This window comes from Janibacter endophyticus (genome assembly GCF_016888335.1).
Taxonomy (GTDB): Bacteria; Actinomycetota; Actinomycetes; order Actinomycetales; family Dermatophilaceae; genus Marihabitans; species Marihabitans endophyticum.
The window spans coordinates 1,121,861-1,345,714 of the sequence record NZ_JAFEJG010000004.1 but is presented as its reverse complement, the minus strand read 5'-3'; the positions used below and the strand labels follow the sequence as shown (position 1 = coordinate 1,345,714).

Here is a 223,854-nt window from a genome sequence, read left to right as displayed (position 1 = left end):
TCGGTCTTGATGACGACGTCACCCTCGACGAGGACCCCGAGGATCGGGGTGTGACCGGGCATGATGCCGATCTCGCCGTCGATGCTGCGCGCCCGCACCATCGAGGCCTCGCCGGACCACACCTTCCGGTCGGCGGCAACAAGCTCAACGTTCAGAGCGCTCACGTGGGGTCCTTCTCCGTGTCGGTGGGGCCCGGGTCGCCGGGCCAAGGGGGGCTCAGGTGCCCATCGTACCGGCGGCAGGACCCGACCTGCGCCCGGCCTCAGGCCATGACGCTCGCCCACATCTCCTGCCCCTGGGCCACGCTCCAGATGCGGTAGGCCGACCAGGCGATCCACAGCGAGAAGAGGGTGAGCACGGGTCGGGGGCGCACGAGGTCGAGCATCCGCTCCGGTGGTCGTCGCCGGACGAGCGCCCACGCGACGTAGATCGCGGCGAAGGCGGCCATCGCCATGAGGACGAGACCGAAGGGGTTGAGCCAGAAGGCCCCCGCGAGGTCACCGTGCGCCGCGTGGACCCAGGCCCGGGTCATGCCGCAGCCGGGGCAGGGCAGGTCGAAGAGGAGCCGGACGATGCACGTCGGCTGCCCGCCGTCGACGCTGCGGACCGGCCACATCGCGGCGATCGCCAGGCCGACGGCACCGAGCACACCGAGCCCGATCGCCGTGCTCCGGGCGCCGAGGCTGTACCCCATCGCTCCCCCGGTGCGCCCCTCACGGGGGCGCAGCTCCGGGGGGAGCGGCTTTGGCGTGCTCGGCAGGGTCACGGCAGCGGACGCCCTTCGTTGTCGACCATCTTGCGCATGGCGATGAGGATGATATCGATGATCTGCCAGATGCCGCAGCCACCGAGGGTGATGAGCTTGAGGATGCCCAGGCCGATCTGGCCGAGGTAGAAGCGGTCGACACCGAGGCTGCCGAGGAAGATCGACAGGAGCAGCGTCGTCAACCACTCGCGGTGGCTGAAGAGGCCCGGGACCTGCCTGGCCTGGAACCACTGGCCCTGCACCGCCGTCTTGAGCGGGGTGTCGCCCTTGAGCTGGCCGGCGAGAGCCATCGTCGCCAGGTCCTGGTAGCTCAGCGGGCCGTACTCGTGGCCCATCTGGGAGAGGTAGTACTGGCTGGTCGTCGGGTCGCCGGCCGGAGCCGAGGGGGCCTGGTACTGCGGCGCCGCGCCGTAGCCGACGGGCTGGTCGTAGGACGACCGGGGTGCCTGCTCGTACGACGAGGACGAGCCGTAGGGGCTCGGCTGGGACGACGGGCCGGACGGCTGCGAGGAGTCGCCGGTGGGCGAGGATCCGGAGGGTGGCGTGCTCATGCGGGCCAGCCTAACCGCGGGCACTGACGGCGACGGCCCGCCCCCTTCTCAGGGGACGGGCCGTCGACGAGGTGACCGGAGGGTCAGAGGTTCTTCTGGATCTCTGCCCACTGGCGCTCGACGTCGTCGAGGCCACCGCACATGAAGAAGGCCTGCTCACCGACGTGGTCGTACTCGCCGTCGGCAATCTTCGTGAACGCCTCGATGGTGTCGGCCAGCGGCACGGTCGACCCCTCGATGCCGGTGAACTGCTTGGCGACGTAGGTGTTCTGGCCCAGGAAGCGCTGGATGCGGCGCGCCCGGTTGACGAGGATCTTGTCCTCCTCGGACAGCTCGTCGATGCCGAGGATCGCGATGATGTCCTGCAGCTCCTTGTTGCGCTGCAGGATGGACTTCACGCGGACCGCGGTGTTGTAGTGGTCCTCCGCGATGTACCGGCGGTCGAGGATCCGCGAGGTCGACGCGAGCGGGTCCACGGCCGGGTAGATGCCCAGCGAGGCGATCTCGCGCGAGAGCTCGGTCGTCGCGTCGAGGTGGGCGAAGGTGGTCGCCGGCGCCGGGTCGGTGTAGTCGTCGGCGGGGACGTAGATCGCCTGCATCGAGGTGATCGAGTGACCACGCGTCGAGGTGATGCGCTCCTGGAGCACACCCATCTCGTCGGCCAGGGTCGGCTGGTAGCCCACCGCGGACGGCATGCGGCCGAGGAGGGTGGAGACCTCCGAGCCCGCCTGCGTGAAGCGGAAGATGTTGTCGATGAAGAGGAGCACGTCCTGCTTCTGGACGTCTCGGAAGTACTCCGCCATCGTGAGCGCGGAGAGCGCGACGCGCAGACGCGTACCCGGCGGCTCGTCCATCTGGCCGAAGACGAGAGCGGTCTGCCCGAGGACGCCCGCCTCCTCCATCTCGACCATCAGATCGTTGCCCTCACGGGTGCGCTCGCCGACACCGGCGAAGACGGAGACACCACCGTGGTCGCGCGCGACTCGGGCGATCATCTCCTGGATGAGGACGGTCTTGCCGACACCGGCACCACCGAAGAGGCCGATCTTGCCACCCTGGACGTACGGGGTGAGCAGGTCGATGACCTTGATGCCGGTCTCGAACATCGTCGTCTTCGACTCGAGCTGGTCGAAGGCCGGCGCGGTGCGGTGGATGCCCCAGCGCTCCTTGACGTCGAGCGTCTCGCCCTCCGCGAGGTTCATGCAGACACCGGTGGTGTTGAAGACCTTGCCGAGGGTGACGTCACCGACGGGGACGGTGATCGGGCCGCCGGTGTCCTGCACCTGGGTGCCGCGCACGAGGCCGTCGGTCGGCTGCAGGGAGATGGCGCGGACCATGTTGTCGCCGATGTGCTGGGCGACCTCGAGGTTGATGTGCTTGGTCTCGCCGGCGAGCTCGACCTCGGTGGTGAGCAGGTTGTACTGCTCGGGCATGCTGTCGGCCGCGAACTCGACGTCGACGACGGGGCCGATGATGCGGGAGATCCGGCCGACGCCGCCGGCCTGGGTGGTGTCCTCGGTGGACTCGATGGTGGCAGTCATTACCTGTCCTCTACTTACTTGGCCTCGGCGAGGGCGCTGGCGCCGCCGACGATCTCGGAAATCTCTTGCGTGATCTCCGCCTGGCGGGCCTGGTTGGCCAGACGGGTGTACTTCTTGATGAGCTCCTCGGCGTTGTCCGTCGCCGACTTCATCGCCCGCTGGCGGGCGGCGAGCTCGGAGGCGGCCGACTGCAGCAGGATGTTGAAGATGCGCGCGTTGACGTACTTCGGGAGCAACGTGTCGAGCAGCTCATCGGCGCTCGGCTCGAACTCGTAGAGCGGGAACAAGTCGTCCGGCTCCACGTCGTCCGCCACCCCCTCGACGACCTCGAGCGGCAGCAGCCGGATGACCTCGGGCTCCTGGGTGACCATGGAGACGAACCGGGTGAAGACGATGTGGACCTCGTCCACTCCCCCTTCGTCCGTGTCCTTGACGAAGTCCGCGACGAGGCGCTCACCGATCTCGCGGGCGTCCTCGAAGGTGGGCTTCTCGGTGAAGCCGGTCCACTCCGCCGCGTACTCGCGCTTGCGGAAGGTGTAGAAGTTCAACGAGCGACGGCCGACGAGGTACGGGACGACCTCCTTGCCCTCCTCCTGGAGCTTGGCGACGACGCGCTCGCTCTCCTTGAGGACGTTGGCGTTGTAGCCGCCGGCCAGACCGCGGTCGGCCGCAATGATGAGGACCGCAGCGCGCTTGACCTCGTCCTTCTCGGTCGTCAGCGCGTGGTCCTCGTCGGAGAAGGTCGCGACGGCCGAGGCCGCCCGGGTCAGTGCCCGTGCGTACGGGGTGGACTCCCGCACGGCCTGCTGCGCCTTGACGACGCGGGAGGCCGCCATGAGCTCCATGGCGCGGGTGATCTTCTTGGTCGCACTGACGGACCGGATGCGCTGCCGGTACTCCCGGATCTGCGCTCCCATACGTTGCCGCCTCTCTGGGGTTCTTCGCGAAGGGGTGGTGGCTGGGTGCCGCACGAGGCGGCCGCTGGTCTGCCGGCCAGGTCGGGCGGGGTGTGCCCCCGCCCGACCGGTGGCGGGTCAGCGCTTCTGCTTGACGATCTTCTCCTGCTCGGCGTCCTGCGCCTCGCCGTCGACGGTCTCGTCGCCGACCGGGATGTCTTCCTTGCCGGAGGCCTGGAAGCCGTCCTTGAAGGAGTCGATCTCGGACTGGAGCGCCTGCTCGGTGGAGTCCTCGAACTTGCCGGTCTCCCGGATCGCGTCGAGGAGGTCCTTCTTGCCGCGACGCAGGTGGTCGAGGAACTCCTGCTCGAAGCGGGTGATGTCCTCGACAGCGATCGAGTCGAGCTGACCGGTGGTGCCGGCCCAGATCGAGACGACCTGCTCCTCGACGGCCAGCGGCGAGGCCTGCTTCTGCTTGAGCAGCTCGACGAGGCGTGCGCCTCGGGCCAGCTGCTGCTTGCTCGCGGGGTCGAGGTCCGAGGCGAACATCGCGAAGGCCTCGAGGGCGCGGTACTGCGCGAGGTCGAGCTTGAGTCGACCGGAGACCGACTTCATCGCCTTGATCTGCGCGGCACCACCGACACGGGAGACGGAGACACCCACGTCGATCGCCGGGCGGACGTTGGAGTTGAAGAGGTCGGCCTGGAGGTAGATCTGGCCGTCGGTGATGGAGATGACGTTGGTCGGGATGTACGCCGAGACGTCACCGGCCTTGGTCTCGATGATCGGCAGACCGGTCATCGAACCCGCACCGAGGTCGTCGCTCAGCTTGGCGCACCGCTCGAGGAGCCGCGAGTGGAGGTAGAAGACGTCACCCGGGTAGGCCTCGCGACCCGGCGGGCGGCGGAGCAGCAGCGACATCGCGCGGTAGGCCTCGGCCTGCTTGGACAGGTCGTCGAAGACGATGAGGACGTGCTTGCCCTGGTACATCCAGTGCTGGCCGATGGCCGAGCCGGTGAAGGGGGCGAGGTACTTGAAGCCCGCGGCGTCGGAGGCGGGGGCCGCGACGATGGTCGTGTACTCCATCGCGCCGGCCTCCTCGAGCGTGCCCTTGACGGCAGCGATCGTGGAGCCCTTCTGGCCGATGGCGACGTAGATGCAGCGGACCTGCTTCTCCGGGTCGCCGGTCTCCCAGAACTCCTTCTGGTTGATGATCGTGTCGACCGCAACCGTGGTCTTGCCGGTCTGGCGGTCACCGATGATCAGCTGGCGCTGGCCACGGCCGATCGGGGTCATCGCGTCGACGGCCTTGAGGCCGGTCTGCAGCGGCTCGTGGACCGACTTGCGCTGGACGACGGTGGGCGCCTGGAGCTCGAGCGCGCGGCGCTCCTCCGAGGCGATGTCGCCGAGACCGTCGATCGGCTGTCCGAGCGGGTTGACGACGCGACCGAGGAAGGCGTCACCGACGGGGACCGAGAGGACCTCGCCCGTGCGCTTGACCTCCTGGCCCTCCTCGATGCCGCTGAACTCACCGAGGACGACGACACCGATCTCGTGGACGTCGAGGTTGAGGGCGATCCCGAGGGTGCCGTCCTCGAACTCGAGCAGCTCGTTGGTCATGGCCGAGGGCAGACCCTCGACGTGGGCGATGCCGTCACCGGCGTCGGTGACGCGGCCGACCTCTTCGCGGGAGGCCGCGCCGGGGTTGTAGGACTGGACGTAACCGTCCAGGGCGTCCCGGATCTCCTCCGGACGGATCGAGAGCTCCGTCATGTTGTCTCTTCTCCTCGGTGCCGGGGGTGATCCGGCTTGTCGTGTCAGTGCGGTGGTCTGTGGTGCAGGTGGGGCGAAGGGGGTCAGCCGCCGGCGAGGTGGCGTCGCGCCTCGTCGAGTCGGCGCAGGACCGTGCCGTCGACGACCTCGTCGCCGACCTGGACCCGGATACCGCCGATGACGTCCTCGTCCTGGACCTGCTGGATGAGGATCGGCTTGCTGTAGATGCGCTGGAGCGCGGCGGAGAGCCGGTTCGTCTGCTCGTCGGTGAGGGGCGCGGCCGTCGTGACGACGGCGGTGAGCTGCGCCCGACGGGCGGCGGCGTAGCCGAGGTAGGCCTCGATCGTGCGGTCGAAGCGACGACCGCGCGGTGCGAGGACGGCCTGGCGGGCGAGCCGGACGGTCTCGGCCGAGGCCTTGCCGTCGAGCAGGCGGCTCACGAGCGCGGCCTTGCCCTGCGCGTCGCCCTGACGGTTGGTCAGCGCGTCCCGCAGATCCGGGGTGCCGGCGACGACCCGCTCGAAGCGGAAGAGCTCGTCCTCGACGGCGTCGATGCGGCCCTCGTCCTCGGCCCCCACGAGGGAGGCCTCGACGGCGAATCGCTCGACGGTGTCGCCGAGGTCGCGCTCCTCGGCCCAGCGCTGGCTCGCGAGCGCCGCGACGACGCCCGCCGCGGGCTCGGAGACCTTGCCGCCGAGGAGACGCTGCGCCAGGCCGGCCTTGTCCTGACCCTCACGCGAGGGGTCGGACAGGGCGCGGCGCAGCGTGGCGTTGCCGTCGATGAGGCCGCTGACCGCGAAGAGCTCGTCGGCGAGGGTCGCCTTGTCGCTCGCCTGGGCCAGGGCGGCGTCGAACGCCTCCCGGCCGGCGACGACCGCTCCGCGCGAGCTGCCACGCATCAGGACTCCTGACCGTCGACGTCGAGCGTCCCCTGCACCGGCGACGCCGCGGGCGCGGCGGTCGGGGCGGCAGCGCCGACCTTCTCCGGCTGGACCTGGCCCGACTCGAGCTCGGCGAGGAAGCGGTCGATGATCGACTGGCGGGACGAGGAGTCCGAGAGCTCGTGACCGACGATGCGGCCCGCGAGGTCGGTGGACATCCGGCCGACCTCACCGCGCAGGGAGACGGCGGCCTGCTGGCGCTCCGCCTCGATCTGCTTGTGGGCCGACTCGGTGATCCGCGACGCCTCGTCCTGCGCCTGCTGGCGCATCTCGGCGACGATCGCGGCACCTTCGGCGCGCGCGTCCTCACGGATCTTGGCCGCCTCGGCGCGGGCGTCGGCGAGCTGGGCCTCGTACTGGGCCTTGGCTGCCTCGGCCTCCGCCTGGGCGTTCTCAGCCTGGGCGATGCCGCCCTCGATGGCGGCGTGGCGCTCCTCGTAGGTCTTCTCGATGTTCGGGGCGACCTTCTTCGCGACCACGAAGTAGAGGATCGCGAACATGATCAGCCCGAAGATGAGCTCCTCGAGGTGCGGGATGAGGGGCATGGTGCCGCCCTCGCCCCCCGCGGTCGCGAGGCTCACGACCGAGGCTGCGGTTGCCGTGAAGTGCACGGGGTACTCCTAAAGGACGTCGGACCGGTTCTGACGGGGTGTCTGACCGAGGGTCAGAGGACGAACGCGAGAACCAGACCGAAGATCGCGAGGGCCTCGGCGAGCGCGAAGCCGAGGATGGCGATCGGCTGCAGGAGGTTGCGGGCCTCGGGCTGACGGGCGACACCGTTGATGTACGCGGCGAAGATCAGGCCGACGGCGATGGCCGGACCGATGGCGGACAGGCCGTAACCGACGAGCGAGAGGGAGCCGTTGATGTCCATGTGTTTCTTTCCTCTTCCGTTTCTGTGGTCCCCCGGCCGCGATGTCGCGACCGGGAAGTTCGTGGGGTGTATTCGGTTGTGAGGTGGTGCAGCGAGCGGGCCGGCGCTCAGTGGTCGTCGGCGAGGGCGCCGGCGATGTAGCTCGCGGCGAGGAGGGTGAAGACGAAGGCCTGGAGGAACTGCACCAGGGCCTCGAAGAGCATCATGATCGCGGCCATGACGAAGGTCGGGAGCGACATCGCCTTCATCAGGACGCCGTCCGCCTCGAGGAGGAAGTAGGCACCAGCGGTGACGAAGAGGTAGATGAGCAGGTGACCGGCGAACATGTTGCCGAAGAGTCGCAGGGCCAGCGTGAGCGGCCGGGTGATGAAGTAGGTGACGAGCTCGAGCACGAGGATCACGGGCGCGATCCAGCCGGGCAGGCCCGGGGGCACCATGTGCTTGAAGTAGCCGACGAAGCCCATCTTCTGGAAGCCGATCCAGTGGTAGACGACGTAGACGACGAGCGTCAGCGCGATCGGGAAGCCGATCTTGCCCGTGACCGGGTTCATCGCGAGCGGGAAGATCCCCATGAGGTTGTAGAAGAGGATCATCGTGAAGAGCGTCACGAGGAGCGGCACGAAGCGGCGGAACTCCTTGGTGCCGATCATGTCGCGGGCCACGGCGTTGCGCGGGAGGTTGTAGAAGTTCTCCAGCATCCACTGGCCCTTGCCAGGGACGACCGCGGCCTTGCGGCTCAGCGTGACCATGACGATCGAGAGGACCGCGGTGACGATCGCCGCCCAGGCCATCTGGTTGGTGAAGGTCAGACCGCCGATCTCGAAGAGCGGCTGCCAGAAGATCTCGGGGGTCGGGGGCACGTAGCCCTCACCCTCGCCTCCGGCCATGGGCACGAGCGCGCTGACGGACGCGGTCAGGATCACGGATTCTCCTCGTTGTGTGGCTCGGCACCAGCGCGCGATGCATCGCGGCCATCAGGGGTGGGTGCCTGGGACGTACCGTACCGGAGCCAGATGGTGTAGAGCGACAGACCCATCCCGAGCACGACGCCGAAGGCGACGAGGAATGTGGTATCGAACGCGCGGTCGAGCAACCATCCGATGCCGCCGAAGAGCAGCGGTCCGGTGATGAGGTAGGCCAGGACGGTCGCGCCGAGCGCGTCTGCCTGGGCGGTGGGGCTGGGCCCCTCGGTGTCGGTGGACCAGCGGTGGGCGTCGCCGGCCGGGGTCGCCCGCTTGGTGACGATCCGGGGGTCGGGGCGCTCGGTGCGCTTGCGCAGCGCGCTCATCGCGCGCTGCCCTCGGGGTAGATCTCGTGCCGGGCCCGCGAGTAGCCGATGACCTGGCCGACCTGGAGGACGACCGTCTGGGCCACCGCAGCGGCCGCAAATGCGGCCCCGTGGAGCCAGCTGCGGTCGCGGACGACGAGCAGGACGGCGACGAGGACGATGAGCTGGCCGATGTAGACGACGAGCGAGCCGGCCATGCTGGCGCCTGGATCGCCGGCGATGATCAGCCGCATCGCGACGAGCCCGAGGAGCACGACGGCGAAGGCGGTGAGGGCGCCCGCGAGGGCCGAGTAGCCGGCCTTCTCCCCCTTCGTCGCCCACCCGGTCGTCGCGATGACGAGAGACCCGACGCACCCGGCGACGACGACACCACGGAGCATCCCCGACAGGGGTCCGCGGGCGGTGCGGGAGGCGGTCATGACGTCCTTCGTCAGACGGGCAGGGGCGGCGTCGCGGCGGCCGTGACGGCCACGCTGCGAGCGCTTGTGAAAGTTATCACAAGCGCCTCTCCCCCCGCCAACCCACCCCACGAGCCAAGGCTCCTACCCCGTCCCTTTCGCACGAGCCAAGGCTCGTACCGCGGGACGCGGGTACGAGCCTTGGCTCGTGCGAAAGACGGGGGCGACGGGGACAGGGCGAAGGGGGGATGAAGCGGCGCTCAGGCGTCGAGCCGGTTGCCCGCGTGGTCAAAACGCTTCGGGCGGTGGCCCGGCGCGGAGAAGCGCGGGAGCCAGAGGGTGACGACCACGGCGACCACGAGCAAGATCGCCATCCCCACGGCCGCGACCTCGCCGGGCAGGACGACGAAGCTCACCGAGCCGGCCGCGACGACGAGCGCCCACCACCACAGGATGAGCACCGCACGCCGGTGCCCGTGGCCGATCTGGAGCATCCGGTGGTGCAGGTGCTGCGCGTCGGGGTGGAAGGGGCTCTGCCCCCGCGCCGTGCGCCGCACCACCGCCCAGACGACGTCGAGCAGCGGCAGCAGCATGATCGCGATCGGCACGAGCAGCGGCAGGATCGTCGCGGCCACGGCGTTGTCGCTGACGTCGGTCGGGTTGACCGCGCCCGTCGTGCTGATCGTCGTCGCCGCGAGGAGCAGGCCGAGCAGGAGCGCACCGCTGTCGCCCATGAAGAGCCGCGCGGGGAAGAAGTTGTGCGGCAGGAAGCCGAGGCAGCAACCGAGCATCGCCGCGGAGATGAAGGTCGCGGAGCTGAAGACGTTCGGCGGGTTGTACTCGTAGCTGATCGTGTAGCTGTAGACGAAGAACGACCCGGCCGCGATGGCCACCGTCCCGGCCGCGAGCCCGTCGAGCCCGTCGATGAAGTTCACCGCGTTGATCGAGAGCACGACGACGAAGATGGTCATCAGCACGAGCAGCGGCTCGGGCAGCACGGTGAGCACCCCGATCGGCAGCGAGAAGAACTGCACCCCGGCGAAGGCCATGACCGCCGCCGCCACGAGCTGCCCGGCCATCTTCGTCGCCGGGTCGAGCTCCTTGACGTCGTCGATCGCCCCGACGAGGCACACGACCGCTCCCCCCGCGAGCACGCCGAGCAGCTCGGCGGTCTCGAAGACCTGCGACAGGAAGGGCAGCCGCCACGCGAGCAGGGTCGCCGCCGCGTACCCGACGAAGATCGCCACTCCCCCGAGGCGCGGGATCGGCACTGCGTGCACGTCCCGCTCGCGGACGGGGGTGTACGCCCCGGTCCGCACCGCGACCGCCCGCATGGCGGGGACGGCGAGGTACGTCGTCACCAGCGCCACGAGGACGACGAGCAGGTACTCACGCACCGGGCGTCCTCCTCGTGGGCCGGCTCAGACGATGGGGTGGCGGGGTCGTCGACCCCTCGGACGGAGGGGGGTCAGCGCGGGTAGGCGGGGAAGGCGGTGACGAGCTCGTCGACGCCGGCCCGGACCTCCTTGGTGACCGCGTGCTCGGGGTCGGTGTCGCCCTCGGTGATCGCCTTGTGGATGAGCTCGGCGATCTTCTCCATCTCGGGGACGCCCATGCCCTGCGTCGTGACGCACGGCGTGCCGACGCGCACGCCGGAGGCGATGCCGGGCTTCTGCGGGTCGTTGGGGATGGCGTTCTTGTTGAGCACGATCCCGGCGGCGTCGGCGCGGGCCTCGGCGTCCTTGCCGGTGACGCCGACGCCCTGGAGGTCGAGCAGCGAGAGGTGGGTGTCGGTGCCGCCGGTCGTGGGGCGGATACCGCGCTCGGCGAGACCCTGGGCGAGCGCCCGGGAGTTCTCGATGACGCGACGGGTGTAGTCGGCGTACTCGGGGGTCGCGCACTCCTTGAAGTTCACGGCCTTGGCCGCGATGGTGTGCATCTGCGGGCCGCCCTGCATCATCGGGAAGATCGCCTTGTCGAGCGCGGCGGCGAACTCCTCCTTGCACACGAGCGCGCCGGAGCGGGGCCCGCGGAGCACCTTGTGGGTCGTGAAGGTCACGACGTCGGCGTGCGGGACGGGGCTGGGGATCGCCTTGCCGGCGACGAGGCCGATGAAGTGCGCCGCGTCGACCCAGAAGATCGCGCCGACCTCGTCGGCGATGCCGCGGATCCGCTCGAAGTCGATGAGCCGCGGGATCGCGGAGCCGCCGGCGCAGATGACCTTGGGGCGGTGCTCCTTGGCGAGCCGCTCCATCTCGTCGTAGTCGACGTCCTCGGTCTCGGGGTGCACGCCGTAGTGGACGGCGTCGAACCACTTGCCGGAGAAGGAGACCTTGGTGCCGTGGGTGAGGTGGCCGCCGTGGGGCAGCGACATCGCGAGGATCTTCTCGCCGGGCTTGAGGAAGGCGCCGTAGACGGCCTGGTTGGCGCTCGCGCCGGAGTGGGCCTGGACGTTGGCGTGGTCGGCGTCGAAGAGAGCCTTGCACCGCTCGATCGCGAGCTCCTCGGCCTTGTCGACCTCGGCGCAGCCGCCGTAGTAGCGCCGGCCCGGGTAGCCCTCGGCGTACTTGTTCGACAGCGTCGAGCCGAGCGCGGTGAGCACCTCGGGGCTGGAGAGGTTCTCGCTCGCGATGAGCTGCAGGCCGGAGCGGATCCGCCCGAGCTCGGAGAGGAGCACGTCGGCGATCTCGCTGTCGAAGGCGCGCAGGGCACCGAAGTCGGAGCCGTAGAAGGTGTCGTCGGTCATCAGGGCTGTCCTCAGCTCTCGTCGGGGGTGGCGGTGGGTTCGGGCGAAGGGGTGGGCTCGGGCGCGCCCTGGGCGGGCGCCTCGGGTTCGGGCGAAGGGGTGGTGCCGGCGACCGCCTGGGCGGCGGCGTAGATCTCGTGGACCCGGTCGGCGGGGAAGGCGCCCGCGCGGACGACCTCCGGGTGCTCGCCGGTGCAGTCGACGATCGTCGAGGGCTGGTTGTCCTCGCGAGGACCGCCGTCGACGTAGACGGCGACGGCGGGGCCGAGCTGGGTCGCGGCGTCGAGCACGGTGCGGGCGGGCGGCTGCCCGGTGCGGTTGGCGCTCGTGACGGCCATCGGCCCGACCTCGGAGAGCACGGCGAGGGCGATCTCGTCGTCGGGCATGCGCAGCGCGACGGTCCCCCGGGTCTCGCCGAGGTCCCAGACGAGGGAGTTCTGCGCGTGGAGGATGACGGTCAGCGGTCCGGGCCAGGCCTCGGCGACGAGGTCCCGCACCCAGGTCGGGACGGAGCGGGCGAGGCCGTCGAGGGTGCGGACGTCGGGGACGAGGACGGGCGGGGGCATCTCGCGGCCGCGGCCCTTGGCGTCGAGGACGGCCATGACGGCCTCCGGGGAGAAGGCGTCGCACCCGATGCCGTAGACCGTGTCGGTGGGGATGACGACGACCTCGCCGGCCCGGGCCGCGTCCACGGCGGCGGTGACGGCGTCGGTCCGGGTGCTCTCGGAGGTGGCGTCGACGACGGGACTCATGGGGATCACCCTATGGTGCGCGCGCAAAACTGCCCCCTCCCCCTGCGCCCCACGGGGAGTGACCTGCCCATATGTTCGTTCCGTGACCGCTTGTCACACCTACGAGAGGAGATCTCTATGCGTGGCTCTGGAATGATCTGGACCATCGTCGGCGTGCTGCTCGTCATCGCGCTGCTCATCTGGATCCTGTCTCGCGTCTGACGCAGGTTCCCTGAGATCGTCGGCCCCGCCGGGCCTGCCTGGCGGGGCCGACGCATGTCCTCAGGCGCGGTGGGCGAGGACGGCGCGGGGGCGGCCGGCGAGGTCGGTCTCGTCGCGCACCTCGGTCCACTCCCCCGCGGCACGAAGGGAGGTCGGCAGGCTCTCGCCCTGGCTGTCGGCGTGCTCCATGACGAGCAGCCCGCCGGGTCGGAGCAGCCGGGCCGCCGTCCGGGCGACGGCGAGCGGGATCGCGAGCCCGTCGGCGCTGCCGCCGTAGAGCGCGATCTCGGGGTCGTGCTCGGCGACCTCCGGGTCGACCGGGACCATCTCGGTCGGGATGTACGGCGGGTTGCTCACGACGACGTCGACCGTGCCCACGAGCTCCGCCAGCTCGCGGATCGCCGCCGGGTCTGCGGTGGCGTCGGCGGTGATCAGCTCGACGTCCAGGCCGGTCTGCTCGACGTTGTGCCGGGCCCAGGCCGACGCCTCGGGGCTCAGCTCGACGGCGAGCACGCGGACGTCCGGGGCCTCCTGGGCGATGGCGAGCGCGAGCGCCCCCGACCCGGTGCACAGGTCGACGACGACCGAAGTCTCCTCCCTGAGGTGCGAGGAGCCCTGCGACGGGCCTCGAAGGGCCCCGAGCGCGAGGTCGACGAGCAGCTCGGTCTCCGGCCGCGGCACGAAGACCCCGGGACCGACGGCCAGCTCGAGGTGGCGGAAGGGAGCGCGGCCGGTGAGGTGCTGCAGCGGCACCCGGCGCGCCCGCTCACCGACGAGGTCGTCGAGCCGTTGGGCCGCGTCGGCGTGCAGGACGGCGCCGAGCAGCGCGTGCCGCTCGGCCTCGGAGCGGTCCACCCCCATCGCGTGCGCCGCGAGGAGCAGCGCGTCGGTGCGAGGGGTCGGCACGCCGGCACCGGCCAGCGTGCGCGTCGCCGCGGCGAGCACGTCGCGCAGGCTCACCGCCGTCAGGCCTCGCCGAGCGCGGCGAGGCGGGCCGCCTCGTCCGCCTCGACGGCCGAGTCGATGACCGGCCCGAGGTCGCCGTCGAGCACCGCGTCGAGGTTGTGGGACTTGTAGCCGGTGCGGTGGTCGGCGATCCGGTTCTCCGGGAAGTTGTACGTCCGGATCCGCTCGGAGCGGTCGACGGTGCGGACCTGCCCGGCGCGGGCCTCGGCGTCGGCGGCTGCCTTCTCGGCCAGCGCCAGCTGGTGCAGCCGGGCCCGGAGCACGCGCATCGCGGACTCCTTGTTCTGCAGCTGGGACTTCTCGTTCTGGCACGAGACGACCGTGCCGGTGGGCAGGTGGGTGATGCGGACCGCGGAGTCGGTCGTGTTGACGCTCTGCCCGCCCGGGCCGGAGGAGCGGTAGACGTCGATCTTGAGGTCGTTCGGGGTGATCTCGACCTCGACGGCCTCGCCGACGTCGGGCATGACCCAGACCCCCGCGGCGGAGGTGTGGATGCGGCCCTGGCTCTCCGTCACCGGGACCCGCTGGACCCGGTGGACCCCCCCTTCGTACTTGAGGCGGGCCCAGGGCGCCTCCCCGGGGGCCGGGGACCCCTTGGCGCTGATCGCGACCTGGACGTCCTTGTAGCCGCCGAGGTCGGACTCGGTGGCGTCGAGGATCTCCGTGCGCCAGCCGCGCTGCTCGGCGTGACGCAGGTACATCCGCAGGAGGTCGCCGGCAAAGAGGGCACTCTCCTCGCCCCCTTCGCCCGCCTTGACCTCGAGGATCACGTCACGGTCGTCGTCCGGGTCGCGCGGGATGAGCAGCCGGCGCAGCCGGTCCTCGGCGACCGCGAGGCGCTCCTCCAGGGCCGGGATCTCCTCGGCGAAGGCAGGGTCCTCCCCCGCGAGCTCACGGGCGGCTCCGAGTTCCTCCCCGGCACCGACCCACTCGGCGTGCGCGGCGACGACCGGCTGGAGCTGGCCGTAGCGGGTGTGCACGACCCGCAGCCGGTCCGGGTCGCCGACGACCGCGGGGTCGGCGAGCTGGGCCTCGAGGGCGGCGTGCTCGTCGACGAGGTTCTGGGCTGACTCCAGCACGGCGGGTCCTTACTTCTCGGCGGAGACACGAACGCGCCGACCAGCCACGAGGGCTGATCGGCGCGTCGGGTGAGTTACTTGGCGCCCTGGCCGTAGCGCTTCTGGAAGCGGGCGACGCGGCCGCCGGAGTCCATGAGCTTCTGCTTGCCCGTGTAGAAGGGGTGGCAGGCGCTGCAGACCTCGGCGCGGATGCGGCCGTCCTGCGCGGTGCTGCGCGTCGTGAACGTGTTGCCGCAGGTGCAGGTGACCGTGGTCTCTGCGTAGCTCGGGTGGATGTTCTTCACGTGCGTCTCCTTGGATGTCATCCGGGTCGGCCGACCCACCGCATCTAGTGGTCGTGCGGTGCAGATCGTGCGGCTGCGGGTCGCCCCGCGCTCGCCAGCCGTGAACCGGTCCAGCGGGTCATTCTGCCAGAGAACCTGACCCTGTCCCTAACCGTCGCGGGCTCCTCGGCATTCCGCGCGGGGTGCGGCATCATGCGGGCATGGCCCGACGACCCCTTCGCCGTGAGCGCCGCTCCCCCTTCGCCGAGCACGACGGCCCGGTCGAGGGCTCGGTGGTCCGCCCGGCGGTCCCGGCCGACATCGGCACGGTCGTCGAGCTGCGGGCGCTGATGTTCGAGGCGATGGGCACCTCGAGCGAGCAGCTGCACGACCCGACCTGGCGCTCCGACGCCGCACGCTGGCTCCAGCTGCGCCTCGACGACCCGCGTGTGTGCGTCGCGGTGGGCGTCGTCGGCGAGGCGGTCGTGTCGTGCGCGATGGGTCAGGTGCTGCCGCTCATGCCCTCGCCGGAGCGGCCCGGTGACGTGGGTGGTCTGCTGACCAACGTCGTGACCTTCCCCGGTCACCGCCGGATCGGCTTCTCCGAGGCGTGCGTCGAGGCGGTCCTCGGCTGGTTCCGCGAGTCGACGGACGTCGAGGTCGTGACGCTCAACGCGACGGCCGAGGGGGCGCCGACCTATGAGCGGCTCGGCTTCACGCCCTCAGAGTTCCCCGAGATGCGGGTGCGGCTCACGCGCGACTGAGGACGACGAAGGGGCCTCCGCCGGTCTCGAGGCTCCGGCCGCGGGCGGCCTCCGCACCTCGACCAACGTGGGGTGCTGGTCGAGGTGCGAGGAGCTCTGCGACGAGCCTCGAGACCCCTGGGCGAAGGAGGGTCAGGCCTGCTCGTCGTCGTCGATCTTGATCGAGGACGTCTGGGCGACCTGGGTGAGGAACTCGTAGTTCGTCTTGGTCTTCTTGAGGCGGTCGATGAGGAGCTCGACACCCTGCTGGGGGTCGAGGGCCGCGAGGACGCGGCGCAGCTTCCACATGATCTTCAGCTCCTCCGGGGCGAGGAGGATCTCCTCGCGGCGGGTGCCGGAGCTGTTGATGTCGACGGCCGGGAAGATCCGGCGGTTCGCGAGTCCACGGTCGAGCTTGAGCTCCATGTTGCCGGTGCCCTTGAACTCCTCGAAGATCACCTCGTCCATCCGCGAGCCGGTCTCGACGAGCGCGGTGGCGAGGATGGTCAGCGAGCCGCCGTGCTCGATGTTGCGCGCGGCGCCGAAGAACTTCTTCGGCGGGTAGAGCGCGGCCGAGTCGACACCACCGGAGAGGATGCGCCCGCTCGCCGGGGCGGCGAGGTTGTAGGCGCGACCGAGCTTGGTGATCGAGTCGAGCAGCACGACGACGTCGTGCCCCATCTCGACGAGGCGCTTGGCGCGCTCGATGGCGAGCTCGGCGACCGTCGTGTGGTCGTCGGCCGGCCGGTCGAAGGTCGAGGCGATGACCTCGCCCTTGACGGCGCGCTGCATGTCCGTGACCTCCTCGGGGCGCTCGTCGACGAGGACGACCATGAGGTGGCACTCGGGGTTGTTCGTCGTGATCGCGTTGGCCACGGCCTGCATGACCATCGTCTTGCCGGCCTTGGCCGGGGCGACGATGAGGCCGCGCTGGCCCTTGCCGATCGGGGCGACGAGGTCGATCATCCGCGTCGTGAGGATGCCCGGCTCGGTCTCGAGGCGCAGGCGGTCCTGCGGGTAGAGCGGCGTCAGCTTGCCGAACTCGGGGCGGCGCCTGGCCTCCTCCGGGGTCATGCCGTTGACGGTGTCGAGGCTGACGAGCGGGTTGTACTTCTGGCGGTTGTTCTTGCCGCCGACGGTCTGCATGCCCTCGCCGTCCTGGCTGGTGCGGACCTTGCCGGTGACGGCGTCGCCCTTGCGCAGGCCGTTGCGCTTGACCATGCCGAGCGGCACGTAGACGTCGTTGCTGCCCGGGAGGTAGCCGCTCGTGCGGACGAAGGCGTAGTTGTCGAGGACGTCGAGGATGCCCGCGGCCGGCACGAGGACGTCGTCCTCGTTGACCTGGATCTCCTCGTCCTGCATGCCGGCGCCCCCGCTGCGACGCTTGTCGCGGTTGCGGTTGCGGCCCCGGTTGCGACGGCGACGGCCACCGGGCTCGTCGTCGTCGTACGGGCCGTTGTTGCCGCCCTGGTTGCCCTGCTGGCCACCCTGGTTGCGGTTGCCCTGCGGGTTGCCGCCCTGACGGTCGGTGCCGCCCTGCTGGCGGTCGCCGCCCTGCTGGCGGTTGCCCTGCTGGCCACCCTGACGGTCGGTGCCGCCCTGGCGGTCGTCGCGCTGCTGGCGGTCGTCACGCTGCCGGTCGTCGCCACCCTGGCGACGCTGCCGGTCGCCGCGAGCCTGCTCGGCCGCGGGGGCCTCGTCACGAGCGGGCGTCTCGGCGGGAGCCGACTGCTGCGCCGGCTGCTCCGCCGGCGCCGACTCGGGCGCGCTCTGCGCGGTCGAGGAGGCGCGACGGGAGGTACGCGGCGCACGCTCGGGAGCAGTGGCGGGGCTCTCGCCCGCGCCGGACTGCTTGGCCTTGATGGCGGCGACGAGGTCGCTCTTGCGCATCTTGGCGGTGCCGGTGATCCCCATGCTGCTCGCGAGCTGCTGGAGCTGCGCGATCCGCATGGCGCTCAGGGCACCCGATCGTCGCGGCGCCTGCTCGGTCGCGGACTCGGCGTTGGTGGTCTCGGTCACGAAGGATCCTTTCCCCTCGTTCGCGCCTGCGCCGGGTCACCGGGCAGGCGGGCCAGGCCCCGTCAACTGCGGGGACTCACTGATGGATACGGCTCATCGCCTGATGCTCAAGCAACGGCTCGTGGTGAGAAGCTCCGCCCAGCTCAGCGCGCGGATGGCGGCCGGGGCTCGTGGAGCACCCTCAATGTACCACCGTGTCGACGGCACATCCGGCAGACGGCACGCCGGGGGCGATGACGTCCCACCCCGCGCTCTCCTGCGCGACGGCGCGGGCGCCGTCGAGCGCCCCGGTCGTCGTGAGCACGAGGACCGAGGGGCCGGCACCGCTGATGGTCGCGGCGTGACCACGCGCGCGGAGCCGGTCGACGAGTGCCATCGCGGCGGGGTAGCTCGGCCGGCGCTGCTCCTGGTGGAGCACGTCGACCGTGCCCGCGAGCAGCGCGCCCGGGTCGTGGGTCAGCGCGTGGACGAGGAGCGCCCCGCGGGCCGTGCTCTGCGCCGCGACGGCCAGCGGCACGGAGTCGGGCAGCACGCTGCGGGCCAGGGCCGTGCTCAGCCGGGCGCTCGGCACGCACACGAGGACGGCGAGGTCGGCGTGCAGCGGGAGACGCGTGGTCATCAGCTCGGGCGTCATGACCGAGACGGTCGCGCCGCCGTAGACGCTCGCGGACGCGTTGTCGGGGTGACCCTCCATCGCGCTGGCGACCTCGTTGACGACCTCGAGGATCGCGTCCCGAACGGCGTCGTCACCGTCGGCGAAGGCGGTGACCTGGGGGCATCCGAGGGCGGCACCGGCGAGTGCACCGGTGACGATCGCGGTCGCGGACGAGCCGAGACCTCGGCTGTGCGGCACCGAGTTGCGGCAGTCCAGGAGCAGCCCGGCGGGCCGCTCGAGGCCGATGCGGGCGAAGACCTGGGTCAGCGCCTGGACGACGAGGTGGGTCTCGTCGAGGGGGACGGCTCCCGCCCCTTCGCCGTGGACCTCGACGACCACCCCGGGCTCCTCGACGACGGTGACCACGCACTCGTCCCACACGCCGAGGGCGATGCCGACGGAGTCGAAGCCGGGACCGAGGTTGGCGCTGCTCGCCGGCACGCGGACGGCCACCTGGGCGCCGACGCGCGGCTGCTCCCAGGTGAGCGGCACCCCTTCGCCCACCGGGCTCACCCGTCGAGGCCGAGCGCGGCGGCGACGTCGTAGGCCTCCGCGGCGACCTTGACCGGCTCGACCTCGCTGCCGTCGGCCAGCCGCAGGGCCCACTGGGGGTCCTTGAGGCCGTGGCCGGTGACGGTGCAGACGATCGTCGCGCCCTGCGGGACCTGGCCGGCGGCGTGCTGCTTGAGCAGGCCGGCGATGCTCGCGGCGCTCGCGGGCTCGACGAAGATCCCCTCGGTCGAGGAGAGCAGCCGGTGCGCCTCGAGGATCTCGTCGTCGGTCACGGAGTCGATGAGACCGCCGCTGTCGTCGCGGGCCTCCTCGGCCTGACGCCACGACGCGGGGTTGCCGATGCGGATCGCGGTCGCGATGGTCTCGGGGTCGTCGACGGGGTGGCCCTTGACGAGCGGCGCGGCGCCGGCGGCCTGGAAGCCCCACATGACCGGGGTCCGGGTCGAGACGGCGGCCAGCTCGCCGGAGACGCCGGCGAAGGGGGCTGCATACTCGCGGTAGCCCCTCCAGTAGGCGGTGATGTTGCCGGCGTTGCCGACCGGGAGGACGTGGATGTCCGGGGCGTCACCGAGGGCGTCGACGATCTCGAAGGAGGCGGTCTTCTGCCCCTCGATGCGCGCCGGGTTGACCGAGTTCACGAGCTCGACCGGGTAGGACTCCGCGAGCTTGCGGGCGACGTCGAGGCAGTTGTCGAAGTTGCCGTCGACCTGGAGCAGGGTCGCGCCATGGGCGATCGCCTGGCTCAGCTTGCCCATCGCGATCTTGCCCTCGGGCACGAGGACCGCGCAGGTCATGCCGGCCTTGGTGGCGTATGCCGCGGCCGAGGCCGAGGTGTTGCCGGTGGAGGCGCAGATGACGGCCTTGGCGCCGTTCTTGGCCGCGACGGAGATCGCCGTCGTCATGCCCCGGTCCTTGAAGGAGCCGGTCGGGTTGAGGCCCTCGTACTTCACGAGGACGCGGGCGCCGACCCGCTCGGAGAGCTGCTCGGCCTCGATGAGGGGGGTCCCGCCCTCGTGCAGGGTGACGACCGGGGCGCCGTCGAGCATCGGCAGGCGGTCGGCGTACTCGCGGATGACGCCGCGCCACTGGTGAGCCATGTCAGCTTCCTTCCACACGCATGACGGAGGTGACCTCGTTGACGGTCTCGAGGTCGGCGAGCGCGTCGACGGTCGCCGAGAGGGCCGCGTCGGCGGCGGTGTGCGTGACGACGATGAGGTAGGCGCGCGCCTGCTCGTCCTCGTCCGGGACGACCTGCTGGCGCACCGTCTCGATCGAGACCTCGTGCTCGGCGAAGATCCGCGCCACCTGGGCGAGCACGCCCGGACGGTCGGCCACGTCGAGGCTGATGTGGTAACGCGTCTGGGCCGAGCCCATCGGCAGGACCGGCAGGTCGGCGTAGGCGATCTCGCCCGGGCCGCGACCACCGGCGACGCGGTGGCGGGCGACGGCGACGACGTCGCCGAGCACGGCGCTGGCCGTCGGGTCTCCCCCGGCGCCCTGGCCGTAGAACATCAGCTCGCCCGCGGCCGCGGCGTCGACGAAGACGGCGTTGAAGGCCTCGCGCACCGACGCGAGCGGGTGGGTCCTCGGGATCATCGCCGGGTGGACCCGGACGGAGACGCCCGGCTCCCCCCCTTCGCCCTCGACCCGCTCGCAGATCGCGAGGAGCTTGACGACGCAGCCCATCTCGCGGGCCGCCTGGATGTCGCCCGCGGTGACGTCGGTGATGCCATCGCGGTAGACGTCGGCGCTCGAGACGCGGGTGTGGAAGGCGAGGGAGGCGAGGATCGCGGCCTTGGCGGCGGCGTCGAAGCCCTCGACGTCGGCGGTCGGGTCGGCCTCGGCGTAGCCGAGCGCCTGGGCCCGCTCGACGGTCTCGGCGAAGCCCGCGCCGGTGGTGTCCATCGCATCGAGGACGAAGTTCGTCGTGCCGTTGACGATGCCGAGCACCTTGGTGATCTCGTCGCCCGCGAGGGACTCGTGGATCGGGCGCAGGATCGGGATGGCACCCGCGACGGCGGCCTCGTAGTAGAGGTCGACACCGGCCGCGTCGGCGGCCGCGTAGAGCGCCGGGCCGTCCTCGGCGAGCAGCGCCTTGTTGGCCGAGACGACGCTCGCGCCGTGCTCCATGGCGCGCAGGATGAGGCCGCGGGCCGGGTCGATGCCACCGATGACCTCGACGACGATGTCGGCCCGGGTCACGAGCTCCTCGGCGTCGGTGGTGAAAAGGGTCGGGTCGATGCCGAGATCGCTGCGGTCACGGCCGGCGCGACGCACGGCGATGCCGACGAGCTCGAGCGGGCGGCCGACCCGGGCGGCGAGCTCGTCGCCGTGCCGGGTGATCTTCTGGGCCACGGCACCGCCGACGGTCCCGCACCCGAGCAGTGCGACCCGCAGCGGGGTCTGGTCGGTCTCCATGGTCTGCGCTCCTCCGGTCACTCGTCCACGTCCAGGGCGAGGATGTCCTCGATTGTCTCCCGCCGGACGATGACGCGAGCACGCCCGTCCCGGACGGCGATCACCGGCGGGCGCGGCGTGTGGTTGTACTGGCTGGACAGGCTGCGGCAGTAGGCGCCCGTGCCGGGCACGGCGATGAGGTCGCCGGGGCCGACGTCGGCGGGCAGGAACTCGTCCATGACGACGATGTCGCCGCTCTCGCAGTGCTTGCCGACGACGCGGGTCACCGCCGGGGCGGCCTCCGAGGCCCGGCTCGCGAGGGTGCACGAGTAGTCGGCGCCGTAGAGGGCCGTGCGCACGTTGTCGCTCATGCCGCCGTCGACGCTCACGTAGGCGCGGACGGCGTCGTGGGTCACCTGGACCTGCTTGACGGTGCCGACCTCGTAGAGGGTCAGGGTGCTCGGGCCGACGATGGCGCGGCCGGGCTCGATGGAGATGCGGGGGCGAGGGGCCTCACCGGTGCCGCCGTCCAGCGCCCTGAGCTCCCGGTCGCACACCGCGGCCATGTCCGCGCCGAGGTGCGCGGGGGTCATCGGGTCGTGCTCGGAGGTGTACGCGATGCCGTAGCCGCCACCGAGGTCCATCTCGGGCATGTGCACGCCGTGCCGCTCGGCGACCTCGACGTGCAGGCCGACGAGGCGGCGGGCGGCGATCTCGAAGCCGGAGACGTCGAAAATCTGGCTGCCGATGTGGCTGTGCAGCCCGCGCAGGTCGAGGGCGTCGCCCTGCGCGAGGATCGCCTCGACGGCCTCCATCGCGGCGCCGCCCGCGAGCGAGAAGCCGAACTTCTGGTCCTCGTGCGCCGTCGCGATGAACTCGTGGGTGTGCGCCTCGACCCCGACGGTGACGCGCACCATGACGGGCGCGACGACGCCGAGCTCACGGGCGACGGTGGCGACCCGCTCGATCTCCTCGAGCGAGTCGACGACGATCCGGCCGACGCCGTGCTCGAGCGCCTGGCGGATCTCGGCGACGCTCTTGTTGTTGCCGTGCAGGCCGATCCGCTCCCCCGGGAAGCCGACGCGCTGCGCCACGGCGAGCTCGCCGCCGGAGCACACGTCGAGGCAGAGCCCCTCCTCCATGACCCAGCGGGCCACTGCGGTGCACAGGAACGCCTTGCCGGCGTAGTAGACATCGGCACCGCCACACACGGCGACGAAGGGGCGGGTGAAGTCCTCGACGAACGCCCTTGCGCGAGAACGGAAGTCGTCCTCGTCGAGGACGTACGCCGCCGTGCCGAACTCCTCGGCGATCTGGGTCACCGGCACCCCCGCCACGGCGAGGACACCGTCGTCACCCCGGGTCACCCCCTTCGACCAGAGCTGCGGCAGCAGCTCCATGACGTCGTTGGGGTAGGGCAGCCAGTGCGGGGCCGCGCCGTAGCCGTCGGCGTGGAGGGCGCCCGCCTCGTGGGCGCGCATGTTGAGGGCCATCAGCTCACATCCTGTCGGGGGCCGAGACGCCGAGGAGGGTCAGGCCGTTGGCGAGCACCTGGCGGGTGGCGTCGTTGAGCCACAGGCGCGTGCGGTGGGTGTCGGTGACCTCTTCGTCGCGAAGGGGGCGGACGCGGCAGGTGTCGTACCACTTGTGGTACTTCGTCGCGACGTCCTCGAGGTAGCGCGAGATCCGGTGCGGCTCAAGGAGCTCGGCGGCCTGGGCGACGACGCGGGGCAGGTCGCCGAGGGTAGCGAGCAGCGCGGCCTCCGTGGGGTCGGTGAGCAGGCTCGGGTCGAATCCGTCCTCGCGGTGCACGCCGTCCTCGGCCGCGAGCCGGGAGACGTTGGCGGTGCGGGCGTGGGCGTACTGGACGTAGAAGACCGGGTTGTCGTTGGTCTGCTTGCGCAGCTCCTCGCCGTCGAGGCTCAGCGGGCTGTCGGCCGGGTAGCGCTCGAGGTTGTAGCGCACGGCGTCGGTGCCGATCCAGGAGACGAGGTCGCGCAGCTCGATGATGTTGCCGGCACGCTTGGAGAGCTTGGCGCCGCCGAGGTTGACGAGCTGGCCGATCTTGATCTCGATGTTGTGCTCGGGGTCGTCGCCGGCGCAGGCCGCGATCGCCTTGAGCCGGTTGATGTAGCCGTGGTGGTCGGCGCCGAGGAGGTAGATCTTCTCGTCGAAGCCGCGGTCCTTCTTGGACAGGTAGTAGGCGGCGTCGGCGGCGAAGTAGGTGGGCACGCCGTCAGCGCGGACCATGACGCGGTCCTTGTCGTCGCCGAAGTCGGTCGTGCGCAGCCAGACCGCGCCCCCGTCGTCGAAGACGTGGCCCTGCTCGCGCAGCCGCGCGACGGCGCTCTCGACCGCTCCCCCGTCGTGCAGGGTCGTCTCGGAGAACCACACGTCGAAGTGGACGCCGAAGTCCTCGAGGGTGTCCTTGATGTCCTGCAGCTGCGCGGCATAGGCGAGCTCGCGGACGACCGGGATCGCCTGCTCGTCAGGCAGGTCGGCGGCGTCCGGGCGCTGCGCGCGGACCGTCGCAGCGAGGTCGTCGATGTAGGCGCCCGGGTAGCCGCCCTCGGGGGTCGGCTCGCCGCGCAGGGAGGCGAGGACGGACGCGGCGAACTTGTCCATCTGCGCGCCCGCGTCGTTGATGTAGTACTCGCTCGTGACGTCGGCGCCGGTGGCGTCGAGCAGGCGGCGCATCGCGTCGCCGAGAGCGGCCCAGCGGGTGTGCCCGATGTGGAGCGGTCCCGTCGGGTTGGCCGAGATGAACTCGAGGTTGACCGTGCGGCCCGCCTGGCTCTGGCCGTGGCCGTAGGTCTGCCCCGCCTCGACGATGGCGCGGGCCAGCTCGCCGGCGCTCGCGGCGTCGAGGGTGATGTTGAGGAAGCCCGGTCCGGCGACCTCCACGTCGGCGACGCCGTCTGCGGCCCCGAGGTGGCGCGCGATGACCTCGGCGACGTCCCGGGGCGGCCGGCCGGCCCCCTTCGCCAGCTGCATGGCGAGGTTCGTCGACCAGTCGCCGTGCCCCTTCTGCCGGGGTCGCTCGACGCGGACGACGTCGGGGACGTCGACGGCGAGGTCTCCGGCGTCGACGGCAGCGGTCAGGGCATGACGGATCGCGGTGGCGAGCTCTTCAGGGGTCACCCGGCGAAGTCTAGGAGCCGCGGGCGGGTGCGCGGTCCGGGTGTCCGGGCTGCGGGGCCGGGGACGACGAAGGGGCACGGCCAGATGTCGTCGGCCGTGCCCCGTCGATCGGTGCCCCCGGCAGGAATCGAACCTGCGGCCCCTGGTACCGGAAACCAGTGCTCTATCCCCTGAGCTACGGAGGCGTGCGCCCGCTGAGGGCGCCGGTGCAGGTTAGCACCGAGCGCGCCCGCCCCAGGAATCGCACGAGCCAAGGCTCGTGCGATTCACAGGGCACGAGCCTTGGCTCGTGCGAGAGGGGGGCGGTGGGGCGAAGGGGTCAGAGGTCGCGGCTGTAGCGGCCCGTGGCGCCCTCGGCCTGGTTGCCGGCGGTCGAGCGGTCGTTGCGGACGAGCCAGATGATCGCCGCCACGAGCCCGCCCCAGATGGCGAGCATCATGACGAGCATCATGACGATGGCGGTGGCGGTCATCGCAGGCTCCCTTCGTCGGTGCGGTCGGCATGGTCGAGCTGGTCAGAGCCCGGGTCCTCGAGGTCGACCCCGCGCTGCCACGGCAGCAGCGAGAGCAGCATCGCGAGGAACGGGATCGCGATGACGATGCCCCAGCCGAAGACGCCGAGCAGCTCCGCCGGGTAGCCCTCGTAGGGCTCGGCGAGGTTCTTGCGCAGCTCGAGGACGAGCATGACGAGCAGCACCGCGGGGACGACGAGCGCGACGAGCCAGCGCCACCAGCCGAGCAGCTTGATCGAGCTGTGGGCGTTGACGTGCTCGGCGAGGCCCGGCAGCCGCTTCCACACCCAGGCCAGCGCGAGCATCGACAGGGCGGCGACGAAGAGGATGCCGAAGCTGTTGATGAAGTTGTCCATCGTGTCGAGCACGAAGACCCCACCGGTGGTGCCGAGGAGCACGCAGCTGACGACCGCCATCGGCAGGCCGAGGATCATCGTGCCGGCCACGCGCCCGACGCCCGTCTTGTCCCTGATCGCGCTGATGCCGACCTCGACGACGGAGATGAGCGAGGTGAGTCCGGCCACGACGAGGGACCCGAAGAACAGGAGCCCGAGCAGGACGCCGGCGGGCGCCTCGTTGAGGATCGCCGGGAAGGCGACGAAGGCCAGGCCGATACCGTCGGCCACGACCTCGCCGACCGGCTGGCCGGTGTTCGTCGCGAGGAAGCCGAGGACGGCGAAGACACCGATGCCGGCGAACAGCTCGAAGCCCGAGTTGGAGAACGCGACGACCGAGCCGGAGCCGGTGAGGTCGGTCTTGCGGCCGACATAGCTCGCGTACGTGATCATGATGCCGAAGCCCACGGACAGGCTGAAGAAGATCTGGCCGAACGCGCTGACCCACACGCTGGGATCACCGAGCGCGCCCCACTCGGGGGTGAAGAGGGCGTTGAGACCGGTCGTGGCGCCCGGCAGCGTCAGCGCGACGACGACGAGAGCGCCGAAGGCGATGACGAGGACCGGGATGAAGATGACCGCGGTGCGACCGATGCCGCCCTGGACGCCCATCGCGAGCACGCCGAGCGTGATCGTCCAGACGATGATCATCGGGACGAGCACGCCGGGGACGACGTCGAAGGTCGGGCCGGGCGTCTTGGCGGCCTGGAGGAAGCTGCCGAAGAGGAACTTCTCCGGGTCGTCACCCCAGGCCTTGTCGATCGAGAAGCCGGTGTACCGGATCGCCCAGGCGATGATCGCCGGGTAGTAGATGCCGATGACGACGGTGATGAGCACCTGCCACCACCCGAACCACTCGCCGTAGCGCGACACCCGGCGGAAGGCCAGCGGCGCGGAGCCGCGGTAGCGGTGCCCCATCGCGTAGTCGAGGAAGAGCAGCGGGATGCCGGCGAAGAGCAGCGCGACGAGGTACGGGATGACGAAGGCGCCGCCACCCCCTTCGTACGCGACGTAGGGGAAGCGCCAGATGTTGCCCAGGCCGACCGCCGACCCGATGGCGGCGAAGATGAAGGCCTTGCGGGTGCTGAAGCCCTTCTTCTCCGAGGCTCCTGTCAGCTCGTCGCTGCTCACGTCAGATCCCTTCGTCCGGCATCGAGGCAGCACATGCTCCCACGCCGGGTGACCTGGTGGGCGCTTGGTGCCCTACCTGTCGCCGCTACCGCACGCCGCCCCCCTTCTCCACAACTACCCGGGCAAACTTCACAACTACCCGGGCAAAGTTGAGATCGCGCAGCCCAGGGAGCACCAGCCAGCCCTGTGGATAACCCTCGGCGCCCTCGCCCCGACCCCGCCACCCTGAGGACATGAAGCCTCAGCTCCGGATCGACCTCACAACCATCGGCAGCCTGCCGTTCTTCAGCCGTCGTCAGGCACGCGAATGGGGGGTCTCCGACATCGACCTCAGGATCCTCCTACGCCGCGGGCTCATCATCCGCCTCGACCGAGGGTGGTACACGGATCGAGTGGCCTCCACTGCCGAAGAGCTGCACGTCCTACGGACGCTTGCTGCGTTGAAGCTGCACGGTCCGGAGGTGGCGGCGGCCCGCGCCTCGGCCGCACTCCTGCACGGGCTCCCGCTCGCTCGAGCCGACCTCAGCACCGTCGACCTCGTCCGATCCGACGGGACTCACGGTCGCAAGCGGCAGGGGGTGCGAGAGACAGTGGCGGACCTACCGGTCATGACCGTGGAGGTCCCTGGGCTCGAGCGCTCCGCCCGCGTCGTGGACATCCCGCACGCGGTGGTGGGCACTGCCTTGACGAACAGCCGTGCGGCCGCCCTCGTCGCCGGCGATTTCGCCCTGCATACGGGCCGATGCACCCGAGAGGACATCTTCAGCGCGATCGATACCTTCCACGGCGCCCACGGCATCGCGGCGGCCAGGATCACCTTCCTCGACCTCGACCACCGGCACGAGTCGCCGGGCGAGACGCTGACGGCGATCGTGCTCCGCAGCCTGAGGTGGGAGTTCGAGACGCAGAAGTGGATCAAGGTCAGGGGCAAGCGGTTCCGGGTCGACTTCTGCCTCGTCGACCATCCCGTCGCGATCGAGTTCGACGGAGAGATCAAGTACGACGGCGACGACGAGGAGGCGGTCCGTGCCGCCCAGGAGCAACGAGAGGCTGACATCCGCTCACTCGGCTGGTCGTTCGTCCGCATCAAGTGGTCCGACCTGGACGACCCGTCCGAGATCAGCCGGCGGATCGAGGAAGCCATCGCGGAGGTTGCCGCCTGACCACAACTGCCCGGGCAAAGTTCACAACTGCCCGGGCAAAGTTCACAACTGCCCGGGCAAAGTTGGCCCTCGCCCACAACTGCCCGGGCAAAGTTCACAACTACCCGGGCAAAGTTGGAGGGGGGTCAGCGCTGGGTGGAGTCGCTGACCTCGCCGACGAGCTCCTCGATGACGTCCTCGAGGAAGACGACACCGACGATCGCGCCGTCCTCGTCGATGGCGCGGGCGACGTGGGCGCCGGTCTGCTGCATCGTCGCGAGCACGTCCTCGACCTCGTCGTCGCGGCGGACGGTGGCGAGGCGGCGGATGCGCTTGCTCGGCACGGGCTCCTTCCGCTCCTCCCCCTCGGCGTAGAGCACGTCCTTGAGGTGCAGGTAGCCGGTGAGCTCGCCCGCGGCGTCGACGGTCGGGTACCGCGAGAAGCCGTGCTTGGCGACGAGCCGCTCGATGTGGTCGGGGGTGGCGTCGACGGGCACGGTGACGAGCTCGGCCACGGGGATGCCGACGTCGGCGGCGTCCTTGTCGGAGAACTCCAGCGCGGCACCGACGAGGCCGTACTTCTCGGTCTCGACGAGCCCCTCGCGGTGAGACTCCTCGACGATGTGCGAGACCTCCTCGACGGTGAAGGCGCTCGCGAGCTCGTCGCGGGGCTCGATGCCCATGGCCCGCACGACGGCCTTGCTCACCCAGTCCATGACGGCGATGACCGGCTTGGTGAGGCGCATGACCATGACGAGCGGCGGGACGAGCCAGCGGGCGGACTTCTCGGGGCTGGCGATCGAGATGTTCTTGGGCACCATCTCGCCGATGACGACGTGCAGGTAGACGACGATGAGGATCGCGAGCACGAGCGAGGTGGCGTCGGTGAGCGTGTCAGGCACGCCGATCCGCTCCATCACAGGGTGCAGCGCGTGGTGGAGCGCCGCCTCGGAGATCGCACCGAGGAGCACGGAGCAGACGGTGATGCCGAGCTGGCACGTGGCGAGCAGGACGCCGGTGTGCTGCAGCGCGTCGACGGCGAGCGCGGCCCGCTTGTCCCCGGCCTCGGCGAGCGGCTCGAGCTGGCTGCGCCGCGCGGCCATCGCGGCGAACTCCGCGCCGACGAAGAAGGCGTTGAGCAGGAGGAGCAGGACGGTGATGAGGATCGTCGAGAGGCTCACCGGTCCTCACCTCCCTCAGCCCGAAGGGGGTGGGCCGTCGCCTCGGCCGTGGGCGAAGGGGCGAACCTGAGCCGGTCCACCCGTCGGCCTTCCATGTCGATGACGGTGACGTGCCAGCCGTCGATGTCGGTGGCGTCGCCGACCGCGGGGACCCGGCCGAGCTCGTGCATGATCCAGCCGCCGACGGTCTCGTAGGCGGGTCCGTCGGGGATCTCGACATCGAGCCGCTCGCGGATCTCGTCGGGGCGCCAGAGGCCGGGGACGGTCCAGGAGCCGTCGGGCAGCTGGCGGCCGGTGGTCTGGCTGCGGTCGTGCTCGTCGCTCACCTCGCCGACGATCTCCTCGACGAGGTCCTCGAGGGTGACGACTCCGGCGGTGCCGCCGTACTCGTCGACGACGACGCCGAACTGCAGCCCGGCGTCGCGCAGCTGGAGCAGGAGCGGGTCGAGCCGCAGGGTCTCGGGGACCATGACGGGCGCGACCATGAGCGCGGAGACGGGCACCTGGGCGCGCTTCTCGTGCGGGACGGCGATGGCCTTCTTGACGTGCACGACGCCGTCGATGTCGTCCCAGTCGTCGCCGGTGACGGGGAAACGGCTGTGCCCCGTGGCGCGGGCGAGGTCGATGAGCTCCTCGGCGCTCGCGGTCCGGTCGATCGAGGTGGCCCGGTTGCGGGGGGTCATGACGTCGGTGGCGGTCTGCTCGCCGAAGCCGAGCGAGCGCGTGACGAGCCGGGCCGTGCCGGAGTCGATCGTGCCGGCCTCGACGGAGGTGCGCACGAGCGAGGCGAGCTCGGCGGGGCTGCGGGCGGCGGAGAGCTCCTCCTGCGGCTCGATGCCCATCCGGCGCAGGATCCAGTTGGCCGAGCCGTTGGACACGGCGATGAGCGGGCGCATGAGGACGGTGATGATCCGCATCGGGGTGGCGACGAGCTTGGCCGTGGCGAGCGGCACCGACACGGCGAGGGTCTTGGGCACCATCTCGCCGACGATCATCGAGAAGACGGTGGCGATGACCATGGCGAGGACGCTCGCGGTCCGGGTGGCGGCCTGCTCACCCATGCCGACGTCGACGAGGACCGGGCTGAGCAGCGCGCCGATGGCCGGGTTCGCGAGGAAGCCGAGGAAGAGGGTCGTGATCGTGATGCCGAGCTGGCACGCGGAGAGCAGCGTGGAGAGCCGGCGCAGGGAGTGCAGGACGGGCTCGGCCTTGGTGTCGCCGGAGTCGACGGCGCGCTGCACCGCGGGGCGGTCCAGGGCGACGAGGGAGAACTCGGCGGCGACGACGAGGGCGGTACCGAGCGTGAGGAGGACACCGATGAGGAGCATGAGCCAGGGCGACATGGTGGGCCGAGTCTAGGGCGAAGGGGTGAGCGCCTCCCCCTTCGGGCGGAGGGGGGGGACGCGCGCTCAGCCCGGGGGTGGATGTGCTGGCTTGCCACCGGGTGGTTCGATGGCGGGACCGACACAGCCGGGTCGGCGGGGCCGACCGGCGAGAGAGGCAGGGACATGACCGTGCAGGGCAGACCGCTCGAGGTCCGCAACCTCACGAAGAGGTTCGGCGGCTTCGTGGCCGTCGACGACGTCAGCTTCGAGGTCCGACCGGGCCGGGTGACCGGCTTCCTCGGGCCCAACGGTGCGGGCAAGACGACGACCCTGAGGATGCTCCTCGGGCTCGTCTCGCCGACCGCCGGGACCGCGACGATCGGCGGGACGCCCTACCGGGACCTGCCGAGCCCCCTTCGGACGGTGGGCGCGGCGCTCGAGGCGACGTCCTTCCACCCCGGCCGCTCCGGGCGTGACCACCTGCGGGTGCTCGCGGCGACCTCCGGCATCCCGGACAGCCGCGTCGACGAGCTGCTCGAGCTCACCGGCATCCCGGCCGCGGCGCGCAAGCGGGCCGGCGGCTACTCGATGGGCATGCGCCAGCGGCTCGGCCTCGCGGGCGCGCTCCTCGGCGACCCTGAGGTGCTCATCCTCGACGAGCCGAACAACGGCCTCGACCCCGAGGGCATCCGGTGGATGCGCAACTTCCTGGGGCACCTCGCGGGCGAGGGCCGGACGATCCTCGTGAGCAGCCACATGCTCTCCGAGGTCCAGCAGACCGCCGACGACGTCGTGATCATCGCCAACGGCCGGCTCGTCCGGCAGGGCACGATCGCCGAGCTCGAGGGCACGCCGACGAGCTTCGTGCGGACCTCCGACCCGGACGCCCTCGCCGGCGCCCTGCGCCTGGCCGACGTCACCTCCGAGGTCGCCGAGGGCGGCGGCCTGCTCGCCGAGACCGACGACCTGCGCCTCGTCGGTGACGTCGCGCTGCGCGCCGGCCTGCCGGTCTGGGAGCTCACCGCCCGCCGCGGCGACCTCGAGTCGCTCTTCTTCGCGCTCACCGACGGTACGAGCCGCAACTACGGCACCGACCCGAGCGAGGCACCCGCCGTGCGAGATGCCCAGCAGGGGCAGGAAGGAGCCAACGAATGATCCAGGCCATCCGCTCAGAGATCCTCAAGCTCCGCACCACCCGCATGTGGTGGGGCATGGCGATCGCCATCTTCGTCGCGGGGGCGCTCTTCGCCGGGCTCTTCGCCTTCATCTACACCGGCGAGACGATCGACCCGTCCACCGGTGAGCCGATGATCGACGGCAGCGCCACCCAGATCGTCAACTCCGTCTACACCGCCGGCCTGAGCGTCGGGTACCTGCTGCTGCTGACGATCGGGGTCATGCAGGTCGGGTCGGAGTACCGGCACAAGACGATCACCGGCACCTTCCTGGCGGTGCCGCGCCGCGGCCGGGCGCTCCTGGCCAAGGTCGTCGCGCTCATCGGCATCGGCGCGTTCTACGGCATCGTCAGCCTGCTCGGGTCGGTGAGCGTCGGGGCGACGATCCTCAGCATGCGCGGGGTCGACCCCTTCCCCTCGACCGAGATCCTCCGCTCCCTCGCGCTCAGCCTGCTGGCGCTCGGGCTGTGGGCGCTCATCGGCCTCGGCGTCGGGATCCTCATCCCCAACATGGTGGCGGCGCTGCTCGTCGGCATCGGTTTCGCCTGGATCGTGGAGCCGATCGTCAGCGTGGCCCTGTCCTTCAACGACTTCGCCCGGGACAACGTCGTGAAGTTCCTGCCCAGCCAGGCGACGAACGCGATGGTCGACCCGGTGACGATGAGCGGGCCGGGCATGGTCGAGCCGTTGTCGTGGTGGGCGGGTGCGCTCGTACTCACTGCCTACGCCGTCGTGCTCGCCGGGCTCGGCGTCCTCCGCGCCGCGAAGCAGGACGTCGCCTGACCCCAGGTGGTGGTCGAGGTGCGAAGGCCGCCGGTCGGCCCCCGCACGATGGTCGAGGTGCGAAGGCCGCCCGCGGCCTGAGCCTCGAGACCTGTGGACAGCACAGCGCACCAGTCTCCCCACACCTGGTGACATAGACCGATGCCCCACGTCTACATGCTCAGGTGCGCGGACGGGACCTACTACGTCGGCAGCACACGCAATCTCCAGCACCGCCTCGAGCAGCACGCCTCTGGCCTCGGCGCTCGGTACACGAGCACCAGGACGCCGGTCGAGCTCGTGTGGTCGCAGGCGACAGAGCACATCGGGGAGGCCTATGCCTTGGAGAAGCAGATCCAGGCCTGGTCCAGGGCTAAACGGGAGGCGTTGATCCGTGGCGACTGGGAGGCGGTGACTGCGGCGGCCAGGCGAAGGGGCGGCCGACCCCGTCCGTGACCTCCCTCGGGTCTCGAGGCTCCTCGCAGGGCTCGTCGCACCTCGACCAGCAAGCGTGCCCTTGGTGGTCGAGGTGCGAAGCCGCCCGCGGCCTGAGCCTCGAGACCACCTCGGGGACCTCACTCAGGGTCTCGAGGCTCCTCGCAGAGCTCGTCGCACCTCGACCAGCACGGCACTCGACGGTTGTCGCTCCTCGACCAGCACGGCACTCGACGGTCGTCGCATCTTGCCCGACGGCGTCCCCGCACCTTCATCACCGACAAGGTGCGGGGACGTTCGTCGTGCAGACGGACCGCCCGTCGTCCGGCCGCGGAGGGACCCTCCGTCCGTGGCGTTGGACACGTTAGGCTGCCCTCGTGCGGCCCCTGCGTGCGCGGCCGTGACGACTCGCGACCCTGAGAAGAGGCGTTCTCCAAGTGCCCGACCAGTCCGGACCCACCAACCTCAGCGACTTCGGCCCCAACGAGTGGCTCGTCGACGAGCTGTATGCGCAGTACCAGCAGGACAAGACGCTGGTCGACAAGGCGTGGTGGTCCTTCTTCGAGGACTACACCCCGGGTGAGGCGAAGGGGGGTGCTCCCTCCGCAGCGAACGGGGCCTCTGCCAACGGCGCGGCCGAGCAGAACGACGAGAAGACCAAGCCGAAGAACGAGACCAAGCAGGCCGACAAGAAGCCCGAGCCGGCCAAGAAGCCCGAGCCGGCCAAGAAGGCCGAGCCGGCGAAGAAGGCGGAGCCGGCCAAGAAGGCCGAGCCGGCCAAGAAGGCGGAGGCCGCGGCGACCGCCCCGACCCCGCGCGACCCTGCCAAGCCCAAGATCGAGAAGCCCGACCCGGTCGAGGACGAGCACATCCCCCTTCGTGGTGCGGCCGCCCGCGTCGTCGCCAACATGGAGTCCTCCCTCGAGGTCCCGACGGCCACCTCCGTGCGCGCCGTCCCGGCGAAGCTGCTCATCGACAACCGCATCGTCATCAACAACCACCTCAAGCGGGCCCGCGGCGGCAAGGTGTCCTTCACCCACATCATCGGCTTCGCCATGGTCAAGGCCCTGGCCCACATGCCGTCGATGAACGTCGGCTACACGACGGACGAGAAGGGCAAGCCGGTCCTCGTCAACCCGACGCACGTCAACCTCGGCATCGCCATCGACCTGCCGAAGCCGGACGGCTCCCGCTCCCTCGTCGTGCCCTCGGTCAAGGGCGCCGAGCAGATGAGCTTCAGCCAGTTCTGGGCCGCCTACGAGGTCATCGTCAAGAAGGCGCGCGACAACAAGCTCGCCGTCGAGGACTTCCAGGGCACGACGATCAGCCTGACCAACCCGGGCGGCATCGGCACGGTCCACTCGATCCCCCGCCTCATGAAGGGGCAGGGCGCGATCATCGGCGTCGGTGCCCTCGACTACCCCGCCGAGTGGCAGGGGGCGAGCAACGAGACCCTCGCGCGCAACGCCGTGAGCAAGGTGCTCACGCTCACCTCGACGTACGACCACCGGATCATCCAGGGCGCCGGCTCCGGCGAGTTCCTCGCGGTGATCCACCAGCTGCTGCTCGGCGAGCACGGCTTCTACGACGAGATCTTCGCCAGCCTGCGCATCCCGTACGAGCCGGTGCGCTGGGTCCAGGACATCTCGGCGACCCACGACGAGGACATCAACAAGGTCGCCCGGGTCCAGGAGCTCATCCACGCCTACCGCGTGCGCGGCCACCTCATGGCCGACATCGACCCGCTGGAGTACCAGCAGCGTCGTCACGCCGACCTCGACATCACGAGCCACGGCCTGACCCTGTGGGACCTCGAGCGCTTCTTCGCCACCGGCGGCTTCGGCGGCGAGCCCTTCCTCAAGCTGCGCCACATCCTCGGGATCCTGCGCGACTCGTACTGCCGCAGCATCGGCATCGAGTACATGCACATCCAGGACCCGGACCAGCGCAAGTGGATCCAGGACCGCATCGAGGTCGGCTACAGCAAGACGACGAGCGAGGAGCAGCTGCGGATCCTGCGCCGGCTCAACGCCGCGGAGGCCTTCGAGACCTTCCTCCAGACGAAGTTCGTCGGGCAGAAGCGCTTCAGCCTCGAGGGTGGCGAGTCGGTCATCGCGATGCTTGACCGGATACTGTCCAAGGCCGCCGAGGAGCAGCTTGACGAGGTCTGCATCGGCATGCCGCACCGCGGCCGGCTCAACGTGCTGGCCAACATCGCCGGCAAGAGCTACGGACAGATCTTCCGTGAGTTCGAGGGGCAGCTCGACCCGCGCTCGGTCCAGGGCTCCGGCGACGTGAAGTACCACCTCGGCACCGAGGGCGAGTTCCACGGCGAGGACGGCAGCACGACCAAGGTCTACCTCGCCGCCAACCCGAGCCACCTCGAGGCGGTCAACCCGGTGCTCGAGGGCATCGTGCGCGCCAAGCAGGACCGGCTCAACCGGGGTGGCGAGGACTTCCCCGTCCTGCCGATCCTCATCCACGGCGACGCGGCCTTCGCCGGCCAGGGCGTCGTGGCCGAGACGCTGCAGCAGAGCCAGCTGCGCGGCTACCGCACCGGCGGCACGATCCACGTCATCATCAACAACCAGGTCGGCTTCACCACCGCCCCGTCGAGCAGCCGCTCCTCGGTCTACTCGACCGATGTCGCGCGGATGATCCAGGCGCCGATCTTCCACGTCAACGGCGACGACCCGGAGGCGTGCGTCCGCGTCGCCGAGATCGCCTTCGCCTACCGGCAGGCGTTCCACAAGGACGTCGTCATCGACATGGTCTGCTACCGCCGCCGCGGTCACAACGAGGGCGACGACCCGTCGATGACCCAGCCGCTGATGTACAACCTCATCGAGGCCAAGCGCTCGGTGCGCAAGCTCTACACCGAGTCGCTCATCGGCCGCGGTGACATCTCCGAGGACGAGGCTGCGGCCGCGCTCAAGGACTACCAGGCCCAGCTCGAGCGCGTCTTCGTCGAGACCAAGGAGGCGCTCAAGAGCCCCGTGGAGCATCACCCGAACCCGGAGTCGAGCTCGGAGGTCGACGACAACGCCGGCCTCGAGCGGCCGACCGCGCAGTCGACCGACGCCCCGCGCCGCCGCCCCGACGAGACGGCGATCAGCGAGGCGGACCTCCACCACATCGGCGACGTCTTCGACGACGCCCCCGCCGGCTTCACGGTGCACCCGAAGCTCAAGCAGGCCATGGAGAAGCGCGCCAAGAGCGTCCACGAGGGTGGCATCGACTGGGCCACCGGCGAGCTGCTCGCCTTCGGCTCGCTCCTCATGGAGGGCACCCCGGTCCGGCTCGCCGGCCAGGACAGCCGGCGTGGGACCTTCGTCCAGCGCCACGCGGTCCTCATCGACAAGGAGACCGCGGAGGAGTGGACGCCGCTGAACTACCTCGGCGGCGGCCAGGCCCGGTTCTGGGTCTACGACTCGCTGCTCTCGGAGTTCGCCGCGATGGGCTTCGAGTACGGCTACTCCGTGGAGCGGCCCGACGCGCTCGTCGCGTGGGAGGCCCAGTTCGGTGACTTCTGGAACGGCGCGGCGACGATCGTCGACGAGTTCATCTCCTCCTCGGAGCAGAAGTGGGGCCAGAACTCCTCGGTCGTCCTGCTCCTCCCCCACGGCTACGAGGGCCAGGGCCCGGACCACTCCTCGGCCCGGATCGAGCGCTTCCTCACGCTGTGCGCGCAGAACAACATGACGGTCGCCTACCCCTCGACGCCGGCGAGCTACTTCCACCTGCTGCGTCGTCAGGCCTACGCGCGCCCGCGCCGACCGCTCATCGTCTTCACCCCGAAGTCGATGCTGCGCCTCAAGGCCGCCGCGAGCGCGCCGGAGGACTTCACCTCGGGCACCTTCCGTCCGGTCCTGCCGGACCGTGACGGGCCGAAGGGGGGTCACGTCGACCGGGTGATCGTCGCCAGCGGCAAGGTGGTCTACGACCTCGAGGCCGAGCGCGCCAAGCGCAAGGACGACAAGACGGCGATCCTGCGCCTCGAGCGCTTCTACCCGCTCGCGGGTGCCGAGCTCGCCGAGGCCCTGGCCGACTACCCGGACGCCGAGGTGGTCATCGTCCAGGAGGAGCCGGAGAACATGGGCGGCTGGCCCTTCCTCGCGCTCAACCTGCCGAGGTCCCTCGCGCAGCACGGTGAGACACGTCAGCTGCGGGTCGTCGCCCGGCCGGCGAGCGCCTCGCCCGCGGCCGGCACGTCGAAGAAGCACGCGGCGGAGCAGGCGGCGCTCATGCAGGCCGCCTTCGACCGCTGACGGTCGGCCGTGTACTTCACCGACCGGGGCATCGAGGAGCTCGAGTCACGCCGGGGTGACGAGTCCGTCACCCTGGCGTGGGTCAGCGAGCAGCTGCGGACCTTCGTCGACCTCAACCCTGAGTTCGAGACGCCGGTCGAGCGGCTCGCGTCGTGGTTGGCGCGGCTCGACGACGACGAGCTCGACGACGAGTAGGTTTGTCGCATCATGCTTCCCACGACTGACGCCGCAGGCCACGAGTTCACCCCCAGCGCAGCCCACTCCACCGCTCCCGGCGAGGACGGTGAGCGCCGCGTGAGCATCGTCTTCATCGGCGACTCCCTCGTCGCGGGGGTCGGCGACCCGAAGGCCCAGGGCTGGGTCGGTCGGGTCATGGGGCGCACGGTCGTCGAGGGTGCCCAGCTCGCGTTCTACAACCTCGGCGTGGCCGGGCAGACCTCCGGTGACGTCGCGCAGCGGTGGACCGTCGAGGCGCCGCTGCGGTGGGAGGGCGCGACCGACCGTCGTCTCGTCGTCTCCTTCGGGCGCAACGACGTCGAGGGCGGCGTGTCGCTGGCCCGTCACCGGCTCAACCTCGCCAACATCCTCGACGAGTGCTCGAGCCGGGGCATCTCCCCCTTCGTCGTCGGGCCGGCGCCGGCCGCCGACCCGGACCTCGACGACCAGCTGGCCCAGATCACCGAGGCGCAGCGCGACGTCTGCGAGCGCCGCGGCGTCCCCTTCGTCGACGTCTACGCCCCGCTGGCGGGTCACGAGCAGTGGGACTCCGACATGGCCTCGAGCCTGGACCGGGTCCACCCGGGCCAGGCCGGTTACGGGCTCATCGCGTGGCTCGTGCTGCACCACGGCTGGAGCGACTGGATCTCCTGATCCGCCCTGCCCCCCTTCGCCCGCTCCCCCCCTTCGCCCCCTCCCCCCTTCGCCCCCTCCCCTCGATTCGAGGTAATTTCGGCCGCCCATCCGGTCGCGAATACCTCGAATCGCGAAGGGGGTGCCGGCGAGGGCACTGGTTCGAGGTATAGCCGTCCGCCCGTCCGGCCGCTGATACCTCGACCGGCGAAGGGGGTCAGCCGCGCCACCCTCCCGCGCGGAGCCCGCGGGCGACCTGGTCGAGGAAGGTGTCCTCCTCGAGCCGGAGGCCGAGGACGTTGATCCGGAGCACCCGCTCGGCGCCGAGGACGACCTCGTTGGCGCGGAGCGCGTCGTCGACGGCGGCCAGCCCCCACAGGTGCCCCGCCCCGTCGATCTCCACGACGAGGTCGTACTCCTCGAAGGCCACGTCGAGATAGGCCCGCCCGCCCGGCAGCTCGCGGACGGCCTGCCGGCTCGGCTCTGGCAGCCCCCGCCGACGGCATGCCCCGGCGAAGTCGAGCTCGCCCAGGGACTCCACCCCGCACGCGATGTCACGCACGAGCTGGCGGACGACGGCACGCCGCGTCCGACCCCGGACGACACGCTGGGCCTCGAGGAGCTGCTCACCGGTCGCGAGCCGCTGCTGGACGGTCATCGCGAGGATCGTCCCGGCGCTCCGGTCGCTCACCGCCCAGTGCGCAGCGCGGATCGCCGCCACCGCGGGTCGGGTCCGGGGCAGCCCCGCGCCAGCAACCTCGCCGTCGACCCGCCGGATCACCTTGTGCACCCTGACTCCGGAGGTCTGCGCGTAGTCGTGGCGGTGGAGCAGCGAGACATGGACCTGCTCGTCGCTCCAACCCTTGAGCCCCGCGGCCTGGAGCGCGGAGACCCCGTCGATGAGGGCGACCCCCTCGCCGATCTCCCAGATCGCGCGCCAACGGGCTGCGACAGGGGTCAGCGGCGCGTCCCGGACCCCGACGGTCTGCCGGCCGTGGAGCACCCAGCGGGCCGCCCCGATCTGCCGGGCGGTCTGCTGCCGGCTCACCCCCATGCCGCGGAGCAGGCGTCGACTCAGCACGTGGTCGTAGGCCTCCGCCGCGGCCATGACTCGTCGATGGCGCTCGAGCGGGGTCTCCGTGGCCGGCATGGGTCGAGAGTCGTGGGGAGCGGCGCGCTCCGCCGTCGGGCGAGCGGGCCTGTGGACGAAGGGGTGACCCGGCGCGGGGGTGTGGACGCCGGCGCCGGCCGAGGCGAAGGGGGTCAGAGGCGGCGGAGATACTCGCGCAGGGCGTCCCACTGGTCCCGGGGCTCGAAGCCGGTCGCCGCGAGCTTGTCGAGCGGCAGCAGGCTGTGCGTCGGGCGGGGGCTGATCGTCTTGCCCGCGGCGTACTCGGCGGTGCTCACCCCCGTGACGTCACCCGCGTCACGCCCCCGCGCCACGAAGACCTCCCGCGCGATGTCCGCCCACGTGGCCTGCTCCCCCGCGTTCGTGCAGTTGTAGACGCCGAAGGGCGCCTCGCTCCGCACGAGGTGCACGGTCGCCGCGGCGAGGTCCTCGGCGAAGGTCAGCCGCCCGTGCTGGTCGTCGACGACGCTGGGGCTCACCCCGGTGTCGGCGAGCCGGGCCATCGTCGTGACGAAGTTGCCGCCGTCGCCGATGACCCACGAGGTCCGCAGCACGTAGTGCCGGGGCACGACCGTGACGGCGAGGTCGCCGGCGGCCTTGGACTGCCCGTAGACCCCGAGCGGCGCGAGCGCCTCCCCCTCCGGGTGCGCGTCGGCCTCCCCGTCGAAGACGTAGTCGCTCGAGTAGTGCACGAGGGTGAAGCGGTGCTCGACCGCTGCCCGGGCCAGCGCGGCGACCGCGGTGGCGTTGACCGCCCAGGCCAGCTGCCTCCCTTCGCCCGTCTCTGCGGCGTCCACCGCCGTCATGGCGCCCGCGTTGATGACGACGTCGTGCTGCGACCAGTCGTAGGCCGCGATCGCGGCCGCGTCGGTGAGGTCGAGGTCGGCCGAGCCGAGGGCGACGGCCTCGGGTAGGAGGGCCTGGAGCGCCCGCCCGACCTGGCCGCCGGCACCGAGGATCACCGGCGGCCGCGGGGCGAAGGGGGTGACCTCCGCCAGCCTCGGGTTGGCCTGGTCCTTGGCCGAGATCTCGGACTCGGCGAGCGGGATGGGCCACTCGATGGCCGCAGTGGGGTCGTCGAGCGCGAGCGCGGGATAGGTGATGCCGGGGCGCCAGTGGGCGTTGACGAGGTAGCTGTAGGCGGTGCCGTCCTCGAGGGCCTGATAGCTGTTGCCGACCCCGCGGGGGACGTAGACGGCGACCGACTCGTCGATCTCGACGGTGACCGTCGCGCCAAAGCTCTCCCCGGCGCGCAGGTCGACCCAGGCCCCGAAGACGCGGCCGGTCGCGACGGAGACGTACTTGTCCCACGGCTCGGCGTGGATCCCGCGCGTGGCGCCGCGGGAGGCGTTGTAGGAGATGTTGTGCTGCACCGGGCCGAAGTCCGGCAGGCCGAGGGCGGTCATCTTCTCGCGCTGCCAGCCCTCCTTGAACCAGCCGCGGGAGTCGCCGTGCACGGGCAGCCGGACGACGAGCAGGCCGGGGATCGCGGTGCGCTCGACGGTGAGCTCGGTCATCACTGCCCCTGCGCCGCGTACTTGGCCTCGACGGCGTCCTTGTGGGGGCGCCACCAGTCCTCGTGCTCGCGATACCAGGCGATGGTCCGCTCGAGCCCGGACTCGAAGTCACCGTAGGTGGGCCGCCAGCCGAGCTCGGTGCGCAGCTTCGTCGAGTCGATGGCGTAGCGCAGGTCGTGCCCGGCGCGGTCGGTGACGTGGTCGAAGGCGTCGGCGGGCCGGCCCATCTGCGTGAGGATGAGCTGGACGACCTCGAGGTTGTTCTTCTCCCCGTCGGCGCCGACGAGGTAGGTCTGGCCGATCTCCCCCTTCGTGAGGATCGTCCAGACGGCCGAGGAGTGGTCGTCGGCGTGGATCCAGTCGCGCACGTTCTCCCCTGACCCGTAGAGGCGGGGGCGGATGCCGTCGATGACGTTGGTGATCTGGCGGGGGATGAATTTTTCGATGTGCTGCCAGGGGCCGTAGTTGTTGGAGCAGTTGCTCAGGGTGGCCTGGACGCCGAAGGAGCGGACCCACGCGCGGACGAGGTGGTCGCTGCCGGCCTTCGTCGCGGAGTAGGGGCTCGAGGGGTTGTAGGCCGTCGCCTCGGTGAAGCGCTCCGAGTCGTCGAGCTCGAGGTCGCCGTAGACCTCGTCGGTGGAGATGTGGTGCAGCCGGGTGCCGTGCCGGCGCACCGCCTCGAGGATGGTGAAGGTGCCGACGAGATTCGTCTGGACGAAGGGGGTGGGGTCGGCCAGGGAGTTGTCGTTGTGCGACTCGGCGGCGTAGTGCACGACGGCGTCGTGCTCGCCGACGAGCCGGTCGACGAGGGGGGCGTCGCAGATGTCGCCGACGACGAGCTCGACGCGCTCCGGCGGCAGGGCCGCGAGCGACTCGCGGCTGGCGGCGTAGGTCAGCTTGTCGAGGACGGTCACCCGCGTGTCGGTCGTCGCGACGAGGTGGTGAACGAAGTTGCTGCCGATGAACCCGGCACCCCCGGTGACCAGAATTCGATCCATACCCGCAGCCTAGGTGCGCCGACCTACGCTGGGGCCATGCGCGGCATCATCCTCGCCGGCGGGACCGGCTCGCGGCTGCACCCGATCACGCTCGGCGTGAGCAAGCAGCTCGTCCCGGTCTACGACAAGCCGATGATCTACTACCCGCTGAGCACGCTCATGCTCGCGGGGATCGACGAGATCCTCGTCATCACGACCCCGCACGAGGCCGACCTCTTCCGCCGGCTGCTCGGCGACGGGAGCAGGTTCGGGATCTCGCTGACCTATGCGGTGCAGCCGAGCCCGGACGGGCTGGCGCAGGCCTTCGTCATCGGGGAGGACTTCCTCGCGGGCGGGCCGGCGGCGCTGGTGCTCGGCGACAACATCTTCTACGGGCCGGGGCTGGGGACCCGGCTGCGGGACCTGCGGGACATCGACGGCGCCTCGGTCTTCGGCTACCGGGTCGCGGACCCGTCGGCGTACGGCGTCGTGGAGATCGACGGCGAAGGGAGGGCCGTCTCGTTGGAGGAGAAGCCGGCCGAGCCCCGGAGCAGCTACGCGGTCCCCGGCCTGTACTTCTACGACTCCGACGTCGTGCGCCGGGCGAAGGCCCTGACGCCCTCAGCGCGCGGGGAGCTGGAGATCACCGACCTCAACCGCACCTACCTCGACGAGGGCCGGCTGCAGGTCACGGTCCTCCCCCGCGGGACGGCGTGGCTCGACACCGGGACGTTCGACGACCTCAACGACGCGAGCAACTACGTCCGCACGCTCGAGGGCCGGCAGGGGCTGAAGGTCGGCTGCCCCGAGGAGGTGGCCTGGCGGATGGGATTCATCGACGACGACGGCCTGCGTGAGCGCGCCGAGCCGCTGCGCAAGAGCGGCTACGGCGCCTACCTGCTCGGCCTCCTCGACTAGAAGCGGGCCTCGAGCGCGACGATCGTCTCGACGGCCGCGTCGATCTCGACGGCCATCGCGTCGAACGCGCTCTGGTCCATCCGATAGGGGTCGGCGACGTCGTCCTGCCCCGCCTCGGCCTTGGCCAGACCACGCTCGCGGGCGAGCTCCTGCGGGATCCGCTGCCACCGCTCCTCCGGGGTCGTCAGTCCGGCGAGCCGCTCCTCCCAGGATCGGCGCTCGTCGGCGGAGGTGATGAGTCGCGCCATCTCCTTGACCGTGTAGCAGCGCTTGAGCAGCCGGGGCGCGTAGGAGAGCACGGTCTTGCGGTGCTCGACGGTCAGCGGCAGGACGAGGTCGACGTCCTGGAGCAGCTGCTCGGTGATCTGACGGGCGGCGAAGGTGTCATGCGCCACACCTCTGGCCTCGAGGAGCGTCGCGCTCCCAGGGTCGACGCCCTGGTCGACGAGGGCCCCGGTCCCGACGCTGCTGACGTCGAAGGCGCCCGGGCGGACCGCGTCGAGTCGGTGGGCCAGGAGCAGCTGGGCGTAGGGCGAGCGGCAGATGTTGCCGGTGCACACGGTCATGATCTGCACGGTCATGCGGCCATCCTGCCGCACGGCGTCGGTCGGCGGCCCCGTCTCCCGTGTGAGAGGATCCTCAGGTTTGGCTCAGCTCTGGGGAAGGCTCGCGGTGGAACTGCAGGACTATATCCGCATCGTCCGCAAGCGGTGGATGACCATCGTCCTGACGACCCTCGTCGTCATCGGGCTGGCGGGGCTCCTCACAGCCACCGCGACGAAGCAGTACGCGTCGACGACGCAGTTCTTCGTCTCGGTCTCCGGTGCGGACGACAGCGCCCAGCTGCAGCAGAGCAACACCTTCATCCAGCAGCGGGTCAAATCCTATGCCCAGCTGCTCAAGACTCCCCGCGCGCTCGACCCGGTGGCCGAGGCTCTCGGTGACGGCACCGACGTGGACGACCTCGCAGACCAGATCACCGCGGTCACCCCGCCGGACACCGTCATGCTCGAGGTCAGCGTCACCGACCCCTCCCCGGAGCACGCGCAGAGCGTCGCGACCGCCATCGGCGAGAGCTTCCCCGGTGTCGTCGACGAGATCGAGCGGCCCTCCGACGCGAGCAAGCGCAGCCCGGTCAAGGTCTCGCTCGTCCAGCCCGCCGAGACGTCGAGCACCCCGGTCTCGCCCAACCCGGTGCGCAACCTCGCGCTCGGCGTGGTCCTCGGCCTCCTGCTCGGCCTCGGCCTCGCGGTGCTGCGTCAGCTCATGGACACGACGGTGCGCACCGCCGACGACGTCGAGGAGATCACCGAGGAGCCGATCATCGGCGCTGTGCACTTCGACCCGCGGGCCGGCAAGGAGCCGCTCATCGTCGAGACGGACCCGAGCTCGCCGCGCTCCGAGGCCTTCCGCGCGCTGCGGACCAACCTCATGTTCGTCAACGCCGCCTCGCACCCACGCACCATCGCCCTGACCTCGTCGATCCCCGGCGAGGGCAAGAGCACGACGATCGCGAACCTCGCACTGACCTTGGCCCAGTCCGGCTCGCGGATCTGCCTCGTCGAGGGCGACCTGCGCCGTCCGCGCCTGCTCGAGTACCTCGGTCTGGAGGGTGTCGCGGGCCTGACTGACGTCCTCATCGACCGGGCCACGCTGGACGAGGTGCTGCAGCCCTTCGGCGAGCACGGGCTCGACATCCTCGGCTGCGGGTCGATCCCGCCGAATCCGAGCGAGCTGCTCGCCTCGACGGCGATGAGCACCGTCCTGAGCGACCTCTCCTCCCGCTACGACTACGTCCTCATCGACACCCCGCCCGTGCTCCCCGTGACCGACGCCGTCGTCCTCAGCACGAAGGTCGACGGGATCATGGTGCTCGTCGGGACGACGATCGTGCGCAAGGAGCAACTCGAGTCGACCCTGGAGGCGCTCGAGGCGGTGGACAACACCGTCCTCGGCCTCGTCCTCAACCGGGTGAGCACCAAGAGCGGCGAGGGCACGGGCTACTACGGCTACTACAGCGACGAGCAGACGCTGAAGACCCGCGGGGACCGGCGCAAGCAGGCGAAGCGGTCGGGCGGCCGCACGGCGGCGGTCTGATCGTGGCCTACCAGCGCACGAGGCGGAGCACCCGGTGGCTGTGGTGCCTCGTCGACCTGCTCATCATCGTCGGCGCCTTCTACACCGCGGCATTGATGCGCTACGACTTCAGGCTGGACCTCTCGTTCAGCGCAGCAGTGAGCACGTGCATGGCCATCGCCCTCGTCGCGCACATGGTCATCGGCACCCTCTGGGGCGCCTATGCCGCCGGGCACGAGCGGGGCTCCTACGAGGAGATCATCGACATCGGCATGACCGTGGTGCTCTGGGCGGTGCCGCTCGGTGTCATCTCCATGCTCGTCCCCTACGACCTCGGGCCCCGCAGCCTGGCCTTCACGGCCGGCGCGCTGGCGATGCTCGGCATGTTTGGCGCCCGCTTCGTCCTGCGCGCCGCGAGGATGCGGCCGGGGTCTTCACGCGAGCCGGAGAGTCGCCCGACGATCGTCTTCGGCGCGGGCGAAGGGGGGCGGCAGCTGGTCCGGGCTCTCGTCCGGGACCCTTCCGCCGGGTTGACCCCGGTGGCGTTCATCGACGACGACCCCCGGAAGCGCCGGATGCGCATCAGTGGCGTCAAGGTGCTCGGTGCGCGAGCGGACCTGGCGCGCGTTGCCGAGGACTCTGACGCGAAGGTCCTCGCCGTCGCGGTGCCGAGCGCGGACTCTGAGCTGCTTCAGGACCTGCGCCGACGCTCGGACGAGGCCGACCTCGAGATGCTCGTGCTGCCCTCGGCCGGCGAGATGCTCGGCGGGGCGAAGGGCACCGACCTGCGAGGCCTCGACGTGCGCGACCTCCTCGGACGTCGCCCCATCGAGCTGGACCACGGCGCGATCGCCGACTCGATCCAGGGCCGGACGATCCTCGTCACCGGCGCGGGCGGATCGATCGGCTCCGAGCTCTGCCGGCAGATCGCCCGGTTCGGCCCGGCGAAGCTCTACCTCCTCGACCGTGACGAGTCGGCGCTGCACGCCGCCCAGATCTCGGTGACAGGTCGAGGCCTGCTCGATGACGACACCATCGTGCTCGCGGACATCCGTGACGCCGAGCGGATGCGCGAGGTGATGGAGCAGACCAAGCCCGATGTCGTCTTCCACGCCGCCGCGCTGAAGCACCTGCCTCTGCTCGAGCAGTACCCGATGGAGGCGTGGAAGACTAACGTCGTGGGCACGCTCAACGTGCTCCGCGCGGCGCAGGCCGTCGGGGTGCAGACCTTCGTCAACGTCTCGACGGACAAGGCCGCGAACCCCTCGTGCGTCCTCGGCTACTCCAAGCGGATCACCGAGCGCCTGACCGCGTCCTTCGCCGACCATGACGAGCACACCTACGTCAGCGTCCGGTTCGGCAACGTGCTCGGCTCCCGCGGCTCGGTCATCACCGCGTTCACCGCCCAGATCGAGCAAGGTGGACCGGTCACGGTCACCCACCCGGATGTCGAGCGCTACTTCATGCTCATCCCCGAGGCCTGCCAGCTCGTCCTCCAGTCGGCTGCGATCGGCCGTGACGGGGAGGTCATGGTCCTCGAGATGGGCAACCCGGTGAAGATCGATGAGGTCGCCAAGACATTGATCAGCATGTCGGGCCGCAAGGACGTCGAGATCGCCTACACCGGCCTCCGGCCGGGCGAGAAGATGTCGGAGGAGCTCTTCACCCCTGGGGAATCGATCAAGGGCACCGGCCATGAGCTCGTCTCGAGCGTCGATGTGCCTCGCCTCGAGCCTCGAACCGTCGACGAGACCGTGCACTCCTCCCCCGAGGCCTCGGTCGAGTGGATGTGCAGCGCCGCGACATCTGAGGCGGACTTTGTGAGGTCGGACAGTGTGGCTGCAACGACTGCCAGGGAGGCCTAACAGTGCGTCGCGCTTTGCTGGGCGGGTTGGTCTCACTAGCGACGACCTTCGTCACGGCACCTGCCATCCGCGAAGTGCTGATCCGTCAGGGGACCATGGACATCCCCAACCATCGCTCCTCGCACACGACGCCCATTCCACGGGGGGGTGGGCTGGCCTGCCTCACAGGGGTCGCGATGGGGACGCTGGTGACCGGTCGACAGGGCAAGATTCGGGGGCGGACCATGGCTGGGGTCGCCGCGCTGACCGCTGCGGGGTTTCTGGACGACCAGTCCGTTGATGGAGTAAATCCATACATCCGTCTCGCAGTGCAGGCGGTCGCAGGAGCCGTCTTCGGACCGAGCCTCGCGGTGGCACCCATCAGCAGCCTTGGGACCGCGGGCACAGTGAACGTTGTGAACTTCATGGACGGAATCGATGGGATCACCGGAGGTATCGCAGCCGTCTGGGGCGTCTCGACATTGTGCGCGGGCCGAAGGGAGCGGGACGCTGTGCTGCAGACATTCGGTTCTGTCACCGCTGGCGCGGGGCTCGGCTTCCTCCCCTGGAACTTGTCCCGCGACCGCTTCTTCCTGGGCGACGTGGGCAGTTACCTGTTCGGCAGTCTTATGGCGGCCAGCATCTCCCATGTCGCGACGCGGCCGCAGCTAGCTCTGAGGGTCGCGGCGCCCTTGCTCCCCTACATGGTGGATGCAACTCAAGCCCTGGTAAGGCGGGCAATGTCAGGGGACTCCCTGACAGAAGCCCATCGTGGCCACGCTTACCAACGGCTCGTGGACGAACACGGGCTGACTCACTCGTCCGTGGCCCTGGCTCACTCGGTTACGGCGGCCGTCATCGCAATCAGCGTCGCCAACCTTCCTGGACGGATCAGCGTGGGGGTGGCCGCTGCTACCTCGGCCGCGTACGTGACGGCTCCGCTCTGGTTCGATGCCGAGGCCTTCCGTCCGATTGAGAGAGGGGGCACCCCATGAAAGTTGCAGTATTCGGGGCTAGCGGATTCGTAGGTGGCGCCGTGGCCAATGCTCTCAGGGAGGCTGGTCACGAGGTCGCTCGCCAACGGACACCACGGCTTCGCGTGCCATCCGCGCTGGCAGCCAGGGCCTTTCCAGCAACAAACCATGAGTGTGTGGATGTGATTGCCAGTGCCCTTGAGGGCTGCAACAGTGTCATCAATGCAGCTGGAGACCCCGACGCGTCAAGTCAAGACCTAAACGCCCTTCTCGGCGCCAACGCCGCGATCCCCGGTCTTGTCGCGGCGGCAGCACAACAGGTTGGCGTTCGCCGCGTAATCCACGTTTCCTCGGCAGCCGTCCAAGGGAGGCGGCCAGTATTGGATGAGTCACCAGAGGTCCAGCCATTCTCGCCGTATTCGTGGTCGAAGGCTGTCGGTGAGCGGACCTTCCAAAGCTGGGCTCCAGAGGAGGGTGTGATCTACCGACCCGGGAGCGTTCATGCTCCAGATCGAAGGGTCACTAGATCACTATCGCGGCTGGCGAGGTCCCCCCTTTCGACCGTCGCAGGGGACGGGTCCAATCGCACGCCGCAGGCGCTCATAGGAAATGTAGGGTCCGCCATAGCCTTTCTGGCCACTACTGAGTCGAAGCCCCCACCGATAGTGATTCATCCATGGGAGGGAATGACTACCCAGAGCCTCCTGGAAGCCCTTGGTCACCAGACGCCTCGCCACCTCCCTGCTTGGGCCGCGCGGGCTCTCCTCACAGCCGGCCGCTTGGCTAGCCGACTCAATGGGCGGGTTGAAGCCGATGTCCGCCGAGTAGAGATCTGCTGGATGGGTCAGGGACAGGCAGACAGTTGGCTCACTGTAGCGGGGTGGCTACCACCCATGGGAGCAGGGGCGTGGGAATCGCTGGCGGAGCAGACGTCATGAGAGGCGACTCCCTCCGCCACGACACCGGTCGTCACACCGCTCGTCCTGTACTCGTCTACGGAACGACCGTGGGCAGCAGCACGCTCAACTTCTTGACGGGTCAGCTTCGCTACTTCAACAGCAACGGTTGGGAAGTCCACGCCGTGTGCTCTCCCGACCACGAATTCGATCGCGCCCTTTCTCGCGAAGGAGTCCTCGGGCATTCGATCCCTATGGAACGGGAAATCTCCCCCGCCAAGGACCTGATTGCTCTCATGCGCTGGATTCGGGTGTTGCGGACCCTGCGTCCCGCGATCGTTAACGTTGGCACCCCCAAGGCGAGTTTACTCGGCCTACTAGCAGCGCGAATCGCCCGGGTGCCCTTTCGAGTCTACACCGTACGCGGACTACGCTATCAGACCGAAACTGGCGCAAAGCGCCGACTACTACTGGCCGTAGAGAGGTTGACTATAGCCAATTCACATTTGGCCGTCGCAGTAAGTCCGAGTGTTCGCGCAGAGATGGAAAGTGATGGACTGAATCGACGGCCTATCGCAGTGATCGGCGACGGGAGCAGTAATGGCGTCGATCAGGTGCCTGCGAACTTCAGTTCACCTGTGTCCCGGGAATCTCTGGGGATCTCCGAATCAGCCTTCGTGGTTGGTTTTGTGGGAAGACTTCACCCCTCGAAGGGCGCAAGCGAACTCGCGGAGGCTATCGACCGCATTTCGGGAGACATTGACGGAATCACGTTGATGGTGGTGGGCGAATCCGAGAGCAGGGAGATGTCGCTGCGTTTGAAGCAACTTTCCGCAACCGTAGTTGAAACCGGGTGGGTCGAGAACACCCGCGACTATTACTCTCTCCTAGACGTTCTTTGTCTTCCCACTTTTAGAGAGGGATTTCCTAACGTGATTCTTGAGGCATCGGCTCATGGCGTACCAACCATTACCACAACCGCAACAGGGGCGGTAGATTCCGTTCTTCATGGCGAAACAGGGTTGCTAGTCCCGGCGGGTGACGCCGGAGCACTGTCTGATGCTCTCCTTCAGCTCGGCCACGATTTTCAGCGCCGAAAGGAGATGGGCCGTAAAGCCCGAGAGTGGGTCATAGAGAATTTCCCAAGGGAGCGCATCTGGGAGGGCTTGGCGAGTATTTACAGGCGATCTCCCTCGCCCGACGTCTCGATCACCAAGGCATACGGATCAAGTCCGCTGGCCGCCCCGCCCGGCCGCTACTCCCCTGACACCGATCTGAACGACTCACCAAACGAAGAGGGACAGGCTACAGCGTGAAGCTACTCATCACCGGCGGCGCGGGATTCATCGGGTCCAACCTGGCTGAACTCGCCATGAGCCGCGACCACTCCGTCACCGTCGTGGACAACCTGGTCACGGGCCATCGCGAGAACCTGGAGGGTCTGGACGTCGACTTCCACGAGATGAGCGTCACCGAGACCGATCGGCTCGAGGCCGTCATGGCGGGTCACCACTCGGTCGTGCACCTCGCGGCCCTGGGAAGTGTGCCCCGCAGCATCAACGCTCCTTTTCCCACCCACGAGACGAATGCGACGGGGACCTTGAGCGTTCTCGAGGCCGCTCGTGCAGCAGGGGTGTCGCACGTGATGGTCTCGGGCAGCTCCTCTGTCTATGGGTCGAACCCCGCTCTGCCAAAGGGAGAGCGGGAATGGGTTCGACCCATGAGCCCCTACGCCGTGACGAAGCTGGCAAGCGAGCAGTACGTTCTGGCGTACCAGAACTCATACGGCATGGATACCCTGGCCTTTCGCTTCTTCAACGTGTTCGGACCCCGCCAGCGGGCAGGCCACGCGTATGCCGCGGTCATCCCGATCTTCTTGGATGCGCTGCTCCGAGGGATGGCTCTTCCGGTCAACGGGGATGGGACCAACTCCCGTGACTTCACCTACGTGGGGACCGTCTGCCGGGTGCTGCTCGACGCCGCGGAGCGGCGAGTGACGCACCCCGAGCCGGTCAACCTGGCCTTCGGCACCAACACCAACCTCAACCAGCTCGTGACGCTCATGTCGGAGGTCACCGGGATCGCGGCGGAGGTGGAGTACCGAGACCCACGTCCAGGTGACGTGCGGCACTCTCAGGCTGACAACTCCAGCCTGACCGCGCTGTTCCCTGGGGTGGCCCCGACGACTCTCCAGACCGGCCTCGAGGAGACCCTGACCTGGTTCCGCTCCTTGGAGACCTACGATGCAACCGCGAACAGCAAGGAGAACCAGCCGTGACCGACACACCGAGTGGAGCCAGCTTCCTCATCACAGGCGGGACCGGGTCCTTCGGCAGCACCATGGTGCGCCACCTGCTGAGCTCGGGAGCCTCCACTGTCAACATTCTGAGCCGTGACGAGGCCAAGCAGGACGAGATGCGACAGTCTCTCGGAGACGGCCGCGCCCGCTTCTTCATCGGCGACGTCAGAGACCGTCACAGCGTCGATGCGGCGATGCACGGTGTCGACTACGTCTTCCACGCTGCGGCCCTCAAGCAGGTGCCCAGCTGCGAGTTCTTCCCGGACCAGGCTGTGAAGACCAACGTTGTCGGCAGCCAGCACGTCATCGAGTCCGCGCACGCACACGGCGTGCGCTCCGTGGTTTGCCTGAGCACCGACAAGGCGGTCTACCCGGTGAATGCCATGGGCATGACCAAGGCGCTCATGGAGAAGACCGCGCAGGCCTTCGCGCGAAACCACCCCGACTCGCAGACCACCGTCTCGGTGACCCGCTACGGCAACGTGATGTACTCCCGTGGCTCGGTGATCCCGCTCTTCGTCCGATTGATTCAGCAAGGCAAGCCGCTGACGATCACCGAGCCCAACATGACTCGGTTCCTGATGTCCCTCGACGAGAGCGTCGACCTTGTCAACTACGCGTTCAGCCACGCGCAGCCGGGAGACCTCTTCATTAAGAAGGCACCGGCCTGCACGGTGGAGACGCTGGCGATCGCGCTGGCCGAGCTCATGGGAGTCGAGCCTGACCTGCGCAAGATCGGTATGCGTCATGGCGAGAAGATGTGGGAGACGCTCCTGTCCCAGGAGGAGATGGTCAAGGCCACAGACCAGGGGGACTACTTCCGCGTCCCCCTGGACGCGAGGGCTCTCGACTACAGCAAGTACGTCGAGGATGGAGAGGACGAGGCCGCGACGGCCACCGAGTACGACTCGAACAATGCCGAGCGCCTCGACGTGGAGCAGACCAAGGCCCTGGTGGGTGCTCTGCCGGAGATGCAGGCGCCTCTGGAGGCACGTCGATGAAGGTCGCCCTCACGGGAGCCCACGGCTTCCTCGGCTGGCACACCCGTCTGCGACTTCATGCGCTCACCGAGCATGAAGTTGTGGCGGTCAGTCGCGAGGAATGGTCCCACCTTCCGTCGCTCCTCACTGACGTAGACGCCGTCATCCACATCGCCGGAGTGAACCGGGCCGAGTCCCCCGATGAAGTAGAGGGCAGAAACGTCCAGCTTGCCGACGACCTGGCGCGCGCGATCGACGGGGCGAATCGGCCCCTTCGCGTCGTGTATGCGAACTCCATCCAGGCTGGCAACGAGACGGCGTACGGTCGGGGCAAGGCGCGAGCGGCCGAGCTGCTCCGCTTGGCAGTCGAAGGCGTCGAAGGTCACCTCGTCGACGTGCTCCTGCCGAACATCTTCGGCGAGCACGGCCGGCCGCAGTACAACTCCTTCGTCGCCACCTTCGCCCACGCGACCATCCACGGTGAAACGCCGACTATCAACGACGCCCAGGTGGGCCTCCTGCATGCGCAAGATGCCGCCCAGGCGCTCCTCGAGGGCTTGACGACCACCGAGATCATGGTCTCTACCGAGCCGGAGAACCACGGGGTGCAGGAAGTATGGGACCTGTTGCAGGAGTTTCACGGTAGTTACGTGCCCGTTGGTGAGATCCCTGACCTATCCACAAAGTTCCGCATCGACCTCTTCAATACGTACCGCGCTGCGCTGTTCCCAAACTACTGCCCCATCAGCCTTGTCCCACACCGCGACCCACGTGGTTCCTTCGTGGAGACAGTTCGCTGCCGCGGTGGAGAAGGCCAGACGTCCTTCTCCACGACCGTCCCCGGGGTCACGCGCGGCGAGCACTACCACCTCCACAAGATCGAGCGCTTCGCGGTCATCCGGGGCCAGGCGAACATGGAGCTGCGCAAGATGTTCACCGACGAGGTCCTCACCTTCGAGGTGACCGGCGACGAGCCGGTAGCTGTCGACATGCCGGTGGGCTGGGTGCACAACATCATCAACACCGGTGACGACACTCTCTTTACCCAGTTCTGGAGCCACGAGCTCTTCCGCCCGGACTCCCCGGACACCTTCCCGGAGCCCGTCCGCCGACGCCCCGCGCAGGAGGTCTGAACAGTGAAGGTCATGACGGTCGTAGGCACCCGCCCAGAGCTCATCCGGTTGTCGCGTGTGCTAGCACGTTTGGACAGCACCGAGGGCATCAAGCACGTGCTCGTACATACCGGTCAGAACTACGACTACGAGTTGAACCAGGTCTTCTTCGACGACCTAGGCATCCGCAAGCCCGATCACATGCTTGGGGTAGATACGTCGAGCCTCGGCAACGTACTCGGCGGGACTCTGATCGCCGTCGAGGAGGTCCTCGACAGCGAGCGACCAGATGCGTTGCTCGTACTGGGTGACACCAACTCCTGCATCGCCGCTGTCATGGCTCGCCGAAAAAAGGTGCCAGTTTATCATATGGAGGCGGGCAACAGGTGCTTCGATCTGAATGTTCCTGAGGAGACTAACCGCCGGCTGGTGGACCACGTCAGTGACTTCAACCTCGTCTACACCGAGCATGCGCGCCGCAACCTGCTCGCTGAAGGGCTGCACCCCCGCAGAATCCTCAAGACCGGCTCGCCGATGCGCGAGGTCCTCGATGCCTATCGCCTGCAGATCGAGGCCTCGACGGTACTCCATGACAAGGGGCTGACCGACGGCGAGTACTTCCTCGTCAGCGCACATCGGGAAGAGAATGTCGATTCTCCCGAGCGCCTACGTATGCTGCTCAGCTGCCTCACCGCGGTACACGAGACTTATGACAAGCCTGTCTTCGTCTCTACGCACCCCCGTACCCGGAAGCACCTTGAGGCGCTGCCCGGTTGGCAGGAACCCGAGGGGATCATTTTCAGCGAACCGCTCGGCTTCCACGACTACAACAAACTGCAGCTGGCCGCAGCGTGCTGCCTCTCCGACTCCGGCACGATTGCCGAGGAGAGTTCCATCCTAGGTTTCCCGGCCATCACGCTGCGGGACTCGATCGAACGTCCTGAGGCGCTCGACTCGGGGGGCATCATGATGACGGGGCTGCATGCTCCCGATGTCGTCGCTGCGGTTGGGCTGACCATGGCAAGTGGGTACCAGCGTGACGGTGTCAGCCACCTGACCCCTGACGACTACCTGATCGACAACACCAGCGAGCGGACGGTCAAGTTCATCCTGTCGACCGCCCGCCGGCACCACCACTGGGCAGGCATCCGGACCAGCAGCCCCGACAGATCATGAGTTCCCGTCCGAGTCAGATCGTCTACCTCGGGCCTTTCCGGCTGCCCGACCTGAACGCTGCTGCTCAACGGGTGCTGGCCAACGCGAAAGGCCTCCGACAACTGGGCCACGACGTTGTGCTGGCCGAGACAGGGACGGTCGACGGGCGTGGTGGCCCGATCGAGCGGCTGCCCGCGGTCGAGGGATTCACTTGTTACCGCCTTCCCATGAACCAGCGGCCTGTATTGGACAGTCCGCAACTCTCCATCCGCCAGATCGCTGACCTCTGCGACGCCCTTGACAGCCCCCGGGCCGTCATCGCCTACAACTACCCTGCCGTCGCGCTGACCCGGCTCTCGGCCTACTGCCGTCGCCGGGGCATCGCGTGCGGGGCGGACGTCACCGAGTGGTATGGGACATCGCACCTCGCCTCACGGGCCGCCCAGGCCATGAAGTGGACGGATACAACGCTGCGCATGAAGGTGGTGCACAGACGGCTGGACGCTCTCGTCGTCATCTCCCGCTTCCTCGAGAACACTTACCATGGCAGGAAGGTTCCCTGTGTCGTCAGGATCCCCCCTCTGGTCGATGCCGATACCCCCAAGTGGCACCGCTCGCCCGAGGAACCCCTGACATCGGAACTCCGACTGGTGTACGCCGGGTCACCGAGCGCCGAGAAGGAGCGCCTTGACGCCACGGTCGCAGCCGTCGTCACCGCGTCGCAGTCCGTTCCTATCCACCTCGACGTTGTCGGTGTCACCTCAGGGCAGTTCCAGCAAATCTACCCGAGCGTCCCCCTTCCCAGCCGCGAACTGGTGACCTTCCACGGCAGAGTGAGCCATGAGGAGGCCCTGGGATGGGTCGCCCAGGCTGACTTCTCGGTGATCGCCCGAGATCGTTCGCGGGTGACGGACGCGGGGTTCCCCACGAAGTTCGTCGAGAGCATCACCTTAGGGACACCCGCGGTGGTGACTCCTCATCCCGATCTCACCGAGATCCTGGCCGACGGGCAGATGGGGACCGTCGTACCACTTGACGGCCTCGACCGCACTCTCGTCGACCTCCACACTGATCGTTGGCGGGAAGTCGACCGAAAGTTCTTCGACCACAGGCGCTACCAGGCGGAGTTCTCGGCCTTGTCCGCTGGGCTGGGGCTGCCCGTATGAGCAACCGACCCAAGGTGATGCTTCACGTCATCATGCCGAACCAGATCAGCGGGCCGAACTCCGCCGTGGCACGCATCCTGGAGTCGACACTCGCCGACAGCTACGACTTCAGCGTCGTGACGCAGACGTTTCATGCCGGGGGGAAGGTCAACCTAGCCCTCATCCGCGACCTCCGCGCGCAGATCCGGGCGGCCCAGCCCGACCTGATCCACCTCTCCGGGCTCCAGTCCTCGGGCTTCCACGCCGTCGTGGCCGCTCGTCTTGCGTGTCGAGCCCCGGTCTTGGTGACGGTCCGTGGCTTCTCGACCGATGCCCTCGGCCTGCACCCCGTCGTGCGAGGCATATTCGGGGGGATCGTCGAGCCGATTACCCTGATGCTGAGCTCCGGCTTCCTTACCGTGACCCATTCGGCCGGTCGGCGCCGTCTGGTGCGCCAGTTCCGGCGCAAGTATCTCGGCGCGCTGCACAACGCCGCACCCGCGTGGCCGGAGTCGCGTCTGACTGGCGTCGCGCGGCAACGAGAGCGGCAACGACTCGGGCTGCCCAGCACCTTCCTCGCCACGGTGACCGGCCGCCTGGTGACCGACAAAGGGATAGCAACAGTCCTGGAGGTCGCAACTCAACTCCCGGAGGGGTGCACGGTCTGCCTGGTGGGCGACGGGCCCTGGCTGGAAACGGTGCTCTCCGAGTACAAGCACCTCATCGAGGCCGGGCGACTGGTGGCACTCGGGCAACGCGATGACGTTAAGCAGATTCTCCAGGTCTCGGACGCCTTCCTCTTCGCGACCCTGCACGAGAACTTGTCGAATGCGCTGCTCGAGGCCATGTCTGTGGGCTTGCCGACGGTGGTGACCGATGTCGGAGGAAACCCCGAGGTCGTAGTCGACGGTGAGACTGGGTTCCTCGTCGAACCGGGGAGCGCGCCGTCCATGGTGGATCGACTGACGAAGCTCAAGGAGAACCCCCGGCTTGCTGAACGCCTCGGCGAGAACGGTCGCGCTCGGGTCGGAAGCGCCTTCTCACAGGACCACCTCTACGGAGAGTTGTCTAGAATCTACGACGATATGATGCGCGGATCCCGGCGATCCAGGCCCCGCAGATGAGAGCTGTCAAGCTAGGTCTTGAGCGGTCGCGAGGGACTATCGGGTTAGCCGGCGCTACCTACGGCGCTGCTGTCCTCGCCCTCCTCACCAGCGTGGTGCTCACGCGGGAAATGGCGCCCTCGGACTTCGGTGCGTATCGCTACGTCGTCGCTGTTCTTGGACTCGTGGCGGTGGTCGCCAACGTCGGCATCCCATACTCGGCCGCCCGGTCACTTAGCCAGCTCCAGCCGGCAGCCCAACCGAAGCTCGTCACCGCGAGCCTGCAGCTGGTGCTGGCAGCCCTGCTGGTTGCTGCCGTGCTGCTGGCGCTCATTTCGCTCCTCACCACGGACATCCTGGAGGTCTCCCCCCTCCTGCTCCTCGCGAGCGCACTGGTGTGGACGATCGCGTTGCAACGGCACTTCATGTACATGCTGCGAGGCGCAGGGCGGACACGAGAGATTGCTGTCCAGACCGTCCTGCCGCCAGCCTTCATCTTTGCCGCCACTGGCCTCCTCGCGGTTGCCCACGATGCAGTCTCATTGACTGCGGTGCTGATCATCATGAGCACGGCCTATCTGTCGACGCACGTGTGGACCTCAACCCGCCTCTCCGTCTGGGGGTACCAGGGGCTAGCAGTCCAACGGGCGCGGCTCATGGAGACTCAGAAGAGCACCGGCCTCCCGATTTACAAGGGCGCGCTGATCTCGGTCGGGGTGGCTGAGCTTATCGTCGTGCTCGGCGGTGCTCACGTCGGCGAAGTCTCCTTTGGGACCTTCGCCCTGGCCCTGAGCATGGCGGCACCCGTAGCTACCCTACCGACAGTCATCGGGATGGTTCAGTTCCGCAAGTTCGGCTCTCAGAGCCAACTGCCACGCCGCCTCGTCGTGAGCATGTTTAGCCGAAGTGCCCTGCTGGGTCTCGCAGGTACGGGCGCGGGCTGGCTGCTCTTCCCATTCATCTTCCCCCGCGACTTCGACACCGCCCGGACGATGTTCCCGGTCCTGGCAGTTGGGTTCCTCCTGCACGGCACTGGTGACTATCTTAACCAGTACTTACAGGCGCAGGGGGATGGCCTCAGCATCAAGCGTGCGGCCTACGCCGTAGGCCTCGTCAACATGATCGTGGGAGTGGCGACTATCCCCTGGCTCGGAGCCTGGGGGTTGGTCCTCACTAAGTTCCTGGGCAGCGCGTCGTACGCTGCCTCCATGGTCGTCCAGACCCAGAGGTGGAACCATGCCGCCCGATAGCCGTTCTTCAGAGGCCAAGGAGATCGGGCCAAACTACCCCGTCCTCGCCAGTGCCGCCTTTCTGGTCGTATCGGTCCTGCTCTACTGGGTTCGCTTTCCCACCGATCGCGATTTCTTCGTGGTCTGCTACGTCCTCACATGCGTCCTCGCGCTCCTTCTCGGCAACACTTTCGGCGCGCAGATCAAGCAAGCCCCACACACCTTCGAGAAGGTGAACCAGAAGTGGCTATGGGGTGCTTGTATCGTGCTTGGGGTCATCAGCACGGTCAACATCTCTGTGTACTACACCTCACTCAGCGAGATTCAGCGGTTCATCTTCGAACCCGGCGCAGCCTACGAGCGCGTGAAACTGATGGCGATTCGAGGCGAGGCCAACGCAGGCATCCTCGGCGGCGCGTTTGGGCCTCTGATCAGCATGCTGAACTTCACCAAGTACGTCGTCTTCGCTTGGACGGCCCTGTACTGGCGTTCTCTTTCGGCCACGCTACGGTCGGTGTCCTTAGCGACAATGGTCTATTACGCCGTGCAAGCCACTCTGATCGGAGCAATGGTTAACGTCGGCACGGTCCTACTTGCCACCCTCACCGTGTTGCTCGTCAAGGGCCGATCAGGTAACCGCAGACGGGGAACTCGGTGGGCGGGCGCGGTCGTTGCCCTGTTTGGACTCGTCACACTCAGTTACTTCCTGGGCTCTCGGGACGGAACCGCCACGGGCTTCCGAGACCGAGTGGTGGGGGGCGCGGATGGCCTCATGTTCTACCTCACTCACGGCTATGTGGGCCTCAGCCACGCACTCGACCAGCCCTTCGTATGGACCGGCGGGCAGACAACATTCTATGGATTCACACGCCTATTCTCAGGTGGACTCCCACCTGAGAGCTACCCCGCTCGGACCGAGATGGCCACCGGCTGGAGCGCCAGTCAGGTTTGGCAGACGGCTGCGCCCTGGCTGGCTTCAGACATCACATTCTGGGGTGTCCCTTTGCTGCTCCTGTTCATCGGCGGCTTGGCCACCCGTCTATGGCGAGAAAGCCGCGCAACCCTGAACCCATTCGCTGTCCTGCTACTCGGCCAACTTGCAGTTGGCTTGTTCTTCTTCCCTGCCAACAACCACCTCCTTCAGACCTTCCCCAACGCATCTGGCGTGCTGATCATCACCCTCCTGTACGTGATGGCGCGCAGGAGAACTCACCGCGGTCAGGTTCGCAGCGACAAGCTGGGGACGAGCAAGGCCCGTTCCAGCCTCGTCAGGAGCTAGTTTCCCGGCGGCCGATAACGCGCGTCGGCTGCAGGCCTAGCCTGCGCTCATGCTCCTCGATCTGCCCAGCGGTGAAGCGTGCACGGATAACGCGTGCAGGATTTCCCCCGACGATGCTGTACCGCGGAACGTCTTTGGTGACGACTGCTGAAGCTGCAATGATCGAGCCGCGGCCTACTGTCACCCCACCGAGGATGGTCGCGTTCCCGCCGACCCACACGTCGTCTTCGATGACGACGCCCGGGTCATCCTCGGGACGCTTCTCGTCGTCCCCGATTGAGTCGATGAAGCGGCCAACGATGTCGTATCGATGGTTCCCGCCCCGAATCGTCACTCCAGGACCGAACATCACATGATTGCCGATTCGAATCGTCGATCGAGTTGCCAGCAGGGTCGGAGCAGACCCCAGGTTGACGTAGCTTCCAACAAAGATCGACGCATACGAGTAGGTACCGTCAGGGTCAAAGTTGAAATGATCTCCGCGACCGCCAAACCGCCTCACGGTCGCGAGTCCCTTCACCGCTCTACGAGCACGTCGAGGACTCGAGGCGAACTTGTAGACGGGACCCGCGGCAGCCCCTAGGGCTGATGCCGGCTTCTTGGCATCGAACTTCATGGCAAGGCTCCCTCTTCCTCAGGCGGTACCACGACGGACGCGATACTAGAGACGACCGTCCGTCGCGTCGCTGGGGAGCAGACCCTTGAGGTCGTAGATGGCGTGCGCCCCGGGGTCACCGTAGGCGCACAGTTGGTCCGCACCCAGGTCACGGAAGATGTTGTGGGCGACCGCGAGCACGATGCCCTGGTACGCCCCCTTCGCCGGCTCTGCCACGAGGTCGATCCCGTACTCGTGCTTTGCCTCGTCGGCGTCCGCCCACGGGTCGTGGACGTCGATCTCGAGGCCGAAGTCCTGCAAGTGCTCGACGATGTCGATGACCCGGGTGTTGCGCAGGTCCGGGGTGTTCTCCTTGAAGGTGAGCCCCAGTACCAGGACCTTCGCGTCCCGCACGTCGACCTTGTTGCGGATCATGGAGGAGATCAGCTGGTCCGCGACGTACTGTCCCATCGAGTCGTTCAGACGGCGACCGGCGAGGATGACCTCGGGGTTGTAACCGATCGACTGCGCCTTGTGCGTCAAGTAGTAGGGGTCGACGCCGATGCAGTGGCCGCCGACCAGGCCCGGGCGGAAGGGCAGGAAGTTCCACTTCGTGCCAGCAGCCTCGAGGACGTCGAGGGTGTCGATGCCCAGGCGGTTGAAGATTAGGGCCAGCTCGTTGATGAGGGCGATGTTGACGTCACGCTGGGTGTTCTCAATGACCTTGGCCGCCTCGGCGACCTTGATCGAGCTGGCGAGGTGGGTGCCGGCGGTGACGACGCTCTTGTAGAGGTCGTCGACGAAGCGACCGGCCTCGGGGGTGGAGCCCGAGGTCACCTTGGTGATGGTCTCGAAGCGGTGCTCCTTGTCGCCCGGGTTGATGCGCTCGGGGCTGTAGCCGACGTAGAAGTCCTCGTTGAAGGTCAGCCCGCTGAGCTCCTCGAGCAGCGGGACGCAGTCCTCCTCGGTCGCACCGGGGTAGACGGTCGACTCATAGATGACAACGTCACCGGGGCGCAGCGCGGCGGCGACGGTGCGCGTCGCGGACAGAAGCGGGGTCAGGTCGGGCTGGCGGTGCTCGTCGATCGGAGTCGGTGTCGTGACGACGAAGACGTTGACCGCCTCGAGCGAGGCCGGGTCCGTGCTGACGGTCAGATGCGTGGCCGCCTTGAGCTCGTCTGACTCCACCTCGAGGGTCCGATCGATGCCTTGGCTGAGCTCGTCGACCCGCCGCTGGTTGATGTCGAAGCCAGTTACCGGGAAGTGCTTGGCGAAGGAGACCGCCAGGGGCAGTCCCACGTAGCCGAGGCCGATGACGCCAAGGTGGACCTGGGACGGAAGCGCAGAAGCCACGTGCTTGATCTCCTAGGAGGGTGTGCGGCCCTCGCTTGCCGGGACCCCCCGAAGCATAACGAGAGTGAGACGGACGGACCGCACCGCGGGCTTTCATGTCCGACACCTGGGACCTGGTTTGGACATACATAACAACTAGTTATGCTTCAGCGGTCCACCGACGAGAGGTTCCACCGTGCCCGCAGCCCCCCCGGCCGCCCTGACGCACCTCGACGTCCTCGAGAGCGAGTCGATCCACATCATCCGCGAGGTCGCCGCAGAGCTCGAGCGCCCCGTCCTGATGTTCAGCGGCGGCAAGGACTCCATTGTCATGCTCCGGCTGGCAGAGCGGGCCTTCGCGCCGGCACGGATCCCCTTCGGACTCCTCCAGGTCGACACCGGCTTCGACTTCCCCGAGGTGCTCGCGACCCGCGACCGCTGGGTCGAGCGGCTCGGCATCGAGCTGCACGTCGCCTCCGTCGAGCAGGCGATCGCCGACGGCATCGTCGTCGACGACGGCAAGACCTCGCGCAACCGGCTGCAGATCGGCACCCTGCTTCACGCCATCGAGGAGCGGGGCTACACCGCGGCCTTCGGCGGCGGCCGCCGCGACGAGGAGAAGGCCCGCGCCAAAGAGCGCATCTACTCCCACCGCGACGACTTCGGCCAGTGGGACCCGAAGAACCAGCGCCCCGAGCTGTGGTCGCTCTACAACGGGCGCATCCACGAGGGCGAGCACATGCGCGTCTTCCCGCTGAGCAACTGGACCGAGCTCGACATCTGGCAGTACATCGCCCGCGAGGAGCTCGACATCCCCGAGATCTACTACTCCCACCGCCGCCGGGTCTTCGAGCGTGACGGGATGCTTCTGTCCGAGAGCGAGCACAACCCCCTTCGTCCCGGTGAGGAGGTGACCGAGCGGCAGGTGCGCTTCCGCACCGTCGGCGACCTCACCCTCACCGGGTGCGTGGACTCCGACGCCAGCACGGTCAAGCAGATCATTGACGAGATCTCTGTTGCGCGACTCACCGAGCGAGGCGCCACCCGTGGCGACGACCGCTTCAGCGAGGCCGCCATGGAGGACCGCAAGAAGGAGGGGTACTTCTGATGGGTACCGATCTCGGGCTACTGCGCGTGGCCACCGCAGGTTCCGTCGACGACGGTAAGTCGACGCTCATCGGGCGGCTGCTGCTCGACTCCAAGGCGATCTTCGAGGACCAGCTCGAGGCCGTCGAGGCGACGAGCAAGGCCAAGGGCCACGACCACACCGACCTCGCGCTGCTCACCGACGGCCTGCGCAGCGAGCGAGAGCAGGGCATCACCATCGACGTCGCCTACCGCTACTTCGCGACGCCCAAGCGCAAGTTCATCCTCGCCGACACCCCCGGCCACGCGCAGTACACGCGCAACATGGTCACCGGCGCCTCGACCGCCGACCTCGGGCTCGTCCTCGTCGACGCCCGCCACGGCCTGACCGAGCAGTCCCGCCGGCACACCGTGCTCCTCTCGCTTCTCCAGGTGCCGCACGTCGCGCTCGTCGTCAACAAGATGGACCTCGTCGGCTACGACCAGGGCGTCTTCGAGACGATCGAGAAGGACTTCCGCGACTTCACCGACCGGCTCGGCGTGCCGGAGATCTCCGCCTTCCCCATCAGCGCCCTGATCGGCGACAACGTCGTCGAGCCCAGCGAGGAGACCCCGTGGTTCGAGGGCGGCAGCCTGCTCGCCCACCTCGAGACCGTCGCCAGCGTCCGTGGGCGCGAAGGGGGATCCGCCGGCGCGCGCTTCCCCGTCCAGTACGTCATCCGCCCGCAGACCGGCGAGCACCGCGACTACCGCGGCTACGCCGGCCGGGTCGAGGGTGGCACCTTCGAGGTCGGGCAGGAGGTCGTCGTCCTGCCCAGCGGCATGCGCAGCACGATCGCCGGCATCGACACCCTCGGGCAGGAGCACGAGCGCGCGACGACCTCGCAGTCCGTCGTGCTGCGCCTGGCCGGCGACATCGACGTCTCCCGCGGCGACCTCGTCGCCGACGTCGAGCACCCGCCCGCGGTCACCCGCGAGCTCACTGCGACCGTGTGCTGGATGGCCACGGGTGCGTTGCACTCCCGGCAGAAGCTGCTGCTCAAGCACACCACCCGCACCGTGCGCGCGATCGTCGACGGGGTCAACGCCAAGGTCGACATCAATACGCTCGATCGTGACGGTAGCGCGGAGGAGCTCGGGCTCAACGAGATCGGCACGGTCTCGCTGCGCCTGTCACAGCCCGTCGTCGTCGACCCCTACCGCGAGCAGCGGGTCACCGGATCCTTCATCCTCATCGACCCGGCCACCGGCGGCACCGTCGGCGCCGGGATGATCGAGGGGACCCACGGGCTCGAGTACTCGATCTGACGCTGGTCTCGAGGCTCAGGCCCTGGAGGGCCTTCGCACCTCGACCACCAAGAGGCTTGAGGGGCCTCGAGGCTCGTCGCAGAGCTCCTCGCACCTCGACCAGCACGACTGGGGTCCTCAGCCGGCGTGAGCGGCGACCGCCGCCGCGACCGCCTCGGCCACACCCTCCTGGAAGACCGGGGGGATGATGAGGTCGGGCTTCGGCTCCTCGACGAGATCGGCGATCGCGCGAGCCGCCGCGAGCTTCATCTCCTCGGTGATCTGCACGCCACCCGCGTCGAGCGCCCCGCGGAAGATGCCGGGGAAGGCGAGGACGTTGTTGATCTGGTTCGGGAAGTCGCTGCGCCCCGTCGCCACGACCGACGCGTACTTGTGCGCGACGTCCGGGTGCACCTCGGGGTTGGGGTTCGCCAGGGCGAAGATGATCGGCCCCTCCGCCATCGAGGCGACCTGCTCCTCGGGGACCGTGCCGCCCGAGACACCGACATAGACGTCGGCACCGACGAGCGCATCGCCGAGCGAGCCGCTCAGGCCACGCGGGTTCGTCGTCGCGGCAAGCCGCTCCTTGTGCGCCACGAGGTCGGCCCGGCCCGGCTCGATGATGCCGCGCGAGTCCGCCACGATGACGTCCTGCACGCCCGCGAGCATGAAGAGCTCGGTCACCGCGACACCGGCCGCACCGGCGCCGCCGACGACGACCTTGAGGTCGCTCAGCTCACGACCCACGACGCGGCACGCGTTGATGAGGCCCGCGAGCGCGACGATCGCCGTGCCGTGCTGGTCGTCGTGGAAGACCGGGATGTCGAGCCGCTCCCGGAGCTTGCGCTCGATGTCGAAGCACCGCGGCGCCGAGATGTCCTCGAGGTTGATCCCGCCGAAGCTCGGGGCCAGCCGCGCGATCGCGTCGACGAGCTCGTCGACCGAGCCCGACTCCAGCGTGATCGGCACCGCGTCGACCCCCGCGAAGTGCTTGAAGAGGACCGCCTTGCCCTCCATGACCGGCATCGCGCCGAGCGGGCCGATGTCACCGAGGCCCAGCACCGCCGTGCCGTCCGAGACGACCGCGACCGTATTGTTGCGCGCCGTGTAGCGCCGCGACAGGCTCGGGTCCTCCGCGATCGCCAGGCACACGTCCGCCACGCCCGGCGTGTAGAGCAGGGAGAGGTCGTGGGCGTCACGAAGGGGTTTGGTCGCCCGTACCTCGACCTTGCCGCCCTCGTGAGCCACGAACTGCGGCGCGGTGAGGTCGTACGACGAAGGGGTACCGGGCTGAGTCACGGCGTCGATCTTTGCACAAGATCGGCGAGATCCGGTGGCCGGTCCACCGGCCGCGGCGTAGCCTGCTCCCGGAGCAGCGCAGGGCCGCTCCGGGCGGCGGCCACGTCACGCGATCCTCCCCAGGGGGCAGCATGACAGTCCGCACCGCTCTGGGCGCCACCGTCGCCGGCATCGTCGCCGCCGTCGTCGGGGTCACCGGCCCCACGGCAGCCCAGGCAGGCACCCCTTCGGCCGCGCCCGAGGTCCGCCTCACCGGCACCCTGCTGACCACCGTCGTCGAGCCCCGACCGGACAAGCGTCCCCGCGTGGCGACCCACGGCCCGGCCCACGCCGCCCTGCGCGTCAAGGGTCGCCTCGTGCCCGTCGAGACCGACGCCGTCGCCCACATCGCCCCCGGCAGCACCGTCACCCTCGACGTCGCCGTCCCCGACGCCGTCGACACCGACGCCGCCGACTCCCCCGCCGAGCTCGCCGCCGCGACGACCGCCGAGGCCACCTCCCCCGGCACCGCCCCCCTCGAGGTCACCGACGTCGTCGCCACGACCGAGCCCCCCGAGGTCGACCCCACCGCACGGGCCCTCACCATCGTCAACGTCACCCCCAAGGGAGCCACCGCCTCCCCCGCGAGCGAGGAGGCCATCACCGCCCAGGTCACCGCCGCCGACCGCTTCTGGCGCGACAACTCCCGCGAGACCATCGGCCTGCGGGTCGCGACCATCGCCCCCCGCTACCGCTCCGCGCACACCTGCGACGACCCCTTCGCCCTGTGGGACGAGGCCGTCCAGCGCACCGGCTGGACCGAGACCGCCAACAGCACCCTCCTCCTCGTGCTCCCCGACCTCCTCCCCGAGAGCCTCGGTTGCGCCTACGGGCAGGCGACCATCGGGGTCGGGCTCGGCAGCGCGGGGTACGCCTACGTCCAGGGCACCTCCCCCGACGTCCTCGCCCACGAGATCGGGCACAACATGTCGCTCGGCCACAGCAACCTGCTGACCTGCCGCACCAAGGCCCAGGACGCCCCGATCAGCCGCGGGTGGTGGCCCACCGGCTGCACCGAGTGGGAGTACGGCGACGGGCAGGACATCATGAGCGCCGACCTCTTCGACGACTCGACCACCCCCATGACCAACCTGCCGAGCCCGATGCTCTCCAGCCCCCAGGCCCTCTCCCTCGGCCTGCTCGAGCGCGGCGCCGCGACGTCCGTGCCGGTCGGGCGCACCACCCGGGTCACCCTGCGGCCCCTCGCCGGACGCACCGGGATGCGCGCCGTCTCCGTCCTCAACGACCGCACCCGCGTGCGCTACTGGGTCGAGTACCGCACCCGGGCCGGACGGGACCGGTACAACACCCAGGAGCAGTCCACCGGCGTGCGCGTCCTGCGCCGCGGCCCCGACGGCAACACCGTCCTGCTCGACCCCACCCCCTCCGGGACCTTCGACCACACCCAGGCCCTCACCCCCGGACGGTCGGTGCGCACCTACGACGGGCACCTCGTCGTACGCACCGTCTCGACGACGAGCACCGAGGCCGTCGTCGACATCACGAGCGTGCGCGGCGACGCCTTCGTCACCCTCACCAACCCCTCGATCACGGGCACCCGCGGCGTCGGGCAGCTCCTCACCGCCCGCCCCGGCACGTGGAACCCCACGCCGACCTCTTACAGCTACCGGTGGTACCGCGGCAGCACCGCGATCTCCGGGGCCACCCGCGCCACCTACACCCCCACGAGGTCCGACGCCGGGCGGTATCTCCACGTCCGGGTCACCGCCTCGCGCAGCGGCTTCACCACCAAGCACGCCAAGAGCGCGAGCACCGGCATCCCCATGTACCTCGCGACGCGACCCACGCTCACCGGCACCCGACGCGTGGGCCACACCCTCGCGATCACCCACGGCGCCTGGACGCCCACGGCCACGAGCTATCGCTACACCTGGTACCGCAACGGCACGGTGATCACCGGCGCGACCGGCAAGCGCTACCGGCTCACCTCCCGCGACGCCGGCAAGCGGGTCCACGCCCGCGTCCAGGCACGGCGCACCGGGTACGTCTCCGGCGCCCGGACCACCGCGGCCGGCCTCATCGCCCGGTGACGCCGACGACGCCGGGGGGACCCCCCTTCGCCCTCGTCCGCGTAAGCGGCCGCTCGATGGAGCCGACGCTGCACGCCGGCGACCTGCTGCTCGTCACCCGGCTCGGACGGGCCGTGCGCGCCGGCGACGTCGTCGTCTGCGACCTGCCCGCGGACGGCCACGGGCGCCCCCGCCCCCGCGCCGTGAAGCGCGTCACCGGACGCGACCCGGACGACCCTGCCCGGTGGTGGATCGACAGCGACAACCCCGGCGCGGGCGTGACCTCCTTCGACCCGACCGTCGGGTCGCTGGCCGACGACGCGGTCCGCGGCCGGGTCCTCTTGCGCATCAGTCGCAGGAAGGGCAGATGGGGCCCGAGGCGGGTGCACTGACCGGACCCCGACCCGTTAGGTTGGCCAATGGACCCAGTCCCCCATCAGGAAGGCGAGACATGCGCATCCGTGACCTCTTCACCATCGAGACCGTCAGCGCCCACTGCGACCTGCCGTGCGGCGTCTACGACCCCGCCCAGGCCCGCATCGAGGCCGAGTCGGTCAAGGCCATCATCAAGAAGGTCGCCGACAACGACGACCCCGACTTCCGCGCCCGTGCGGTGCTCATCAAGGAGCAGCGCTCCGAGCTCGTGAAGCACCACCTCTGGGTGCTGTGGACCGACTACTTCAAGCCGCCGCACTTCGAGAAGTACCCGAACCTGCACACCCTCTTCAACGAGGCCACCAAGCTCGCCGGCGCCAGCGGCACCAAGGGCGAGTTCGACGAGGCCAAGGCCGACGAGCTCCTCGCGAAGATCGACGAGATCGACAAGATCTTCAAGGAGACCAAGCAGGCCTGACGCCGCGTGCCCCGGGCGAAGGGGGTGGGCCGGGATCTCCCGGACCCACCCCCTTCGGCGTCCCCCCTTCGCCGTCCCCCCTTCGCCGCGCCCCCCCCTCCTCCCCCCCCCTTCGCCGCGGTCGAGGTAAACCCGACCGGCTGAGCGGTCGCTGATACCTCGAGTCGGATCAGCCCCCTCCGCGGTCGAGGTAGATCCGACCCGCTGAGCGGTCGCTGATACCTCGACCCGGCCCGGCCTGCGTGACTCAGTGGCTCAGGACCTCCTCGAGCGCCGCCACGACCGCCGGGTCGTACTCATAGCCCAGACCGAGGTGCAGCCGCTCGAGCGCGAGCTCGGTGACCCGGCGGCCCTGCGCGCCCTCGGTGAGGTCGTCGAAGGCGTTGACCACCTTGACGATCCGCGCCTCGACCGGCAGGTCCTCACCCCGCTCGTGGCGCCGCCGGTAGGGCGTGTGCACCGACGCGATGACCTCGGCGAGGTCCGGGGCGCCCATCGCCGCCCGCGCCACCCGCCGCGACGCCGCGGCCATGACCTCGACCGTCTGCGGCGACGCGTCGATCGTCCGGCCGTGCTCGAGCGGGACGAGCAGACCGACCTGGCCGACGTCGTGCAGCAGCGCCACCCGCTCGACCGAGCGCAGCTGCGAGGACCGCAGCCCGAGGCAGCGTGCCACTGCCACCGACAGGTCCGCGACCCGGCGGGCATGACCCGGCCGGCCCTGGCCCGCGACGACCGGCAGCGCCGAGATCGCGAGCAGCGTCTCTCGCTGCGCGCGCTGCGCCGCGAGGTAGCGCCTGACGGAGAAGAGCACGAGCGCGATCGGCAGCAGGTAGAGCGGGAGCGCGAGCATCCCGAGGGCGGGATAGCTCAGCGCGACGATCGGCGCCGACGCAACGATCGCGCCGCTCGCCGCGGAGTCGAGGACCGGGCCCCGCCCGGCGACCACGCCCTCCTCCCCGAGCATCGCCCCGGCACCCACGACGTGCGCCGCCCGCTCGACGACCCAGCCGAGCATCGCCGCGAGGACGAGCAGCGCGGCCGCCACCGGCCGGGAGAGCCCGTCCCGCCAGATCCACTCGAGGAGATGCTCGTGCTCCCCCGTCCCGATCCCCCGGCAGGCGAGCGCTGTCGCCGCCGCCCCGAGGAAGCGCGCGCACACGCCGACGACGGAGACCCGACCGCCGCGCCACCGCGCGAGGAGCGCGCCGACGACCAGGCTCCCGGCGAAGGCCAGGCCGACGACCCCGATGACCTCCCCCGCCGACGCGAAGCCGTCCGGGGCGGAGGTCGGGGTCATGACCAGCGCGGTCGCCGCACCGGTCGAGATCGGGGCCGTGCTCCGCGAGACCCGCAGCGCCAGCACGACCTCGCCGACGACGATGCTCACGAGGCAGACGAGGACGAACCACCCCTGCCCGCGGTCGAGGGTCGCCGACGAGAGGAGCGCCCAGAGCAGGACGAGCGCGGCGACGCCGATGACGACGGCGGGGCGCAGCGCGAGCCGTGGGGCGGCCATCAGTCGAGCTCCGCCTGACGAGCCACCCAGTGGGTCATCGCCGGGTCGGCCTGGTCGTTCGGCACCCAGCCCTCGACCGGCTCCCGCCGCGCGAGGGCGGAGGGGTCCGCGACGGCCTCGAGCAGGTCCGGGTAACGGGCGTGGACCCCGCGCAGGGCGGTGACGCAGCGCGGGTCGAGGGCCGAGCCGGCAAGCTCCTCGCACCGCCGGACGGCCTCCTCGGTGCCCAACGCGACCCCGTGCCGCGGCTGGACGAGGGTGACCCACGCGTCGGCGAGCGTGACGATCCGCGCCCCGAGCGGGATCTGCGTGCCGGCGGTCCCCGCCGGGTAGCCGCTGCCGTCCCACAGCTCGTGGTGGGCGCGGACCGCGGGCAACGAGGCACGCAGGGGGCTCACCTCGCCGAGGAGGTCGGCGCCCACCCGCGGGTGCCTGGTCAGGGCGTCGTGGTCGCGGTGGACCTCCGTCCCGTCGATCACCTCGTCGAGCCGGGAGCCGTCGAGGGCGAGCATGCCGATGTCGTGCAGCCGCGCCGCGGCAGCCACCGCCTCGACCTCGCGGACCGGCAGGTGGAGGTGCTCCGCGACGGCGGTGGCGACCCGGGCGCTCAGCTCGCTGTCGGCCCGGGCGCCCGGCGAGCGGATGTCGAGCGCCTCGACGAGGCCGCGCAGCATGACCTCCGAGAGCTCGTGCTCGCGGGCGTGCTGGAGCAGCCCCCACTGGGCGACGAGCAGGCTCGGCAGGAGCAGCACGACCGCGACGAGCCCGAGGCCGACCGTGTCCCACAGGAGCACGAGCAGGTAGGCGCCCAGGCCGTAGCCGAGGTAGGCCGGCGTGATCTGCGGGGCCAGCCCCCGCAGGGTGGTCGTGACCGGGGTGCCCTCCGTGAGGAGCAGGACCGTCGAGAGCAGACCGGCGTTGAGCACGCCCGCCACGACGGTGAGGATCGTGAGGTCGAGCGCGAGGTCCCCGGGGCTGCTGCCGAAGACCGGGCGCCCACCGGTGAGCAGCTCCGCGAGCAGCGAGCCGACGAGGACGGCGAGCACCGGGGCCGCGGCGTTGAAGACCGCACGCGAGGGGAGGTGGCGGTAGCGCCACAGGCTCGGCACCGCGTGCGCGAGCATCGCACCCGCGGGGGAGACGAGCGGGACCGCCGCGAGGAAGACGACGGAGTGCAGCAGGATCGACACATGCCGGATCGAGGTGGCCGGAGCCAGCTGGGCCATGAGCGAGAGGGCCAGCAGCGCGCCGAGCGACGTCAGCGGTGTGGGCAGCCCCCACCGCCCCAGGGCAAGGACGAAGGCGCCGAGCGCCCCCGCCCCGAGGAGGACGAGGAAGCCCGACGCCGTGCGTGACGACTGCGCGGTCGCGGACCGGGGGTCCGCGCCGGGAGAGGTCAGAGCCAGTCGAAGCCGCGGACGACGGACACCTTCGCCGAGGCGTCCCCGGAGTCAGCAGCCTGGGCCGCGGCGGCGGCGCCACCGATGAGAGCCGCGGTGGCGACCATGACAGCAATGAGCTTGCGCTTCACCTGCACACCTCACCTTTCAGATCTCCCGGCGATGCCGGGGGCCATCGAGGCTGCACCGCTCGTCGGCGAACCCTGACCGGTGCCTATCGTGCCACACGGGGCGCCCGCAGGGTATGGGAAGATGGGTCGCTGCACGGGCTCAGGCCCGACCGACGACCACGAGGAGGACCGCATGAGCAAGCGTGGGCGCAAGCGCCGTTCCCGCAAGGGCAAGGCCGCCAACCACGGCCGCAGGCCCAACGCCTGACGACCGCTCCCGCTACGGGAGACGACGAAGGGGTACCCGCCAGCGGGTACCCCTTCGTCATGTCCTATCCGGGGTAGCCCTGGGGGTTCGCGGACTGCCAGCGCCAGGTGTCGGCGCACATGTCCTCGACGGTCCGGCTCGTGCGCCAGCCCAGCTCGTCAGCCGCGCGGGTCGTGTCGGCGTAGACGACCGGCAGGTCGCCCGGACGGCGGTCGACGATGGCGTAGGGGATCTCGCGACCGCTCGCCGCCTCGAAGGCCTTGACCATCTCGAGGACCGAGGTGCCCCGGCCGGTGCCGAGGTTCCAGGCGCGGGCGCCGACCTCGGGGTGCGCCGCGAGGTGCTCGAGCGCGGCGACGTGGCCCTCGGCGAGGTCGACGACGTGGATGTAGTCGCGCTCCCCCGTGCCGTCCGCGGTCTCGTAGTCGCCGCCGAAGACGCTCAGCCGCTCACGGCGACCGACCGCCACCTGGGCGACGAAGGGCATGAGGTTGTTGGGGATGCCCTGCGGGTCCTCACCGATCCGGCCGGACGCGTGCGCCCCCACGGGGTTGAAGTAGCGCAGCAGCGCGACCTGGAAGCCCTCGGTCGCCGCCGCGACGTCGGTGAGGATCTGCTCCTGCATGACCTTCGACCAGCCGTAGGGGTTGGTCGCCGACGTCGGGAGGTCCTCGGTCATCGGGACCGGGGCGCCCTCGCCGTAGACGGTCGCCGAGCTGCTGAAGACGAGACGCTTCACGCCGGCCCGCTCCATCGCCCGCACGAGGCTCAAGGTCGAGCCGATGTTGTTGTCGTAGTAGGCCAGCGGCTGCTCGACCGACTCACCGACCGCCTTGAGCCCGGCGAAGTGGATCACCGCGTCGACCGGCTCGTCGGCGAAGAGCCGGTCGAGCTCGTCCGTGTCCCGCACGTCGAAGGCGTGGAAGGGGATGTGCGCGCCCGAGAGCTCCTCGAGCCGGCCGATGACCGACGGCTTGGCGTTGCTGAGGTTGTCGACGACGACGACGTCGTGACCGGCCGCCACGAGCGCCAGCGCCGTGTGCGATCCGATGTAGCCGGCGCCGCCGGTGACGAGGACCCTCATGCGTGGCGGCTCCTCAGTCGTCGTACTGGATGCGGGTGTACTCCTCGACGACGGTGCCGTCCCCCGTGGAGTAGCTCGTGAAGGACTGCAGGATCGTGGTCCGCAGCGTGGCCGGGGCCTCCTCGCAGGCGCACGAGCGCTTGACGAGGGCCTTCATCATCATCTCCATGTCGTGCTCGGCGAGGCACGGCTGGCAGCCCTCGAGGTGCGCGGCGATCTTGACCATGTCGGTCTCCGTCATCTCGCCGTCGAGGTACTCCATGATCCGGTACATCGTCTCGGAGCAGTCGGCGTGGTCGTGGGCGTGATCGTTCACGACGTGCCTCCCTCGGAGTCGGCGCTGGCCGGAGCGTCCTTGACGAGGCCGCGCTCACGGGCGTACTCGGCGAGGGTCTCGCGCAGCAGGCGGCGGCCGCGGTGCAGGCGGGACATCACGGTGCCGATGGGGGTACCCATCATCTCGGCGATCTCCTTGTAGGCGAAGCCCTCGACGTCGGCGAGGTAGACCGCCATGCGGAAGTCCTCGGGCAGGCCCTGCAGGGCCCGCTTGACCTCGGAGTCGGGCATGCGGTCGAGCGCCTCGACCTCGGCGCTGCGCAGGCCCTTGGAGGTGTGCTGCTCGGCGCGGTGCAGCTGGTAGTCCTCGACCTCGGGGTTGTCCGCCTGCTTCGGCTCCCGCTGCTTCTTGCGGTACGTGTTGATGTAGGTGTTCGTGAGGATGCGGTACATCCAGGCGCGGAGGTTGGTGCCCGGCTTGTACTGGTGGAAGGCGGCGAAGGCCTTCGCGTACGTCTCCTGGACGAGGTCCTCGGCGTCGGTGGGGTTGCGCGTCGTGCGCAGGGCCGCGGAGTAGAGCTGGTCGAGGAGCGGCATCGCCTCACGCTCGAAGCGGGCGCGGCGCTCCTCGGGCGACTCGGTGGAGACGTCGGCGCTGGCATCGGCCTGCGCCTGCTCCTCCTCGGTCAGGGGTGGGGTCATCGGCTTCGTCATCGCGCTCCAGCCTAGCGGGGCGGAGGCGCGGTCAACGGCGTGCAGCACGAGCACTCGGTGACCTCCTGGCAGGTGATGTCGCGGCGGCGGGGCCGACGCGACGGGGTCGTGGCGGGACGACTCGTCCAACGCCCCCTCTCCCCCGGCCATTCCCCCTCCGGCCGGCACTCCCCCTTCGCCCCCTCGCTCCCCTTCGCCCCGCCCCTCGCCTACTCATGCCCAACGGCTGCAATCTCCGTCGAATAGAGGCCACCAGGCATAGGTAGGCGATCATCCACAGGTGGGCCGAGCGACCGTCGGCGCTCCACACCCGGGAAGCTCGCAGCGCCAGGTGCCCAGAGACCAGGCGTGATGATGGCATGGGAAGACGACCTTAGCCGCTGCCGCCAAGGCTGCCTCACGACGCGTTCGCACTGTCGGCAGCCAGGAGCGAAGGGGTGAGCGGCCGGCTCCGCCGCCTCAGCACCCCCAGCCGTGGCATCCGTGTGGACCCAGGCGTCGAGCTCAGCGAACGCTCGATGCTCGTCGCACTGACGGCAGTCCTTCCCCGCGACTGCGCCTTCTCGCACGCGACCGCTGCCCACGTGCACGGACTGCCCTTGCCGCTGGGGGTCAACCCCATCTCGCCGGTCCACGTCTGCCGAGCGAGCGCTGCCCCGCCGATCACGCGCCGTGGTGTGCAGGGACATGCCGGCCTCGAACGTCGCCCGACGCAGGTCACCGACGGCCTGCGTCTGACCACGCCCACCAGCACCTGGTGCGACGTCGCGCGGGGACTGTCACGGGCCCGCGCGGTGGCCGCCGGCGACGCGCTGCTCCGGGACCACCAGGTCACCCGCGAGGACATCGAGGCCCAGATCGACCTGCTCAAGGGCGTCCACGGCGTCCCCGGGCTCCGGCTGCTCGTCCCCCTGCTCCGGCCAGGATCGATGTCGCCGAAGGAGTCCGAGGCCCGGCTGCTCTTCCACGACCACGGCCTGCCCGAGCCAGAGCTCAACGTCGACATCTTCGACGACTGGGGGACGTGGCTGGCGAAGCCGGACTTCACGTGGCGCTGGGGCGGCGTCAAGGTCGTGGGCGAGTACGACGGCGACCAGCACCGGACCGACCGGACCGCCTGGCAGTACGAGCGCGATCGCCGTGCCCGCCTGGAGCGCAACGGCTGGACCTACATCGAGATGACCGAGATCCACCTGTCCCGGCCGGCACGGACGACGGAGCTCATCTCACGGCTGCGGTCCGTGCTGCTCTGACACTCGATCCGCGGCCCCACCCTCGCCCGCACCTTCGCCCTCAGCCCGCTCGCCCCCTTCGCCCTGCTCATGCCCAGTGGCCCCTATCCGTTGCAGATAGGGGCCCCTGGGCATGGGTAGGCGAAGGGGTGGCGGAGGGCAGGGGTGGCGGAGGGCAGGGGTGGCGGAGGGCAGGGGTGGCGAAGGGCGCCTCTTCCTCCCGGAGATCAGGCGTAGATGTGCCGGGTGGCGCGGGCGCGCTTCTTGAGGCCCTTGATGCCCTGGGTCGCGAGGATCTTGAAGGTCTGGGCCGAGCTCGTCGCGTTGGGCCGGGACAGGCGCCAGATCTCCGACCACGCCGAGAGGACCTGCTTGGGCAGCGGGCCCTCGACGTACGCGAGGCCGTACTTCTCGAAGAGCGCGCGCACCTTCGGCTGGACCTCCGCGAGCTTGATGCTCGGCATGTCCGGGAAGAGGTGGTGCTCGATCTGGTGGCTGAGGTAGCCCGTCATGATGTGCGTCAGCTTGCCGCCGGTGATGTTCGCCGAGCCGAGCATCTGACGCAGGTACCACTCGCCGCGGGTCTCCCCCTCGATCGAGGCCTTCTGGAAGGTCTCGACGCCCGCCGGGAAGTGACCGCACATGATGACCGAGTGCGTCCAGTAGTTGCGCACGACGTTGGCCGTGGCGTTCGCCGCGAGCGAGGGCAGGAAGTTCGGGCCCGACAGCAGCGGCCACAGCACGTAGTCGCGCAGTCCCTGCTTCTTGATCTTGTTCGTGACCTTCTTCATCTCGGCACGGAAGGCGGGGTCGGTCTTGCGCTTCTTCCAGTTCTTGCCGAGCTCGAGGTCGTACGCCGCGATGCCGTACTCGAAGAACGTCGCGTTGACGAAGTTCAGCGCCGGCTGCAGGAGGTAGGCGGGGTACCACTTCTGCGCGTCGTCGACCCGCATGATCCCGTAGCCGAGGTCGTTGTCCTTGCCGATGACGTTCGTGTACGTGTGGTGCAGCTCGTTGTGGCTGTGCTTCCAGTGCTCCGCCGGCGAGACCGTGTCCCACTCCCACACGCTCGAGTGGATCTTCGGGTCACGCATCCAGTCCCACTGGCCGTGGATGATGTTGTGCCCGATCTCCATGTTGTCGAGGATCTTCGAGACCGACAGGCCCGCGGTGCCGAGCACCCACGCGATCGGGTTGCCCGAGAAGAGCAGCACGCCGCGCGAGCCCATCTCCAGCGTGCTCTTGAAGCGGATCATCCGCCGGATGTACGCCGCCTCGCGCTCGCCGCACGAGTCCATCGTCTCCTGGCGGATCGCGTCGAGCTCGCGGCCGAGCTCCTCGATCTGCTCCGGGGTGAGGTGGTCGATCGGGCTCGGCGTCGCGTTGACGACGGTGTGGATCTCGTCCGCGCGACCGCCGGTGATCCGGGCGTCGGCGTCGTGGTGGAGAGTCGTGGGGCGCTCGAGGGTCGCAGTCATGAGTTGTCCTTCTGCTCGATGGTGCAGGCACCGGCGGCGGCCGTGATGCACGGCTGGATCATCACCGGGGGCTCGTCGGTCGTGGTCTCGGTGACGGTGCCGTTGCGCAGGTCGCGGACGGCGCCGTCGGTCATGGGGAGCACGCAGGTCATGCAGATGCCCATCCGGCACCCGCTGCGCATGAGGACGCCGCTGTCCTCGGCCGCGTCGAGGATCGTCGTCGACCCGTCGACGTCGAAGGTCTTGGAGGCGTCCGGGCGGGCCCGGTCGAGGATCGTGACCGATCCCCCTTCGCCCGCGGCCACGAGAGCCGGACGGAACCGCTCGACATGCATCGACTCGGTGAGCCCGAGCCCCGCGTAGTGCTCCTCGAAGACGTCGAGCATCGGGGTCGGCCCGCACGCCCAGGTCTGCCGCTCACGCCAGTCGGGGACGACCTCGTCGAGCATCGCCGGGCTGAGCATCCCCTCGGCGTCGGTGTGCCGCACGAGGACCCGCACTCCGGGGCGCTCCTGCGCGAGCTCGGCCGCGAAGATCACGTCGGCCTCGGTCGGCGCGCTGTGCAGCAGGACGACGTCGCTGCCGGAGAGGTCGTGACTGCGGAGCATCCCCATGATCGGGGTGATGCCGGAGCCGCCCGAGAGGAAGAGGATCTTGGCCGGGGGCGTCGCCGGGAGGGTGAAGTCACCCGTCGCCTGGTCGAGCATGACGATCGTGCCGGGGCGGGCGTGGTGCACGAGGTGGCGGCTGACGAGCCCGTCCTCCATCGCCTTGACGGTGATCGTGATGAGCCCGTCGGTGCGGCTCGCCGGCGATGTCAGCGAGTAGGACCGCCAGCGGCGCACCCCGTCGATGTCGATGCCGATGCGGATGTACTGGCCGGGGACGTGACCCGCCCAGCCTCGGCCGGGACGCAGCGTGATCGTCGCCGCGTCGGCGGTCTCGGGGGAGATGGCGACGATCCGGGCCCGCAGGTCGGCACCCGCGCGGAGCGGCGCCACCATGTCGAGGTAGTCCGCCGGGACGAAGGGGGTGGCCAGCCCCTCGGCGAGCCGGGTGGCCCCGGCGCGCAGCCGGGCCAGGGGAGTGCCCGGAGGGTTCGCGAAGGTGGTCATAGATCCATCATCTCGGGTGAAGATCCCCCCGCCGCTGTCAACCAGGCGTAGCGTTGACCCTGCAATATTGTTCACCGAGGACAAACCCTCCAACGTTGCCCGGGCAGTTGTGAACTTTGCCCGGGCACAGCTGGCGGGACAGGCGAAGGGGTGCGCATGACGGGGAGCACACGGGAGCCCGACCTCGGGCCGGGCCGGGCGGCGGCCCAGGCGGCCGAGCTGGCGCTCGACGGCGAGACGGCCGCGGCGCTGCGCACCTACCTGCCCGAGGTCTCCGAGACCGTCGTCGCCGCGATCATCAACGAGGTGCCGGCGTACAGCCAGCCCTTCCAGGGGCGGATGGGGCGGGTCATCGAGCAGGCCGTGCACACCTCTCTCGACTCCTTCCTCGACGCGGCGGCCCGCGACGCTCCGCCGCAGGACGGCGAGGAGACGGCGATCGGTGTCGGGGTCCAGGCCGCGCGCGACCTCGGCCGGGTGGAGGCCCGCGCGGGCCGCCCCGTCGACGCGCTGCTCTCCGCCTACCGCGTCGGCGCCCGGGTGTCGTGGCGCGAGATCTCCCGGCTCGCCGTGGCGCGCGGGGTCGACTCGGGCACGCTCGGCCGCTTCGCCGAGGTCGTCTTCACGTACATCGACGAGCTGTCCGCGGCGAGCGTCGCCGGGCACAACGCCGAGACCCAGAGCAGCGAGCGGGCCCGGATGGTCCATCTCGACCGGCTCGTCCGCGCCCTGCTCGCCGGGGCGAGCGAGCCCGAGCTCGTCGACGCCGCCGAGACCGCGCGCTGGACCCCACCTCGGACCCTCACCGCCGTCCTCGTCCGGGACGACCGGCTGCTCAACACCGCCGCGATGCTCGACCCGCGCACGCTCACCCTCGTCGAGGACCTGCCGGCCGGTGCGATCACTCCGCCGGACGGGATCGCGCTGCTGCTCGTGCCCGACGTCGGCGGAGCGGCACGGGCCACCCTGCTCGAGGTGCTCGCCGGGCGCGAGGCGGTCGTCGGCCCGGCCCGCCCGTGGCAGCGGGCGCGACGCTCGTATGCCCGCGCGCTGCGCGGGTGGGCGCTGCCCCGCACCGAGGACGTGCTCGACACCGACCGGCACCTGCCCCAGATCGTGCTGGCCGCCGACCGGTCGGCCATGGCCGACCTGCGGGAGGCGACGCTCGCCCCCTTCGCGGAGCTGCCGGAGGCGACCGCCGAGCGGCTCTCCGAGACCCTGCGCGCGTGGCTGCTGCTCCAGGGGCGGCGCGAGCTCGTCGCCGAGGCGCTGCACGTCCATCCGCAGACCGTGCGCTACCGGATGGGGCAGATCCGCGAGCTCTTCGGGGAGCGGCTGCAGGACCCGGATGAGGTACTCGCCATCCTCATCGCACTGTCAGGGCCTCGCTGAAGCTCTCGACGGCGGGGGCGACGTCACGGGCCGGAGCGGTGAGCCGGTGCGTCCCGGCAACGTCAGCGACGGCGACGCCAGATGCCTTGTCGCCCAACGCTGCTCGCACGTCGTCACCCGTCCCGAAGGGGTCCCCGACCCCCTGGACGACGGCCACCGGCAGGCCGGCCTCGACGGGGACGAGCAGCTCGTGGACCCGGCTCTTCGACGCGTCCTTGCCCGGCGGCACGAGCGGGAAGGACAGCGCCAGCACAGCATCGGCGCCGACCTCGCCGCACGTCCGGCAGGCGACCCGGGCGCCCGCGCTGCGGCCCCCGACGACGAGGGGGCGCGGCAGCGCCCAGCGACCCTTGGTCAGTGACGCCAGGATCGGCACCCAGGCCGCGTCGAGGCGTGGGGGCGGCGAGGCGACCTTCTTGCCCGCCACCCGCCACGGCATCTCGACGAGGGCGACGGTCCACCCCTTCGCCGTCATGGTGTCGGTGATCGCGACGAGGTCCGGGGCGTCGATCCCGCCGCCGGCGCCGTGCGTCAGCACGAGCGACCCGGCCGACCCCCGCGGCGACAGGTGCACCCAGGCCGGACCCTCCGGGGTCTCGATCTCCTTGCGCCGCAGGCTCAACCGCCGATCACCTCACCCGTCTCCGGGTCGACGACGCCGACCAGATCCTCGACCGGGACCGGCTCGACGAGGCCCGGACCGTTGCTCGCCGACCCGTTGACCGCGGTCGAGACCGGGTACGCCGCGAACCGGCCCGGCCGCGCGAACTCGAGCATCTCCTGCACGTGCCCCGGGTCAGTGAGGTCCGGGTCGAGCCAGTCCGTCCACCGATCCTCGTCGAGGATCAGCGGCTGGCGGTCGTGGATCCGGTCCATGCCGGGGTCCGCCGCCGTCGTCACGATGGCGAAGGTCGTCAGCCAGGCCGCGGGGTCGTCACCGTCGGCGACAGCCGGGTCCCGCCAGAACTCGTACAGCCCGGCGAAGGCGAGCGGCGCCTCGTCGCCCCGGTGGATGAAGAAGGGCTGCTTGCGCGGCTTGCCCTTGCTGTCCTGGGCGACCGGCGAGCGCTGCCACTCGTACCAGCCGTCGGCCGGTACGAGGCACCGTCGGGTCGCCGCAGCCTTGGCGAAGGCCGGCTTGTCGAGGACCGTCTCCGCGCGGGCGTTGATCATCCGGATGCCGACACCGGGGTCCTTCGCCCAGCTCGGGACGAGGCCCCAGGTGAGCAGGCGCAGCTGCCGGGCCGGGTCGGCGGGGGCTGTGCCAGCGGCACCTTCGTCCGCAGAGGCGACGTCCTCCCCCTTCGGCCGGCGGGTGAGCACGACCGGTGCCTGCTTCGTCGGCGCCATGTTCCAGTCCGGGCTGCCGGCCGGCGGGTCCTGCGGCTTCTTGAGGATCGAGCGCGACGGCTCGCCCGTCCGGTCGAGGTCGACGTCGAGCTCCTCGATGATCTCCTGCATGTCGGCCGAGGCCGCGTAGCGCCCGCACATGCCCGCCACCCTACGACCGCGAGCGGTGGCGGCGGCCGGCGCGAGGGGGCGGGCCTATCTGACGCGCCGGCCGTGCGCCAGCTGCATAGGGATGTGGACTCCCCGGCCACGGGCCCGCGCGGACGAACTACGGTAGGACGGGCGTGGAGGGTGACCCCTCCGCCCGACAGTCCACGACTGAGGAGAGAGAAGATCATGATCGTCCGACGTCTCGCCCGCCCCCTGCTCTCGGCCATCTTCATCAGCGGTGGCATCGCCGCGATCCGCCACCCCGAGGGTCACAAGCCGCTCGCCGACCGCGCCAAGCCCTACCTCGAGAAGGTCGGTGTCCCGACCGATGACATGGAGACCGTCATCCGCGCCAACGGCGCCGCGATGGTCGCCGGCGGCGCCATGCTCGCGACCGGCAAGCTCCCCCGCCTCTCCAGCCTCGGTCTGCTCGCCTCCCTCGTCCCGACGACGCTGACGCACGACTTCTGGAACCTCAGCGACCCGGGCGAGAAGCAGGCCCAGCAGGTCCAGTTCTTCAAGAACCTCAGCCTCATGGGCGGCCTGCTCCTCGCCTCGGTCGACACCGCCGGCAAGCCGGGCCTGTCCTATCGCGCCGGCATGGCCGCGGACTCGGTCGGCCGCACCGCCCACACCGCCAAGCTCGAGGCCAAGCTGGCCGCAGCCAACGCGAAGAACGCCCTCCCCATCTGAAGGACCCATGCCTCACCCTGACTGGTCGGCACCGGCGAGCCCCGGTCCCCTCGACGCGTCCGTCACGCTCCCCGGCAGCAAGTCGCTGACCAACCGCTACCTCGTCCTCGCGGCGCTGGCCAGCGGCCACTCCCGACTGCGCTCCCCCCTTCGCTCCCGGGACACCGAGCTCATGGCGCAGGCCCTGCGCTCGCTCGGCACAGGCGTCGAGGACGCCACCGCGGCGAAGGGGGCGGCCTCCCCCGACTGGATCGTCACCCCCGCGACCCTGCGGGGCGGCGGCCAGGTCGACTGCGGGCTCGCCGGGACCGTCATGCGCTTCGTGCCCCCGGTCGCGGCCCTCTGCCGCGGCCCGGTCGCCTTCGACGGCGACGAGCAGGCCCGAGTGCGGCCGATGGCCGCGATCCTCGACGCCCTCCGGGCCCTGGGGGTCCGGGTCGAGGACGAGGGCCGGGGCAGCCTCCCCTTCGTCATCGAGGGCGAAGGGGGTGTGCGCGGCGGCCGCGTCGTCATGGACGCCTCAGCCAGCTCGCAGTACGTCTCGGCGCTGCTCCTCGCGGGGGCACGCTTCGAGGAGGGCGTGACCGTCGTTCACGACGGCAAGCCCGTCCCCTCGCTGCCCCACATCGACATGACCGTCGAGGCGCTGCGGGACGCCGGCGCGGTCGTCGACGACTCCGAGCCGCACACCTGGCGGGTCGAGCCGGGCGAGCTGCTGCCGCTGGACGTCACCGTCGAGCCCGACCTCTCCAACGCCGGGCCCTTCCTCGCCGCCGCGCTCGTCTGCGGGGGCTCGGTCCACGTCCCGGCGTGGCCCGGCCACACGACGCAGGCCGGCGACCGGATGCGGGAGATCCTCGAGCTCATGGGTGGCACCGTGACGCTCGACCCCACCGGGCTGACCGTCACCGGCGACGGGCGGGTCTCCCCCATCGACATCGACCTCCATGACGAGGCGGAGCTCACCCCCGTCGTCGCCGCCCTCGCCGCGCTCGCCGACGGGCCCTCGTGGATCCGAGGGGTCGCCCACATCCGCGGGCACGAGACCGACCGGATCACCGCGCTGCGCACCGAGCTCGACGGCTTCGGAGTCGAGGTCGACGAGCTCGACGACGGCCTGGCGATCCGACCCCGGGCCGGCTCCCCCCTTCGCCCCCACGCGATGCGGACCTACGCCGACCACCGGATGGTCATGGCCGGCGCCGTCCTCGCGCTGCGCGCGCCCGGCACCCTCGTCACCGACGCGGGCACCGTCGCCAAGACGCTGCCGACCTTCACCACGCTGTGGTCGGACATGCTCGGGCAGCACTGATGGCCCGGCGCGGCAAGGACTTCGACGAGAGCGACGTCCGCGTCCGCCCCAACCGGCGGGGCTCCCGGCCGCGCACCAAGGACCGCCCCGCGCATGCCGACGCCGTCATCGGCATGGTGACCGGGGTCGACCGCGGCCGCCGCACCACCCTCGTTCCCGCCGACGACGCCGGACCCGAGCGGGTCGTCGTCGCGATGCGCGCCCGCGAGCTCGGCCGCTCCTCGATCGTCGTCGGCGACCGCGTCGCGATGGTCGGCGACACCTCCGGCACGCCCGACACGCTCGCCCGGATCGTGCGGATCGAGGACCGCGACACCGTGCTGCGGCGCACCGCCGACGACACCGACCCCGTCGAGCGCGTCATCGTCGCCAACGCCGACCAGCTCGTCGTCGTCGCCGCGCTCGCCAACCCCGAGCCGCGACCGCGTCTCATCGACCGCTGCCTCGTCGCCGCCTACGACGCCGGCATGGACCCGCTGCTCGTGCTCACGAAGTCCGACCTCGCGAGCGCGGAGGACTTCCTCGCGCAGTACGCCCCGCTCGACGTGCCGCACGTCGTCACCGCCGTGCTCGAGCCGGGCAGCGACGGGCTGGCCCAGCTGCGTGAGCGGCTCGCGGGGCGGGTGTCGGTGCTCGTCGGGCACTCCGGCGTCGGCAAGTCCACGCTCGTCAACGCACTCGTCCCCGGCACCGACCGCGCCACCGGCCACGTCAACGACGTCACCGGCCGCGGGCGGCACACCTCGACCTCCGCCGTCGGGCTGCGGCTACCCCCCGCCCCCGACTCCCCCTTCGCACGAGCCAAGGCTCCTACCGACGAACGGCCCGGCTGGATCATCGACACACCGGGCATCCGGTCCTTCGGGCTGGCGCACGTCGAGCCCGACCAGATCATCGAGCACTTCCCCGAGCTGGCCGAGGGTGCCGAGGAGGGCTGCCCGCGCGGGTGCACCCACGACGAGCCGGAGTGCGCCCTCGACGCATGGGTGGCCGACGGGCGTGCCGGGATCGGTGGCGAGCAGCGGCTCGACTCCTTCCGCCGGCTGCTGCGGGCCCGCACCCCCGAGACCGGGGACTGACCGGCCGACGCGGTCCGCGTCGGATACGTTGACCGCCATGGATCCCAGCGACTACGCCGACGACCTGCGGCTGGCCCACGTCCTCGCCGACCAGGTCGAGCGGATCACGATGGACCGCTTCCGCTCGAGCGACCTCGTCGTCGAGTCCAAGCCCGACCTCACCCCGGTGACCGAGGCCGACCGCGACTGCGAGTCCGCGATCCGCTCCCAGCTCGCCCGCGCGCGCAGCCGTGACGCCGTCATCGGTGAGGAGTTCGAGCCGACGGGGCACAGCCAGCGCCAGTGGATCATCGACCCGATCGACGGCACGAAGAACTACGTCCGCGGCGTCCCCGTCTGGGCCACCCTCATCGGGCTCGTCGAGGACGGCGAGTGCGTCATGGGTCTCGTCGCCGCGCCGGCACTTGGCCGCCGGTGGTGGGCGGCGAAGGGGGGCGGCGCCTGGACCGGGCGCTCGCTGTCCAAGGCCGAGCAGATCAACGTCTCGAAGGTCGGCCGGGTCGAGGACTCGTCCTTCTCCTACTCCTCGATCGACGGGTGGCGGCAGGAGGGGCGCGGCATGTCCTTCCTCCGGCTCACCTCGGAGGTGTGGCGGACGAGGGCATACGGCGACTTCTGGTCCTACATGCTCGTCGCCGAGGGTGCGGTCGACGCCGCGGCCGAGCCCGAGCTCGCCGTCTACGACATGGCGGCGCTCGTCGCGATCGTCACCGAGGCCGGGGGGCGTTTCACCTCGCTCGAGGGCGAGACCGGCCCGTGGGGCGGCAACGCGCTCGCGTCGAACGGACTGCTCCACGACGCCTATCTCGAGCGCCTCGCGCGAGATGCCGGCTGAGCCCACGACGGGGGCCCGAGCCGCCACACCGACACGGCTGGGGTGACCTCTGTGCACAGATCGCTGTCCTGGGGTCGGAGGCACCTATATCCGGTGCCCGTGACTGCCTGACAGCGACTTGGGCACAGGCTCATCGCCGACGACGCCGCTGCCGAGCTCGATCCGCCGGCTCGCGGAGGTGCTCACCCGTGCGCAGGATCGCCAGGAGCTCCGACCGGGTCGTCGGCCAGGCCTCCTCGACATCCTCGTGCGTCAGCCGGGTCGTCAGGTAGCCGAGGAGCCGCGCGCCCTTGTCCCGCCGGCGGTCGCGTGTGTATGCCTGCTTGTCGGTGTGGTGCTTGCGGCTGTCGCACTCGATGATCCAGCTCCGGCCCACCCTCAGGTCGACGCGGCCCACCCCGTCGATGACGACCTGCGGCTCGACCTCAACCCCCTTGAGGGCAAAGAGCAGCCGTACCCGGCTCTCGGTCCCCGACTCTGCACGACCATCGACCCGGGCGAGCACCCGCGCCACGCGGCGCGGCGCCCCCCGTCGGAGCGCGGCGACATCCGCCTCATGCACCTTCTCCAGGTGCACGGCCGAGTCGGCCAGGATCGCGACCTCGACCGGGGACAGGCACCGCAGGGCGTGCCGGAGCAGCAGCCCTGGTGATGCGACGGGGTCTTCCTCGACCCACCGGTCTTCCCAGCCATGGGCCAGCAAGCCACCGGACAGCCGCGGTGTCCGAGGTCGGTAGGCGTGGATGCGTGAGCTCCTGGGGGTCCACAGACCGTGATGACGCGCAGCCGTCGCGCACGTGGGTCGGCATCCTGCCCGAAGGGGCAGGACCACTGCGTCGGACTCGTCGGGCGTGACCAGCCACCGACCTGCTCGCACGATCCGCCCGGCCGACACCAAGCTCTCGATGTCACGACGGCTGTGCTCCTCGCGGAGCTGGCTGTGGGAGTAGATGACCATGCCGACGACCCTGTCGGTGTCGGCCCGCCCGGGCCGGGGTGGGTAAGACGCTGTGGACAGCGCGCCGCCAGCCGCAAGTCATGTGCACATGCCGCTGTCTGGAGGTCATCGGCACCTATATCCGGTGGCGATGACCTCAGGACAGCGGACTCTGCTCGCCGGCTGGAAACGAGGGCTCAGGCGGGGACGACGGTGACCGGCCCGAGCCCGAGCGCCTCGACCTCGTCGCGGTAGCTGGCAGCGTCCCCGACAACGACGATCGTCCACTCCCGACCGACGTGCTCGCGCCAGGCGGCGTCGAGATCGGCCGGGGTGAGCCGGCGCATCGCGGCGACGGTGTCGGAGGTGAAGGTCAGCGGGAGACCGTCGGCGGCGAGGTGCGTCAGCTCGTCGGCGAGGGCGTCGGCGGTGTCGTAGCGCCCCGGCGCGGTGAGCGTCACGAAGTCGACCCCGGCCCGCGTCTCGTCCTCGCTCACGCCGTCGCCGACACCCCGGAGGATCTCGTCGAGGAGGCGCAGGGAGTCGACGGTCGCGTCAGCGCGCACGGAGCCGGTGACGAGGAAGGTCCCGCCGACCTGGCGCGGGCGGAAGCCGCTGCGGATGCCGTAGGTGTAGCCCTTCTCCTCGCGGAGCACCGCGTCGATGCGGGCGTTGGGTGCGCCGCCGACGAGGTAGCCGAGGACGGGGAAGGCGGGCCACTCCGCCGCGCGCCGGTCGGGGCCGGAGGTCGCGACGACGAGCTCGGACTGGACCGAGCCCGGTCGGTCGACGAGGACGACCCGGGCGGCGTCGGCGGCGCGGGGTGCGGACTCGCGGGTCCACTCGCGCGCCAGGCCGTCGGTGACCCAGCTGCCGAGGGTGCGGTCGAGGAGCGCGTCGAGGTCGACGTCCGTGAGGTCGCCGGCGACGACGACGGTCCCGCCGTGCGGGTGGACGTGCTCGCGGTGGAAGCGGACGACGTCCTCACGGGTGATCGTGGCGACGGTCTGCGCCGACCCGGCGCCGGGTCGGCTGGCCCGGGTCTGCGGGTCGTAGTACGTCGCGGCGTACTCGCGCAGCGCACGGTGCGGGGCGGACGCGCGCTCCTGCTCGATGTCCTGGAGCCGCGTCCGGACGGCCCGGGCCACCTCGGCGTCGGCGAAGGCGGGCGTGCTGACGATCTCGGTCATCAGCTCGAGCGCCTCACCGAGCCAGCGCTGCGGCACGTCGAGGTCGACGCCGAAGGCGCCCTCGCTCATGCCGGCGCCGATCGCGATGCCGCGCCGCTCGAGCATCTCGGAGAGCTCGCGCTGGTCGTGCTGCTCGGTGCCCTCGTCGAGGAGCCGCGCCATGATCCAGGCGACGCCCTCCTTGTCGAGCGGCTCGGCACGCAGCGGCAGCGGCAGGGTGAGCCGCACGGAGATGACGTACTGGCCGGGGACGTCGAGGACGAGGGCGCGCAGGCCGTTGGGCAGGGTGCGCTCGGTGGGGGTCGGGAAGGTCCAGGCCTCGGCGGGCAGGACCTCGGGGCGAAGGGGTTGTGCCTGGGTGGTCATGCGGCGGCCTCCGTGCGCGCGGGGGCGCGGTAGGCGACGACGGCGCGGGACTCGGGGCGCAGCCAGCGCTCGGCGGCGGCCCGCACCTCTCGGCGGTGATCGAGGCGACGTCGTCGAGGAAGGTGTTGATGTAGCCGGGGTCGTCGTGGAGCAGGGTGTAGTGGCTGATGACGTCGGCGCGCTCGTCCTTGGCGGCGAGCGCGGAGAGCCAGGCTCGCTCGGTCTGGGCGAGCACGGCGGCCATCTCGGCCTCGCTCGGCCCGTCGGCGGCGAGCGTGCGCAGGGCGGCGCAGACCGTCTCCTCGACGGCATCCATCGAGGCGCCGTCGGCGATGTCGGCGACGATGAGCCCGAGGCTCACGCCGTCGACGAAGCCCATCGCGGTGGCCTCGACGTGGTTGGCGCTGCCCTCGGTCCGGACGAGCTGCTGCTCGAGCGGGGAGAAGCTCAGCCCGGCGAGACAGTCGAGCGCGATGGAGCAGGCGAGGAACTCGCGGCGACCCTGCGCCGACTCACCGGGGAGTCGGAATGCCATGTGCAGCCGGTCGTTCGGCACCTCGGCCTCGGTGATGTCCACCCGCTCGGGAGCGTCGAGCGGCGCGAGCTGCTCGAGGTTGGCGCGGCGCGGGGCCGCGTGGCTCTCGATCCAGCCGAGGTACTGCTCGGCGAGCGCGAAGCCGCGCTCGGGGGCGACGTCGCCGCACAGCGTGAGGACCGTGTTGTCGGGCGCGTAGTGCTCGCGGAAGAAGGCGTGGACGTCCTCGAGCGAGGCAGCGTCGAGATCCTCCATCGACCCGATCGTCGGGTGATGGTACGGGTGCCCGTCGGGGAAGACCGTCGCGTAGACGGTGGCGAGCGCCTGGCCGTACGGCTGGTTGTCGTAGCGCTGGCGCTTCTCCTCCTTGACGACGTCGCGCTGGTTGTCGAGGTTCTCCTGGGTCACCGCGTCGAGGAGCGCGGCGTGCCGGTCGGACTCGAGCCACAGGGCGAGCTCGAGCGCGCCGGTCGGGACGGTCTCGAAGTAGTTCGTCCGGTCGAACCAGGTGGTCGCGTTGAGCCGCCCGCCGACGCCCATGAGCGCCTGGAAGTGCTCGCCCTCGGCGACCTGCGCGCTCCCCTGGAACATCAGGTGCTCGAAGAGGTGCGCGAAGCCGGTCTTGCCGGGCGCCTCGTGGCGGCTGCCGACGCCGACCCAGAGGTTGACGGTGACGGTCGGGCTGGTGTGGTCAGGCTGGACGACGACGCGCAGGCCGTTCGCCAGGGTCCTCGTCTCGATGGGGAAGTCCAACGGCATTGGGCCACCCTATGTCGCCGCCCCGGCGGAGCCGCCCGACCCCACGATCAGGCGGCCGGCTCCCCTTCGCCCCGGACCACCCCTTCGTCCGACGGACCGGTCGGCAGGGCCGGGTACGCGATCTCGTGCCCGAGGTCGTCGATCGCGTTGCGCGCGAAGATCTGCTGCACCGTCGTGACCCGCTCGCCGCGGCTGTCGCCGATGAAGGTGATCATCCACTTGAGCAGCGTCGACACCCGCGCCTTGAAGCCCACCATCGCCATGAGGTGCACGACGAGCCACGCGAGCCAGGCGATGAACCCGGAGAAGTTGACCTTGCCGATCGACGCGACGGCCGAGTACTTGGAGATCGTCGCCATCGACCCCTTGTCGCGATAGACGAAGGGGGGTGCTGCCGGCTTGCCGTCGAGCCGGCGCTCGATCTGGTCGGCCGCGTAGCGGCCACCCTGGATCGCCAGCTGGGCGACGCCCGGGTAGCCCCTGAGGTTGATCATGTCGCCGACGACGAAGATCTCCGGGTGGCCGGGGAGGGTGAGGTCGTCCTCGACGTGGACGCGACCGGCCCGGTCGACCTCCGCGCCGGTCTGCTCGGCGACCATCCGGCCGAGCGGCGACCCGCTGACGCCCGCGGCCCACACCTTCGTCGTCGCGTCGATGCGGCGGGTGGACCCGTCGGCGTCCTCGATGTCGATGCCCGTCTCGTCGAGGCCCACGACCTTGGCCCCGAGCTGGACCTCGATCCCGCGCTTCTCCAGGCTCGCCTTGGACTTGCCGGAGAGCCGGTCGCCGAAGGTCGCGAGGACCTTCGGCGCAGCGTCGACGAGGACGACCCGCGCGTCAGAGGGGTTGATCGTCCGGAACTCGTTCTTGAGCGTGCGCTGCGACAGCTCGGCGATCTGGCCGGCCATCTCCACGCCCGTCGGGCCCGCGCCGACGACGACGAAGGTCAGCAGCCGCTCCCGCTCCGCCGGGTCCTCGGCAAGCTCGGCCAGCTCGAACGCCCCGAAGATCCGCCCGCGCAGCTCCAGCGCGTCGTCGATGTTCTTCATCCCCGGCGCGTGCCGCGCGTACTGGTCGTTGCCGAAGTACGACTGCCCGGCGCCGGCCGCGAGGATCAGCGAGTCGTACTCCGTGCTTGTCGTGCGGCCGACCGCACGGTGGTGGACGACGCGCTGGTCCACGTCGATGTGCTCGACCTCGCCGAAGAGGACCTGCACGTTGTCCTGGTCGGCGAGGATGTCGCGCGTCGTCGGCGCGATGTCGCCCTCGGAGAGGATCCCGGTGGCCACCTGGTAGAGCAGCGGCTGGAAGAGGTGGTGCGTCGTCCGCGAGATGAGGGTGACGTCGACGTCCGCCCGGCGCAGGGCCTTCGCCGCGAAGAGCCCCCCGAAGCCGGAGCCGATGACGACGACGCGATGACGGGCGGGGGCGGCAGCTGATGAGGTCACCCTCACCATTGTGCCCGAAGACGGCGAAGGGGTACGGCGTCGCGTCGTCGCGGGCTGCGTCTCAGGGCGTCCGGGCGGGGCGCCGCCGGACCGCCGTCGCCGGGGTTCGGAACGGCGGTGTCGAGATCCACAGGAGGCACACAAGCAGCACACATGGGCTCCATGAGGAGCGCAGTCAATGTGGCTGCATCGAGTCCTGAAGCAGGGCCGCGAGCTGGCCGCCCAAGAGGAGGGCACCGTCACCTGGTAGGCGTTCCGGCTCGACGACACGACCTACGGCATCTTCGACACCTTCGAGAGCGAGGAGGGTCGCCAGGCGCACGTGAACGGCCAGATCCCGGCGGCACTCCAGGAGGTTGGCCCCGATCTTTTGGCCGCCGACCCCGACATCAAGCCGATCGACATCCTCGCGGTCAAGTATAAGCGAGTGCGAAGGGCACGTTCTGGAACGTGCCCTTCGACTGACTTCGCACACCTGTCCTTCGACAACGACTGTCAGGAGGAACGGGAATGCGAGTACAAGCCTGAGACCTCGCGGCCCGCGAGGAGAAGCTCGAAGCGCTTCAGAAGAAGCTCAGCGACTCCGTCGGCGCGCTGGTGACCGGGGAGGCTGGAAGCGTGCGCTGGGGTTCGCCGCGAAGTTCCGCGGTCGCAGCTTTGGGAACACGATGCTGATGCGGTTCATGCATCGACTCGACTCGAGTCGAGGCTGAGGCGAGCGCGCGAATCGCTTCCATTCTCCATGCACTGTCAGGGGTTTTGTCAGGGCTCGGAGCCGGTAAGGCATGACGTAGGGCCCCTGACTCAGCGATTCCGCTAGTCAGGGGCCCTACTTGGTAGCGGGGGCAGGATTTGAACCTGCGACCTCCGGGTTATGAGCCCGGCGAGCTACCGAACTGCTCCACCCCGCGTCGTTGCTCTGCCAACTTTACGTGAACGACCGGTGGCGACCAAATCGGGCTTCGGCTCGCTGGCGCTCGCACCTCAGCCGGCGGGACGAAGGGGTCATCCGCCTTCGCCGTCGGCCGGCTCCTCGCCGTCCGCTGCCGGCTCCTCGAGGGTCACCGACCCACCACCCGGCTGGTTGCGAGCAGCCTCGGTGAGCGCCTCGCGGAGCTCCTTCTGCGCCTGGCCGTAGGCCTCGAGGTCGCCCTCCTTGAGCGCCTCCTGGCCTTTGTCGTACGCGGCCTCCATGTCCGAGATCGCCTCGCGCAGCGCCCGCTCCTGGCCGGTGAGCGGCCCGGTCGGCTCCTGCGTCGGCGGACGTGTGCCACCGGTGCCCGACCCGACGCCGGCGTCCCCGCCGAAGAGCTCGTCGAGCGCCCCCTCGAGCGTGCGCGCCCACGCGTACCGGCCGCCGAAGGAGACGATGACGACCCGCATCGAGGGGTAGGAGTTGTCCGTCGTGCCCGCGAGATAGACCGGCTCGACGTGGAGGAAGCCGTCGCCGACGGGCAGCGTCATCTGGTTGCCGAGCAGCACGCGGCTCGAGCCGCGGTTGTTGTTGTTGAGGTAGTCGGTGAGGGTCTGGTCGGTGTCGGCACCCTTGACCGAGCTGCTCGCGATGTCGTTCTGCACCTGCCCGGGGCCGGGGACCGTCGTCGACCGCGGGACCGCGAGCATCCGCAGCTGGCCGTAGCCCTCGGCGGGCTCGCCGGCCTTCTCCCCCGCGTCGGCGTCGACGGCGAGGTAGCCCGCCATGACCTCGCGGTCGCCGTTGGGGATGTACGTCGAGGTGAGCGACCACGTCGGCGCGGTCTGCCCCGGCATCGCCATCGTGAGGTAGTACGGCGGCTGCGCGACCTTCTTGTCGGCGAGGACGGTCGGGTCGTTCGGCACCCGCCAGCGGTCCTGCCCGGCGCGGAAGTCACGGGCCGAGGTCACGTGGTAGTCGGCGAGGACCGCGCGCTGCATCCGGAAGAGGTCCTCCGGGTAGCGCAGGTGCTTCATCAGCTCGCCGCTGATCTCCGAGCGCGGGGTGATGAGATCGGGGAAGGCCTGGTCCCACGCCGCGACGACCGGATCCTCCTCGTCCCACTTGTAGAGAGTCACCGTGCCGTCGTACGCGTCGACCGTCGCCTTGACCGAGTTGCGCATGTAGTTGACCCGGTCGGCGTTGATCGCGGCACGGCGCTGCGTCTCGATCGAGGAGACGGTGCCCTCCTGGACGCCGGAGACGCTGAACCGGCTGCTGTACGGGTAGGTCCGCGAGGTCGTGTACCCGTCGACGACCCAGAGGATCCGTCCGTCGACGACGGTCGGGTACGGGTCGTGGTCGAGGGTCAGCCATGGGGCGACGCGGGCGACCCGCTCCCGCGGGGTCCGGTGCTCGAGCAACCGGGACTGCGGCCCGACGGCGTCGGAGAGGACGAACTTCACGTCCCGGTGGGTGATCGCGTAGGCGAGCTGGCGAAGGGGTGAGCCGATCGAGACGCCACCCTCACCCTCGTAGGTGTACCGGCTCTCGGTGCCGCCGGTCGGCTGGTCCACCTCACGGGGCGCCGCCCCGTCGGCCGCGCCGACGATGGAGAAGTGACGCATCCGCTCGCCGAAGTAGATGCGCGGCTCGTGCTCGGCGACCTGCTGCAGGTCGAACCACGCCGGCGTCCCTCCCGACGAGACCTCCGACCCCTTGGCCGCCACGAGACCGTAGCCGTGGGTGTAGACGGTGTGGTCGTTGACCCAGTCCCGCCGGTCGGCGGGCACCCGGGAGAGGTCGAGCTCGCGGGCACCGACGACCGTGTCGGTCGAGCGCCCGTCGATGTCGTAGCGGTCGACGTCGAGGTCGTCCGGGAAGGAGTAGTACGGCTGCTGCGCCTGGAGCTGCTTGAAGGTCGGGCCGGTGACGTTGGGGTCGAGCAGCCGGATGCCGGGGATCGTCCGGGCGTCCTCGCGCAGCTGGCCGGCGGAGATCTCGGAGACCGCGTCGTAGGGCTGCGGCTCGACCGCGGCGACGCCGTAGGCCTCGCGGGTGAAGTCGATGTTCTCCTGCAGGTAGGGCTGCTCGAGCGAGGACCGCGACGGCGTGACCTTGTAGGTCTCGACGAGCGCCGGGTAGATGTTGCCGACGATGAACGAGAGCCCGAGCAGGGTGGCGACCCCGATGACCGGCAGCCGCCAGCTGCGGGTGCGCACGGACGCGAGGAAGAGGCCGGCGCAGATCACGGCGGCGACGGCGAGGATGTACTTCACCGGGATGATCGCGTGCGCCGCGGTGTAGCCGATGCCCGTGAGGACCTCGGTCTCGTTGGTCGTCAGCGCGTGCGCGTCGAGGATGTAGGAGACGCCGCGCAGCAGCACGAGGACCGCCCCGATGATGCCGAGGTGGAGGAACGCGGCGCGGGTCGACGGCGCCCGTCCCGGGGGCTGCAGCCCGCCGTAGACGTAGTGCGCGAAGGCGGCGGCGATGAGGCACGCCACGGCGACGACGGTGAGGTAGCCGACGACGAAGGAGTACCAGGGCAGGTCGAAGAGGTAGTAGCCGACGTCGTTGCCGAAGTGCGGGTCCGTCGTGCCTGTCGCCTGGCCGTTGCGCCACAGGAGGAAGGGCTCCCACTGCGCGGCCGCGGCGAGCCCGCCCATGATCCCGAAGAGCGTCGGCAGCCCGATGGCCAGGTGCTTGCGGGCCGGGTCGATCACCTGGCGGTACTGGGCCAGGGCCCGCTCCCCCGGGCTGCTCGGCCACAGGGCCGGGCGGGTGCGGAAGGGGATGACCATGCTCGCGGCGAGCGGCACCGCGAGGAGCAGCGCACCGGCGACGAAGAGGAAGAGCTCGGTGCGGATCCGCACCCACCACTGCGAGCCGTAGCCGAGAGCGTCGAACCACAGCGCCTCGGTCCAGATGCTCGTCGCGACGAGGACCGCGATGATGATCCCGGCGAGGACGCCGAGGATGCGCAGGCCGCGGGTGCGGGTGCGGGACGCGTCGGGCTCTGGACGCGTTGCGTCCGTACGCCCCTCGTCCGGTGGCAGGTCTGAGCTCATCGACTACCTCGTCCTCGTCGCGGCCCCGGCGGCCGCGGCGGGGCCCAACCTACCTACCGAGCCTGGACGCGCGTGCGGCACCATGTCCTTCGTGCCGAACTCGACGCCCGACCAGCCCGCATCCCAGCCCGTGACAGAGCCCCTGGCCCGGTGCGCGCTGGAGACCGAGAAGCATGTCGCCGACCGCGGCTGGGACCAGGCGCCCCGCGTCTTCGCCCTCGTCGAGACCGCCGAGCTGCTCGCCGCCGAGCCCGGCCTGCGCGAGACGATGTCGGTGACCGATCTCGTGCCCGGCGCGATCACCGCGATCGAGCAGGAGGGCTACGCCCGGACGAGCAGCATCGAGAGCCTCCTCGGCCGCCTCGCCTGGCCCGACACCGTGCACGGCGCGGCGGTCGCCCTCGAGCGCGTCGTCGTCCCGCCGGGCGCCGAGCGCGACCTGCCCGAGGACCCCACCGAGGCCGCCGAGCAGCTCGCCCAGCACCCCGACCGCCAGGACGTGCGGCTCCTCGTCGCCGTGCACCGCGACGGCCGCGCCATCTGCCTGCTCCGTCAGCGCGCCCACGACAGCGACGACCGCGTCGCGATGGGTGAGGACATCGCCCCCGGCCTCGTCCACGCGCTCCGCTCGACCCTCGAGGCCTGAGCGACCACAACCGCCCGGGCAAGGTTCACGACCCCCCGGGCACGGTGGGCAGGGGTCAGCGGGTCCCGCAGGACGGCAGGCCGGCCACGTCCCCCGTCGCCGCCGCCTCGACCGCGGCGACCGCCGACTCGAAGTCGGCCACCTCGAGCACCGTCAGCCCCTCCGGGACGTGCCCGACGACCTCGGCGCAGTTGTCCGCCGGGGCGAGGAAGTACTCGGCCTGGGCCTCCCGGGCCCCGACCATCTTCTGCCGGATGCCTCCGATCGGGCCGATGGCGCCGCCGTCGTTGATCGTCCCGGTGCCGGCGAGCGACTTCCCGCCGGTCAGCTCGCCGGGGGTGAGCACGTCGTGGATCGCGAGGGCAAACATCGCGCCGGCGCTCGGGCCCCCGACGTTGCCTGCGTCGATGCGCACCTCGACCGGGTAGTCGTAGATCGGCTCGATGCCGATGCCGATGCCCGCGCGGCCGTTGCCGATGTCCTCGGCACGAAGGCGGACCTGGCGCTCCACCCCGCCCCGGTCGACCGTCAGCTCGACGGTGTCACCGACGCCCCGGTCCGAGATCGCCGCGACGAGGTCGCTGACCCGCTCCTGGCGCTTCCCGTCGACCGCGAGGATCTTGTCCTTGAGCTCGAGCTTGCCATCCGCCGGGTAGTCCTCGACGATCGAGGCGACGACGTTGTCCTGCCCCACCTCGTGGCCGGTGGAGCGCAGGGCGACGGCGATCGCGCTCTTCTGCGAGCCCTGCATCTCCGCGGCGTTGATCTCGCGGATCTCCTGCTGCGAGTTCCCGGTGCCGAAGACCCGCTCCTCCGGCACGACGATCGCGTCGTCGTCGAGGTGCCCGCCGATCCACTCCCAGACGTTGATGTGCTCGTCCGGGCTGCCGTTGACCGACACCGTCGTGAAGTAGAGGTTCCCGTCCGTCGGGTAGCTCTTGGCCCCGGTGACGGTCACCACCTGAGCCGCGGACTCCCCTTCGCCCCGGCTGCCGAGGGTGTCGCTCACCGGACCCGGCGCCTCGATCGCGTACGGCACCTTGATCACCGACATGAGCAGGGCGATCACGAGCAGGACGCCCGAGACACGGATGATCTGCCACGCGAGTGAGTCGGCGCGGCGAGGGTCCATGATGATGCTCCGGATCGTGGGGGGGACGGCGCGGGAACCTCTGAGGGGTCCCCGTGGTTGGCTCTACGAGACGTCCCATCCTAAGGAGCGCACGTGACAGACCCCGTCGACCCCACCAGCGGCAACGGCGACGAGCTGCCCGAGGAGATCGCCGCGATCTTCCGCGACCTCACCGGCGGCGCCCCGCTGCCCCCCGAGATCGGCCGGCAGCTGTCGGCCATGGGCCTCGGCGACGCCGACCCGGCCCAGGTCCGCGCGATGGCCGACCAGATGCGCGCGATGTTCAACCCCACGGCCACGGCGAAGGGGGTGGACCTCACCGCCGCGACGGCGGCGGCGACCCGCGTCGCCGAGGAGGCCGGTGACCCCGAGATCGGCGGGCGCGAGGCCGGCCTCGCCGAGCAGGCCGTCCGGATCGCCGGGATGTGGCTCGACGAGGTGACCGATCTCGAGGCTCCCGCGCTCACCGGCGTCGCCATGTCGCGCACGGCCTGGGTCGAGGCGACGATGCCGCTGTGGGCCCGGCTCGTCGAGCCCGTCTCCGACGGGATCTCCGGCGCGATCCGCGACTCGATGACCGCCCAGCTCAGCGGCCCAGACGCTCCCAATCTCACCGCGCTCGGGGTGCCAGAGGGCACCAACCCGCTCGCGCTCGCGGGCCAGCTCGCCCCGATGATCGACCGCATGGGCAGCGCCATCGTCACCGCTCAGACCGGCCAGGCCGTCGGCGCGCTCGCGTCCGACACGGTCACCGGCACCGAGGTCGGCATCCCGCTGCTCACCGACCGGGTTGCCCTCCTGCCCGCGAACATCGCCGAGCTCGCCGAGGGGCTCGACGTCGACATCGACGAGGTGTGGCTGCACCTCGCCGTCCGGGAGACCGCGCGGATGCGGCTCTTCGTCGACGTGCCCTGGGTCGGCCCGCAGATCCTCGCCGCCGTCGAGGAGTACGCCCGCGGGATCGCCATCGACACCTCCGCCGTCGACCGGGCCGTCGCCGACCTCGACCCGAGCGACGTCGGGGCGATGCAGGAGGCCCTCTCGGGCGGCCTCTTCCAGCCCCAGCCCTCCCCCGCGCAGAAGGCGGCCCTCACCCGGCTCGAGACCTGGCTCGCGCTCATCGAGGGCTGGGTCGACGTCGTCACCGCCAAGGCTGCCGGCCGGCACCTCCCGAGCACGGACGCGCTCGCCGAGACGATCCGGCGGCGCCGGGCGACGGGCGGACCGGCCGAGCGGACCTTCGCCGGGCTCGTCGGGCTCGAGCTGCGGCCTCGTCGGCTGCGTGACGCGGCAAACCTCTTCGCCGCCCTGGAGTCGGCCGGCGGCCCGGCCGCGCGGGACGCGGCCTGGGCGCACCCGGACGTCGCGCCGACCTCGGCGGACCTCGACGACGTCATCGGCTACGTCGAGCGCAGCACGGGGGCGAAGGGGTCCGAGGCGGGGTCGGAGGGGACCGAGGGTGCGTCCTCGGGCATCGACTTCGACGCCGAGCTCGCGGCGCTGCTCGAGGACGAGGCCGGCACGGGTGAGTGACCCGGTCGGGCGGCTCAGCGCCGACCTCGGCCGGGTGCTGCGCGCGTGGGAGCCCGGATCCTCGGAGCAGGCGGGGCTGCGTGACGAGTACCTCGCGCACCTCGGCGAGCACCCGGACGCCGTGCTCAAGGTGGGACCGCCGGAGCACTTCACCGTGGGCTGCCTCGTGCTCGACCACACCCGCACGCAGGTGCTGCTGACCTTGCACGCCAAGGCGGGCCGCTGGTTCCAGCTCGGCGGGCACCTCGAGCCCGGCGACCCCGACGTGGTGGCCGCGGCGCTGCGGGAGGCGGTCGAGGAGTCGGGGATCCCCGTCGAGGCGCTGACGCTGCACCCCGACCCCGTGCACCTCGACCGGCACGAGCTCGTCGGCTCCTTCGGCCGGTGCACCTGGCATCTCGACGTCCGGTACGTCGCCGTCGCCGCTGCCGGAGCCGCCCACGAGATCTCCGAGGAGTCGCTCGACCTCGCCTGGTGGCCGGTCGACGCCCTGCCGGCCGACTCTGCGGACGAGATCGGGCCGCTCGTCGCGGCGGCGCTCAGCCGACTGGGCTGACACCTCCTCCGGTCTCGTCGCCGTCGCCGTCGACGGCCTCGTCGTCCCCGACCCCACCCGAGCCGTCACGCCCCGACCAGCCCTCGAGGTAACCGCTCGCGCGCTCGACGCGGGGGTAACGGTCGAGCAGCGCGTGGAAGTCCGGCCCGTGGCCGGGGACGAGCAGGTGGACGAGCTCGTGGAGCAGGACGTAGTCGATGACGTAGTCGGGCATGCCACGCAACCGGTGACTCAGCCGGATCGTCCGCCCGCTCGTCGTGCAGGACCCCCAACGACTGCTCTGGTTCGTCACCCAGCGCACGTTCGACGGGACCGCCCGGCCCTCGAGGTAGCGGTCGGAGAGCCGCGCGGCCCGCTCGAGGAGGTCGCTGTCGCTCGGCCGTCGGCGCTGCTCGCGCGCCAGCACCTTCTCCCCGAGCTCCTTGACGTAGCGCTCCTCGAGACGGGCGCTCAGGCCGGCGGGCATGAGGAGCACGAGCCGGTCACCCTCGCGATGTGCCGACACCGTCTTGCGGCGGCGCCGGCTGCGCCGGATCTCGACGTCGGAGAAACCTTCCATGCCGACAACCTAGGCGGCCGGAGCGACAACGACGGCTCCCCCCTTCGCCCCTGTGGACAACCCAGGACGCCACCGGACCGCCTGGTGACAGTGTGGCCGGACCACCGATGCGACGACGAGGACCGACGATGGATCTGCGCCCCCGACTGACCCGCCCGATCCATCCGCTCGCCCGCCCGGACGGCTCGATCCAGCTCGGGCTCGACCCGCGGACGGCCCTCGTCGCGACCGGGGTCAGCGCGCACGAGTGCCGCTGGCTCGCCACGCTCGACGGGTCACGGGTGCGGGCAGCGGTCATCGCCGACGCGGCCGGGCACGGCATCGCGCGCGACCGGGCGGGCGAGATCATCGACGCCTTCGTCGCGCAGGGGCTGGTCACCGAGGCCGAGCGAGCGCCCGCCATCGCCCGGAGGGTCGCCGTCATCGGTGCGGGCACGGTGCCCGCGCACCTCACCGAGGTCCTCCGCGAGGCCGGGCTCGCCGACGTGCAGCGGCGCGTCCACGACATCGCCGACGAGGAGACCGAGGGGCGCGTCGACCTCGCGATCATCACGAGCACCGTGCCCGTCCCTGCCGGGGCGGGCGAGGCCTGGCGGCTGGCCGGCGTCCCCCACCTGCCCGTGTGGTGCGGGCCCGACCACGCGAGCGTCGGGCCGCTCGTCGTGCCGGGTGAGGGTCCGTGCCTCCAGTGCCTCGAGCTGACCCGGCTCGCGCTCGACCCAGGGTGGTCGTGGATCCGCGCCCAGATCAGCGGACCGCGCGTCGGCCCGCTCGTGCCGGTCGAGACCGCTGCGACGACACGGAGCATCCTCGTGGGGATCGCGGCCAGCCTGGCGCTCGAGGCGCTGACCGACGGGCCGGCGCCCACCGGGTGGTCGATCGACGCCTTCGCACCCGGACCGACCTTCGAGCGCCGCCACTGGTCCCGGCAACCGACCTGCCCACGGTGCGGACCCGGGGTCGCCGCAGGTGCGGGAGTCCCTCTCTCGGGCGACGATCAGGTCGACCCGCCACAATGGGCCGTGTGAGCCAGATCCCCCGGGGCACCGCCCGCCGTACCGCCCGTCTCGCGAGCCTGCCGCTCGGCGCCGCCGGGCGCACGGCCGCCGGGCTGGGCCGCCGCGTCCGCGGAGAGTCGGCGGCCAGCGTCAACGAGGACATGCAGCGTCGGGCCGCCGAGCAGCTCTTCTCCGTGCTCGGCTCGCTCAAGGGCGGGGCGATGAAGGTCGGCCAGACCCTCAGCGTGCTCGAGGCAGCCATGCCCGACGACCTCGTCGAGCCGTACCGCGAGATGCTCGTCAAGCTCCAGGACGCCGCCCCGCCGATGCCGCTCTCCGACGTCGAGGAGATCCTCGCCCGTGAGCTCGGGCCGCGCTGGCGCAGCACGAAGATCACCGACCTCACCCCCCGTCCGGTGGCTGCCGCCTCGATCGGCCAGGTCCACCGCGGCACCTGGCACGACGGCCGCACGGTGGCGGTGAAGATCCAGTACCCCGGCGCCGACGTCGCGCTGCGCTCCGACCTCCAGCAGATCGCCCGGCTCGCCCGGCTCGTGGGGTCCTTCGCCCCCGGCCTCGACGTCAAGGCGGTCACCGATGAGCTGCTCGAGCGGGCCGACGAGGAGCTCGACTACGCGCTCGAGGCAAGCCATCAGCGGGCCTTCGCCGACGCGTACGTCGGCGACCCTGACGTGGCGGTGCCGGCGGTCGTCGCGCACAGCGGGCACGTGCTCGTCACGGAGTGGCTCGACGGCGTGCCGATGAGCCAGATCATCCGCGAGGCCGACCAGGACGTGCGCGACGCCGTCGGCGAGCTCTACCTCGGCTTCACGCTCGGCTCGCCCGCCCGCGCGGGGATGCTCCATGCCGACCCGCACCCCGGCAACTTCCGGCTCACGCCCGACGGGCGGCTCGGGGTCGTCGACTTCGGTGCGGTCGCGCGGCTCCCAGAGGGGCTGCCGCCGGTCATCGGTCCGCTCGTGCGCGACGCACTCGCCGGTGATGCAGGGGCTGTGATCGACGGCCTCCGGGCCGAGGGCTTCGTCCGGCCGGGCGTGCGCGTCGACGCCGACGAGATGCTGGCCTACCTGCGGCCCTTCATCGAGCCGCTGGTCCACGAGCGTCATCACTTCAGCCGGGAGTGGCTCCAGGGTGTCTCGGCCGCGCTGCGCGACATCCGGACCCCGGAGTTCGCCACGAGCACCCGACTCAACCTGCCCCCGGAGTACCTGCTCATCCACCGCGTCTTCCTCGGCAGCACCGCGGTGCTCTGCCAGATCAGTGCCGAGGTGCCGGCGCGGGCCCAGATGGAGCGGCACCTCCCTGGCTTCGCCGACCCCACCTGACCCCCCCCTTCGCACGAGCCAAGGCTCCTGCCGCCCCCCCTTCGCACGAGCCAAGGCTCCTGCCGCTCCCCCTTCGCACGAGCCTTGGCTCCTGCGAGACGCAGATCGACCCCGCCTCGACGGGTGTCGTGACGGGGTCGACCGTGGTGCAGGTCATCGCACGCGCAGGTGGACCGGGACCTGCTGTCGCATCTCGGCCCGCTCTCGGCGCGAGAGCTGACGCGGGGCTTGCCCGTGCGTGCGGCGGTACCGCATGACGCGCTGGAATGGCTTCATGGTGTCGTTCCTCCTTCCGGGCTGCTCACGCGGAGACGGGGTGCTTGCGGGGCCGGCCACGCGGCCGCTTGCGCGGGATGACTCGGCCGGCGTCGAAGAGCTCGCCGCCCCACACGCCCCACGGCTCGCGCCGCTCGAGCGCGCCGGCGAGGCAGCTCTCACGGATGGGGCACATGGTGCACAGGGCCTTGGCGAACTCGACACCGTCGGGGGTGTCGGCGAACCAGATCTCCGGCTCCTCGGTGAGGCACGGCGCGGTGTGCGCGACCGCGATGAGCCGGCTCTGCTGATGCGGTGGATAGCTGGTCTGGAGGGCAGTCATGGGAGTGGTTCCTGGGTCAGTGGTCGGGTCGGGACATACGAAAGGCCGCGGTATCCGATGGATGCCGCGGCCTGAGGTGCAGGTCTGGAGGTGGTCCCTCAGCGAAGGGGGACGGTCCAGTGACCTGGAGGTCGCGGGTCATCGACGGTGGCGGTGCCGTACAGATCGGCATTGCCGGCGGCGGCTGCACAGCGCACCCGGGCGGACGGGGCGGTGCAGGGCACGAGGGCAGCGCCGAGCTGCTCGGCGATGAAGGCAATCTGCTTCTCCATGTGCACTGCCCTCCTCTCGTGACCGTGCGACTCGGGGCGCCTCATGCGCTCCCGACTGACTCATGCAGGTTAGGGCACACCCTCTCCGGCCCGCCAGCTCATTTTTCCGAACGGCCCCGGAGGGCGTCCCAGGACGTCCACGTCAGGGGCGGGCGGGGATCTTCAGTCTTGTGCCGCAGGCGGACTCGGCGCGTCGCCCGCGACGATCGCGAGCACGTCGTCGCCGTACTGCTCCAGCTTGCGCGCCCCGATCCCGGCGATGGCCAGCAGCCCTCGCGCGTCCGTCGGCTCGGCCTCGGCGATCGCCTCGAGCGTCGCATCGGTGAAGACGACGAACGCCGGCACCGACTGGGCCTTGGAGAGCTCACGCCGCCACGTCACGAGTCGCTCGTACAGCCCCTCGTCGTAGGTCGGCGGGCACTCCGGGCACCGCCCCGACGCCCGCTGGGTCGCGGTGGTGAGCTCGGTGCCGCAGCCCTTGCAGTGGCGCACCCGAGCCGTCCGCTTCTCGCGCCGGCCTCCCCCTGCAGACCCGCCCCCGGCAGACTTGGGCGTCGACCGCGCTCCCTCACCGAGGATCGCCGCGAGCGGGTCGAGGAAACGGCTCACGCGTCGGCTCGGCCGCGCCCCCGGCGTCCGTGCCCGCGCCCACGACAGGTGCAGCTCGTCGCGCGCCCGCGTCAGCCCGACGTAGAGCAGACGACGCTCCTCGTTGATCTCGTCCATCCCCTCGGCCATGACGATCGGCATGAGCCCGTCCGAGCACCCGACGAGATGGACGACGGGCCACTCCAACCCCTTCGCCGCGTGGAGGGACGCGAGGGTGACCCCGTCGACGGCCGGCGCGTGCTGCGCGGCAGCCCGCTCGTCGAGCTCCCGGACAAGGTCGGCCACCCGAGCCCCGGGGGTCGTCGCGGCGGTGGTCTCGGCGAGGTCGACGAGCGCCTTGAGCGACTCCCACCGGGCCCGGACGGCACCCGAGGCCGCCGGTGGCTCGGACTGCCAGCCCATGCCGCTCAGCACGTCCGCGACGAGCGTGCCGAGCGGGTGCTCGCCGTCGTCGGTGCGCGCCGCGCCCCGCAGCAGCACGATCGCGTCCCGCACCTCGCGCCGCGAGAAGAACCGCTCGCCACCGCGCACGAGGTAGGGCACGCCGACGTCCGAGAGCGCCGACTCCAGCGCCTCGGACTGGCCGTTGGTCCGGAAGAGCACCGCGATGTCGGAGGCCGGCGTCCCGGCAGAGACCCGGCGCCGGATCTCACCCGCCACCCACGCCGCCTCGGCGGGGTCGTCGGCGAGCGCGGTGAGGGTCGGCCTCGCCCCCGCCGGCCGCTGGGCGCTCAGCTGGACACCCGCGCTGCGCCGGCTCACCGGGACCGTCGTGAGCAGGGTGTTGGCCGTCTCGACGACCTGGGGCGTCGAGCGGTAGTTACGCACGAGCCGCACCGTCTGCGCCCCCGGGTGCTGCGCGGCGAAGTCGAGCAGGTGCCGCGGGCTCGCCCCGGTGAAGGAGTAGATCGTCTGCATCGGGTCACCGACGACGCACACCTCGTGGCGACCGCCGAGCCACAGCTCGAGCAGCCGCTGCTGCAACGCGTTGACGTCCTGGTACTCGTCGACGACGAAGTGCCGGTACTGCTGCCGGACCGTCGCGGCGATGTCCTCGCGCTCCTCGAGGATGCCGACGGTGAGTAGTAGGACGTCCTCGAAGTCGATGACCCCGCGCTCCCCCTTGACCTCCTCGTAGACCCCGAGCATCCGCGCCATCCCGCTCTCGTCCATGCCGGGAGGCTCGCGGCGCGCGCGCCGGGCGGCCGCCGCGTAGGACTCGGGGGTGAGCAGGCTGACCTTGGCCCACTCGATCTCGGCGGCGATGTCACGCAGCTCGGTCCGGTCGAGCTGGAGCCGCAGCCGGGACGCGGCCTCGCCGACGACCGACGCCTTGTGCGGCAGGATCTCGGGCGCCGCTCCCCCGATGGCCTGCGGCCAGAAGTAGTGCAGCTGGCGCAGCGCCGCCGCGTGGAAGGTCCGCGCCTGCACACCGGCCACCCCGAGCTCGCGCAGCCGCACCCGCATCTCGCCGGCGGCCCGAGCCGTGAAGGTCACCGCGAGGACCCGCTGCGGCTGATAGACGCCCGAGTGCACGCCGTACGCGATGCGGTGCGTGATCGCCCGCGTCTTGCCGGTCCCCGCGCCGGCGAGCACGCACATCGGCCCGGTCGGGTGAGCGGCGACCTCGCGCTGCTCGGGGTCGAGGCCGCTGAGGACGTCGTCGGCGGAGGGAGTCACGTCGGCATCGTGTCAGGTGGGGGTGACAGCCCCGGGCACCGCTCCCAGGTCGGAGGGCCGGGTCAGCGGTCCGCCGTACCAGCGCTCGATGAGCCGGGCCGAGATCGAGACCGACATCGGTCGGCGGAGCTCACCGCGCTCGAGCGCCTCGGCCAGCTCCTCCCGCGTGAACCATCGCGCGTCGGCGATCTCGGTGCCGTCGAGGGTCAGCTCGGTCGAGGTCGCCCGGGCCGTGAAGCCGAGCATCAGCGAGGCGGGGAAGGGCCACGGCTGGTCACCCTGGTAGCGCACGTCGACGACGTCGATCCCCACCTCCTCGAGAACCTCACGGGTCACCGCGGCAGCGAGGGTCTCCCCCGGCTCGACGAAACCCGCGAGGACCGACATCCGGCCCACCGGCCATCCCGTCCCCCGGGCGAGGAGCAGCCGGTCGGCGTCGTCGGTGACCGCCATGATCACGGCCGGGTCGGTCCGCGGGTGGTGCGGGCTCTCGTCGGCCGGGCACACCCGCACCCAGCCACCCTGCGCGATGACGGTCGGCTCACCGCAGCGTGAGCACCGCGGGTGGCTCCCGTGCCAGTTGTCGAGGGCGACCGCGGTCGCCGCGAAGGACGCCTCGGCCGGCCCGAGGAGGTCCGCGACCTCACGAAGGGGGGTCAGCCCTTCGCCGTCACCGCGGGCTGCCAGGACGACCCGGCCGTCGTGCCGGCCGAGGAGGAGCGTCTCCCTCCCTTCGTCCTCGGGCTGGGGCGACCGGAGGCGAAGGGTGACCCTCTCGCCGTCGCGCTCGGCCGCCACCGAGTGCCGGCCGACCTCGAGGACCCGGGTGCCCGGCTCCGCGAGCAGCCGGCGGAGGACGTCGTGCCGGGTGCGCAGCTCCGCCGCCCGGTCGAGCGGAGGGCCCGCGAAGACGAGCTCGTCGAAGGCATCGGGCATGACGCTCACTGTAGATCCGCCGTGGCGCTCCGCCCCGCGGCGTGGCCCGCGCCGTACCGTGGAGGCCGTGAACTCCCCTGCCGACCGTGGACCGCTCGCCCTCGCCGCGCTGGCCAGCGCCGCCGTCTCCGGGCTCGACCCGGTGAGCGTCGAGGAGGTACGCACCGGGCCCACCTCGCGCTACGACGTCGCCTTCGTCCAGGACGCCGAGCACCGGCGCTGGGTCATCCGCTCGCCGCGCACGGCGGCGGCCTCGGCCCAGCTCGAGCAGGCGGCCACGCTGACCCACCTCGTCGCGCGTCGGCTGCGCCAGTCCGTCCCGGTCGTCAAGGGCTGGGTCGCCCTGCCCGAAGGGGGTCGCGCCGCGGTGTACCCCTACCTCACCGGCCGTCCGGTCGAGCTCGACCTCCTCACCCCGGGCCCGGGTCTGACAGCCAGCCTCGGACGTGCTCTCGCGACGGTGCACAACCTCGACCCGGCGATCTTCGACGAGGCGGGGTCGGTGTCGTACGACGCCGAGACGTACCGGACACGGCGGCTCGCTGACCTCGACCGTGCGGCGGCGACGGGGCGTGTCCCGACCGGGCTGCTGCAGCGGTGGGAGAACCAGCTCGAGGACGTCGGCAGGTGGCGCTTCTCGTCGGTGCCGACGCTCGGCGGGGTCGAGGGGGACCAGGTGCTCGTCGGCGAGGACGAGCCGGGCGAGCTCGTCGTCAAGGGTTTCCTCGGGTGGGAGGACGCCCGGGTCGCCGACGCCGCGGACGACCTCGCCGAGATCGTCGCGGCCCTCGACGAGGAGTCACTGGACACCTTCCTCGAGGCGTACGCGCACACCCGCTCGGAGCGGCCCGACGCGCACCTCGTCGACCGGGCCCGGCTCGCGCACGAGATGTCGCTCGTCCGCTCGATGATGGCCGCCGTCGCCGCCGGCGACCTCGACGCCGCCGAGGACCAGGCCTCCGCCCTGCGCCGCCTCGACGAGGAGACGAGCGCCCAGGAACTCGCAGGAGCCTTGGCTCGTGCGACCGGGGAGACCGACGAGGACGCAGGAGCCTTGGCTCGTGCGACCGGGGAGACCGACGAGGACGCAGGAGCCTTGGCTCGTGCGACCGGGGAGACCGACGAGGACCCGTCGGACGTCGAGCCCGAGGGGCGCCGCTGACGGGTCAGGGCCGCAGGAGGTCCTCGACGGCAGACTCGTCCACGAGCTCCGGACGGACCGTCTCGCCGGTCGACCCGTAGTAGAACGCCGCCCGGACCTGCTCGGCCGGCAGCCCGGTCCAGCGGGCGTAGGCGATCCGGTAGACGCTCAGCTGGAGCGCGGCGGCGGCAGCCGCGTCGCCGGTGGGGGCGCGCCCGGTCTTCCAGTCGACGATCGTCACCCCCCCGTCACCGTCGGCGAAGACCGCGTCGACCCGGCCGCGGACCGCACGGCCCGCGATGACCACCTCGAGGCTCAGCTCGATCTCGATCGGGGTGCGGGCCGCCCACTCGCTCGCGAGGAATCGCTGCTGCAGCTCTGGCAGGTCGGGGTCGTCGACCGCCGCGTCGACCCGACCGGGCAGGTCGAGCACGTCGACCATCGCGGCCGCTCCGTAGTGCTGCTCGACCCACGCGTGGAAGGTCGTGCCGCGGCGCAGCGCGCGTGAGGGCGGCTCCGGCATCGGCCGTCGCAGCCGCGAGGCGAAGTCGTCCTCGTCACGCGCCAGCGACACCAGCGCCGAGGTCGAGAGGTGCGGAGGCAGCAAGACGCTGGGCGCGGCGGGGCGTCGGGCCGCCTCGCGCTCGGCAAGGAGCAGCTCGATCTCGCCGTCGAGCGGGTGCGTGCCGTCGAGGGCCGGGCCGTCCGGGCGCCGCTCCACGGCCGACCGCGACCGCTCGAGCGCGGGACGCGTCTCGGACTCGACCGGCATCGGCCACAGCACAGCCCGGGTCTGCTCGAGGAGGGGGTTGGGGTTGGCGTCGGTCTCGGGGAGGGCCGCCTCGGCGATGCGATGGACCCCGGGCAGCGCGGCGACCTCCTCGAAGAAGCGCGAGGGCATGCGCGGCGTCTTGCCCGTCGCCGACCACACCGACGAGGCGACGAGCAGGTGCTGGCGCGCCCGGGTGAAGGCGACGTACGCGAGGCGGCGCTCCTCGGTGAGCGCCTGCCGCCCCGCCGCCTGCTTGAACTCGGTGATCGACTCGCCGATCTCCTTGCTCGTCGGGGCATGCTCGAAGAGCTCCGGCAGACCGTCGCGGTCCCCCCGCAGCGGGTAGGGCAGGCCGCCCTCGGTCTTGTGCAGCCACCCCGTGTCGGTGGGCTCGCTCATGACCCACTGCTCCGCCTTCTTGTCCCACCGGGCCCGGCTGCTGTGGCTGGGGAAGGTCGCCTCGACGAGGCCGGGGACGGCGACGACGTCCCACTCCAGCCCCTTCGCCGCGTGGCAGGTGAGGACCTGCACGGCGTCGGGCGTCGGGTCGACGACGGGCCGGTCGAGCCCGCGCTCCTCCGCGATCGCCGCCTCGACCCAGTCGATGAACCCGCCGAGGGTCGCCCGGTCGGCTCCCGCGGCGAACTGCGCCGCGACGTCGGCGAACGCGTCGAGGTGGGCCCGGGCCGCGCCGGGGCTCCATCCGGGACGGGCGAGCACCTCGATGTCGACGCCGAGGGCTCGCTCGGCCTCGACGACGAGGTCGGGCAGCGGCTGGCCGGCCACGGTCCGCAGCCGCGCGACGACGGCTCCGAGCCAGCGCAGCCGACTGAGGGCCCGCTCGCTGACCCGGGTCCCGCCCGGCCCCTCCCACGAGGCATCGGGCAAATCGTCGAGGGCGTCGACGATCGTGCGCTCGTCACGGGAGTCGGGTGCGAGGTCGACGCCGGCGGTGCGGCTCCGCGGCGGCCCGCCCTCGCGTGCCCACGCCGCGAGGCCGGCGATGTCGGCGGCGCCGAGGCGGCAGGCCGGCCCGGTGAGCAGGCGCATGAGCCGGTCGCCACGAGCGGGGTCCTGCACCACCGTGAGCAGGGCGATGACGTCGGCGACCTCTGGCGTCACGAGCAGACCGCCGAGGCCGACGACCTCGTAGGGCACCCCGCGCTCGGCGAGCGCACCGACGATCGCGGTGAACTGGGATCGCTTGCGGCACAGGACCGCCGCGGAGCGTCGTCCGTCGCCCCGGCGCTCCTTGACCCAGTCCGCCACCAGTGCCGCCTCGGCCTGCGCGTCCTCGACCCGCGCCGCCCACACCTGGCCGCGACCAGCGCCCGGGCGGGCCCCGAGCGCGCGGACCGGGACAGCGCTGCCCTCGCGCAGCGGCTCGGCGACGGTGTTGGCCGCCTCGAGGATGGCCTCGTCGTTGCGCCAGCTCCGGGAGAGATGCAGGACGGGAGCACCGCCGAAGCGCTCCGGGAAGGTCGCGAGCGTCGTCGCGCTCGCCCCCCGCCACGCATAGATCGACTGGTGCGGGTCGCCGACGGCGGTGACCGGGCTGGGCGCCTGCCCCTCCGGCGCGAAGAGGCTCGTCATGAGGACGAGCTGGGCCTCGGAGGTGTCCTGGAACTCGTCGAGCAGGACCACGCGGTAGCGCGACCGCTCCTCGGTACCGATCTGCGGGATCTCGCTGGCCAGGCGTGCGGCGAGGGCCATCTGGTCGCTGAAGTCGAGCACCCCGCGCTCGTGCTTGAGGTCGAGGTAGCGCCGGACGATCGGCAGGACGAGGGCCCGGTCGCGCAGGGCGTCGCGTACGTCGGCGACGGCCTTGAGCGGCTTGGAGGCCAGCTCGACGGCCTCCCACCGCCGGACGAGGTCGAGCAGGTGGTCGGCCACCTCCTCGGGGGTCCGCAGGTGCTCGGCGAGCTCGCCGGCGAGACCGACGACCATCTTGGTCACCGTCGCCTCGACCCAGTCGATCTGCTGCATCGGGCCGTCGTAGGAGAGGACGGCCTCGTGGGCGAGCTGCCATGCAGCTGCCTCGGTGAGCAGCCGGGCGTCGCGCTCTCGACCCAGCAGCGGACCGTGCTCGCGGACGAGCTGCCCGGCATAGGAGTGGTAGGTCGTGATGGTGGGGGCACCGGGCAGGGTGAGCGCCCCGGCCTCGTCCCGCTCCGGCGGTGCCCACAGACCCGACGAGGCCAGGGCAGCGAGGCGGGCACCGACCCGGTCGGCGAGCTCGCCGGCGGCCTTGCGGGTGAAGGTCAGCCCGAGGACCTGCTCGGGCTCGACGAGGCCGTTGGCCACGAGCCAGACGACCCGGGCCGTCATCGTCTCGGTCTTGCCCGAGCCGGCCCCGGCGACGACGAGCTGGGCCCGCAGCGGCGCCTCGATGATCCGGGCCTGCTCCTCGGTGGGCGGGTGCTCCTGGCCGAGCGCACGGCTGACCTCGACGGCGCTCCAGCGCGGCCGCTCCCCGGCCACAGCCCCGGACGCCACCACCGCCGTCGTCGCCGGTCCCGTCGGGGGCCGGCTGCTCGTAGGGGGTGCGTCGCGGTCATCCTCGGCCTCGAGGTCGAAGAGCGAACCCTGCTCGGTCACTGGAGCGTCCCTCCCTCGTGGTGCGTGGGGCAGGAGGTGCGCACCGGGCACCGGGCGCACATCTGCTCCTCGGGCCGGGCGAGCACCTGGCTGGCCGACATGCCGTCGGCGGTCTCGGCGATGGCCTGGTGGGCCCACCGCGGGTCCTCGGCCTGACCCAGCGGCGTCTGCGCCTGGACCTGGCTGCGCGAGGACGCGGCGCGTCCGAGGTGCACGAGCGCGGCGCCCGCGGAGTCGCTCCCCTGCTCGAAGCCGCCCTCCTCGACCGCGACCTGGTAGACGCCGAGCTGACGGTGGGTCTCGATCTCGGTGCCAGAGGGCTTCGTCGAGCCGGTCTTGAAGTCGACGACGCGCAGCGCCCCGTCGCTGTCGCGCCGCTCGAGCCGGTCGACCCGTCCCGTGATGCGCGCCCTCCCCACCGTCGTCGCGAAGGGAGCCTCGACGGCTGCCACGGACCAGCCCTCCTGCCGGGCACGGGTGTAGTAGTCGGCCAGCCACCGACCCATGACGTGGGCGCGTCGCAGGTGCTGGTCGGAGACCCAGCCGGGCGGCTCGCCGAGCTGCGGCCAGCGACGCTCTACCTCGGCGGCGACGGTCGCGTGGTCGGCGTCCGGGTGCTCCTCGGCGATGGCGTGGAGCAGCGTGCCGATGCTCGCAGAGACGTGCGTGATCCCCCGCCCGCCCGAGCTCGTGAGCAGCCACCGCAACGCGCACGCCTCGAAGTCCTCGACCTGCGAGGGCGCGATGCGCACGACGTCGTCGGGGTCGTGCAACGGACGGCTGTCGCTAAGGTCGCGCAGGGCCCACCACTGGTCAGGGTCGGCGCCGCGGACACCTAGCTCGCGCAGGTGGGCGAGCCGCACCGCGGCAGCCGGCGCGGTCCCGGGGTCGTCGAGCTCCTGCCGCAGCCGCGCCACGACACCGACGAGGTCGAGCGGCAGCGGCGCCTCGACCGCGGGCCGCTCGGCGGTGGCTGCCCCCAGCGGGTCGACGATGTCGAGGAAGGCCGAGGGCTGGTCGTCCTCGGAGCGCGCCGCGGTGACGACGACGTCCTCGCTCGCCCGGGTCAGCGCGACGTGGAGCATCCGGGTCTCGTCGTAGCGCACCTGGGCGCGGGCGGCGGCGAGGGCTCCGCCCTCCGCGGCGAAGGGGTCGGAGCCGTCACCTCGGTCGGTGAGGACGTCGACGAGCTCGGTGGAGCCGAGCAGCGAGCCGCGCAGGCGCAGGTCGGGCCAGACCCCCTCCTGCACGCCGGCGACGACGACGCGACGCCACTGCCGTCCGGCCGCGGCGGCCGGGGTGACGATCGCGACCGCTCCGCTCGCGGGGCTGCGCTCGGCGAGCGAGTCGGCGGCCACCTGCTGCTCGGCGACCGAGGCGAGGAAGGACTCCGGGCCGCTGCCTGGGCGCGCCTCCTCGTGCGCTCCCGCCGCCGCGAAGAGCGCGACGACCGCGTCGAGGGCCTCGTCGGCCCGGGCACCGGACGGTCCGCCGGCGAGGGCTCGCTCACGCCAGTCGTCGGCGACACCCGCGCTCTCCCAGAGGGCCCAGAGCACGGACTCGGCGGTGACGCCGGAACGCCACCGCTCACCGTCGACGGGCGCGGCGGCCCGCCCGGCGGCGACGACCCGGGCGAGCCGCACCAGCGGCGCGAGGTCGCCGGCGTCGGTCCCTGCGTCGAGCACCGCCTCGTCCATCTCCGCCGGGTGGACGACCCCCGCGGCGAGGAGCTCGTCGCTCGACCGACCGCCCCCGGCGGTCAGCTCGAGCGCCCGCAGCCGACGCCTCAGCCGGCGCACCGCGACGGTGTCGGCGCCGACGAGCGGGCAGGTGAGCAGCGCGAGGACGTCCTCGACGTCGGGGCCGGCTCTGTGCCCGCGCTGGAGATCGACGACGATCCGCAGCAGCCGCAGCAGCGGGGCCGCCGCCGGCTGGTCTCGAAGGGGGATGTCGGCGGTCGCCGAGACGACGGGGACGCCCCGCGCGGCGAGGACCCGTCGCAGGGTCGACTGACGGGCCGCTCCGCGGACGACGACCGCGAGCTCGTCCCACGGCACCCCGTCGACGAGGTGGGCGCGGCGCAGCCGGTGGGCGATGTACGAGGCCTCCTGCGCCTGCGAGCGCAGGACCACCGCCGCGCACGAGCCGAGGTGCCCGCTCGCGGCCCCGCGCTGGGCACCGCCGCCGACCGCACCGATCCGGGCGACGACCCGCTCGCAGGCCTGCGCGACCGCGGCCGGCACCCGGTAGCCGGTCCGGAGCACGACCTGCTCCACCTCGCGTCCCGTCCACGCGCCGAGCGCCAGCCGAGGCTCCGCGCCGCGGAAGGTCTGCACGGCCGCGTCCGGGTCGCCGACGAGGACGAGCGGCACCCCCGCGTCCGTGAGCACCCGCAGCAGGCGCGCCGCGGGGACGGTCAGCTCCTGCGCGTCGTCGACGACGACGCAGCCGATCTCGCCGAGCGCGCGAGCCCGAGCCTCGGTGTCGTGCTCGAGCAGGTCGGCGGCCGCCGAGAGGACCCACGCCGGGTCGTACGCGCCCGGGGTCGCGAGCGCCCCGACCTCCTCGTACTCCTCGAAGACCTCCGCGGCCGCGACCCACTCGGGGCGGCCGTGCTCGACGCCGAGCTCGCGCAGGTCCGCGCCGGTGAGCCCGTGCTCGACCGCCCGCATGAGCAGGTCGCGCAGCTCGTCGCGGAAGGCGCGCGTCGGCACCGCCTCGACGAGCCGCTCTGGCCACGCCGGGCCCGACCCGGACTCGGCGTGCCCGGCGAGCAGGTCCGCGAGGACGAGGTCCTGCTGCGCGCCCGAGATGAGTCGCGGCTCAGGCAGCCCGTCGACGGCCGCCTGCGAGCGCAGCACGGCGAAGCCCAGGCTCTGGATCGTCCGAGCCAGCGGGACCGCAGCCGCTCCGGTCAGCCCGGCGGTCACGGCATCGCGCAGGTCCGCCGCGGCCAGCCGGCTCGCGCCCACGAGGACGACCTCGTCCGCCCGGCACTCCCCCGTCCGCACCCGGTCGAGCGCTGCGGCCACGGCCACCGCGCTCTTGCCCGTCCCCGGCCCGCCGAGCACGACGAGGACCTCGGCGCGTGCCTCGACGGCACGCAGCTGGTCCGGGTCGAGCCGACCCCTGTCGACCCCCGTCCGGCCACCCGGCCCGAGGCCGACCGCGCGGTCGAGGACGACGCGGGTCGCCCCCTTCGCGCTCGCACCGGTGCCGTGACTGACTGCCATGACCCCATCCCATCACCGCCCACCGACAGCCCGGTGCAGCGACCGGCGGCCCGCGCCGGCCGCCTAGCCCTGCGTAGACTGAGCCAACTCAGGCCGACCCAGGAGGACTCCCCATGACCGGCTCGCCCCAGGGGGTGCAGCGACTGCCCCGCGCCCAGCGCCGCGCGCAGCTCCTCGAGGCGGCACAGACCGTCTTCGTCCGCAAGGGCTACCACTCCGCGGCGATGGAGGACATCGCCGAGGAGGCGGGCGTCTCCAAGCCGGTGCTGTACCAGCACTTCCCGGGCAAGCTCGAGCTCTACCTCGCGCTCCTCGAGAGCCAGTGCGACCGGCTCGAGACCCTCGTCCTCGACGCGCTGGAGAACTCCAGCGACCACAAGGACCGGGTCTACCGGACCATCGCGGCCTTCTTCGAGTTCGTCGGCGGCGAGGGCGAGGCCTTCCGTCTCGTCTTCGAGTCCGACCTCACGAGCGACCCGCAGGTCCGCCACCGGCTCGACGGTCTCGAGGCCCAGGTCGGCGACGCGATCAGCCAGCGGGTCGCCGAGGACACCGGCCTGCCCAAGGAGTTCGCCGACCTGCTCGGCATCACCCTCGTCGGCATGTCGCAGATCTCGGCTCGCGCCTGGCTGGCCCGGGGCTCGCAGATCCCCCGGGAGGACGCCGCCCGCGCTGCCGGTCACCTCGCCTGGCGTGGCATCGGGTCCTTCCCGACCGTGGCCACCAAGCGGGCCGTGGGCGAGGGCCAGGCCGAGACCGACGCCGGCGCATGATGTGATCGTGCCGTCACCGCACATCGACAGGAAGGCCTGACCGTGGAGGTCAAGATCGGAGTCCAGAACGTCGCCCGAGAGATCGTCATCGACGCATCGGGCAGCGACAGCGAGATCGAGGCCGCCGTCGAGGCTGCTCTCAAGGGCGAGTCCCTCGACCTGCGCGACGAGAAGGGCCGGCGCGTCATCGTCCCCGCCGGAGCCCTCGGCTACATCGACCTCGGCGAGCCCTCGCGGGGTCGGGTCGGTTTCGGCGCCTGAGATTTTTTCAGATTGCCCTGGACAGCATCCCGGGGAATGCGCTAGCGGTCCCTTAGCCTTTCAGGCAATGGCCGGGTAACCGGTCGCCACATCCCCCCGGCCCCGGTCGGGAACTGAAAGGAACTCCTCGTGATCTCCACCATCATCGGCGCCATCATCGGCGGGCTGATCATCGGTGCCCTGGCTCGCCTCGTCCTGCCGGGCAAGCAGTCGATCTCGATCCTCGTGACGATCATCCTCGGCATCCTGGGCTCGCTCGTCGGGTCCTGGCTCGTCTATCAGCTCGGCTACGACAACGAGAACGGTGGCTTCGAGATCATCCCGTTCCTCGCGGGCATCGCCGTCGCCGCGGCGCTCATCGTCGGCTACGGCATGGCGACCGGCCGCAAGCAGGTCTGACCCACCGCAGCATCAGCGAAGGCCCCCGGCATCGTGCCGGGGGCCTTCGTCTGTGCGAAGGGGGATCCGCCTCAGGCGGCGAGGCCGAGCCGGGCCATCCGCTGCTGGTGGGCGTCGGTGAGGCGCTGCATGATCGCGCTCATCTCACCGACGTCGGCGCCCGGGCGCGAGTGGCTCGTACCGAGGATGAGGTCGACGAGGGCGTCCCGCTCGGTCGCGACGACCTGGCCCTGGGTGAGCGCCTCCCCCATGAGCCGGCGGCCCCACAGCGCGAGCGGTCCGGCGAGGTGCCGGTTGGCCCGGATCTCGCCGCGGACGGCGTCGACGATGACGTCGGTGCGTCCCTTGTCGGCAGCCGCCTGCGCGATGATCTCCTGCGACTCCGGGTCGACGAACCGCGAGATCTCGCGGTAGAAGTCGTAGGCGATCCCGTCCCCGATGTAGGCCTTGACAAGCCCCTCGAGCAGGCCGTGCGGCGCCGTGCGCCGGTGGTAGGAGTCGAAGGCCTCGACGAAGGGGGACATCGCCTCGACCGGGTCGGCGCCGAGCTCGCGGATGTGCCCGACGAGCAGCTCGTAGCTCTGGAACTCCCCGACCGCCATGCCCGCCACAGCGGTCTTGAGCCGCAGGTCACGCGCCAGCTCGCTGTCCGCCGCGAGGCGGGTGAAGCCCGAGATCATGCCGTACGCGATCGCGCCGAGGAGGTCGATCACCCCTTCGCGCTCCCGCTCGCCCAGCTGCTGCCCGACCCCTGACGACGACTGCTCGCTCATGGGTCGCCAGCGTAGACGCCCCTGGCGGGTAGCATGGAGGGGACCACGGTGCCCGGTCGGCACACATCTTCAGCCCGGTCCGCGACGGACCCGACAGGCAGCCCACCACGAGGCCGCCCCGCAGACCTCCGATCGGCCCGCCCCTGACGGCGACCCATGACGCGTCGCCACTGATCGAGAGATGTCCGCACACGCATGACTGACACGACCGAGCCCACGACCACGCCCGAGCCCGTCGAGCCCGCCGCCGACGCGGCCGAGGTCGCGCCCGAGGCGACCGCCCCCGAGGCCCCGCAGCCGACCTTCGCCGACTTCGACGTCCACCCCGACATCGTCGCCAGCCTCGCCGACGCCGGCATCATCCACCCCTTCCCGATCCAGGCGATGACGCTGCCGGTCGCCCTCGGCGGCCACGACATCATCGGCCAGGCCAAGACGGGCACCGGCAAGACGCTCGGCTTCGGCGTCCCGATCCTCAACCGGGTCGACGTCGACACCGACGACCCCCGCCCGCAGGCCCTCGCTGTCGCCCCGACCCGCGAGCTCGCCGTCCAGGTCGCCGCCGACCTCGAGCGGGCCGGCAAGCGCCGCGGCGTCAAGGTCCTCACGGTCTACGGCGGCCGGGCCTACGAGCCCCAGATCGAGGCGCTGCGCAAGGGCGTCCACGTCGTCGTCGGCACCCCGGGCCGCCTCATCGACCTCGCCCAGCAGGGCCACCTCAACCTGAGCAACGCGCGCACGGTCGTCCTCGACGAGGCCGACGAGATGCTCGACCTCGGCTTCCTCCCGGACGTCGAGAAGATCATGGCGATGACCCCCGCGGGCCGTCACACGATGCTCTTCTCCGCGACGATGCCGGGCGCGATCGTCGCCCTGGCCCGCCGCTACATGAACCAGCCGACCCACATCCGTGCGATGACGGAGGACGGCGAGGACCGCCAGACCGTCAAGGCGATCGAGCAGTTCGTCTACCGGGCGCACGCGATGGACAAGGTCGAGCTGCTCTCGCGCGTGCTGCAGGCCAAGGACCGCGGCCTGACGATCATCTTCAGCCGCACCAAGCGCACCGCCGCCAAGGTCGCTGACGACCTCACCGAGCGGGGCTTCGCGGCCGCGTCGATCCACGGCGACCTCGGCCAGGGCGCTCGCGAGCAGGCGCTGCGCGCCTTCCGCAACGGCAAGGTCGACATCCTCGTCGCGACCGACGTCGCCGCCCGCGGCATCGACGTCAACAACGTCACGCACGTCGTCAACTACCAGTGCCCCGACGACGAGAAGACCTACGTCCACCGCATCGGCCGCACCGGCCGCGCAGGCAACACCGGCATAGCGGTCACCCTCGTCGACTGGGACGACATGACGAAGTGGGCGGTCATCAACCGCCAGCTCGACCTCGGCATCCCCGAGCCGGTCGAGACCTACTCCGCCTCCCCGCACCTCTTCAGCGACCTCGACATCCCCGAGGGCGCCAAGGGTCGCCTCCCCCGCTCGCAGCGCACCCGCGAGGGCCTCGACGCGGAGGTTATCGAGGACCTCGGCGAGACCGGCAAGTCCGGTGGGCGTCGCCCGCAGGGCGACGGCGGTCGTGGCCGCTCCGGTGGTCGTGACGGCGGCCGGGGCGACGGGGGACCTCGTCGCGAGGGTGGGTCGGCCCGCGGCTCCGAGGGCGGCTCCCGCGAGGGTGGCGACCGCCCGCGCCGGCGGCGCAACCGGCGCCGGACGACCGGTGGCCAGACCGGCCAGGCGACCTCGACCGAGGGCTGAGCTCACCCCCTTCGACCTTTATCGGGTTATCCGAGAATGTGACTCGAACCCGGGAACGGTTCCCGGGTTCGAGTCTCATTATCGGGTTATCCGATAAAGGGGAGGCGGCCCCTCACGCGGGGGTGATCGTCGCGGTGTCGATCACCACGCGATAGCGGACGTCCCCGTCGACGACCCGGTCGTACGCCTCGTCGACGGCCTTCGGGTCGCTCGCGTCGATCGTCTCGATCGTCGCACCGATGCCGTGCTCGGCGCAGAAGTCGAGCATCTCCTGGGTCTCGGGGATGCCGCCGATGTTGGACCCGCCGATGACCTTGTTGCCGATGATCAGCGAGCCGGGGGCGACGGCGAGGTCGCCGGGCGGGAGGCCGACGTTGATGAGCGCCCCGTGGGGGCGGAGCAGCCGCACGTACTGCTTCATGTCGAGGTCGGCGCTCACCGTGTTGATGATGAGGTCGAAGCTGCTGCGGGCCGCCTTGAGCGCCCCCTCCTCGCTCGTCGCGAGGTGCCGCGTGGCGCCGAGGGCCTTGGCGTCCTCGGCCTTGGCGTCGGAGCGGCTGATCGTCGTCACCTCGGCGCCCATCGCCGCGGCCAGCTTGACCGCCATGTGGCCGAGCCCGCCGACGCCGACGACGCCGACCGTGCGACCGGGGCCGGCGCCCCAGCGCTTGAGCGGGGAGTACGTCGTGATGCCGGCGCAGAGGAGGGGCGCGGCGACGTCGAGGTCGATGCCCTCGGGGATGCGCAGGACCATCCGCTCGCTGACGACGATCTGCTGCGCGTAGCCACCCTGGGTGACCTCGCCGAAGTAGTCCGGCGAGTTGTACGTGCCGACCGAGGGCTTCTCGCAGAACTGCTCGAAGCCGTCCTTGCACTGCGCGCACTCGCCGCACGAGTCGACGAGGCAGCCGACGCCGACGCGGTCGCCGACCTTGTGCCGGGTGACCGCGCTGCCGACCGCCGCGACGGTGCCGGCGATCTCGTGCCCGGGCGTCATCGGGTAGTGCGCCGGGCCCCACTCGTCACGGACGGTGTGGATGTCGGAGTGGCAGATGCCCGCGTAGGCGATGTCGATGAGGACGTCGTCGTCGCGCAGGGCGCGCCGGGGCAGGCGGACCGCCTCGAAGGGGGCGCCGGCCGCCGGGGTCGCCAGGGCCGCGGTCGCGAAGGGGTGGGTGCCATCGTTCTGGGTCATGCCGCCATCGTGGCACGGCCGGTGGGGACCGCCGAGGTGGGCGGGCCCCCCCTTCGTCTCAGAGCTGCGGGAGGAGGGACTCCGCGACCTCGCGGTAGGCCTGGGCGCCCTTGCTGGAGCGGGCCGTGTCGAGGATCGAGCGGCCGATGGCGGGGGCCTCGGCGAAGCGGACGGTCCGCGGGATCGGCGGGCTGAGCACCGGCAGGCCGTAGCGGTCGCCGAGGTCGGCGAGGACCTCGCGGGCGTGGTTGGAGCGGCCGTCGTACATCGTCGGGAGGATGCCGATGACCTTGAGCTTCTTGTTGAGCAGGCGGCGGACGTCGCGGACGGTGTCGAGGAGCTGGCCGACGCCACGGTGGCTGAGCATCTCGGCCTGCATCGGGATGATGAGGCCGGTCGCGGCGGTGAGCGCGGCGAGGGTGAGCACGCCGAGGCTCGGGCTGCAGTCGAGGAGGACGACGTCGTAGTCCTCGCGGACCTCGTCGATGCACGACTGGAGGATGAACTCGCGGCCCGGGCGGGTCAGCAGCTGGGCCTCGGCCCCGGCGAGGTCGATGGAGGCGGGGAGGATGTCGATGTTCTCGGACGCCTCGACGATCGCGTCGGCGATCTCGGCCTGGCCGAGGACGACCTCGTACGTCGACAGCTCGACGACGTCGGGGTCGATGCCGAGGCTGAAGGTCAGGCTGGCCTGCGGGTCGAGGTCGACGAGCAGGACGCGCTTGCCGTGCTCGGCGAAGGCGGCAGCGAGCGAGGCCACGGAGGTCGTCTTGGCGACGCCACCCTTCTGGTTGGCGACGGCGATGATCGCGGCCTTCTTCTTGCGTGGCACGGTCGGGGCCTCCGGGTGTCAGGGGTGGGTGCGGTCGCGCAGGTCCATTGTCCCAGGTGCGCGGCGGCTCGCTTACCGCAGGACTGTGATCTTGCTCGTGGCGGCGGCCTCGATACGGGCGAGCGACTCGGGGGCCGTGGTGTTCTCGCCGAGCAGGTTGAGCTTGCCGGTGCCGTGGTAGTCGCTGCTTCCCGTGGGGATGAGGTCGAGCTCGGTGGCCAGGCTCGCGGCGAGCGCGCGGGCGTCGTCGTCGTGGTCGCGGTGGTCGACCTCGATGCCGAGCAGGCCCGCGTCGGCGAGATCGCGCACCGCGTCGGCGGTCAGGGGGCCACGTTTCGTGGCGAAGGGGTGGGCGACGACCGGCACTCCGCCGGCCTCCCGGACGAGCCGGATCGCCTGCCCGGTCTCGAGGCTGAAGTGCTTGACGTAGTAGCGACTCCCGTTGTGCAGCCAGCGCTCGAAGGCCTCGTTGCGGTGGCCGACGACACCGCGGGCGACGAGCGCGTCGGCGATGTGGGGGCGTCCGGGGGTCGTGCCGACCTCGGCGATCTCGGCGACCGACTCCCAGGTGATGTCGACGCCGTCCTCGATCATGAGCTCGACCATCGTCCGCAGCCGCGGCAGGCGGTCGTCGACGACGCGGGCGAGGAGACTCTGGAGCTCCTCGTGCTCGGGGTCGTGGAGGTAGGCGAGGAGGTGGACGCTGCGTCCGTCGTGCAGGGTGGAGAGCTCGGCACCGCGGACCAGGGCGATGCCGAGCTCCTGGGCCGCCTGGGCCGCCTCGGCCCAGCCGTCGGCGGTGTCGTGGTCGGTGATCGCGACCGTGGTCAGACCGGCCCGCGCCGCCGCCGCGACGAGCTCGGCCGGGGTGTCCGTGCCGTCGCTCACGAGGCTGTGCGTGTGCAGGTCGATCATGGGCGCAACCCTAGGGCTCAGCTGAAGACGACGGTGCGGTCGCCGTGGAGCAGCACCCGCGACTCGGCGTGCCAGCCCACCGCGCGCGCGAGCACCCGGGCCTCGACGTCGCGCCCGGCCGTGACGAGCGCGTCCGGGGCGCTGCGGTGGTCGACCCGCGTCACGTCCTGCTCGATGATCGGCCCCTCGTCGAGCTCGGGCGTCACGAAGTGCGCCGTCGCCCCGATGAGCTTGACCCCCCGCGCGTGCGCCTGGTGGTACGGCTTGGCCCCCTTGAAGCTCGGCAGGAAGGAGTGGTGGATGTTGATGACCTGCCCGGCCATCCGGGTCGCGAGCTGGTCGCTGAGGATCTGCATGTAGCGGGCGAGCACGACGAGGTCGATGTCGTGCTCGTCGACGAGCTCGAGCAGCCGTGCCTCGGCGTGGGGCTTCGTCGTCTCGGTCACCGGCAGGTGGTGGAAGGGGATGCCGTAGGTCGACGCGAGCGCCTCGAAGTCCCGGTGGTTGCTCACGATCGCCGGGATCTCGATGTTCAGCGCGCCGGTGCTCTGACGGAACAGGAGGTCGTTGAGGCAGTGCCCGAAGCGGCTCACCATGATGAGCGTGCGCAGCGGCTGCCGGGCGTCGCGCATCTGCCAGGTCATCCCGTGCTGCGCCGCGACCGGCTCGAAACCGGACCGTAGCGCGTCCAGCCCGGCTCCCCCTTCGTCGGCAAAGGCGACCCGCATGAAGAAGTCACCGGTCATTGTGTCGCCGTACTGCTGGCTCTCGGTGATGTTGCCCCCGCGCCCCGCGACGAAGGTCGACACGGCCGCGACGAGTCCCGGCCGGTCCGCGCAGGCGAGCGAGAGGACGACGTCGAGCGGCTGGCTGGTCACGATCCGGGGTCTCCTTGGTCGGGTGCGACCCCATTGTCGCCCGCCGTGGGGAGCATCGACGCGTGCGTCTCAACCTTTCGGGCACCACCCCGGTGAGAGGAGGTGGGTGGAGTCGGGCTTCCGCCCCTGGTGCCAGACCCGGCGACCACGACCGCTGAGAGACGCCTCACGAACCCGACCGGCCGACGCGGCGCGGGTGCGAGGATGGCGAGCGACTGGGCCCCTTCGGCCTGCCCCGCCCACCACACGAGAGGTCGCGCATGTCCACCAAGACGGTCCCCGGCAACTACTTCGAGGACTTCTCCGTCGGTCAGCAGATCCGGCACGCGACCCCGCGCACCGTGACCGAGGGCGACATCGCGCTCTACACCGGGCTCTACGGCTCACGCTTCGCGGCGACGAGCGCGGCGACCTTCGCGCAGTCGATCGGCTTCGAGCGGATGCCGGTCGACAGCCTGCTCGCCTTCCACCTCGTCTTCGGCAAGACCGTCCCGGACATCTCGCTCAACGCCGTCGCCAACCTCGGCTACGCGGGCGGCCGCTTCGGCGTCCCGCTCTACCCCGGTGACACGGTGACGACGACCTCCGAGGTCATCGGGCTCAAGGAGAACTCCAACGGTCGCACCGGCGTCGTCTACGTCCGCTCGGTCGGGACCAACCAGGACGGCGAGACGGTCCTCGACTACGTCCGATGGGTCATGGTCAACAAGAAGGACGCCGATGCGCCGGCCCCCGAGACGGTCATCCCCGACCTCCCCGGCGCCGTCGCGGCCGAGGACCTGCAGGTCCCCTTCGAGCTCACCGGTGCGTACGACACGGAGCTCGCCGGCTCCCCCTACCTCTGGGACGACTACGAGGTCGGGGAGCGCATCGACCACGTCGACGGCATGACCATCGAGGAGTCGGACCACATGCTGGCCACGCGCCTCTACCAGAACACCGCGAAGGTCCACTTCAACCAGCACGCGCAGTCGCAGGCCAAGATCGGACGCCGCCTCATCTACGGCGGCCACGTCATCAGCCTGGCCCGCGCGCTGTCCTTCAACGGGCTGGCCAACGGGCAGATGATCGCCGCGATCAACGCGGGCGCGCACGCCAACCCGACCTTCGCCGGCGACACCGTCTACGCCTGGTCCGAGGTGATCGAGCGGATCGAGCTCCCCGGCCGCAGCGACGTCGGCGCGCTGCGCCTGCGCACGGTCGCGACCAAGGACCTGCCGTGCGGGGACTTCCCGTACAAGGGTGAGGACGGCAGGTACCTCCCGCAGGTCGTCCTCGACCTCGACTACACGGTCCTGCTCCCCCGCCGCTGAGCGGTCGGGCCGGACGGCCCGGGTGCGAGACTGGCTGATGTGACCGGGACGAAGGGGGAGCTCCGGGCTCTCGTCGGACGTCACCACCCTGCCGGGTGGGCGGTCGTCGCCGCCCTCGGGCTGGTCTCGATCGGCCCGGAGGCCGCGTGGACCTCACCTGGCCCGGCCGGCTACCTGTGGCAGGCGATCGTCATCGCGGGGGCGCTCGGCCTCGGAGCCGGCCGTGTCGCCGGCACCTGGCGGTCGCGGCCCTCGTCGCACCCGGATCTGCTCATCACGGTCGTCGTCGCATCTGGCGTGCTCCTCCTGGGCTGGGCAGCGGTGAGCGTGCTGTGGGCGGGAGCGCCGGCGCCCTTCGCGCTCGTGACGCTCACGCTGGCCGGCTCGACGGCGGCCCTGGGGCTGCTGCCCGCCCTGGCGACCGACGGCGAGACCGCGTGGTTCCGGCTCATCCATGACGGTGCCGTGGCGGTGGTCGCCGCCAGCGGTTTCCACGCCCTGGCACTCACCGACGGGATCGGCCGGGTCACCCTGCCGATCGGGGCCGCGTCGACCGCCCACGTGCCGCTGCTCCTCGCCCTCGCGGTGCTCGTCAGCGCGATGGTCCGAGGCGGGGTGCCTCTGGCTCAGGTGCTGCGGGGCCTGCTCGTCCTCGTGGCCCTGGCGTTGCTCGCCGGCGGTGCGTCACGGTACGGCGTGGTCGCCGCCTCCGTGCTGTGCCTGGCCGTCGCCGTACGGGTCGGGCGGACGCAGCCGCAGCGCCGCTGGCTCGCCGTGGGCGCGGGGCTCGCAGTCGCGGGGGTGCTCGTCGCCACCGCCCTGCACCTGCGCCCCGGCCTGACCCTGGCCGACGGTGCCCGCTCGGCCACCCACCGCGCCGCCCTCGGGCACCTTGTCTCCCCGCCGCCGCAGCTGCTCGTCGGCGAGGGCTTCGGCGGGCTCTGGCCGTGGCTTGCCCTCGAGACGAGCCCACCCGGCGGGCAGGTGCCCGTGACCCGCGAGACGTCGGAGGGGGTCCTGCTCTGGCACCCGCACTCGCTGTACCTCGGGGTGGTCGGCGAGCTGGGTCTCGTCGGCGCCGCACTGCTGGGCGCACTCATCCTCGCCGTCCTGGCCGCGTGCGCCGTGGTCTGGCGCCGCGACGACGCCCTCTCCCCCGCGGCCCTGGCGCTGGTCCTCACCGTCCCGGGGATGGCCTTCGACCTGCTGCTCCTGCGCGACTACCCCGGGTCCTTGCTCTGGTGGCTCGTCGCGGCAGCGGTCCTCCAGCACGCCGGCACGCCTGCCCCGATGGCCCACTTCCTCGGACAGGCCGCCGCGCGGACCCCCTTCGCCCGGTGCGTCCTCGCACAACCCGACTCCACGCCGCCGTCCTCGACCCCACCCGATTCCGCCCGCTCGCCCGGTCAACCCGCCCAGGACCGGCCAGACCAGCCCGGGCCGGGAAATGACCCGGCCACGTCATGGTTTCCCGGCCCGGGCACCATTCCCCGGCCGTGAGGCCGCCGCCAGCGCGATCGCGATGAGCTCCGCGACCCGGCGTGGGTCGTCCAGGTCCGACCACACCAGCCGCGCCACCCCGTAGCCGAGGCCGCGCAGGGCGTCCTCGCGCCGCTTCTCCGCCGCGAGCGCTGCCCGTCCCTCGATGCCTTCGTACTTCACCAGCCCGTCGAACTCGACGACGACCTTGCCCAGCACGACGAAGTCCACGCGCCCCACGAACCGGCCCGCCTGGTCCATCACCTCGACCTGCGTCTCATAGGGCAGGCCCATGTCGTGCAGGAGGAGCCGGGTGCGGGTCTCGCCCACCGACTCGCACGCCGGGTCCGCCAGGCGGAGCAGCTGCTCCCCGCACCGCCGGCGAAGGGGCGTGCTCGCCACCGTCGCGAGCGAGGCAGCGACGTCCTCGAGGCTGCACCGGTCTGCGCGAAGCGCTGCGTCGAGCGGTACCAGGCCGGCCACGACCCCACGTTCGAGCGCGACCTGGACGACGGCGGTGGCGACCGGGAGCGCGGGCATGCCCTGGGCTCGGGCGGTGGGCGTCCCCTGACGCGGATGGAGTCGCAGGCCCCCGCGCCGGCGGACCCGGGGTGTCTCGATCATGAGGTCGACCCGATCGAGCTCCACCGACCACAACGGCAGCTGGTGCAGAGCCAGCGCGCTCTGGTGCGAGGCCACCGATCGTGGCCGTCCGAGCATGACCGCCTTGGCCCGCAGTGCCAGGCGGCCCTCCGGCGTCGCGACCGACCAGCGGCTCCCCGCCACGAAGGCGTCGCGGCGCACCCGCACGAGCTCACCCCTTCGTACCGCGGCCGCGAGGTCGGCCTCCGAGATCTCGCAGCTCCGCGTCTGCGCTGCCGTGCACACCCCACCCTGGGCGACGAGGAGGGCTTCCAGTCGTGTGTTCATCGCCCCGATCGTGGCGGAGTCCCGCGTCCCGCTGCTCGCGTCATCCACAGGCCCGGTGTCGTCAGGCTGGGCCAGGAAGTCCGGGGGTGGCCGGGACGCGTCCCGGCCATGCGGAGGCTTCCCGGCCACGACGGGGGTACCCGGCCGCCCGGGCGACGGGGGTGGCCACCCCTTCGTCCACCGCCCGGACGAAGGGGTGTCCGCGTCCGCCGTGACACCATGGCCGGGTGAGCGAAGAGCAGACCAAGCCCGAGAACCGTGCCCGTCCGACGACCGATGAGTTCCGCGCCTTCGTCGCGGAGGACTGGGCGCCCCGGTCGACCGAGACGCCCGGGCTGACCGAGGCGGCCCGGCGGGCGGCGGAGCGTCGCGAGGCGCTGTCGGCGGCCTTCGAGGGCGACCGCCTCGTCATCCCGGCCGGCGGGCTCAAGGTCCGCAGCAACGACAGCGACTACGTCTTCCGCCCGCACACCGCCTTCGCCTACCTCACCGGGCTCGGCGCCGACCGTGAGCCGGACGCCGTGCTCGTCATGGAGCCGCGCGAAGGGGGTGGCCACGAGTCGGTGCTCTACTTCCGTCCGTTGGCCGGCCGGGACACCGAGGAGTTCTTCGGCGACAGCCGCTACGGCGAGTTCTGGGTCGGGGCCCGCCCGACGATCGAGGACGTCGAGTCCGAGCTCGGGCTGACCGGCGCGCACGTCGACGGCTTCAACGACGCGGTCGGCAAGGACGCCGGCGAGGTCGCCGTGCGGATGATCCGCGACGCCGAGGCGGCGCTCACCGCCCGCGTCGACGAGATCCGGGCCAACAACGGCGCCGCCATCGAGTCCCTCGCCGAGCGCGACGACGTGCTCGCCCACCACGTCTCGCACATGCGGATCGTCAAGGACGACTGGGAGATCGAGCAGATGCAGCAGGCGGTCGACGCGACGCGCGTCGGCTTCGACGCGGTCATCGCCGAGCTGCCGACGGTCGTCGAGCGTGGCCGCGGCGAGCGCTGGGTCGAGGGTGTCTTCGGGCTGCACGCACGCCACCAGGGCAACGGCGTCGGCTACGACTCGATCTGCGCGGCCGGCGACCACGCCAACACGCTGCACTGGATCAAGAACACCGGCGACATCGCGCCCGACGAGCTGCTCCTCCTCGACGCCGGGGTCGAGGTCGACAGCCTCTTCACCGCCGACGTGACGCGGACGCTGCCGATCAGCGGCACCTTCACCGATGCGCAGCGCGAGATCTATGACGCGGTCTACGAGGCGCAGCAGGCCGGCTTCGCGGCGATCCGGCCGGGCGCGAAGTTCTCCGACATCCACGCCGCCTCGATCCGGGTCATCGCGGAGAAGCTGCACGGGTGGGGCCTGCTCCCCGAGGGCGTCTCGGTCGAGGACACCCTCGACGCCGAGCACGGCCAGTACCACCGTCGTTGGATGGTCCACGGCACGAGCCACCACCTCGGCCTGGACGTCCACGACTGCGCGCTCGCGACCCGCGCGGAGTACATGGACGCCGAGCTCCGGCCCGGGATGGTGCTGACCGTCGAGCCGGGGCTGTACTTCAAGGCCGACGACCTCAAGGCGCCGGAACGCTTCCGCGGCATCGGCGTGCGCATCGAGGACGACGTCGTCGTCACCGAGGACGGCTGCCGCAACCTCACCGGCGACTGGCCGCACTCGGCCGACGAGGTCGAGGCGTGGATCCGCGAGGTCCAGTCCCGCTGAGCACGCCGCGGAGGCGGGTGAGCCCCTCCTCGAGCGACGGGGTGCCCAGACCGACGACGAGACCGTGCCGTGGCAGGTCGACCGGGCTCTCGGGACGAGGGGCCGTGCCGGCCCAGTAGTCCGCCATGCCGGCGACGAGGACCCCTGCGGCGCCGGCCTGGTCCACGGCCTCGCGCTCGCCGGCAGGACCGGCGTCGACGAGCTCGACGACCGCGTGCAGCCCCCCGTCGGTCGGCCGGAGCCGCACGCCCGGCAGGTCGGTGAGCACCTCCACCGCGAGGTCGCGTCGTGCCCGGTAGCGCCGGCGCATCCGCCCCGTGCGGCGCCGCAGGGCTCCGGTCTCGAGATACCTGGCGAGGGCGTCCTGGACGACCCCGGCCACCGGGCTCCCGAGATCGGACCGGAGCGCGATCACCTTGTCCCGCAGAGGATCCGGCAGGACCAGGTGACCCAGCCCGAGCCCGGGCGCGAGGACCTTCGCGAAGGAGCCGAGGGTGACGACGACCCGCTCGTCACCCGGCGCGCGGTCAAGCGCGACGAGCGCCGGCACCGGCTCGCCGGTGAAGCGCAGCTCGCCGTCGTAGTCGTCCTCGACGACCACCGCACCGTGCGCGCGTGCCCAGGCCAGCAGGGCCAGTCGCCGCGCCACCGGCATCGCCCCGCCGAGGGGGTACTGGTGCCCGGGCGTCACGAGGACCACGTCGGTCCCCTCGCCCAGGAGGTCGACGCGCAGGCCGTCGACGTCGACCGGGACCGCCACGACGGCATGGCCGAGCGCTGCGACGACCCGACGCAGGGCCGGGTACCCGGGGTCCTCCACCGCGACGACGAGCGGCCTGCCCGCCGCGAGCCCAAGCGTCGTGAGCACGAGCTGGAGTCCCTCTCGGGCACCGGCGGTGACGACGATCTCGTCGGGAGCGACCGCGGCCCCGCGCGCGACGCGGACGTGATCGGCGAGCGCGGCCCGAAGGGGGACCGAGCCGGCCGGTCCGTGACGGCCCCCGGGGTGCCGGGCCGCCTCCCGCCACGCCGCCCGCCACGTCGGGTCGACGAGGCCCGTGACGTCGGGCTGCCCGGGACGCAGGTCGATGATCGTGCGTCCGGCCGGCCCGCCACCCTGTCGCGCACCTGCCGGACGTTGCGCGGTGGGCCCCTCCTGGTGTCCGGCAAGGTCCTCTCCCTGTCGCGTACCTGCCGGACGCAAGGGGGCCAGCGCCGGGTCGACCCGGGTCGCCCCGTGGTCCGCGACGAGCCAGCCCTCGCCGTGCAGCTGGTCGAAGGCGGCGACGACGCTCCCCCGGGACACCCCGAGCCGGGACGCGAGCGTCCGCGTGGACGGCACGGCGTCACCCGGACGCAGCACCCCGGTCTCGATCGCCCGGCGCAGCCCGTCCGCGACCTGCACGACGAGCGAGACCGACGAGCCGCGGTCGAGGACCAGGGGCAGATCGATGTCGTGAGGGTGGCGCACCCCGTCAGGCTAGGTGGTCCACTCCACCTGCGCGATTCTGGATCTTCCGACTGGACCACGGTGCGAGGACGCTGGCCCGCATGACCACGCACACCCCCCTTCGTCCCACCGGCACCGACCAGCCCGTCGACGTCGCCCTCCCCGGCACCCGCCTCGTCAAGCGCGGCCTCGCCGAGATGCTCAAGGGCGGCGTCATCATGGACGTCGTCACCGCCGAGCAGGCCCGCATCGCCGAGGACGCCGGCGCCGTCGCCGTCATGGCGCTCGAGCGCGTCCCCGCCGACATCCGCGCCCAGGGCGGCGTCGCCCGCATGTCCGACCCCGACCTCATCCAGGGCATCGTCGACGCCGTCTCGATCCCGGTCATGGCCAAGGCACGTATCGGCCACACCGTCGAGGCGCAGATCCTGCAGCACCTCGGCGTCGACTACATCGACGAGTCCGAGGTCCTCTCCCCCGCCGACTTCGTCCACCACATCGACAAGCACGCCTTCGACGTCCCCTTCGTCTGCGGCGCGACGAACCTCGGCGAGGCCCTCCGGCGGATCTCCGAGGGCGCCGCGATGATCCGCAGCAAGGGCGAGGCCGGCACCGGCGACGTCTCCGAGGCGGTGCGGCACATCCGCACGATCCGCACCGAGATCGCCGAGCTCCAGGCGCTCCACGCGACCTCTCCCGAGGCTCTCTACGCGCGGGCGAAGGACCTCCAGGCCCCGCTCGACCTCGTCACCGAGGTCGCGGCGACGGGCACGCTCCCCGTCGTGATGTTCACCGCCGGCGGCGTCGCGACCCCCGCGGACGCGGCGATGCTGCGGCAGATGGGGGCCGAAGGGGTCTTCGTCGGGTCCGGGATCTTCCTCTCCGGCAACCCGGCCGCCCGGGCCGAGGCGATCGTGCGGGCGACGACGTTCTTCGACGACATCGACGCGGTCACCGCCGCCTCCCGCGGGCTCGGCGCGGCGATGGTCGGGATCAGCGTCAGTGACCTGCCGGCGCCGCACCGGCTGGCCGAGCGCGGCTGGTGAGCCCGCTCGTCGGCGTCCTCGCGCTCCAGGGCGGTGTCACCGAGCACCTCCGGATGCTCGAGGGGCTCGGCGTGCGGGCGACGACGGTGCGCCGGCCGCACGAGCTCGCGCGGGTCGACGCCCTCGTCGTCCCGGGCGGCGAGTCGTCGGTGCTCGACCGGCTGCTCGACGTCGCCGGGCTGCGGCAGCCGCTCACCGACGCGCTCGTCGGCGGGCTCCCGGCGCTCGGGACGTGCGCCGGTCTCGTCCTGCTCGCGACCCGCATCGCGAACCCGTCCCCCGGCCAGCGCAGCCTCGGTGTCCTCGACGTCACCGTGCGGCGCAACGCCTTCGGGCGTCAGGTCGACTCGGTCGAGACCTGGGCACGGTGGTCAGGATCGCCGGGTGGCCCAGACCGGTTGCGGGCCGCGGCGATCCGCGCCCCGGAGGTCACGGCCTGGGGCGAAGGGGTGGAGGTCGTGGCGACGATGTCCGTCGCGGGCGTCGATCGTGTCGTCGGCGTGCGCCAGGGGTCGGTCATCGGGCTCTCCCTCCACCCGGAGCTCACGGGCGATACGACCGCCCACCACGCCCTCCTCGCAGCGATCGAGGGTCAGCGCTCGTGGACCTCGAGCAGCAGCGCGTGGGTGACGGCCGGGTCACCGACCGCCTTGGCGCCCCCGCCGAGGATCCCCTCGAGCAGCTGAGGTGGCTTCGGGAAGTCGTCGGGCAGGGCGTCGTTGTAGAGCCGGTGCTCCTCGAGCGACTCGACCGCCGCGTCGAGGTAGCCGGTGACGTCGACATAGCTGTCCGAGACCGGCGATGCCGAGAAGGCGAGCGTCCCGACGTGCCACGGCTCGAGCCCGTCCGCGGCAAGCTCGGGGTGGATCCACCGGTTGCCGGCGTCGGCGCAGGCGTCCATCGTCGCCAGCCCGACGGCGCGGTGGTCGGCCTGGTTGAGCCCTCCCCCGGCGAAGGTCTCGTGCCGCGTCAGGGTGGTCACGAGGTCGGGCCGGTGACGCCGGATCGCCGCGGCGATGTCGCGGCGCAGGGCGAGGCCGTACTCGATGGTGCCGTCCGACCAGTCGCCGAACTCGACGCGGTCAACACCGACGACCGCGGCGCTGGCGCGCTCCTCGTCGGCCCGCGCGGGAGCGGCGTCGACCGGGTCCATGCCGTCGATGCCGGCTTCGCCACGGGTGAGGAGGAAGTAGCTGACGGACTTGCCCGCCTCGGTCCACCGCGCGACCGCGGCGGAGGTGCCGTACTCGATGTCGTCGGGGTGCGCGACGACGCACAGCACCGACTCGAAGCGGGACTCGTCCAGGGGCTGCAGTGCGTGCTCGCTCATGGCCCCGACGCTACTCACACGGCAGGAGGCGAGGGGGGACGACGCGCGGCCTCGGCGGCCGCGGCGCGGTCGGCGTCCTCACGCATGATCCGGGCGCGCTCGATGGCCGCGCGCATCGGGTCGTGCTCGGCGAGCAGCTCACGCGCCTGCTGCGCGTTGCGGTGCTCGACGAGCAGCTCGTAGCGCGTCGCGAGGACCTGGCTCACCGACGTGAAGTCGCGCTTCCCACCCGCCGCCTTGTACCCGATCCATGCCCACACGAGGCCGAAGACGGCACCGATGAGGACCGTCGAGAGCATCCGCGGGAGCAGACCCTCACCCCCTTCGAACATCGCGAAGACCAGGCCGACGAAGACACCGATCCAGACACCCGAGAGGAGCCCGCCGAGCATCACCCGGCCCGAGGTCAGGCGGCCGGTGACCCGCTCGACCTGCTTGAGGTCGGTCCCGACGAGCATGACGTTCTCCACCGGGAACTCACGGTCGGCGAGGAAGTCGACCGCCTTCTGCGCCTCGGCGTAGGTGTCGTACGTCCCGAGGGACTGGGGGAACTCGAGGTCGAAGGCCCGTTGCTGGGCGGGGTTGAGGCCAGGCTGCGACATGCCCCCATGATCTCACCCCGCCCTGGCACGACCCTGAGACGTCCGACGGCCCCGGACCCTGGGGGTCCGGGGCCGGTCAGCCGAGGGGGTTCAGCCCTTGAGCTTGTAGTCCTTGAGGATCGACTTGCCGATGATCATCTTCTGGATCTCGGCGGTGCCCTCACCGATGAGCAGCATCGGGGCCTCGCGGTAGAGGCGCTCGATCTCGTACTCCTTGGAGTAGCCGAAGCCGCCGTGGATGCGGAAGGACTGGCCCACGACGTCCGCACAGTACTCGGCGGCCATGTACTTGGCGATGCCGGCCTCGAGGTCGTTGCGCTCGCCCTTGTCCTTGAGCTTGGCGGCCTTGACCATGAGCTGGTGCGCGGCCTCGACCTTGGCTGCCATGTCGGCGATGCGGAAGAGGATCGCCTGGTGGTCGACGATCTTCTTGCCGAAGGTCTCGCGCTGCTGGGCGTAGGCGATGCCGAGCTCGAAGGCGCGCATCGCGAGGCCGCACGCGCGGGCAGCGACGTTGACGCGGCCTACCTCGACGCCGTCCATCATCTGGTAGAAGCCCTTGCCCGGCTCACCACCGAGGATCTTCGCGGAGGTCGTCTGGTGGCCCTCGAGGATGAGCTCGGTCGTGTCGACGCCCTTGTAGCCCATCTTCTCGATCTTGCCGGGGACCGTGATGCCCTGGGCGGTCTCGCCGAAGCCCTCGGTCTTGTCGATGAGGAAGGTCGTCATGTTCTTGTGTGCGGTGTCATGGCCGAGGTCGGTCTTCACGAGCACCGCGACGAGGTTGGCCGTGGAGCCGTTGGTCAGCCACATCTTCTGGCCGGTGATGGTCCAGTCGTCGCCCTCGCCCTTGACCGCCTTGGTCTTGATGCCGGCGACGTCGGAGCCGAGGCCCGGCTCGGACATCGAGAAGGCGCCACGGATCTCGCCCGTCGCCATCTTCGGCAGGTAGTGCTGCTTCTGCTCCTCGGTGCCGTGCTTGAGGATCATGTAGGCGACGATGAAGTGGGTGTTGATGATGCCGGAGACGGGCATCCAGCCGCGGGCGATCTCCTCGACGCAGAGCGCGTAGGTCAGGAGGGACTCGCCGAGCCCGCCGAACTCCTCGGGGATCATCAGGCCGAAGATCCCCATCTCCTTCATCTGGTCGACGATCTGCTGGGGGTACTCGTCCTTGTGCTCGAGCTCCTGCGCGACCGGGATGATCTGCTCGTCGACGAACTCCTTGACGAGCTTGAGCAGCTCGCCCTGCTCCTCGGTCAGGCCGTCGGTCGTCTGGAGTCGGGACATGCGTAGATCGCCACCTCTGCGTCGGGTTCGGGGGGGGTGCTGCCGTCAGTATCCCTCGCAGCCCGCATCCCCCGGCAGCCCCTCTCGCAGTGTGATCCACCACGTCCCACCGCTACCCGCCCCGCATCCGTCCCCCGACACCCCGGTCCCGCAGATCCGAATTTTCCCAGGTTTCTGTCAGAGGCTCGTGAATGTTCGCGGGCGGAGCGTCAGGAGCCTCAGCGGATCTGGACGGTTCCGGCGAAGGGGTGAGCCAGATACCTAGAACTGTTGACGAGATCCGCAAGCACGCCGACGAGCTCGCCGCTCGCTTCGAGGACTACCAGCCGATGCCCGGCGACGAGCAGGACGCCCAAGCCGTGGCGCTACTGCGCGAGGCGGTCCACGAACGCTCCGCGGCCAAACAGCGCGTCATCGACGCGATCCGGGCCGCCCGCACCTCGGGGATGCCTTGGCCAGCGATCGGGGCGTTTGTCGGCACAAGCGGCGAAGCCGCCCACCAGCGATACGCTGACAAGGTCGCCTGACTTGATCTCCGCAAACTCCCTGCTAGGGGCAGTTGCGCGTGGCTCAGTGGCGGGGAGTCTTGAGCAGCACGATGGTGCAGGTTGGGCCGGCCGCTTGGGCGAGCCTGCGGTCGCCGGTTAGCAGTGCCGCGTCAAGCGCTTCGGCCAGTGCGACGTATGCGGCGTCGTAGGTGGTCAGGTTGTCTCGAAGCTCCCAGCATCGGCGCAGCAGCGTCAGGTGCGCGGCGCGGTGCATCGGCAGTGCCGCCAGATCGGTCAGGGCCAACTCGGCACGGCGGTTGTCGAGCGTCCCCAAGCGGTTCTGGCGGCGCAGCACCGAGGCGACCTCGAGGTCGATCGGCTCTGGCGCGGCCAGCGTCTCACCTCGAAGGCGGGCGCGAGCGGCATCGCCGTCGGGACCGTCGTCGGCCAAGGCGACTGCGAGGACGCTGGCGTCAACGACGAGCACGATCCCCCTGCACGGTCTTGATGGCATCGGCCAGCGAGACCGACCCGCCCGAACGGCCGCCGGCCCGGTCCAGGACCTCCTCTAACGTGGGCTGGCTGGCCTCAGCGATCAGCCGGGATCGCGGGTACTCCTGCAGCGACTGGTGCGCGGCGGCAGCCCGTTGCCGCAACACGGCGTGGGTGCTCTCCGGGACGTCCGAACCTGTGCAGTGGTTCTGACAGCGTTGAGTTGCACACGCCGATCCCCTCGTGGCCGTCCGAGAGGCCCGCGCTGGAAGCGTCTCCTCATCAATCGCCCGAGCTGGCACTTGTCTCAACCTCATGACCCGCTGAAAGACGTGTCGTCACGCTCTTCTGGCGGCCTCGACCGGCGACAGGATGAGTCCCTCGTGAGTCACCGTCGATCCGAGAACCGCGTCGCGATGGTCGAGGAAGGTGACATCGACATTCCCCAGTTCGGTAATCTGACGGTGTCACCGGTGGGTGCTGACACGTAGTCGAAGAGGCCGCCGACCTCGTTCAGCGCGCGAAGGATGCCCCGGTCGTAGGGGTAACGGTGCAGCACGGCGGTCGGCTGCGGTCGCGGGTAGCCCGGACGCGCCCCGACCCCCTCCTGTCGGGTGGGGGACAGCCACGCCAGTTGCTTGGTCAGCGGGTGATCGACATCGCCGTCGTGGAAGACCAGCTCGATGGTCGAAGCCTTGGACCGCAGCGACTGCATCCACGCCACCTGGGCTGCTCGGTCCATGCCAGGGATGGCGACAAAGCCCCCGTCCGTACTCACGATCCCTCCTCGAGCCAGGCCACCAGTCTCGCGTACGGGCAGCACGAGACCCACAAAATACCCGGTCGACGAAGTGAGGAGCGCACGGCGATGCTGAGCACGTCGACCAGCAGGCAGACGGCGATGAGGGCCAGGATGGTCGTGGTCACGGGCGGTGACCTCCCAGCGGTACACGCTGTAGGCGATGAGCTGGCGGGCCGCGGCGGGCACCGAAGCGTAGCCAAATGACGCGAGCGGCGGCGCGCCGAGCTCGGCGAGGGCCTCGCGGGGTCGCTTGTCGAGCTCCTCCACCACCTCGGCGAAGAGCCGTCCAGCCAGGGGCGAAGGGGTGAAAACCGGTTGCCGCGTCGTGGCACCCGGCGCGACCCTGACCGGGATGGCACACCAACCGCTCCACCTCCCGGCGACGGACCGCCCCCTTCGAGACCCGTCCCGCCCGGCCCAGGACGGCCCCTTCGCCCTGAGCGACGCACGCGACGGTCCCCCTGAGGGCGAGCGCTGGTCCGCGTGGGACCACGCGACGCACGGCCCGGAGCCGCGGCCGGACTGGGTCGTCACCGACCTCGGCGCCGTCGAGTCCGACCTCGGTGTGCTCAAGACCGGCAAGGAGGCCGACGTCCACCTCGTGCGGCGCTGGGTGCCGGGGACCGACCATGAGTGCCTGCTCGCCGCGAAGCGCTACCGCAGCTCCGAGCACCGCCTCTTCCACCGCGACGCCGGGTACCTCGAGGGTCGGCGCGTCCGCAAGAGCCGCGAGATGCGGGCGATGCAGCGGCGCACCGACTTCGGCCGGCAGATGATCGCCGGGCAGTGGGCGATCGCCGAGTTCAACGCCCTCGCGGAGCTGTGGTCGCGGGGACTGCCGGTGCCCTATCCCGTCCAGCTCGACGAGACCGAGCTGCTCATGGAGGTCGTCGCCGAGGAGGGCGCCGCCGCGCCCCGGCTCGTCCAGCTCCGTCCCGACGCCGACCTGCTCGCCGACCTCTTCGAGCAGCTGCGCACGACCCTGCTCGACCTGGCCGAGACGGGCTGGACGCACGGCGACCTCTCGCCCTACAACGTCCTCGTCCGCGACGACGAGCTCGTCATCATCGACTGGCCGCAAATCATCGACATCGTCGGCAACCCGCAGGGTTTCGAGCTCCTCGAGCGGGACGTGCGCACGATGTGCGCGTGGTTCGAGCGGCGTGGTCTCGGAGTCGACGTCGAGACGCTCTTCGGCGACTGCGCCGCCCTCGCTGCCGGCGGCTGACACCCTTCGGCCGACGGCCAGGCGCCTCACCCCTTCGCCCCGCCCGGCTCCAGATCCGCCGAGGCTCCTGACAATCCGCCCGCGAACATTCCTGAGCGTCTGACAGAAGCCTGGGGAAATTTGGATCTGAGGAGTGCTCAGCGCACGACGACCGTCGACCCCTGCGGCATGAGCCCCTCGGCCCAGATGAGGTCCATCGCCGCGTTGCTCACCCGCGCGCAGCCGTGCGAGGCGGGGTGGCAGGCGGCCAGCATGCTCACCAGGACCGACGCCGCCACCAGGCGCGCGACCCCCTTCGCCGTCCCGGGCCGACCGGTCCCGCTGCCCTCGCGTCCCATGACCCTGCTCCCCTGCGTCGCCGCCTCTCGGCGAACGTGGTGGCGACACCCCCTGCGGCGCCGCCACCCCTGACGACGGACGAGACCGGCCGGCGGTTGTCCCGCCGGCCGGTCTGTGACCTGCCTGTGATGCTCGGAGAGCCTGGGTGTCAGTAGACCCAGATCCGGCGGCCGATGGGCGCCAGGCCGGCGCTCCAGATGTAGTTCATGCCGGCGTTGCTCACGCGGGCGCACCCGTGGCTCGCCGGGTACCCCGGGATAGAGGTGGAGCCGTGGATCGCGTAACCGCGCCACCAGTACTTCGGACGCCAGAGGTTGCCGAGCGGCGCGTAGCGCATGCCGTTGATCTGGCGCTCGATGCGCCACCGGCCCCGGGGCGTGGGGGTGCGGGAGGTGCCGGTGCTCGTGTTGAAGACCCAGCGGACCTTGCCGCTGACGACGAAGATCAGCAGCTGGCGCTTGAGGTCGACCTCGATGATCGTGCCGCTCGTCGTGCGCGCCTTGGCCCGGGCGAGCCGGTCGATGACCCGCCAGGTGCCCGCGCCGCAGACGCCATCGCGCTTGAGGCCGTACACCTTCTGCACGGCCATGACGGCCTGCTGGGTGCTCTGGCCGTAGACACCGTCGCTGCCGGAGTGCCAGTAGCCCATCTGGCGCAGCTTGACCTGGAGGTTCTTGACGTGTGTGCCGCGGCTGCCGACCTTGAGCGTCGGCCGGACGGCCGCCGAGGCGGCGGTCGGTGCCAGGGCGCCGAGGCCCCCTGCGCCCACCGTGACGGCGGTGGCCAGGCCACCGCGCACGAGGAGCCGTCGCTGGGGTGACGTCGCTGCGTCTGCCAACGCGTGGCGGGGCTGGTAGGTGCTCATCGCTTGCTGCCCTTTCATCGCGACGAGCCCCCTGCGGCCCGCCTGTCCATCTCCTGGACGCCGCTCGTCGCCGATCGGTTGTCAGGAACTATGGAGAATTCTGCCAGGTGGGCGGCGGTGCTCCGGTCACGACCTGGCGACGATCGCCCGGTGCGTGTCGAGGACCCGGCGGGCGATGTCGACGTGGAGGTTCTCGATCATCTTGCCGTTGTAGGTGACGACGCCCTTGCCCGCGCCGGCCTCCCACGCCTCGAGGATGCCCTCGGCCTCCTCGACCGCCGCGGCGCTCGGCGCGAAGGTCTCGTTGCAGACCTCGACCTGGCCGGGGTGGATGAGGGTCTTGCCGTCGAAGCCCATGTCACGGCCCTGGGTGCACTCGGCGGCGAAGCCCTCGGCGTCCTTGACGTTGTTGTAGACGCCGTCGAGGATCGCGATCCCGGCCTCCCGGGCGGCGAGCAGCGAGAGCGAGAGCGCGGTCTGCAGCGGACCGCGCCCGGGGACGTGGTCGGCCTGGAGCTCCTTGACAAGGTCGTTGGTGCCCATGACGAAGACGGCGAGCCGGTCGGAGGCGCGGGCGATGTCGCGGACCTCGAAGATCGCGGTCGGCGTCTCGATCATCGCCCAGAGCTTCGTGTGCTCGGGGGCACCGGCGGCCTCCATCGCCGCGACGAGCGAGCGGACCTCCTCGGCGGTGCTGACCTTGGGCACGACGATCCCGGCAGGGCCGGCCTTCGCGGCGGCCACGAGGTCCTCGTCGTGCCACTGGGTGCCGATGCCGTTGATCCGGATCGTCAGCTCCCGGTCGCCGTACTCGCCGGAGGCGACCGCGGCGCACGCCGCCTCGCGGGCGGCAGGCTTGTCGTCCGGGCCGACCGCGTCCTCGAGGTCGAGGATGAGCGCGTCGACGGGCAGCGTCTTGGCCTTCTCCAGCGCGCGAGCGTTCGAGCTCGGCATGTAGAGGACGGAGCGGCGGGGGGTGTAGGTCTCGCTCATGGCTCAGGCCTCCTGCGTCTCGGAGGTCTCGGCGTAGAGCTCGGCGAGCTCCGGGTCGTTGGCGGAGAGCCGCTCGGCGAGCTCGAGGATCACGAGGCACTGCTTGAGGCTCGCGTCGTCCTCCATCTTGCCGTCGAGCATCACGGCGCCGGTGCCGTCGCCCATGGCCTCCTTGACGCGGCGGGCGTGCGCGACGTCCTCGGCCGAGGGGCTGAAGACCTTCTTGGCGATGTCGATCTGCACGGGGTGCAGGCTCCACGTGCCGACGCAGCCGAGCAGGAAGGCGTTGCGGAACTGGTCCTCGCACGCGACGGTGTCCTTGATGTCGCCGAAGGGGCCGTAGTACGGGAAGATCCCGTGCATCGCGCAGGCGTCGACCATGCGCGCGATCGTGTAGTGCCACAGGTCCTGCTGGTAGGAGGTCCGCTGCCCCTGGTAGTCCGGCACGCCGTCCGCGCCGCGCACCGGGTCCTGGCGCACGAGGTATCCGGGGTGGCCGCCGCCGACGCGGGTCGTCTTCATCCGGCGGTCCGCCGCGAGGTCGGCCGGGCCGAGGCTGATCCCCTGCATCCGCGGGCTGGCCCCGCAGATCGCCTCGACGTTGGCGACGCCGCGCGCGGTCTCGAGGATCGCGTGGACGAGGATCGGGCGGGTCAGGCCGGCCTTCGCCTCGAGCTGGGCGAGCAGCCGGTCGACGTAGTGGATGTCCTCGGGACCCTGGACCTTGGGGACCATGATGACGTCGAGCTTGTCGCCGATCTCCGGGACGAGGGTCGTGAGGTCGTCGAGGACCCACGGGCTGTCGAGCGCGTTGACCCGGGTCCACAGCTGGGTGTGCTCGCCGAAGTCGGTCGCCTTGGCGATCGTCACCAGGCCCTCGCGCGCGGCCTCCTTCTTGTCCGCCTTGACGGCGTCCTCGAGGTTGCCGAGGAGGACGTCGGCCGTGCCGACCATGTCCGGGATCTTCGCCGCCATCTTCTCGTTGCTGGGGTCGAAGAAGTGGATCATCCGGCTGGGCCGGGCGGGGACCTCACGGACCGGGGCCGGCGCTCCGACGGCGAGGGGGGAGAAGAAGTCCTTGGCGCTGCGCATAGGTGATGGCGTCCTTGGGCGAAGGGGGCGTGCTGGGGTCGCGGCGAACGTATCAGCGGCGGCGCCGCGGGCGTTATGACGCACGACACCCGGACGGCCCTAGGGTGAGGACGTGGTCAACATCAGCGCGGTGATGAGCGAGGCGCTCGCGAAGTCCGACCTGCTCTGGGTCCGCACGCCCGACCGTGACCGGCTGTGCTGGTTCGCCGTCCCGGGAGAGGACCACGCGCTGCCGACCGGCACCGTCGTCGTCGTGAGCGGGGGCGGCGAGCCGGACCTCGGCACCCTCCCCGAGACCGTCCACCTCGTCCTCCGCTCGAAGGGAGACGGCCGTCGCCTGCTCGTCCTCCAGGCCCGCACCGAGGCGATCCCGACCGACGACGAGCGCTGGGGCGCCGCCGCCGACCTGGCCCTCTCCGAGCGCCTCAACGCGGCTGCGGGCACGGCCGCCCGGTGGCGTGACGACGCGACGATCTGGCTGCTCACCCCCTTCGGCCAGCCGCTGGAGTCGCCGGCCGCGGACGCTCCCACCGACCTCGTCGCCGGACCGGTCCGCCCCTCCCCCGGGGCGACCACGGTCCGCCGGCCCTGGCACCTCGGCGGGCGGGGCAGGCGTCGCCGCTGAGCCCGCAGGCGGCACTAGTGTTGGACGGGTGAGTGCTCCGTCCCGTTTCTACGTCGCCCGGCTGGCGAGCCTCAACGTCTTCGACCCCCTCGGCGACCAGGTCGGCCGGGTCCGCGACGTCGTCGTCACCTTCAGCACCGGTCGGCGCCCCCGCGTCATCGGGCTCGTCGTCGAGGTGCCCGGCCCGCGGCGCGTCTTCGTCCCGATGACCCGCGTGACCTCCGTCGAGGGCGGCCAGGTCATCACGACCGGCCTGGTCAACATGCGCCGCTTCGAGCAGCGCGCCAACGAGACCCTCGTCCTCGCCGAGCTGCTCGAGCGCCAGGTGACGGTCAAGGGCGACGACGGCCCCGTCGAGGCGACCGTCGAGGACATCGGCGTCGAGCAGGCCACCAACCGCGACTGGATGGTCACCCGGGTCTTCGTCCGCAGCGGCCGCAAGGCCACCCGTGGCCTGCTCACCCGACGCCGCGGGGAGACCTTCACCGTCCCCTTCGAGGACGTCGCGGGTCTGCACAGCACCGACGCCGACCAGTCCGCGGTGCGCTTCCTCGAGCAGTTCGAGGACGCCAAGCCCGCCGACCTCGCCGAGGTCGTCACCGACCTGGCTCCCAAGCGGCGCGCCGAGGTGATCGCGGCCCTCGACGACGAGCGGCTCGCGGACATGCTCCAGGAGCTCGACGAGGACGACCAGTCCGAGATCATCGAGACCCTCAAGCAGTCGCGCGCCGCCGACGTCCTCGAGGCGATGGACCCCGACGACGCCGCCGACCTGCTCTCGGCGCTCACGCCCGAGCGTGCCGAGACCCTGCTCCAGCTCATGCAGCCCGACGACGCCGAGCCGCTGCGCCGCCTGCTCTCCTACGACGAGAACACCGCGGGCGGTCTCATGACGACCGAGCCGGTCATCCTCGGCCCGGAGAGCTCCGTCGCCGAGGCGCTGGCCGTCGTGCGCCGCGAGGAGGTCGGCGCCGCACTCGCCTCGACCGTCTACATCTGCCGCCCTCCGCACGAGACCCCGACCGGCAAGTACCTCGGGATGATCCACATCCAGCGGCTGCTCCGCGAGCCCCCGCACGCCTCCGTCGGGTCCTTCCTCGACACCGGTGTCGAGCCGTTGCGGGTCGACGCCCCGCTCGGCCAGGTGACCCGCACGCTCGCGACGTACAACCTCATCTCGGTGCCTGTCGTCGACGAGCAGCAGCGCCTGCTCGGCGCGATCACCGTCGACGACGTCCTCGACCACATCCTCCCGGAGGACTGGCGTGACGACCGCTACGAGGTGACCGATGAGTGACCGGACCCCGCGCGTCGACCAGCCGCGGGAGCTGCGCCGCCGACTCATCCGGCGACCGTCGAGCATGTCGAGCGAGGCCTTCGGCGTGCTGTCGGAGAAGTTCGCGCGCTTCATGGGCACGCCGCGCTTCCTCATCTGGATGACGATCTTCGTCGCCGTGTGGCTCGCGTGGAACACCTTCGTCCCCGAGGGCGCGCAGTTCGACCCGCGCGCTCTGAACTACACCCTGCTCACGCTCATCCTCTCGCTCCAGGCGTCCTACGCGGCGCCCCTGATCCTCCTCGCGCAGAACCGCCAGGACGACCGTGACCGGGTGGCGCTCGAGCAGGACCGGGTGCAGGCCGAGCGGGCCCTCGCCGACACCGAGTACCTGACCCGCGAGGTCGCGGCCCTGCGGATCGCGCTGCGTGACGCCGCGACGCGCGACTTCGTCCGCAGCGAGCTGCGCTCGCTGCTCGAGGAGATGGAGGAGAAGGGCCTCGAGGTCCGCCTCCGCGAGCAGCAGGAGACCCTCGACGACCCGAAGGGGTGAGCTCACCCCTGCGCCCCGCCCGATGACGGGGTACCCAGCCGGGCGACCTACGATGGCCCAATGGCTTCGACCCACCCCACGATCACCGACGAGATGCTCCGCGAGGCGTTGAGCACCGTCATCGACCCCGAGATCCGCAAGCCCATCACCGAGCTCGGCATGGTCGAGTCCGCCGAGGTCGACGAGGCGGGCCGCGCCCACGCGACGATCCTGCTCACCGTCTCGGGGTGCCCGATGAAGGACACCCTGACGACCGACACGGAGAAGGCGCTGCGCGGCATCGAGGGCGTCACCGAGGCCCGCGTGACCCTCGGCGTGATGTCCGACGAGCAGCGCGCCGACCTCAAGACGATGCTCCGTGGCGGGCAGGCCGAGCGCGAGGTCCCCTTCGCCAAGCCCGGGTCGCTGACCCGCGTCTACGCCATCGCCTCCGGCAAGGGCGGCGTCGGCAAGTCATCGGTGACCGCCAACCTCGCCGCCGCGCTCTCCGAGCAGGGGCTCAAGGTCGGGGTCGTCGACGCCGACATCTACGGCTTCTCCATCCCCCGCATGCTCGGCGTGACCCACCAGCCGACGCAGGTCGACGACATGATCCTGCCGCCCGTCGCGCACGAGGTGAAGGTCATCTCGATCGGCATGTTCGTCCCCGGCAACCAGCCCGTCGTGTGGCGCGGCCCCATGCTCCACCGGGCGCTGCAGCAGTTCCTCGCCGACGTCTTCTGGGGCGACCTCGACATCCTCCTGCTCGACCTGCCGCCGGGCACGGGCGACATCGCGATCTCGATCGCCCAGCTCATCCCGACGAGCGAGATCCTCGTCGTGACCACCCCGCAGCAGGCGGCCGCCGAGGTCGCCGAGCGGGCCGGGTCGATCGCCGCGCAGACGCACCAGCGCATCGTCGGCGTCATCGAGAACATGTCCTGGCTCGAGCTGCCCGACGGCACGCGCCAGGAGATCTTCGGCTCGGGTGGCGGTCAGTCGGTCGCGGACAGCCTGACCCGCACGATCGGCGCCCCCGTGCCGCTGCTCGGCCAGATCCCGCTCGACGTCACCCTGCGCGAGGGCGCCGACGAGGGCACCCCCGTGGTCCTCGGCCGGCCGGACAGCCCGGCCGCGGTGGCCCTCCGGGGCATCGCGAAGGGGTTGGCCAGCCGCTCGCGCGGCCTCGCCGGCCGCTCGCTGGGGCTCAGCCCGAGCAACCGCTAGGCGCGACCTGCTCCTTGAGGTGCACGGGGCTCTGCGACGAGCCTCGAGGTCAGGTCGCCTCGACGTCGTAGGGCGCCGGCTCCCCGGTGAGCTCGGCGACGTCGTCGTCCACGAGCGCGGGGCCGGTGCGCCCGTGGGCCAGGTCGTCCATGTCGGCGCGGGTCGACGCCCCGATCTCCCGGACGTCGCGCACCGTGTCGTCGAGCGGCTCGAGGAGGGCCTGCTTGACGATCCGCCGCGGGTCGTACTGCCGCGGGTCGTACTGGCGCCAGTTGACGTCCTCGAACTCCGGGCCCATCTGCTCCTTGAGCTGACCCTTGGCGTCGTTGGCCATGCGCCGGGCGTGGACGACGAAGCGGGCGAGCTTGGCTGCGTACTCGGGCATCCGGTCCGGGCCGAGGAGGAGCACGGCCAGGATGATGAGGATGATGAACTCCCACCCGTTGGGCAGCATCAGTCCTCCTTGGCGGCTTCGAGCGTCATCGTCAGCTGACGCTCGGCACCGTCGCGCTCGACCGTCAGACGTACCGTATCTCCCACTTCCTTGGCGCGGATGCGGACGACGAGCTGGTCGCTGTCGGAGATCCGCCGCCCGTCGATCTCGGTGATGACGTCGCCGGCCTCGACGCCGGCCTTGTCGGCCGGGCCGCCCGGGACCACCGGGTTCGTGCCCTGGATCGTGTCGGGCAGGACGCGGGCCCCTTCGCCGTCGAAGCGGGTGTCGAGGTGGACTCCGATGATCGGGTGGACGGCGCGCCCGGTCTCGATGAGCTGGTCGGCGGTGCGGCGGACCTGGGTGCTCGGGATGGCGAAGCCGACGCCGATGGAGCCGCTGGCGCTGTCGCGCAGGCCGCCGGGGATCTGGGCGATCGCCGAGTTGACCCCGACGACCTCTCCGCGCGCGTTGAGCAGCGGGCCGCCCGAGTTGCCCGGGTTGATCGCCGCGTCGGTCTGGATCGCGCTGATGTAGGACTGGTCGCCCTGCTCCCCCGCCGAGACCGGTCGCTCGAGCGCGCTGACGATGCCCGAGGTGACGGTGCTGTCGAGACCGAGCGGCGAGCCGACGGCGACGACGTGGTCGCCGACGACGACATCGCCGCTGTCACCGATGGGCAGCGGGGTGAGGCCGGCCGGGTCGACCTTGAGCACCGCGAGGTCGTAGCTGACGTCGCGCCCGACGAGCTCGGCCTCCCGGCGGGTGCCGTCGGCGAGCTCGACCGCGATCTGACCGCTGTTGCCCGCGGCCGCGACGACGTGGTTGTTCGTGACGATGTGGCCCTTGCCGTCGTAGACCCAGCCCGACCCGGTGCCTCCGCGGCCGGACGAGCCGACCCGGATCGTCAGCACGCTCGGGACCGCCTTGCCGGCGATGTCGGCGACCGAGCCGGCGGGGCGGTCGATGGGCGGGCCGTCGAGGGTGACGACGCCGGAGCCAGACTCCCGCTCAGCGGCGAGCCCGCCGACGGCGCCACCGGTGACCCCGGCGAGCAGCGCGGTCGCGGCGACGGCCGTGGCCGCGCCGAGCAGCGAGACGGTGCGTCGTGGTTTGCGAGCAGGCGTGGTCGGCTGCACGGAGGGCGAAGGGGGTCTCTGCGCGGGGGTCGGCCCGGCCCAGGGCTGCTGGGTCGGCTGGGTCTGCGGGTACCAGCCCGCGGGCTGGTGGTGCTGGGCCTCGTCGCGCGGGGGCGCCCACGGCGACTGGTGGTGGTCCGGCGCCTGCTGGGGGCGGTCGGGCTGGGTGTGGTCGACGGACGGCAGCGCCTGCGTCGGGTCGCCCTCGTGCGGGCGCTCGGGACGGTCGCTGGGCTCGGTCATGCCTAGATTGTGCCTTGCGGCTCGCGCGGCTCGGTCACGACGCCGTGATCGCGGCGACGGGGAAGCCCGAGACGGTCGAGCGGCCACGACTGCGGGGCGCCTCCCGGCGAGGTGCGCTCGCGGGGGCCGTGGGCTCACGGTGGGCGAGCGACTCGCGCAGCCGGGCCCGCCCGCGGTGGATGCGGGAGCGCACGGTCCCCAGCTTGATGCCGAGGACGTCGGCGACCTCCTCGTAGGTGAGGCCCTCGATGTCGTAGAGGACGACCGCCGCGCGGAACTGCGGCGGCAGCGCGTCGAGCGCGGCCTGGATGTCCGCGTCGAGGTGGGTGCGCTCGTAGATCTCGTGCGGGTCGGGGCTCGTCGTGCGCAGCCGGGCGGTCAGTCCCTCCCCGATGTGGTCGATACGCAGCCGCTGGCCGCGACGGGCCCGGTCGAGGAAGAGGTTGGTCGTGATGCGGTGGAGCCAGCCCTCGAAGGTCCCCGGCCGGTAGGAGTCGAGCGAGCGGAAGACCCGGACGAAGACGTCGTGGGTGAGGTCCTCGGCGTCGTGGTGGTCACCGGTGAGGCGGTAGGCGAGGCGGTAGACGCGCGGCGCGTGCTCCTCGACGACCTCGTGCCAGGTCGGCGGGGTCCAGTCGGCTGCGTCCGTGCTCACGGGGAGATCCTTCGTCATCGACCTGGACGCTCCCTGTGCGCAACGTCCGCCACCGTGGGGGTCACCACCCCTTCGTGGCGGACGCAAGGGGCGTGGGGCGCACAACGTCCGCCGAAGGGGGTGCCATCGCCCCTTCGTGGCGGACGCAAGGGGCCTGGGACGCACAACGTCCGCCGAAGGGGGTGCCATCGCCCCTTCGTGGCGGACGCAAGGGGGCGACGAACTAGGCTGGCGAACCATGAGCGGATCCCGTCTGAACAGCTACCTCTACGCCGAGGACTTCATCCCCGAGTCGGAGACCGGCGAGTCCGCCCGCCGGACGGGTGAGGAGCTCGGCGCCACCCCCGTCGGCACCGGCGTCGGCGCGGCCCTGCGCCTGCTCGCGGCCGCCTGCCAGGCCCGCCACGTCGTCGAGATCGGCGCCGGGGCAGGCACCTCCGGACTGTGGCTGCTCGACGGGATGCCCGACGACGGGATCCTCACGACGATCGAGCTCGAGCCGGAGAACGCGCGGGCCGCGCGCACGGCCTTCGCCGAGGCGGGCATCCCCACCCAGCGCACCCGCGTCATCGTCGGCCGGGCCGACGAGATCCTCCCCCGGATGACCGACGGCGCCTACGACATGGTGCACGTCGACGCTGACAAGGCGAGCTACCCGGGCTACGTCGAGCACGCGATCCGCATGCTGCGCCCCGGCGGCGTCCTCGCGCTGGACAACATGCTGTGGCACGACCGCGTCGCCGACCCCGCCCAGCGGGACGAGACGACGAGCACCCTGCGCGACCTCGGCAAGACGCTGCGCGACGACGAGCGTCTCGTGCCGGCGCTGCTGCCCGTCGGTGACGGGCTGCTCGCCGCGGTCCGCCGCTAGCTCGCGCCCGGGCCGGCGCCGCGACGGAACTGCGCCGGGCCCTCCGCGATCGCCACGACCTCGAAGGCCTCGATCACCACGGGCGCCGAGCCGATGATCTCGCTGCCGGGTGCCCCCGCGGCCCGCCCGGTGAAGTCCTCCTGGAAGCTGTCGCGGGCAGTCTCGTCACCGAAGACGTAGGTGCCCTCGAACCACTCGCCCTCACGCATGCGCCACGTCTTGAAGGCCAGCCCGTCGAGGAACATGAAGCTGGCCATCGACGTCCCGACGACGTACTCGCGCAGCTGCTCGGCGACCTCCGGGGCCGCGTCGGTCAGCGACCAGCGGACGGCGAGTCCGTAGCCAGCGTTCATGTGAGGCCTCCCAGCCAGGTGATCAGGGCGCGAGCACCGTAGCCCGTGCCGCCCTTGCTCAGGAGAGCGGTGTCATCATCCGAACGCCCCGGCCCGGCGATGTCGAGGTGGGCCCAACGGCGCTCCCCGACGAACTCCTGGAGGAAGAGCGCCGCAGTGATCGCGCCGGCCCCGCCCGGTGCGTTGTTGAGGTCGGCCACGCCGCTCTCGAGCAACGGCCGGTAGCCCTCGCGCAGCGGCAGCCGCCAGAAGGGCTCCCCCGCCGCGTCACCCGCGGCCGTGATCTCCTCGGCGAGGTCGTCCTCGGTCGCGAAGAGCGCGCCCATGCTCCGGGCGAGCGCCACGCGTGCCGCGCCGGTGAGGGTCGCGACGTCGACGAGGACGTCGGGGTCGAGGTGGTCGTCGGCGTACGCGAGCGCGTCGGCAAGGACCATGCGGCCCTCGGCGTCGGTGTTGAGGATCTCGACCGTGCGTCGTCCGCCGAAGGGGGTGACGACGTCACCGGGTCGATAGCTCGCCTCGCCGAAGGTGTTCTCCGCCAGGGCCATGAGGGCGGTGACCCGCACCGGCAGCCCGAGCGCGGCGACCGCGTCGATCGTCGCGAGCACGACGGCGGACCCGCTCATGTCGGTGCGCATCGCGGACATGGCGTCCGCCGGCTTGACGCTGATCCCCCCGGTGTCGAAGGTGATGCCCTTGCCGACGAGGACGACGTGCGGCGACCCCTTCGCGCCCTCCGGGCGGTAGTCGAGCTGGACGAGCCGCGGCGGGTTGACCGAGCCGCCGCCGACGGCGAGGAGACCACCGAAACCCTCTGCGGCGAGCGCCTGCTCGTCGCGGACGGTGATCTCGAGCCCGGCCCGCTCGGCCACCGCCGCCGCGCGGTCGGCGAGCCACTGCGGGGTCGCGATGTTGGCCGGGGCGTTGGCGAGGTTGCGGGCGATCAGGCTCGCCGCCGCGGTGACGACCGCCCGCTCGAGGACCGAGTCCTCGACGTCCGTCACGAGACACGTCCGGGCCGCGGGCTCCGCGGACGGCGAGACGACTGTCGCCGACGACGCGGCACGAGTCGTGGCGCTCGTCGGCCGGCTCACGTGCGTCGGCTGGTAGCCGCCGAGCACGAGACCCTCGACGAAGGCCGCGGTGCGGCGCGGGTCGCTCAGCAGCTCGTGCGCCACGACGATCTCCGTGTGCCCGTCGAGGGTCGTGCCGAGGCGACCCACCTGGGCACCGATCCGCCGGGCGTCGTCACTCGTCGGGGCGTCCTTCACCGCGTAGACGCAGCGCTCGCCCGTCGCCGCCGACCCCTGCGAGACGACAACCGGAGCGTCCTCGGCGACCCGACGGCGGGCCGCCGCCCACGCCTCGGCGTGAGCGGATCCCCCTTCGTCCGGGCCGAGGACGACGACGAGAGCCGCACCGACCTGCTCGGCCGACTCCGGCACGGCATCGGTGGTGCAGAGGTGCGTGGTGAGCGGGGTGAGCACGGCGTCTGCAGGCATGGGACCGACCCTAACGCCGAGGGGCACACCCCTTCGGACGACGACGGCCCCCGACGCGTGCGCGTCGGGGGCCGGTCAGTCGCGGAGACCTGCTACTTCAGGCCCTCGCAGTCGTCGATGGCCTGGCCGAGGGCCTTGACCTCGTCGGGGGTCATCTCGACGACGAGGCGACCGCCGCCCTCCAGGGGCATGCGCAGGACGATGCCGCGCCCCTCCTTCACGACCTCGAGGGGTCCGTCGCCGGTGCGAGGCTTCATTGCCGCCATGTGTGAGTCCCTTCTCGTCACCACCCGACCTCCGGGCGGTGGGATGGCGGCGCCCGTCGCGCCGCCAGCGTTACCGACCATTATCCCCCGACCGCGGGCCCGCTCCTAATCAGAGCGCTGAGGAGTCGTCGCCGCCGATCAGGGTGGTGTGACGTGCCACGGCACGTAGGTGAGCAGGCCGCAGGACCACGCGATCACTCCCCCGACGAGGACGAGCGCGACGACGGCGACCCGCAGTCTCCAGTGCCGCACGATCTCCTTGCCCGTCGACGTCCGCATCGCCACCGACGCGACGAGCGCCGCGAGCGGGAAGTCGAGGAGGAGGAAGCGCCACATGCTCGTGATCGGCCGCACCACGGCGAAGAGGTACAGCGGGTAGGCGAGCGCCCACATCCGGACCTCGAGCGGCATCCAGGCTCCGTGCCGACCGACGACGAGCGCGATGTACGTCGCGACGAGGGCGACCATGACGATGACGCCGAGCAGGCCGCGCTCGCCCCAGGCCCAGCTGAACCACAGGACGAAGGGGCCCTCGTCGGGCTTCTGCCCCCACGCGGCCTGGACGCGGAAGAAGGCGTCGGGCAGCCCCGAGACGTAGCCCACGGTGACCGGCCAGGCGATCGCCGAGGCCGCGGTGACGGCGAGCATGACGACGACCTTCCACCGGTCGCCCTCCAGGGGCGTGCGGCCGACGTCACGCTCCTCGCGCCAGCGCAGCCAGAGGTGGACGAGGACGGCGACCCCGAGCGCGGGCGCGGCCGCCCGGGTGTATCCAAGGACGACGGCGCACAGCACGAAGGCGAGGTAGCGGCGCTGCATGAGCAGGAGCAGGGCCCCCGCGATGAGGCATGCCGCGAGCGCCTCCGTGTACGGGATGACCATGACGCCGGTCGCCGGGTAGAAGCACCACAGCGCCGCGGCGACGAAGGCGAGCCTCTCGCGCGCCGGCTGGGTGCCCGCGTGGACGGGGAAGGCGAGCACCTTCCACACGAGGATGACCGCGACCGCGCCGAGCACGAGGTTGAGCAGGACCGCGGCGGTGGTGAAGCCCAGCCCGGTGGCCATGAGCCCGCGGACGAGGATCGGGAAGACCGGGAAGAAGGCCCACTGGCTGTAGGTGATCTGGCCGGTGGACGAGTCCGCGGGCAGCGGCACCGGGTAGCCCTCGACGACGATCCGCTCGTACCACTGTGCGTCCCAGAGGTTGAACATGTCGCTGACGGTCGGGTTGGGGTGCCCGACGCCGGCCGGTGCCTGGTAGTAGCGGGCGGCGACCCAGATCGCGAGGACGGCGACGACCCGGCTGATGACGTAGACGCCGAGGAGCGAGCGCACGGGGTGCCGCAGGGCCGTGCTGGCCCACCGGTCCCGGGTGGCGAAGGTGAGCCCCTTCATCGTGGGGAGCTCATCCTCGGCAGGTCGGCGAGGACGCCGTCGAGGACCCGGTCGAGCATGGCGGCGGTGGCCCGTCGGGTCAGCCGGGCGACCGGACGACCGAGGGGACGAAGGGGGGATGCCGGGTGGATCTCCTCGGTCCAGGAGACCTCCGCGCCGCCGTCGACGGGTCGCACGTCGATCTCGGCCCAGCCCCCGAGGACCCGGCCGCGCTTGACGAGGCGCATCCGCGGGCGGGGTGCCGGGGGCGGGGTCCACCCGGTGACGGTCATCGGGTCGTGGAATCCCAGCGGCCCGAGGGCGGTCCGGGCGACAAAGGTGCGCCCGAGCCCGAGCGGGGCGTCGAGGCTGATCGAGGTGAGGGGCACGTGCGGGCCGTGCGCGACGACGTCGGTGACGCGCTCCCACGCCTCCTCGACGCTCGCCGCGACGCGGCGGCGCACGGTGACCGCGGTCATGGGCGAGGCTCTCCGCGTCCCTCGGCGGGCTGCGGGTCCACCTCGTCCGGCCTGGGTGCGACCTGATGCTCGAGCTCGACGATCCGCGCGTAGAGGACGTCGAGGGCCTCGTCGACCTGGTCCATCCGGTAACCCCGCAGGGCGGTGTCGAAGCGGATGGCGTCGATGTCCGCGGCGCGCGGGTGCGGGTCGAGCTCGAGGGCGGGGGTCGACGTCACCGGGGCCGGCACCGGGTCGACCGCGACCCGGCCGAGCGCGAGCGCCACGGTCGCCGCGACGACGAGCACCGCGACCGCGATGAAGAAGACCCAGACCACCTACTCCGCCCCCTGCTGGGTGAAGTGCGGGTGCGGCTCGTCGTCCTCGACGGAGGAGACGATCCGCACCGCCTCGGCAGGGTCGTCCGTGAGGTGGAGGAGGTCGACGTCGACCTGGCTGATCGTGCCGGCCGCCACGGCGGTGTCTTGGAGCCAGGCGAGCAGCCCGCTCCAGTAGTCGACGCCGAGCAGGACGATCGGGAAGGAGGTCTTCTTCTGCGTCTGGACGAGCGTGACCGCCTCGAAGAGCTCGTCGAGGGTCCCGAAGCCGCCCGGCAGGACGATGAAGCCCTCGGCGTACTTGATGAACATCGTCTTGCGGGCGAAGAAGTAGCGGAAGTTCACCCCGAGGTCGACGTACTCGTTGAGCCCCGCCTCGAAGGGCAGCTCGATGCCGAGACCGACCGAGACCCCTCCCCCTTCGCGGGCACCCTTGTTGGCCGCCTCCATGGCCCCCGGGCCGCCGCCGGTGATGACGCCGTAGCCGGCGTGGGCCAGCCGACGACCGACCTCGACGCCGAGCGCGTACTCACGGCTCTCCCTTCGCGTCCGGGCGCTGCCGAAGACGCTGATCGCCGGGCCGAGCTCGGCGAGCGCGCCGAAGCCCTCGACGAACTCGGCCTGGATGCGCAGCACCCGCCAGGGGTCGGTGTGGACCCAGTCGGCGGTGCCGCGGCTGTCGAGGAGGCGCTGGTCGGTCGTCGAGCTCGGCACCTGCGCGCCCCGCATGACGACGGGTCCCTTGTGGTAGGCGCGGCCCTGCGGTCGGTCGGTCTGGCTCACGCTGCCGAGGCTACGCGAGCCACCGCAGCATGGCGGCCTCTGCCTCGACGAGCTGAGCGGTCGGGCAGCGCTCCTCGTCGTGGTGGGCGAGGTTGGGGTCGCCCGGGCCGAAGTTCACCGCGGGCACGCCGAGGGTGGAGAAGCGGGCGACATCGGTCCACCCCTCCTTCGGACCGACTGGCACACCGAGCGCCTCGACGAACGCCTGGGCGGCCGGCCGGTCCAGACCCGGCCGTGCCCCTTCGGCCATGTCGGTGACCGTCAGCTCGTAGCCGTCGAAGACCGACTGCACGTGGGCGAGGGCCTGCTCGGCGCTCTTGTCCGGGGCGAAGCGGTAGTTGACCGTCACCGTGCACGCGTCGGGGATGACGTTGCCCGCGATGCCGCCGGTGATCGCGACGGCCTGGAGGGCCTCGTGGTACTCGAGCCCGTCGACCTCGACGGTCTGCTCCTCGTAGTCGGAGAGCCGGCGCAGGATGTCGGCGGCGTCGTGGATCGCGTTGTGCCCTTTCCACGGCCGGGCGGAGTGCGCGGCGATCCCCTTGGTGCGGATCTCGACGCGCATCGTGCCCTTGCACCCGCCCTCGACGGCGGAGGCCGTGGGCTCGAGCAGGACCGCGAAGTCCGCCTCGAGCAGATCGGGGTGGGACTCGCCGAGGAGCTTGAGCCCGTTGTACGTCGCCTCGATCTCCTCGGCCTCGTAGAAGACGAAGGTCAGGTCGCGGCTGGGCTCGCGGACCTCGTGGGCGAGCCGGAGCTGGACGGCGACCCCGCCCTTCATGTCGACCGTCCCGCGGCCGTAGAGGACCTCCTCGCCGTCGACGACCTCGCGCCGGACGGGCAGGTTGGGCGGGTCGGTGAGCGGCACGGTGTCGATGTGGCCGGCGAGCACGACCCGCTCCGCGCGACCGAGGTCGGTGCGGGCGACGATCGTGTGCCCGTGCCGGGTCACCTCGAGGTGCGGCAGCGGGCGCAGGGCCGCCTCGAGCGCGTCGGCCAGCGCCCCCTCGTCCCGGCTCACCGACTCGATGTCGCACACGGCGGCGGTGAGGGTGACGATGTCCGCGCTGAGGTCGAGAGCCATGCCCGCACCCTACAAAGACCTGTCGGCCCGAGTTTGTAGCCTGTGCCCATGACGAAGCGTGCGGCCTGGGGCCACGGAGTTGCGACCATCACGAGCGACGGGACGGTGCTCGACACCTGGTACCCGCAGCCCCACCTCGGGGAGGCACCGGAGGTCGACCAGATCCCCGAGGAGCTCACCGCGCTCGCCGGCGAGGACGATGCCCGCGACGTGCGCACCGAGGTCGTGACGGTCGCCATCGACCTCGACGCCGCCCCCGAGGACGCCAGCGACGCCTACCTGCGCCTTCACCTCCTCTCGCACTGCCTCGTCGAACCGAACTCGATCAACCTCGACGGGCTCTTCGGCCAGCTCGCCAACGTCGTGTGGACCAACCACGGGCCGTGCGCGGTCGAGGGCTTCGAGACGACCCGTGCCCGCCTGCGCGCCCGCGGCCCGGTGAGCGTCACCTCGATCGACAAGTTTCCGCGGATGACCGACTACGTCACGCCCACGGGGGTCCGCATCGCCGACGCCGACCGCGTCCGTCTCGGCGCGCACCTCGCGAGCGGGACCACGGTCATGCACGAGGGCTTCGTCAACTTCAACGCCGGGACGCTCGGTACCTCGATGGTCGAGGGCCGGATCAGCCAGGGCGTGGTCGTCGGCGACGGCTCCGACATCGGCGGCGGCGCCTCGACGATGGGCACCCTCTCCGGCGGCGGCACCGAGCGCGTCTCGATCGGCCGGCGCTGCCTGGTCGGCGCCGAGGCCGGCATCGGGATCGCCCTCGGCGACGACTGCGTCGTCGAGGCCGGGCTGTACATCACCGCGGGCACCAAGGTGACCCTCCCGGACGGCGCGGTCGTCAAGGCGCGCGAGCTCTCCGGCCGGTCGGGCCTGCTCTTCCTCCGCAACTCGGTGACCGGCGCCGTCGAGGCCAAGGACCGCACCGGCGAGGGCATCGCCCTCAACGAGGCACTGCACGCGAACTGACCGTGCCCAGGCCGAGGCCCGAACGGGGCGACCGTCGCCGCTCGCTCCTCGACGAGGAGCGAGCGGCGCCGTCGCGCACGAGCGCCCGGGTGCGCCGCAACCGGGCGCTCGTCGCGGGCACCGCGGTGCTGGCGCTGGCGGGTGGTGCCGCCTGGTGGGCGCGTGACAAGGTCCTCACGCCGTGGAGCGAGTCGTGCTCGGCGACGGCCCTCGGCGAGACGGTGACCTTCGACCCCGAGCAGATGCACAACGCCGCGATGATGGTCCAGATCGGCGAGCGCCGTGGCCTCCCGGCCCGGGCCGGCACGATCGCCGTCGCCACGGCGATCCAGGAGAGCAAGCTGCGCAACATCACCTACGGCGACCGCGACAGCGTCGGTCTCTTCCAGCAGCGGCCGAGCCAGGGGTGGGGCACGGTCGAGGAGATCCTCGACCCGCGCTACTCGACGAACGCCTTCTACGACGCGCTCGTCAAGGTCGACGGCTGGCAGGACATGGTCATCACCGAGATCGCCCAGGAGGTGCAGCGCAGCGCCTTCCCCGAGGCGTACGCGGACCACGAGCACGAGGGCCGGACGATCGCGTCGGCGGTCGCGGGCCACTCCCCTGGGGGGCTGGTCTGCCGCATCGATGCACCGTCGAGGCCGGGCGACGCCGAGCGGCTCGTCGAGGACCTGCGTGCCGAGACGGGCAGCAGCAGCAACCGCGAGGGACAGGTCGTGACCGTCCGGGCGAGCTCGGAGCGCCGCGCCTGGGGCATCGGAGCCTGGGCCGTGGCGACCGCGAAGGGGCACGGCGTCGTCGTCGTGCAGGTCGGCGACCAGCAGTGGGCCCGCGGCGACGGCCAGGAGTGGCGCCCCGCGGACCAGCCCGTCGACCCCACCACGGTCGTCATCACCCTCGCCGACTGATCCCCTTCGGACCTTTATCGGATAACCCGATAAAGGAACTCGAACCCGACAACGGTTCCCGGGTTCGAGTCACATTCTCGGATAACCCGATAAAGGACGAAGGGGGCCGCCCGGGTCTTCCCGGCCAGCCCCCTTCGAGAGTGCGTTCGTCAGCGCGCGTCGATGCCGACGTAGTCGCGCTCGGTGGCGCCGGTGTAGATCTGGCGCGGGCGGCCGATCTTGGTGTCCTTGTCCTCGATCATCTCGCGCCACTGGGCGATCCAGCCCGGGAGGCGGCCGATGGCGAAGAGGACGGTGAACATCTTCGGCTGGAAGCCCATGGCCGTGTAGATCAGGCCGGTGTAGAAGTCGACGTTCGGGTAGAGCTTGCGCTCGACGAAGTAGTCGTCGGCCAGCGCGATCTCCTCGAGCTTCATGGCGATGTCCATGAGCTCGTCGCTGCCCATCTTCTCGAGCACGGTGTGCGCGGCGTCCTTGACGATGGCCGCACGCGGGTCGTAGCTCTTGTAGACGCGGTGGCCGAAGCCCATGAGCCGGACGCCGTCCTCCTTGTCCTTGACCTTCTTCATGAAGGTCTCGGTGTCGTACTCGGCGCCCTGGATCTTGCGGAGCATCTCGAGGACGGCCTGGTTGGCGCCGCCGTGGAGCGGGCCGGAGAGGGCGTGGATGCCGGCGGAGACCGAGTTGAAGAGGTTGGCGTGCGCCGAGCCGACGAGGCGGACCGTCGAGGTCGAGCAGTTCTGCTCGTGGTCGGCGTGGAGGATGAAGAGCTGGTCGAGCGCCTTGACGATCTCGGGGTCGAGCTCGTACGGCTCGGCGGGGAAGCCGAAGGTCATCCGGAGGAAGTTCTCGGTGTACGAGAGCGAGTTGTCCGGGTAGAGGAAGGGCTGGCCGACCGACTTCTTGTGCGCGTACGCGGCGATCGTCGGCAGCTTCGCGAGGAGGCGGATCGTGCTGATCTCGACCTGCTCGGCGTCGAAGGGGTCGAGGCTGTCCTGGTAGAACGTGCCGAGCGCGGAGACGGCGGAGGACAGGACGGGCATCGGGTGCGCGTCGCGCGGGAAGCCGTTGAAGAAGGCCTTGAGGTCCTCGTGGAGCATCGTGTGCCGACGGATCCGCTCCTCGAAGTCCTCGAGCTCGGAGGTCGAGGGCAGCTCGCCGTAGATCAGCAGGTAGGCGACCTCGACGAAGCTCGACTTCTCTGCGAGCTGGTCGATCGGGTAGCCGCGGTAGCGCAGGATGCCCTCGTCGCCGTCGATGTAGGTGATCGCCGACGAGCACGCCGCCGTGTTGACGAAGCCGGTGTCGAGGGTGACGTTGCCGGTCTCCTTGAGCAGCGTGGAGATGTTGTAGCCGTCGTTGCCCTCGGTCGCCTTGACGAGCGGGAAGGACAGGTCCTTGCCCCCCGCGGAGAAGGTCGCACTGTCAGTCATGTCTGTCCTGCCCTTCGTAATGCAGTGGTGACGGAGCGCTCCAGTGCCCCGGTGGGGGTCGGCCAGAGGCATCAGTGGTCTGCCCGCGAACTTACCGCAGCGGTGGCGCGCGTCACCAAACGGGCCCCCCCGTGGGCATCGAGCGGTCAGGCGGTGAGCCGGGCGGCGGCCTGGGAGATCTGCTCGTCGCTCGCGGTGAGCGCGATCCGCACGTGCTCGGCACCCGCCGCGCCGTAGAAGGTCCCGGGCGCCGCGAGGATCCCTCGCTCGGCGAGCCGGTCGAGGGTGGCGGCGGCGGGCTCGCCGGCCGTGGACCAGAGGTAGAGCCCGGCGGAGGACTCGTCCACCCGCAGGCCGAAGGCCTCGACGGCGGGCTTGAGCACGGCCCGGCGGGCGGCGTAGCGAGCCTTCTGCTCGGCGACGTGGGCGTCGTCCCGGACGGCGGCGGCCAGCGCCACCTGCACCGGCCACGGCACGATCATCCCGGCGTGCTTGCGGACCTCGAGGATGCGGCGCACGAGCGCGACGTCACCGGCGACGAAGGCGGCGCGGTACCCGGCGAGGTTGGACTGCTTGCTCGTCGAGCAGACCGCGAGCAGCCCCTCGTGGCTGCCCTCGCAGACCCGCGGGTCGAGGATCGACGGGGTCGTCGGCAGCTCGGCGTAGGACTCCCCCCGCTCCTCCTTGGTGCGCCAGTCGAGCTCGGCGTAGCACTCGTCGGAGGCGACGATCACGCCGCGCTCGCGGGCCCAGCGCACGACCTTGCGCAGGTGGGCGACGCCGAGCACCTTGCCGGTCGGGTTGCTCGGGCTGTTGAGCCACAGCAGCCGAGGGGCGGACGCCGCGGTCACCGGCCCGAAGGCGGTCGTCGCGTCGGCGGCGAAGGGGGTGGCGCCGGCGATCCGGGCCCCCACGTCGTACGTGGGGTAGGCGACCGTCGGGAAGGCGACGGTCTGCCCCTTCGTGATCCCGAGGAGGGTGGGCAGCCACGCGACGAGCTCCTTGGAGCCGATCGTCGGCATGACCCCGTCGGGGTCGACGTCGGGGGCGCCACGGCGCCGGCCGAACCAGTCGGCGACCGCCTCGCGCAGGTCGGGGGTCCCGTAGGTCTGCGGGTAGCCGGGGGCGTCGGCGGCGGAGCGCAGCGCCTCCTGGACGACCGCAGGGGTGGGGTCGACCGGTGTGCCGACGGACAGGTCGACGAGACCCGACCCTCGGGGGTCGCCATCGGGGGCGCAAAAGGCTCTCGCCCGCTCCTTGACCGGAGCGAGCGAGTCCCAGGGGAAGTCGGGGAGAGCCAGAGGCCCCGCCACACCCGTCATTCAGAGTGCTCCTGCGGGGGCAGCGCCGCGATGATCGGGTGGTCCTTGTCGATCATGCCCATCTTGGCCGCACCGCCGGGGCTGCCGAGGTCGTCGAAGAACTCGACGTTGGCCTTGTAGTAGTCGGCCCACTCCTCGGGGGTGTCATCCTCGTAGTAGATCGCCTCGACGGGGCAGACCGGCTCGCAGGCGCCGCAGTCGACGCACTCGTCGGGGTGGATGTAGAGGCTGCGCCTGCCCTCGTAGATGCAGTCGACGGGACACTCCTCGATGCAGGCCTTGTCCTTGAGGTCCACACACGGCTGAGCGATCACGTACGTCATGCGGGTCATACTATGCGGCGCGTGGGAGCAGCGGCGATGAGGTTCACCTCAGGAGATCGGATGGCGGTCCGGACCCGCATCGCCGACCCCGCGCCGGGCGGCCCCACCCTCACCGACACCGTCGGCGAGGTCGTCGCCGTCGGCGAGGAGCACCTCACCCTGGCGACCCGACGGGGCGAGGTGCGGCTGCCCCTCGCGGACGTCGTCGCGGCCCGCGTCATCCCGCCCCGGCCGAGCCGACGCGGCGCCCCGCACCGGGCGATCGGCATCGAGGACCTCCACCTCGTCATGACCCAGGGGAACCCCGGCCTCGAGGTGGGGTGGCTGGGTGAGCCGGGTCAGGGGTGGATGCTGCGAGCCGGTGGCGGGTACACGGGCCGGGCCAACTCCGCGCTCCCCCTCGGCGACCCCGGCATGCCCGACGACGAGGCCGTCGAGCGGGTCGTCGCCTGGTACCGCGAGCGCGACCTCGTCCCGCTGGTCCAGGTACCGCTGCCGACCCACCTCGACTGGTCGCAGGACCCCTTCGCCGCGGGGCTCATGGACGCCGGGTGGCGACGGCTCACGCCGACCCTGGTCATGACGGGCCGCTCCGAGCACCTTGCGTCCGCCACCGTGGGGCCTGGGGCACCCACGGTGGCGGACGCAAGGGTGGAGGTGACCCGCGAGGACGGCCTGACCGACGAGTGGCTGGCGGTCGCCTCACCCGTCGCGCTCGCGAGAGCGGAGGCGGCGCGGGCCGTGCTCTCGGCGCCACGCGACCAGGCCTTCCTCATCGCGCGCGACCCCGACGGCACCGCGGTCGGCGTCGCCCGGGTGGCCCTCGACGCCGGCTGGGCGGGGCTCTACGGGGTGCACGTCGTGCCGGGGCGCCGACGCCGCGGCATCGGCGCGGCCCTCACCGCGGCGGCCGGGCGGATCGCGCTGGAGCGCGGGGTCGTGCTCAGCTACCTCCAGGTCGAGGAGCCCAACACCGGCGCGGTCGCGCTCTACGAGCGGGCCGGCCTGACGACGCACCACCGCTACGCCTACCTACGGCTCGACGGCTAGAGCACGCAGAGCCAGCCGACGACCCCGTCCGGGGCGTCGAGCCGGGTGAGCCGCCCGGCCGGGTGAGTCTCGTCGCGCAGCCCGACCTCGCCCGCATCGACGACGACCCGCGACATCGACAGGGCCAGCCCGGTCCCGATCGCCTTGAGGTAGGCCTCCTTGGCCGCCCAGAGATGGGCGAACTCCTCCGGCTCGGTCGGCGCCCGCTCCTGCGGCGCGAGGACCCGCTCGAGCAGCCGGGGCGAAGGGGGTGCCGCCCGGACCACCTCGACGTCCACCCCGACGGGTCGGCCGGCGCCGGCGACGAGGACGTGCAGGCCGGAGTGGGAGGCGCTCACGTGCCAGCCGGCGGCGGCCCCGGTCGGGACGGGGCGGCCGTGCGGCTCGGCGCAGTCCGGGCACGCGCGGTGCAGGCCGACATCGGCACGGTCGCACCCCGCGAGCTCGGCCGCGACCTCCCGCATGAGGACGGCAGCACCGAGGAACCGAGCCCGCTCGGCGTCGCTGCCCTTGACCTCGTAGCGGCCGCGCTCCCCCGCGTCGAGGAGGCCGTGCCAGGCCGGGTCGACGTCCGCGACGGAGAGCCACCGGACGAGCGCCGGGGAGGTGGAGACGGACGGACTTCGCACGGAGGCAAGGTTAGGCTAACTTTGCTCGCTGTGCCGCTTGCTCTCGCGCCCACGCGGCCCACCACGACGCGCAGCATCGACCGGTGGGTCGATCAGCCCACCCTCGACGTCGACGCCGCGGCCCTCGTCGCCGACGGCCGGGTCGTCAGCCACCGCGAGCTGGACCGCCTCGTGGCCCACGCCGCCGCGACGCTGCCGCCCGCCACGGAGGGCCGCCTCCTCGTCCGGGTGCCGCTCGGCCGCGACCTCCCCGGGATCGTCGCGCACCTCGCCGTCCAGCGCGCCGGGCACGTCGGGCTCCTCACGCGCCCCGGCGCCGAGACCCCCGCCCCGTGGACACCCGACCTCACCGCGACGGGCGAGCTGCGCTCCCCCTTCGCCCGGCTGACCGGCACCCCGGCGCACGTCCTGCACCCCGACCTCGCGGTCCTCCTGCCCACCTCCGGCAGCACCGGCTCGTCCAAGCTCGTCCGGATCTCCCGGTCGGCGCTGTCGGCCAACGCCCACGGCATCGCCGAGGCGCTCCACCTGCGCGCGAGCGACCGGGCCGCCCTCGCCCTGCCGCTGCACTACTGCTTCGGGCTCTCGGTGCTCCACTCTCACCTCGTCTCCGGCGGCAGCGTCGCGCTGAGCGAGGCGCCGGTGACCGACCCCCGCTTCTGGCGCGACGTCGCAGGCTCGACCATCCTGCCGGTCGTCCCCCACACCCTCGACCTGCTCGACGCAGCCGGTGACCTCGACGCGCTCCCCTCCTCGATCCGGCTCGTCACCCAGGCCGGTGGCGCGCTCGGCGCGACCCGTCTCGCCCGGGTGCGCGCGGTCGAGGCGTGCTCGTCCTGGCAGCTCGTCGTGATGTACGGCCAGACCGAGGCGACCGCCCGGATGACCGTCCTCGACCCCGCCGAGGGTGCGCGCCCCGCCGGGGTCGTCGGCCGTCCGGTCGCCGGCTCCTCCGTCCGCATCGACACCACCGTCCCGGAGGCGAAGGGGGAGGTCGGCGAGATCGTCTTCCGCGGCCCGGGCGTCATGCTCGGCTACGCCGTCGAGCCGGCCGACCTCGCACTCGGGGGCTGGACCCCCGAGCTGCGCACCGGAGACCTCGGCCGGCTCGACGACGAGGGCCTGCTGCACGTCGTCGGGCGGCGCTCCGCCGTCGCCAAGATCCTCGGGCTGCGCGTCGACCTCGACCACGTCGCCGACCGGCTGCACACGGCGGGGGTCGAGGCCTGCGTGACCTCCGACGACCAACGCCTCCTCGTGACGACGACCGCGACCGACGCCGACGCTGTCGCCACGGAGGCGGCCCGCTGCTCGGGCCTCACCACGGCCCAGGTCGTCGTCGCCACCGTCCCGACGCTGCCCCGGACCGCGAGCGGCAAGCCCGACCGCGCCCGGTGCGCCGCGCTCGCCCTCGCCGCGGTCGAGGACGGCTCCGGCGCGGCCGACGGCGACCTCGCGACCCGGGCCAGCGCTGCCCTCGCCGCGGCCCTCGGACGTCCGGTCCGGCTGGAGCGCTCCTTCGCCGACCAGGGCGGCGACTCCTTCTCCCTCGTGCGCGCCACGCTCGGGCTCGAGGCGGTGCTCGGCCCGCTCCCCCGCGGCTGGCACCAGCGCCCGCTCACCGATCTCGTCCGGGCCGCGGCGCAGCGACCGCGTCGGCGGTGGCCCGACCGCTGGACCCGCTCGGTGGAGACGAGCGTCCTCGTCCGGGCCCTGGCGGTGCTCGCCATCTGCGCGACGCACGTCGGCCTCACCGACCTCCCCGGCGGCGCGCACACCCTCCTCGTCGTCGCCGGCTACCACCTCGCCGCCTTCACCCTCGTCGCCCCGACCCTCGCCCAGCGGTGGCGGCGGACCGGGGCGCTCCTCGTCGGCATCGCCCTGCCGGCGAGCGCCGTCGCGCTGGCCGTGCACCTCACGACCGGCGCCTACGGCTGGGCCAACGTCGTCCACCTCAACTGGCTGCTCGGGCGGGTCGAGTGGGGACCGCGCATCGAGCTGTGGTTCGTCGAGGCGCTGCTCGCGGCGATCGTCGTCCTCGCCGGTCTGCTGAGCATCCCGCCGCTCGCACGCCTCGTCGCGCGCCGCCCGTGGGAGTGCGCGATGGCGCTCACGGCCCTCGCCCTCGTCCCGCGCTACGTCCTCGTGCCCGAGGGCACCGGACCCACGCGTGGCCTGCCCGGCACCGTCTTCTGGCTCGTCGCGGCCGGGGTGGCCCTCGCGCTCACCCGACGGCCGCTGCACACCTGGCTCACGCTGGCCCTGCTCGCCGTCGGCCTGGCCGGCTTCTTCCAGACGACGAGCCGCGGACTGACCGTCCTCGCCCTCGTGGCCCTCGTCGCCCTCGTCCCCCGGGTCCGGGTCCCCCGCCCCGCCGTCCCCGCGCTCGGCGCCCTCGCCGGAGCGTCGCTGCACATCTACCTCGTCCAGTTCCAGGTCTTCACCCGGGTCGACTCCGACTGGCTCGGCCTGCTCGCCTCGGTGGCCGCCGGCCTCGTCCTCGCCGCCGTGAGCGAGCCTGTCGTCCGCCGGGCCACCCGGCGCGTCACCGACGCCCGTCCGGGGGCCCGGGCCACCCCCTTCGCCCCCGCGCCCCGCACCCTGCGGGCGCTGCCCGTCCGACCCCGGAGGTCCCACCCATGAACCGTCGCTCGTTCCTCACCGCCGTCGTCCTCACCGGGTCGCTCGCCCTGACCGCCTGCGGCAGCTCCGAGGACGGCGAGGCCTACACGCCCGACCCCGAGGCGCTGCAGATCTACTCCTCGCAGCACGACAACGTCACCAAGGCCTGGGCCGAGGCCTTCACGAAGAAGACCGGCATCAAGACCCAGGTCCGGCAGGGCAAGGACGCCTCGATGGGGCACCAGATCGTCGAGGAGGGTGACCGGTCGCCCGCCGACGTCTTCCTCACCGAGAACAGCCCGGCGATGACCCTCGTCGACAGCGCTGGGCTCCTCGCCCCCGTCGACGCGGCGACCCTGCAGGCCATCCCCAAGGACCGGCGCCCCTCCTCCCAGACGTGGACCGCCATCGCGGCCCGCTCCACCGTCCTCGTCTACAACCCCGACAAGATCTCCGAGGACGAGCTCCCCACCTCGCTCATGGACCTCCAGCGGCCGGAGTGGAAGGACCGCTGGGGCTGCGGCGCCTCCGGCGCGGACTTCCAGGCCATCGTCGCGGGGATGCTCGCCGACCAGGGCGAGGAGAAGACGACCGCCTGGCTCGAGGCCCTCAAGGACGGAGCCCGGATCTACCAGAACAACATCGCCACGATGAAGGCCGTCAACGCCGGTGAGGTCCCCGTCGGCGTCATGTACCACTACTACTGGTACCGCGACCAGGCCGGGACCAAGGAGGGCTCGGGCAGCACGAAGCTCCACTACTTCAAGAACGAGGACCCGGGGGCCTTCGTCTCCCTCTCCGGCGGCGGCGTGCTCAAGAGCTCGGACAAGGCCGAGCAGGCGCAGCAGTTCCTCGCCTACGTCACGAGCCCCGAGGGCCAGCAGGTGCTCGTCGACTCCGGGTCGATGGAGTACGCCGTCGCCGAGGGCGTCGACTCCGACCCGGCCCTCCCGCCGCTGGACTCCCTCGAGGCCCCGCCCGTCGACCCCTTCGGCCTGAGCTCGGAGAAGGTCACCGAGCTCATGACCGACGCCGGGATCCTCTAGGAACCCATGTCCCTGGCAGCGCATCGCCCGAGCCCCTCGAGCCTCCTCGTCACCGCCGCCGCGCTCGTCGTGGCGGCGGCGACCGTGCTGCCCCTGCTCGTCGTGGGCTCGCGCGCGCTGCGCATGCCGGCCGCCGACGCGATCGACTACCTCGTCCGGCCCCGGATCGCTGAGCTGCTGCTCAACACCCTCGGTCTCGTCGCGCTCACGGTCCCCGCGACGCTCTTCATCGGGATCACCGCGGCCTGGCTCGTCGAGCGGACCGACCTGCCTGGCGCCGGCATCTGGCGGGTCCTGCTCGCCGCGCCGCTGGCCATCCCCGCCTTCGTCGCCAGCTACGCGTGGATCTCCTTCGCCCCCGGCCTGCACGGCCTGCTCGGCGCCGCCCTCGTGACGACCCTGGCGTACTTCCCCTTCGTCTACCTGCCGGTGGCGGCGATCCTGCGCGACCTCGACGGCTCCGACGAGGAGCTCGCCCGCTCGCAGGGTCTCGGACCGCTCATGGCGGTGCACCGCACGGTGATCCCGCGGCTGCGCCCCGCGATGAGCGGCGGCGCGCTGCTCGTCGGGCTGCACCTGCTCGCCGAGTACGGCGTGCTCGAGATGATGCGCTTCCCGACGCTGACGACAGCGATCCTCACGCAGTACTCCGTCGGCTTCAGCAACGACGAGGGCAGCCTGCTCGCCGTCGTGCTCGTCGGCCTCTGCCTCACCCTGCTCGGCCTCGAGATGCTGCTCCGTGGCACCGCCCGGGTCAGCCGGGTCGGCAGCGGCACCCACCAGCCGCACACCCCGCTGACCCTCGGCCGGCTCCGCCTGCCCGCGCTGCTCGGGCTCGGCGCCCTCGTCGTCCTCTCGCTCGCCCTCCCCCTCACCCTCGTCGGACGGTGGCTGGTGCGGTGGGTCGCGACCACCCCCGACGGACCCTCGCTGCTCCTCACCACCGGCTCGACGGTCGGCCTCGCCGCGGCTGCGGCGGTCGTCGCGACGATCGCCGCCCTCCCTGGTGCCTGGCTGCTCGACCGACGACGCACCGGGGCCGCGCTCGTCATGGAGCGCACGACCTATCTCGCGAGCGCCCTGCCCGGGGTGGTCGTCGGCCTCGCGCTCGTCACGGTCACGGTGCGCTACCTGCCGGCGATCTACCAGAGCGCGTCGGTGCTCGTCATCGCCTACGCGATCCTCTTCGTGCCCCGCGCCATGGTCAGCCTGCGCGCCGGGCTCGCCGCCGCCCCGCCCGAGCTCGTCGAGGCCGCCCGCTCGCTCGGTGCCTCCGGCCCGGACCGCCTGCGTCGCGTGCTCCTGCCGCTCGTCGCGCCGTCGATGCTCACCGGCGCCGCCCTCGTCCTCATCGCGTCGGCCACCGAGCTCACCGCGACGCTGCTCCTCGCGCCCACCGGGACCTCGACGCTCGCGACCGCCTTCTGGGCGGCCAGCGACGAGCTCGACTACGTCGGTGCGGCACCATATGCGGCGATGATGATCCTCCTGTCCGCGCCGCTGACGATCCTGCTCCTGCGCCAGAGCGGCACGCGCCGATGAGGTCCCTGCACGTCCGCGGCGTGACCGCGGCCCACGTCGAGACCCCCGTCCTGCGCGGCGTCGACCTCGACGTGCCGGCCGGGTCGACGACCGCCGTGCTCGGCGCCTCGGGCTGCGGCAAGACGACGCTGCTGCGCGTCGTTGCGGGCTTCATGCACCTCGGCGACGGCGAGGTGCGGCTCGACGACGAGGTCATCGCCTCCCCCCGGGTGCACCTGCCCCCGGAGCGACGCGGGATCGGCTACGTCCGCCAGGACGGCGGCCTCTTCCCCCACCTCGACGTGGGGCACAACGTCGCCTTCGGCTGGGACCGCTCGCGCCGGCGTCGACGCGGCGGTGTGGGGGAGCTGCTCGAGCTCGTCGGGCTCGACCCCTCTCTCGCCCGGCGCCGGCCGCACGAGCTCTCCGGCGGTCAGCAGCAGCGGGTCGCCCTCGCCCGGGCGCTCGCGCTCGACCCCGCGATCATCCTCCTCGACGAGCCCTTCGCCGCCCTCGACACGGCGCTGCGGGCCTCGACCCGCGAGGCCGTCGCCGCGGCCCTCGCCGAGCGGGGCGCGACGACGGTGCTCGTCACCCACGACCAGGGCGAGGCGCTCTCCTTCGCCGACCAGGTGGCCATCATGCGGGACGGGCTCTTCACCCGGGTCGGCTCGCCGCGTGAGGTCTACGAGCGCCCGTCCGGCCCGGGGGAGGCTGCCTTCCTCGGCGAGTCCATCGGCGTCCAGGGGGTCGTCGAGGCCGACGGGACCGTCACCTGCGCCTTCGGCCGCGTCCGCGTCCGGGGCGAAGGGGGTCCGCCCGGGACCGCCGTCGACGTCGTCGTGCGTCCCGAGCAGGTCCTCCTCGTGGCCCCACCCGAGGGTGCCCCTGCCGAGGTGGTCTCGGTGCGCTACTTCGGGCACGACGCCCTCGTCGACCTCCGGCTCGACGGCGGCGAGGCCGCGCTCTCCCGGGTCCCCGGGACGCGGACCCCGCAGGAGGGCGAGCGGGTCGGCCTCGTCGTCACCGGCGACGTCCCCGTCTACCCGAGAGGCTGACCCCTTCGTCCCGTCACGGGTTGGTGCAGGTCACCGCGTCCTGGGGGATGTAGGTCGTGTTGAAGGTGCTCGTCTTCTGCGCCCCTCCGCCGACCGGCGTCATGATCCGGCCGACCGTCACCGTGAAGCCGGGCGCCGGCGACTGCGGCACGCAGCCCTCCTTGTCGTCCCGGATCGTCTTCGGCGGGACCACGTTGCGGCGCTCGCTCTTCGTCGCCTCGACGTTCCACGTCTTGCGGCCGTAGAAGGAGACCGTCACCGCGGAGTCCGAGGCGGAGGCCTTGATGAGGATGCCGCCCTTGGTGTCGTTGGTGAAGCGGTTGTCGACGTCAGGCCAGCTGATCGTCGCCTCGCGCCCCTCGGGGTAGCGGGAGATGTAGAAGGAGTGCGGGTGGAACTCCTCGATCCGCGCGCCCGAGAAGAACACCGCGTTGAAGAGGGTCGTCGACAGCTGGCTGATGCCGCCACCGAAGTCGTTGCGCAGCCGCCCGTTGTGGATGACGCCGGCCTCCTTGTACCCCTTCGCCGCGGTGCGCTGACCGAGGTGGGCGTTGAGGCTGAAGGTCTGCCCCGGGGCGACGTAGGCCCCGTCGAGCTGGCGGGCGGCGAGCTTGATGTTGTCGACGCGCGGGCCCCCGCTGCTCAGGTACGTCGTGAAGGTCGAGATCTGCTCCTCGGGCAGCGTCGCCCGCGCGGTCTCGGTGGTGACCTTCGGCTGGCTGACCTCGGACCTCACGGTGGCGGTGCGGGCGGCCCCGGTCTTGCCCATGGCGGTGATGACGGGGGCGGCGACCGAGTCCTTCTTCAGCGCGAGCCCGGTCTGGCTCGGCGTGACGGAGAAGCTCGCGGGGCCGTTGACCACGACGACCGCGTCCTTCGCCGGACGGAGCCGGCCCGAGGCGTCGCCGGCCGCGAGGACGGCCGCGGTGACCTTCTCCGGGTCGATGTCGTGCGAGAGCTTGCCCTTGTCGGCCGTGATCTCCACCGCGCCGAGGAGCGGCGCGACCGGGACGGTGAAGGTGACCCGCTTGTCGCCCTGCGCCGCGGGGTCGGTGGTCGCCACGGTCACCGGGCCTGAGGCGAGCGGGCCGATCTCGTCCGTGACGAAGCGGTCGATCTCGGCCTGCTTGAGGACCGGCTCGACGCGGGCGGTCTGCGCGCCGTAGCGGGTCGTGCCGGGCCAGCGGTCGGCGATCTGCTCGACCAGGCCCTCCCGGTCGACGCTCAGTCCGTCGACGGACTTCTTCGTCGCGACCTTGCCGTCCTTGATCGTCACGGACCCCTCGACGGGCTTCTTCTCGAAGGTCTTCGCCGTGCCGTCGACGGCCGCGGCGAGCTTGCCCTCGTTGACCGTCGTCGTCAGCTCGCGCTCGCTCCCGCCGGTGACGTGCGCGAGCACGTCCGCCGGGTTGAGGCTGAAGCCGGTGAGGCCGGACAAGGTCGCGTCGTAGTCGACGCCGAGACCGGCGGCGGCGGGCTCGATCGTGGCATCCTTGCCGGCCCCCTCGACGGTCAGGGCCTTCGTCACGTCGCCCCGGACGCCCCGCTCGACGGCTGCGCGGGCCTCGCTGCCGGTCATGCCGCCGATCCGCACCCCTGCGACGGTCGTGCCGCCCGGTACCCGGTCACCGAAGTACACGGCGGCCCCGACGTACAGGCCCCCGAGGACGAGGAGGACGAAGAGACCGGCGAGCAGGCCCCGCCCACGCCGAGAGCGGCGCTCGTCGAGCGCGGGGTCGTCTCCCCACCGGTCGTCGCTCCGGTGGTCCGTCATGCTCTTCACCTCGTGCTCGTGTACCTGCTGCGGAAGTAGACCAGGGGCTCCCCACGGTCTGTGTGCTCGGCCCTGAGGACCTGCGCGACGAGGATGACATGGTCACCGGCCACGTGAGCCTGGACAGTCTCGCACTCCAGGACGGCCAGGGCGCCCTCGAGGAGCACCACGCCGGACTCCGAGCGGTAGTGCGGCACGCGTCCCAGCTGCCCGTGCAGGGGCCGTCCTGGCGTGCTGAGCCAGGACGCGGTGGCCCGCTGGCTCTCGGTGAGGACCGACACCCCCCATCGCCCGGACGCGGTGACGGCCTCGTGGAACCCACGGTCCTGCTGGACGCAGAGCAGCACCAGCGGGGGGTCGAGCGAGACCGACGTGAAGGAGTTGGCCGTCATCGCGTGGTCGTGGCCCTCGGCCGTCGTCGTCACGACCGTGACCCCCGTCGCGAGGCGGCTCATGGCGAGACGCAGTGCATCGCCCTCGGGACCGATCACCTGCGGACCGCCTCACGCAGCGGGCGGCGTCCGGGCTCGGTCGCCGGGACCGGGGCACCGGTGGCCAGGTCGATCTCGGCGTAGCCCTCTCGTCCGGAGAGGCGTGCGGCGATGTCGTTGGAGAGCGCGTACTGCTCGCCCGAGACGCTCACCTGGGTGGCGTGCTCCCGCAGCGCGGCGACCTGGGCGCTCACCGCGTCCGGGTCGACGACCTCGTAGGTCACGACCTCGTCCGGGACGACCGAGGGGGGCAGGTCCCCGGTCGGCAGCGTCCACGCGGGCTCCGCGGGGCCGTGCTCGGCCAGCCAGGCCCGGTCCTCCAACGCCCAGGACGAAGGGGTGAGCGCGGCGAGGACGGGCGGGCGGGCACCGTCGGGCAGGCCGGCGACGGCGGCCCGGACGACCCGGTGGGTCTGGATGTGGTCGGGGTGCCCGTAGCCACCCTGGGCGTCGTAGGTGATGACGAGGTCGGGCGCGACCTCGATGACGACGTCTCGCACGAGCGCCGCCGCGACGTCGGCGTCGGCCTGCACGAAGCAGCGCGGGTCGGCGGCGCTCGGGGTGCCGGCCATCCCGGAGTCGCGGTAGCGCGAGAGCGCCCCCGGACGCTCCCCCAGCACCCGGTGCTCGGCACCGATCGCGGCCATGGCGCGCCGCAGCTCCTCACGCCGGTACGGGCCGAGGGTGTCGTCCTGCTCGGCCGCGAGGTGAGCCAGCTCGGGCGGGATGACCTCGCCCTGCTCGCCGAGGGTGCACGTGAGGACCGTCACCTCGTCGCCACGCGCGACGTGATGGGCGACGGCGACACCCGTCGCCAGGGTCTCGTCGTCGGGGTGGGCGTGGACGAAGAGCAGGCGCAGGCTCATCGGGCGACGCCGATCGCACCGAGCTCGACGGCCCCGCCGAAGACGGCGTTGGCGCTGAGGTCGGTGACATCGGTCCCCGCGACGAAGGTCGAGCGGTGATGGGCGAGCGGGATGTAGCTGGCGCGCTCGAGCAGGGTCGTGTCGACGGCGGCCCACTGCTCGGCCCGCTTGTTGTGCGCGGGCTGACGCAGCGCCGCATCCATGGCCTTGTTGATCTTGTCGTCCTTGACGTAGCCGTGGTCGCGGCCCGCCGAGGCGGAGGAGATGTTGCTCCGGCTGTCGAAGAGCAGCGGCAGGATGGTCGCCGCCGAGGGGTAGTCGGCGCCCCAGTTGGCCCAGAAGACGTCGAAGTCGTCCTTGGCCGCCGGCGCCGAGATCGTCGTGAAGTAGTCCTCGGTGATCCCGGTGAGCTCGACGACGAAGCCGGCCCGCTCCCAGCCGGCCTTGAGCGCCGCCATCGCGGGGTCGCTCATCTCGCCGGAACGGTAGGCGACCCGGATCGTCGGGGTGGGCTGCTTGGCCTTGGCGAGGAGCGCCTTGGCCTCCTCGACATCACCGGTTGGCCCGCGGTCGAGGACGGGGTCGTGGGCAGAGGGCAGGGCGCTCCCGAGCAGGGACCAGGTCGGGACGGCCATCGCGCTGCCGCCGAGGGCCTCGGTGTACGCCTCACGGTCGGTCGAGAGCGCGAGCGCCCGACGGACGTCGGCGTTGCGCATGAGCTTGCTCTCGTGGTTCGGGGCGAGGTAGTCGACGATCTGCGCCTCGGCGGAGACGGTCGCCGCGGACCCCTCGGACTCGGTCACGGGGGCGATGAGGTCCTGGGGCAGGGGGTCGAGGAGCACGGCGCGCGAGCCGTCCTCCCCCTCGGTGATCCGCCGGACCGCCTCGACCGCGTCGACCCCCTCGCGGTGATCGATCTGCTGCACCGTCGGGGTGCGGACCGGGTCGCTCTTCGCGTCCCACTCGGGGTTGCGGACCCAGACGCCGCCCTCGCCGGGCCGCCACGGCTCCTTGAGCTGGTACGGGCCGTTGGACCACGCACGGTAGACCGAGTCCTCCCGCGTGTCCTTGGCTGCCTTGACGGGGGCGAACTCGGGCATCGAGACGACGGCGCCGAAGTCGGCGACCGGCTCGCTCAGCCGGTAGGTCACCCTCGCGCCCTTGCACCCGACGGCCCGCTCGAGGAGCTTCTTGGCCTCCTTGCTCTGGCCCTCCTTGCCGTAGGGCCCCGGGTACCTCGACGTGCCGTCGGGGTTCTTCGGGATGTCGAGATAGGTCAGGGCGTAGCCGGCGGACCCGGTCTCCTTGGCGAAGGAGCGGGCGACGCCGTAGCGCAGGTCAGAGCAGGTGACCTGCGAGCCGTCCTGCCAGGTGACGCCGCTGCGCAGGGTGAAGGACCACTGCCTGCGGTCCTTGCTCGGCGTCCCGGTCGAGCTCGCGAGGTCCCCCACGAGCTCCTTCTGCCCTCCGAGGTCGGTCGCGGGGGCGTACGTCGTCAGGGTGCGCAGGTAGGTACGGCTGGCGAAGAGCGACTGCTGGCGTGAGGTGATCCGCTGCGGGTCCCACGCGAGGACGGGACCGTGCGAGAGGACCGTGAGCTGCTGCGCCGGGCCGCTGAGCGGGGTCGTCGTCGGCGCGGACGTCGGGTCGGTGAGCGGGTCGCAGCCGGCGACGGCGAGCATCGCGCCCGCCACGGCGAGCGCGGCGATTCGTCGGGTCCTCATCGGTGCGGGCACCTCCTGGTGTGGACGGTGTCATGACGGCGAAGGGGGTGCCCACCCCCTTCGCCGGACGGTCAGCTGCGCGACCGGGCCAGCCGGCCCCGGACGACCTGGTCGAGCTCGACCTTGCGGATCCGGACGGCGTCGGGGGTGACCTCGACGCACTCGTCCTCGCGGCAGAACTCGAGCGACTGCTCGAGCGAGAGCTTGCGCGGCGGGACGACCTTCTCGAAGTTGTCGGCCGAGCTCGCGCGCACGTTCGTCAGCTTCTTCTCCTTGGTGATGTTGACGTCCATGTCGTCCGCCCGGGAGTTCTCCCCGACGATCATGCCCTCGTACACCTCGGTGCCCGGGTCGACGAAGAGGACGCCACGCTCCTGGAGGTTGACCATCGCGTAGGCGGTGACCGGGCCGGAGCGGTCGGCGACGAGCGAGCCGGAGACGCGGGTCGTGATCGTGCCGAACCACGGCTCGTAGTCCTCGAAGACGTGGTGGGCGATGCCGGTGCCGCGGGTCTCGGTGAGGAACTCGGTGCGGAAGCCGATGAGGCCACGGCTCGGGACGAGGAACTCCATCCGGATCCACCCCGTGCCGTGGTTCGTCATCTGCTCCATGCGGCCCTTGCGCGAGGCGAGGACCTGCGTGATCGCGCCGAGGTGCTCCTCGGGGGTGTCGATCGTCAGCCGCTCGACGGGCTCGTGGACCTTGCCGTCGACCTCCCGGGTGACGACCTGGGGCTTGCCGACGGTCAGCTCGAACCCCTCGCGCCGCATCTGCTCGACGAGGATCGCGAGCGCGAGCTCGCCACGCCCCTGGACCTCCCAGGCGTCGGGACGCTCGGTGGGCAGGACGCGCAGCGAGACGTTGCCGACGAGCTCCTTGTCGAGGCGGTCCTTGACCATGCGGGCGGTGACCTTGGTGCCACGCGTCGGGCCGCGGCCGACGAGCGGCGAGGTGTTCGTGCCGATCGTCATGGAGATCGCGGGCTCGTCGATGGTGATGAGCGGCAGCGCGACGGGGTTCTCGGCGTCGGCGATGGTGTCGCCGATCATGATCTCGGGGATGCCGGCGATGGCGATGATGTCGCCGGGGCGCGCGGGCTTGCCCTCGAGCGGCTTGCGCTCCAGACCCTCCGTCATGAGCAGCTCGGTGATCTTCACCCGCTCCTGGCTGCCGTCGTGGCGGCACCACGTGACCTGCTGGCCCTTGCGGATCTCGCCGTTGAAGACGCGCAGGAGCGCGAGCCGGCCGAGGAAGTTGCTCGAGTCGAGGTTCGTGACGTGCGCCTGGAGCGGGGTCTCGTCGTCGTAGGACGGCGCCGGGATGGTCTCCATGATCGTCGCGAAGAGCGGCTCGAGGTCGTCGTTGTCGGGCAGCGTGCCGTTCTCCGGGCGGTTGAGGCTGGCGGCGCCGTTCTTGCCCGAGGCGTAGACGATCGGGAAGTCGATCTGGTCCTCGTCGGCGTCGAGGTCCATGAAGAGCTCGTAGGCCTCGTCGACGACCTCGCTGATGCGGGCGTCGGGGCGGTCGACCTTGTTGATGCAGAGGATGACCGGCATCTTCGCGGCGAGAGCCTTGCGCAGGACGAAGCGGGTCTGCGGCAGCGGGCCCTCGGAGGCGTCGACGAGCAGGACGACGCCGTCGACCATGGACAGGCCGCGCTCGACCTCGCCGCCGAAGTCGGCGTGTCCGGGGGTGTCGATGATGTTGATCGTCACGCCGTCGGGGGCGTCGTGCGCGGCGCCCGAGGGACCGGTGTAGCGGATCGCGGTGTTCTTCGCGAGGATCGTGATGCCCTTCTCACGCTCGAGGTCCCCGGAGTCCATCGCTCGTTCGTCGATGTGGTCGTGCTCCCCGAAGGTGCCCGCCTGCCAGAGCATCTTGTCGACGAGGGTGGTCTTGCCGTGGTCGACGTGGGCGACGATGGCGACGTTACGCACGTCGGAGCGGGTCTTCATGGGCATGGGGGCGATTCTCTCAGCCGGGCTGCCCGTCGCGGAAATCCGCGGACCGGGCGAAGGGGTGGCCGCGGGCGGATCCCCGGCCTCGTCCCCCTTCGTCTCAGACCGGTAAAGGCAGGCCCGATGCACTGTTCTCGACCCGTGGACGTGGCATAGGTTCACCTACCAACCACGGCGACGTGCCCCAGGTCACTCCGCAGGGAGGACGACGGGGACGTCGTGGCCGTCGGCGGCCCACCGGTCCGTCGTCGAAAACACGCCACCACCAGCGAGGTCAGACATGCGGAAGTCCACCCCCGTGGTCCTCCTCAGCGCGGCCGCTCTCACCATGAGCGCCTGCGCCGAGAGCGAGCGCGACAGCAGCGGAGAGGGCGGCGGCGGCTCGGCCGGCGCCGACTCGACCTTCACCTTCGGCGCCGCGGGCGCCCCTGAGGTCTTCGATCCCTTCTACGCCAGCGACGGCGAGACCTTCCGTGTCACCCGCCAGATGTTCGAGGGCCTCGTCGAGGTCAAGCCGGGCAGCGCCGAGATCGGCCCGGGCCTGGCCGAGTCCTGGGAGCCCAGCGAGGACGGCAAGACGTGGACCTTCACCCTGCGTGAGGGCGTGAAGTTCACCGACGGCGAGGAGTTCAACGCCGAGGCCGTCTGCGCGAACTTCGAGCGCATGGCCGACCAGAACGAGGCGGCCCAGGCGGGCCCGGCCGAGTACTGGTCCTACTCCATGGAGGGCTTCGGCGACGACTCCCTCTACCGCAGCTGCGAGGCGAAGGACCCCAAGACGGCGGTCCTGACGATCTCGCGCGCCACCTCGAAGTTCCCGGCGATGCTCTCGCTGTCCGCCTTCGCCATGCAGTCGCCGAAGGCGCTCGAGGAGAAGAACGCCAACGACGTCAAGACCCAGGGTGAGGGCTTCGCCTACCCGGAGAACGCGCAGAGCCCGGTCGGTACCGGCCCGTACACGCTTGAGAAGTACGACACGGCCAACAAGACGATCACCCTCGTGCGCAACGAGGACTACTGGGGCGAGAAGGCCAAGAACGCCAAGATCGTCTTCAAGATCATCCCCGACGAGTCGACCCGTCGTCAGGAGCTCGAGGCCGACAGCATCAACGGGTACGACCTGCCGAACCCGGTGGACTGGAAGGGTCTCGAGGACGGCGGCAACGCCGTCGAGGTCCGCCCGGCTTTCAACATCCTCTACATGGGCCTCAACCCGGAGAAGAACCCGAAGCTCAAGGACCTCAAGGTCCGCCAGGCGCTGAGCCTGGCGATCGACCGTGAGGGTCTCGTCTCCTCGCAGCTGCCCGAGGGCGCCGTCGCGGCCTCGCAGTTCATGCCGGACACGGTCAAGGGTTACAACAAGGACCTCCAGCCGACGAAGCAGAACGTCGAGGAGGCCAAGAAGCTCCTCAAGGAGGCCGGCGCCGAGGGCATGGAGCTGACCTTCGCCTACCCGAGCGAGGTCACCCGCCCGTACATGCCGAACCCGCAGAAGATCCATGAGGCGCTCCTGACGGACCTCGAGGAGGTCGGTCTCAAGGTCGAGGTCGTCACCAAGCCGTGGAACGGCGGTTACCTCGACGGTGTCGACAACGGTCAGTTCGACGCGTGGCTGCTCGGCTGGACCGGTGACTACGACTCGGCCGACAACTTCATCGGCACGTTCTTCGGCAACCTCAAGAGCAACGACTTCCACACCTCGGTCACCGACTTCGGCGCCGAGCTGAGCAAGGCACTCAAGGAGGCCGACACCACGGTCGACGAGGCAGAGCGGACGGCCCTCTACGAGGAGCTCAACAAGAAGATCGCCGAGGAGTACGTCCCCGGGCTCCCGATCTCGCACAGCCCGCCCGCCATCGTCGTCAACGAGCAGGTCGAGGGTCTCGTTCCGAGCCCCCTGACCGCGGAGGAGTTCTCCTCCGTCAGCGTCGGCGGCAAGTGACGCACCGGATCGGCTGATCCGACCCGTCGCACGAAGGGGCCGCCTCGCCCGGAGAACCCGGCCGAGGCGGCCCCACCGCTTGACCGACCACCCCCGGTGGCCACCGCCACCGCACGAGGAGGAACCCTCACGTGCTGAGATTCATCGTCCGCCGGCTGCTTCAGCTGGTGCTCGTCGCCTTCGCCTTGTCCGTCCTGCTCTTCGCCTGGCTCAAGAGCCTCCCCGGCGGCACGGTGTCGGCGATGCTCGGCGAGCGGGCGACCGCCGAGAGCCGTGCCGCGCTCACCAAGGCGCTCGGGCTCGACCAGCCGGTGCCGGTCCAGTACTGGAGCTTCCTCAAACGTGCCCTCCAGGGCGACTTCGGCGTCTCCAACGGCGTGCAGCCGGGCACCCCCGCGCTCCAGGTCTTCACCGAGCGCTTCCCCGCGACGATCGAGCTGAGCTTCTTCGCGCTCCTCATCGCCGTCTGCCTCGCCCTCCCCCTCGGCTACCTGGCTGCCCGCCGCCGCGGAGGCATCCTCGACAACGCCTCGATCGTCGGCTCCCTCGTCGGCGTCGCGGTCCCGGTCTTCTTCCTCGCCTTCCTCCTCAAGTACTGGTTCGCCATCAAGCTGGGCGTCATGCCGGTCTCCGGCCGGCAGAGCATCGACGCGACCCGCGTCACCGGCTTCTTCGTCCTCGACGGGATCCTGACCCGCGAGTGGGACGCCTCGCTCAACGCCCTCAAGCACCTCGTGCTGCCGAGCATCGCGCTGGCCTCGATCCCCTTCGCCATGATCTTCCGGATCACCCGGGCCAGCGTGCTCGACGTCCTCGACGAGGACTACGTCCGCACCGCGCAGTCGAAGGGCTTGTCCCACAGGGTGATCCGCGGCCGGCACGTCATGCGCAACGCGCTGCTGCCGGTCATCACGGCCATCGGTCTGCAGACCGGGGCGCTGCTCGGCGGCGCCGTGCTCACGGAGACCGTCTTCAACCTCCCCGGCATCGGTTCGGCCCTCGCCGACGGCTTCTTCCGGCGCGACTACCCCGTCCTCCAGGTGATCATCCTGGCCGCCGCGGCCGTCTACGTCATCGTCAACCTCGTCGTCGACATCTTGTACGCCGTCGTCGACCCCCGAGTGAGGACCCGATGAGCACCCCCACGACCCGCGACGCGCAGGACCCGCCCCGCCACGACGACGCGAGCCGGCCCGAGGGGTTCGGCGCCCGCAAGAAGCGCCGCATCGACGAGCTCGCCGAGGCGGGCACGGTCACCGACTCTCCCGGCACCAGCCTCATCGCCTCGGCGTGGAAGCGGCTGCGCCGCAACCCGGTCTTCCTCGTCGGCCTGACGATCACGACCCTCTTCATCATCCTCGCGAGCATCGCCCCGTGGATCGCGCCGCACGACCCGGCGAAGGCCGTCCTGGACTTCAGCGCGCAGAGCAACCCGGTCCCCGCACCGGAGCCGGGGCACCCCCTCGGCGGCGACGACAAGGGCCGCGACCTCCTCTCGCGCCTCCTCGTCGGCAGCCAGCAGACGCTGCTCGTCGGCGTCATGGCGACCTTCTTCGGCCTCCTCGGCGGCCTGACCCTCGGCACGCTCGCCGGGGCCTTCAGCGGCTGGGTCGACAGCGTCATCATGCGCGTCGTCGACGTCATGCTCTCGATCCCCAGCCTGCTCCTCGCCTTCTCGATCTCGGCGATCGCGGCGAGGCCGAGCCAGTGGACGCTGATCATCGCCATCGCGATCGTCCAGATCCCGATCTTCGCGCGGCTGCTCCGGGGCGCCATGCTCGCGCAGCGCAGCAAGGACCACGTCCTCGCCGCCCGCGCGCTCGGTGTCAAGCGCTCGGCGATCATCCTGCGGCACATGCTGCCGAACTCGCTCGGCCCCGTCATCGTCCAGTCCACGCTCGTGCTCGCCACGGCGATCATCGACGCGGCCGCGTTGTCCTTCCTCGGCCTGGGCAACCCGAACGACCGCAAGCCCGAGTGGGGCCAGATGCTCGGTCAGGCACAGCCCTACATCTACGACCACCCGCACCTCGCCATCTACCCGGCGGTCTGCATCATCATCGTCGCGCTCGGCTTCACGCTCATGGGTGAGTCGCTGCGCGAGGCCCTCGACCCGAAGACCAGGAGGTGACGTCGGTGAGCGACCAGACCACCACGACCACCACGCAGGGCGCGCGCACCCCTTCGCGCTCACCGTTGCTCTCCGTCCGCGACCTCACCGTCACCTTCACCCGGCAGGGCGAGCAGCCCTTCACCGCCGTCGACGGCCTGAGCTTCGACGTCTCCCCCGGCCAGACCGTCGGGCTCGTCGGCGAGTCCGGGTGCGGCAAGTCGGTGACCTCGCTCGCGATCATGGGGCTGCTCCCCGCCCGCGGCAACACCGTCACCGGCACCGTCGAGTACGAGGGCACCGACCTGCTCACCCTCTCCGACAAGGAGATGCGCAGCCGACGCGGCCGTGACATCGGGATGATCTTCCAGGACCCGCTGTCCTCGCTGAACCCGGTCGTCCCGATCGGCCGTCAGGTCACCGAGGTCCTCGAGCGGCACAAGGGCCTCTCGAAGAAGGCCGCCCGACCGATCGCCCGGGAGATGCTCGAGAAGGTCGGGATCCCCGACCCCGAGCGGCGGCTCACCGAGTACCCGCACCAGCTCTCCGGCGGCATGCGCCAGCGCGCGCTCATCGCGATGGCGCTGGCCTGCGAGCCCAAGCTGCTCATCGCCGACGAGCCGACGACCGCGCTCGACGTGACGATCCAGGCGCAGATCCTCACCCTGCTGCGCGACCTCGTGGAGGAGATGGGGACCGCGCTCATCATGATCACCCACGACCTCGGTGTCGTCGCGGGCCTCTGCGACGAGGTCAACGTCCTCTACGGCGGCCGTCTCGTCGAGCGGGGCGATCGCCACCCGCTCTTCGCCGAGCCGCGCCACCCCTACACGGGCGGGCTGCTCGCCTCGGTCCCCGACCTCGTCGGCGACCGCAACGCGCGGCTCACGCCCGTCCCGGGCTCGGTCGCGGACAACCTGCCGTGGACGAGCGCGTGCGCCTTCGCCCCGCGCTGCTCCCACGCGATCGAGCGCTGCCGTGAGGAGACCCCCGACCTCGCCGAGCGCGACGGTCGTGTCCTGCGCTGCTTCAACCCGCTGCACGGCGAGCCCTCCCCCGCCGAGGGCCGTCAGAAGGAGCTCGCCCGATGACCACGACCGCCGACCGCAAGGGCACCCGGACGAAGGGGGCCAAGGGCGACGTCCTCGTCGACGTCCAGGGCCTCAAGGTCCACTTCCCCATCAAGCGCGGGGTCATCTTCGACAAGGTCGTCGGCCACGTCTACGCGGTCGACGGCGTCGACCTGCAGATCCGGCGCGGCGAGACCTACGGTCTCGTCGGCGAGTCCGGCTGCGGCAAGTCGACGATGGGCCGGGCGATCCTCGCGCTCGAGGAGATCACCGAGGGCACCGTGACCTTTGACGGCGAGGCGCTGACCGACCTCAGGGGCGAGGGCCTGCGCACGCGCCGCCAGGACCTCCAGATGGTCTTCCAGGACCCCATGGGCAGTCTCGACCCCCGGCAGAGCGTCGAGTCGCTCCTCGTCGAGGGGATGAAGGCGCACGGCATCGTCAAGGACGAGAAGGAGGCGGCCCCGCGGCTCAAGCAGCTGCTCGAGGACGTCGGCCTGCCCGCGGCCGCGCTCAAGAAGTACCCGCACGAGTTCTCCGGCGGTCAGCGGCAGCGCATCGGCATCGCCCGGGCCCTGTCGGTCAACCCCGAGCTCATCGTCGCCGACGAGCCGGTCTCCGCCCTCGACGTGTCGGTCCAGGCCCAGGTCATCAACCTCATGAAAGACCTTCAGGAGGAGTACGAGCTCACCTACCTCGTCATCGCGCACGACCTCGCTGTCGTCCGGCACATCTCCGACCGGATCGGCGTGATGTACCTCGGCGGCATCGTCGAGGAGGCCGAGGCCGGCGAGCTCTACGAGCAGCCGCTGCACCCCTACACGCGTGCGCTGCTCTCCGCCGTGCCCGTGCCGGACCCGGTGGCGGAGGACGCGCGCGAGCAGATCCTGCTCACCGGCGACCTGCCCTCCCCCGCGAACCCGCCGTCGGGGTGTCGCTTCCACACCCGGTGCCCGTGGCGCCAGGAGAGCCGCTGCGACACCGAGCGGCCGGAGCTGCGGGTCGCCGAGATCGACGGTGTCTCCAGCGACCACAAGGTCGCCTGCCACTACGCCGAGCAGATCGCCGCCGGCGAGATCGAGCGGCACGCCGTCGAGGTGCACCTCGAGGACAAGCCCCAGGCCCTCAAGGACGCCGAGGCGGCCACGATCACCGACGAGATCCCCTTCGCGTGACGTAGATCGAGAGAAGGACCGTCAGCTGGGCATGACGGTCCTTCTCTCAACCCGGTGAGGGGTCAGGCGGGCGGCCCCGCGGTGGAGGTGTCCGTGCTGGCCTCGCCGCCGACGGCACCGGCCTGACCGGCCGCTATCGCGTCGTCGTCAGCCCGGACGTCACCGGAGAAGAGGCTGGTCTGGTCCTGGTCGGAGACGTCGACGGTCTCGATGACCTGACGCACCTCGGCGAAGTGGCAGCGGGACAGGTGCGCGCCGACACCGTCGGGCCGGTCCTCGAGCGCCGGGGTCTGCGTCGTGCAGATGTCCTGCGCCTTCCAGCAGCGGGTGTGGAAGTGGCAGCCGCTCGGCGGGTTGGCCGGCGAGGGGACGTCGCCCGAGAGCATGATCTGCTCGCGCTTGCCGCGCATCGTCGGGTCCGGCACCGGCACCGCGGAGAGCAGCGCCTGCGTGTAAGGGTGCGTCGGCCGGCTGTAGACCTGGTCCTCGTCGCCGAGCTCGACGATCCTGCCGAGGTACATCACGCCGACGCGGTCGGAGATGTGCCGGACGACGGAGAGGTCGTGGGCGATGAAGATGTAGGCCAGGTCGAGCTCGTTCTGGAGCTTCTCCATGAGGTTGATGACCTGCGCCTGGACCGACACGTCGAGCGCGGAGACCGGCTCGTCGCAGATGAGCACCTTGGGGTTGAGCGCAATGCCGCGAGCGATGCCGATGCGCTGGCGCTGACCGCCCGAGAACTGGTGCGGGTAGCGGTTGATGTGCTCCGGGTTGAGGCCGACGAGCTCGAGGAGCTCCTGCACCTTGGCGCGCCGGCCCTTCTTGGGCACGACCTCCGAGTGGATCTCGAAGGGCTCTCCGACGATCTCTCCCACGGTACGGCGCGGGTTGAGCGAGGTGTAGGGGTCCTGGAAGACGATCTGGATGTCGCGGCGCATCGCCCGCATGTCCGAGCCGGACTGCTCGTACATGTGCTTGCCATCGAACTCCACGGTGCCCTCGGTGGGCTCCTCGAGCCGCATGAGCAGGCGCCCGAGCGTCGACTTGCCGCAGCCCGACTCACCGACGATGCCGAGCGTCTCGCCGCGGTAGAGGTCGAAGCTCACACCGTCGACGGCCTTGACCTCACCGACCTGCCGCTGGAGCACACCACCCTTGATCGGGTAGTACTTGCGCAGGTCCCGGGCGCTGAGGACGACCTCGCGCTCAGACATCGAGCACCTCCTGGGCGAAGTGGCAGGCGGACTGGCGGCGCGGAGCGATGTCGAGCAGCTCCGGACGCTCACGACGGCAGATGTCCTGCGCCATGACGCACCGCGGGTGGAAGGCGCAGCCCTCCGGGATCCGGGTGAGGTTCGGGGGCAGACCACCGATGGCGGCGAGCTCCTGACCCTTCTGGTCGAGCCGCGGGATCGACTCGAGCAGACCCCGGGTGTACGGGTGGCCGGGACGGGCGTAGATGTCCTCGACGTAGGCGCGCTCGACGATCCGGCCGGCGTACATGACGCTGATCCGGTCCGCGACGTCCGCGACGACACCGAGGTCGTGCGTGATGAGGATCAGGCCCATCTGGTGCTCCTCCTGGAGCTCCTTGAGCAGGGCCATGATCTGCGCCTGGACCGTCACGTCGAGGGCCGTCGTCGGCTCGTCGGCGATGAGCACCCTCGGGTCGAGAGCGATCGCCATCGCGATCATGATCCGCTGGCGCATGCCCCCGCTGAACTGGTGCGGGTAGGCCTTGACGCGCTCGCGGGCGGCGGGGATGTTGACCCGCTCCATGAGCCGGACGGCCTCCGCGTAGGAGTCCGACTTGTTCATGCCGCGGTGCTTGCGGAACATCTCACCGATCTGCCAGCCCACCGGGAAGACCGGGTTGAGCGAGCTCAGGGCGTCTTGGAAGACCATGGAGAGGGCCGGGCCGCGCAGCTTGCGACGGTCCTCCTCCGGCATCGTCAGCAGGTCGCGCCCCTCGAAGAGGATCTGCCCACCGGGGATCCTGGCCGGCGGCATGTCGAGGATGCCCATGATCGCCTGCGCGGTCACCGACTTGCCGGACCCGGACTCGCCGAGGATGGCCAGCGTCTCGCCGGCCTCGAGGTTGAGGTCGACGCCGTTGATCGCCTTGGCGACACCCTCGTCGGTGTGGAACTCGACGTAGAGGTCCTTGACCTCGAGCAGCTTCGCCCGGTCGCTGTCCCAGGCGGCCTCCTGCGGGGTGGCGCGCACACCGGCGGTCGTCTCGGTCCTCGGCTCCGGGGCGGCCGGGTTGCGAGCGCTGGAGTCCTTCTGTCGTCCAAACACGTGTGTCACCTAACTCTCAGCGGCTCTTCGGGTCGAACGCGTCACGCACGGCATCGACGAGCATGATGAACGCGAGGACGCAGATGCTGAGGAAGAGCGCCGGGAAGAAGAGGGCGTGCAGCGTCGTCCCGGAGCGCAGGAAGACGAGCGAGTCGTTGATCATCACACCCCACGAGACGACCGGCGGGCGCAGGCCGATCCCGAGGAACGAGAGCGTCGCCTCGACAGCGATGTAGGCACCGAGGTTGATCGTCGCGACGACGATCGCCGGAGCCATGGCGTTGGGCAGGACGTGCCGGCGGATGATCCGCAGCGGGGAGGCGCCGAGTGCCCGGGCCGCCTGGACGTAGTCGTTCGGCTTCACCTGGATGACCGAGCTGCGCATGAGGCGCATGAGGCTGGGCCAGCCGAAGATGACGAGCACGGCGACGATCTGGAGGATCACGCCGAAGTAGCCCTGGATGGGGATGCCGAGCAAGGTGTCCATCTCGCTCGTGGCCGAGAGGAAGATGATGCCTGCGAGCAGCAGCGGGATGGCGAAGAAGATGTCTCCGAGCCGGCTGATGACCGCGTCCAGCCAGCCGCCGGCGTAACCCGCGAGCAGCCCCAGGAATGACCCGAGGAGCAGCGTCCCGACGGTCGCGAGGACACCGACGAGGATCGAGGCGCGGGCTCCGTAGATCGTCCGGGCGAAGACGTCGTAGCCCTGCCGGTCGGTCCCGAACCAGTGCTCGCTCCCGGGCTCGATCCGCGCTCGGCTGAGGTTGCCGTAGGTCGGGTCCTGGTCGGTGAAGAGCCCCGGGACGGTCGCCATGAGCAGGAACATGAGGATGAGGACCCCAGAGACCCAGAACATCGGGTTGCGCCGCAGCGCGCGCCACGCGTCGGCGGTCAGGGAGCGGGCCGGGGCCGAGCGCTCCTCGGCCTCTGGCGTCGCGGGCACGGGAGCCTTGCCGGCGTCGGTCGTGGTCTGCTCAGTCATGGCTGATCCTGGGGTCGAGGGCGCCGTAGAGGAGGTCGACGATGAGGTTCATCACGAGATAGACGATGACCAGGGCGGTCACCGCTCCGACCACCGCGATGCCGTCACGGTTGCGGATGCCGGTGTAGATGTACCCGCCGACCCCGAGGATGTTGAAGATCCCCTCCGTGACGATCGCACCGCCGAGCAGTGCACCGAAGTCGTAGCCCATGAAGGTGATGACAGGGATCATCGAGTTGCGCAGCGTGTGCACCCCGACGATCCGCCTCGGACTCAGGCCCTTGGCCTTGGCGGTCCGCACGTAGTCGGACTTGATGTTCTCCGAGATGTTGGTGCGCATCAGCCGGGCGATGTAGGCCAAGGAGGTCGAGCCCAGGACGAAGCCCGGCAGGAGCAGCGCGTAGATCGAGGGGTCGGACCCGACGAGCGCCGGGAAGATCTGCCACTTCAGGCCGAGGAAGTACTGCGCGAGGAAGCCGGTGACGAAGATCGGCACCGAGATGACGAAGAGGGTGCTCACGAGGACGAGGTTGTCCATGAACCCGCCCTTGCGCAGGCCGGCCAGGACACCGGCAAAGATGCCGATGATCCCCTCGAAGACGAGCGCGATGACCGCGAGCTTGCCGGTGACGGTGAAACGCTGCTTGAGGTCCTCGGTGACGGGGATGCCGTACTGGTTCTCACCGAGCTCACCCGTGAGGACGCCGTCGAACTCCGTCTGCCCGTCCCGGTCCTGCGGCCAGATCCCCATGTACTTGCCGTACTGGATCGGCAGCGGGTCGTCGAGGTTGTACTTCTCGCGGAAGTCCGCGACGTAGGCGGGTGAGCACGCACGCTCGCCACACTTGCCTGCCGTGGGGTCGCCCGGCATGGCAAAGACCATGGCGTAGATCAGGAACGTCGAGCCGATGACCACCGGGATCATCTGCAGCAGCCGCCGCACGATGTACTTGCCCACGTCCACCTCCTCGTAAGAACGGATGTTTTCCATCCGGCGTGCACCGGGACGCTGCGTAGCGCCCCGAAAGGGTAGCGGACGATGTGACGCCGGTAACATCGTCCCCCCGGCAGAAGGCTGGCCGGCCACCAGAACGGTGACCGGCCAGCCTTCGCTGTGTCGGCTCTCGCCTCAGATCACTTGACGGTGACCTGGGTGAGGTCCGGGTTGCCGAACGGCGTGGCCTTGACGTTGTCGACCTTCTCGGACCAACCGATGATGGTCTTGCCGTACCACGTCGGGATGGTGGTGAAGTCCTCGGCGACGATGCCCTCGGCCTCCTGGTAGAGGGCGTTCGCCTCCTCCGGGGTCGCTGCCGCGTTGGCCTCAGCCATCTTCTTCTGGAACTCCGGGCTGTCGAAGTCCGAGTAGTTCGAGCTGGCGCCCTTGCCGTAGATCGGGGCGAGGTAGTTCTCGATCGACGGGTAGTCCATGACCCAGCCCATGCGGTAGAGACCCTTGACCTCACGCTCGCCGAGCGCGGTCAGCATGGTGGCGAAGTCGACCGTCGGGGTGGCGACGCAGTCGATCTCGATGGCGTTCTTGATCGAGTTGCAGACCGCCTCGGTCCACTCCTTGTGGCCACCGTCACCGTTGTAGGTCAGGGTGAGCTTGCCGTCGTAGCCGCCGCCCTCCTCGAGGAGCTGCTTGGCCTTCTCGGGGTCGTAGGTGCAGTACTCGCCGCAGGCACCTTCCTTGTACCCGTCGACGACCGGGGAGACCCAGCCGGTGGCAGGCGTGAAGGCGTTGTTGAAGATCTCCTTGATGATCGTCGGCCGGTCGATGGCCATGGAGATCGCCTGGCGGACCTTGACGTCGGCGAGCTTCTTGTCGACCTTGTAGTTCAGGCCGAGGAACTGCAGCGTGGAGTTCGGCTCGTCGAGGTTGCGGTCCGGGAGGTCCGTCTTGTACGTGTCGTCGACGAGGGCCGACGCGGGGACCTGACGGATGATGTCGACCTGTCCGGCCTGGAGCGCGGTGTACTCGGCGTCCTGGTCCTGGAAGATCTGGAAGGTGATCTTGTCGACCTGGCCGCCACGCTCGCCGGAGTAGTCGGCGAACTTCTCGAGGACGATGGACTTGTTGTCCTCCCACGAGACGAACTTGTACGGGCCGGCGGCGACCGGGCTCTTGCCGAACGCCTCCTTGTCCTCGTCCTCGAAGAAGGAGTCGGGCTGCGGCGCGAAGGCCGTGTAGCCGAGGCGCAGCGGGAGGTTGGAGACCTTGCCCGTCGTCTTGATGGTGAAGGTGTAGTCGTCAACGACCTTGAGGCCGCTGAGCTCCTTGACCTTGGAGTCCTCGCCGGAGACCTCCTCGTAGCCCTCGAAGGGCTCGAAGAAGTAGCCACCCTGCTGGGCGTTCGGGCCGAAGGCGGTGTAGTTCCAGGCGTCGACGAAGTTCTTCGCCTTGACCTCGGTGCCGTCGTGGAACTTGTAGCCCTTCTTGATCTTGACCGTGAAGTTCTGGTTGTCCTCGGTCTCGATCGACTCCGCGATGTCCTCGCTGGCCTCAGCGGTCTCGGGGTCGTACTTCATGAGCTTGGCGGTGAGGACGTCCAGGACGTCACCACCACAGGTCTCAGCGGTGTTGCCCGCGACGAGCGGGTTCTCCGGGTTGCAGCCACCCATGACGATCTCGCCACCGGTCTTGCCCGCACCCCCGGCGCTGCCGGCGTCGGTGCTGTCGCTGTCGCTGTCGCCACCACACGCTGTCGCGAGGAGCGCGACAGCGGAGATACCGGCAACGGCCATCGCGCGAGAGTTGGCTCGCATAGATGTCCTCCTCATTCTCGGCCACCCAGGGGGATGGACCGTCCGGACGGCTGCCCGGGACTTACGCAGCCACGGTCGTCGCTGCTCGGCCCATCTCACACAATGAGAAGGGGCCGCGCCATCCGCGGAGCCGGGTCGTGTCCCAACTGTGACTGAAGCGAGACCCGCCAGGTCAGAGACCTGCGACGTCCTCGAGGAGCAGAGTCTGCTCGTCCGGGCCGGCGAGCGGGAGACGCCAGTTCGCGTACTCCTCGTCCGTCCCGGGCTGGTTGATCGTCCGGACGTCACCGACGAGATCGGTGAGGGCGACGCCCTTGAGGAGCGAAGGGGTGGCCGCCAGCCAGTCGTGCAGCGCGGCCGCGACCGCGGGGATGTCGCCTCGCGCGTCTGCGGCGAGCAGCCCGGCCGCCACGAGGGTGTCCTCGACGATGCCGACGACGGCCCGCTCGGCCTCACGCTCCTCCTCGACCGGACGGGTGAGCAGGCCCAGCTCGTCCCGCAGGTCGACGTGCCGCAGGCCGAGGTAGCCGGCGGTCGGCGGCAGGTCGTGGGTCGTCACGGTGGCGAGGCAGAGCCGGCGGTATGCCTCGGGCGGGAGCGGCCGACCGTCGTCCCCCCACTCGAACCACACGACGCTCGTCCCGAGGATGCCCCGCTCGGTGAGGTGCTCCCGCACCCACGGCTCGACGACGCCGAGGTCCTCCCCCACGACGAGCGCTCCGGCACGGTGCGCCTCGAGGGCGAGGATGCCGATCATCGCCTCGTGGTCGTAGCGAACGTAGGCGCCGTCGGTCGGCGCGTGCCCCTCGGGGATCCACCAGAGGCGGAAGAGCCCGATGATGTGGTCGACCCGCACGCCACCGGCGTCGCGCAGGACGCTCTGGATCATCTCGCGGTAGGGCCGGTAGCCGAGGTCGGCGAGACGGTCCGGCCGCCACGGCGGCTGGCTCCAGTCCTGCCCACGCTGGTTGAACTGGTCCGGCGGCGCGCCCACCGTGACGCCCCGGGCCAGGGCAGAGCCGAGGGCCCACGAGTCTGCGCCCTCGGGGTGGATCCCCACGGCGAGGTCGTGGATGACCCCGACCCGCATGCCCGCCTCGCGGGCGGCGTCCTGGACCGTCGCGAGCTGCTGCTGCGCCACCCACTGCAGCCAGCAGACGAAGGCGATCTCGTCGGCGCGGTCCTGCTGGACGGCTGCGACGGCCGACGACCGCGGGTCCCGCAGCTCGACGGGCCACTCGGTGTCCCAGAGCGGTCCGTGGGTCTCGGCGAGCACGCACCACGTCGCGAAGCGGACGAGGCCCTCCCCCTCGGCCTCCACCCAGGCGTCGAGCTCGCCCGCCTGCTGCGGCGCGAGCTCGGCGAAGGCGGCCTGCAGCGCCTGCCGCTTGAGGGTCCACGACGCGTCCCGCTCGAGCACCTCGGAGCGGTTGAGGGGGGCCGCCTCGCCTCCCAGCCCCGCGATCCGCGCGCGTGCCTCGGCGCTCAGCCCCTCGGCGCCCGGCAGGCTCTCGACGTCGATGTACATCGGGTTGACGAAGCGGCGCGAGGTCGGCAGGTAGGGCGAGGGCTCGATGGGGGCGACCGGCTCGGCGGCGTGGAGCGGGTTGACGAGGACGAAGTCGTGACCGTGGCGCTCCGCGGCCCAGGACGCGAGCTCGCGCAGCACCCCGAGGTCCCCGATCCCCCAAGACCTTTCCGAGCGCACCTGGTAGAGCTGGGTCATCAGGCCGGTCGCCGGCTCGCCCGCCAGGGCGGCCGGCAGGTCGAGCCGGTCGGGGACGACGACGAGGGTGCCGGACCGGCTCTCCGCGAGCGAAGGGGTGAGCTCACCCTCGACGTCGACGGCCAGCTGGTGGTACCCGAGCGGGAGGTCGGCCGGGACCTCGAAGGCGGCCTCGCCGACGAGCACGCCGTCGACCTCCACCGCAGAGACGTTGTGCTCGACCTGGACGAGGTCGCGCTCGCCACCCCCTTCGAGCCGGACGCGGACCCGCACCCCGCTGCCGTGGACGACGTGGACGAGCACCCGGCGGTTGCCCGCGGCCCGGGCGACGACGGTGGGCGGGAGGGTCCGGCGCCAGCCGGCGACCCTCGCCTCGTGCAACGAGGCGGCGACCGCTGCGACGGAGGAGACGTCCTCACCGAGCGCCGTGAGGACCTTGCGCAGCGCAGTCTCGGGGATGTGGGTGTGCCGACCCTGCCAGTCCCAGTAGTCGGTCGAGACCCCCTTCGCCTGGGCGAGGTCGACGAGAGGCTGCGGGAGGGAGTCGCTCACGGCGACCACTCTCGCCGATGAGGTGGGCGCCCGCCAAGCGGGCTCCGGGTCAGCCCCTCGTGACGAGGACGGGGCAGGGCGCGGCCTCGAGGACCCGCTGGCTCACCGACCCGAGGAGCAGGCCGCGGAAGCCGCCGCGCCCGCGCGTCCCGACGACGAGGAGGTCGTCGTCGGCCACCTCGTCGAGGAGCACCGAGGCGGGCGAGCCCCGCCGGACCTCGACCGTGACCTCGGCCGAGCCCTCGGCCCGGGCCTCCACGCCGGGGGCGACGGTGGCCCCGCCCGCGATGTCGGACTGAGCCTGCGCGACGACCTCCTCGGCGACCCCGCGGTAGCGGGTCTCGACCTGCTCCCACTCCGGGCTGCCGGGCTCGGTGACGACGACGCCGCCGACGACCTCGACGTTCCACGCCGTGAGCACGAGGACGCGCGCGCCCGCGTGCCGGGCGACGTCGATGGCCGTCCGGGCGGCCGCCCGCGAGTGGCTGCTGCCGTCGACACCGACGACGACCCGGGCCGGGCCGGCGCCGCTGCCCTCGGGGACGAGCACGACCGGGGCGTTGGCGTGCTGGATGACGGCCGCGGAGACGCTGCCGAGGACGACCCGCTCGAGGCGGCTCGCGCGGCTGGAGCCGACGACGACGATCGCGGCGTTCTCAGCGGCGTCGACGAGGACCCGCGACGGGCTGCCGGTGACGGCCTCCGAGGTCACCTGGACCTCGGGAGCGATCGCGGTCAGCCGCTCGACGGCCGAGCTGATGGCGGAGCCGGCACCCTCGAGGAGCTGGTCGATGACCGCTCCCCCGCCGGCGGACTCCGGCCCGCCGAAGGCGGAGACGCCGAGGTCGGCGACGCTCACGACGTGGAGGGAGGTCCCCCGGCGCTGGGCCGAGTGGGCGGCCCAGGTGAGGACCGCCTCGTCCTTGCTCGTGCCGTCGACTGCGACGACGACTGCGCCCTGGGGCGTGGACTGCTGCTCCGATGCGGTGGCCATACCCCATCTTGGCATCTGCCTGCCGACGGTGAGAGCGCTACCCCGCAGACGGATCGCCCGGACCCGGTGACGTGCCAGGTCGACACGGCCTAGTCTCCGCCGTGAGTCACCGACCCCAGAGGAGCGCACCGTGCCACGTTTCACCCACGCCGACGAGACCGGGGCCTTCGGCCGCTACGGCGGCGCCTACCTCCCGCCCCACCTCGAGGCGCCGATCGCCGAGGTGGCGCAGGCCTACCGCGAGGCGATGGCCGACCCGAGCTTCATGGACGAGTACCGGACCCTCCTGCGCGAGTACGTCGGCCGGCCCTCACCGCTCTACCTGGCCCGGCGGCTCACCGAGCACCTCGGGGGCGCACGGGTCTACCTCAAGCGCGAGGACCTCAACCACACCGGGTCGCACAAGATCAACCACTGCCTCGGCGAGGGACTCCTGGCCCGACGGATGGGCAAGAAGAAGCTCATCGCCGAGACCGGCGCCGGCCAGCACGGTGTCGCCCTGGCGACGGCCGCGGCACTGCTCGGTCTCGAGTGCGAGATCCACATGGGCGGCATCGATGTCGAGAAGCAGCACATGAACGTCGTGCGCATGGAGATGCTCGGCGCGAAGGTCGTCGCCGTCGAGACCGGTGGTCGCTGCCTCAAGGACGCGGTCGACTCGGCCTTCGGGACCTACGCCGCGGACTACGAGGACGTCTTCTTCGGCATCGGGTCGGTCGTCGGCCCGCACCCCTACCCCTCGATGGTGCGGGACTTCCAGTCGGTGGTCGGCGCCGAGGCCCGCGAGCAGATCCTGGAGAAGGAGGGCCGGCTGCCCGACGTCGTCATGGCCTGCGTCGGCGGCGGGTCCAACGCGATGGGCCTTTTCTCCGGGTTCCTCGAGGACGAGGCGGTCCGAGTCATCGGGGTCGAGCCCGCGGGCGAGGGTGTCGACACCGCGCGGCACGCCGCGACCATGACGAAGGGGTCCGACGGCACCCTGCACGGGATGGCGACCCTCGTCCTCCAGGAGGCGGACGGCGAGCCATCGCCGGTGCACTCGATCGCCTCCGGGCTGGACTACCCCGGGGTCGGCCCTCAGCACGCCTGGCTGCGGGAGATCGGCCGCGCGGAGTACGTCTCGGTCACCGACGACGAGACCCTCGAGGCGTTCTCGCTGCTGTGCCGGCTCGAGGGGATCATCCCGGCGCTGGAGAGCTCGCACGCCGTCGCGCACGCGATGAAGGTCGCCCCGACGATGTCAGCCGACGACGTCGTCGTCGTCAACCTCTCCGGCCGCGGGGACAAGGACGTCGACTACATCGCCGAGGTCCTCAAGAACCGCTAGGTGTCAGGTCCAGGTGGTCAGGCCGACCCGGTCGTGCTCCCCGCCCGGCCAGACCGCCCGGACGATGCCCGCAGCGGCGAGCGCCTTGCGGCAGCCCGGGCAGGGCGGGTCGGTGATGTAGGCCGTCGCCCCCTTGGTGTCCCGGGTGGCGAAGAGCAGCGCGTTGACCTCGGCGTGGATGGCGATGCAGAAGCCGGGGGTGCCGGGCCGGTCGTAGTCGCCCAGCCCCGGCACGGTGTCGTAGTCGAGCGCCCCGCGCGGGCACGCCCCCTCGAGGCAGTCCGGCTCGCCCGGGGCCGCACCGTTGTAGCCGGTCGCGATGATCCGGTGGTCGATGACGAGGAGCGCGCCGACACGTCGGCGGGTGCACTTGGCCCGTGCCGCGACCGCGTTCGCGATACCGAGGAAGTACTCGTCCCAGCCCGGGACCGTCGGCGCGCTCGTCATGCCGGGATCCTAGGTGGGCACCACCGCGCGGACGGCGTCGGCCTCAGTCCTGGGACTCCGCGATCTCGGCGAGCCGGTCGATCGAGGCCATGAGCCGCTCGGACGTCGTCCACCGGGCCCGCTGGAAGCGGCTCTCGTCGGTGAGGTCGGTCCAGTCGTAGGTGTGCGTCACCGAGGTCCGCCCCTCATCGACCGGCTCGAGCTCCCAGCGCCACTCGTGACCGGCGGGCTCACCCCCTTCGGCCCCGGGACGCCACGCGATCCGGCGCCCCTCCTCGAAGTCCACGACGAGGTTGTCGCGGACCTTGCCCTTCGTCGTCCGCATGGAGAAGATCTCACCGACCGCCCGGACGCGCTCGCCCCGGACGATCTCGTCGAGGTTGTCGTTGCCGTCCCAGCGCGGCTGGAGGGTCGGGTCGGCGATGAGCTCGAAGATGCGGTCGGCGGGGGCGGCGATCTCGCGCGTGGCGGAGACGACCCGGTTCTCGGTGTCCATGCGATCCAGTGAACCAGCGCCGACCCGGCAGCGACAGCCCGGAGCCGGGACGAAGGGGGTCCGCCCGTAGGTTGGGTGCATGGCCGACACCTTCGACGACTACCTGGCAACGATCCTCGCGGCCGTCCAGGACGAGGCCGGGGGTGAGGTGCACGAGGTGCCCCGCGCCCTCGCCGAGGCCGACCCCGGGCTGCTCGCGGCGGCGCTGTGCACGACCGACGGCGAGCTGCACTCCGTCGGCGACGACGAGCACGAGGCGACGATCCAGTCCGTGTCCAAGGCCTTCGTGTACGCGCTGGCGCTCGAGCAGCACGGCATCGGAGAGGTGCTCCGTGCCGTGGACGTCGAGCCCTCCGGCGAGGCGTACAACGTCATCTCCGTCGAGGCGGAGTCGAAGCGGCCCCGCAACCCGATGATCAACGCCGGCGCGCTGCTCGTCCACGCGCTCGTCGGCGAGCGCGGCGCCGAGCAGGACGAGCGCGTCGAGATCATCCGCAGCCGGCTCTCGGCGATGGCCGGGCGCGAGCTGAGCATCGACGAGGAGGCGGCGAAGGACGAGCTCTCGCAGGCGCACCGCAACCTCGCCATCGCCCACATGCTGCGCGCTGAGGGCGTCATGCCGGACGACGACCCGGTCGACGTCGTGCGCGGGTACACGCGGCAGTGCTCGATCCTCGTCACCCCGCGCGACCTCGCGGTCATGGCGGCGACGCTGGCCAACGGCGGCTACCGGCCGGGAGAGGACGAGGAGGTCGTGTCGGCGCCCGTCGCCCGCCACACGCTGAGCGTCATGGCGACGTGCGGCATGTACACCGCCGCCGGCGACTGGATGTCGGAGATCGGCATCCCCGCCAAGAGCGGCGTCTCCGGCGCGATCATGGGCGCGCTGCCCGGCCGGGTGGGGATCGCGACGTACGCGCCGCGCCTGGACCGGCACGGCACGAGCGTGCGCGGACGGGCGATCTTCGAGCGGCTCAGTGACGAGCTCGACCTGCACCTCCTCGACGACCCGCACCGCCAGGACACCCTCTGGGACCGCCTCCGCCAGCAAGAAGCCTGACCCACCTCCCTCCCCGCTCCCTCCCCCCCCACCCCCTCCCCACCCCCCCTTCGCACGAGCCAAGGCTCCTACCCGACTCAGCGGCCCTCCCCCTTCGCACGAGCCAAGGCTCCTACCCTGACGCCATGCCCGACGTCGCCCGCTCCCTCGTCCTCTTCGCCCTCGCGGCGCTCGCCGAGATCGGTGGAGCCTGGCTCGTCTGGCAGGGCGTGCGGGAGCACCGGGGCTGGCTGTGGATCGGCGCGGGTGTCATCGCGCTCGGGGCCTACGGCTTCGTCGCGACGCTCCAGCCGGACGCGCACTTCGGCCGGATCCTCGCGGCTTACGGGGGTGTCTTCGTCGCCGGCTCGCTCGCCTGGGGCATGGCTGTCGACGGCTTCCGACCGGACCGGTGGGACGTCGCCGGCGCCCTGATCTGCCTGCTCGGCGTGGCGGTCATCATGTACGCGCCCCGCTCGGCCTGACGGTCAGTGGCCGCTGACGAGCTTGAGGCCGACGATGCAGCCGACCAGCCCGAGGATGAGCAGGACCTTGATGAGGGAGACCGGCTCTGAGCCCGTCGCCATCCCGTAGACGACGGTGAGCGAGGCGCCGATCCCGACCCAGACGGCGTACGCAGTGCCGGTGGGCAGGTCACGCATCGCGTAGGCGAGACCGGCCATCGAGAGGACGACGGCGACCCCGAAGGTCACGGTGGGGCCGACCCGGGAGAGGCCCTCCGAGCGACCGAGGGCGGTGGCCCACACGGCCTCGAGGACCCCGCTGAGGATGAGGACGATCCACGGCATGACGACTCCTTCTGACACGTCTTGTCGCCTTCCGGGTAGGTGACCTCGTCCGGGGGCCGCGAAGGGGGCAGCTCCTGGCTCCCATCGTCGCAAACGTGCGCGTCGGTGGCGACTCCGGCGAGCGGCGAAGGGGGTCAGCCGCGCGTGGTCACGGTGACCGTGAAGCGGGGGTCCTGGGACACCAGGACGGTCCGGCCGAGTCGCGCCTCGAGCTCGCGCCGCCAGGGCAGGTGGGAGTTGAAGACGCACCACAGCTGCCCGCCGGGACGGAGCACCCGGGCCGCGTCGGTGAACATCGCGAGCGTGTCCTCGGACTCCTTGGCGAAGCCCTGGTGGAAGGGCGGGTTGGTGACGATCGCGTCGAGGCTGGCGTCGGGGTATCCGGTGAGCCCGTCGCCCCAGGTGACATCGACCTCGAGACCGTTCGCCGCCGCTGTGGCCCGGGTCGCGGCGACCGCGGACCACGAGACGTCTCGTGCCCGGACCTCGTGCCCTGACCTGGCCAGCACCGCGGCGATGACACCGTTGCCGCAGCCGAGGTCGAGGACGTCGCGCCCCTCGACCTCGAGGTGCCCGAGGAGGAGCTGCGTGCCCCGGTCGACCCTGGTCCCACCGAAGGTTGCCCCGTGCGCGGCGATGACGAGGCCCAGCGCGCTGTCCTGCCGGATCCTCGGCCACGCCGAGGGCTCCCCCTTCGCACCTCGCGCGTGCAGGACCCGGGACTTCCGCCGACCGAGGCTGGCGGAGACCTCGGTGAAGTGCCGCCGCAGCGTCTCGTTCATCGACCGGTTCATGTGCTTGACCCGGCCGCCGCCGATGTAGGCGACGTCGGGGTCGCCCTGGACGGCTGAGGCCTGCTCGTCGAGCGCGGCGAGCGCCTTGGGCAGCCTGCCGAGGACGAGGTCCACCCCGGCGAGATCATCCGGGGTCGACCGCAGCCCGGGGTCGACCTGCCGCGCGTCTCGCCAGTCGTCGCACCAGACCCGGACGTCGTCGGTCAGGGTGAGCGCGCGGTCGACCAGCGCCGGGGCGTCGATGACGGCGACCGCGCGGGTCTGCCTCGGCGCCTCGTCCCAGATGAGCTCGTCGACAGGGTCCACCCGGCAACTATCGGGCATGCGCGGCGTGGATCATTCACGGGACAGGCCGGCTTCGAGGCCCGGTCCCTCCACGGGGACGTCGCCGGAGGACCTCACGACCCGGGTGGTGAGACCTTCGCCGTCGTGGCCGGTGCTGTCGCTACCGACCCCGGGCTAGCGTGACCGCATGAGGATCACCATCGTCGGTGGGTCGAAGGGCAGGGGCGCGCGCCTGGCCGAGGCGGCGCGCGACGCCGGTCACGAGGTGACGACCCTCTCGCGGAGCGGGGACGGCCCGAGCGGCGTCACGAACCTCCCCGGCGACGCGACCGACCCCACGAGCGTCCGTGACGCGTTGTCCGGGGCCGACGCCGTCGTCGTCACCGTCGGCGGCGCGAAGGGGGTCCGCCACCACCGGAGCGCGGTCACCCACGCGGTCGTCGAGGCGATGCGGGCCGAAGGGGTGCGCCGCCTCGTCGTGCAGTCCTCCCTGGGAGCCGGCGACTCCGGTTCTCAGATGCCCCTCCCCCTTCGGGTCGTCATGAAGGCTCTGCTGGCGCGGCCGCTCGCCGACCACGACCGACAGGAGTCGATCGTCCGGGACTCCGGGCGTCTGCAGCTGAGGGACCTGGCTTGCCTCGTGATGCACCGCTTGAGAATCGTGCCGGCGTGACGGCGCGCTCTCCCCTCGACCCGGTCCTCACCGTCTCTCACCGGGAGTTCGTGGCCTCCCGACCGCACGGCGCCGACGAGGACGTACACATGACCCCGACGGTCGTCGACCACGTCCTCGAGCGCTGCACAGCCCCGCACGAGGTCGTCCTCGACCCCTTCGCCGGGTTCGGCACGACGCTGACCCGTGCGGTCGCGCTGGGTCGGCGGACACTGGGCGTCGAGCTGCTCCCCGAGCGGGTCGAGCACATCCGCAGTCAGGTACCGGCCGCGTCCGTCGTCGAGGGCGACGCGCGAGACCTCCTGCGGTTCCTGTCCGACCCCCTGCCTGCCGACCCCAGAGGGAGCGTCGACCTCGTCCTCACCTCACCGCCGTACATGACCGCGACGCACCATGACGCGGACCCGCTCACCGCCTACGAGGAAGAGGGCGGCAGCTACCCGCGCTACCTGCGCGAGCTCGGTCTCGTCGCCTCGCAGTGCGCCGAGCTCGTCAGACCCGGAGGGTTCGTCGTGTGGAACGTCGCCGACATCCGCCACAGGGGCTCCACCACGCGTTTGATCGATGACTGCAACGAGGTGCTGTCGGCGCACCTGACGCCGATCGGGATCACGACGATCGAGTGGGACGTGCTCCCTCATGACCTCGTCGCCGACGCCCTGCTCGTCTTCCGACGCTGACGACTGACCGCCCTGCCTCGTCAGACGTTGAAGCGGAACTCCACGACGTCCCCGTCGGCCATGACGTAGTCCTTGCCCTCCATGCGGACCTTGCCGGCAGCCTTCGCCTCCGCCATCGACCCGGCGGCGACGAGGTCCTCGAAGGAGACCACCTCGGCCTTGATGAAGCCCCGCTCGAAGTCGGTGTGGATGACGCCCGCCGCCTTGGGCGCGGTGTCGCCGACGCGGATCGTCCAGGCACGCGTCTCCTTGGGCCCGGCGGTGAGGTAGGTCTGCAGCCCGAGGGTGTGGAACCCCTTGTGCGCCAGCTGGTCCAGTCCCGGCTCCTCGACGCCGACGGACTCAAGCAGCTCGCGCGCGTCCTCGTCGTCGAGCTCCGCGACCTCGGACTCGAGCTTCGCGTTGAGGAAGATCGCCTCGGCCGGCTCGACGAGCGCCTGCATCTCGGCCTGGAACGCCTCGTCGGTCAGCTGGTCCTCGTCGACGTTGAAGACGTAGAGGAAAGGCTTGGTCGTGAGCAGGCCGAGCTGGCGGGCAAGCTCCATGTCGACACCGGCGGCAGCGCCCTTCGCGAAGAGGGTGTCGCCGGCCTCGAGGACGCCGCGCGCCGCGAGGGCGGTGTCGAGCACGGCCTTGTCGGTCTTCTTGCCCTTGACCTCCTTCTCGAGCCGCGGCACCGCGCTCTCGAGCGTCTGGAGGTCGGCGAGGATCAGCTCGGTGTTGATCGTCTCCATGTCGGAGGCCGGGGCGACCTTGCCGTCGACGTGCGTCACGTCGTCGTCGACGAAGGCGCGGACCACCTGGCAGATCGCGTCGGACTCGCGGATGTTCGCGAGGAACTTGTTGCCCAGCCCCTCCCCCTCGCTCGCGCCACGCACGATGCCGGCGATGTCGGTGAAGGACACCGTCGCCGGGAGGATGCGCGCGCTGCCGAAGATCTCGGCGAGCTTCGCGAGCCGCGGGTCGGGCAGCGGGACCACGCCGACGTTGGGCTCGATGGTCGCGAAGGGGTAGTTCGCGGCCAGGACGTTGTTCTTCGTCAGCGCGTTGAACATCGTCGACTTGCCGACGTTGGGGAGACCGACGATTCCGATGGAGAGTGCCACGGGTTCAGGAGTCTAGTCGGGGCGAAGGGGTGAGCCGCTCACCCCTTCGTCCGGTCGCCCCCTCGGGCCACCCAGGCCCGCAGGCCACGTCGGGTCAGCCACCAGAGGAGCCCACCCCAGACGACGACGGCGAGCGGCGGCAGCCAGCGGCCGTTGGACAGGCCCATGGGCACGAAGAGCAGGCCGACGAGAGGCGGCATGGCCAGCAGCAGGAGGACGCCGTCCTTGACGACCTCGCGACCCCAGACGTCGAAGAGGGAAGGTTCACGGGCGCTCACGAGGTCACGTCGGAGTTCTCGAGGTACATGGTGCCCTCGACCCGCCCGAGCGCGACCTCGGCGAGCATCCGCGTGGTGTACGGCGCGACACGCTCGGCGATCACCTCGACGCCGGACCAGTGGACGCCCTTGATCTCGCGCCTCTGGAAGACCGCGGCATCCGTGAAGGAGCGGTCCACCACCCCGAGGTCGAAGAGCACGAGCAGCGCGTCGTCCCAGCCGCGGTAGGGCGGGAGCCAGTTGACGGCGAGCAGTCCCTGGACGGTGACGTCGAGACCGAGCTCCTCCTTGACCTCGCGCACGACGCAGGCGGCCGGCGACTCCCCCGGGTCGACGACGCCGCCGGGCAGGTCCCAGTCCTTCTTGTAGACGAGCTCGCAGAGGAGCACCTCGTCGTCCTCGGTCCGCAGGACGCCCTGGGCGATGACGCGCTTCTTCGGCAGACGCGAGTTGAGGACGCGGATGAAGGCCCGGCGACCCTTCTCGGAGGCGAGATCGGGCCCCTGGTCGCCCTCGGGCCCCTGGACCTCGTCCTTGACCTCGTGCTCCGTGCGCTCCAGCCGTGCCATGCCCCGACCCTACGCGGACCTCCTGCTCCCAGAGGTGCGAGCGCCAGCGAGGCTCGAAGGGCTGTCGGTGGTCCCTGGTTGGGTGGCACCCATGGAGATGCTCTTCGTGGGACTGCTCATCGGGCTCGTCGTGGGTGCGCTGCTCGCCTGGTCGTGGGCCCGGGCTGCGGCCGCCTCGGCGGGGGCAGCCACGGCCGCCGAGCTCGCCGGGACCCGGGCAGAGCGGGACGGGCTGCGTGAGCGCGTGGTCGACCTGGAGGCGGCGGTGAGCGACGACGCCCAGACCGCGGCGGCGCTGACGCCGCTGCAGGCAGCGCTGCGTCGCGTCGAGGCCCAGGTCGAGACGCTGGAGCGCGACCGGGTCGACCAGTTCGCGACGGTCCGTGAGGCACTCGGCCGGGTCGAGGAGTCCACGTCCCTGGTGGGGCGCGAGACGGCCTCGTTGGCCGGGTCCCTGCGGGTGTCCTCGGTCCGGGGGAGCTGGGGTGAGGTCCAGTTGCGCCGGGTCCTCGAGGTGGCCGGGCTGATGGCGCGGTGCGACTTCGACGACCAGGTGAGCGCGGTGACGCGCGAAGGGGTGGCCGTACGGCCCGACGTCGTCGTCGCCCTCCCCGGTGGCAAGGTCCTCGTCATCGACGCCAAGGCGCCGATGAGCGACTGGCTCGCCGCGCAGGCGGAGGGCCTCGCCCCGCCGGAGCAGGCCGCAGCGCTCGACCGTCATGCCGCGGCCCTGCGCCGGCACGTCCAGAGCCTGGAGTCCAAGGAGTACTGGACCGCCTTCGACGTCACCCCCGAGATGGTCGTCTGCTTCGTCCCGACGGACGCGACGCTCGCGGCCGCCCTGGCGAAGAACCCTGGCCTGCACGAGGAGGCGATGCGGCGCAAGGTCGTGCTGGCATCGCCCAGCACGCTGCTCGCGCTGCTCCGCACGGTCGCCTTCACCTGGCAGCAGGACTCGCTGACCCGCAGCGCGCAGGAGCTGCTCGCCCTCGGGACCGAGCTGCACGCCCGGCTCGGCACGCTCGGCGGTCACGTGACGAAGATGGGCGACTCGCTCCGGCGCAGCGTCGAGAGCTACAACGCCATGGTCGGCACGCTCGAGACCCGCGTCCTCGTGAGCGCGCGGCGCTTCACCGACCTCGGGATCGCGCAGGACGAGCTGTCGCGGCTCGCACCGACAGATGCCGGGCCCCGGGTGCTCACCGCGCCCGAGCTGCTCGACGCGGTGACGGCCGAGGACGGACGGCCCGAGATCGACCTCGACGGACTCCGGTCAGACGAGACCGCCCCGGTGGACCCCGCGCGTCGCCACGCAGGCTGAACGCCTCACGGCAGGTCGAGCCGGCGGGCGAGCGGCACCCCCGGCCGGTACGCCAGGTGCGTGTGGCTCGGGGCCTCGAGCACTGCGAGGTCCGCGCGCGACCCGACGACGAGCCGGCCGATGTCGTCTCGACGCAGCGCCCGCGCCCCACCGGCGGTCGCGGCCACCACGGCTTCTGAGGGAGTCAGCCCCATCTCACGGACCGCGAGGGCGATGACGAAGGGCATGGACGTCGAGTAGCAGGTGCCCGGGTTGCAGTCCGTCGCGAGCGCGATGCTCGCGCCGGCGTCGAGGAGCGCCCGGGCGTCCGGGTACGGCGAGCGGGTCGAGAACTCCACGCCCGGCAGCAGCGTCGCGGTCGTCGTCGCCGCGGCGCCCACGAGAGCCTCGACGTCCGCGCCGGAGAGGTAGGTGCAGTGGTCGACGCTGGCGGCCTCGAGCTCGCAGGCGAGCTGCACCCCGGGGCCGTGGTCGAGCTGGTTGCCGTGGACCCGCAGCCCGAGCCCCGCAGCGCGACCGGCCTCGAGCACGCGGCGCGACTCCTCGCCGTCGAAGGCGTGGGCCGAGGCCGGCTCGCAGAAGACGTCGACCCAGCGGGCGAAGGGGGCGCACGCGGCGAGCATCTCGCCGGTCACGAGGTCGAGGTACCCGGCCCGGTCGTCGGCGAAGGCGGGGGGCACGACGTGCGCACCGAGGTAGGTCGTCTCGTCGGTCACCTCGCGCGCGATGCGCAGGGCGCGGGCCTCCTGCTCGGCGTCCAGCCCGTAACCGGACTTGATCTCGACCGTGCCGGTCCCCTGTGACCGCATCTCGGCGACGCGCGCGGCGACGAGACCGCGCAGCGCGTCGTCGGTCGCCGCCGCGGTCGCCGCCACAGTGGTCGCGATCCCGCCGCCGTCGTAGGCCAGCCCACTCATCCGGGCGGCGAACTCCGCCGACCGGTCGCCGGCGAAGACGAGGTGGGCGTGGCTGTCCACGAAGGCGGGGAGGACGCACCGGCCCTCGACGTCGACGACGCGGTCGGCAGCCGGCGCCCCGGCCTCGGGACCGACCCACGCGACCCGGTCACCCTCGATGACGAGCGCGTGACCGGCGCAGGCGCCCGCTCCCCCTTCGCCCGTGCCGTCGCAGGTGACGAGCTCGCCGATGCCGCTGACGAGGGTGGCGCTCATGAGGCCCCCCTCGCGGCGCTCGCCCGGGTGATGATCCGGTGGACAAGCCGGGCCGCGACCTTCGCGGTCCGGTCGTCGACGTCGAGCCGCGGGTTGAGCTCGGTGACGTCGAGGTGCACGAGGCGGCCGCTGTCGGCCACGGCGTCGCAGACCGACTGGATGACGAAGGGGGGCACTCCCAGTGACGCAGGAGCGCTCACCCCGGGGGCTGCGGAGGCGGGCAGGACGTCGAGGTCGATCGAGAGGTAGACCTCGTCGAGCCCGTCGAGGAAGCGCCGGACGAAGGCGACCGGGGTCGAGGGCTCCTGGCACTCGTCATCCAGGAGCCACTCGGCACCAAGGTCGCGCGCGGTGGTGAAGAGCGCCCCCGTGTTGCCGGTCTCGCTGATGCCGACCACGGCGTAGCGGACGGGTAGCCCGCGGTCCTGCCGGTCGCGCGCGACCTGGAGGAAGGGGGTGCCGGACGTCGCCCGGTCGGCCTCCCGGAGGTCGAAGTGTGCGTCGAGGTTGAGGACGCCCAGCCCCGGGTGCGCGCCCAGCCCCAGGTAGCTGCCCCACGCCGTCTCGTGACCACCGCCGAGCACGACGGTCAGCGGGGCGTGCTGACGGGCTGCCTCCACCGCCTGCCCGAGTCGTCGCTGACCGTCCTCGAGATCCGCCCCGTCCACGACGACGTCGCCGTGGTCGAGGACGGTGAGCTCACCGTGGACGGCGAGGGACGCGAGCGCCGTCCGCAGGTGCGACGGCCCCTCGGCCGCTCCAGCACGTCCTCCGTTGCGGCTCACGCCCTCGTCGCTCACGAAGCCGACGATCGCCGCGTCCGCGGGGCCGGACGGCGCGACCGTCCGCCAGAAGCGCTGGTGCTCGGGGCCGTGCCCGTCGTCGCGCCCGCTCCAGTCGAAGGTCGTCACGCGTCCATCCTGTCGTCCCGCACGCGCGGCGTCATCGGGACGCGCACCCCACGCTCCGCGGCGACCTCGACCGCCCGCGAGTAGCCGGCGTCGACGTGCCGCAGCACGCCCATGCCGGGGTCGTTGGTGAGGAGCCGCTCGAGCTTCTGCGCGGCGAGGTCGGTCCCGTCGGCGACACCCACCTGCCCGGCGTGGATCGAGCGACCGATGCCGACCCCGCCGCCGTGGTGGATCGACACCCAGGTCGCACCCGACGAGGTCGCGGTGAGCGCGTTGAGCAGCGGCCAGTCGGCGATCGCGTCGGAGCCGTCGAGCATCCCCTCGGTCTCCCGATAGGGCGAGGCGACCGAGCCGGAGTCGAGGTGGTCGCGCCCGATGACGATGGGCGCCGTGACCTTGCCGTCGCGGACGAGCTCGTTGAAGAGCATCCCGGCCTGGTGGCGCTCGCCGTAGCCGAGCCAGCAGATCCGCGCGGGCAGCCCCTCGTACTCGACGTGCTCGGCCGCGGCGTCCAGCCAGTGGTGCAGGTGCTCGTCGTCCGGGAAGAGCTCCTTGAGCGCCGCGTCGGTGACCGCGATGTCCTCGGGGTCGCCGGACAGCGCCACCCAGCGGAAGGGTCCGAGCCCCTCGCAGAAGAGCGGGCGGATGTACGCCGGGACGAAGCCGGGGAACTCGAAGGCCCGGCCGTACCCCGCGTGCCGCGCCTCGTCCCGGATCGAGTTGCCGTAGTCGAAGACCTCGGCCCCCTCGTCCTGGAACCCGACCATCGACTCGACCTGCGCGGCCATCGACTCACGGGCCTTCTTGGTGAAGCCCTCCGGGTCGGCCGCGGCCTCGCGCTCCCACTCGTCCGTCGCGTACTCGACCGGGAGATAGCTCAGCGGGTCGTGCGCGCTCGTCTGGTCGGTGACGACGTCGACGGTGATCTCGCCCGCCTGGTGGCGCCGCAGCACCTCGGGGAAGACCGCGGCAGCGTTGCCGACCAGGCCGACCGACAGGGCACGGCGCTCCCCCTTCGCCTCCTGCAGGCGCGCGAGCGCCGTGTCGAGGTCCGGGGCGACCTCGTCGAGGTAGCGCTTGGAGACCCGACGCTGCAGGCGGGCCTCGTCGACGTCGACGACGAGCACGGCGCCACCGTTGAGCGTCACCGCGAGCGGCTGGGCGCCGCCCATGCCGCCGCAGCCACCGGTGATCGTCAGCGTGCCGGCCAGGGTCGGCTCGGGGATGCGCCCGTCGGCGTGCATCTTCTTGGCCACCGCGGCGAAGGTCTCGAAGGTCCCCTGGAGGATCCCCTGGGTCGCGATGTAGATCCACGACCCGGCCGTCATCTGGCCGTACATCATGAGACCTTCTGCCTCGAGCTTGCGGAACTCGGGCCAGGTGGCCCAGTCGCCGACGAGGTTGGAGTTGGCGATGAGCACGCGGGGTGCCCACTCGTGGGTGCGGAAGATGCCGACCGGCTTGCCCGACTGCACGAGCAGCGTCTCGTCCGGCTCGAGGTCGGCGAGGCTGGCGACGATCGCGTCGAAGGCCTCCCACGAGCGCGCCGCCCGGCCGGTGCCGCCGTAGACGACGAGGTCGTCGGGACGCTCGGCGACCTCGGGGTCGAGGTTGTTCATGAGCATGCGCAGCGGGGCCTCGGTCTGCCAGCTCTTGGCCGTGAGGTCGGTGCCGCGCGGGGCACGGACGGGGCGAGCGCCTTCCATGGTGATCTCCTGTCAGTGCAGCGGGCCGGTGACGGACTCGGCCGCGAGGACCGGGCCGCCGTCGTGGACGGTCATGAAGCAGGCGCCGAGGTCCTGCGCGAGGAACCGGTCTGGGCCCGGTGTCGTCGGGCCGAGCGAGTCGAGCTCGGCGATGACGGCGGCGGTCGCCGGGGATGGCTCGAGCGGGGCCCGGAGCTGGATCCCTCGGGCGGCTGCAACGAGCTCGACGGTGAGCACCCGAGCGAGCCCGTCGACCACCGTGCGCAGCTTGCGGCCGGCGTGCCAGCCCATCGACACGTGGTCCTCCTGCATCGCGCTGCTCGGGATCGAGTCGACGCTCGCCGGGGCGGCGAGGCGCTTGAGCTCGCTGACGATCCCGGCCGCCGTGTACTGCGCGATCATCAGTCCGGAGTCCACGCCCGGATCGTCCGCGAGGAAGGGCGGCAGCCCGTGGTTGCGCGCGACGTCGAGGAAGCGGTCGGTCCGCCGCTCGCTCATGCTCGCGACGTCGGCGGCGACGATCGCGAGGAAGTCGAGGACGTAGGCGACCGGGGCCCCGTGGAAGTTGCCGTTGCTCTCGACACGTCCGTCGTCGGTGACGACCGGGTTGTCGATCGCGGCCGCGAGCTCGCGCTCGGCCACGGTCAGCGCGTGCGCGAGGGTGTCCCGCGCGGCGCCGTGGACCTGGGGCGCGCAGCGCAGGGAGTACGCGTCCTGGACCCGGGTGCACGCCTCGGGGTCACGGTGCGAGTCACGGATCGGGCTGCCCGAGAGCACCGCCCGCATGTTGGCCGCCGAGAGCGCCTGGCCCGGGTGCGGGCGCAGTGCCTGGAGGTCGGCAGCGAAGACGTCGTCGGTCCCGAGCAGCCCCTCGACGCTCATCGCGCAGGCGATGTCGGCCGTCGTCAGCAGGCGCCGCAGGTCGACGATGGCCAGGGCGAGCATCCCGAGCATGCCGTCGGTGCCGTTGATGAGGGCCAGGCCCTCCTTCTCCTCGAGCTCGACGGGGTCAGCCCGGCGCGCGCCAGCGCGGCGGCCGCGTCCTCGACCCCTCCGTCAGCCGAGCGGACCATCCCTTCGCCCATGAGGACGAGCGCGCAGTGCGACAGCGGGGCGAGGTCACCCGAGCAGCCGAGGGACCCGAACTCGTGGACGACCGGCGTGATGCCGTGGTTGAGCAGCGCGACGTAGAGGTCGAGCGTCTCCGGACGGATACCGGTGTGCCCGGTCGCGAGGGTCTGGATGCGCAGGAGCATGAGCGCGCGGACGACCTCGTCCTCGACCGGGTTGCCCATGCCGGCGGCGTGACTGCGCACGAGCGAGCGCTGCAGCTGGGCTCGCTTCTCGAGCGGGATGTGGGTCGTCGCGAGCGCGCCGAAGCCCGTCGAGACGCCGTAGTGCGGCACCGTGTCGTGGGCGAGCTGCTCGACGACGGCGCGGGCGTGGGCGACCTGGCCCTGGGCCGCATCGGAGATATCGACGCGGGCGCCGTGCCGAGCCACGGCGGCGACCTCGTCGACGGTGAGCGGACGGTCGCCGACGGTGACCTCGTCGACGCAGGGGACGTGCTCGGGATGGCGCATGCTCCTCAGCGTGGACCCGCGACGCGGCCGGCGCCATAGCGGCGCAGCCGGTTGTGTCTGGCATGCCAGACGCCCGCTAGGGTCCCGGCATGGGCAACGCGACCGGTGCGGTGAGGGCGCTCGACGTCCTCGAGCTCCTCGGCCGACGCGGGGAGCCGCTCCCCGCCACCACCCTCGCGCGCGAGCTCGGCCTCCCGCGATCCACCGTCTACCACCTGCTCACGGTGCTCACCGAGCGCGGTTACGTCACGCATCTCGCGGAGGAGCGCCGCTACGGTCTCGGCGTCGCCGCGTACGAGCTCGGCTCGGCCTACCAGCGGCAGGCGCCGCTGCAGCGCATCGCCCGCTCGATCCTCGACCGTCTGGCCGACCGGACCGGCCACAACGCCCACCTCGCGGTGCTCCACGGCCGTGACGTCCTCTACGTCATCGAGCAGCGCGCGCCCTCCGGGCCCGTCCTCGTCACCGACGTCGGCGTCCGTCTCCCCGCGACGATCACGGCCACCGGCCTCGCGATGCTCGCGGCCCTGCCTCAGGCGCAGGTGCGGGCGCTCTTCCCCGACGCGGCGAGCATCGTGCAGCGCGACGGACGCGGACCGGCCGGCCCCAGTGCTCTCGCCCGCGAGCTCAGGGCCACCCGGGCTCGGGGGCACGCCCTCGAGGAGGACCTCGTGACGCCGGGGCTGCGCTCGGTCGCGCACGCCGTCCTCGACCGCTCAGGTCACCCGGTCGCGGCGGTAGCCGTCACGTACAGCACGCCGGTGGACGACGAAGGGGCCCTCGTCGCGGCCGTCGGCGAGGCCGCCGACGAGCTCGCGAGACGGTTGCGGGGTCAGGCCCGCCGCTGACGCTCGGGCGCGAGGAGGCTCAGTGCAGCTGGCCGGCGTCAGCGAGCGAGCCGGCGTCGTGCTTCATCTTGTCGCTGAGGCCGGCGGCCTTCAGGTCGCGACGCAGCTCTATCGGGAGGGCGAAGAGGAGGGACTCCTCGGCCGCGACGACCGGCTGGACGTCCTCGTAGCCGCGGGCGGCGAGGTACTCGAGCACCTCCCGGACGAGGATCTCGGGCACCGAGGCGCCGGAGGTGACGCCGACCGTCCGGACGCCGTCGAGCCAGGCCTCGTCGATCTCGTCGGCGTAGTCGACGAGGTACCCCGCGCGGGAGCCGTGGTCGACCGCGACCTCGACGAGGCGCACGGAGTTGGAGGAGTTGCGCGATCCGACGACGATCATGAGGTCGCAGTCCTGCGCCATCTGCTTGACCGCGAGCTGACGGTTCTGGGTGGCGTAGCAGATGTCGTCGCTCGGCGGGTCCTGCAGCTGGGGGAACTTCTCGCGCAGCCGGCGGACCGTCTCCATCGTCTCGTCGACCGAGAGCGTGGTCTGGGACAGCCAGACGACCTTCTCGGGGTCGCGGACGGTGACGTTCTCGACGTCGTCGGGACCGTCGACGAGCGTGATGTGCTCAGGCGCCTCACCGGCGGTGCCGATGACCTCCTCGTGGCCCTCGTGGCCGATGAGCAGGATGTCGAAGTCGTCGTCGGCGAAGCGCACGGCCTCACGGTGGACCTTCGTCACGAGCGGGCAGGTCGCGTCGATCGTCTTGAGCGAGAGGGCCTTGGCCTCCTCGTGGACGACGGGGGCGACCCCGTGGGCGGAGAAGACGACGGTCGCGCCCTCGGGCACCTCGTCGGTCTCCTCGACGAAGATCGCACCCCTCTTCTCCAGCGTCGTCACGACGTGCTTGTTGTGGACGATCTCCTTGCGGACGTACACCGGGGGGCCGTAGAGCTCGAGCGCCCGCTCGACGGTGACGACGGCGCGGTCGACGCCGGCGCAGTAGCCGCGGGGCGCCGCGAGCAGGACCTTCTTGGTGTCAGACATGCCTCTCATCGTAGGTGAGCCTCCTGGGCGCCCCCTGACCGCGCGGACCCGGCCGGCACCCCTTCGCGTCGGTGGCGCCCCCTAGGCTGCCGCCATGACCCGCCCCCTCCCCGAGCGCGCCGCCGACACCACGGCCGAGCAGCCGTGGCCGGTGCGCGTGCTCTCAATGAAGATCCAGGACTACGTCGACAAGATGTCGGTCACGTGGGTCGAGGGGCAGGTCGTCCAGCTCAACCGACGGCCCGGGTCGCGCTACGCCTACCTCACGCTGCGGGACGCGGACGTCGACATGTCGCTCTCGTGCTCGGTGCAGGTGCACGCCCTCGACGCCATGGCCACGCCGCTGCAGCAGGGTGCCCGGGTCGTCGTGCAGGCCAAGCCGTCGTACTGGACGCAGCGGGGCTCGCTGTCGATGGACGTGCGGCAGATCCGTCCCGTCGGCATCGGCGAGCTCCTCGCCCGGATCGAGTACCTGCGCCAGCACCTGCTCGCCGAGGGGCTCTTCGACGCCGACCGCAAGCGGTCGCTGCCCTTCCTGCCCCGCCGGGTCGGGCTCATCTGCGGGCGGGCCAGCGCCGCCGAGCGCGACGTCGTGGAGAACGCGCACCGCCGCTGGCCGGGGCTGCCCTTCGAGATCCGGGCCGTCGCCGTCCAGGGGGCGCCGGCGGTGACCGAGGTGGTCGCCGCGCTCGAGGAGCTCGACGGCGACCCAGAGATCGACGTCATCGTCATCGCTCGTGGGGGTGGTGCCGTCGAGGACCTGCTCCCCTTCAGCAACGAGACGATGGTCCGAGCCGTGAGCCAGGCACTCACCCCGGTGGTCAGCGCGATCGGGCACGACGTCGACCGTCCGCTGCTCGACCTCGTCGCCGATGCGCGGGCCTCGACCCCCACCGACGCGGCCGCCCTCATCTGCCCCGACCACGCCCTCGAGCGACGCACCGTGCACGGCGCGCTCGACCGGGTGCGGGGCCAGGCCCGCACGACGGTCGACCGCGAGCGCCGCGGCCTGGTGCAGCTCACCTCGCGGCCGGCCCTGGCCGACCGCACCTCGCTGGTGCGCACCCAGCGTGAGGTGATCGAGACGCTGCGCCACCGGGCGCGCTCTCGCACCGAGACGATGATCCATCGTGAGCGCGACCGGGTGAGCTACCTCCGCGGGCAGGCGCGCATCCTCTCGCCGCAGTCGACGCTCGACCGGGGCTACGCGATCGTGCAGCACCACGACGGCAGCGTCGTCCAGTCCCGCACCGACGTCGAGCCCGAGGAGCTGCTGCGGGTCACGGTCGCCGACGGCGACTTCGCCGCGGCCGTCGTCGGTGGTGGCTCGTAGGGTGTCGGCATGAGCAGCGAGAGCAGCGCCCCCCGGCCCGTCGCCGAGCTGACCTACGAGCAGGCCCGCGACGAGCTCGTCGCTCTCGTCGCGACGCTGGAGTCCGGACGCACCGGCCTCGAGGAGTCGATGCAGCTGTGGCAGCGCGGCGAGGAGCTCGCCGCGCACTGCAGCGGCTGGCTCGACCGGGCCGAGGAGAGTCTCCAGACGGGCGGTCCTGCATCAGCAGCCGACGAGGTGGCGGCCGAGGACTGACGCGACCGGGTCAGGGCTGCGTGATCTCGACGGCCTCGAGGTGGTTGGCGAAGGTCTCGAGCTGCTCGAAGGTCCCCGTGCCGGTGACCAGGGTCGTCAGCTCGCCCTCCCCGGTCTGACGGTGGACGAGGCTGCGCTGGACCTTGCCCTCGCGGTCCCGCTTGAGCCAGGCGCGGCCGTCCTCGGTCGTCACCTTCCCGACCTGCTTGCCGTTGTTGGTCATCGTGCTGACCCACGAGTCGGTGGCGTCAGCGACCTGCTGGACCGCGACGTACTGGCCGTCCGGGGTCGTCCAGGTCGCGCTCCACATCATCAGCTGGTCCTTGGAGCGGACGTAGCGGTACGAGGTGGGCGTCCAGCCCTCCGGGAGGCCGGCGGCGTACTCGAAGGGCTGCCCCGCCTGCCGGGCGTGCTGCTCGACAGCGGCGACCACGTCGACCTGCTCGGCCGTCACCGAGCTGGTCCGCGAGATCATGAGGAAGAGCGCCGCCGTGATCGCCCCGATGACGAGGAGCGACCGGAGGATGTTGGCGACCGACCCCTTCGCGTAGTGGCTGACCGAGCTCTGACTCATGCGGGAGATTCTCGCATCCCCCGAGGAGCCGGCCGGACGCCGACCCCGATTACGGGAACGCCCCGACGTCTCCCCCTTCGCCCTCGATAGGCTCGGGAGGACCGGCTCAGCCGCCGCCCGACGACGCGCACCCGACGTAAGGACCACGCCATGCCCACGACGACCCCCGACCGCAACCTCGCCCTCGAGCTCGTCCGGGTCACCGAGGCCGCCGCGATGGCGGGTGGCCGGTGGGTGGGCCGCGGCGACAAGAACACCGCGGACGGCGCGGCCGTCGAGGCGATGCGCGCGATGATCTCGACCGTCCAGATGCGCGGGGTCGTCGTCATCGGCGAGGGCGAGAAGGACGACGCCCCGATGCTCTACAACGGCGAGGAGGTCGGCAACGGCGAGGGGCCCGCCTGCGACGTCGCCGTCGACCCGATCGACGGCACGACCCTGACGGCCAAGGGCATGACCAACGCCGTCTCCGTCCTCGCGGTCGCCGACCGGGGCAGCATGTACGACCCGAGCGCCGTCTTCTACATGGACAAGCTCGTCGCCGGCCCGGAGGCCGCCGACGTCGTCGACATCCGGCTGCCCGTCAAGGAGAACATCCGCCGGGTCGCGAAAGCCAAGGGCGAGGAGGTCGAGGACGTCACCGTCGTGATGCTCGACCGGCCCCGCCACGAGCAGCTCGCCGCGGAGGTCCGCGACGCCGGCGCCCGCATCCGCTTCATCTCCGACGGGGACGTCGCCGGCGCGATCGGCGCGGCCCGTGACGGCACCGGCATCGACCTGCTCCTCGGCGTCGGCGGCACCCCCGAGGGGATCATCACCGCGTGCGCGATCAAGTGCATCGGTGGGGTCATCCAGGGCAAGCTCTGGCCGACCGACGACGACGAGCGCCAGCGTGCGATCGACGCGGGCCACGACCTCGACGCGGTCCTCACGACCGACGACCTCGTCCGGACCGACAACTGCTTCTTCGTCGCCACGGGCATCACGGACGGCGAGCTGCTCCGCGGGGTCCGCTACCGCTCGGGTGGCGCGACGACCCACTCGCTCGTCATGCGCAGCCGCTCGGGCACGATCCGCACGGTCGAGGGCCATCACCGCCTCACCAAGCTCGAGCAGTACGCCTCGCTGAGCCAGGGGTGAGCACCGAGCACGACCCGGTGCTCGTCGTCGGCGAGGCCCTCGTCGACATCGTCGAGCGAGACGGGTCGACGAGCGAGCACGTCGGCGGCAGCCCCGCCAACGTCGCCATGGGCCTGGCCCGCCTCGGGCACCACACCTCGCTCGCCGCCTGCATCGGGGACGACGAGCGCGGCGCGGTCGTGGCGAGGCACCTCGCCGACCGCGGCGTGTCCCTCGCGCCGGGCACCGTGCGTCCCGGCCGCACCTCGACGGCGCTCGCCGCGATCGGCGCCGACGGCGCAGCGGAGTACACCTTCGACCTCGACTGGGACCCGGCGCTCGAGAGGCTCACGCCTGCCTCGCACGTGCACACGGGGTCGTTGGCCACGGTGCTGGCCCCGGGGTCGGCGGGGGTCGTCGACCTGCTGGTGCGGCTGGCTGGTGGGGCGACGGTCTCCTACGACCCGAACATCCGCCCCTCGGTCGTCGGCGATCCTGCGGCCCTCGTCGACGGGGTCGAGCACGTCGTCCGGCTCAGCGACGTCGTCAAGGCGAGCGACGAGGACGTGGCCCTGCTCTACCCGCAGCTCTCCCTGGGCGACGTGCTCGAGCGCTGGCTCGCGCTGGGGCCGGCGCTGGTCGTCGTGACCCGCGGTGCAGCCGGTGTCGTGTGGCGGTCGACGTCGGGCGCCCACGGGTCCTCCCCCACCCGGGCAGAGCGGGTCGTCGACACCGTCGGCGCAGGCGACTCCTTCATGGCCGGGTTGCTCTCCGGCCTGCTCGACGCCGACCTGCTCGGGGGCCCGCACGCAGCGGAGTCGCTTCGCCGGGCCGGCAGCCCGGCCCTCGAGGCCGCGATCGAGCGTGGCCTGACCACCAGCGCCCTCACCGTCTCCCACCCCGGCGCGTACGCCCCCACCAGATCCGAACTTCCCTAGGTCTCTGTCAGACACTTGGGAATGTTCTGGGGCGGGTTGCCAGATCCCTGAGCGGATGAGTGGGCCATCCCGTCCCGATCATCCGGCGCTCCCCCTTCGCCCAGACTCGTGGGCAGCCCGGCCAAGGGGGCGAACCTCGCCCCGCCCGCCCCGCCCATCCGGCCCGGCCCGGCCCCTCACGATCCGCCGAGGTTCCTGACAATGCGCTCGCGAATGTTCGTGAGCGTCTGACAGAAACCTAGGGAGATTCGGATCTGCGGGAGGGACGGCGAAGGGGGTGAGCCGGCGGGTCTGCCGGCTCACCCCCTTCGGTCGTACGGTGAGCGTCAGCCCTTGAGGCCACCTGCGAGCAGGCCGCGGACGAAGTACCGCTGCAGCCCGAGGAAGACCGCGACGGGCACGATCATCGAGACGAAGGCACCGGCCGAGAGGACGTGCCACGCCGACCCGCGCGTACCCGACAGCTCGGCGATGTGCACCGTCAGCGGACGCAGGTTGATGTCGCCGCCGAGGAAGACGAGCGAGACGAGCAGGTCGTTCCACACCCACAGGAACTGGAAGATCCCGAAGGACGCCAGCGCCGGGCCGATGAGCGGCATGAGCAGCTGGAAGAAGATGCGGACGTGACCCGCACCGTCGACCCGGGCCGCCTCCATGAGCGAGGCCGGGATCTCCTTCATGAAGTTGTGGATGAGGAAGATCGCCAGCGGGAGCGCGAAGATCGTGTGGGAGATCCACACGGTCCAGTACGACCCCTCAAGGCCGGCGCTCGTGTACAGCCGCAGCAGCGGGATGAGCGCCACCTGCAGCGGGACGATCTGCAGTGCGAAGACCGCGACGAAGAGCCAGTTGCGGCCCGGGAAGTCGATCCACGCGAAGGCGTACGCCGCGAGCGAGGCGAGCAGCAGCGGCAGCAGCACCGCCGGGACGGTGATGACGAGGCTGTTGACGAAGAAGTCGAGCAGCCCCTGGTTACCGCCCGGGCTCAGCGCCGCCTGGTAGTTCTCCAGCGTGTAGCTCCCCGGCGAGGTGAAGGAAGTCCACCAGCCAGAACGGTTGATGTCCCGCTGCTCGCGGAAGGAGGTGACGAGGAGCCCGAACGTCGGGATCGTCCACAGCACCGCGATGACGATCGCGATGAGCGAGGCGATCGGGTTGGACAGGAAACCCTTGGCCCGGGAGGCAGCGCCGGAGCTCCGTCGCCTGCCGGCCTTCGTGACCGTCGTGTCGTTCAGCTCGCCACCGTCGACGGGAGTGGGGATAGTGCTCATCAGGCGTCCTTCCTCATCTGGATGACGTTGTACGTGACGATCGGGACGACGAGCACGAAGAGGATCACGGCCAGCGCGGACGCCAGACCGGGTCGGTTCTGCGAGAAGTACGCCGAGTAGAACTCGTTGGCGACGATCGAGGTCTCGAACTGCCCACCCGTCATCGTGCGGACGATGTCGAAGACCTTGAGCGTGCCGATACCGATCGTCGTGAGGACCACGACGACAGCCGGGCGGATCGCCGGCAGCGTGATGAACCGGAAGCGCTGCATCGGGTTGACGCCGTCAAGCTGGCTCGCCTCGACGATGTCGTCCGGGATCGCCTTGATCGCCGCCGAGAGGATCGTCATGGCGAACCCGGCCTGGATCCACACCATGACGATGATGAGGAAGAAGGTGTTCATCGGTATGTCGAGCAGGAACTGCCTGGGCTCGATCCCCACCGCGTTGAGCAGCGCGTTGAGGACACCGATCTGGGGCCGGAAGGACGGCTTGTACTCGTAGACGAACTTCCAGATGATCGACGCGCCGACCATGGAGATCGCCATGGGCAGGAACACGAGGGCTTTGGCAGCCTTCTCCCACGGCGAGCGGTCCACGACGATCGCGTAGACGAGGCCGATGGCCGTCGCGAGCACCGGCACGAGGATGACCCACAGTGCGGTGTTCTTCAGGACGGTGAGGTAGGCCGACTGGGTGAAGATGTCGACGTAGTTCTGCAGCCCGTAGCCACCCGAGCCGTCCTCGACGAAGGAGTCACGGATCGTCAGGAGCGCCGGGTAGATGAGCCCCACCATGATGAAGAGCACCGCCGGCAGCACGAAGCTGCCCGCCTGGATGCGCTCCCCCACACGGCCGCTGAAACGGGCCGCGATGACCAGGATCCCCACGAAGACGACGGCGAAGATCCCGAGGGCCACGAGCATGAGCCCGAGCTTTTCGACTGTTGACATAGATCAACCTTCCTTCCTCAACTCCAGCGGGACGGGCCCGGGGACACCCCGGACCCGCCCCCTGGTGCTGAGCGTCAGGTCGTCACTTGGACGACGCGGGCCAGCTCTTCTCGATGGCGTCAAGGACGGCCTTGTCGTCCTTGTCGGTGGCGATCCAGTTCGTCATCTCCTTCCAGAAGGTGCCGGAGCCGACGGCACCGGGCATCTGGTCGGATCCGTCGAAGCGGAAGACGGCCTTCTCGTCCTGGAGGGTCTCCGCGGCGAGCTTGTCGAGCGGGGACTTGAGGTTGGCGACGTCGAGGCCGGTGTTGGCGCTGACCCATCCGCCCTCGGTGTTCTTGGCCTTCTCGTTGGCCCAGACGTCCGAGGACAGGTAGGTCTGGAAGGCCTGGACCTCGGGACGGTCGTCGAACGCGGCGATGAACTCGCCACCACCGAGGACGGGCTTGTCACCCTCGGCCTCCAGAGCCGGGAGGTAGAAGGCCCAGACGTCGGCGTCCTCGCCGACCTCTGCGCCGGCCTCGACCCAGTTGGCCGCGTAGAACGAGGCCTGACGGTGCATGTAGCACATGCCGTCGAGGATCGGCAGGCCGCCGGCCTGGAACTCCGTCGTGGCGATCGTGCGGACGTCACCGAGGCCACCGTTGACCATGGCCGGGTCCTTGAGGATCTTGCCCATCTCGCCGAGGGCCTCGACGACCTGCGGGTCGTTGAAGGGGATCTCGTGGTTGACCCACTGGTCGTAGACGTCCGGGCCGGCCGTGCGGAGGATGATGTCCTCCATCCAGTCGGTGGCCGGCCAGCCGGTGGCGTCACCGGAGGCGATACCGGCGCACCAGGGCTTGACGCCCTCCTCGCCCTTGGTGTCCTCGGCGATCTTCTTCGAAAGGTCCATCATCTCGGACCAGGTCTGCGGGACCTCGTAGCCCTTCTCCTCGAACATCGAGGGGCTGTACCAGACGAAGGACTTGACGTTGGCGCCGAGCGGGGCGGCGTAGAACTTGCCGTCGACCGTGCCGTAGGCCTTCCAGTCCTCACCGAAGAACTTGTCGACGTTGGCCGCCGTCTGCGCCGGGGCCTCCTTGACCTTGCCGGTCTCGACGAGGGTCTGGAGCAGACCCGGCTGCGGAATGATCGCGAGGTCGGGGGCGTTGCCACCCTTGACGCGGACCTGGAGCTGGGCCTCGAACTCCTTGGAGCCCTCGTAGGTCACCTCGACGCCGGTGCAGTCCTCGAAAGGCTTGTACGACTCGATGTGGGGGGTGTCCTCGGGCGTGATGATCGAGGTGTAGATCGTCACCTTCTTGCCGTCGAGGTCACCGAACTCCTCGTAGACGCTGCAGTCGATCGCGTCGCCGCCGCCGGCACTGCCGCCGTCCGCGTCATCGTCGGAGGAGCTGCCGCCGCAGGCGCTCAGGCCGACGAGCGCGATGGCGGCCATGCCGATGGCTGCCTTGGGGCGCCGGAGGGAAGTGGACCTCATCATTGATCACCTTGCTCTGATCCGTAGCGTCGCCGGACCTCGGCGGCGCACCGGCCTGACGACCGGGCGGTCGTACGGACGAGCCAACTCGTGCGCGAGACCTGCTCCGCCAGTGAACCCCCTCGGCGTGACGGTGGCCACGATTACCAACAGATTCGGCGTAACGATCCGGTAACCCACCCGTGACCGGACGAAGGGGTGAGACGTCACCTCGTCGCGTCAGGGACGGGACGCCCGGTGGGCCCCCACGACCTCGGAGTACCAGCGACCGGAGTCCTTGACGGTCCGCTCCTGCGTGGGGAAGTCGACGTGGACGATCCCGAAGCGCCGGTCGTAGCCGAAGGCCCACTCGAAGTTGTCGAGCAGCGACCAGGCGAAGTAGCCGCGCACGTCGGCGCCGGCGTCGATCGCGTCGGCCACCGCGCCGATGTGCCCCGAGTAGTAGGCCGTCCGGCCCACATCGTGGACGCGACGCTCTCCCCCTTCGTCCACCACGACGTCCTCGTAGGCCGCGCCGTTCTCGGTGACGACGAGCGGGACCTCCGGATACCGCGACGACAGGTCGGCGATGAGCGCGGTGAGCGTGGCCGGCTCGACGTACCAACCCATCCGCGTGTACTCGCCCTCCGGCTCGTCGAAGCCGACGCCCTCGACGCCGACCCACGGCGAGGCGGCGCCCTCGCCGTGGCCGCCGGACCCGCCGACCTCACCGGGGGCGAGCGCCCGGGCGATCATCGGCGTGTAGTAGTTGATGCCCAGCGCGTCGAGCCGGACGTGGGCGGTCTCGACGTCCCCGTCGAGCACGAACGACCAGTCCGTGATCGGCGCGGTGTCCTCGAGGACGTCCTGCGGGTAGGCGCCCTCGAGCATGGGCCCGGTGAAGAGCCGGTTGCCGAGCCCGTCGATCCGCCGGGTCGCCTCGACGTCGGCCGGGTCGCCCGGGTCCGAAGGGCGTACCGCGTGGACGTTGAGGGTCACCGAGATCGGTGTGTCCTCGCCGAGCTCGGCGCGGATCGCCCGGGCCCCGAGACCATGGGCGAGGTTGAGGTGGTGCACCGCGGCGAGCGCGGCGGCCGGCTCGGTGCGGCCCGGGGCATGGTGGCCGGAGGCATAGCCGAGGTAGGCCGTGCACCACGGCTCGTTGAAGGTCGTCCAGGTGCCGATGAGGTCACCGAGCTCCCTGGCGCAGATCGCCGCGTAGTCGGCGTAGCGCAGCGCCGTCTCCCGCGAGGGCCAGCCCCCGGCGTCCTCGAGCGGCTGCGGGAGGTCCCAGTGGTAGAGCGTCACGAGAGGCTCGATCCCGGCCTCGCGCAGGCCGGTGAGCAGCCGCCGGTAGAAGTCGACGCCCTCGCGGTTGACCGCGCCCGACCCGTCGGGCTGGATCCGCGGCCAGGCGAGCGAGAGTCGGTAGCTGTCGAGACCGAGCTCGCGCATCAGCGCGATGTCGGACTCCCACCGGTGGTAGTGGTCGCAGGCGACGTCGCCGGTGTCGCCGTTGAGCACCCGGCCCGGCGTGCGGCTGAAGGTGTCCCAGATCGAGGGGCCCCTCCCCCCTTCGTCCGCGGCCCCCTCGACCTGGTAGGCGGCCGTCGCCGACCCCCAGCGGAAACCGTCGGGGAAGCGGGCGGCGAGGGCGGCCGGGTCGGTGATCTCGTACGTCATACGCGCACGCTAGCCCGACCGCCCTCCGCGCGTCAGGAGGCCCGCTCCGAGCGTGACTCGCCCTGCTCGTCCGGGTGCTTCTCGGTGTCGCGCACCTCATGGTTGCGGGCCCGCTCCAGGGCGCGCTTGCGGTCCTCCTCGGACTGCTTGTCGATCTCGGCGGCCCTGTCCTCGTCCCGGGTGAGGTTGTCCCCGCTCTCGGGGTCGAAGACGTGCATGAGCGCCGGGTTGAAGACGAACTCCGCGTCCTCACCCTCGCGGACGCGGCTGCGGGCGTCGAGGTTGACGATCATCTGGCTGCGCATCCCCTCGCCGTCGAGCTCGCGATCGAGCTCGTCGAGCTTGCCCTTGACCGCCTCGTCGGCCTCGAAGGGGATGTACGCGTACTGCTCGTTGCCCAGCCACTCGGTGACGTCGACGGGGGCGCTGAAGCTCACGCCGTCCGTGACGTCGTCACCGAGCGAGGAGTCCTTGATGTACTCCGGCCGGATGCCGACGATGACGAGGTCCTTGCCCTTGACCTTCTCGGCGAGGTCGTCGGCGATCGGGACCCGGCAGAACGGCAGCTCGAGCTCGTTGCCGTCGACCCGCGCCGGCAAGAAGTTCATCGGCGGGGTGCCGATGAAGCCGGCCACGAAGAGGTTGACCGGCTGCTCGTAGAGCTCACGGGGCGAGGCGCACTGCTGCAGGACGCCCTTCTTGAGGACGGTCACCCGGTCACCGAGGGTGAGCGCCTCGGTCTGGTCGTGGGTCACGTAGATGGTCGTCGTGCCCATGCGGCGCTGCATGCGCGCGATCTCGGTGCGCATCTGCCCGCGGAGCTTGGCGTCGAGGTTCGACAGCGGCTCGTCGAAGAGGAAGGCATCGGCGTCCCGAACGATCGCCCGCCCCATCGCCACTCGCTGCCGCTGGCCGCCGGAGAGGTTGGCGGGCTTGCGGTCGAGGTGGTCGTTGAGCTCGAGCATCTCGCTCGCGGCGAGCACCTTGTCCTTGATCTCGTCCTCGCTGTGCTTGCCCTTGGCCAGGCGAAGGGGGAAGGCGATGTTCTCGAAGACGGAGAGGTGGGGGTAGAGGGCGTAGTTCTGGAAGACCATCGAGAGGTTGCGGTCACGCGGCGACAGCTCGTTGACCCGCTTGCCGTCGATGAGCAGGTCGCCCTCGGTGATGTCCTCGAGCCCGACGACCATGCGCAGCAGGGTCGACTTGCCGCACCCGGAGGGGCCGACGAAGATCATGAACTCGCCGTCCTTGATCTCCAGGTTGACGTCCTTGATCGCGTGGTAGCCGTCACCGTAGGTCTTGTCGATGTTCTTGAGAGTGATCTCAGCCATGGGGTGTTCTCTCTTTCTACGTAGCCAGGGCCTCAGCCCTTGACGGCACCAGAGGTCAGGCCGGCGACGATGCGTCGCTGGAAGATGAGCACGAGGATGACGACGGGGATCGTCACGACGACGGCGGCCGCCATGATGGCGCCCGTCGGCTCCTCGAACTGCGAGGCGCCGGTGAAGAACGCGAGCGCGGCCGGGACCGTGCGTGCCTTGTCCGAGGTGAGCGAGATGGCGAAGACGAAGTCGTTCCACGCCGTGAAGAAGGTGATGATCGCCGTCGTGAAGACGCCAGGAGCCGCGAGCGGGACGATGACCTTGCGGAAGGCCTCCCAGCTCGTCGCTCCGTCGACCTGGGCCGCCTGCTCCATCTCCCAGGGGATCTGCTGGAAGAAGGCCGACATCGTCCAGATCGACAGCGGCAGGGTCAGCGCGAGGTACGGGATGACCAGGCCGGGGATGGTGTCGAAGAGCCCGATCTGACGCCACACGTCGAAGAGCGGGGTCACCATCGCGACGACGGGGAAGAAGCTCACGGCGAGCGCGGTCGTGAGGATGAGCTTCTTGCCCTTGAACTCGAGCCGCGAGATCGCGTAGGCGCAGAACATCGCAAGGATCACCGAGATGAGCGTCGCCAGGAGCGCCACGATGAGCGAGTTGCGCAGGGCCGGCAGGAAGAGGTCCCGTGCGCCTCCGCTGAAGATCAGCTCGTAGTTCTCCATCGTCGGGTCCTTCGGCCAGAAGTTGCCGAAGAGGTTGGCGTCGGTGCTCGCGAACGCGTCCCTGCTCTTGAGCGAGAGCCCGATCATCCACACGAGCGGGACGAGCGTCCAGAGCATGATCGGGACCGCGAGGAGGGTGAAGAGACCGGTTCCCTTCGCTGACTGCTTCGCCATGGCTCAGTTCCTTCCGGCAGCGAGGTCGACCTTGAACCCCTTGACGAACAGCGCCGCGATGGCGAGCACGCAGAGGAAGAGGATCACCGACAGCGCCGACCCCAGACCGATCTCGGTCCGGTCGATGGTCTGCCGGTAGATGAGACCGGAGAGCGAGTTCGTCTTGTTCGCCCCTCCGGTCATGATGAAGATGTTGTCGAAGATGCGGAACGCGTCCAGCGTGCGGAAGAGCAGTGCGACCATGATCGCCGGCTTCATGTTCGGCAGGATCACCTTCGTGAGGACCTGACGCCACGACGCGCCGTCCACCTTCGCTGCCTCCTCCATCGAGCTGTCGACCTGCGCGAGTCCGGCGAGGAGCAGCAGCGAGATGAAGGGGGTCGTCTTCCAGATCTCCGAGACGGAGATGGCGAAGATCGAGGGCCAGAAGCTGCCGAACCAGTCGTAGCTGGGGTCGATCCCCGGCAGCCACTGGAACCAGTGGTTGATGAAGCCGGTGTCCGGCCGGAAGGCGAAGAGCCAGGCGAAGCCGGAGACGACGGTGATGATCGAGTACGGGATGAGCACCACCGTGCGCAGGGTCCGCCGCGGGATGACGATGCGGTGCATCACCAGCGCGATGACGAAGCCGATGACGAGCTCGACGGTCACGGTGATGAGGGTGATGAGCACCGTGGCGCCCATGGCCTCCCAGAAGACCGGGTCGGTGAAGGAGACGATGTAGTTGTTCAGCCCGACGAACTCCCGGTTCTCCGGGTCGGTGAGGCGGTAGGAGTAGAAGCTGTTCCAGACCGCCTGGAGGATCGGGTAGGCGGTGACGAGCAGCATGATGAGGAAGGCAGGGGCCGCGAGCTTCCAGCCCAGCCGCTGCTCCCCCTTCGCCCGGTCGGACATCCGGGCCTTCTTCGGCCGGTCCGTCCTTGTCTCGGGTGCGACATCGGTACTCACAGCAACGCATCTCCCTTCAGCACGTCGACGAGAAGGGTCGTCGTCTTCTTCGGCGTCGTCTCGGCGTCCACGCTGCCCGGCGGGCTGTACTCACGCTGGATCGCGGCGCTGACGTCGCCGTAGTACTGGGTGAGCGGCCGCGGCGCCCCGGCGTCGAGGGACTCCACGATGAGCTCAGCGGTGGGGAAGGCCTTCTTGATCTCGGGGTCGTCGTAGACCTTCCGGTTCGCCGCCGGGTTGCCCGAGCCGAGCATGTACGCCTTCTGGTTCTCCTCGGAGGAGATGCACTCGATGGCCTCCCAGGCGAGGTCCTTCTTCGTCGAGGCCTGGTTGACGCCGAGCTCGATGCCGCCGAGCGGGGGCCGGGACTCCTCACCCTCGACGGTCTGCGGGTAGCGGGTCCAGCCCACGTCGTCGAGCCAGTCGACCTCGTTGCCCTGGAGTGCCGAGTAGACGTACGGCCAGTTGAGGAGGAAGCCGGACTTGTCGGACTGGAAGAGGTCCAGGGCGACGGTCTCGTCGGAGGATCCCATCGCCGGTCCGGCGAGGCCCTTGTCCGAGATGCTCCGGATGATCGTCGCGGCCTCCCTGCCCGCATCGGTGTCGAGCCCGAACTTCAGGTCGGGGCCATCGGCCCCCGGGTTCTCGACGACCTGGCCGCCCGCCCCGGCGACGAGGGCGTTGATCCACACCATGTAGCCCTCGTAGCGCATGGCCTGGACACCGACGGTCGTGCCAGTCTTCTCCGCAGCCTCGATGACCTGCTCCCAGGTCACCGGCTTCTCCATGTCGAGGCCCGCCTCCTGCGCGACCGACTTGCGGTACCAGAGGACCTGGGTGTTGGCCCAGAAGGGGGCCGCGACCATCTGGTCCTGCCACATCGCGGACTCGACGATCGGGTCGACGTTGTCCCCGGTGAACGTCTCGACCTTGTCCTCGGGGACGGGCTCGAGGAAGTTCGCCTCGGCGAACTCGGCGACGAAGACGGGGTCGATGGACATGATGTCGACGCCCTCGTCGTCGGCGGCCAGACGGCGCAAGAGCTGCTGACGCTGCTCGCTCGCGTCGTTCGGGAGGAGCTGGACGGTGATGGAGTAGCGCCCGTCAGAGGCGTCGCTGCACTTCTTGGCCAGCCCGGCCTGACCCTCCTTGGACGGGTCGGCACCGCCCGAGTCGGGGTTGATGTACCAGGTGAGCCGGTTGCCCGACCCGCTCGTGTCGTCTGCGCCTCCGCACGCCGCGAGCGCCAGGCTCGCCATGGCGAGGGTGGCGGCGGCCAATCCCCTGCGACCACGTCTCCGTCCGGTCACGGTGCGTCCTCCCGTCGGTGACCCCAGAGCGCCGGTGAACCTCGCGGGTGCGAGCGACGCCTGTGTCGTTCCCCTGTTCTACAGGTCGGCGGGGGCGAAGGGGCCGGAGCAGGGGGGCCAATCCGTCCGCCTCCCCTGGCGCACTAGGCTGGCCGTGGGCCGTCGCGGGGTGGCCCACGGGCCCTGCCCGCCGAGATCGCACGAGGAGCCGTCGTGGCCGACTTCGCCTACGAGGACATGCTGCCCAGCCGTGGTGAGGACACCACGCCCTGGCGGCTGCTGAGCACCGCGGGGGTGGAGGTCGTCGAGGGCGAAGGGGCCCTGGCCGGCCGTTGCTTCCTGCGGGTGGCGCCCGAGGCCCTGCGTCTGCTCAGCGAGACGGCGATGCACGACATCGCCCACTACCTGCGGCCCGCTCACCTCCAGCAGCTGCGCAACATCCTCGACGACCCGGAGGCGAGCCCCAACGACAAGTTCGTCGCGCTCGACCTGCTGAAGAACGCGAACATCGCCTCCGGTGGTGTGCTGCCGATGTGCCAGGACACGGGCACCGCGATCGTCATGGGCAAGCGTGGGCAGCACGTCCTGACCGACGGCCGGGACGAGGAGCCGCTCTCGCGCGGCGTCTACGACGCCTACACCCGGCTCAACCTGCGCTACTCGCAGATGGCCCCCGTGACGATGTGGGAGGAGCGGAACACCGGCTCGAACCTGCCCGCCCAGATCGAGCTCTACGCGGACACGGCCGCCGGGCACGAGCAGAGCTACAAGTTCCTCTTCATGGCCAAGGGAGGCGGGTCGGCCAACAAGTCCTACCTCTTCCAGGAGACCAAGGCGATCCTCAACCCGGACGCCATGCTGCGCTTCCTCGACGAGAAGATCCGCAGCCTCGGCACCGCCGCCTGTCCGCCGTACCACCTCGCCGTGGTCATCGGCGGCACGAGCGCCGAGCTCGCCCTCAAGACCGCGAAGTACGCGAGCGCCAAGTACCTCGACTCGCTGCCGACGAGCGGCGACGCGGCCACCGGCCACGGCTTCCGTGACCTCGCGCTCGAGGAGCAGGTGCTCGAGCTGACCAGGCAGTCCGGCATCGGTGCGCAGTTCGGCGGCAAGTACTTCTGCCACGACGTGCGGGTCGTCCGCCTCCCCCGTCACGGCGCCTCGCTGCCCGTCGCCATCGCCGTCTCGTGCTCGGCGGACCGCCAGGTGCTCGGCAAGATCACGGCAGAGGGCGTCTTCCTCGAGCAGCTCGAGACCGACCCGGCGCGATTCCTCCCCGAGCAGACCGACGAGCAGCTCGCCGCCGACGCCGTGGGCGCCTCGTCGACCGGCCAGGGTGCGGTCGTGGAGGTCGACCTCAACCGCCCGATGAGCGAGATCCTCGCCGAGCTGACCCAGCACCCGGTCAAGACGCGCCTCTCGCTCACCGGACCGCTCGTCGTCGCCCGCGACATCGCGCACGCCAAGATCAAGGAGCGGCTCGACGCCGGCGAGGAGATGCCGCAGTACCTCAAGGACCACCCGGTCTACTACGCCGGTCCGGCGAAGACCCCCGAGGGGATGGCCTCCGGCTCCTTCGGCCCGACGACGGCCGGACGCATGGACAGCTACGTCGACCAGTTCCAGGCCGCCGGTGGTGCGATGGTCATGCTGGCCAAGGGCAACCGCAGCCAGCAGGTCACCGACGCCTGCCGGTCGCACGGCGGCTTCTACCTCGGATCGATCGGTGGCCCTGCCGCGCGACTGGCCCAGGACTGCATCAAGAGCGTCCAGGTCCTGGAGTACCCCGAGCTCGGCATGGAGGCGGTCTGGAAGATCGAGGTCGAGGACTTCCCCGCCTTCATCGTCGTCGACGACAAGGGCAACGACTTCTTCGCCTCGGTGACCGCGCCCGTGGCGAGGACGATCCAGAGACGCGCCGGTCTCGCCTGACCGCTCGCACCACCCCGCCCAACGGAGAGGAACCGCATGACTGCCGCCCCCCAGGGCTTCGAGGACCTGCTCGAGGCCAATGCCCGCTTCGCCGAGGACTTCGACCTCAGCGGCTTCGACGGCATCGCCCACGCGGGCATCGCCATCGTCACCTGCATGGACAGCCGGATCGACCCGCTCGGCATGCTCGGTCTGCACCCCGGTGACGCGAAGATCTTCCGCAACCCCGGTGGCCGCGTCACCGCCAACGCGCTCGAGGCGCTCGTCCTCGGGGTGCATCTCCTCAACGTCCGGCGCATCGTCATCGCGCCCCACACGCGCTGCGCGATGACCTCGAGCACCGAGGAGTCGTTGCGCGAGCGCGTCGGGGCCTCCGCGGGGGTCGATGCGTCGTGGCAGGGCTTCCACGTCATCGCCGACCAGGTCGCCGCCCTTCGTCAGGACCTCGCCGCGGTGCGTTCGCACCCGCTCATCGGCGACCGGGCCCAGGTCGCGGGCTTCGTCTACGACGTCGACACCGGGCTGCTCCAGCCGGTCGGCTGATGCAGCGCCATCGCGCCCAGCCGGGGACCATGCCGTCCTCCCCGGCCGAGGCGTGGGCGATGCTCGCCGCAGGCAACGCCCGTTTCATGGCCGGAGCGCCGGCCCACCCGCACCAGGACATCCACGTCCGCAACCGGGTGGCCCTCAAGCAGCGGCCCTTCGCCGTCTTCTTCGGCTGCGCCGACTCGCGCGTGGGCGCCGAGCTGATCTTCGACCAGGGGCTCGGCGACCTCTTCGTCGTCCGCACCGCCGGCCAGGTCACCGACCCGAGCGTCCTCGGCTCGATCGAGTTCGGCATCGGCCCGCTCGAGATCCCGCTGATCGTCGTGCTCGGGCACGACTCGTGCGGCGCGATCAAGGCGGCCCTGGCGGCCCACGAGAGCGGTCAGGTGCCCGGTGGGTTCCTCCGAGACATCGTCGAGCGGGTCACCCCGAGCGTCATGGCTGTGGCCCGAAGGGGTGAGCTCACCCCTTCGGCCGTCGAGGAGGAGCACGTCCGGATGACCGCCGGGCTGCTCGCCGAGCGCTCCGCGCTCGTCGCGCAGAAGGTCGCCCAGGGCAGCCTGGCGATCGTCGGCGCCCAGTACGCGCTCGCCCACGGCGAGGCCACGATCCTCAGCGTCGAGGGCGACCTCGGCCCCTACACCCCGGCCCCCTACACCCCGGCCCCCTGACAGACGGCCGCCTGCCCAGCCCCCCCCTTCGCACGAGCCAAGGCTCCTACCTCTCGGGGCGACACGAGCCGGCTCGTGCGAGCTCGGGGCGACACGAGCTTTGGCTCGTGCGAGCTCAGAGCGACACGAGCCTTGGCTCGTGCGAGCTCAGAGGGCGAGGCGTTCCCGGACGACGCCCGCGAGCCGCTGCGCCACCTCGTCGGCCTCGTCCTGGGTGGCCGCCTCGACCATGACCCGCACGACGGGCTCGGTGCCCGACTTGCGGAGCAGGACCCGGCCGGTGTCGCCGAGGCGCTCCGACTCCTGGCGGACGGCCTCCTGCACCCCCTCGTCGAGGTCCACGCGGTCCTTGTCGACGTCTGGGACGTTGACGAGCACCTGGGGCAGGCGGGTCATGACCGCCGCGAGCTCCGCGAGGCTCTTGCCGTTCTCCGCGAGGCGCGAGGCGATCATCAGCCCCGTGAGCACGCCGTCACCGGTCGTGCCGTGCTCGAGGAGGATGACGTGGCCGGACTGCTCGCCGCCGAGCGAGTAGGAGCCGCCGCGCATCCGCTCGAGCACGTACCGGTCGCCCACCTTCGTCTGGATGACCTCGATCCCGGCCTCGCGCATCGCGTTGATCAGCCCGAGGTTGCTCATCACCGTGGCGACGAGGGTGTCGTGCCGCAGCTGCCCTCGGTCCTTGAGCGTCAGCGCGAGGATCGCCATGATCTGGTCGCCGTCGACGACGTTGCCCTCGGCGTCCACGGCGAGACAGCGGTCGGCGTCGCCGTCGTGGGCGATGCCGAGGTCCGCGCCGTGCGCGACGACGGCCTCCCGCAGCTGGTCGAGGTGGGTCGAGCCGTAGCCGTCGTTGATGTTCAGCCCGTCCGGGGTGTTGCCGATCGTCCAGACCTGCGCACCCGCGAGGCGGAAGACCTCGGGCGAGACCTCGCTCGCCGCGCCGTGCGCGCAGTCGAGGACGACCTTAAGCCCCTCGAGGTCGTGAGGCATCGCGGCGAGCAGGTGGCGCACGTAGCGCGCCGGTGCTCCCTGCATGACGGTGACCCGGCCGACGCCGGCGCCCGTGGGGAGCCGGGGAGAGCTGCTCATCCGGTCCTGGATCGCGTCCTCGACGGCGTCGGGGAGCTTGTGCCCACCCCGGGCGAAGAACTTGATGCCGTTGTCCGGCATGGCGTTGTGCGAGGCCGAGAGCATGACCCCGAAATCGGCCTGCGTGTCGGCGGTGAGGAAGGCCACCGCCGGCGTCGGGAGCACGCCGACGTCGAAGACGTCGACCCCCTCCGAGGCCAGCCCGGCGATGACCGCCGCCGAGAGGAACTCACCAGAGGCCCGCGGGTCGCGGCCCACCACGGCGAGCGGGCGACGACGCGCCCCCTTCGCCTCGTCGGTGAGGACGTGCGCCGCCGCCTGGGACAGGCGCAGGGCGAACTCGGCCGTGATGACCTCGCCGTTCGCGAGACCACGGACGCCGTCGGTGCCGAAGAGTCGTGCCATCTGTCGTGGGTACCTCTCGTGGGGTGTCTGTGACGCTGGCCGGGGTCGACGGGCAAAGACGGTCGGGACCGGGCGCTCGTGGCACCCTACCCGCGACCTAGGCTGGTCCCCGGTACCCGGCGCGACCAACGGACGTCGGGCGGCAGAGAGGTCAAGCGCGTGATCGTCTTCCATCCCTCGGCGGGCCCGACGCTGGGTGTGGAGTGGGAGCTGGCCCTCGTCGACCACGAGACCCTCGACCTCGTCCCCCGGGCCGACGACGTCATGCCCGCCCTCGAGGCCAAGCACATCTCCGCCCGCTTCCACCGCGAGCTGCTGAGCAACACCGTCGAGATCGTCACCGGCGTCTGCCGCGACGTCCCCGAGATCACCGCCGACCTCAGCCGCTCGCTCGAGGCGTTGCGCGAGGTCACCGACCCGCTCGGGCTCGACCTCCTGTGCGCGGGCACCCACCCCTTCGCCCAGTGGCAGACCCAGGAGGTCAGCGAGGGCGAGCGTTACGCGACCCTCATCGACCGGACCCGCTGGTGGGGCCGTCAGATGGTGATCTACGGGGTGCACGTCCACGTCGGCGTCACCGACGTCGCCCGGGTCCTCCCGATCCTCGACGGTCTCCTCCCCTTCGCCCCCCACCTCCAGGCCCTCTCGGCCTCCTCCCCCTTCTGGGTCGGTGAGGAGACGGGGTACGCGAGCAACCGGGCCCAGATGTTCCAGCAGCTGCCGACCGCCGGCCTGCCCTTCCAGTTCTCGACCTGGGCCGAGTACGAGCGCTACGTCGACGACCTGCTCGTCACCGGCGTCATCGACGAGCTCAAGGAGATCCGCTGGGACATCCGACCGGCGCCGCACCTCGGCACCCTCGAGGTCCGGGTCTGCGACGGCGTGCCCACCCTGCGTGAGCTCGCCGCGATCACCGCCCTCGTGCAGTGCCTCGTCGTGTGGCTCGACGACCGCCTCACCGACGGTGGCACCCTGCGCACCCTGCCGCCCTGGCACGTCCAGGAGAACAAGTGGCGGGCCGCCCGGTACGGCATGGACGCGATCATCATCTGCGACGACCGCAACCGCGAGCGCCTCGTCACCGAGGACCTCATGGACCTCCTCGAGCGGCTGACGCCCGTCGCGCGCCGGCTCGGCTGCGAGCAGGAGCTCTCCGACGTCGCGCTCATCGTCCGGCACGGCGCGAGCTACCAGCGCCAGCTCGCCGTCGCGCAGCAGGAGGGCACCCTGGTCTCGGTGGCCCGCTCGCTCGTCGACGAGATGCGGGCCGGCGCCCCCGCCGCCTGGGCCGGCGAGGGGCGTCCTGCGTGACGGCCGAGAGCCCGCCCGGTCGCGGTGGCCCGGACCGTCCGCAGCGTCCGCTGTGGTGGGATCTCGGCCTCCGGATCGTCCTGAGCTTCACTCTCATCGCCGTCATCACCCACGTGGCGGTGCGCCCCTTCGCCATCCCCTCGGAGTCGATGGAGCCCACCCTGCTCACCGGCGACCGGGTCGTCGCGAAGGTCTGGCCCGGCGCCGGCGACCTCGAGCGCGGCGACGTCGCCGTCTTCGGCCACGGGGCGACCTGGGCGGACGAGCGGCTCGAGGACGACGGCGACCTCGTCAAGACCGTGGTCCGGACAGGCGGCGACATCCTCGGCTTCGGCCCCTCGCACCGCGCGCACACGGTCAAGCGGGTCGTCGGGATGCCCGGTGAGCGGGTTGCCTGCTGCGACGACGAGGGCCGGGTCATCGTCGACGGCACAGCGCTCGAGGAGCCCTATCTCGAGCCGGCCCGCGACCTCCCCTTCGACCCCCAGGCGGGGTGCGACTCCGGCGCGAGCTCACCCCGGTGCTTCCCCGAGATCACCGTCCCGGAGGGCTCCTTCCTCGTCCTCGGGGACAACCGGGCCCGCTCGGCCGACTCGGTGACCGCCTGCCGGACCACCGGCGCGGACGCCGCGTCGTGCGCCCGCTTCGTCCGCGGCGACCTCGTCGTCGGGACGCTCGGCTGGCGGGTCTGGCCCATGCCTCCCGGCACGATCGAGTGAGCGTTCAGAGCTGTCGGCGGGCCCGGGACTCCTCGGCACGTCGCGCCAGCTGCTCCGCCGGCGGGTAGCTCACCTCGCGCAGGCTCAGCCCGTGCGCCGGCATGACCTTGACCCGCGGGTCCCGGACGCCGGCGCGCAGGACCTCCCGCGGCCAGCCGGGCTCGGCGCGGCCCTGGCCGACCGGGACCACCGCCCCGACGAGCGCCCGGACCATCGAGTGGCAGAAGGCGTCGGCCACGACCCGCCCCTCGACGAGCCCTTCCTCGGTCCGCCGCCACGAGTACTCGAGCAGGGTCCGGATCGTCGTGGCCCCCTCACGCCTCTTGCAGAAGGCGGCGAAGTCGGCCAGACCGGTCAGACCTCGCGCCGACTCGTCCATGGCGGCGACGTCGAGCCGGTCACCGAGGGCGACGACCTCACGGCGGCGAAGGGGGTCGAGCCGGGCCGGGTCGTCGGCGACGAGGTAGCGGTAGCGCCGCTGCGTCGCGGAGAAGCGCGCGTCGAAGCCCTCGGGGGGCCGCGTCACGGCGTGCGCGGCGACGTCCTTGGGGAGGACGCCCCGCAGCCGGGCGAGGAGGGCGTCCTCGGGGCTGCGGTCGCGTCGCCCCTGAGCTGCGTCGAGGTGCTCGGGGGTGAGGTCGACGTGGCAGACCTGCCCGCTGGCGTGCACGCCCGCGTCGGTGCGTCCCGCCACGACCACGCGGAGCCCGCTCGTGCGGCAGATCGTCTCGAGCGCGCCGGTGAGCTCACCCTCGACGGTCCGGCGGCCCGGCTGGGCCGCCCACCCGGAGAAGTCGGTGCCGTCGTACGCGAGGTCGATCCGCACGCGCACCACTGGCTCGGCGGGCTCACGCTGCTCGGGCTCAGGCACGCCCCGGACCCTACAACCCTTGCGTCCGCCACCGTGGGGCGGCAGCGCCCACGGGCGTCATCGCGCGCTTCAACCGTCGGCGCCCTCTTCGGCGCCGTCCTCACCGGGGTCATCGGCAGCTCGAACCTGCGCATCGGCTTCGCCGTCCCGATGATCCTCATCCTCGGTCTCGTGCCGCTGGCCGGCGCCTTCCGGTCGCAGCTGCGGCAGGACTGACCCAGGGACGACGAAGGGGTTCCCACCAGCTGGTGGGAACCCCTTCGGCCGTCCGGCGGGATCAGCGCTTGGAGTACTGCGGAGCCTTGCGGGCCTTCTTGAGACCGGCCTTCTTGCGCTCCGGGACGCGGGCGTCACGGGTGAGGAAGCCGGCCTTCTTGAGGGTGGCGCGGTTGAGCTCGGGGTCCACGCCGTTGAGGCTGCGGGCGACGCCGAGGCGGACCGCACCGGCCTGGCCGGAGGGGCCACCGCCGTGGACGCGGACGAGCACGTCGTAGGCGCCGTCGAGCTCGAGGACGGTGAGCGGCTCGTTGACGATCTGCTGGTGGACCTTGTTCGGGAAGTAGTCCTCGAGCGAGCGACCGTTGATCTTCCACTCGCCGGTGCCCGGGACGATCCGGACGCGGGCGATGGCCTGCTTGCGGCGGCCGGTGGCGGCGCCCGGCGCGGAGGCCGTGGGGCGGGGGGCCGGCTCGGCGTCGCCGACCGGGCCCTCCGACTCGGAGGTGTAAGAGGTCATCTCGACGTCCTCGTCGAGGGTGCCCTCGACC

210 protein-coding genes, 2 tRNA genes, 2 pseudogenes and 1 riboswitch (1 of these 215 running past the window's edge) are annotated in these 223,854 nt (G+C 71.1%); of the genes and pseudogenes, 85 read left to right on the top strand and 129 right to left on the bottom strand.

Annotated features, from left to right (window positions below; all coding sequences use genetic code 11):
* The 18 genes from JNO54_RS06570 to rpmE all read right to left on the bottom strand — a co-directional run.
* Positions 1-164: the 5' portion of a F0F1 ATP synthase subunit epsilon gene (locus JNO54_RS06570; protein WP_204143173.1), read on the bottom strand. The gene continues 100 nt to the left of window position 1, outside the view; only the first 164 of its 264 coding nucleotides appear in the window; it begins with the start codon at positions 162-164; the stop codon falls past the left edge of the window.
* Positions 165-262: 98 nt separating this feature from the next.
* Entirely contained in the window at positions 263-766 is a 504-nt protein-coding gene (locus tag JNO54_RS06565; RefSeq protein ID WP_204143172.1) for a DUF2752 domain-containing protein, read from the bottom strand.
* Positions 763-1,317, bottom strand: coding sequence for an NINE protein (locus JNO54_RS14445; RefSeq protein WP_233703197.1), 555 nt, complete (start codon positions 1,315-1,317; stop codon positions 763-765). Before JNO54_RS14445 ends, JNO54_RS06565 begins: the two co-directional genes overlap by 4 nt.
* An 83-nt stretch (positions 1,318-1,400) precedes the next feature.
* Complete coding sequence (gene atpD, locus JNO54_RS06555; protein WP_204143171.1) at positions 1,401-2,858, bottom strand: F0F1 ATP synthase subunit beta; 1,458 nt, start codon at positions 2,856-2,858, stop codon at positions 1,401-1,403.
* Between the two features lie 14 nt (positions 2,859-2,872).
* Entirely contained in the window at positions 2,873-3,775 is a 903-nt protein-coding gene (locus JNO54_RS06550; RefSeq protein WP_204143170.1) for a F0F1 ATP synthase subunit gamma, read from the bottom strand.
* Between the two features lie 117 nt (positions 3,776-3,892).
* On the bottom strand, positions 3,893-5,527 hold the full coding sequence (atpA, locus tag JNO54_RS06545) for a F0F1 ATP synthase subunit alpha (protein WP_204143169.1): 1,635 nt from the start codon (positions 5,525-5,527) through the stop codon (positions 3,893-3,895).
* Between the two features lie 83 nt (positions 5,528-5,610).
* The gene (locus JNO54_RS06540; RefSeq protein WP_204143168.1) at positions 5,611-6,426 is read right to left on the bottom strand and encodes a F0F1 ATP synthase subunit delta; all 816 of its coding nucleotides are present in this window, start codon (positions 6,424-6,426) and stop codon (positions 5,611-5,613) included.
* On the bottom strand, positions 6,426-7,079 hold the full coding sequence (locus JNO54_RS06535; RefSeq protein WP_204143167.1) for a F0F1 ATP synthase subunit B: 654 nt from the start codon (positions 7,077-7,079) through the stop codon (positions 6,426-6,428). Before JNO54_RS06535 ends, JNO54_RS06540 begins: the two co-directional genes overlap by 1 nt.
* A 53-nt stretch (positions 7,080-7,132) precedes the next feature.
* Positions 7,133-7,342: an ATP synthase F0 subunit C gene (locus tag JNO54_RS06530; protein ID WP_204143166.1), complete on the bottom strand. Its 210-nt coding sequence runs from the start codon at positions 7,340-7,342 to the stop codon at positions 7,133-7,135.
* A gap of 107 nt (positions 7,343-7,449) precedes the next feature.
* Positions 7,450-8,265 carry a F0F1 ATP synthase subunit A gene (atpB, locus tag JNO54_RS06525; protein WP_307818089.1) on the bottom strand — a complete coding sequence of 272 codons (816 nt, stop codon included), beginning with the start codon at positions 8,263-8,265 and terminating at the stop codon, positions 7,450-7,452.
* Positions 8,262-8,630: an AtpZ/AtpI family protein gene (locus JNO54_RS06520; RefSeq protein WP_204143165.1), complete on the bottom strand. Its 369-nt coding sequence runs from the start codon at positions 8,628-8,630 to the stop codon at positions 8,262-8,264. The genes atpB and JNO54_RS06520 overlap by 4 nt, the downstream gene beginning before the upstream one ends.
* Positions 8,627-9,049, bottom strand: a complete 423-nt coding sequence (locus tag JNO54_RS06515) for a hypothetical protein (RefSeq protein WP_204143164.1) — start codon at positions 9,047-9,049, stop codon at positions 8,627-8,629. The genes JNO54_RS06520 and JNO54_RS06515 overlap by 4 nt, the downstream gene beginning before the upstream one ends.
* 239 nt (positions 9,050-9,288) lie before the next feature.
* Entirely contained in the window at positions 9,289-10,425 is a 1,137-nt protein-coding gene (locus JNO54_RS06510) for an MraY family glycosyltransferase (RefSeq protein ID WP_204143163.1), read from the bottom strand.
* Between the two features lie 71 nt (positions 10,426-10,496).
* Positions 10,497-11,774: a serine hydroxymethyltransferase gene (gene glyA, locus JNO54_RS06505; RefSeq protein ID WP_204143162.1), complete on the bottom strand. Its 1,278-nt coding sequence runs from the start codon at positions 11,772-11,774 to the stop codon at positions 10,497-10,499.
* 11 nt (positions 11,775-11,785) lie between these two features.
* Entirely contained in the window at positions 11,786-12,526 is a 741-nt protein-coding gene (locus JNO54_RS06500; RefSeq protein WP_204143161.1) for an L-threonylcarbamoyladenylate synthase, read from the bottom strand.
* A 261-nt stretch (positions 12,527-12,787) separates the two neighbouring features.
* Entirely contained in the window at positions 12,788-13,687 is a 900-nt protein-coding gene (prmC, locus tag JNO54_RS06495; protein WP_307818088.1) for a peptide chain release factor N(5)-glutamine methyltransferase, read from the bottom strand.
* 5 nt (positions 13,688-13,692) lie between these two features.
* Positions 13,693-14,772 (bottom strand): peptide chain release factor 1, encoded by a 1,080-nt coding sequence (gene prfA, locus JNO54_RS06490; RefSeq protein WP_204143160.1) that lies wholly within the window; start codon positions 14,770-14,772, stop codon positions 13,693-13,695.
* A gap of 74 nt (positions 14,773-14,846) precedes the next feature.
* On the bottom strand, positions 14,847-15,056 hold the full coding sequence (gene rpmE / locus JNO54_RS06485) for a 50S ribosomal protein L31 (protein ID WP_307818087.1): 210 nt from the start codon (positions 15,054-15,056) through the stop codon (positions 14,847-14,849).
* Between the two features lie 200 nt (positions 15,057-15,256).
* On the opposite strand from rpmE, the gene JNO54_RS06480 reads away from it, so the two are divergent.
* Positions 15,257-15,799 (top strand): GNAT family N-acetyltransferase, encoded by a 543-nt coding sequence (locus JNO54_RS06480; RefSeq protein WP_204143158.1) that lies wholly within the window; start codon positions 15,257-15,259, stop codon positions 15,797-15,799.
* 132 nt (positions 15,800-15,931) lie between these two features.
* Here JNO54_RS06480 and rho read toward each other — a convergent pair whose 3' ends face one another.
* From rho to JNO54_RS06435, 9 genes are all read right to left on the bottom strand, one after another.
* Complete coding sequence (rho, locus tag JNO54_RS06475; protein WP_307818086.1) at positions 15,932-17,797, bottom strand: transcription termination factor Rho; 1,866 nt, start codon at positions 17,795-17,797, stop codon at positions 15,932-15,934.
* A 181-nt stretch (positions 17,798-17,978) separates the two neighbouring features.
* On the bottom strand, positions 17,979-18,965 hold the full coding sequence (locus tag JNO54_RS06470) for a homoserine kinase (RefSeq protein ID WP_307818085.1): 987 nt from the start codon (positions 18,963-18,965) through the stop codon (positions 17,979-17,981).
* Positions 18,962-20,062, bottom strand: coding sequence for a threonine synthase (thrC, locus tag JNO54_RS06465; RefSeq protein ID WP_204143157.1), 1,101 nt, complete (start codon positions 20,060-20,062; stop codon positions 18,962-18,964). The genes JNO54_RS06470 and thrC overlap by 4 nt, the downstream gene beginning before the upstream one ends.
* A 1-nt stretch (position 20,063) precedes the next feature.
* A complete protein-coding gene (locus tag JNO54_RS06460; protein WP_204143156.1) occupies positions 20,064-21,383 on the bottom strand; it encodes a homoserine dehydrogenase in 1,320 nt (439 codons plus the stop codon).
* 17 nt (positions 21,384-21,400) lie between these two features.
* On the bottom strand, positions 21,401-22,843 hold the full coding sequence (gene lysA / locus JNO54_RS06455) for a diaminopimelate decarboxylase (RefSeq protein ID WP_204144582.1): 1,443 nt from the start codon (positions 22,841-22,843) through the stop codon (positions 21,401-21,403).
* A gap of 16 nt (positions 22,844-22,859) precedes the next feature.
* Positions 22,860-24,503 (bottom strand): arginine--tRNA ligase, encoded by a 1,644-nt coding sequence (argS, locus tag JNO54_RS06450; RefSeq protein WP_204143155.1) that lies wholly within the window; start codon positions 24,501-24,503, stop codon positions 22,860-22,862.
* A gap of 112 nt (positions 24,504-24,615) precedes the next feature.
* Positions 24,616-24,688 (bottom strand) — tRNA-Arg (locus JNO54_RS06445).
* Between the two features lie 134 nt (positions 24,689-24,822).
* Positions 24,823-24,975 carry a methionine/alanine import family NSS transporter small subunit gene (locus JNO54_RS06440; protein WP_204143154.1) on the bottom strand — a complete coding sequence of 51 codons (153 nt, stop codon included), beginning with the start codon at positions 24,973-24,975 and terminating at the stop codon, positions 24,823-24,825.
* Entirely contained in the window at positions 24,972-26,540 is a 1,569-nt protein-coding gene (locus tag JNO54_RS06435) for a sodium-dependent transporter (protein ID WP_204143153.1), read from the bottom strand. The genes JNO54_RS06440 and JNO54_RS06435 overlap by 4 nt, the downstream gene beginning before the upstream one ends.
* Positions 26,541-26,773: 233 nt before the next feature.
* Between JNO54_RS06435 and JNO54_RS06430 the strand changes: the two genes are divergently transcribed.
* Positions 26,774-27,703: a type IV toxin-antitoxin system AbiEi family antitoxin domain-containing protein gene (locus JNO54_RS06430; protein WP_204143152.1), complete on the top strand. Its 930-nt coding sequence runs from the start codon at positions 26,774-26,776 to the stop codon at positions 27,701-27,703.
* Positions 27,704-27,828: 125 nt separating this feature from the next.
* Here the strand turns inward: JNO54_RS06430 and JNO54_RS06425 are convergent, their stop codons facing one another.
* Positions 27,829-28,863, bottom strand: coding sequence for a hemolysin family protein (locus JNO54_RS06425; RefSeq protein WP_204143151.1), 1,035 nt, complete (start codon positions 28,861-28,863; stop codon positions 27,829-27,831).
* Positions 28,860-30,206 (bottom strand): hemolysin family protein, encoded by a 1,347-nt coding sequence (locus JNO54_RS06420; RefSeq protein WP_204143150.1) that lies wholly within the window; start codon positions 30,204-30,206, stop codon positions 28,860-28,862. Before JNO54_RS06420 ends, JNO54_RS06425 begins: the two co-directional genes overlap by 4 nt.
* 165 nt (positions 30,207-30,371) lie before the next feature.
* Between JNO54_RS06420 and JNO54_RS06415 the strand changes: the two genes are divergently transcribed.
* From JNO54_RS06415 to JNO54_RS06390, 6 genes are all read left to right on the top strand, one after another.
* Entirely contained in the window at positions 30,372-31,343 is a 972-nt protein-coding gene (locus JNO54_RS06415) for an ABC transporter ATP-binding protein (RefSeq protein ID WP_204143149.1), read from the top strand.
* Positions 31,340-32,146, top strand: coding sequence for an ABC transporter permease (locus tag JNO54_RS06410; RefSeq protein ID WP_204143148.1), 807 nt, complete (start codon positions 31,340-31,342; stop codon positions 32,144-32,146). Before JNO54_RS06415 ends, JNO54_RS06410 begins: the two co-directional genes overlap by 4 nt.
* A 141-nt stretch (positions 32,147-32,287) precedes the next feature.
* Positions 32,288-32,581 carry a GIY-YIG nuclease family protein gene (locus tag JNO54_RS06405; RefSeq protein ID WP_204143147.1) on the top strand — a complete coding sequence of 98 codons (294 nt, stop codon included), beginning with the start codon at positions 32,288-32,290 and terminating at the stop codon, positions 32,579-32,581.
* Between the two features lie 416 nt (positions 32,582-32,997).
* Positions 32,998-36,828 carry a multifunctional oxoglutarate decarboxylase/oxoglutarate dehydrogenase thiamine pyrophosphate-binding subunit/dihydrolipoyllysine-residue succinyltransferase subunit gene (locus tag JNO54_RS06400; protein ID WP_204143146.1) on the top strand — a complete coding sequence of 1,277 codons (3,831 nt, stop codon included), beginning with the start codon at positions 32,998-33,000 and terminating at the stop codon, positions 36,826-36,828.
* A gap of 9 nt (positions 36,829-36,837) precedes the next feature.
* Positions 36,838-37,023: a DUF6104 family protein gene (locus tag JNO54_RS06395; RefSeq protein ID WP_204143145.1), complete on the top strand. Its 186-nt coding sequence runs from the start codon at positions 36,838-36,840 to the stop codon at positions 37,021-37,023.
* A 12-nt stretch (positions 37,024-37,035) separates the two neighbouring features.
* Entirely contained in the window at positions 37,036-37,698 is a 663-nt protein-coding gene (locus JNO54_RS06390) for a GDSL-type esterase/lipase family protein (protein ID WP_204143144.1), read from the top strand.
* 196 nt (positions 37,699-37,894) lie between these two features.
* Here JNO54_RS06390 and JNO54_RS06385 read toward each other — a convergent pair whose 3' ends face one another.
* The 3 genes from JNO54_RS06385 to rfbB all read right to left on the bottom strand — a co-directional run bounded on the left by JNO54_RS06385 (position 37,895) and on the right by rfbB (position 41,321).
* The gene (locus JNO54_RS06385) at positions 37,895-38,827 is read right to left on the bottom strand and encodes a hypothetical protein (protein WP_204143143.1); all 933 of its coding nucleotides are present in this window, start codon (positions 38,825-38,827) and stop codon (positions 37,895-37,897) included.
* A 113-nt stretch (positions 38,828-38,940) separates the two neighbouring features.
* On the bottom strand, positions 38,941-40,323 hold the full coding sequence (locus JNO54_RS06380; RefSeq protein ID WP_204143142.1) for a sugar nucleotide-binding protein: 1,383 nt from the start codon (positions 40,321-40,323) through the stop codon (positions 38,941-38,943).
* Complete coding sequence (gene rfbB, locus JNO54_RS06375) at positions 40,323-41,321, bottom strand: dTDP-glucose 4,6-dehydratase (protein ID WP_204143141.1); 999 nt, start codon at positions 41,319-41,321, stop codon at positions 40,323-40,325. The genes JNO54_RS06380 and rfbB overlap by 1 nt, the downstream gene beginning before the upstream one ends.
* Positions 41,322-41,357: 36 nt before the next feature.
* Here rfbB and rfbA point away from each other — a divergent pair, with 36 nt between their 5' ends.
* Complete coding sequence (rfbA, locus tag JNO54_RS06370; RefSeq protein ID WP_204143140.1) at positions 41,358-42,218, top strand: glucose-1-phosphate thymidylyltransferase RfbA; 861 nt, start codon at positions 41,358-41,360, stop codon at positions 42,216-42,218.
* On the opposite strand, the gene JNO54_RS06365 is transcribed toward rfbA, so the two are convergent.
* The gene (locus tag JNO54_RS06365) at positions 42,215-42,799 is read right to left on the bottom strand and encodes an arsenate reductase/protein-tyrosine-phosphatase family protein (RefSeq protein WP_204143139.1); all 585 of its coding nucleotides are present in this window, start codon (positions 42,797-42,799) and stop codon (positions 42,215-42,217) included. The genes rfbA and JNO54_RS06365 overlap by 4 nt on opposite strands.
* A 91-nt stretch (positions 42,800-42,890) precedes the next feature.
* Here JNO54_RS06365 and JNO54_RS06360 point away from each other — a divergent pair, with 91 nt between their 5' ends.
* The 13 genes from JNO54_RS06360 (at position 42,891) to JNO54_RS06300 (ending at position 58,310) form a co-directional block, all read left to right on the top strand.
* Positions 42,891-44,315 (top strand): tyrosine-protein kinase domain-containing protein, encoded by a 1,425-nt coding sequence (locus JNO54_RS06360; protein WP_204143138.1) that lies wholly within the window; start codon positions 42,891-42,893, stop codon positions 44,313-44,315.
* Positions 44,316-44,317: 2 nt separating this feature from the next.
* Positions 44,318-46,159: a polysaccharide biosynthesis protein gene (locus tag JNO54_RS06355; protein ID WP_307818084.1), complete on the top strand. Its 1,842-nt coding sequence runs from the start codon at positions 44,318-44,320 to the stop codon at positions 46,157-46,159.
* Between the two features lie 176 nt (positions 46,160-46,335).
* Complete coding sequence (locus JNO54_RS06350; RefSeq protein ID WP_204143137.1) at positions 46,336-47,133, top strand: MraY family glycosyltransferase; 798 nt, start codon at positions 46,336-46,338, stop codon at positions 47,131-47,133.
* A complete protein-coding gene (locus tag JNO54_RS15110) occupies positions 47,130-48,050 on the top strand; it encodes an NAD-dependent epimerase/dehydratase family protein (RefSeq protein WP_372430710.1) in 921 nt (306 codons plus the stop codon). Before JNO54_RS06350 ends, JNO54_RS15110 begins: the two co-directional genes overlap by 4 nt.
* Positions 48,051-48,118: 68 nt before the next feature.
* Positions 48,119-49,324 carry a glycosyltransferase family 4 protein gene (locus JNO54_RS06340; RefSeq protein WP_204143135.1) on the top strand — a complete coding sequence of 402 codons (1,206 nt, stop codon included), beginning with the start codon at positions 48,119-48,121 and terminating at the stop codon, positions 49,322-49,324.
* Positions 49,321-50,286, top strand: coding sequence for an NAD-dependent epimerase/dehydratase family protein (locus JNO54_RS06335; RefSeq protein WP_204143134.1), 966 nt, complete (start codon positions 49,321-49,323; stop codon positions 50,284-50,286). Before JNO54_RS06340 ends, JNO54_RS06335 begins: the two co-directional genes overlap by 4 nt.
* Complete coding sequence (locus tag JNO54_RS06330; RefSeq protein ID WP_204143133.1) at positions 50,283-51,308, top strand: SDR family NAD(P)-dependent oxidoreductase; 1,026 nt, start codon at positions 50,283-50,285, stop codon at positions 51,306-51,308. Before JNO54_RS06335 ends, JNO54_RS06330 begins: the two co-directional genes overlap by 4 nt.
* Positions 51,305-52,420, top strand: a complete 1,116-nt coding sequence (locus JNO54_RS06325; protein ID WP_204143132.1) for a polysaccharide biosynthesis C-terminal domain-containing protein — start codon at positions 51,305-51,307, stop codon at positions 52,418-52,420. The genes JNO54_RS06330 and JNO54_RS06325 overlap by 4 nt, the downstream gene beginning before the upstream one ends.
* Before the next feature lie 3 nt (positions 52,421-52,423).
* Positions 52,424-53,575, top strand: a complete 1,152-nt coding sequence (gene wecB, locus JNO54_RS06320) for a non-hydrolyzing UDP-N-acetylglucosamine 2-epimerase (RefSeq protein WP_204143131.1) — start codon at positions 52,424-52,426, stop codon at positions 53,573-53,575.
* Positions 53,572-54,720 (top strand): glycosyltransferase, encoded by a 1,149-nt coding sequence (locus JNO54_RS06315; protein WP_204143130.1) that lies wholly within the window; start codon positions 53,572-53,574, stop codon positions 54,718-54,720. Before wecB ends, JNO54_RS06315 begins: the two co-directional genes overlap by 4 nt.
* Positions 54,717-55,823 (top strand): glycosyltransferase, encoded by a 1,107-nt coding sequence (locus JNO54_RS06310; RefSeq protein ID WP_204143129.1) that lies wholly within the window; start codon positions 54,717-54,719, stop codon positions 55,821-55,823. The genes JNO54_RS06315 and JNO54_RS06310 overlap by 4 nt, the downstream gene beginning before the upstream one ends.
* The gene (locus JNO54_RS06305; protein ID WP_204143128.1) at positions 55,820-57,052 is read left to right on the top strand and encodes a lipopolysaccharide biosynthesis protein; all 1,233 of its coding nucleotides are present in this window, start codon (positions 55,820-55,822) and stop codon (positions 57,050-57,052) included. Before JNO54_RS06310 ends, JNO54_RS06305 begins: the two co-directional genes overlap by 4 nt.
* A complete protein-coding gene (locus JNO54_RS06300) occupies positions 57,039-58,310 on the top strand; it encodes a hypothetical protein (RefSeq protein ID WP_204143127.1) in 1,272 nt (423 codons plus the stop codon). The genes JNO54_RS06305 and JNO54_RS06300 overlap by 14 nt, the downstream gene beginning before the upstream one ends.
* Here the strand turns inward: JNO54_RS06300 and JNO54_RS06295 are convergent.
* Both JNO54_RS06295 and JNO54_RS06290 read right to left on the bottom strand, forming a co-directional pair.
* Positions 58,300-58,926 (bottom strand): acyltransferase, encoded by a 627-nt coding sequence (locus JNO54_RS06295; RefSeq protein WP_204143126.1) that lies wholly within the window; start codon positions 58,924-58,926, stop codon positions 58,300-58,302. The genes JNO54_RS06300 and JNO54_RS06295 overlap by 11 nt on opposite strands.
* A gap of 45 nt (positions 58,927-58,971) precedes the next feature.
* Positions 58,972-60,258: a nucleotide sugar dehydrogenase gene (locus JNO54_RS06290; protein WP_204143125.1), complete on the bottom strand. Its 1,287-nt coding sequence runs from the start codon at positions 60,256-60,258 to the stop codon at positions 58,972-58,974.
* 175 nt (positions 60,259-60,433) lie between these two features.
* Between JNO54_RS06290 and cysD the strand changes: the two genes are divergently transcribed.
* On the top strand, positions 60,434-61,345 hold the full coding sequence (gene cysD, locus JNO54_RS06285) for a sulfate adenylyltransferase subunit CysD (RefSeq protein WP_204143124.1): 912 nt from the start codon (positions 60,434-60,436) through the stop codon (positions 61,343-61,345).
* Positions 61,345-62,631: a sulfate adenylyltransferase subunit 1 gene (locus JNO54_RS06280; RefSeq protein WP_204143123.1), complete on the top strand. Its 1,287-nt coding sequence runs from the start codon at positions 61,345-61,347 to the stop codon at positions 62,629-62,631. Before cysD ends, JNO54_RS06280 begins: the two co-directional genes overlap by 1 nt.
* Positions 62,632-62,748: 117 nt before the next feature.
* On the opposite strand, the gene JNO54_RS06275 is transcribed toward JNO54_RS06280, so the two are convergent.
* Positions 62,749-63,909 (bottom strand): NAD(P)-dependent malic enzyme, encoded by a 1,161-nt coding sequence (locus JNO54_RS06275; RefSeq protein WP_204143122.1) that lies wholly within the window; start codon positions 63,907-63,909, stop codon positions 62,749-62,751.
* A 131-nt stretch (positions 63,910-64,040) separates the two neighbouring features.
* On the opposite strand from JNO54_RS06275, the gene JNO54_RS06270 reads away from it, so the two are divergent.
* From JNO54_RS06270 to sodN, 3 genes are read left to right on the top strand one after another with little or no spacing between them, the layout of a single operon-like run.
* Complete coding sequence (locus tag JNO54_RS06270; RefSeq protein ID WP_204143121.1) at positions 64,041-65,999, top strand: zinc-dependent metalloprotease family protein; 1,959 nt, start codon at positions 64,041-64,043, stop codon at positions 65,997-65,999.
* On the top strand, positions 65,996-66,370 hold the full coding sequence (locus JNO54_RS06265) for a S24/S26 family peptidase (protein WP_307818083.1): 375 nt from the start codon (positions 65,996-65,998) through the stop codon (positions 66,368-66,370). The genes JNO54_RS06270 and JNO54_RS06265 overlap by 4 nt, the downstream gene beginning before the upstream one ends.
* Positions 66,371-66,429: 59 nt before the next feature.
* Entirely contained in the window at positions 66,430-66,831 is a 402-nt protein-coding gene (gene sodN, locus JNO54_RS06260) for a superoxide dismutase, Ni (protein WP_204143119.1), read from the top strand.
* Positions 66,832-67,078: 247 nt separating this feature from the next.
* Here sodN and JNO54_RS06255 read toward each other — a convergent pair whose 3' ends face one another.
* The 3 genes from JNO54_RS06255 to JNO54_RS14750 form a co-directional block, all read right to left on the bottom strand.
* On the bottom strand, positions 67,079-68,350 hold the full coding sequence (locus JNO54_RS06255; protein WP_204143118.1) for an HD-GYP domain-containing protein: 1,272 nt from the start codon (positions 68,348-68,350) through the stop codon (positions 67,079-67,081).
* Positions 68,350-69,576, bottom strand: a complete 1,227-nt coding sequence (locus JNO54_RS06250; RefSeq protein WP_204143117.1) for an HD-GYP domain-containing protein — start codon at positions 69,574-69,576, stop codon at positions 68,350-68,352. Before JNO54_RS06250 ends, JNO54_RS06255 begins: the two co-directional genes overlap by 1 nt.
* Before the next feature lie 170 nt (positions 69,577-69,746).
* Entirely contained in the window at positions 69,747-69,881 is a 135-nt protein-coding gene (locus tag JNO54_RS14750) for a hypothetical protein (RefSeq protein ID WP_267911236.1), read from the bottom strand.
* Between the two features lie 172 nt (positions 69,882-70,053).
* On the opposite strand from JNO54_RS14750, the gene JNO54_RS15105 reads away from it, so the two are divergent.
* Positions 70,054-70,128: a 50S ribosomal protein bL37 gene (locus tag JNO54_RS15105; protein ID WP_372430727.1), complete on the top strand. Its 75-nt coding sequence runs from the start codon at positions 70,054-70,056 to the stop codon at positions 70,126-70,128.
* A gap of 64 nt (positions 70,129-70,192) precedes the next feature.
* On the opposite strand, the gene galE is transcribed toward JNO54_RS15105, so the two are convergent.
* The 3 genes from galE to JNO54_RS06235 are packed head-to-tail and all read right to left on the bottom strand — an operon-like array spanning position 70,193 to position 72,202.
* Complete coding sequence (galE, locus tag JNO54_RS06245) at positions 70,193-71,212, bottom strand: UDP-glucose 4-epimerase GalE (protein WP_204143116.1); 1,020 nt, start codon at positions 71,210-71,212, stop codon at positions 70,193-70,195.
* 13 nt (positions 71,213-71,225) lie between these two features.
* Positions 71,226-71,528, bottom strand: a complete 303-nt coding sequence (rsrA, locus tag JNO54_RS06240; RefSeq protein WP_307818082.1) for a mycothiol system anti-sigma-R factor — start codon at positions 71,526-71,528, stop codon at positions 71,226-71,228.
* Positions 71,525-72,202: a sigma-70 family RNA polymerase sigma factor gene (locus JNO54_RS06235; RefSeq protein ID WP_372430709.1), complete on the bottom strand. Its 678-nt coding sequence runs from the start codon at positions 72,200-72,202 to the stop codon at positions 71,525-71,527. The genes rsrA and JNO54_RS06235 overlap by 4 nt, the downstream gene beginning before the upstream one ends.
* Positions 72,203-72,639: 437 nt before the next feature.
* Here JNO54_RS06235 and JNO54_RS06230 point away from each other — a divergent pair, with 437 nt between their 5' ends.
* The gene (locus JNO54_RS06230; RefSeq protein WP_204143115.1) at positions 72,640-73,455 is read left to right on the top strand and encodes a putative endonuclease domain-containing protein; all 816 of its coding nucleotides are present in this window, start codon (positions 72,640-72,642) and stop codon (positions 73,453-73,455) included.
* A 206-nt stretch (positions 73,456-73,661) separates the two neighbouring features.
* On the opposite strand, the gene JNO54_RS06225 is transcribed toward JNO54_RS06230, so the two are convergent.
* Positions 73,662-74,912: a fatty acid desaturase family protein gene (locus JNO54_RS06225; RefSeq protein WP_204143114.1), complete on the bottom strand. Its 1,251-nt coding sequence runs from the start codon at positions 74,910-74,912 to the stop codon at positions 73,662-73,664.
* Complete coding sequence (locus JNO54_RS06220) at positions 74,909-76,027, bottom strand: ferredoxin reductase (RefSeq protein WP_204143113.1); 1,119 nt, start codon at positions 76,025-76,027, stop codon at positions 74,909-74,911. The genes JNO54_RS06225 and JNO54_RS06220 overlap by 4 nt, the downstream gene beginning before the upstream one ends.
* Positions 76,028-76,183: 156 nt before the next feature.
* Here JNO54_RS06220 and JNO54_RS06215 point away from each other — a divergent pair, with 156 nt between their 5' ends.
* On the top strand, positions 76,184-77,419 hold the full coding sequence (locus JNO54_RS06215; RefSeq protein ID WP_204143112.1) for a PucR family transcriptional regulator: 1,236 nt from the start codon (positions 76,184-76,186) through the stop codon (positions 77,417-77,419).
* On the opposite strand, the gene JNO54_RS06210 is transcribed toward JNO54_RS06215, so the two are convergent.
* Positions 77,394-78,041 carry an alpha/beta hydrolase family protein gene (locus tag JNO54_RS06210; protein WP_204143111.1) on the bottom strand — a complete coding sequence of 216 codons (648 nt, stop codon included), beginning with the start codon at positions 78,039-78,041 and terminating at the stop codon, positions 77,394-77,396. The two genes, JNO54_RS06215 and JNO54_RS06210, sit on opposite strands and share 26 nt — an antisense overlap.
* Positions 78,038-78,910, bottom strand: a complete 873-nt coding sequence (locus tag JNO54_RS06205) for an SOS response-associated peptidase (RefSeq protein ID WP_204143110.1) — start codon at positions 78,908-78,910, stop codon at positions 78,038-78,040. Before JNO54_RS06205 ends, JNO54_RS06210 begins: the two co-directional genes overlap by 4 nt.
* A 195-nt stretch (positions 78,911-79,105) precedes the next feature.
* Here JNO54_RS06205 and JNO54_RS06200 point away from each other — a divergent pair, with 195 nt between their 5' ends.
* Genes JNO54_RS06200 through hisN form a run of 4 tightly spaced genes read left to right on the top strand, consistent with a single transcriptional unit; the run spans position 79,106 to position 82,838 of the window.
* Entirely contained in the window at positions 79,106-79,612 is a 507-nt protein-coding gene (locus JNO54_RS06200) for a DoxX family protein (RefSeq protein ID WP_204143109.1), read from the top strand.
* A gap of 7 nt (positions 79,613-79,619) precedes the next feature.
* Positions 79,620-80,924, top strand: a complete 1,305-nt coding sequence (gene aroA / locus JNO54_RS06195; RefSeq protein ID WP_204143108.1) for a 3-phosphoshikimate 1-carboxyvinyltransferase — start codon at positions 79,620-79,622, stop codon at positions 80,922-80,924.
* Positions 80,924-82,003 (top strand): ribosome small subunit-dependent GTPase A, encoded by a 1,080-nt coding sequence (gene rsgA, locus JNO54_RS06190; RefSeq protein ID WP_204143107.1) that lies wholly within the window; start codon positions 80,924-80,926, stop codon positions 82,001-82,003. Before aroA ends, rsgA begins: the two co-directional genes overlap by 1 nt.
* Before the next feature lie 37 nt (positions 82,004-82,040).
* The gene (hisN, locus tag JNO54_RS06185) at positions 82,041-82,838 is read left to right on the top strand and encodes a histidinol-phosphatase (protein WP_204143106.1); all 798 of its coding nucleotides are present in this window, start codon (positions 82,041-82,043) and stop codon (positions 82,836-82,838) included.
* 130 nt (positions 82,839-82,968) lie between these two features.
* Here the strand turns inward: hisN and JNO54_RS06180 are convergent, their stop codons facing one another.
* The 6 genes and pseudogenes from JNO54_RS06180 to JNO54_RS06155 form a co-directional block, all read right to left on the bottom strand.
* Positions 82,969-83,796 (bottom strand): putative endonuclease domain-containing protein, encoded by an 828-nt coding sequence (locus JNO54_RS06180; RefSeq protein WP_204143105.1) that lies wholly within the window; start codon positions 83,794-83,796, stop codon positions 82,969-82,971.
* Positions 83,797-83,972: 176 nt separating this feature from the next.
* A complete protein-coding gene (locus JNO54_RS06175) occupies positions 83,973-85,127 on the bottom strand; it encodes a M16 family metallopeptidase (RefSeq protein WP_233703522.1) in 1,155 nt (384 codons plus the stop codon).
* Between the two features lie 487 nt (positions 85,128-85,614).
* Positions 85,615-86,625 (bottom strand): annotated as a pseudogene (locus tag JNO54_RS06170) (M16 family metallopeptidase); the annotation flags it as partial.
* Positions 86,626-86,672: 47 nt separating this feature from the next.
* Positions 86,673-88,073, bottom strand: a complete 1,401-nt coding sequence (locus JNO54_RS06165; protein ID WP_372430708.1) for an NAD(P)/FAD-dependent oxidoreductase — start codon at positions 88,071-88,073, stop codon at positions 86,673-86,675.
* Between the two features lie 834 nt (positions 88,074-88,907).
* Positions 88,908-88,984, bottom strand: a tRNA-Met gene (locus tag JNO54_RS06160).
* Between the two features lie 94 nt (positions 88,985-89,078).
* Positions 89,079-92,057, bottom strand: a complete 2,979-nt coding sequence (locus JNO54_RS06155) for a UPF0182 family membrane protein (RefSeq protein ID WP_204143102.1) — start codon at positions 92,055-92,057, stop codon at positions 89,079-89,081.
* A gap of 82 nt (positions 92,058-92,139) precedes the next feature.
* On the opposite strand from JNO54_RS06155, the gene JNO54_RS06150 reads away from it, so the two are divergent.
* Complete coding sequence (locus JNO54_RS06150) at positions 92,140-92,703, top strand: PPA1309 family protein (RefSeq protein WP_204143101.1); 564 nt, start codon at positions 92,140-92,142, stop codon at positions 92,701-92,703.
* 55 nt (positions 92,704-92,758) lie between these two features.
* Here the strand turns inward: JNO54_RS06150 and JNO54_RS06145 are convergent, their stop codons facing one another.
* On the bottom strand, positions 92,759-93,835 hold the full coding sequence (locus tag JNO54_RS06145; RefSeq protein ID WP_204143100.1) for a YlbL family protein: 1,077 nt from the start codon (positions 93,833-93,835) through the stop codon (positions 92,759-92,761).
* Between the two features lie 93 nt (positions 93,836-93,928).
* On the opposite strand from JNO54_RS06145, the gene JNO54_RS06140 reads away from it, so the two are divergent.
* Both JNO54_RS06140 and JNO54_RS06135 read left to right on the top strand, forming a co-directional pair.
* On the top strand, positions 93,929-95,368 hold the full coding sequence (locus JNO54_RS06140) for a zinc-dependent metalloprotease (RefSeq protein WP_307818081.1): 1,440 nt from the start codon (positions 93,929-93,931) through the stop codon (positions 95,366-95,368).
* Positions 95,361-95,924, top strand: a complete 564-nt coding sequence (locus JNO54_RS06135) for an NUDIX hydrolase (protein WP_307818080.1) — start codon at positions 95,361-95,363, stop codon at positions 95,922-95,924. The genes JNO54_RS06140 and JNO54_RS06135 overlap by 8 nt, the downstream gene beginning before the upstream one ends.
* Here the strand turns inward: JNO54_RS06135 and JNO54_RS06130 are convergent.
* Positions 95,908-96,483, bottom strand: coding sequence for a SprT-like domain-containing protein (locus tag JNO54_RS06130; protein ID WP_204143099.1), 576 nt, complete (start codon positions 96,481-96,483; stop codon positions 95,908-95,910). The two genes, JNO54_RS06135 and JNO54_RS06130, sit on opposite strands and share 17 nt — an antisense overlap.
* A gap of 128 nt (positions 96,484-96,611) precedes the next feature.
* On the opposite strand from JNO54_RS06130, the gene JNO54_RS06125 reads away from it, so the two are divergent.
* Both JNO54_RS06125 and JNO54_RS06120 read left to right on the top strand, forming a co-directional pair.
* Complete coding sequence (locus JNO54_RS06125) at positions 96,612-97,511, top strand: hypothetical protein (RefSeq protein ID WP_204143098.1); 900 nt, start codon at positions 96,612-96,614, stop codon at positions 97,509-97,511.
* Positions 97,499-98,827 carry an ABC1 kinase family protein gene (locus JNO54_RS06120; RefSeq protein WP_233703195.1) on the top strand — a complete coding sequence of 443 codons (1,329 nt, stop codon included), beginning with the start codon at positions 97,499-97,501 and terminating at the stop codon, positions 98,825-98,827. Before JNO54_RS06125 ends, JNO54_RS06120 begins: the two co-directional genes overlap by 13 nt.
* Positions 98,828-98,980: 153 nt before the next feature.
* Here JNO54_RS06120 and JNO54_RS14740 read toward each other — a convergent pair whose 3' ends face one another.
* From JNO54_RS14740 to nudC, 5 genes are all read right to left on the bottom strand, one after another.
* Positions 98,981-99,103: a hypothetical protein gene (locus tag JNO54_RS14740; protein WP_267911234.1), complete on the bottom strand. Its 123-nt coding sequence runs from the start codon at positions 99,101-99,103 to the stop codon at positions 98,981-98,983.
* 25 nt (positions 99,104-99,128) lie between these two features.
* On the bottom strand, positions 99,129-99,425 hold the full coding sequence (locus JNO54_RS06115) for a WhiB family transcriptional regulator (protein ID WP_204143096.1): 297 nt from the start codon (positions 99,423-99,425) through the stop codon (positions 99,129-99,131).
* A gap of 98 nt (positions 99,426-99,523) precedes the next feature.
* The gene (locus tag JNO54_RS06110; RefSeq protein WP_204143095.1) at positions 99,524-99,697 is read right to left on the bottom strand and encodes a hypothetical protein; all 174 of its coding nucleotides are present in this window, start codon (positions 99,695-99,697) and stop codon (positions 99,524-99,526) included.
* 162 nt (positions 99,698-99,859) lie between these two features.
* Entirely contained in the window at positions 99,860-101,908 is a 2,049-nt protein-coding gene (locus JNO54_RS06105; protein ID WP_233703519.1) for an ATP-dependent DNA helicase UvrD2, read from the bottom strand.
* A 90-nt stretch (positions 101,909-101,998) separates the two neighbouring features.
* Positions 101,999-102,922, bottom strand: coding sequence for an NAD(+) diphosphatase (nudC, locus tag JNO54_RS06100; protein WP_204143093.1), 924 nt, complete (start codon positions 102,920-102,922; stop codon positions 101,999-102,001).
* A gap of 67 nt (positions 102,923-102,989) precedes the next feature.
* Between nudC and JNO54_RS06095 the strand changes: the two genes are divergently transcribed.
* A complete protein-coding gene (locus JNO54_RS06095) occupies positions 102,990-104,084 on the top strand; it encodes a phosphotransferase (RefSeq protein WP_307818079.1) in 1,095 nt (364 codons plus the stop codon).
* Positions 104,085-104,088: 4 nt separating this feature from the next.
* Here the strand turns inward: JNO54_RS06095 and JNO54_RS06090 are convergent, their stop codons facing one another.
* Positions 104,089-107,433, bottom strand: coding sequence for an ATP-dependent helicase (locus JNO54_RS06090; RefSeq protein ID WP_307818078.1), 3,345 nt, complete (start codon positions 107,431-107,433; stop codon positions 104,089-104,091).
* Positions 107,430-110,666, bottom strand: coding sequence for an ATP-dependent helicase (locus JNO54_RS06085; RefSeq protein WP_204143091.1), 3,237 nt, complete (start codon positions 110,664-110,666; stop codon positions 107,430-107,432). The genes JNO54_RS06090 and JNO54_RS06085 overlap by 4 nt, the downstream gene beginning before the upstream one ends.
* Before the next feature lie 113 nt (positions 110,667-110,779).
* Here JNO54_RS06085 and JNO54_RS06080 point away from each other — a divergent pair, with 113 nt between their 5' ends.
* The 3 genes from JNO54_RS06080 to JNO54_RS06070 all read left to right on the top strand — a co-directional run bounded on the left by JNO54_RS06080 (position 110,780) and on the right by JNO54_RS06070 (position 112,099).
* Positions 110,780-111,439 carry a TetR/AcrR family transcriptional regulator gene (locus JNO54_RS06080; protein WP_204143090.1) on the top strand — a complete coding sequence of 220 codons (660 nt, stop codon included), beginning with the start codon at positions 110,780-110,782 and terminating at the stop codon, positions 111,437-111,439.
* 42 nt (positions 111,440-111,481) lie between these two features.
* A complete protein-coding gene (locus tag JNO54_RS06075) occupies positions 111,482-111,700 on the top strand; it encodes a DUF3107 domain-containing protein (protein WP_204143089.1) in 219 nt (72 codons plus the stop codon).
* Between the two features lie 129 nt (positions 111,701-111,829).
* Positions 111,830-112,099 (top strand): GlsB/YeaQ/YmgE family stress response membrane protein, encoded by a 270-nt coding sequence (locus tag JNO54_RS06070; protein WP_204143088.1) that lies wholly within the window; start codon positions 111,830-111,832, stop codon positions 112,097-112,099.
* Between the two features lie 71 nt (positions 112,100-112,170).
* Here JNO54_RS06070 and JNO54_RS06065 read toward each other — a convergent pair whose 3' ends face one another.
* Entirely contained in the window at positions 112,171-112,872 is a 702-nt protein-coding gene (locus JNO54_RS06065) for a ferritin-like fold-containing protein (RefSeq protein ID WP_204143087.1), read from the bottom strand.
* Between the two features lie 195 nt (positions 112,873-113,067).
* Here JNO54_RS06065 and JNO54_RS06060 point away from each other — a divergent pair, with 195 nt between their 5' ends.
* Positions 113,068-114,636, top strand: coding sequence for a DEAD/DEAH box helicase (locus JNO54_RS06060; protein ID WP_204143086.1), 1,569 nt, complete (start codon positions 113,068-113,070; stop codon positions 114,634-114,636).
* Between the two features lie 112 nt (positions 114,637-114,748).
* Here JNO54_RS06060 and JNO54_RS06055 read toward each other — a convergent pair whose 3' ends face one another.
* The 4 genes from JNO54_RS06055 to purU all read right to left on the bottom strand — a co-directional run bounded on the left by JNO54_RS06055 (position 114,749) and on the right by purU (position 118,456).
* The gene (locus JNO54_RS06055) at positions 114,749-115,831 is read right to left on the bottom strand and encodes an NAD(P)-dependent alcohol dehydrogenase (RefSeq protein ID WP_204143085.1); all 1,083 of its coding nucleotides are present in this window, start codon (positions 115,829-115,831) and stop codon (positions 114,749-114,751) included.
* Between the two features lie 58 nt (positions 115,832-115,889).
* Positions 115,890-116,663, bottom strand: a complete 774-nt coding sequence (locus JNO54_RS06050; protein WP_204143084.1) for a ParA family protein — start codon at positions 116,661-116,663, stop codon at positions 115,890-115,892.
* Between the two features lie 72 nt (positions 116,664-116,735).
* Entirely contained in the window at positions 116,736-117,578 is an 843-nt protein-coding gene (locus JNO54_RS06045; protein WP_204143083.1) for a PHP domain-containing protein, read from the bottom strand.
* A gap of 17 nt (positions 117,579-117,595) precedes the next feature.
* Positions 117,596-118,456, bottom strand: coding sequence for a formyltetrahydrofolate deformylase (gene purU / locus JNO54_RS06040; protein ID WP_204143082.1), 861 nt, complete (start codon positions 118,454-118,456; stop codon positions 117,596-117,598).
* A gap of 260 nt (positions 118,457-118,716) precedes the next feature.
* Here purU and JNO54_RS06035 point away from each other — a divergent pair, with 260 nt between their 5' ends.
* Positions 118,717-119,769, top strand: coding sequence for a MaoC family dehydratase (locus JNO54_RS06035; protein WP_204143081.1), 1,053 nt, complete (start codon positions 118,717-118,719; stop codon positions 119,767-119,769).
* A 39-nt stretch (positions 119,770-119,808) separates the two neighbouring features.
* A complete protein-coding gene (locus JNO54_RS06030; protein ID WP_204143080.1) occupies positions 119,809-121,269 on the top strand; it encodes an O-antigen ligase family protein in 1,461 nt (486 codons plus the stop codon).
* Here JNO54_RS06030 and JNO54_RS06025 read toward each other — a convergent pair.
* On the bottom strand, positions 121,231-122,178 hold the full coding sequence (locus JNO54_RS06025; RefSeq protein ID WP_204143079.1) for a type IV toxin-antitoxin system AbiEi family antitoxin domain-containing protein: 948 nt from the start codon (positions 122,176-122,178) through the stop codon (positions 121,231-121,233). The genes JNO54_RS06030 and JNO54_RS06025 overlap by 39 nt on opposite strands.
* Positions 122,179-122,405: 227 nt before the next feature.
* On the opposite strand from JNO54_RS06025, the gene JNO54_RS06020 reads away from it, so the two are divergent.
* Complete coding sequence (locus tag JNO54_RS06020; protein WP_204143078.1) at positions 122,406-123,896, top strand: aminopeptidase P family protein; 1,491 nt, start codon at positions 122,406-122,408, stop codon at positions 123,894-123,896.
* Here the strand turns inward: JNO54_RS06020 and pdxR are convergent.
* Entirely contained in the window at positions 123,829-125,367 is a 1,539-nt protein-coding gene (pdxR, locus tag JNO54_RS06015) for a MocR-like pyridoxine biosynthesis transcription factor PdxR (protein WP_307818077.1), read from the bottom strand. The two genes, JNO54_RS06020 and pdxR, sit on opposite strands and share 68 nt — an antisense overlap.
* An 80-nt stretch (positions 125,368-125,447) precedes the next feature.
* Here pdxR and pdxS point away from each other — a divergent pair, with 80 nt between their 5' ends.
* Positions 125,448-126,392 carry a pyridoxal 5'-phosphate synthase lyase subunit PdxS gene (pdxS, locus tag JNO54_RS06010; protein ID WP_204143077.1) on the top strand — a complete coding sequence of 315 codons (945 nt, stop codon included), beginning with the start codon at positions 125,448-125,450 and terminating at the stop codon, positions 126,390-126,392.
* Positions 126,389-127,078, top strand: a complete 690-nt coding sequence (pdxT, locus tag JNO54_RS06005) for a pyridoxal 5'-phosphate synthase glutaminase subunit PdxT (RefSeq protein ID WP_307818076.1) — start codon at positions 126,389-126,391, stop codon at positions 127,076-127,078. The genes pdxS and pdxT overlap by 4 nt, the downstream gene beginning before the upstream one ends.
* On the opposite strand, the gene JNO54_RS06000 is transcribed toward pdxT, so the two are convergent.
* The 3 genes from JNO54_RS06000 to JNO54_RS05990 form a co-directional block, all read right to left on the bottom strand.
* On the bottom strand, positions 126,985-127,722 hold the full coding sequence (locus tag JNO54_RS06000; protein ID WP_204143076.1) for a PIG-L deacetylase family protein: 738 nt from the start codon (positions 127,720-127,722) through the stop codon (positions 126,985-126,987). The genes pdxT and JNO54_RS06000 overlap by 94 nt on opposite strands.
* 14 nt (positions 127,723-127,736) lie before the next feature.
* Positions 127,737-128,324: a YflT domain-containing protein gene (locus tag JNO54_RS05995; RefSeq protein ID WP_204143075.1), complete on the bottom strand. Its 588-nt coding sequence runs from the start codon at positions 128,322-128,324 to the stop codon at positions 127,737-127,739.
* Positions 128,325-128,414: 90 nt separating this feature from the next.
* On the bottom strand, positions 128,415-129,614 hold the full coding sequence (locus JNO54_RS05990) for an acyl-CoA dehydrogenase family protein (protein WP_204143074.1): 1,200 nt from the start codon (positions 129,612-129,614) through the stop codon (positions 128,415-128,417).
* A 248-nt stretch (positions 129,615-129,862) separates the two neighbouring features.
* Here JNO54_RS05990 and JNO54_RS05985 point away from each other — a divergent pair, with 248 nt between their 5' ends.
* On the top strand, positions 129,863-130,141 hold the full coding sequence (locus tag JNO54_RS05985) for a hypothetical protein (RefSeq protein WP_204143073.1): 279 nt from the start codon (positions 129,863-129,865) through the stop codon (positions 130,139-130,141).
* A 43-nt stretch (positions 130,142-130,184) separates the two neighbouring features.
* On the opposite strand, the gene JNO54_RS05980 is transcribed toward JNO54_RS05985, so the two are convergent.
* From JNO54_RS05980 to JNO54_RS05970, 3 genes are all read right to left on the bottom strand, one after another.
* Complete coding sequence (locus JNO54_RS05980; RefSeq protein WP_204143072.1) at positions 130,185-130,589, bottom strand: type II toxin-antitoxin system VapC family toxin; 405 nt, start codon at positions 130,587-130,589, stop codon at positions 130,185-130,187.
* 393 nt (positions 130,590-130,982) lie between these two features.
* Positions 130,983-131,372, bottom strand: a complete 390-nt coding sequence (locus JNO54_RS05975; RefSeq protein WP_204143071.1) for a hypothetical protein — start codon at positions 131,370-131,372, stop codon at positions 130,983-130,985.
* Positions 131,369-131,521, bottom strand: coding sequence for a hypothetical protein (locus tag JNO54_RS05970; protein WP_204143070.1), 153 nt, complete (start codon positions 131,519-131,521; stop codon positions 131,369-131,371). The genes JNO54_RS05975 and JNO54_RS05970 overlap by 4 nt, the downstream gene beginning before the upstream one ends.
* 227 nt (positions 131,522-131,748) lie before the next feature.
* Here JNO54_RS05970 and JNO54_RS05965 point away from each other — a divergent pair, with 227 nt between their 5' ends.
* Entirely contained in the window at positions 131,749-132,624 is an 876-nt protein-coding gene (locus JNO54_RS05965; protein ID WP_204143069.1) for a serine protein kinase RIO, read from the top strand.
* Positions 132,625-132,761: 137 nt separating this feature from the next.
* Here JNO54_RS05965 and JNO54_RS14440 read toward each other — a convergent pair whose 3' ends face one another.
* From JNO54_RS14440 to JNO54_RS05945, 4 genes are all read right to left on the bottom strand, one after another.
* Positions 132,762-132,962, bottom strand: coding sequence for a L,D-transpeptidase (locus JNO54_RS14440; protein WP_233703194.1), 201 nt, complete (start codon positions 132,960-132,962; stop codon positions 132,762-132,764).
* Positions 132,963-133,111: 149 nt separating this feature from the next.
* The gene (locus JNO54_RS05955; protein ID WP_204143068.1) at positions 133,112-133,828 is read right to left on the bottom strand and encodes a L,D-transpeptidase family protein; all 717 of its coding nucleotides are present in this window, start codon (positions 133,826-133,828) and stop codon (positions 133,112-133,114) included.
* A gap of 126 nt (positions 133,829-133,954) precedes the next feature.
* Positions 133,955-134,821 carry an HpcH/HpaI aldolase/citrate lyase family protein gene (locus JNO54_RS05950; RefSeq protein ID WP_204143067.1) on the bottom strand — a complete coding sequence of 289 codons (867 nt, stop codon included), beginning with the start codon at positions 134,819-134,821 and terminating at the stop codon, positions 133,955-133,957.
* Positions 134,822-134,824: 3 nt separating this feature from the next.
* Positions 134,825-135,913 carry an HpcH/HpaI aldolase/citrate lyase family protein gene (locus tag JNO54_RS05945; RefSeq protein ID WP_204143066.1) on the bottom strand — a complete coding sequence of 363 codons (1,089 nt, stop codon included), beginning with the start codon at positions 135,911-135,913 and terminating at the stop codon, positions 134,825-134,827.
* Between the two features lie 112 nt (positions 135,914-136,025).
* Here JNO54_RS05945 and JNO54_RS05940 point away from each other — a divergent pair, with 112 nt between their 5' ends.
* The 4 genes from JNO54_RS05940 to JNO54_RS05925 are packed head-to-tail and all read left to right on the top strand — an operon-like array spanning position 136,026 to position 139,573.
* A complete protein-coding gene (locus tag JNO54_RS05940; protein WP_204143065.1) occupies positions 136,026-136,538 on the top strand; it encodes a hypothetical protein in 513 nt (170 codons plus the stop codon).
* 28 nt (positions 136,539-136,566) lie between these two features.
* Entirely contained in the window at positions 136,567-137,835 is a 1,269-nt protein-coding gene (locus JNO54_RS05935) for a magnesium transporter MgtE N-terminal domain-containing protein (RefSeq protein ID WP_204143064.1), read from the top strand.
* Positions 137,828-138,367 carry a DUF1003 domain-containing protein gene (locus tag JNO54_RS05930; RefSeq protein ID WP_204143063.1) on the top strand — a complete coding sequence of 180 codons (540 nt, stop codon included), beginning with the start codon at positions 137,828-137,830 and terminating at the stop codon, positions 138,365-138,367. The genes JNO54_RS05935 and JNO54_RS05930 overlap by 8 nt, the downstream gene beginning before the upstream one ends.
* A gap of 60 nt (positions 138,368-138,427) precedes the next feature.
* Entirely contained in the window at positions 138,428-139,573 is a 1,146-nt protein-coding gene (locus JNO54_RS05925; protein WP_204143062.1) for an Mrp/NBP35 family ATP-binding protein, read from the top strand.
* 49 nt (positions 139,574-139,622) lie between these two features.
* Here the strand turns inward: JNO54_RS05925 and JNO54_RS05920 are convergent, their stop codons facing one another.
* Genes JNO54_RS05920 through sigE form a run of 3 tightly spaced genes read right to left on the bottom strand, consistent with a single transcriptional unit; the run spans position 139,623 to position 142,061 of the window.
* Positions 139,623-140,027 (bottom strand): twin-arginine translocase TatA/TatE family subunit, encoded by a 405-nt coding sequence (locus JNO54_RS05920; RefSeq protein ID WP_233703193.1) that lies wholly within the window; start codon positions 140,025-140,027, stop codon positions 139,623-139,625.
* Positions 140,027-141,388, bottom strand: coding sequence for a S1C family serine protease (locus JNO54_RS05915; RefSeq protein ID WP_204143061.1), 1,362 nt, complete (start codon positions 141,386-141,388; stop codon positions 140,027-140,029). The genes JNO54_RS05920 and JNO54_RS05915 overlap by 1 nt, the downstream gene beginning before the upstream one ends.
* A 34-nt stretch (positions 141,389-141,422) precedes the next feature.
* A complete protein-coding gene (gene sigE, locus JNO54_RS05910; RefSeq protein ID WP_204143060.1) occupies positions 141,423-142,061 on the bottom strand; it encodes an RNA polymerase sigma factor SigE in 639 nt (212 codons plus the stop codon).
* Between the two features lie 220 nt (positions 142,062-142,281).
* Between sigE and JNO54_RS05905 the strand changes: the two genes are divergently transcribed.
* The gene (locus tag JNO54_RS05905) at positions 142,282-142,914 is read left to right on the top strand and encodes an O-methyltransferase (RefSeq protein WP_204143059.1); all 633 of its coding nucleotides are present in this window, start codon (positions 142,282-142,284) and stop codon (positions 142,912-142,914) included.
* Here JNO54_RS05905 and JNO54_RS05900 read toward each other — a convergent pair.
* From JNO54_RS05900 to dapE, 8 genes are all read right to left on the bottom strand, one after another.
* Positions 142,911-143,267, bottom strand: a complete 357-nt coding sequence (locus JNO54_RS05900; RefSeq protein ID WP_204143058.1) for a hypothetical protein — start codon at positions 143,265-143,267, stop codon at positions 142,911-142,913. The two genes, JNO54_RS05905 and JNO54_RS05900, sit on opposite strands and share 4 nt — an antisense overlap.
* Entirely contained in the window at positions 143,264-144,769 is a 1,506-nt protein-coding gene (locus JNO54_RS05895) for a leucyl aminopeptidase family protein (RefSeq protein WP_204143057.1), read from the bottom strand. Before JNO54_RS05895 ends, JNO54_RS05900 begins: the two co-directional genes overlap by 4 nt.
* Positions 144,770-144,861: 92 nt before the next feature.
* A complete protein-coding gene (locus JNO54_RS05890; RefSeq protein WP_204143056.1) occupies positions 144,862-145,035 on the bottom strand; it encodes a DUF3117 domain-containing protein in 174 nt (57 codons plus the stop codon).
* Between the two features lie 138 nt (positions 145,036-145,173).
* Positions 145,174-146,430: a putative hexosyltransferase gene (locus JNO54_RS05885; protein WP_204143055.1), complete on the bottom strand. Its 1,257-nt coding sequence runs from the start codon at positions 146,428-146,430 to the stop codon at positions 145,174-145,176.
* Positions 146,427-146,888 carry an SRPBCC family protein gene (locus tag JNO54_RS05880; protein WP_204143054.1) on the bottom strand — a complete coding sequence of 154 codons (462 nt, stop codon included), beginning with the start codon at positions 146,886-146,888 and terminating at the stop codon, positions 146,427-146,429. The genes JNO54_RS05885 and JNO54_RS05880 overlap by 4 nt, the downstream gene beginning before the upstream one ends.
* Entirely contained in the window at positions 146,885-147,205 is a 321-nt protein-coding gene (locus tag JNO54_RS14930; protein WP_204143053.1) for a DivIVA domain-containing protein, read from the bottom strand. The genes JNO54_RS05880 and JNO54_RS14930 overlap by 4 nt, the downstream gene beginning before the upstream one ends.
* Positions 147,206-147,934, bottom strand: coding sequence for an LOG family protein (locus JNO54_RS05870; RefSeq protein ID WP_204144572.1), 729 nt, complete (start codon positions 147,932-147,934; stop codon positions 147,206-147,208). It abuts the gene before it with no gap.
* A 64-nt stretch (positions 147,935-147,998) separates the two neighbouring features.
* Positions 147,999-149,072 (bottom strand): succinyl-diaminopimelate desuccinylase, encoded by a 1,074-nt coding sequence (dapE, locus tag JNO54_RS05865; RefSeq protein WP_204143052.1) that lies wholly within the window; start codon positions 149,070-149,072, stop codon positions 147,999-148,001.
* 48 nt (positions 149,073-149,120) lie between these two features.
* Between dapE and dapD the strand changes: the two genes are divergently transcribed.
* Both dapD and JNO54_RS05855 read left to right on the top strand, forming a co-directional pair.
* Positions 149,121-150,047, top strand: a complete 927-nt coding sequence (dapD, locus tag JNO54_RS05860) for a 2,3,4,5-tetrahydropyridine-2,6-dicarboxylate N-succinyltransferase (protein ID WP_204143051.1) — start codon at positions 149,121-149,123, stop codon at positions 150,045-150,047.
* A 2-nt stretch (positions 150,048-150,049) separates the two neighbouring features.
* Positions 150,050-150,958 (top strand): hypothetical protein, encoded by a 909-nt coding sequence (locus JNO54_RS05855; protein ID WP_204143050.1) that lies wholly within the window; start codon positions 150,050-150,052, stop codon positions 150,956-150,958.
* Between the two features lie 149 nt (positions 150,959-151,107).
* Here the strand turns inward: JNO54_RS05855 and JNO54_RS05850 are convergent, their stop codons facing one another.
* From JNO54_RS05850 to fdxA, 3 genes are all read right to left on the bottom strand, one after another.
* The gene (locus JNO54_RS05850; protein WP_204143049.1) at positions 151,108-152,391 is read right to left on the bottom strand and encodes a citrate synthase; all 1,284 of its coding nucleotides are present in this window, start codon (positions 152,389-152,391) and stop codon (positions 151,108-151,110) included.
* 146 nt (positions 152,392-152,537) lie between these two features.
* Positions 152,538-153,713, bottom strand: coding sequence for a succinyldiaminopimelate transaminase (dapC, locus tag JNO54_RS05845; protein WP_204143048.1), 1,176 nt, complete (start codon positions 153,711-153,713; stop codon positions 152,538-152,540).
* Positions 153,710-154,036 (bottom strand): ferredoxin, encoded by a 327-nt coding sequence (gene fdxA / locus JNO54_RS05840; RefSeq protein ID WP_204143047.1) that lies wholly within the window; start codon positions 154,034-154,036, stop codon positions 153,710-153,712. Before fdxA ends, dapC begins: the two co-directional genes overlap by 4 nt.
* 60 nt (positions 154,037-154,096) lie before the next feature.
* Here fdxA and JNO54_RS05835 point away from each other — a divergent pair, with 60 nt between their 5' ends.
* Entirely contained in the window at positions 154,097-155,086 is a 990-nt protein-coding gene (locus tag JNO54_RS05835) for a GNAT family N-acetyltransferase (protein WP_204143046.1), read from the top strand.
* Here JNO54_RS05835 and JNO54_RS05830 read toward each other — a convergent pair.
* Positions 155,083-155,715 carry a 4'-phosphopantetheinyl transferase family protein gene (locus tag JNO54_RS05830; protein ID WP_204143045.1) on the bottom strand — a complete coding sequence of 211 codons (633 nt, stop codon included), beginning with the start codon at positions 155,713-155,715 and terminating at the stop codon, positions 155,083-155,085. The two genes, JNO54_RS05835 and JNO54_RS05830, sit on opposite strands and share 4 nt — an antisense overlap.
* Before the next feature lie 30 nt (positions 155,716-155,745).
* Between JNO54_RS05830 and JNO54_RS05825 the strand changes: the two genes are divergently transcribed.
* The 4 genes from JNO54_RS05825 to JNO54_RS05810 are packed head-to-tail and all read left to right on the top strand — an operon-like array spanning position 155,746 to position 161,962.
* Complete coding sequence (locus tag JNO54_RS05825) at positions 155,746-158,358, top strand: AMP-binding protein (protein ID WP_204143044.1); 2,613 nt, start codon at positions 155,746-155,748, stop codon at positions 158,356-158,358.
* The gene (locus tag JNO54_RS05820) at positions 158,355-159,383 is read left to right on the top strand and encodes an iron ABC transporter substrate-binding protein (RefSeq protein WP_204143043.1); all 1,029 of its coding nucleotides are present in this window, start codon (positions 158,355-158,357) and stop codon (positions 159,381-159,383) included. The genes JNO54_RS05825 and JNO54_RS05820 overlap by 4 nt, the downstream gene beginning before the upstream one ends.
* Before the next feature lie 6 nt (positions 159,384-159,389).
* Positions 159,390-160,925, top strand: a complete 1,536-nt coding sequence (locus JNO54_RS05815) for an ABC transporter permease (RefSeq protein WP_204143042.1) — start codon at positions 159,390-159,392, stop codon at positions 160,923-160,925.
* A complete protein-coding gene (locus JNO54_RS05810; RefSeq protein WP_204143041.1) occupies positions 160,922-161,962 on the top strand; it encodes an ABC transporter ATP-binding protein in 1,041 nt (346 codons plus the stop codon). Before JNO54_RS05815 ends, JNO54_RS05810 begins: the two co-directional genes overlap by 4 nt.
* A gap of 13 nt (positions 161,963-161,975) precedes the next feature.
* On the opposite strand, the gene JNO54_RS05805 is transcribed toward JNO54_RS05810, so the two are convergent.
* The 5 genes from JNO54_RS05805 to typA all read right to left on the bottom strand — a co-directional run bounded on the left by JNO54_RS05805 (position 161,976) and on the right by typA (position 168,778).
* Positions 161,976-163,736 carry a VanW family protein gene (locus tag JNO54_RS05805; RefSeq protein ID WP_204143040.1) on the bottom strand — a complete coding sequence of 587 codons (1,761 nt, stop codon included), beginning with the start codon at positions 163,734-163,736 and terminating at the stop codon, positions 161,976-161,978.
* A 5-nt stretch (positions 163,737-163,741) separates the two neighbouring features.
* The gene (locus tag JNO54_RS05800; protein ID WP_204143039.1) at positions 163,742-164,191 is read right to left on the bottom strand and encodes a flavin reductase family protein; all 450 of its coding nucleotides are present in this window, start codon (positions 164,189-164,191) and stop codon (positions 163,742-163,744) included.
* A 32-nt stretch (positions 164,192-164,223) separates the two neighbouring features.
* The gene (mshB, locus tag JNO54_RS05795; protein ID WP_204143038.1) at positions 164,224-165,093 is read right to left on the bottom strand and encodes an N-acetyl-1-D-myo-inositol-2-amino-2-deoxy-alpha-D-glucopyranoside deacetylase; all 870 of its coding nucleotides are present in this window, start codon (positions 165,091-165,093) and stop codon (positions 164,224-164,226) included.
* Positions 165,090-166,817: an ABC transporter substrate-binding protein gene (locus tag JNO54_RS05790; RefSeq protein WP_204143037.1), complete on the bottom strand. Its 1,728-nt coding sequence runs from the start codon at positions 166,815-166,817 to the stop codon at positions 165,090-165,092. The genes mshB and JNO54_RS05790 overlap by 4 nt, the downstream gene beginning before the upstream one ends.
* 71 nt (positions 166,818-166,888) lie before the next feature.
* Positions 166,889-168,778 carry a translational GTPase TypA gene (gene typA / locus JNO54_RS05785; RefSeq protein ID WP_204143036.1) on the bottom strand — a complete coding sequence of 630 codons (1,890 nt, stop codon included), beginning with the start codon at positions 168,776-168,778 and terminating at the stop codon, positions 166,889-166,891.
* A gap of 277 nt (positions 168,779-169,055) precedes the next feature.
* Here typA and JNO54_RS05780 point away from each other — a divergent pair, with 277 nt between their 5' ends.
* The 5 genes from JNO54_RS05780 (at position 169,056) to JNO54_RS05760 (ending at position 175,072) form a co-directional block, all read left to right on the top strand.
* Positions 169,056-170,717, top strand: a complete 1,662-nt coding sequence (locus tag JNO54_RS05780) for an ABC transporter substrate-binding protein (RefSeq protein ID WP_204143035.1) — start codon at positions 169,056-169,058, stop codon at positions 170,715-170,717.
* A gap of 131 nt (positions 170,718-170,848) precedes the next feature.
* Complete coding sequence (locus JNO54_RS05775) at positions 170,849-171,853, top strand: ABC transporter permease (RefSeq protein ID WP_204143034.1); 1,005 nt, start codon at positions 170,849-170,851, stop codon at positions 171,851-171,853.
* Positions 171,850-172,848: an ABC transporter permease gene (locus tag JNO54_RS05770; RefSeq protein WP_204143033.1), complete on the top strand. Its 999-nt coding sequence runs from the start codon at positions 171,850-171,852 to the stop codon at positions 172,846-172,848. The genes JNO54_RS05775 and JNO54_RS05770 overlap by 4 nt, the downstream gene beginning before the upstream one ends.
* A 5-nt stretch (positions 172,849-172,853) precedes the next feature.
* Positions 172,854-173,918, top strand: a complete 1,065-nt coding sequence (locus tag JNO54_RS05765; RefSeq protein ID WP_204143032.1) for an ABC transporter ATP-binding protein — start codon at positions 172,854-172,856, stop codon at positions 173,916-173,918.
* Positions 173,915-175,072, top strand: a complete 1,158-nt coding sequence (locus JNO54_RS05760) for an ABC transporter ATP-binding protein (protein ID WP_204143031.1) — start codon at positions 173,915-173,917, stop codon at positions 175,070-175,072. The genes JNO54_RS05765 and JNO54_RS05760 overlap by 4 nt, the downstream gene beginning before the upstream one ends.
* Before the next feature lie 62 nt (positions 175,073-175,134).
* Here JNO54_RS05760 and JNO54_RS05755 read toward each other — a convergent pair whose 3' ends face one another.
* From JNO54_RS05755 to JNO54_RS05725, 7 genes are all read right to left on the bottom strand, one after another.
* A complete protein-coding gene (locus JNO54_RS05755; RefSeq protein ID WP_204143030.1) occupies positions 175,135-176,286 on the bottom strand; it encodes an ABC transporter ATP-binding protein in 1,152 nt (383 codons plus the stop codon).
* Positions 176,279-177,298: an ABC transporter ATP-binding protein gene (locus tag JNO54_RS05750; protein ID WP_307818239.1), complete on the bottom strand. Its 1,020-nt coding sequence runs from the start codon at positions 177,296-177,298 to the stop codon at positions 176,279-176,281. Before JNO54_RS05750 ends, JNO54_RS05755 begins: the two co-directional genes overlap by 8 nt.
* Before the next feature lie 91 nt (positions 177,299-177,389).
* On the bottom strand, positions 177,390-178,355 hold the full coding sequence (locus tag JNO54_RS05745) for an ABC transporter permease (protein ID WP_204143029.1): 966 nt from the start codon (positions 178,353-178,355) through the stop codon (positions 177,390-177,392).
* Positions 178,348-179,313 carry an ABC transporter permease gene (locus JNO54_RS05740; protein ID WP_204143028.1) on the bottom strand — a complete coding sequence of 322 codons (966 nt, stop codon included), beginning with the start codon at positions 179,311-179,313 and terminating at the stop codon, positions 178,348-178,350. Before JNO54_RS05740 ends, JNO54_RS05745 begins: the two co-directional genes overlap by 8 nt.
* A gap of 176 nt (positions 179,314-179,489) precedes the next feature.
* Positions 179,490-181,124 carry a peptide ABC transporter substrate-binding protein gene (locus JNO54_RS05735; protein ID WP_204143027.1) on the bottom strand — a complete coding sequence of 545 codons (1,635 nt, stop codon included), beginning with the start codon at positions 181,122-181,124 and terminating at the stop codon, positions 179,490-179,492.
* A gap of 172 nt (positions 181,125-181,296) precedes the next feature.
* Positions 181,297-183,402: a 4-alpha-glucanotransferase gene (gene malQ / locus JNO54_RS05730; RefSeq protein ID WP_307818075.1), complete on the bottom strand. Its 2,106-nt coding sequence runs from the start codon at positions 183,400-183,402 to the stop codon at positions 181,297-181,299.
* A gap of 49 nt (positions 183,403-183,451) precedes the next feature.
* Positions 183,452-184,396 (bottom strand): universal stress protein, encoded by a 945-nt coding sequence (locus tag JNO54_RS05725; RefSeq protein ID WP_204143025.1) that lies wholly within the window; start codon positions 184,394-184,396, stop codon positions 183,452-183,454.
* A 130-nt stretch (positions 184,397-184,526) separates the two neighbouring features.
* Here JNO54_RS05725 and trpB point away from each other — a divergent pair, with 130 nt between their 5' ends.
* The gene (gene trpB / locus JNO54_RS05720) at positions 184,527-185,723 is read left to right on the top strand and encodes a tryptophan synthase subunit beta (RefSeq protein WP_204143024.1); all 1,197 of its coding nucleotides are present in this window, start codon (positions 184,527-184,529) and stop codon (positions 185,721-185,723) included.
* A gap of 3 nt (positions 185,724-185,726) precedes the next feature.
* Here the strand turns inward: trpB and JNO54_RS05715 are convergent, their stop codons facing one another.
* Both JNO54_RS05715 and JNO54_RS05710 read right to left on the bottom strand, forming a co-directional pair.
* Positions 185,727-186,170, bottom strand: a complete 444-nt coding sequence (locus JNO54_RS05715) for a deoxycytidylate deaminase (RefSeq protein ID WP_204143023.1) — start codon at positions 186,168-186,170, stop codon at positions 185,727-185,729.
* Between the two features lie 43 nt (positions 186,171-186,213).
* The gene (locus tag JNO54_RS05710; RefSeq protein ID WP_204143022.1) at positions 186,214-186,666 is read right to left on the bottom strand and encodes an SRPBCC family protein; all 453 of its coding nucleotides are present in this window, start codon (positions 186,664-186,666) and stop codon (positions 186,214-186,216) included.
* Between the two features lie 79 nt (positions 186,667-186,745).
* On the opposite strand from JNO54_RS05710, the gene glsA reads away from it, so the two are divergent.
* Together glsA and JNO54_RS05700 are read left to right on the top strand one after the other, a co-directional pair.
* Positions 186,746-187,726 (top strand): glutaminase A, encoded by a 981-nt coding sequence (gene glsA, locus JNO54_RS05705; protein ID WP_204143021.1) that lies wholly within the window; start codon positions 186,746-186,748, stop codon positions 187,724-187,726.
* A 125-nt stretch (positions 187,727-187,851) separates the two neighbouring features.
* Positions 187,852-188,190: a YnfA family protein gene (locus tag JNO54_RS05700; protein ID WP_204143020.1), complete on the top strand. Its 339-nt coding sequence runs from the start codon at positions 187,852-187,854 to the stop codon at positions 188,188-188,190.
* Positions 188,191-188,193: 3 nt separating this feature from the next.
* Here JNO54_RS05700 and JNO54_RS05695 read toward each other — a convergent pair whose 3' ends face one another.
* The gene (locus JNO54_RS05695; protein WP_204143019.1) at positions 188,194-188,514 is read right to left on the bottom strand and encodes a DMT family transporter; all 321 of its coding nucleotides are present in this window, start codon (positions 188,512-188,514) and stop codon (positions 188,194-188,196) included.
* A gap of 10 nt (positions 188,515-188,524) precedes the next feature.
* Positions 188,525-188,591: riboswitch (guanidine-III (ykkC-III) riboswitch) on the bottom strand.
* A 57-nt stretch (positions 188,592-188,648) separates the two neighbouring features.
* Positions 188,649-189,614, bottom strand: a complete 966-nt coding sequence (locus JNO54_RS05690; protein WP_204143018.1) for a class I SAM-dependent methyltransferase — start codon at positions 189,612-189,614, stop codon at positions 188,649-188,651.
* Positions 189,615-189,780: 166 nt separating this feature from the next.
* Between JNO54_RS05690 and JNO54_RS05685 the strand changes: the two genes are divergently transcribed.
* The gene (locus tag JNO54_RS05685; protein WP_204143017.1) at positions 189,781-190,266 is read left to right on the top strand and encodes an NAD(P)-dependent oxidoreductase; all 486 of its coding nucleotides are present in this window, start codon (positions 189,781-189,783) and stop codon (positions 190,264-190,266) included.
* The gene (locus JNO54_RS05680; protein ID WP_204143016.1) at positions 190,263-190,946 is read left to right on the top strand and encodes a DNA methyltransferase; all 684 of its coding nucleotides are present in this window, start codon (positions 190,263-190,265) and stop codon (positions 190,944-190,946) included. The genes JNO54_RS05685 and JNO54_RS05680 overlap by 4 nt, the downstream gene beginning before the upstream one ends.
* A 20-nt stretch (positions 190,947-190,966) precedes the next feature.
* On the opposite strand, the gene ychF is transcribed toward JNO54_RS05680, so the two are convergent.
* The 3 genes from ychF to JNO54_RS05665 are packed head-to-tail and all read right to left on the bottom strand — an operon-like array spanning position 190,967 to position 192,899.
* The gene (gene ychF, locus JNO54_RS05675) at positions 190,967-192,052 is read right to left on the bottom strand and encodes a redox-regulated ATPase YchF (protein WP_204143015.1); all 1,086 of its coding nucleotides are present in this window, start codon (positions 192,050-192,052) and stop codon (positions 190,967-190,969) included.
* 38 nt (positions 192,053-192,090) lie between these two features.
* On the bottom strand, positions 192,091-192,330 hold the full coding sequence (locus tag JNO54_RS05670) for a hypothetical protein (protein WP_204143014.1): 240 nt from the start codon (positions 192,328-192,330) through the stop codon (positions 192,091-192,093).
* The gene (locus JNO54_RS05665) at positions 192,327-192,899 is read right to left on the bottom strand and encodes an NUDIX domain-containing protein (RefSeq protein ID WP_204143013.1); all 573 of its coding nucleotides are present in this window, start codon (positions 192,897-192,899) and stop codon (positions 192,327-192,329) included. The genes JNO54_RS05670 and JNO54_RS05665 overlap by 4 nt, the downstream gene beginning before the upstream one ends.
* A gap of 91 nt (positions 192,900-192,990) precedes the next feature.
* On the opposite strand from JNO54_RS05665, the gene JNO54_RS05660 reads away from it, so the two are divergent.
* Entirely contained in the window at positions 192,991-194,220 is a 1,230-nt protein-coding gene (locus tag JNO54_RS05660; protein ID WP_204143012.1) for a DNA recombination protein RmuC, read from the top strand.
* Between the two features lie 5 nt (positions 194,221-194,225).
* Here the strand turns inward: JNO54_RS05660 and hutI are convergent, their stop codons facing one another.
* The 4 genes and pseudogenes from hutI to hutH all read right to left on the bottom strand — a co-directional run bounded on the left by hutI (position 194,226) and on the right by hutH (position 199,592).
* Complete coding sequence (gene hutI / locus JNO54_RS05655) at positions 194,226-195,392, bottom strand: imidazolonepropionase (RefSeq protein WP_204143011.1); 1,167 nt, start codon at positions 195,390-195,392, stop codon at positions 194,226-194,228.
* Complete coding sequence (gene hutG / locus JNO54_RS05650) at positions 195,389-196,303, bottom strand: formimidoylglutamase (protein ID WP_204143010.1); 915 nt, start codon at positions 196,301-196,303, stop codon at positions 195,389-195,391. Before hutG ends, hutI begins: the two co-directional genes overlap by 4 nt.
* The gene (gene hutU / locus JNO54_RS05645; protein ID WP_204144570.1) at positions 196,300-198,015 is read right to left on the bottom strand and encodes a urocanate hydratase; all 1,716 of its coding nucleotides are present in this window, start codon (positions 198,013-198,015) and stop codon (positions 196,300-196,302) included. Before hutU ends, hutG begins: the two co-directional genes overlap by 4 nt.
* A gap of 6 nt (positions 198,016-198,021) precedes the next feature.
* Positions 198,022-199,592, bottom strand: a pseudogene (gene hutH / locus JNO54_RS05640) (histidine ammonia-lyase).
* A gap of 89 nt (positions 199,593-199,681) precedes the next feature.
* Here hutH and JNO54_RS05635 point away from each other — a divergent pair.
* Positions 199,682-200,440, top strand: coding sequence for an IclR family transcriptional regulator (locus tag JNO54_RS05635; protein WP_204143009.1), 759 nt, complete (start codon positions 199,682-199,684; stop codon positions 200,438-200,440).
* A gap of 19 nt (positions 200,441-200,459) precedes the next feature.
* Here the strand turns inward: JNO54_RS05635 and JNO54_RS05630 are convergent, their stop codons facing one another.
* Positions 200,460-201,473: a 4-hydroxy-3-methylbut-2-enyl diphosphate reductase gene (locus JNO54_RS05630; protein WP_204143008.1), complete on the bottom strand. Its 1,014-nt coding sequence runs from the start codon at positions 201,471-201,473 to the stop codon at positions 200,460-200,462.
* Positions 201,474-201,567: 94 nt separating this feature from the next.
* On the opposite strand from JNO54_RS05630, the gene xseA reads away from it, so the two are divergent.
* Both xseA and JNO54_RS05620 read left to right on the top strand, forming a co-directional pair.
* Positions 201,568-202,806: an exodeoxyribonuclease VII large subunit gene (xseA, locus tag JNO54_RS05625; protein ID WP_204143007.1), complete on the top strand. Its 1,239-nt coding sequence runs from the start codon at positions 201,568-201,570 to the stop codon at positions 202,804-202,806.
* A gap of 9 nt (positions 202,807-202,815) precedes the next feature.
* Positions 202,816-203,061, top strand: coding sequence for an exodeoxyribonuclease VII small subunit (locus JNO54_RS05620; RefSeq protein ID WP_204143006.1), 246 nt, complete (start codon positions 202,816-202,818; stop codon positions 203,059-203,061).
* A gap of 10 nt (positions 203,062-203,071) precedes the next feature.
* Here the strand turns inward: JNO54_RS05620 and JNO54_RS05615 are convergent, their stop codons facing one another.
* Positions 203,072-203,635 carry a DUF4245 domain-containing protein gene (locus tag JNO54_RS05615; protein WP_204143005.1) on the bottom strand — a complete coding sequence of 188 codons (564 nt, stop codon included), beginning with the start codon at positions 203,633-203,635 and terminating at the stop codon, positions 203,072-203,074.
* A 150-nt stretch (positions 203,636-203,785) separates the two neighbouring features.
* Between JNO54_RS05615 and glpX the strand changes: the two genes are divergently transcribed.
* Positions 203,786-204,775: a class II fructose-bisphosphatase gene (gene glpX / locus JNO54_RS05610; RefSeq protein ID WP_204143004.1), complete on the top strand. Its 990-nt coding sequence runs from the start codon at positions 203,786-203,788 to the stop codon at positions 204,773-204,775.
* On the top strand, positions 204,772-205,692 hold the full coding sequence (locus tag JNO54_RS05605; protein WP_204143003.1) for a carbohydrate kinase family protein: 921 nt from the start codon (positions 204,772-204,774) through the stop codon (positions 205,690-205,692). Before glpX ends, JNO54_RS05605 begins: the two co-directional genes overlap by 4 nt.
* Positions 205,693-206,018: 326 nt before the next feature.
* Here the strand turns inward: JNO54_RS05605 and JNO54_RS05600 are convergent, their stop codons facing one another.
* The 8 genes from JNO54_RS05600 to JNO54_RS05565 form a co-directional block, all read right to left on the bottom strand.
* Entirely contained in the window at positions 206,019-206,963 is a 945-nt protein-coding gene (locus JNO54_RS05600) for a carbohydrate ABC transporter permease (RefSeq protein WP_204143002.1), read from the bottom strand.
* Entirely contained in the window at positions 206,963-207,916 is a 954-nt protein-coding gene (locus tag JNO54_RS05595; protein WP_204143001.1) for a carbohydrate ABC transporter permease, read from the bottom strand. The genes JNO54_RS05600 and JNO54_RS05595 overlap by 1 nt, the downstream gene beginning before the upstream one ends.
* Before the next feature lie 82 nt (positions 207,917-207,998).
* On the bottom strand, positions 207,999-209,399 hold the full coding sequence (locus JNO54_RS05590) for an ABC transporter substrate-binding protein (RefSeq protein WP_204143000.1): 1,401 nt from the start codon (positions 209,397-209,399) through the stop codon (positions 207,999-208,001).
* A 219-nt stretch (positions 209,400-209,618) separates the two neighbouring features.
* Positions 209,619-211,061: a GH1 family beta-glucosidase gene (locus JNO54_RS05585; protein WP_204142999.1), complete on the bottom strand. Its 1,443-nt coding sequence runs from the start codon at positions 211,059-211,061 to the stop codon at positions 209,619-209,621.
* 32 nt (positions 211,062-211,093) lie between these two features.
* On the bottom strand, positions 211,094-212,392 hold the full coding sequence (locus tag JNO54_RS05580; RefSeq protein WP_204142998.1) for an ABC transporter ATP-binding protein: 1,299 nt from the start codon (positions 212,390-212,392) through the stop codon (positions 211,094-211,096).
* A gap of 32 nt (positions 212,393-212,424) precedes the next feature.
* Positions 212,425-213,282: a carbohydrate ABC transporter permease gene (locus JNO54_RS05575; protein ID WP_204142997.1), complete on the bottom strand. Its 858-nt coding sequence runs from the start codon at positions 213,280-213,282 to the stop codon at positions 212,425-212,427.
* A 3-nt stretch (positions 213,283-213,285) separates the two neighbouring features.
* A complete protein-coding gene (locus JNO54_RS05570; protein ID WP_204144569.1) occupies positions 213,286-214,176 on the bottom strand; it encodes a carbohydrate ABC transporter permease in 891 nt (296 codons plus the stop codon).
* 50 nt (positions 214,177-214,226) lie between these two features.
* On the bottom strand, positions 214,227-215,540 hold the full coding sequence (locus JNO54_RS05565; protein ID WP_307818074.1) for an extracellular solute-binding protein: 1,314 nt from the start codon (positions 215,538-215,540) through the stop codon (positions 214,227-214,229).
* 213 nt (positions 215,541-215,753) lie between these two features.
* On the opposite strand from JNO54_RS05565, the gene JNO54_RS05560 reads away from it, so the two are divergent.
* From JNO54_RS05560 to JNO54_RS05550, 3 genes are read left to right on the top strand one after another with little or no spacing between them, the layout of a single operon-like run.
* Entirely contained in the window at positions 215,754-217,472 is a 1,719-nt protein-coding gene (locus JNO54_RS05560) for a fumarate hydratase (RefSeq protein WP_307818073.1), read from the top strand.
* A gap of 36 nt (positions 217,473-217,508) precedes the next feature.
* The gene (locus tag JNO54_RS05555; RefSeq protein ID WP_204142996.1) at positions 217,509-218,015 is read left to right on the top strand and encodes a beta-class carbonic anhydrase; all 507 of its coding nucleotides are present in this window, start codon (positions 217,509-217,511) and stop codon (positions 218,013-218,015) included.
* On the top strand, positions 218,015-218,689 hold the full coding sequence (locus JNO54_RS05550; RefSeq protein ID WP_233703188.1) for a carbonic anhydrase: 675 nt from the start codon (positions 218,015-218,017) through the stop codon (positions 218,687-218,689). The genes JNO54_RS05555 and JNO54_RS05550 overlap by 1 nt, the downstream gene beginning before the upstream one ends.
* 147 nt (positions 218,690-218,836) lie before the next feature.
* Here the strand turns inward: JNO54_RS05550 and glmM are convergent, their stop codons facing one another.
* Complete coding sequence (gene glmM, locus JNO54_RS05545; protein ID WP_204142995.1) at positions 218,837-220,186, bottom strand: phosphoglucosamine mutase; 1,350 nt, start codon at positions 220,184-220,186, stop codon at positions 218,837-218,839.
* Between the two features lie 159 nt (positions 220,187-220,345).
* Between glmM and JNO54_RS05540 the strand changes: the two genes are divergently transcribed.
* Positions 220,346-221,497, top strand: a complete 1,152-nt coding sequence (locus JNO54_RS05540; protein WP_204142994.1) for a glutamate--cysteine ligase — start codon at positions 220,346-220,348, stop codon at positions 221,495-221,497.
* Positions 221,494-222,216, top strand: coding sequence for a signal peptidase I (gene lepB / locus JNO54_RS05535; protein WP_204142993.1), 723 nt, complete (start codon positions 221,494-221,496; stop codon positions 222,214-222,216). Before JNO54_RS05540 ends, lepB begins: the two co-directional genes overlap by 4 nt.
* Before the next feature lie 4 nt (positions 222,217-222,220).
* On the opposite strand, the gene truA is transcribed toward lepB, so the two are convergent.
* Positions 222,221-223,048, bottom strand: a complete 828-nt coding sequence (gene truA / locus JNO54_RS05530) for a tRNA pseudouridine(38-40) synthase TruA (protein ID WP_204144565.1) — start codon at positions 223,046-223,048, stop codon at positions 222,221-222,223.
* Between the two features lie 72 nt (positions 223,049-223,120).
* Here truA and JNO54_RS05525 point away from each other — a divergent pair, with 72 nt between their 5' ends.
* A complete protein-coding gene (locus JNO54_RS05525; RefSeq protein ID WP_204144754.1) occupies positions 223,121-223,303 on the top strand; it encodes a hypothetical protein in 183 nt (60 codons plus the stop codon).
* Between the two features lie 61 nt (positions 223,304-223,364).
* On the opposite strand, the gene rpsI is transcribed toward JNO54_RS05525, so the two are convergent.
* Positions 223,365-223,823 (bottom strand): 30S ribosomal protein S9, encoded by a 459-nt coding sequence (gene rpsI, locus JNO54_RS05520; protein ID WP_204144564.1) that lies wholly within the window; start codon positions 223,821-223,823, stop codon positions 223,365-223,367.
* Positions 223,824-223,854 lie beyond the last annotated feature (31 nt).

Excerpts from the sequence above, each read along its gene's own strand:
- JNO54_RS14445 (WP_233703197.1), bottom strand. The coding sequence starts at position 1,317 with ATGAGCACGCCACCCTCCGGATCCTCGCCCACCGGCGACTCCTCGCAG.
- atpD (WP_204143171.1), bottom strand. The coding sequence starts at position 2,858 with ATGACTGCCACCATCGAGTCCACCGAGGACACCACCCAGGCCGGCGGC.
- JNO54_RS06550 (WP_204143170.1), bottom strand. The coding sequence starts at position 3,775 with ATGGGAGCGCAGATCCGGGAGTACCGGCAGCGCATCCGGTCCGTCAGT.
- atpA (WP_204143169.1), bottom strand. The coding sequence starts at position 5,527 with ATGACGGAGCTCTCGATCCGTCCGGAGGAGATCCGGGACGCCCTGGAC.
- JNO54_RS06540 (WP_204143168.1), bottom strand. The coding sequence starts at position 6,426 with ATGCGTGGCAGCTCGCGCGGAGCGGTCGTCGCCGGCCGGGAGGCGTTC.
- JNO54_RS06530 (WP_204143166.1), bottom strand. The coding sequence starts at position 7,342 with ATGGACATCAACGGCTCCCTCTCGCTCGTCGGTTACGGCCTGTCCGCC.
- JNO54_RS06520 (WP_204143165.1), bottom strand. The coding sequence starts at position 8,630 with ATGAGCGCGCTGCGCAAGCGCACCGAGCGCCCCGACCCCCGGATCGTC.
- JNO54_RS06515 (WP_204143164.1), bottom strand. The coding sequence starts at position 9,049 with ATGACCGCCTCCCGCACCGCCCGCGGACCCCTGTCGGGGATGCTCCGT.
- glyA (WP_204143162.1), bottom strand. The coding sequence starts at position 11,774 with ATGACCGACGACACCTTCTACGGCTCCGACTTCGGTGCCCTGCGCGCC.
- JNO54_RS06500 (WP_204143161.1), bottom strand. The coding sequence starts at position 12,526 with ATGAGTCCCGTCGTCGACGCCACCTCCGAGAGCACCCGGACCGACGCC.
- JNO54_RS06480 (WP_204143158.1), top strand. The coding sequence starts at position 15,257 with ATGGCCCGACGACCCCTTCGCCGTGAGCGCCGCTCCCCCTTCGCCGAG.
- thrC (WP_204143157.1), bottom strand. The coding sequence starts at position 20,062 with ATGGCTCACCAGTGGCGCGGCGTCATCCGCGAGTACGCCGACCGCCTG.
- JNO54_RS06460 (WP_204143156.1), bottom strand. The coding sequence starts at position 21,383 with ATGGAGACCGACCAGACCCCGCTGCGGGTCGCACTGCTCGGGTGCGGG.
- lysA (WP_204144582.1), bottom strand. The coding sequence starts at position 22,843 with ATGCGCGCCCACGAGGCGGGCGCCCTCCACGCCGACGGCTACGGCGCG.
- JNO54_RS06440 (WP_204143154.1), bottom strand. The coding sequence starts at position 24,975 with ATGACCGCCACCGCCATCGTCATGATGCTCGTCATGATGCTCGCCATC.
- JNO54_RS06430 (WP_204143152.1), top strand. The coding sequence starts at position 26,774 with ATGAAGCCTCAGCTCCGGATCGACCTCACAACCATCGGCAGCCTGCCG.
- JNO54_RS06420 (WP_204143150.1), bottom strand. The coding sequence starts at position 30,206 with ATGTCGCCCTGGCTCATGCTCCTCATCGGTGTCCTCCTCACGCTCGGT.
- JNO54_RS06415 (WP_204143149.1), top strand. The coding sequence starts at position 30,372 with ATGACCGTGCAGGGCAGACCGCTCGAGGTCCGCAACCTCACGAAGAGG.
- JNO54_RS06410 (WP_204143148.1), top strand. The coding sequence starts at position 31,340 with ATGATCCAGGCCATCCGCTCAGAGATCCTCAAGCTCCGCACCACCCGC.
- JNO54_RS06405 (WP_204143147.1), top strand. The coding sequence starts at position 32,288 with ATGCCCCACGTCTACATGCTCAGGTGCGCGGACGGGACCTACTACGTC.
- JNO54_RS06390 (WP_204143144.1), top strand. The coding sequence starts at position 37,036 with ATGCTTCCCACGACTGACGCCGCAGGCCACGAGTTCACCCCCAGCGCA.
- JNO54_RS06385 (WP_204143143.1), bottom strand. The coding sequence starts at position 38,827 with ATGCCGGCCACGGAGACCCCGCTCGAGCGCCATCGACGAGTCATGGCC.
- JNO54_RS06380 (WP_204143142.1), bottom strand. The coding sequence starts at position 40,323 with ATGACCGAGCTCACCGTCGAGCGCACCGCGATCCCCGGCCTGCTCGTC.
- rfbB (WP_204143141.1), bottom strand. The coding sequence starts at position 41,321 with ATGGATCGAATTCTGGTCACCGGGGGTGCCGGGTTCATCGGCAGCAAC.
- rfbA (WP_204143140.1), top strand. The coding sequence starts at position 41,358 with ATGCGCGGCATCATCCTCGCCGGCGGGACCGGCTCGCGGCTGCACCCG.
- JNO54_RS06365 (WP_204143139.1), bottom strand. The coding sequence starts at position 42,799 with ATGACCGTGCAGATCATGACCGTGTGCACCGGCAACATCTGCCGCTCG.
- JNO54_RS06350 (WP_204143137.1), top strand. The coding sequence starts at position 46,336 with ATGGGGACGCTGGTGACCGGTCGACAGGGCAAGATTCGGGGGCGGACC.
- JNO54_RS15110 (WP_372430710.1), top strand. The coding sequence starts at position 47,130 with ATGAAAGTTGCAGTATTCGGGGCTAGCGGATTCGTAGGTGGCGCCGTG.
- JNO54_RS06325 (WP_204143132.1), top strand. The coding sequence starts at position 51,305 with ATGAAGGTCGCCCTCACGGGAGCCCACGGCTTCCTCGGCTGGCACACC.
- JNO54_RS06315 (WP_204143130.1), top strand. The coding sequence starts at position 53,572 with ATGAGTTCCCGTCCGAGTCAGATCGTCTACCTCGGGCCTTTCCGGCTG.
- JNO54_RS06310 (WP_204143129.1), top strand. The coding sequence starts at position 54,717 with ATGAGCAACCGACCCAAGGTGATGCTTCACGTCATCATGCCGAACCAG.
- JNO54_RS06305 (WP_204143128.1), top strand. The coding sequence starts at position 55,820 with ATGAGAGCTGTCAAGCTAGGTCTTGAGCGGTCGCGAGGGACTATCGGG.
- JNO54_RS06300 (WP_204143127.1), top strand. The coding sequence starts at position 57,039 with ATGCCGCCCGATAGCCGTTCTTCAGAGGCCAAGGAGATCGGGCCAAAC.
- JNO54_RS06295 (WP_204143126.1), bottom strand. The coding sequence starts at position 58,926 with ATGAAGTTCGATGCCAAGAAGCCGGCATCAGCCCTAGGGGCTGCCGCG.
- JNO54_RS06280 (WP_204143123.1), top strand. The coding sequence starts at position 61,345 with ATGGGTACCGATCTCGGGCTACTGCGCGTGGCCACCGCAGGTTCCGTC.
- JNO54_RS06270 (WP_204143121.1), top strand. The coding sequence starts at position 64,041 with ATGACAGTCCGCACCGCTCTGGGCGCCACCGTCGCCGGCATCGTCGCC.
- sodN (WP_204143119.1), top strand. The coding sequence starts at position 66,430 with ATGCGCATCCGTGACCTCTTCACCATCGAGACCGTCAGCGCCCACTGC.
- JNO54_RS06255 (WP_204143118.1), bottom strand. The coding sequence starts at position 68,350 with ATGGCCGCCCCACGGCTCGCGCTGCGCCCCGCCGTCGTCATCGGCGTC.
- JNO54_RS06250 (WP_204143117.1), bottom strand. The coding sequence starts at position 69,576 with ATGGCCCAGCTGGCTCCGGCCACCTCGATCCGGCATGTGTCGATCCTG.
- galE (WP_204143116.1), bottom strand. The coding sequence starts at position 71,212 with ATGAGGGTCCTCGTCACCGGCGGCGCCGGCTACATCGGATCGCACACG.
- JNO54_RS06235 (WP_372430709.1), bottom strand. The coding sequence starts at position 72,202 with ATGACGAAGCCGATGACCCCACCCCTGACCGAGGAGGAGCAGGCGCAG.
- JNO54_RS06225 (WP_204143114.1), bottom strand. The coding sequence starts at position 74,912 with ATGACTGCGACCCTCGAGCGCCCCACGACTCTCCACCACGACGCCGAC.
- JNO54_RS06220 (WP_204143113.1), bottom strand. The coding sequence starts at position 76,027 with ATGACCACCTTCGCGAACCCTCCGGGCACTCCCCTGGCCCGGCTGCGC.
- JNO54_RS06215 (WP_204143112.1), top strand. The coding sequence starts at position 76,184 with ATGACGGGGAGCACACGGGAGCCCGACCTCGGGCCGGGCCGGGCGGCG.
- JNO54_RS06205 (WP_204143110.1), bottom strand. The coding sequence starts at position 78,910 with ATGTGCGGGCGCTACGCGGCCTCGGCCGACATGCAGGAGATCATCGAG.
- JNO54_RS06200 (WP_204143109.1), top strand. The coding sequence starts at position 79,106 with ATGATCGTCCGACGTCTCGCCCGCCCCCTGCTCTCGGCCATCTTCATC.
- aroA (WP_204143108.1), top strand. The coding sequence starts at position 79,620 with ATGCCTCACCCTGACTGGTCGGCACCGGCGAGCCCCGGTCCCCTCGAC.
- rsgA (WP_204143107.1), top strand. The coding sequence starts at position 80,924 with ATGGCCCGGCGCGGCAAGGACTTCGACGAGAGCGACGTCCGCGTCCGC.
- hisN (WP_204143106.1), top strand. The coding sequence starts at position 82,041 with ATGGATCCCAGCGACTACGCCGACGACCTGCGGCTGGCCCACGTCCTC.
- JNO54_RS06180 (WP_204143105.1), bottom strand. The coding sequence starts at position 83,796 with ATGGTCATCTACTCCCACAGCCAGCTCCGCGAGGAGCACAGCCGTCGT.
- JNO54_RS06175 (WP_233703522.1), bottom strand. The coding sequence starts at position 85,127 with ATGGCGCGGCTCCTCGACGAGGGCACCGAGCAGCACGACCAGCGCGAG.
- JNO54_RS06155 (WP_204143102.1), bottom strand. The coding sequence starts at position 92,057 with ATGAGCTCAGACCTGCCACCGGACGAGGGGCGTACGGACGCAACGCGT.
- JNO54_RS06150 (WP_204143101.1), top strand. The coding sequence starts at position 92,140 with ATGTCCTTCGTGCCGAACTCGACGCCCGACCAGCCCGCATCCCAGCCC.
- JNO54_RS06145 (WP_204143100.1), bottom strand. The coding sequence starts at position 93,835 with ATGGACCCTCGCCGCGCCGACTCACTCGCGTGGCAGATCATCCGTGTC.
- JNO54_RS06130 (WP_204143099.1), bottom strand. The coding sequence starts at position 96,483 with ATGGAAGGTTTCTCCGACGTCGAGATCCGGCGCAGCCGGCGCCGCCGC.
- JNO54_RS06125 (WP_204143098.1), top strand. The coding sequence starts at position 96,612 with ATGGATCTGCGCCCCCGACTGACCCGCCCGATCCATCCGCTCGCCCGC.
- JNO54_RS06120 (WP_233703195.1), top strand. The coding sequence starts at position 97,499 with ATGGGCCGTGTGAGCCAGATCCCCCGGGGCACCGCCCGCCGTACCGCC.
- JNO54_RS14740 (WP_267911234.1), bottom strand. The coding sequence starts at position 99,103 with ATGAAGCCATTCCAGCGCGTCATGCGGTACCGCCGCACGCACGGGCAA.
- JNO54_RS06115 (WP_204143096.1), bottom strand. The coding sequence starts at position 99,425 with ATGACTGCCCTCCAGACCAGCTATCCACCGCATCAGCAGAGCCGGCTC.
- JNO54_RS06110 (WP_204143095.1), bottom strand. The coding sequence starts at position 99,697 with ATGGAGAAGCAGATTGCCTTCATCGCCGAGCAGCTCGGCGCTGCCCTC.
- JNO54_RS06105 (WP_233703519.1), bottom strand. The coding sequence starts at position 101,908 with ATGTGCGTGCTCGCCGGCGCGGGGACCGGCAAGACGCGGGCGATCACG.
- nudC (WP_204143093.1), bottom strand. The coding sequence starts at position 102,922 with ATGCCCGATGCCTTCGACGAGCTCGTCTTCGCGGGCCCTCCGCTCGAC.
- JNO54_RS06085 (WP_204143091.1), bottom strand. The coding sequence starts at position 110,666 with ATGGCAGTCAGTCACGGCACCGGTGCGAGCGCGAAGGGGGCGACCCGC.
- JNO54_RS06080 (WP_204143090.1), top strand. The coding sequence starts at position 110,780 with ATGACCGGCTCGCCCCAGGGGGTGCAGCGACTGCCCCGCGCCCAGCGC.
- JNO54_RS06065 (WP_204143087.1), bottom strand. The coding sequence starts at position 112,872 with ATGAGCGAGCAGTCGTCGTCAGGGGTCGGGCAGCAGCTGGGCGAGCGG.
- JNO54_RS06060 (WP_204143086.1), top strand. The coding sequence starts at position 113,068 with ATGACTGACACGACCGAGCCCACGACCACGCCCGAGCCCGTCGAGCCC.
- JNO54_RS06055 (WP_204143085.1), bottom strand. The coding sequence starts at position 115,831 with ATGACCCAGAACGATGGCACCCACCCCTTCGCGACCGCGGCCCTGGCG.
- JNO54_RS06045 (WP_204143083.1), bottom strand. The coding sequence starts at position 117,578 with ATGATCGACCTGCACACGCACAGCCTCGTGAGCGACGGCACGGACACC.
- JNO54_RS06035 (WP_204143081.1), top strand. The coding sequence starts at position 118,717 with ATGTCCACCAAGACGGTCCCCGGCAACTACTTCGAGGACTTCTCCGTC.
- JNO54_RS06025 (WP_204143079.1), bottom strand. The coding sequence starts at position 122,178 with ATGAACACACGACTGGAAGCCCTCCTCGTCGCCCAGGGTGGGGTGTGC.
- pdxS (WP_204143077.1), top strand. The coding sequence starts at position 125,448 with ATGACCACGCACACCCCCCTTCGTCCCACCGGCACCGACCAGCCCGTC.
- JNO54_RS06000 (WP_204143076.1), bottom strand. The coding sequence starts at position 127,722 with ATGAGCGAGCACGCACTGCAGCCCCTGGACGAGTCCCGCTTCGAGTCG.
- JNO54_RS05995 (WP_204143075.1), bottom strand. The coding sequence starts at position 128,324 with ATGTCGCAGCCTGGCCTCAACCCCGCCCAGCAACGGGCCTTCGACCTC.
- JNO54_RS05990 (WP_204143074.1), bottom strand. The coding sequence starts at position 129,614 with ATGTCCCGACTCCAGACGACCGACGGCCTGACCGAGGAGCAGGGCGAG.
- JNO54_RS05965 (WP_204143069.1), top strand. The coding sequence starts at position 131,749 with ATGGCACACCAACCGCTCCACCTCCCGGCGACGGACCGCCCCCTTCGA.
- JNO54_RS14440 (WP_233703194.1), bottom strand. The coding sequence starts at position 132,962 with ATGGGACGCGAGGGCAGCGGGACCGGTCGGCCCGGGACGGCGAAGGGG.
- JNO54_RS05955 (WP_204143068.1), bottom strand. The coding sequence starts at position 133,828 with ATGAGCACCTACCAGCCCCGCCACGCGTTGGCAGACGCAGCGACGTCA.
- JNO54_RS05950 (WP_204143067.1), bottom strand. The coding sequence starts at position 134,821 with ATGAGCGAGACCTACACCCCCCGCCGCTCCGTCCTCTACATGCCGAGC.
- JNO54_RS05945 (WP_204143066.1), bottom strand. The coding sequence starts at position 135,913 with ATGCGCAGCGCCAAGGACTTCTTCTCCCCCCTCGCCGTCGGAGCGCCG.
- JNO54_RS05930 (WP_204143063.1), top strand. The coding sequence starts at position 137,828 with ATGAGTGACCGGACCCCGCGCGTCGACCAGCCGCGGGAGCTGCGCCGC.
- JNO54_RS05925 (WP_204143062.1), top strand. The coding sequence starts at position 138,428 with ATGGCTTCGACCCACCCCACGATCACCGACGAGATGCTCCGCGAGGCG.
- JNO54_RS05920 (WP_233703193.1), bottom strand. The coding sequence starts at position 140,027 with ATGCTGCCCAACGGGTGGGAGTTCATCATCCTCATCATCCTGGCCGTG.
- JNO54_RS05915 (WP_204143061.1), bottom strand. The coding sequence starts at position 141,388 with ATGACCGAGCCCAGCGACCGTCCCGAGCGCCCGCACGAGGGCGACCCG.
- sigE (WP_204143060.1), bottom strand. The coding sequence starts at position 142,061 with ATGACGAAGGATCTCCCCGTGAGCACGGACGCAGCCGACTGGACCCCG.
- JNO54_RS05905 (WP_204143059.1), top strand. The coding sequence starts at position 142,282 with ATGAGCGGATCCCGTCTGAACAGCTACCTCTACGCCGAGGACTTCATC.
- JNO54_RS05900 (WP_204143058.1), bottom strand. The coding sequence starts at position 143,267 with ATGAACGCTGGCTACGGACTCGCCGTCCGCTGGTCGCTGACCGACGCG.
- JNO54_RS05895 (WP_204143057.1), bottom strand. The coding sequence starts at position 144,769 with ATGCCTGCAGACGCCGTGCTCACCCCGCTCACCACGCACCTCTGCACC.
- JNO54_RS05890 (WP_204143056.1), bottom strand. The coding sequence starts at position 145,035 with ATGGCGGCAATGAAGCCTCGCACCGGCGACGGACCCCTCGAGGTCGTG.
- JNO54_RS05885 (WP_204143055.1), bottom strand. The coding sequence starts at position 146,430 with ATGAAGGGGCTCACCTTCGCCACCCGGGACCGGTGGGCCAGCACGGCC.
- JNO54_RS05880 (WP_204143054.1), bottom strand. The coding sequence starts at position 146,888 with ATGACCGCGGTCACCGTGCGCCGCCGCGTCGCGGCGAGCGTCGAGGAG.
- JNO54_RS05870 (WP_204144572.1), bottom strand. The coding sequence starts at position 147,934 with ATGCGGGGCGCGCAGGTGCCGAGCTCGACGACCGACCAGCGCCTCCTC.
- dapE (WP_204143052.1), bottom strand. The coding sequence starts at position 149,072 with ATGGCTCTCGACCTCAGCGCGGACATCGTCACCCTCACCGCCGCCGTG.
- dapD (WP_204143051.1), top strand. The coding sequence starts at position 149,121 with ATGACGAAGCGTGCGGCCTGGGGCCACGGAGTTGCGACCATCACGAGC.
- JNO54_RS05850 (WP_204143049.1), bottom strand. The coding sequence starts at position 152,391 with ATGACTGACAGTGCGACCTTCTCCGCGGGGGGCAAGGACCTGTCCTTC.
- dapC (WP_204143048.1), bottom strand. The coding sequence starts at position 153,713 with ATGACGGGTGTGGCGGGGCCTCTGGCTCTCCCCGACTTCCCCTGGGAC.
- fdxA (WP_204143047.1), bottom strand. The coding sequence starts at position 154,036 with ATGACGTACGTGATCGCTCAGCCGTGTGTGGACCTCAAGGACAAGGCC.
- JNO54_RS05835 (WP_204143046.1), top strand. The coding sequence starts at position 154,097 with ATGGCGGTCCGGACCCGCATCGCCGACCCCGCGCCGGGCGGCCCCACC.
- JNO54_RS05820 (WP_204143043.1), top strand. The coding sequence starts at position 158,355 with ATGAACCGTCGCTCGTTCCTCACCGCCGTCGTCCTCACCGGGTCGCTC.
- JNO54_RS05815 (WP_204143042.1), top strand. The coding sequence starts at position 159,390 with ATGTCCCTGGCAGCGCATCGCCCGAGCCCCTCGAGCCTCCTCGTCACC.
- JNO54_RS05810 (WP_204143041.1), top strand. The coding sequence starts at position 160,922 with ATGAGGTCCCTGCACGTCCGCGGCGTGACCGCGGCCCACGTCGAGACC.
- JNO54_RS05805 (WP_204143040.1), bottom strand. The coding sequence starts at position 163,736 with ATGACGGACCACCGGAGCGACGACCGGTGGGGAGACGACCCCGCGCTC.
- JNO54_RS05800 (WP_204143039.1), bottom strand. The coding sequence starts at position 164,191 with ATGAGCCGCCTCGCGACGGGGGTCACGGTCGTGACGACGACGGCCGAG.
- mshB (WP_204143038.1), bottom strand. The coding sequence starts at position 165,093 with ATGAGCCTGCGCCTGCTCTTCGTCCACGCCCACCCCGACGACGAGACC.
- JNO54_RS05790 (WP_204143037.1), bottom strand. The coding sequence starts at position 166,817 with ATGAGGACCCGACGAATCGCCGCGCTCGCCGTGGCGGGCGCGATGCTC.
- typA (WP_204143036.1), bottom strand. The coding sequence starts at position 168,778 with ATGCCCATGAAGACCCGCTCCGACGTGCGTAACGTCGCCATCGTCGCC.
- JNO54_RS05780 (WP_204143035.1), top strand. The coding sequence starts at position 169,056 with ATGCGGAAGTCCACCCCCGTGGTCCTCCTCAGCGCGGCCGCTCTCACC.
- JNO54_RS05770 (WP_204143033.1), top strand. The coding sequence starts at position 171,850 with ATGAGCACCCCCACGACCCGCGACGCGCAGGACCCGCCCCGCCACGAC.
- JNO54_RS05760 (WP_204143031.1), top strand. The coding sequence starts at position 173,915 with ATGACCACGACCGCCGACCGCAAGGGCACCCGGACGAAGGGGGCCAAG.
- JNO54_RS05755 (WP_204143030.1), bottom strand. The coding sequence starts at position 176,286 with ATGTCTGAGCGCGAGGTCGTCCTCAGCGCCCGGGACCTGCGCAAGTAC.
- JNO54_RS05745 (WP_204143029.1), bottom strand. The coding sequence starts at position 178,355 with ATGACTGAGCAGACCACGACCGACGCCGGCAAGGCTCCCGTGCCCGCG.
- JNO54_RS05735 (WP_204143027.1), bottom strand. The coding sequence starts at position 181,124 with ATGCGAGCCAACTCTCGCGCGATGGCCGTTGCCGGTATCTCCGCTGTC.
- JNO54_RS05725 (WP_204143025.1), bottom strand. The coding sequence starts at position 184,396 with ATGGCCACCGCATCGGAGCAGCAGTCCACGCCCCAGGGCGCAGTCGTC.
- JNO54_RS05715 (WP_204143023.1), bottom strand. The coding sequence starts at position 186,170 with ATGACGAGCGCGCCGACGGTCCCGGGCTGGGACGAGTACTTCCTCGGT.
- JNO54_RS05710 (WP_204143022.1), bottom strand. The coding sequence starts at position 186,666 with ATGGACACCGAGAACCGGGTCGTCTCCGCCACGCGCGAGATCGCCGCC.
- glsA (WP_204143021.1), top strand. The coding sequence starts at position 186,746 with ATGGCCGACACCTTCGACGACTACCTGGCAACGATCCTCGCGGCCGTC.
- JNO54_RS05700 (WP_204143020.1), top strand. The coding sequence starts at position 187,852 with ATGCCCGACGTCGCCCGCTCCCTCGTCCTCTTCGCCCTCGCGGCGCTC.
- JNO54_RS05695 (WP_204143019.1), bottom strand. The coding sequence starts at position 188,514 with ATGCCGTGGATCGTCCTCATCCTCAGCGGGGTCCTCGAGGCCGTGTGG.
- JNO54_RS05685 (WP_204143017.1), top strand. The coding sequence starts at position 189,781 with ATGAGGATCACCATCGTCGGTGGGTCGAAGGGCAGGGGCGCGCGCCTG.
- JNO54_RS05665 (WP_204143013.1), bottom strand. The coding sequence starts at position 192,899 with ATGGCACGGCTGGAGCGCACGGAGCACGAGGTCAAGGACGAGGTCCAG.
- JNO54_RS05660 (WP_204143012.1), top strand. The coding sequence starts at position 192,991 with ATGGAGATGCTCTTCGTGGGACTGCTCATCGGGCTCGTCGTGGGTGCG.
- hutI (WP_204143011.1), bottom strand. The coding sequence starts at position 195,392 with ATGAGCGCCACCCTCGTCAGCGGCATCGGCGAGCTCGTCACCTGCGAC.
- JNO54_RS05635 (WP_204143009.1), top strand. The coding sequence starts at position 199,682 with ATGGGCAACGCGACCGGTGCGGTGAGGGCGCTCGACGTCCTCGAGCTC.
- JNO54_RS05630 (WP_204143008.1), bottom strand. The coding sequence starts at position 201,473 with ATGTCTGACACCAAGAAGGTCCTGCTCGCGGCGCCCCGCGGCTACTGC.
- xseA (WP_204143007.1), top strand. The coding sequence starts at position 201,568 with ATGACCCGCCCCCTCCCCGAGCGCGCCGCCGACACCACGGCCGAGCAG.
- JNO54_RS05620 (WP_204143006.1), top strand. The coding sequence starts at position 202,816 with ATGAGCAGCGAGAGCAGCGCCCCCCGGCCCGTCGCCGAGCTGACCTAC.
- JNO54_RS05615 (WP_204143005.1), bottom strand. The coding sequence starts at position 203,635 with ATGAGTCAGAGCTCGGTCAGCCACTACGCGAAGGGGTCGGTCGCCAAC.
- glpX (WP_204143004.1), top strand. The coding sequence starts at position 203,786 with ATGCCCACGACGACCCCCGACCGCAACCTCGCCCTCGAGCTCGTCCGG.
- JNO54_RS05600 (WP_204143002.1), bottom strand. The coding sequence starts at position 206,963 with ATGAGCACTATCCCCACTCCCGTCGACGGTGGCGAGCTGAACGACACG.
- JNO54_RS05595 (WP_204143001.1), bottom strand. The coding sequence starts at position 207,916 with ATGTCAACAGTCGAAAAGCTCGGGCTCATGCTCGTGGCCCTCGGGATC.
- JNO54_RS05590 (WP_204143000.1), bottom strand. The coding sequence starts at position 209,399 with ATGAGGTCCACTTCCCTCCGGCGCCCCAAGGCAGCCATCGGCATGGCC.
- JNO54_RS05585 (WP_204142999.1), bottom strand. The coding sequence starts at position 211,061 with ATGACGTACGAGATCACCGACCCGGCCGCCCTCGCCGCCCGCTTCCCC.
- JNO54_RS05580 (WP_204142998.1), bottom strand. The coding sequence starts at position 212,392 with ATGGCTGAGATCACTCTCAAGAACATCGACAAGACCTACGGTGACGGC.
- JNO54_RS05575 (WP_204142997.1), bottom strand. The coding sequence starts at position 213,282 with ATGGCGAAGCAGTCAGCGAAGGGAACCGGTCTCTTCACCCTCCTCGCG.
- JNO54_RS05570 (WP_204144569.1), bottom strand. The coding sequence starts at position 214,176 with ATGTCCGACCGGGCGAAGGGGGAGCAGCGGCTGGGCTGGAAGCTCGCG.
- JNO54_RS05555 (WP_204142996.1), top strand. The coding sequence starts at position 217,509 with ATGACTGCCGCCCCCCAGGGCTTCGAGGACCTGCTCGAGGCCAATGCC.
- JNO54_RS05550 (WP_233703188.1), top strand. The coding sequence starts at position 218,015 with ATGCAGCGCCATCGCGCCCAGCCGGGGACCATGCCGTCCTCCCCGGCC.
- glmM (WP_204142995.1), bottom strand. The coding sequence starts at position 220,186 with ATGGCACGACTCTTCGGCACCGACGGCGTCCGTGGTCTCGCGAACGGC.
- rpsI (WP_204144564.1), bottom strand. The coding sequence starts at position 223,823 with ATGACCTCTTACACCTCCGAGTCGGAGGGCCCGGTCGGCGACGCCGAG.